193 protein-coding genes, 4 tRNA genes and 1 riboswitch (2 of these 198 cut by a window edge) are annotated in these 230,686 nt (G+C 45.6%); of the genes, 100 read left to right on the plus strand and 97 right to left on the minus strand.

Going from position 1 to position 230,686, the window contains the following annotated elements:
• From BLR32_RS04865 to BLR32_RS04895, 7 genes are all read right to left on the minus strand, one after another.
• Positions 1 to 596: the 5' portion of a cytochrome c oxidase subunit II gene (locus BLR32_RS04865; RefSeq protein ID WP_089829099.1), read on the minus strand. Its footprint begins 472 nt before the window's first position; only the first 596 of its 1,068 coding nucleotides appear in the window; the start codon lies at positions 594 to 596; its stop codon lies off the left edge, out of view.
• Between the two features lie 93 nt (positions 597 to 689).
• Positions 690 to 1,898: a quinol:cytochrome C oxidoreductase gene (locus tag BLR32_RS04870; protein WP_089829100.1), complete on the minus strand. Its 1,209-nt coding sequence runs from the start codon at positions 1,896 to 1,898 to the stop codon at positions 690 to 692.
• A gap of 39 nt (positions 1,899 to 1,937) precedes the next feature.
• A complete protein-coding gene (locus BLR32_RS04875; protein ID WP_089829101.1) occupies positions 1,938 to 2,582 on the minus strand; it encodes a c-type cytochrome in 645 nt (214 codons plus the stop codon).
• Positions 2,583 to 2,660: 78 nt separating this feature from the next.
• Positions 2,661 to 3,257 carry a DUF3341 domain-containing protein gene (locus tag BLR32_RS04880; RefSeq protein ID WP_089829102.1) on the minus strand — a complete coding sequence of 199 codons (597 nt, stop codon included), beginning with the start codon at positions 3,255 to 3,257 and terminating at the stop codon, positions 2,661 to 2,663.
• Positions 3,258 to 3,332: 75 nt separating this feature from the next.
• On the minus strand, positions 3,333 to 4,814 hold the full coding sequence (gene nrfD, locus BLR32_RS04885) for an NrfD/PsrC family molybdoenzyme membrane anchor subunit (RefSeq protein WP_089829103.1): 1,482 nt from the start codon (positions 4,812 to 4,814) through the stop codon (positions 3,333 to 3,335).
• A gap of 115 nt (positions 4,815 to 4,929) precedes the next feature.
• Positions 4,930 to 8,013: a TAT-variant-translocated molybdopterin oxidoreductase gene (locus BLR32_RS04890; protein WP_089829104.1), complete on the minus strand. Its 3,084-nt coding sequence runs from the start codon at positions 8,011 to 8,013 to the stop codon at positions 4,930 to 4,932.
• 141 nt (positions 8,014 to 8,154) lie between these two features.
• Positions 8,155 to 9,375: a c-type cytochrome gene (locus tag BLR32_RS04895; RefSeq protein WP_089829105.1), complete on the minus strand. Its 1,221-nt coding sequence runs from the start codon at positions 9,373 to 9,375 to the stop codon at positions 8,155 to 8,157.
• A gap of 473 nt (positions 9,376 to 9,848) precedes the next feature.
• Here BLR32_RS04895 and purN point away from each other — a divergent pair, with 473 nt between their 5' ends.
• The 4 genes from purN (at position 9,849) to BLR32_RS04915 (ending at position 12,320) form a co-directional block, all read left to right on the plus strand.
• Positions 9,849 to 10,415 (plus strand): phosphoribosylglycinamide formyltransferase, encoded by a 567-nt coding sequence (gene purN / locus BLR32_RS04900; RefSeq protein ID WP_089829106.1) that lies wholly within the window; start codon positions 9,849 to 9,851, stop codon positions 10,413 to 10,415.
• A gap of 85 nt (positions 10,416 to 10,500) precedes the next feature.
• On the plus strand, positions 10,501 to 11,163 hold the full coding sequence (locus tag BLR32_RS04905) for a hypothetical protein (RefSeq protein WP_089829107.1): 663 nt from the start codon (positions 10,501 to 10,503) through the stop codon (positions 11,161 to 11,163).
• A gap of 78 nt (positions 11,164 to 11,241) precedes the next feature.
• Positions 11,242 to 11,874, plus strand: coding sequence for an SCO family protein (locus BLR32_RS04910; RefSeq protein ID WP_089829108.1), 633 nt, complete (start codon positions 11,242 to 11,244; stop codon positions 11,872 to 11,874).
• A 17-nt stretch (positions 11,875 to 11,891) separates the two neighbouring features.
• A complete protein-coding gene (locus BLR32_RS04915; RefSeq protein WP_089829109.1) occupies positions 11,892 to 12,320 on the plus strand; it encodes a Fur family transcriptional regulator in 429 nt (142 codons plus the stop codon).
• A 67-nt stretch (positions 12,321 to 12,387) separates the two neighbouring features.
• Here the strand turns inward: BLR32_RS04915 and BLR32_RS04920 are convergent, their stop codons facing one another.
• From BLR32_RS04920 to BLR32_RS04930, 3 genes are all read right to left on the minus strand, one after another.
• Positions 12,388 to 14,112, minus strand: coding sequence for a M3 family oligoendopeptidase (locus BLR32_RS04920; RefSeq protein ID WP_089829110.1), 1,725 nt, complete (start codon positions 14,110 to 14,112; stop codon positions 12,388 to 12,390).
• Between the two features lie 454 nt (positions 14,113 to 14,566).
• A complete protein-coding gene (locus BLR32_RS04925; RefSeq protein ID WP_089829111.1) occupies positions 14,567 to 15,226 on the minus strand; it encodes a DUF5606 family protein in 660 nt (219 codons plus the stop codon).
• A 126-nt stretch (positions 15,227 to 15,352) separates the two neighbouring features.
• Positions 15,353 to 17,941 (minus strand): lamin tail domain-containing protein, encoded by a 2,589-nt coding sequence (locus BLR32_RS04930; protein WP_176842170.1) that lies wholly within the window; start codon positions 17,939 to 17,941, stop codon positions 15,353 to 15,355.
• A 121-nt stretch (positions 17,942 to 18,062) separates the two neighbouring features.
• Between BLR32_RS04930 and BLR32_RS04935 the strand changes: the two genes are divergently transcribed.
• Together BLR32_RS04935 and BLR32_RS04940 are read left to right on the plus strand one after the other, a co-directional pair.
• The gene (locus BLR32_RS04935) at positions 18,063 to 19,052 is read left to right on the plus strand and encodes an aspartate-semialdehyde dehydrogenase (protein WP_089829113.1); all 990 of its coding nucleotides are present in this window, start codon (positions 18,063 to 18,065) and stop codon (positions 19,050 to 19,052) included.
• A 300-nt stretch (positions 19,053 to 19,352) separates the two neighbouring features.
• Positions 19,353 to 19,604, plus strand: coding sequence for a hypothetical protein (locus BLR32_RS04940; RefSeq protein ID WP_089829114.1), 252 nt, complete (start codon positions 19,353 to 19,355; stop codon positions 19,602 to 19,604).
• A 169-nt stretch (positions 19,605 to 19,773) separates the two neighbouring features.
• Here the strand turns inward: BLR32_RS04940 and BLR32_RS04945 are convergent, their stop codons facing one another.
• The 4 genes from BLR32_RS04945 to uvrB form a co-directional block, all read right to left on the minus strand.
• Positions 19,774 to 20,439 carry a DUF2461 domain-containing protein gene (locus BLR32_RS04945; protein ID WP_089829116.1) on the minus strand — a complete coding sequence of 222 codons (666 nt, stop codon included), beginning with the start codon at positions 20,437 to 20,439 and terminating at the stop codon, positions 19,774 to 19,776.
• A 125-nt stretch (positions 20,440 to 20,564) separates the two neighbouring features.
• Positions 20,565 to 21,647, minus strand: coding sequence for a porin (locus BLR32_RS04950; RefSeq protein WP_089829118.1), 1,083 nt, complete (start codon positions 21,645 to 21,647; stop codon positions 20,565 to 20,567).
• A gap of 268 nt (positions 21,648 to 21,915) precedes the next feature.
• On the minus strand, positions 21,916 to 23,316 hold the full coding sequence (locus BLR32_RS04955; protein ID WP_089829944.1) for an ammonium transporter: 1,401 nt from the start codon (positions 23,314 to 23,316) through the stop codon (positions 21,916 to 21,918).
• A gap of 437 nt (positions 23,317 to 23,753) precedes the next feature.
• Entirely contained in the window at positions 23,754 to 25,808 is a 2,055-nt protein-coding gene (gene uvrB / locus BLR32_RS04960) for an excinuclease ABC subunit UvrB (RefSeq protein WP_089829120.1), read from the minus strand.
• Between the two features lie 113 nt (positions 25,809 to 25,921).
• On the opposite strand from uvrB, the gene BLR32_RS04965 reads away from it, so the two are divergent.
• Positions 25,922 to 26,719, plus strand: coding sequence for a S1/P1 nuclease (locus BLR32_RS04965; protein ID WP_089829122.1), 798 nt, complete (start codon positions 25,922 to 25,924; stop codon positions 26,717 to 26,719).
• Positions 26,720 to 26,793: 74 nt separating this feature from the next.
• Here BLR32_RS04965 and BLR32_RS04970 read toward each other — a convergent pair whose 3' ends face one another.
• Together BLR32_RS04970 and BLR32_RS04975 are read right to left on the minus strand one after the other, a co-directional pair.
• Positions 26,794 to 27,720 carry a PfkB family carbohydrate kinase gene (locus BLR32_RS04970; RefSeq protein WP_089829125.1) on the minus strand — a complete coding sequence of 309 codons (927 nt, stop codon included), beginning with the start codon at positions 27,718 to 27,720 and terminating at the stop codon, positions 26,794 to 26,796.
• Positions 27,721 to 27,774: 54 nt separating this feature from the next.
• Entirely contained in the window at positions 27,775 to 29,187 is a 1,413-nt protein-coding gene (locus BLR32_RS04975) for an MATE family efflux transporter (protein ID WP_089829127.1), read from the minus strand.
• A gap of 400 nt (positions 29,188 to 29,587) precedes the next feature.
• Here BLR32_RS04975 and BLR32_RS04980 point away from each other — a divergent pair, with 400 nt between their 5' ends.
• Entirely contained in the window at positions 29,588 to 30,085 is a 498-nt protein-coding gene (locus BLR32_RS04980; protein WP_089829129.1) for a hypothetical protein, read from the plus strand.
• Between the two features lie 163 nt (positions 30,086 to 30,248).
• Here BLR32_RS04980 and BLR32_RS04985 read toward each other — a convergent pair whose 3' ends face one another.
• The 3 genes from BLR32_RS04985 to BLR32_RS04995 all read right to left on the minus strand — a co-directional run bounded on the left by BLR32_RS04985 (position 30,249) and on the right by BLR32_RS04995 (position 43,639).
• Entirely contained in the window at positions 30,249 to 32,261 is a 2,013-nt protein-coding gene (locus tag BLR32_RS04985) for an OmpA family protein (protein WP_089829131.1), read from the minus strand.
• Between the two features lie 18 nt (positions 32,262 to 32,279).
• Positions 32,280 to 33,290: a PorP/SprF family type IX secretion system membrane protein gene (locus tag BLR32_RS04990; protein ID WP_089829133.1), complete on the minus strand. Its 1,011-nt coding sequence runs from the start codon at positions 33,288 to 33,290 to the stop codon at positions 32,280 to 32,282.
• A gap of 77 nt (positions 33,291 to 33,367) precedes the next feature.
• Entirely contained in the window at positions 33,368 to 43,639 is a 10,272-nt protein-coding gene (locus BLR32_RS04995) for an Ig-like domain-containing protein (RefSeq protein WP_089829135.1), read from the minus strand.
• 728 nt (positions 43,640 to 44,367) lie between these two features.
• Here BLR32_RS04995 and BLR32_RS05000 point away from each other — a divergent pair.
• The 5 genes from BLR32_RS05000 to BLR32_RS05020 all read left to right on the plus strand — a co-directional run bounded on the left by BLR32_RS05000 (position 44,368) and on the right by BLR32_RS05020 (position 52,303).
• Positions 44,368 to 46,947, plus strand: a complete 2,580-nt coding sequence (locus BLR32_RS05000; protein ID WP_089829137.1) for an NACHT domain-containing protein — start codon at positions 44,368 to 44,370, stop codon at positions 46,945 to 46,947.
• Between the two features lie 100 nt (positions 46,948 to 47,047).
• A complete protein-coding gene (locus BLR32_RS05005; RefSeq protein ID WP_245705355.1) occupies positions 47,048 to 47,968 on the plus strand; it encodes a transglutaminase domain-containing protein in 921 nt (306 codons plus the stop codon).
• A 19-nt stretch (positions 47,969 to 47,987) separates the two neighbouring features.
• Positions 47,988 to 49,832, plus strand: coding sequence for a chloride channel protein (locus tag BLR32_RS05010; RefSeq protein WP_089829141.1), 1,845 nt, complete (start codon positions 47,988 to 47,990; stop codon positions 49,830 to 49,832).
• A gap of 40 nt (positions 49,833 to 49,872) precedes the next feature.
• The gene (locus tag BLR32_RS05015; RefSeq protein ID WP_089829143.1) at positions 49,873 to 50,421 is read left to right on the plus strand and encodes an NAD(P)H-dependent oxidoreductase; all 549 of its coding nucleotides are present in this window, start codon (positions 49,873 to 49,875) and stop codon (positions 50,419 to 50,421) included.
• A 1-nt stretch (position 50,422) separates the two neighbouring features.
• A complete protein-coding gene (locus tag BLR32_RS05020) occupies positions 50,423 to 52,303 on the plus strand; it encodes a monovalent cation:proton antiporter-2 (CPA2) family protein (protein ID WP_089829145.1) in 1,881 nt (626 codons plus the stop codon).
• A 2-nt stretch (positions 52,304 to 52,305) separates the two neighbouring features.
• Here BLR32_RS05020 and BLR32_RS05025 read toward each other — a convergent pair whose 3' ends face one another.
• The 6 genes from BLR32_RS05025 to BLR32_RS05050 all read right to left on the minus strand — a co-directional run bounded on the left by BLR32_RS05025 (position 52,306) and on the right by BLR32_RS05050 (position 58,508).
• Positions 52,306 to 52,566: a hypothetical protein gene (locus tag BLR32_RS05025; RefSeq protein ID WP_089829147.1), complete on the minus strand. Its 261-nt coding sequence runs from the start codon at positions 52,564 to 52,566 to the stop codon at positions 52,306 to 52,308.
• Between the two features lie 26 nt (positions 52,567 to 52,592).
• On the minus strand, positions 52,593 to 52,814 hold the full coding sequence (locus tag BLR32_RS05030) for a hypothetical protein (RefSeq protein ID WP_089829149.1): 222 nt from the start codon (positions 52,812 to 52,814) through the stop codon (positions 52,593 to 52,595).
• A gap of 817 nt (positions 52,815 to 53,631) precedes the next feature.
• A complete protein-coding gene (locus tag BLR32_RS05035; protein WP_089829151.1) occupies positions 53,632 to 55,206 on the minus strand; it encodes a DHA2 family efflux MFS transporter permease subunit in 1,575 nt (524 codons plus the stop codon).
• Between the two features lie 150 nt (positions 55,207 to 55,356).
• The gene (locus tag BLR32_RS05040; RefSeq protein WP_089829152.1) at positions 55,357 to 56,484 is read right to left on the minus strand and encodes an HlyD family secretion protein; all 1,128 of its coding nucleotides are present in this window, start codon (positions 56,482 to 56,484) and stop codon (positions 55,357 to 55,359) included.
• 43 nt (positions 56,485 to 56,527) lie between these two features.
• The gene (locus tag BLR32_RS05045) at positions 56,528 to 57,892 is read right to left on the minus strand and encodes a TolC family protein (RefSeq protein WP_089829154.1); all 1,365 of its coding nucleotides are present in this window, start codon (positions 57,890 to 57,892) and stop codon (positions 56,528 to 56,530) included.
• Positions 57,882 to 58,508 (minus strand): TetR/AcrR family transcriptional regulator, encoded by a 627-nt coding sequence (locus BLR32_RS05050; RefSeq protein WP_089829157.1) that lies wholly within the window; start codon positions 58,506 to 58,508, stop codon positions 57,882 to 57,884. The genes BLR32_RS05045 and BLR32_RS05050 overlap by 11 nt, the downstream gene beginning before the upstream one ends.
• A 1,034-nt stretch (positions 58,509 to 59,542) precedes the next feature.
• On the opposite strand from BLR32_RS05050, the gene BLR32_RS05060 reads away from it, so the two are divergent.
• The 3 genes from BLR32_RS05060 to BLR32_RS05070 all read left to right on the plus strand — a co-directional run bounded on the left by BLR32_RS05060 (position 59,543) and on the right by BLR32_RS05070 (position 62,732).
• Positions 59,543 to 60,445, plus strand: coding sequence for a carbohydrate kinase family protein (locus BLR32_RS05060; protein WP_089829161.1), 903 nt, complete (start codon positions 59,543 to 59,545; stop codon positions 60,443 to 60,445).
• A gap of 99 nt (positions 60,446 to 60,544) precedes the next feature.
• A complete protein-coding gene (locus BLR32_RS05065) occupies positions 60,545 to 61,654 on the plus strand; it encodes a carbohydrate-binding family 9-like protein (RefSeq protein ID WP_089829163.1) in 1,110 nt (369 codons plus the stop codon).
• Complete coding sequence (locus BLR32_RS05070) at positions 61,647 to 62,732, plus strand: family 10 glycosylhydrolase (protein WP_089829165.1); 1,086 nt, start codon at positions 61,647 to 61,649, stop codon at positions 62,730 to 62,732. The genes BLR32_RS05065 and BLR32_RS05070 overlap by 8 nt, the downstream gene beginning before the upstream one ends.
• Before the next feature lie 1,665 nt (positions 62,733 to 64,397).
• On the opposite strand, the gene BLR32_RS05075 is transcribed toward BLR32_RS05070, so the two are convergent.
• From BLR32_RS05075 to BLR32_RS05090, 4 genes are all read right to left on the minus strand, one after another.
• The gene (locus BLR32_RS05075; RefSeq protein WP_089829167.1) at positions 64,398 to 65,939 is read right to left on the minus strand and encodes a RagB/SusD family nutrient uptake outer membrane protein; all 1,542 of its coding nucleotides are present in this window, start codon (positions 65,937 to 65,939) and stop codon (positions 64,398 to 64,400) included.
• Between the two features lie 26 nt (positions 65,940 to 65,965).
• Positions 65,966 to 68,920, minus strand: coding sequence for a SusC/RagA family TonB-linked outer membrane protein (locus BLR32_RS05080; RefSeq protein ID WP_089829169.1), 2,955 nt, complete (start codon positions 68,918 to 68,920; stop codon positions 65,966 to 65,968).
• Positions 68,921 to 69,356: 436 nt separating this feature from the next.
• Positions 69,357 to 70,961: a DUF6377 domain-containing protein gene (locus BLR32_RS05085; RefSeq protein ID WP_089829172.1), complete on the minus strand. Its 1,605-nt coding sequence runs from the start codon at positions 70,959 to 70,961 to the stop codon at positions 69,357 to 69,359.
• A complete protein-coding gene (locus BLR32_RS05090) occupies positions 70,958 to 71,998 on the minus strand; it encodes a helix-turn-helix transcriptional regulator (RefSeq protein WP_089829174.1) in 1,041 nt (346 codons plus the stop codon). Before BLR32_RS05090 ends, BLR32_RS05085 begins: the two co-directional genes overlap by 4 nt.
• 660 nt (positions 71,999 to 72,658) lie before the next feature.
• On the opposite strand from BLR32_RS05090, the gene BLR32_RS05095 reads away from it, so the two are divergent.
• The 3 genes from BLR32_RS05095 (at position 72,659) to BLR32_RS05105 (ending at position 75,677) form a co-directional block, all read left to right on the plus strand.
• Positions 72,659 to 73,765: a slipin family protein gene (locus BLR32_RS05095; RefSeq protein ID WP_089829176.1), complete on the plus strand. Its 1,107-nt coding sequence runs from the start codon at positions 72,659 to 72,661 to the stop codon at positions 73,763 to 73,765.
• Between the two features lie 80 nt (positions 73,766 to 73,845).
• On the plus strand, positions 73,846 to 74,364 hold the full coding sequence (locus BLR32_RS05100; protein WP_089829179.1) for a hypothetical protein: 519 nt from the start codon (positions 73,846 to 73,848) through the stop codon (positions 74,362 to 74,364).
• A gap of 35 nt (positions 74,365 to 74,399) precedes the next feature.
• On the plus strand, positions 74,400 to 75,677 hold the full coding sequence (locus BLR32_RS05105) for a DUF5690 family protein (protein ID WP_245705356.1): 1,278 nt from the start codon (positions 74,400 to 74,402) through the stop codon (positions 75,675 to 75,677).
• Here the strand turns inward: BLR32_RS05105 and BLR32_RS05110 are convergent.
• From BLR32_RS05110 to BLR32_RS05120, 3 genes are read right to left on the minus strand one after another with little or no spacing between them, the layout of a single operon-like run.
• Entirely contained in the window at positions 75,674 to 76,390 is a 717-nt protein-coding gene (locus BLR32_RS05110) for a phytanoyl-CoA dioxygenase family protein (protein WP_089829181.1), read from the minus strand. The genes BLR32_RS05105 and BLR32_RS05110 overlap by 4 nt on opposite strands.
• Positions 76,387 to 77,463 carry a DNA polymerase beta superfamily protein gene (locus BLR32_RS05115; protein ID WP_089829182.1) on the minus strand — a complete coding sequence of 359 codons (1,077 nt, stop codon included), beginning with the start codon at positions 77,461 to 77,463 and terminating at the stop codon, positions 76,387 to 76,389. Before BLR32_RS05115 ends, BLR32_RS05110 begins: the two co-directional genes overlap by 4 nt.
• Entirely contained in the window at positions 77,460 to 78,218 is a 759-nt protein-coding gene (locus BLR32_RS05120) for a nucleotidyltransferase domain-containing protein (protein ID WP_089829184.1), read from the minus strand. Before BLR32_RS05120 ends, BLR32_RS05115 begins: the two co-directional genes overlap by 4 nt.
• A 506-nt stretch (positions 78,219 to 78,724) precedes the next feature.
• Here BLR32_RS05120 and BLR32_RS05130 point away from each other — a divergent pair.
• The 10 genes from BLR32_RS05130 (at position 78,725) to BLR32_RS05180 (ending at position 86,736) form a co-directional block, all read left to right on the plus strand.
• A tRNA-Ile gene (locus BLR32_RS05130) sits at positions 78,725 to 78,797 on the plus strand.
• Positions 78,798 to 78,803: 6 nt separating this feature from the next.
• A tRNA-Gln gene (locus BLR32_RS05135) sits at positions 78,804 to 78,878 on the plus strand.
• 124 nt (positions 78,879 to 79,002) lie between these two features.
• Entirely contained in the window at positions 79,003 to 79,488 is a 486-nt protein-coding gene (locus tag BLR32_RS05140; RefSeq protein WP_089829188.1) for a ribonuclease H-like YkuK family protein, read from the plus strand.
• A 14-nt stretch (positions 79,489 to 79,502) separates the two neighbouring features.
• Positions 79,503 to 79,700: a hypothetical protein gene (locus tag BLR32_RS05145; RefSeq protein WP_089829190.1), complete on the plus strand. Its 198-nt coding sequence runs from the start codon at positions 79,503 to 79,505 to the stop codon at positions 79,698 to 79,700.
• 480 nt (positions 79,701 to 80,180) lie between these two features.
• Positions 80,181 to 80,876, plus strand: coding sequence for a LytR/AlgR family response regulator transcription factor (locus BLR32_RS05155; RefSeq protein WP_089829194.1), 696 nt, complete (start codon positions 80,181 to 80,183; stop codon positions 80,874 to 80,876).
• A gap of 100 nt (positions 80,877 to 80,976) precedes the next feature.
• Entirely contained in the window at positions 80,977 to 83,169 is a 2,193-nt protein-coding gene (locus tag BLR32_RS05160; protein ID WP_089829196.1) for a response regulator, read from the plus strand.
• 292 nt (positions 83,170 to 83,461) lie between these two features.
• Entirely contained in the window at positions 83,462 to 84,298 is an 837-nt protein-coding gene (locus BLR32_RS05165) for an AraC family transcriptional regulator (RefSeq protein WP_089829198.1), read from the plus strand.
• 173 nt (positions 84,299 to 84,471) lie between these two features.
• Entirely contained in the window at positions 84,472 to 85,068 is a 597-nt protein-coding gene (locus tag BLR32_RS05170) for a hypothetical protein (RefSeq protein WP_089829200.1), read from the plus strand.
• Between the two features lie 13 nt (positions 85,069 to 85,081).
• The gene (locus tag BLR32_RS05175) at positions 85,082 to 85,783 is read left to right on the plus strand and encodes a hypothetical protein (protein ID WP_089829203.1); all 702 of its coding nucleotides are present in this window, start codon (positions 85,082 to 85,084) and stop codon (positions 85,781 to 85,783) included.
• A complete protein-coding gene (locus BLR32_RS05180) occupies positions 85,780 to 86,736 on the plus strand; it encodes a hypothetical protein (RefSeq protein ID WP_143011364.1) in 957 nt (318 codons plus the stop codon). Before BLR32_RS05175 ends, BLR32_RS05180 begins: the two co-directional genes overlap by 4 nt.
• Before the next feature lie 201 nt (positions 86,737 to 86,937).
• On the opposite strand, the gene BLR32_RS05185 is transcribed toward BLR32_RS05180, so the two are convergent.
• Both BLR32_RS05185 and BLR32_RS05190 read right to left on the minus strand, forming a co-directional pair.
• On the minus strand, positions 86,938 to 87,522 hold the full coding sequence (locus BLR32_RS05185; RefSeq protein ID WP_089829207.1) for a TetR/AcrR family transcriptional regulator: 585 nt from the start codon (positions 87,520 to 87,522) through the stop codon (positions 86,938 to 86,940).
• 165 nt (positions 87,523 to 87,687) lie between these two features.
• Positions 87,688 to 88,437: an SDR family oxidoreductase gene (locus tag BLR32_RS05190; protein WP_089829209.1), complete on the minus strand. Its 750-nt coding sequence runs from the start codon at positions 88,435 to 88,437 to the stop codon at positions 87,688 to 87,690.
• A gap of 268 nt (positions 88,438 to 88,705) precedes the next feature.
• On the opposite strand from BLR32_RS05190, the gene BLR32_RS05195 reads away from it, so the two are divergent.
• A complete protein-coding gene (locus tag BLR32_RS05195) occupies positions 88,706 to 89,101 on the plus strand; it encodes a DoxX family protein (protein WP_089829948.1) in 396 nt (131 codons plus the stop codon).
• A gap of 91 nt (positions 89,102 to 89,192) precedes the next feature.
• On the opposite strand, the gene BLR32_RS05200 is transcribed toward BLR32_RS05195, so the two are convergent.
• Positions 89,193 to 90,596 carry a DUF6055 domain-containing protein gene (locus tag BLR32_RS05200; RefSeq protein ID WP_089829211.1) on the minus strand — a complete coding sequence of 468 codons (1,404 nt, stop codon included), beginning with the start codon at positions 90,594 to 90,596 and terminating at the stop codon, positions 89,193 to 89,195.
• A 238-nt stretch (positions 90,597 to 90,834) separates the two neighbouring features.
• Here BLR32_RS05200 and BLR32_RS05205 point away from each other — a divergent pair, with 238 nt between their 5' ends.
• Positions 90,835 to 92,814 carry a glycoside hydrolase family 97 protein gene (locus BLR32_RS05205; RefSeq protein ID WP_089829212.1) on the plus strand — a complete coding sequence of 660 codons (1,980 nt, stop codon included), beginning with the start codon at positions 90,835 to 90,837 and terminating at the stop codon, positions 92,812 to 92,814.
• A gap of 132 nt (positions 92,815 to 92,946) precedes the next feature.
• Here BLR32_RS05205 and BLR32_RS05210 read toward each other — a convergent pair whose 3' ends face one another.
• From BLR32_RS05210 to BLR32_RS05220, 3 genes are all read right to left on the minus strand, one after another.
• Entirely contained in the window at positions 92,947 to 93,321 is a 375-nt protein-coding gene (locus tag BLR32_RS05210) for a VOC family protein (protein WP_089829214.1), read from the minus strand.
• 67 nt (positions 93,322 to 93,388) lie between these two features.
• On the minus strand, positions 93,389 to 94,123 hold the full coding sequence (locus tag BLR32_RS05215; RefSeq protein WP_089829217.1) for a helix-turn-helix domain-containing protein: 735 nt from the start codon (positions 94,121 to 94,123) through the stop codon (positions 93,389 to 93,391).
• 153 nt (positions 94,124 to 94,276) lie between these two features.
• Positions 94,277 to 95,512 carry an aminotransferase class V-fold PLP-dependent enzyme gene (locus tag BLR32_RS05220; RefSeq protein WP_176842171.1) on the minus strand — a complete coding sequence of 412 codons (1,236 nt, stop codon included), beginning with the start codon at positions 95,510 to 95,512 and terminating at the stop codon, positions 94,277 to 94,279.
• 159 nt (positions 95,513 to 95,671) lie between these two features.
• Here BLR32_RS05220 and BLR32_RS05225 point away from each other — a divergent pair, with 159 nt between their 5' ends.
• Positions 95,672 to 96,133, plus strand: a complete 462-nt coding sequence (locus tag BLR32_RS05225; protein ID WP_089829219.1) for an Lrp/AsnC family transcriptional regulator — start codon at positions 95,672 to 95,674, stop codon at positions 96,131 to 96,133.
• A gap of 44 nt (positions 96,134 to 96,177) precedes the next feature.
• Here the strand turns inward: BLR32_RS05225 and BLR32_RS05230 are convergent, their stop codons facing one another.
• From BLR32_RS05230 to BLR32_RS05240, 3 genes are read right to left on the minus strand one after another with little or no spacing between them, the layout of a single operon-like run.
• A complete protein-coding gene (locus tag BLR32_RS05230; protein ID WP_176842172.1) occupies positions 96,178 to 96,603 on the minus strand; it encodes an energy transducer TonB in 426 nt (141 codons plus the stop codon).
• Between the two features lie 58 nt (positions 96,604 to 96,661).
• On the minus strand, positions 96,662 to 97,072 hold the full coding sequence (locus BLR32_RS05235) for a hypothetical protein (RefSeq protein ID WP_143011365.1): 411 nt from the start codon (positions 97,070 to 97,072) through the stop codon (positions 96,662 to 96,664).
• Positions 97,073 to 97,089: 17 nt separating this feature from the next.
• Positions 97,090 to 97,770 (minus strand): tetratricopeptide repeat protein, encoded by a 681-nt coding sequence (locus BLR32_RS05240; RefSeq protein ID WP_089829224.1) that lies wholly within the window; start codon positions 97,768 to 97,770, stop codon positions 97,090 to 97,092.
• Between the two features lie 106 nt (positions 97,771 to 97,876).
• Between BLR32_RS05240 and BLR32_RS05245 the strand changes: the two genes are divergently transcribed.
• The 3 genes from BLR32_RS05245 to BLR32_RS05255 all read left to right on the plus strand — a co-directional run bounded on the left by BLR32_RS05245 (position 97,877) and on the right by BLR32_RS05255 (position 99,647).
• Positions 97,877 to 98,284 carry a contact-dependent growth inhibition system immunity protein gene (locus BLR32_RS05245; protein WP_089829226.1) on the plus strand — a complete coding sequence of 136 codons (408 nt, stop codon included), beginning with the start codon at positions 97,877 to 97,879 and terminating at the stop codon, positions 98,282 to 98,284.
• Positions 98,285 to 98,440: 156 nt separating this feature from the next.
• Positions 98,441 to 98,857, plus strand: coding sequence for a hypothetical protein (locus BLR32_RS05250; RefSeq protein ID WP_089829228.1), 417 nt, complete (start codon positions 98,441 to 98,443; stop codon positions 98,855 to 98,857).
• A 100-nt stretch (positions 98,858 to 98,957) separates the two neighbouring features.
• Positions 98,958 to 99,647 carry a hypothetical protein gene (locus tag BLR32_RS05255; RefSeq protein ID WP_089829231.1) on the plus strand — a complete coding sequence of 230 codons (690 nt, stop codon included), beginning with the start codon at positions 98,958 to 98,960 and terminating at the stop codon, positions 99,645 to 99,647.
• Here the strand turns inward: BLR32_RS05255 and BLR32_RS05260 are convergent.
• From BLR32_RS05260 to hflX, 6 genes are all read right to left on the minus strand, one after another.
• The gene (locus BLR32_RS05260) at positions 99,622 to 100,398 is read right to left on the minus strand and encodes a hypothetical protein (RefSeq protein WP_089829232.1); all 777 of its coding nucleotides are present in this window, start codon (positions 100,396 to 100,398) and stop codon (positions 99,622 to 99,624) included. The genes BLR32_RS05255 and BLR32_RS05260 overlap by 26 nt on opposite strands.
• A gap of 124 nt (positions 100,399 to 100,522) precedes the next feature.
• Positions 100,523 to 101,701, minus strand: a complete 1,179-nt coding sequence (locus tag BLR32_RS05265) for a serine hydrolase domain-containing protein (RefSeq protein WP_089829234.1) — start codon at positions 101,699 to 101,701, stop codon at positions 100,523 to 100,525.
• A 204-nt stretch (positions 101,702 to 101,905) separates the two neighbouring features.
• Positions 101,906 to 101,979, minus strand: a tRNA-Asn gene (locus BLR32_RS05270).
• A 72-nt stretch (positions 101,980 to 102,051) separates the two neighbouring features.
• Positions 102,052 to 103,647, minus strand: a complete 1,596-nt coding sequence (locus BLR32_RS05275; RefSeq protein ID WP_245705357.1) for an ArnT family glycosyltransferase — start codon at positions 103,645 to 103,647, stop codon at positions 102,052 to 102,054.
• Positions 103,648 to 103,716: 69 nt separating this feature from the next.
• Positions 103,717 to 104,055 carry a Rieske (2Fe-2S) protein gene (locus BLR32_RS05280; protein WP_089829235.1) on the minus strand — a complete coding sequence of 113 codons (339 nt, stop codon included), beginning with the start codon at positions 104,053 to 104,055 and terminating at the stop codon, positions 103,717 to 103,719.
• A 6-nt stretch (positions 104,056 to 104,061) separates the two neighbouring features.
• Positions 104,062 to 105,252, minus strand: coding sequence for a GTPase HflX (hflX, locus tag BLR32_RS05285; protein WP_089829237.1), 1,191 nt, complete (start codon positions 105,250 to 105,252; stop codon positions 104,062 to 104,064).
• 136 nt (positions 105,253 to 105,388) lie between these two features.
• Here hflX and BLR32_RS05290 point away from each other — a divergent pair, with 136 nt between their 5' ends.
• A complete protein-coding gene (locus BLR32_RS05290; RefSeq protein ID WP_089829239.1) occupies positions 105,389 to 107,416 on the plus strand; it encodes a S9 family peptidase in 2,028 nt (675 codons plus the stop codon).
• A 78-nt stretch (positions 107,417 to 107,494) separates the two neighbouring features.
• A complete protein-coding gene (locus tag BLR32_RS05295; protein WP_089829241.1) occupies positions 107,495 to 108,283 on the plus strand; it encodes an enoyl-CoA hydratase-related protein in 789 nt (262 codons plus the stop codon).
• Between the two features lie 119 nt (positions 108,284 to 108,402).
• Here the strand turns inward: BLR32_RS05295 and BLR32_RS05300 are convergent, their stop codons facing one another.
• Positions 108,403 to 109,101, minus strand: coding sequence for an outer membrane beta-barrel protein (locus BLR32_RS05300; protein WP_089829243.1), 699 nt, complete (start codon positions 109,099 to 109,101; stop codon positions 108,403 to 108,405).
• Between the two features lie 169 nt (positions 109,102 to 109,270).
• On the opposite strand from BLR32_RS05300, the gene BLR32_RS05305 reads away from it, so the two are divergent.
• Together BLR32_RS05305 and BLR32_RS05310 are read left to right on the plus strand one after the other, a co-directional pair.
• The gene (locus BLR32_RS05305; RefSeq protein ID WP_089829245.1) at positions 109,271 to 110,317 is read left to right on the plus strand and encodes a hypothetical protein; all 1,047 of its coding nucleotides are present in this window, start codon (positions 109,271 to 109,273) and stop codon (positions 110,315 to 110,317) included.
• A gap of 33 nt (positions 110,318 to 110,350) precedes the next feature.
• Positions 110,351 to 110,872, plus strand: coding sequence for a metalloprotease family protein (locus tag BLR32_RS05310; RefSeq protein WP_245705358.1), 522 nt, complete (start codon positions 110,351 to 110,353; stop codon positions 110,870 to 110,872).
• Between the two features lie 151 nt (positions 110,873 to 111,023).
• Here the strand turns inward: BLR32_RS05310 and BLR32_RS05315 are convergent, their stop codons facing one another.
• The 4 genes from BLR32_RS05315 to gcvT all read right to left on the minus strand — a co-directional run bounded on the left by BLR32_RS05315 (position 111,024) and on the right by gcvT (position 117,369).
• Positions 111,024 to 114,767 (minus strand): DEAD/DEAH box helicase, encoded by a 3,744-nt coding sequence (locus tag BLR32_RS05315; RefSeq protein WP_089829249.1) that lies wholly within the window; start codon positions 114,765 to 114,767, stop codon positions 111,024 to 111,026.
• Between the two features lie 182 nt (positions 114,768 to 114,949).
• Positions 114,950 to 115,678 carry a 2-phosphosulfolactate phosphatase gene (locus tag BLR32_RS05320; RefSeq protein WP_089829251.1) on the minus strand — a complete coding sequence of 243 codons (729 nt, stop codon included), beginning with the start codon at positions 115,676 to 115,678 and terminating at the stop codon, positions 114,950 to 114,952.
• A 94-nt stretch (positions 115,679 to 115,772) separates the two neighbouring features.
• The gene (locus tag BLR32_RS05325; RefSeq protein ID WP_089829252.1) at positions 115,773 to 116,246 is read right to left on the minus strand and encodes an SRPBCC family protein; all 474 of its coding nucleotides are present in this window, start codon (positions 116,244 to 116,246) and stop codon (positions 115,773 to 115,775) included.
• Between the two features lie 34 nt (positions 116,247 to 116,280).
• Complete coding sequence (gene gcvT, locus BLR32_RS05330; protein ID WP_089829255.1) at positions 116,281 to 117,369, minus strand: glycine cleavage system aminomethyltransferase GcvT; 1,089 nt, start codon at positions 117,367 to 117,369, stop codon at positions 116,281 to 116,283.
• A 306-nt stretch (positions 117,370 to 117,675) separates the two neighbouring features.
• Between gcvT and BLR32_RS05335 the strand changes: the two genes are divergently transcribed.
• Genes BLR32_RS05335 through BLR32_RS05345 form a run of 3 tightly spaced genes read left to right on the plus strand, consistent with a single transcriptional unit; the run spans position 117,676 to position 120,474 of the window.
• Positions 117,676 to 119,298, plus strand: coding sequence for a M20/M25/M40 family metallo-hydrolase (locus BLR32_RS05335; protein ID WP_089829257.1), 1,623 nt, complete (start codon positions 117,676 to 117,678; stop codon positions 119,296 to 119,298).
• Between the two features lie 37 nt (positions 119,299 to 119,335).
• Positions 119,336 to 119,737, plus strand: a complete 402-nt coding sequence (locus tag BLR32_RS05340) for a hypothetical protein (protein ID WP_089829259.1) — start codon at positions 119,336 to 119,338, stop codon at positions 119,735 to 119,737.
• Between the two features lie 50 nt (positions 119,738 to 119,787).
• A complete protein-coding gene (locus BLR32_RS05345) occupies positions 119,788 to 120,474 on the plus strand; it encodes an NUDIX hydrolase (protein WP_089829953.1) in 687 nt (228 codons plus the stop codon).
• An 85-nt stretch (positions 120,475 to 120,559) separates the two neighbouring features.
• Here the strand turns inward: BLR32_RS05345 and BLR32_RS05350 are convergent, their stop codons facing one another.
• Positions 120,560 to 122,995: an ABC transporter permease gene (locus BLR32_RS05350; protein ID WP_089829261.1), complete on the minus strand. Its 2,436-nt coding sequence runs from the start codon at positions 122,993 to 122,995 to the stop codon at positions 120,560 to 120,562.
• A 406-nt stretch (positions 122,996 to 123,401) separates the two neighbouring features.
• Between BLR32_RS05350 and BLR32_RS05355 the strand changes: the two genes are divergently transcribed.
• The 3 genes from BLR32_RS05355 (at position 123,402) to BLR32_RS05365 (ending at position 126,757) form a co-directional block, all read left to right on the plus strand.
• The gene (locus BLR32_RS05355; protein WP_089829263.1) at positions 123,402 to 124,313 is read left to right on the plus strand and encodes an NUDIX domain-containing protein; all 912 of its coding nucleotides are present in this window, start codon (positions 123,402 to 123,404) and stop codon (positions 124,311 to 124,313) included.
• 10 nt (positions 124,314 to 124,323) lie between these two features.
• Positions 124,324 to 125,739 (plus strand): nicotinate phosphoribosyltransferase, encoded by a 1,416-nt coding sequence (locus BLR32_RS05360; protein WP_089829265.1) that lies wholly within the window; start codon positions 124,324 to 124,326, stop codon positions 125,737 to 125,739.
• 103 nt (positions 125,740 to 125,842) lie between these two features.
• Positions 125,843 to 126,757 carry a hypothetical protein gene (locus tag BLR32_RS05365; protein WP_089829267.1) on the plus strand — a complete coding sequence of 305 codons (915 nt, stop codon included), beginning with the start codon at positions 125,843 to 125,845 and terminating at the stop codon, positions 126,755 to 126,757.
• Positions 126,758 to 126,847: 90 nt separating this feature from the next.
• Here the strand turns inward: BLR32_RS05365 and BLR32_RS05370 are convergent, their stop codons facing one another.
• From BLR32_RS05370 to BLR32_RS05390, 5 genes are read right to left on the minus strand one after another with little or no spacing between them, the layout of a single operon-like run.
• A complete protein-coding gene (locus tag BLR32_RS05370) occupies positions 126,848 to 130,027 on the minus strand; it encodes an efflux RND transporter permease subunit (RefSeq protein ID WP_089829268.1) in 3,180 nt (1,059 codons plus the stop codon).
• A 6-nt stretch (positions 130,028 to 130,033) separates the two neighbouring features.
• Complete coding sequence (locus tag BLR32_RS05375; RefSeq protein ID WP_089829270.1) at positions 130,034 to 131,095, minus strand: efflux RND transporter periplasmic adaptor subunit; 1,062 nt, start codon at positions 131,093 to 131,095, stop codon at positions 130,034 to 130,036.
• A gap of 31 nt (positions 131,096 to 131,126) precedes the next feature.
• The gene (locus BLR32_RS05380; protein WP_089829272.1) at positions 131,127 to 132,488 is read right to left on the minus strand and encodes a TolC family protein; all 1,362 of its coding nucleotides are present in this window, start codon (positions 132,486 to 132,488) and stop codon (positions 131,127 to 131,129) included.
• Positions 132,489 to 132,543: 55 nt separating this feature from the next.
• On the minus strand, positions 132,544 to 133,155 hold the full coding sequence (locus BLR32_RS05385; protein WP_089829274.1) for a TetR/AcrR family transcriptional regulator: 612 nt from the start codon (positions 133,153 to 133,155) through the stop codon (positions 132,544 to 132,546).
• A 9-nt stretch (positions 133,156 to 133,164) separates the two neighbouring features.
• The gene (locus tag BLR32_RS05390; protein ID WP_089829276.1) at positions 133,165 to 133,776 is read right to left on the minus strand and encodes a TetR/AcrR family transcriptional regulator; all 612 of its coding nucleotides are present in this window, start codon (positions 133,774 to 133,776) and stop codon (positions 133,165 to 133,167) included.
• 944 nt (positions 133,777 to 134,720) lie between these two features.
• On the opposite strand from BLR32_RS05390, the gene BLR32_RS05400 reads away from it, so the two are divergent.
• Complete coding sequence (locus tag BLR32_RS05400) at positions 134,721 to 135,197, plus strand: hypothetical protein (protein ID WP_089829280.1); 477 nt, start codon at positions 134,721 to 134,723, stop codon at positions 135,195 to 135,197.
• A gap of 105 nt (positions 135,198 to 135,302) precedes the next feature.
• Here BLR32_RS05400 and BLR32_RS05405 read toward each other — a convergent pair whose 3' ends face one another.
• Entirely contained in the window at positions 135,303 to 136,562 is a 1,260-nt protein-coding gene (locus BLR32_RS05405; protein WP_089829283.1) for a pyridoxal phosphate-dependent aminotransferase, read from the minus strand.
• Between the two features lie 351 nt (positions 136,563 to 136,913).
• Here BLR32_RS05405 and dnaN point away from each other — a divergent pair, with 351 nt between their 5' ends.
• The 3 genes from dnaN (at position 136,914) to BLR32_RS05420 (ending at position 139,363) form a co-directional block, all read left to right on the plus strand.
• Positions 136,914 to 138,032, plus strand: a complete 1,119-nt coding sequence (gene dnaN / locus BLR32_RS05410) for a DNA polymerase III subunit beta (RefSeq protein ID WP_089829285.1) — start codon at positions 136,914 to 136,916, stop codon at positions 138,030 to 138,032.
• Positions 138,033 to 138,259: 227 nt separating this feature from the next.
• A complete protein-coding gene (locus tag BLR32_RS05415; RefSeq protein ID WP_089829288.1) occupies positions 138,260 to 139,063 on the plus strand; it encodes a sterol desaturase family protein in 804 nt (267 codons plus the stop codon).
• 42 nt (positions 139,064 to 139,105) lie between these two features.
• Positions 139,106 to 139,363, plus strand: coding sequence for a hypothetical protein (locus BLR32_RS05420; RefSeq protein WP_143011366.1), 258 nt, complete (start codon positions 139,106 to 139,108; stop codon positions 139,361 to 139,363).
• Positions 139,364 to 139,448: 85 nt separating this feature from the next.
• On the opposite strand, the gene BLR32_RS05425 is transcribed toward BLR32_RS05420, so the two are convergent.
• Positions 139,449 to 139,949 carry a lipocalin-like domain-containing protein gene (locus tag BLR32_RS05425; protein ID WP_089829294.1) on the minus strand — a complete coding sequence of 167 codons (501 nt, stop codon included), beginning with the start codon at positions 139,947 to 139,949 and terminating at the stop codon, positions 139,449 to 139,451.
• Between the two features lie 45 nt (positions 139,950 to 139,994).
• Positions 139,995 to 140,100: riboswitch (TPP riboswitch) on the plus strand.
• A 50-nt stretch (positions 140,101 to 140,150) separates the two neighbouring features.
• Here BLR32_RS05425 and thiS point away from each other — a divergent pair.
• From thiS to thiH, 7 genes are all read left to right on the plus strand, one after another.
• Complete coding sequence (gene thiS, locus BLR32_RS05430) at positions 140,151 to 140,354, plus strand: sulfur carrier protein ThiS (RefSeq protein WP_089829296.1); 204 nt, start codon at positions 140,151 to 140,153, stop codon at positions 140,352 to 140,354.
• 111 nt (positions 140,355 to 140,465) lie between these two features.
• Positions 140,466 to 142,295 carry a phosphomethylpyrimidine synthase ThiC gene (gene thiC / locus BLR32_RS05435; protein WP_089829298.1) on the plus strand — a complete coding sequence of 610 codons (1,830 nt, stop codon included), beginning with the start codon at positions 140,466 to 140,468 and terminating at the stop codon, positions 142,293 to 142,295.
• Positions 142,296 to 142,300: 5 nt separating this feature from the next.
• A complete protein-coding gene (locus BLR32_RS05440) occupies positions 142,301 to 142,915 on the plus strand; it encodes a thiamine phosphate synthase (protein WP_089829301.1) in 615 nt (204 codons plus the stop codon).
• A complete protein-coding gene (locus BLR32_RS05445) occupies positions 142,888 to 143,643 on the plus strand; it encodes a hydroxymethylpyrimidine/phosphomethylpyrimidine kinase (RefSeq protein ID WP_089829303.1) in 756 nt (251 codons plus the stop codon). Before BLR32_RS05440 ends, BLR32_RS05445 begins: the two co-directional genes overlap by 28 nt.
• Entirely contained in the window at positions 143,640 to 144,254 is a 615-nt protein-coding gene (locus BLR32_RS05450; protein ID WP_089829306.1) for a thiamine phosphate synthase, read from the plus strand. Before BLR32_RS05445 ends, BLR32_RS05450 begins: the two co-directional genes overlap by 4 nt.
• Positions 144,251 to 145,024, plus strand: coding sequence for a thiazole synthase (locus BLR32_RS05455; RefSeq protein ID WP_089829309.1), 774 nt, complete (start codon positions 144,251 to 144,253; stop codon positions 145,022 to 145,024). Before BLR32_RS05450 ends, BLR32_RS05455 begins: the two co-directional genes overlap by 4 nt.
• 11 nt (positions 145,025 to 145,035) lie before the next feature.
• Positions 145,036 to 146,145 carry a 2-iminoacetate synthase ThiH gene (thiH, locus tag BLR32_RS05460; protein ID WP_089829311.1) on the plus strand — a complete coding sequence of 370 codons (1,110 nt, stop codon included), beginning with the start codon at positions 145,036 to 145,038 and terminating at the stop codon, positions 146,143 to 146,145.
• 217 nt (positions 146,146 to 146,362) lie between these two features.
• Here thiH and BLR32_RS05465 read toward each other — a convergent pair whose 3' ends face one another.
• Positions 146,363 to 146,821: a PA2169 family four-helix-bundle protein gene (locus BLR32_RS05465; protein WP_089829313.1), complete on the minus strand. Its 459-nt coding sequence runs from the start codon at positions 146,819 to 146,821 to the stop codon at positions 146,363 to 146,365.
• 304 nt (positions 146,822 to 147,125) lie between these two features.
• On the opposite strand from BLR32_RS05465, the gene BLR32_RS33715 reads away from it, so the two are divergent.
• The 4 genes from BLR32_RS33715 (at position 147,126) to BLR32_RS05480 (ending at position 153,838) form a co-directional block, all read left to right on the plus strand.
• On the plus strand, positions 147,126 to 147,278 hold the full coding sequence (locus BLR32_RS33715; protein WP_110053527.1) for a lmo0937 family membrane protein: 153 nt from the start codon (positions 147,126 to 147,128) through the stop codon (positions 147,276 to 147,278).
• A 177-nt stretch (positions 147,279 to 147,455) separates the two neighbouring features.
• Entirely contained in the window at positions 147,456 to 148,586 is a 1,131-nt protein-coding gene (locus BLR32_RS05470) for an esterase-like activity of phytase family protein (RefSeq protein WP_245705360.1), read from the plus strand.
• 497 nt (positions 148,587 to 149,083) lie between these two features.
• A complete protein-coding gene (locus BLR32_RS05475; protein ID WP_089829315.1) occupies positions 149,084 to 152,239 on the plus strand; it encodes a SusC/RagA family TonB-linked outer membrane protein in 3,156 nt (1,051 codons plus the stop codon).
• Between the two features lie 30 nt (positions 152,240 to 152,269).
• Positions 152,270 to 153,838, plus strand: a complete 1,569-nt coding sequence (locus BLR32_RS05480) for a RagB/SusD family nutrient uptake outer membrane protein (protein ID WP_089829317.1) — start codon at positions 152,270 to 152,272, stop codon at positions 153,836 to 153,838.
• A 72-nt stretch (positions 153,839 to 153,910) separates the two neighbouring features.
• Here the strand turns inward: BLR32_RS05480 and map are convergent, their stop codons facing one another.
• Genes map through BLR32_RS05495 form a run of 3 tightly spaced genes read right to left on the minus strand, consistent with a single transcriptional unit; the run spans position 153,911 to position 155,805 of the window.
• Positions 153,911 to 154,675, minus strand: coding sequence for a type I methionyl aminopeptidase (gene map / locus BLR32_RS05485; protein WP_089829319.1), 765 nt, complete (start codon positions 154,673 to 154,675; stop codon positions 153,911 to 153,913).
• Between the two features lie 8 nt (positions 154,676 to 154,683).
• On the minus strand, positions 154,684 to 155,370 hold the full coding sequence (gene tmk / locus BLR32_RS05490; RefSeq protein ID WP_089829321.1) for a dTMP kinase: 687 nt from the start codon (positions 155,368 to 155,370) through the stop codon (positions 154,684 to 154,686).
• Between the two features lie 57 nt (positions 155,371 to 155,427).
• Complete coding sequence (locus tag BLR32_RS05495) at positions 155,428 to 155,805, minus strand: winged helix-turn-helix transcriptional regulator (protein WP_245705361.1); 378 nt, start codon at positions 155,803 to 155,805, stop codon at positions 155,428 to 155,430.
• A 150-nt stretch (positions 155,806 to 155,955) separates the two neighbouring features.
• On the opposite strand from BLR32_RS05495, the gene BLR32_RS05500 reads away from it, so the two are divergent.
• Positions 155,956 to 156,831 carry an SDR family oxidoreductase gene (locus BLR32_RS05500; RefSeq protein WP_089829323.1) on the plus strand — a complete coding sequence of 292 codons (876 nt, stop codon included), beginning with the start codon at positions 155,956 to 155,958 and terminating at the stop codon, positions 156,829 to 156,831.
• 123 nt (positions 156,832 to 156,954) lie between these two features.
• On the plus strand, positions 156,955 to 157,842 hold the full coding sequence (locus tag BLR32_RS05505) for an AraC family transcriptional regulator (protein WP_245705362.1): 888 nt from the start codon (positions 156,955 to 156,957) through the stop codon (positions 157,840 to 157,842).
• A gap of 15 nt (positions 157,843 to 157,857) precedes the next feature.
• Here the strand turns inward: BLR32_RS05505 and BLR32_RS05510 are convergent, their stop codons facing one another.
• The 7 genes from BLR32_RS05510 to BLR32_RS05540 all read right to left on the minus strand — a co-directional run bounded on the left by BLR32_RS05510 (position 157,858) and on the right by BLR32_RS05540 (position 162,766).
• Positions 157,858 to 158,526, minus strand: a complete 669-nt coding sequence (locus BLR32_RS05510; RefSeq protein ID WP_089829325.1) for a LysE family transporter — start codon at positions 158,524 to 158,526, stop codon at positions 157,858 to 157,860.
• Entirely contained in the window at positions 158,523 to 160,316 is a 1,794-nt protein-coding gene (locus BLR32_RS05515; RefSeq protein WP_089829326.1) for an NRDE family protein, read from the minus strand. Before BLR32_RS05515 ends, BLR32_RS05510 begins: the two co-directional genes overlap by 4 nt.
• A complete protein-coding gene (locus BLR32_RS05520) occupies positions 160,304 to 160,819 on the minus strand; it encodes a DinB family protein (protein WP_089829329.1) in 516 nt (171 codons plus the stop codon). The genes BLR32_RS05515 and BLR32_RS05520 overlap by 13 nt, the downstream gene beginning before the upstream one ends.
• Positions 160,816 to 161,217: a DoxX family protein gene (locus tag BLR32_RS05525; protein WP_089829331.1), complete on the minus strand. Its 402-nt coding sequence runs from the start codon at positions 161,215 to 161,217 to the stop codon at positions 160,816 to 160,818. The genes BLR32_RS05520 and BLR32_RS05525 overlap by 4 nt, the downstream gene beginning before the upstream one ends.
• A 22-nt stretch (positions 161,218 to 161,239) precedes the next feature.
• Entirely contained in the window at positions 161,240 to 161,683 is a 444-nt protein-coding gene (locus BLR32_RS05530; RefSeq protein WP_089829333.1) for a YHS domain-containing (seleno)protein, read from the minus strand.
• Positions 161,684 to 161,701: 18 nt separating this feature from the next.
• Positions 161,702 to 162,172 carry a YHS domain-containing (seleno)protein gene (locus BLR32_RS05535; RefSeq protein WP_089829335.1) on the minus strand — a complete coding sequence of 157 codons (471 nt, stop codon included), beginning with the start codon at positions 162,170 to 162,172 and terminating at the stop codon, positions 161,702 to 161,704.
• A 520-nt stretch (positions 162,173 to 162,692) separates the two neighbouring features.
• Positions 162,693 to 162,766, minus strand: a tRNA-Ile gene (locus BLR32_RS05540).
• Between the two features lie 152 nt (positions 162,767 to 162,918).
• Here BLR32_RS05540 and BLR32_RS05545 point away from each other — a divergent pair.
• The gene (locus BLR32_RS05545) at positions 162,919 to 163,533 is read left to right on the plus strand and encodes an HAD family hydrolase (RefSeq protein WP_089829337.1); all 615 of its coding nucleotides are present in this window, start codon (positions 162,919 to 162,921) and stop codon (positions 163,531 to 163,533) included.
• Positions 163,534 to 163,542: 9 nt separating this feature from the next.
• Here the strand turns inward: BLR32_RS05545 and BLR32_RS05550 are convergent, their stop codons facing one another.
• From BLR32_RS05550 to BLR32_RS05560, 3 genes are all read right to left on the minus strand, one after another.
• Positions 163,543 to 163,794 carry a DUF4834 family protein gene (locus BLR32_RS05550; RefSeq protein WP_089829339.1) on the minus strand — a complete coding sequence of 84 codons (252 nt, stop codon included), beginning with the start codon at positions 163,792 to 163,794 and terminating at the stop codon, positions 163,543 to 163,545.
• Positions 163,795 to 163,884: 90 nt separating this feature from the next.
• Entirely contained in the window at positions 163,885 to 164,229 is a 345-nt protein-coding gene (locus tag BLR32_RS05555; RefSeq protein WP_089829341.1) for an NINE protein, read from the minus strand.
• Positions 164,226 to 164,552: a DUF2752 domain-containing protein gene (locus tag BLR32_RS05560; RefSeq protein WP_143011367.1), complete on the minus strand. Its 327-nt coding sequence runs from the start codon at positions 164,550 to 164,552 to the stop codon at positions 164,226 to 164,228. The genes BLR32_RS05555 and BLR32_RS05560 overlap by 4 nt, the downstream gene beginning before the upstream one ends.
• A 172-nt stretch (positions 164,553 to 164,724) precedes the next feature.
• Here BLR32_RS05560 and BLR32_RS05565 point away from each other — a divergent pair, with 172 nt between their 5' ends.
• From BLR32_RS05565 to BLR32_RS05590, 6 genes are all read left to right on the plus strand, one after another.
• Positions 164,725 to 165,189: a ribosome maturation factor RimP gene (locus tag BLR32_RS05565; protein ID WP_245705363.1), complete on the plus strand. Its 465-nt coding sequence runs from the start codon at positions 164,725 to 164,727 to the stop codon at positions 165,187 to 165,189.
• Positions 165,190 to 165,211: 22 nt separating this feature from the next.
• Complete coding sequence (gene nusA, locus BLR32_RS05570) at positions 165,212 to 166,459, plus strand: transcription termination factor NusA (RefSeq protein ID WP_089829347.1); 1,248 nt, start codon at positions 165,212 to 165,214, stop codon at positions 166,457 to 166,459.
• A gap of 123 nt (positions 166,460 to 166,582) precedes the next feature.
• Positions 166,583 to 170,185: a translation initiation factor IF-2 gene (gene infB, locus BLR32_RS05575; protein WP_089829349.1), complete on the plus strand. Its 3,603-nt coding sequence runs from the start codon at positions 166,583 to 166,585 to the stop codon at positions 170,183 to 170,185.
• 90 nt (positions 170,186 to 170,275) lie between these two features.
• Positions 170,276 to 171,661, plus strand: coding sequence for a peptidylprolyl isomerase (locus BLR32_RS05580; RefSeq protein WP_089829351.1), 1,386 nt, complete (start codon positions 170,276 to 170,278; stop codon positions 171,659 to 171,661).
• Positions 171,662 to 171,915: 254 nt separating this feature from the next.
• A complete protein-coding gene (locus BLR32_RS05585) occupies positions 171,916 to 173,643 on the plus strand; it encodes an amidophosphoribosyltransferase (protein WP_245705364.1) in 1,728 nt (575 codons plus the stop codon).
• Positions 173,644 to 173,849: 206 nt separating this feature from the next.
• Positions 173,850 to 174,350, plus strand: a complete 501-nt coding sequence (locus tag BLR32_RS05590) for a SixA phosphatase family protein (RefSeq protein ID WP_089829355.1) — start codon at positions 173,850 to 173,852, stop codon at positions 174,348 to 174,350.
• Positions 174,351 to 174,352: 2 nt separating this feature from the next.
• On the opposite strand, the gene proC is transcribed toward BLR32_RS05590, so the two are convergent.
• Positions 174,353 to 175,153 carry a pyrroline-5-carboxylate reductase gene (gene proC, locus BLR32_RS05595; protein WP_089829357.1) on the minus strand — a complete coding sequence of 267 codons (801 nt, stop codon included), beginning with the start codon at positions 175,151 to 175,153 and terminating at the stop codon, positions 174,353 to 174,355.
• Positions 175,154 to 175,228: 75 nt separating this feature from the next.
• Between proC and BLR32_RS05600 the strand changes: the two genes are divergently transcribed.
• Positions 175,229 to 175,747 (plus strand): thermonuclease family protein, encoded by a 519-nt coding sequence (locus tag BLR32_RS05600; protein WP_089829359.1) that lies wholly within the window; start codon positions 175,229 to 175,231, stop codon positions 175,745 to 175,747.
• 70 nt (positions 175,748 to 175,817) lie between these two features.
• Positions 175,818 to 179,129 carry a DEAD/DEAH box helicase gene (locus BLR32_RS05605; protein WP_089829361.1) on the plus strand — a complete coding sequence of 1,104 codons (3,312 nt, stop codon included), beginning with the start codon at positions 175,818 to 175,820 and terminating at the stop codon, positions 179,127 to 179,129.
• A gap of 75 nt (positions 179,130 to 179,204) precedes the next feature.
• On the opposite strand, the gene BLR32_RS05610 is transcribed toward BLR32_RS05605, so the two are convergent.
• Both BLR32_RS05610 and dusB read right to left on the minus strand, forming a co-directional pair.
• Complete coding sequence (locus tag BLR32_RS05610) at positions 179,205 to 179,774, minus strand: helix-turn-helix domain-containing protein (protein ID WP_089829362.1); 570 nt, start codon at positions 179,772 to 179,774, stop codon at positions 179,205 to 179,207.
• 31 nt (positions 179,775 to 179,805) lie between these two features.
• Positions 179,806 to 180,870, minus strand: coding sequence for a tRNA dihydrouridine synthase DusB (gene dusB, locus BLR32_RS05615; protein ID WP_089829960.1), 1,065 nt, complete (start codon positions 180,868 to 180,870; stop codon positions 179,806 to 179,808).
• A 325-nt stretch (positions 180,871 to 181,195) separates the two neighbouring features.
• Between dusB and BLR32_RS05620 the strand changes: the two genes are divergently transcribed.
• The 5 genes from BLR32_RS05620 to BLR32_RS05640 are packed head-to-tail and all read left to right on the plus strand — an operon-like array spanning position 181,196 to position 184,101.
• Positions 181,196 to 181,930 (plus strand): CPBP family intramembrane glutamic endopeptidase, encoded by a 735-nt coding sequence (locus tag BLR32_RS05620; protein ID WP_176842174.1) that lies wholly within the window; start codon positions 181,196 to 181,198, stop codon positions 181,928 to 181,930.
• A gap of 30 nt (positions 181,931 to 181,960) precedes the next feature.
• Positions 181,961 to 182,182 carry a putative signal transducing protein gene (locus BLR32_RS05625; RefSeq protein WP_089829366.1) on the plus strand — a complete coding sequence of 74 codons (222 nt, stop codon included), beginning with the start codon at positions 181,961 to 181,963 and terminating at the stop codon, positions 182,180 to 182,182.
• 56 nt (positions 182,183 to 182,238) lie between these two features.
• A complete protein-coding gene (locus BLR32_RS05630; protein ID WP_089829368.1) occupies positions 182,239 to 183,126 on the plus strand; it encodes a phosphatidate cytidylyltransferase in 888 nt (295 codons plus the stop codon).
• 34 nt (positions 183,127 to 183,160) lie between these two features.
• Positions 183,161 to 183,814, plus strand: a complete 654-nt coding sequence (locus BLR32_RS05635) for a phosphatidylserine decarboxylase family protein (RefSeq protein WP_089829370.1) — start codon at positions 183,161 to 183,163, stop codon at positions 183,812 to 183,814.
• A gap of 38 nt (positions 183,815 to 183,852) precedes the next feature.
• Positions 183,853 to 184,101: a hypothetical protein gene (locus BLR32_RS05640; protein ID WP_089829372.1), complete on the plus strand. Its 249-nt coding sequence runs from the start codon at positions 183,853 to 183,855 to the stop codon at positions 184,099 to 184,101.
• An 82-nt stretch (positions 184,102 to 184,183) separates the two neighbouring features.
• Here the strand turns inward: BLR32_RS05640 and BLR32_RS05645 are convergent, their stop codons facing one another.
• Positions 184,184 to 184,882 (minus strand): YjjG family noncanonical pyrimidine nucleotidase, encoded by a 699-nt coding sequence (locus BLR32_RS05645; RefSeq protein ID WP_089829374.1) that lies wholly within the window; start codon positions 184,880 to 184,882, stop codon positions 184,184 to 184,186.
• Positions 184,883 to 184,973: 91 nt separating this feature from the next.
• Here BLR32_RS05645 and BLR32_RS05650 point away from each other — a divergent pair, with 91 nt between their 5' ends.
• From BLR32_RS05650 to BLR32_RS05660, 3 genes are all read left to right on the plus strand, one after another.
• Positions 184,974 to 185,678 (plus strand): SDR family oxidoreductase, encoded by a 705-nt coding sequence (locus BLR32_RS05650; protein WP_089829376.1) that lies wholly within the window; start codon positions 184,974 to 184,976, stop codon positions 185,676 to 185,678.
• Between the two features lie 110 nt (positions 185,679 to 185,788).
• Positions 185,789 to 187,771: a BatD family protein gene (locus BLR32_RS05655; RefSeq protein ID WP_089829378.1), complete on the plus strand. Its 1,983-nt coding sequence runs from the start codon at positions 185,789 to 185,791 to the stop codon at positions 187,769 to 187,771.
• Between the two features lie 12 nt (positions 187,772 to 187,783).
• Positions 187,784 to 188,545: an SH3 domain-containing protein gene (locus tag BLR32_RS05660; RefSeq protein ID WP_089829380.1), complete on the plus strand. Its 762-nt coding sequence runs from the start codon at positions 187,784 to 187,786 to the stop codon at positions 188,543 to 188,545.
• A gap of 66 nt (positions 188,546 to 188,611) precedes the next feature.
• Here the strand turns inward: BLR32_RS05660 and BLR32_RS05665 are convergent, their stop codons facing one another.
• The 7 genes from BLR32_RS05665 to BLR32_RS05695 form a co-directional block, all read right to left on the minus strand.
• Entirely contained in the window at positions 188,612 to 189,364 is a 753-nt protein-coding gene (locus tag BLR32_RS05665) for a LytR/AlgR family response regulator transcription factor (RefSeq protein WP_089829382.1), read from the minus strand.
• A 134-nt stretch (positions 189,365 to 189,498) separates the two neighbouring features.
• A complete protein-coding gene (locus BLR32_RS05670; protein WP_176842175.1) occupies positions 189,499 to 190,212 on the minus strand; it encodes a sensor histidine kinase in 714 nt (237 codons plus the stop codon).
• A 280-nt stretch (positions 190,213 to 190,492) separates the two neighbouring features.
• A complete protein-coding gene (locus BLR32_RS05675) occupies positions 190,493 to 191,200 on the minus strand; it encodes a response regulator transcription factor (RefSeq protein ID WP_089829386.1) in 708 nt (235 codons plus the stop codon).
• Between the two features lie 23 nt (positions 191,201 to 191,223).
• Positions 191,224 to 192,243 (minus strand): sensor histidine kinase, encoded by a 1,020-nt coding sequence (locus BLR32_RS05680; protein ID WP_089829388.1) that lies wholly within the window; start codon positions 192,241 to 192,243, stop codon positions 191,224 to 191,226.
• Positions 192,224 to 192,733 carry a gliding motility lipoprotein GldH gene (locus BLR32_RS05685; RefSeq protein ID WP_089829390.1) on the minus strand — a complete coding sequence of 170 codons (510 nt, stop codon included), beginning with the start codon at positions 192,731 to 192,733 and terminating at the stop codon, positions 192,224 to 192,226. Before BLR32_RS05685 ends, BLR32_RS05680 begins: the two co-directional genes overlap by 20 nt.
• A gap of 48 nt (positions 192,734 to 192,781) precedes the next feature.
• Positions 192,782 to 193,657: a YicC/YloC family endoribonuclease gene (locus BLR32_RS05690; protein WP_089829392.1), complete on the minus strand. Its 876-nt coding sequence runs from the start codon at positions 193,655 to 193,657 to the stop codon at positions 192,782 to 192,784.
• 125 nt (positions 193,658 to 193,782) lie between these two features.
• On the minus strand, positions 193,783 to 194,370 hold the full coding sequence (locus tag BLR32_RS05695; protein WP_089829394.1) for a pseudouridine synthase: 588 nt from the start codon (positions 194,368 to 194,370) through the stop codon (positions 193,783 to 193,785).
• A 127-nt stretch (positions 194,371 to 194,497) separates the two neighbouring features.
• On the opposite strand from BLR32_RS05695, the gene BLR32_RS05700 reads away from it, so the two are divergent.
• From BLR32_RS05700 to BLR32_RS05755, 12 genes are all read left to right on the plus strand, one after another.
• Positions 194,498 to 195,148: a Crp/Fnr family transcriptional regulator gene (locus BLR32_RS05700; RefSeq protein ID WP_245705365.1), complete on the plus strand. Its 651-nt coding sequence runs from the start codon at positions 194,498 to 194,500 to the stop codon at positions 195,146 to 195,148.
• Positions 195,149 to 195,652: 504 nt separating this feature from the next.
• Complete coding sequence (locus tag BLR32_RS05705; RefSeq protein WP_089829398.1) at positions 195,653 to 198,046, plus strand: heavy metal translocating P-type ATPase; 2,394 nt, start codon at positions 195,653 to 195,655, stop codon at positions 198,044 to 198,046.
• Positions 198,047 to 198,133: 87 nt separating this feature from the next.
• Positions 198,134 to 198,349: a cbb3-type cytochrome oxidase assembly protein CcoS gene (gene ccoS, locus BLR32_RS05710; protein WP_089829400.1), complete on the plus strand. Its 216-nt coding sequence runs from the start codon at positions 198,134 to 198,136 to the stop codon at positions 198,347 to 198,349.
• Positions 198,350 to 198,402: 53 nt separating this feature from the next.
• Positions 198,403 to 200,529, plus strand: coding sequence for a cytochrome-c oxidase, cbb3-type subunit I (gene ccoN / locus BLR32_RS05715; RefSeq protein WP_089829402.1), 2,127 nt, complete (start codon positions 198,403 to 198,405; stop codon positions 200,527 to 200,529).
• Positions 200,530 to 200,556: 27 nt separating this feature from the next.
• The gene (locus tag BLR32_RS05720) at positions 200,557 to 200,721 is read left to right on the plus strand and encodes a CcoQ/FixQ family Cbb3-type cytochrome c oxidase assembly chaperone (protein ID WP_089829404.1); all 165 of its coding nucleotides are present in this window, start codon (positions 200,557 to 200,559) and stop codon (positions 200,719 to 200,721) included.
• Positions 200,722 to 200,762: 41 nt separating this feature from the next.
• Positions 200,763 to 201,866 carry a cbb3-type cytochrome c oxidase N-terminal domain-containing protein gene (locus tag BLR32_RS05725; RefSeq protein WP_089829406.1) on the plus strand — a complete coding sequence of 368 codons (1,104 nt, stop codon included), beginning with the start codon at positions 200,763 to 200,765 and terminating at the stop codon, positions 201,864 to 201,866.
• Positions 201,867 to 201,893: 27 nt separating this feature from the next.
• Positions 201,894 to 203,276: a cytochrome c oxidase accessory protein CcoG gene (ccoG, locus tag BLR32_RS05730; protein ID WP_089829408.1), complete on the plus strand. Its 1,383-nt coding sequence runs from the start codon at positions 201,894 to 201,896 to the stop codon at positions 203,274 to 203,276.
• Between the two features lie 30 nt (positions 203,277 to 203,306).
• Positions 203,307 to 203,744 carry a FixH family protein gene (locus BLR32_RS05735; RefSeq protein WP_089829410.1) on the plus strand — a complete coding sequence of 146 codons (438 nt, stop codon included), beginning with the start codon at positions 203,307 to 203,309 and terminating at the stop codon, positions 203,742 to 203,744.
• A gap of 8 nt (positions 203,745 to 203,752) precedes the next feature.
• Positions 203,753 to 204,469, plus strand: coding sequence for a sulfite exporter TauE/SafE family protein (locus BLR32_RS05740; protein ID WP_089829413.1), 717 nt, complete (start codon positions 203,753 to 203,755; stop codon positions 204,467 to 204,469).
• A gap of 2 nt (positions 204,470 to 204,471) precedes the next feature.
• Positions 204,472 to 205,830 (plus strand): oxygen-independent coproporphyrinogen III oxidase, encoded by a 1,359-nt coding sequence (gene hemN / locus BLR32_RS05745; RefSeq protein WP_089829415.1) that lies wholly within the window; start codon positions 204,472 to 204,474, stop codon positions 205,828 to 205,830.
• 483 nt (positions 205,831 to 206,313) lie between these two features.
• Positions 206,314 to 207,258, plus strand: a complete 945-nt coding sequence (locus BLR32_RS05750) for a UDP-3-O-(3-hydroxymyristoyl)glucosamine N-acyltransferase (protein ID WP_089829417.1) — start codon at positions 206,314 to 206,316, stop codon at positions 207,256 to 207,258.
• 59 nt (positions 207,259 to 207,317) lie between these two features.
• The gene (locus tag BLR32_RS05755) at positions 207,318 to 207,989 is read left to right on the plus strand and encodes a hypothetical protein (RefSeq protein WP_089829419.1); all 672 of its coding nucleotides are present in this window, start codon (positions 207,318 to 207,320) and stop codon (positions 207,987 to 207,989) included.
• Between the two features lie 3 nt (positions 207,990 to 207,992).
• On the opposite strand, the gene BLR32_RS05760 is transcribed toward BLR32_RS05755, so the two are convergent.
• The 5 genes from BLR32_RS05760 to BLR32_RS05780 form a co-directional block, all read right to left on the minus strand.
• Positions 207,993 to 208,976 (minus strand): NAD-dependent epimerase/dehydratase family protein, encoded by a 984-nt coding sequence (locus BLR32_RS05760; protein ID WP_089829421.1) that lies wholly within the window; start codon positions 208,974 to 208,976, stop codon positions 207,993 to 207,995.
• Positions 208,977 to 208,995: 19 nt separating this feature from the next.
• Positions 208,996 to 209,856 (minus strand): 3-hydroxyacyl-CoA dehydrogenase NAD-binding domain-containing protein, encoded by an 861-nt coding sequence (locus BLR32_RS05765; protein ID WP_089829423.1) that lies wholly within the window; start codon positions 209,854 to 209,856, stop codon positions 208,996 to 208,998.
• Between the two features lie 91 nt (positions 209,857 to 209,947).
• The gene (pheS, locus tag BLR32_RS05770) at positions 209,948 to 210,976 is read right to left on the minus strand and encodes a phenylalanine--tRNA ligase subunit alpha (RefSeq protein WP_089829425.1); all 1,029 of its coding nucleotides are present in this window, start codon (positions 210,974 to 210,976) and stop codon (positions 209,948 to 209,950) included.
• Between the two features lie 15 nt (positions 210,977 to 210,991).
• Positions 210,992 to 211,681 carry a response regulator transcription factor gene (locus BLR32_RS05775; RefSeq protein ID WP_089829426.1) on the minus strand — a complete coding sequence of 230 codons (690 nt, stop codon included), beginning with the start codon at positions 211,679 to 211,681 and terminating at the stop codon, positions 210,992 to 210,994.
• Between the two features lie 11 nt (positions 211,682 to 211,692).
• Complete coding sequence (locus BLR32_RS05780; RefSeq protein ID WP_089829428.1) at positions 211,693 to 213,105, minus strand: sensor histidine kinase; 1,413 nt, start codon at positions 213,103 to 213,105, stop codon at positions 211,693 to 211,695.
• Positions 213,106 to 213,279: 174 nt separating this feature from the next.
• On the opposite strand from BLR32_RS05780, the gene BLR32_RS33950 reads away from it, so the two are divergent.
• On the plus strand, positions 213,280 to 214,068 hold the full coding sequence (locus BLR32_RS33950; RefSeq protein ID WP_176842176.1) for a GLPGLI family protein: 789 nt from the start codon (positions 213,280 to 213,282) through the stop codon (positions 214,066 to 214,068).
• Positions 214,069 to 214,114: 46 nt separating this feature from the next.
• A complete protein-coding gene (locus tag BLR32_RS05790) occupies positions 214,115 to 216,997 on the plus strand; it encodes a TonB-dependent receptor (protein WP_089829430.1) in 2,883 nt (960 codons plus the stop codon).
• Positions 216,998 to 217,181: 184 nt separating this feature from the next.
• On the opposite strand, the gene BLR32_RS05795 is transcribed toward BLR32_RS05790, so the two are convergent.
• Positions 217,182 to 217,499, minus strand: coding sequence for a hypothetical protein (locus BLR32_RS05795; protein WP_089829432.1), 318 nt, complete (start codon positions 217,497 to 217,499; stop codon positions 217,182 to 217,184).
• Positions 217,500 to 217,819: 320 nt separating this feature from the next.
• Between BLR32_RS05795 and BLR32_RS05800 the strand changes: the two genes are divergently transcribed.
• Positions 217,820 to 218,713: a hydroxypyruvate isomerase family protein gene (locus tag BLR32_RS05800; protein ID WP_089829434.1), complete on the plus strand. Its 894-nt coding sequence runs from the start codon at positions 217,820 to 217,822 to the stop codon at positions 218,711 to 218,713.
• On the opposite strand, the gene BLR32_RS05805 is transcribed toward BLR32_RS05800, so the two are convergent.
• The 3 genes from BLR32_RS05805 to mqnC form a co-directional block, all read right to left on the minus strand.
• Positions 218,710 to 219,252: a GNAT family N-acetyltransferase gene (locus BLR32_RS05805; protein WP_089829436.1), complete on the minus strand. Its 543-nt coding sequence runs from the start codon at positions 219,250 to 219,252 to the stop codon at positions 218,710 to 218,712. The two genes, BLR32_RS05800 and BLR32_RS05805, sit on opposite strands and share 4 nt — an antisense overlap.
• A 49-nt stretch (positions 219,253 to 219,301) precedes the next feature.
• Entirely contained in the window at positions 219,302 to 219,934 is a 633-nt protein-coding gene (locus tag BLR32_RS05810; protein ID WP_143011369.1) for a hypothetical protein, read from the minus strand.
• A gap of 236 nt (positions 219,935 to 220,170) precedes the next feature.
• Positions 220,171 to 221,295 carry a cyclic dehypoxanthinyl futalosine synthase gene (gene mqnC / locus BLR32_RS05815; protein WP_089829440.1) on the minus strand — a complete coding sequence of 375 codons (1,125 nt, stop codon included), beginning with the start codon at positions 221,293 to 221,295 and terminating at the stop codon, positions 220,171 to 220,173.
• A 79-nt stretch (positions 221,296 to 221,374) separates the two neighbouring features.
• Between mqnC and BLR32_RS05820 the strand changes: the two genes are divergently transcribed.
• From BLR32_RS05820 to BLR32_RS05840, 5 genes are all read left to right on the plus strand, one after another.
• A complete protein-coding gene (locus BLR32_RS05820) occupies positions 221,375 to 222,589 on the plus strand; it encodes an aspartyl protease family protein (RefSeq protein WP_245705366.1) in 1,215 nt (404 codons plus the stop codon).
• Between the two features lie 84 nt (positions 222,590 to 222,673).
• Positions 222,674 to 223,606: a retropepsin-like aspartic protease gene (locus BLR32_RS05825; protein ID WP_089829443.1), complete on the plus strand. Its 933-nt coding sequence runs from the start codon at positions 222,674 to 222,676 to the stop codon at positions 223,604 to 223,606.
• A gap of 58 nt (positions 223,607 to 223,664) precedes the next feature.
• Complete coding sequence (locus tag BLR32_RS05830; RefSeq protein ID WP_089829445.1) at positions 223,665 to 224,900, plus strand: M16 family metallopeptidase; 1,236 nt, start codon at positions 223,665 to 223,667, stop codon at positions 224,898 to 224,900.
• Between the two features lie 61 nt (positions 224,901 to 224,961).
• The gene (locus BLR32_RS05835; RefSeq protein WP_089829447.1) at positions 224,962 to 226,245 is read left to right on the plus strand and encodes a M16 family metallopeptidase; all 1,284 of its coding nucleotides are present in this window, start codon (positions 224,962 to 224,964) and stop codon (positions 226,243 to 226,245) included.
• 117 nt (positions 226,246 to 226,362) lie between these two features.
• Positions 226,363 to 226,773: a lysozyme inhibitor LprI family protein gene (locus BLR32_RS05840; protein WP_089829449.1), complete on the plus strand. Its 411-nt coding sequence runs from the start codon at positions 226,363 to 226,365 to the stop codon at positions 226,771 to 226,773.
• A 75-nt stretch (positions 226,774 to 226,848) separates the two neighbouring features.
• Here BLR32_RS05840 and BLR32_RS05845 read toward each other — a convergent pair whose 3' ends face one another.
• The 3 genes from BLR32_RS05845 to BLR32_RS05855 form a co-directional block, all read right to left on the minus strand.
• Positions 226,849 to 227,739, minus strand: a complete 891-nt coding sequence (locus BLR32_RS05845; RefSeq protein ID WP_089829451.1) for a YitT family protein — start codon at positions 227,737 to 227,739, stop codon at positions 226,849 to 226,851.
• 16 nt (positions 227,740 to 227,755) lie between these two features.
• Positions 227,756 to 228,901, minus strand: coding sequence for a formimidoylglutamase (locus BLR32_RS05850; protein ID WP_089829454.1), 1,146 nt, complete (start codon positions 228,899 to 228,901; stop codon positions 227,756 to 227,758).
• A 149-nt stretch (positions 228,902 to 229,050) separates the two neighbouring features.
• Positions 229,051 to 229,299: a hypothetical protein gene (locus BLR32_RS05855; protein WP_089829456.1), complete on the minus strand. Its 249-nt coding sequence runs from the start codon at positions 229,297 to 229,299 to the stop codon at positions 229,051 to 229,053.
• Positions 229,300 to 229,686: 387 nt separating this feature from the next.
• On the opposite strand from BLR32_RS05855, the gene BLR32_RS05860 reads away from it, so the two are divergent.
• Positions 229,687 to 230,686 carry the 5' portion of a glycosyltransferase gene (locus BLR32_RS05860; protein WP_089829458.1) on the plus strand. The gene runs 98 nt beyond the window's last position, so 1,000 of the gene's 1,098 nt are visible here — the first part of the coding sequence; it begins with the start codon at positions 229,687 to 229,689; the stop codon falls past the right edge of the window.

Genomic DNA, 230,686 nt, shown 5'->3' on the forward strand with positions numbered 1-230,686 from the left:
GGGTTGTTAGCGTCATTGATATTTTTAAAGTCTTTACGACCCAGCTGGCCATCTTTACCTGGGTAACGGATCAGCCAGTTGAACTGCTTACCAGTGATTTCAACTACCATTGCATCTTTTGGAGCATCGGAAGTGATACGGAACCAGTGCCTTAAACCGAAAGCCACCAGGATAGTGAGCGCAATGGCCGGAATAACCGTCCATATTAACTCCAGTTTATTGTTATGAGGAAAGTAAAACGCCTGACGTCCTTCTTTCTCCTGGTATTTGTAAGCGAACCAGAACAATAAGATCTGGGTGATTACAAATACAATACCTGTAATGATCAGCGTGGTTTTGATCATATCGTCGATGCCCTTACCCTGCTCAGAGGCAGCATGCGTGATAATCTTGGCTTGCAGGGAATCGTGACAGAGATACACACCTATCAGGCCAAGTACCAGGAAGGCAATCAACAGGAAACCATTTACACGGTTAGTTTGCTGACGCGTTTTCTTTTCTCCCTTCAGTATGGACACATACTCGCTGGCCTTCGCAATCTGGAAGATGACTACGAATATGAGCACAACAACAAAGACTGCTAAATATCCTGACATTGCTATTTGAAATAATTAAGTTATCTAATGCTTTTCGTTATTACCTGTCACATCCGGTATTTACTACCGGAATCTCCATTATATGCCCGATGATCAGGTGTGGTGTACAATACTTTCTTTGAGATAAGGATGATTCTTTGGTACCAGTGCTGTTTTTGACAGCTGATTGGATACCAGGAATATGATCAGACCAACGAAACCTACTGCCAGACCTGCTTCGTACCAAGGGAACACCAGGTGTCCGTAAGTACCAGGACCTACCATCTGCCAGAAGTCCATCCAGTGACCAGCGAGGATCACGATAGAAATGAACACCATAGAAGAATAGTTACGTTTAGTATCGCGTTTCATCAGGTACAATAAAGGCACGATGAAGTTGATGATCAGGTTCAGGAAGAATATACCTCTCCATTCGCCCCATACACGTGGTTTGAAGTAGATAGTTTCTTCAGGCATATTGGCATACCAGATCAGCATGTACTGGGAGAACCAGAGGTATGTCCAGAAAATACTGAAAGCGAAAGCGAATTTACCCAGGTCATGCAGGTGCTCTTCATTCACCATTGGCAGGTAACCATTACGTTTCAGGTAAGCTACGAATAAGATGATCAGCGCAATACCGGATACCCAGGTGCTTGCGAAAGTGTACCAGCTATACATAGTAGAATACCAGTGTGCATCGATACTCATCAACAGGAGCCATGGAGTGGTAGATCCAACGCTCAAGGTATAGATCACGATAAATGCACCGCACCATACTGTATTTCTCCAGAGGATACGACGGCCTGATGCTGCTGTAAGATCCCATCCATCTTCTTCGATGGACATGTTACGCAGCTTTATGGTAAAGAATATCCAGAGACCGATTGTTACGGCCATGAAACCTGTGTATGTTCCTTTATTCAGGAAAGCCTGTTTCCAGGTCAATACTGCATCATGTTTAACATGCTCCACATTTACCCAGTGGTAGATATGTTCCTTTCCACCAAACACGATCAACATCACTACAAGGAACAGGATACCACCCAGTACAGGCAGCGCCATTGAAATAGCTTCCGGTACGCGACGGAAACCGATCTGCCAACCGCCATGTGCAAGTGTAGTAGCTCCGATAAAGAAGGTACTTGCCAGGACTATCAGCGTAAAGAATGAACTGTTCTGGAGGATGCCAGCCCAGAAACGTGTAGAGCCATGCTCGCCATGAAATGCAAAAATTCCGATCAACAAAGTCAGCAAGCCAATACCCATTAACACGAAGCTGGTCGTTTTTAATCTTGCCGGTACTACAAATTGGTCCTTCATTACTGTATATTAAAATACTTGATTGAATGCTAGTTTATCTTATTTAGTCGCTGATGAATCCTGAGCCGCTGGTGCTGCTACTGCCGGTGCAGCAGGAGCTACCTTGGCTGAATCAGCCAGAACTGCTGAAGCTTCTGCTCCGTTGTTCCTGAAACTACGGATATACGCAGCTATTTTCCAGCGCTGTTCTCTGTCCAGCTGACTGGCGTAGCTACCCATAGCATTGTAACCATAGGTCATTACGTGGAACAGACGTCCCTCTGTGTAGCTAGCCTTAGGACCGCTACCCAGGTTAGCCGGAGCAGCGATGTAAGGACCATTACCACCGTTGTACAGCGGACCGTTACCGTCCAGCTTTGAACCGTGGCAGATAGCACAGTAGATATTAAATAAACGTTTTCCTTCCTCCAGATCCGCTTTGGTGAGAATCAGTGGATTTTTTACTGCATTAGCCAGTGCGGTATCTGCCGCTTTCAGATGGTAAGGCAGCAGCTCTCCTCTTTTTACTGTTCCTTCTACTGGTTTCATTGTAGAAAGACGCTCATTATAGAACTCGTAAGCACGGGATTCGAACATGTCTGGCATGTAATGTTTGCCAGGCTTTCTGTTGTCCTTTCCGCATGCCGATAACAAAGCTCCACTTACCAAAGCAGCCGCGATCAATATGTTGGAAGTCCTTTTCATCTGTATATTATAATTCAAGCTTGTGTTCTGTGTGCTCCTGCCGGGAAATCTTTCACCGGAAGGTTTTAATTTCTGAGTTTATGCATTTACAGCTTCTACGCGTTTGGTTTCAAACAGGCGGTCATCTTTGTCGAAACGACCATACCACCAGCCTGCTTCCGCACGTTGCTCGTTGATCTGCTGTCCGCCAATACTTGCGAGGAAGCTTTTCAGCTCTTCTGTATTGGTCTTTGCAGTTACTTCAATCGCCATTACAAACAGATCGTCTGTCTGACGGGGATGGAAGATATGTTTCTTTACAAAAGGAGCCAGCTGACACAGGTAGCAGAATGTGAGCACCATACCTACTGCAGAAAACAATACTGTCAACTCGAAAGTGATAGGAATGAATGCCGGCAGCGGGAAGTGTGGTTTACCACCTATGTTCAAAGGCCAGTCAGAGTTAAATACCCAGCTCATGCAGGATAATGCCGTAGTAGTACCGGTGATACCGTATATGAAACCGGCAGTGTGCAGACTGGTTTCCCGCAGACCCAATGCGTGATCGAGACCATGTATCGGGAATGGTGTGTACACATCGTGAATCTTGTAACCTGCAGTTCTTACTTTTTTCACTGCCGGAAACAGAACCGCCTCATCACTGAAACTTGCTACAACAAAATTTTTAACCGCCATATGTTTAAAAAATTCTTAGTCTAATAATCGAAATCCAGATCTCTTTACTTCGCCGGGCATTGCCCGATGATAAGATTAGTTGTGTGCATGAGCTACAGCACCGTGTGTATCATGATGATGATCATCGTGGTGGTGTAAACCTGCTTCAAATTCTTCAGCAGGCTGCTCTTCATATTTCTGCATGCCGTTCTTGAAGCTTTCGCCGGATGTCTTCAGAATGCTCTTGATCTCAGCTACCGCAATTACCGGGAAGTATTTAGCAAACAGGAAGAAGCAGGTGAAGAACAATCCGAAAGTACCCATGTAGAAACCAACTTCTGGCCAGGATGGACGATAGTAGCTCCAGCTGGATGGCAGGTAGTCACGGTACAGTGAAGTACAGATGATCACGAAACGCTCGAACCACATACCAATGTTCACAATGATGGACATTACGAATGTTACCGCTACGTTCCTTCTCATTTTTCTGAACCAGAACACCTGCGGAGTAATTACGTTACAGGTCATCATGATCCAGTAAGACCAGCCCAGCGGACCAGCTGCACGATATTTATAGAATGTAGCGAATTCGTAAGGAACACCTGCATACCATGCCATGAATAACTCAGTCAGATATGCACAACCTACAACGGAACCTGTCAGTACGATCACTTTGTTCATGGCTTCCATGTGACCAATAGTGATGTACTCTTCGAGTTTTAATACTTTACGTACGATGATCAGCAGGGTCTGTACCATTGCGAATCCGGAGAAGATCGCACCCGCCACGAAGTAAGGAGGGAAGATGGTAGTATGCCAACCAGGAATTACAGAGGTAGCGAAGTCGAAAGATACGATGGTGTGTACGGAGAGTACCAGCGGAGTAGATAAACCTGCCAATACCAGTGACAGTGCTTCATGACGTTGCCAGTGTTTGGTAGAACCAGTCCAGCCGAAAGAAGCGATACCATATAATAACTTACGCAGTTTGGTTTTAGCCCTGTCACGCACTGTAGCGAAGTCAGGGATCAGACCGGAATACCAGAACAGGAGAGATACTGTGAAGTAAGTAGAGATCGCAAACACGTCCCACAACAGCGGGGAGTTGAAGTTCACCCACAGAGGTCCACGGGTGTTAGGATAAGGCAATACGAAGAAGGCCATCCATACACGACCCATGTGGAAGATCGGGAACTGACCGGCGCACATTACCGCGAAGATGGTCATCGCTTCTGCCGCACGGTTCACCCCTGTACGCCATCCCTGACGGAACAGCAGGAGGATCGCAGAGATCAGTGTACCGGCGTGACCGATACCCACCCACCATACGAAGTTGGTGATATCCCATCCCCAACCAACGGTCTTATTCAGGTTCCACACACCTGTACCGTAATAAACTTCCCAGGTCACGGAGAAGATACCGAATCCCAGTAGCATCAGGGAAATGACAAAGCCCACGTACCACAATTTACCAGGCTTGGCTTCAATCGGGCTGATGATATCTTCTGTTACCTGGTGGTAATCTTTCACCCCATCAACTAATGGTTCTCTTAGTGTGGATTCGTACTTTAAATGCATAATTCTTTAAGCTTTTCCCCCTAGCCTGCACCTGGATGCAGAATAAGGAGCTTTAATTGTTCTAAACTTAAATTATCTCTCTGTTAATCTTTCTTTCTAATCAGCTCAACCTTGCTTACGCTTCGTGTTTTGCTGCTTCTTCATGATGAGCTTCTTCTCCGTGTGCTTTTGCCTTTGGCTCAGCGGCTTTATTTCTGATCTTAGCCAGGTAGTTCACGGAAGGCAGTGTGTGGGTTTCTTCCAGCACATAGTACAGCCTGTCTGTCTGCTCTTCATTACGCAGTTTCGCAATGCGGCTTTCTTTATCGTTGATGTTACCGAATACGATAGCATCAGCAGCACATGCTACCTGACAAGCAGTTTTCGCTTCACCATCTTTCATCGGACGGCCTGCTTTCTTAGCAGTCAGTTTAGCATCCTGTAAACGCTGTACGCAGAAAGAACATTTTTCCATTACACCACGGCTACGAACCACTACATCAGGGTTCAGCACCATACGTGTCAGGCTGTCGTTCATACCTGCTACATCATACAGGTTATTTTCGAAACTGTCCGCACCGTTCCAGTCTCTCCAGTTGAAGCGACGAACTTTATATGGACAGTTGTTTGCACAATAACGGGTACCGATACAACGGTTGTAAGCCATCTGGTTGATACCTTCAGAGCTGTGGTTGGTTGCTGCTACCGGACAAACGTTCTCACATGGAGCGTTATCACAGTGCTGACACAGCATCGGCTGGAACACTACTTCAGGATTGTTTTCATCACCGCTGAAGTAACGGTCAATACGCAGCCAGTGCATTTCGTGCGCCTTGATCACCTGCTCTTTACCTACTACTGATACGTTGTTTTCAGCCTGACAAGCGATAGTACATGCACCGCAACCGAAACAGGTGTTCAGGTCGATAGACATACCCCACTTGATACCCTGGTAGTGGTGGATATCCGGATACAGCGTACCGTCTGTACGGAAGTCCTTACCATATTTTTCCAGTTCCTTACGGTCTTCGTTCACCTCTTTAGGGTTCTTGAGGAACTCTTCCAGGGTGGTTTCCTTAACGATAGGACGACCTTCGTAACTGTTGTGTGTTTGAGTAACACCTATCTGAGCTACTTCTGAAGTTTTCTCTACAGTTGCTTCAGGAGCGAAATAATCAAAAGTCTGACCGTTGTAGCTTACAAAAGGATAAGCATTTTTACCTACACCTGCTGCAGCTTTACCGGCGTTGTTGTTACGTCCGTAACCTACTGCGATCGCTACTACTTCAGGATGAATACCAGGGAGGATCAGCAGTGGCAGAGAAAGTTCTTTACCATTTGCTTTGATCTTCAGTACAGTCCTGTCATTATTGATTTCGTAGTCATCGCCCAGCTCTGTGTGGAACGTTTTAGCGAGGGTGTTGGAAATAACTGCATAGTTATCCCATGTAGCACGGGTGATTGGATCCGGCATTTCCTGCAGCCATGGGTTGTTGGCTTCTTTACCGTTACCGATAGCTACTTTTTCATACAGTACCAGTTCCAGCTTACCGCCTTTCTTAGCACTGTTGATTTTTGCAGCAGCTGCTGCTACATCGCCTGCGAAAGAAGCACCGCCTAAAGCAGGAGCCTGTGCAGGTTCGATGATACCATCCTGCAGAGCTTTGTCCCACGCTTCCTGGCTACCCAGTTTGGTGATCCATTCGTTCTTCAGGAAATCTTCCCAGGAAGTAGCGTTTCCGCTCCATGCCAGCAGGGTAGATTCAAACGCACGTGTTTTGAACAGTGGCGCGATTGTTGGCTGTATGAAACTGAAATATCCGGTACGGCCTTCAACATCTCCCCAGCTTTCCAGGTAGTGATGAGCAGGAGCCGCATATTTGAACAGTTCAGAAGTTTCGTCTTTACGATCGTTGAAAGTAACGGTCAGTTTAGCCTGCTTAACACCGGAGATGAATTTCGCAGCGTCATAATAGTCATAAGCAGGGTTCACACCGTATACGAACAAAGCACCAACGCTGCCTGCATTCAGATCATTTACCAGCTGTGCCATGTCGCTGTCGATACCCTGGCGGTAGCTAACAGTGGAAGCCCAGTCGATAGTATTACCATTTGCACCGATCTGGTTGTTGATGGCATTTACGATAATCTGTACGTTTACATCATTGGAACCGCTTACAACCAGTGCTTTACCCTGGCTGTCTCTCAGCGCTTTCGCTGCTTTTTCGATACCATCTGCCAGACGTTTGTCAGCGATAGCTGGTTTGCTTACAGCACCACCTACAGCGCTCAGCAGGGCCAGTGCTATTGCACCGGTCTCTGATGGTTTGTGTGTATATCTTTCATCAGCATTGGCACCGGTAACGCTCATCATGCTCTCGAAGTGGAAATGTTTGCTCATTTCCGGCTTCTTCGCATCGATCTTACGGTTAGTACCATACTGTTTTGAATATTCTACGGGATTCAGCCATGTACCCAGGAAATCTGCACCAAGACTTACAACAGTCTTTGCGTTTTCGAAGTGGTAAACAGGCAGTGCTCTTTTTCCGTAAGAAGCTTCATTAGCCAGCAGCATACCGGAGTAGGATACTGCATCATATGTTACATGACGGAAGCCAGGATATTTTGCCTGGAAACCGGCAATTACTTTTTTGGTAGAAGGACTTACAATAGTAGAAGTCAGTAACACGATAGGAGCGCTGCCCAGGCCTGCAAGTGCTGCAGCTACCTGTTTGTCCAGCTCAGCCCAGGTTGTTTCTGCACCGTTGATAGTTGGGAAACGCAGGCGTGCTGAATCGTACAGGCTCAGTACAGAACCCTGTACTCTTGCAGTAGATGCGCTGCCGGTTACGGAAGACAGGTCGTTACCATCAACTTTGATAGGACGGCCTTCACGTGTTTTAACTACAACAGGGAGAACCTCTCCGTCTACTGCGTAAGTGGAAGCGTAATAGTTAGGTACGCCGGGAGTAATTTCCTCCGGCTTATTTACGTAAGGTATTGCTTTCTTAACAGGCGTTTCGCAACTGGCTGCAATTGTAGCAGCTGCAGTAGTGAACCCCAGGTATTTCAGGAAGTCCCTGCGGGGGGTAGTAGCATTCAACAGGCTTTCACTCTCCTCAAATGGCAAATCCTCTCTGAATTCGTTATTCACAATCTCCTGATGTTCCTTGGTATTGTGCAACTCCTCCAAGCCTTTCCAATACTTTTTTTGCTCCATGTTATTTATACTAACGAGTTACGGATTATTTTTTAAGACACCTTTGAAGTTCTGACGTTTGAAGTATGGCATTACGGCATAACGATTTGACCTTCGCTAACATTCCCCAGCTTCCTTCACCCGATTTGCTTCATTTAGTTATTAATAGTGACATTTCTGACATTCAGTACCACCTACCATTTCAACTGTTACGCTGTCGATCTTACCTTCTTTCACCTGCTTGTGGAACTCTTCAAAAATGCTGTAGTATTTATTATCTGCGAACTGTACTTTGGTTGTACGGTGACAGTTTACGCACCAACCCATTGACAGTTCTGCGAACTGATGAACCTCGTCCATTTTAGTGATAGCACCGTGACAGGTCTGACATTGCTGTTTACCAGCTACTACGTGTTGAGAGTGGTTAAAGTAAACGTGGTCAGGCAGGTTGTGGATCTTGGTCCACTCGATTGGTTTACCAGGTTTGGTATATTTCTGGGAATTTTTATCCCATCCAACTGCATCGTATAATTTCTGGATCTCTGCAGTACCATTTACTTTCTTACCTTCTGCAGTGAACAGCTCATACTTACCACTATATTCACTAATGGTCTTGTGACAGTTCATACAGATATTTTCAGAAGGGATCATGGCGTGCTTGCTCTTCTCGGCACCAGCGTGGCAATACAGACAGTTGATCTGGTTGATACCGGCGTGTACTTTGTGTGAGTAGAAGATTGGCTGCTCAGGCATGTAGTCTTTCTGACGTCCCAGACCAATTGCACCGTTGATAGTGTAGTAACCACCTACGATGAACAGTAAAAGGATCACCAGGGCGATGTATGCTTTGTTCTTGTAGAATGGAACCGGTTCTGGAGTAGCAACACCATCCTTGTCAGCGGCCAGTTTGTTCAGGCTACTGTTGATCTGCATCAGGATCAGTGCTACAACTGCCAGGATCAGGGTGATGATACCGAACAGCAGGCTGTTGTTACCACCTTCTTCACCAGCACCGGTAGTACCAGCTCCTGTTTGACCACCTGCATCAGTAGTAGTCGTAGCTCCTCCCTTAGTAGCTTCATCAGCGATGTAAGCCAGGATATTATCGATATCCTCATCGGAGAAAGAAGGGAAAGCTGGCATTGCCTGCTTGCTATACTCATTGAAGAGATTAACAGCATAAGGATCACCAGACGCGATCACAGAACCTGAGTTATGAATCCATTGGTGCAATAATTTCTTATCAGACCAACGCTCTTCCACACCCTTCAGTGCGGGACCAGTAACTTTCTTGTGAACATTATGGCAGCTGGCGCAATTCTGCTGAAACAATGCCTTACCCTTGCCTGGATCCGCAGCCTGTACGGACATGGATGCGATCATTGCAACGCATAGGACAAGAACACTCACAAAATGCTTGCGCATAAGAATGGAAACACGACGATACACAGCCTATTTAGTTTAGATTTGACCTTAAGTTTCTTTAAAAGTGCTCACAAAAATAAGACACAATGTTGACAATTTATCAACAATTATAAAAAAATCTTACTTGCATCACTCATTCCTTTTCCCTATATATGACGCGGTAAAGCGGGTAATGGTCAATGCGTTTCGCATGAAAAAAAACATGATAAATGTCATGAATTAAGACACCCCGTCTCCGGTTTCATCGTTTCTCATATATATAATATGGTGTGTCTTTTTGAATGGTATTATTTTTGATTCAGCTGTTGCTTTTTTAACTCTCCAGTCTTCGTAGGTTTCCATAATTAACCCCCTGCCGCCTGGAAAGTTCAAATACGCTCATAAATAAGACCAATTAGTTACTTTTGCGCCGTCCTTAATACACAGATATTTTGAAAAATATAGCCATCTTCGCCTCGGGAGCAGGTAGTAACGCACAAAAAATAATTGATCATTTCCGTCACTCGACCATTGCACGCGTATCTATGATACTTTGCAACAAGCCGGAAGCAGGCGTACTGAAGATAGCCGAAAAAGAAGGCATCCCCTCCATACTGATAGAGAAAGAACTGTTTTTCCGTACAGACCATTATATAAAGGTGTTACAACAGGCAGATACAGACCTGATCGTCCTGGCCGGTTTCCTTTGGAAAGTACCTGCCAACCTGGTACAGGCATTTCCGGACCGTATTATTAATATACATCCTGCCCTGTTACCCAAATATGGCGGCAAAGGTATGTATGGCCAGTTTGTACATGAAGCAGTGATCCTGGCGAAAGAGGCCGAAAGCGGCATTACCATTCACTTCGTTAACGAAAAATATGATGACGGCGCAACCATCCTCCAGGAACGTTGTACCATCACCCCGGAAGATACTCCTGAGACGCTGGCAGCCAAAATTCACCTGCTTGAACACCAGTGGTACCCGGTAATTGTGGAACGATTATTGACCTCTTAATCAAAGGCTTTCAGCTCAGCTGTAGGCTTCCCCTTATGAACCTACAACTCCCAACTGACTGCTGTCGTCAAATGCAGACAACTATATGAAAAAACCACTGCTTGTTATTTGCCTGTTATGCTTTAGTGTCATCACTGTTTCCGCACAGGACAAAAGTCCCTTTCGCCGGTCTACCTATATCAAGGTAAACCCCTCCCGGCTGATCAACGAACTGGAAGTCACCATAGAACAGGAACTCACCGAGAAGATAAGTCTCGAACTGGGAATAAGTGGTATCTATACTGACTATCCTGATTATATCCTGACAAAAAAGATAGATATCGGTCAGAAAAAGCCCAATATCAGTACCGAACAATTTGTAGACGGCAGAGGCCTTGGCTTCAGTGCCAGTTTACGCTGGTACCTCGTATCGAAGCAGGAAGATCTGTTTCGCGCCCAAGGAACCTACTTCCAACCGGTGCTATTATATAAGAAGGTATTCTACCCCAACGACAAGGTGACCATTAATAATGGCACTTACGAGAATACAGGCGATAAAGACGTCTATGCCCTTCAACTTCTCCTGGGCCGGCAGATCAGGAAAGACAGATTTATTATAGATCCTTATGTCGGAGTAGGTGTCCGGATGAAAGTATATGACTATAATAACTTTAATAATGACAACGGAATGGTTGGCACTAACGATGGAAGATTGATCAGTGTGCTCCCCAGCCTGCACCTGGGCGTTAAAATCGGCCTCAGATTATAAAAAACCAATGCCGCCCCCACACGGCACAGCACATTGCCAATTGTGTACTACCTTTGTAGTGTAAAAACGACTGGCATTATGTCTAAAAAGAATGTGTTCTATATTATATTCTTCGTGTTGCTCGCTATCGCCTTTCTTGGTTATTCAGGATATGTGCTAAAAGATGAGAAAGGCAGCTTCTTCGGAGAAGAAAAATTACCCGTATTAGGGACCAATGGTCATATAGTTGGTGGATTCTCATTTACTAACCAGGAAGGGAAGACCATTACCAGCAAAGATGTAGAAGGGAAAATATACGTTGCGGAATACTTTTTCACTACCTGTACCGGCATTTGTCCGAAAATGAATGCCAACATGACAAAAGTATACGCGACTTACAAAGACGAGCCCCGCTTCCGCATATTATCCCACACCGTGGACCCCGAAACAGACAGTGTTCCTGTACTGAAGCAATATGCCGAAGAGCATGGCGCTGATCCTAAAAACTGGTGGTTCCTGACAGGTAGCAAAAAGGAGTTGTATAAATTAGCAAGAGCCGGATATTTGGTGGATGACGGCACCTATACCGGTGATGAAGATTTTGTACATACCCAGTGGTTTGCCCTCGTAGATGGAGAAGGACGTGTAAGAGGACTCTATGAAGGCACAAAGAAACCAGACGTGGACAAACTGATCGGGGACATATCCAGGTTGTTAAAGGAAGAAAAATAAACTTATCTTATTTTATCATGAGCAACAAGAACAAAGCAAGTATCACCGAATTGCTCCGGGCCAGTAAGCTCAGCATAACAGATACCCGTGTGAAGATATTGGAGCTGTTCATGAACACCAACGGTGCACTTGAACATAGCAGCTTCGAGAAACTGGCCGGTCAGAGCTTCGACCGTGTGACAGTTTACCGCACCCTGCAAACATTTCTTGACAAAGGGATCATTCACAGCATCCCTACCACCGATACATCCATCCGCTATGCACTCTGTAAATCAGACTGCTCGGAACATGACCATCACGATCACCACGTTCACTTCAAATGTGAAGAATGCGGTGCCACCACCTGTCTTGAAGATACGGATGTACCAGAGATCAACTTACCGAAAGGCTACGCCATACATAATGTGGATGTAGTTGTAAGCGGGGTGTGTAAACAATGCAGATAATTATTGATCAGGGATAGTAAAAAAAAGCAGCGAGGTCTTCGCTGCTTTTTTTACTATCCCTGATGACTTAACTGATCTTGTCGATCTCTTTCTGAACAAATTCTGCCAGCTCTTTTACATAAGCGGGAGAGAAGTCAAACCTGATACCTGCGGCCTTATACAATTCCGGCAGGGTACGGGTGCTTCCCAGGCTAAGCGCTTTTACATAATTATCCAGCGCCTGCTGCTTGTTCTCTTTATATTGTTTCCACATCGCGATAGCCCCTAACTGAGCAATACCGTATTCTATGTAATAGAAAGGTACTTCAAACAGGTGCAGCTGTCGCTGCCAGCCAATGGCCCTGTATGATTCCCAGCCGCTCCAGTCAACCACACCGGTGGAGAACTCATCCTGGATCCTGTTCCAGTTGGCTGTACGCTCCTCTACAGTATGATTGGGGTTCTCATACACCCAATGCTGGAATTTATCTATTGTAGCGATCCAGGGGAAAATCACGATAGCGCGTTCCAGCTGTTGCAGTTTCGCCCTGCGCAGCTCTTCCTCGTCGCTGAAAAAGATATTCCATGAATCCATTGTGAACAGCTCCATACTCATACTGGCCACTTCCGCTATCTCCATCGGATATTCCTTAAAGGCGCTGAGTGACAGGTCATGGCTCAGGAAGGAGTGTACCGCATGGCCGCCCTCATGCACCATGGTGGTCAGGTCTTTCATCTGGCCGGCTGCATTCATGAAGATGAAAGGCACACCTGTTTCTGCCAGCGGACAGTTATACCCTCCGGGCGCTTTACCTTTACGGCTTTCCAGGTCCAGACGGCCCATTTTCTGCATCACACGCAGGCAATTGCCGAAGAATGGTCCCAGTTCATCAAAGCATTCAATGGCCTTATTTACCAGTTCTTCCCCGGTCTTGAAGGGCTCCAACGGTTTGATACCGGCAGGTTCTGCCTCCGAATCCCACGGTTTCAGCACATCCAGGCCCAGTTTTTTACGTTGTTTTTCCTGCAGACTTTTCACCAGTGGCAGAATATGCTCCCTGATGGCGGCATGGAACTGGAAACAATCTTCTTTTGTATAGTCAAAGCGGCCCAGGTCTTCAAACTTATAATCCCGATAGTTCTCAAAACCGGCATTCTTTGCCACCTGCGCCCTTTTCTGCACCAGTGAAGTATAGAGCTGGTCCAGGGTATCTTTATCTTCCATACGGCGGTTCGCCATCTTAGCAAACACTTCCTCTCTCAGGGCGCGGTCGCTGTTTTCCAGGAAACGGGCTGCCTGTTGCAGGGTGTATTCCTGTCCGTTTACCGTGATAGTCATTTTACCCGCAATAGCGCCGTACTGTTGCGACTGTACGCTCAGTTCTGCCAGTATAGGCACGTTTTCTTCCCGGAACAGTTTTACCTGTTTCCGTACACTGCGGAGGTAAGTAGCATATAAGTCCTGGTCCAGGTCTTTCAGCCATTCGCTGGCCAGTAATTTTTTATTCAGGGCATCAGCATAAGGCTGCAGCTTAGGCTGGATTTCCATGCAGAAATAGGCAAATGCCTCTTCCAGCGATTTATCTGTCGTATCGCAGGTCATGCGTATCTGTCGCCAGCAAGCATCTTCACTGATGACGGCCTCCAGCTCACTGATATCTTTCAGCCATTGTTCCAGGGCTCCCACACTTTCGAGCGGTCGTTGCTGCAGCTCTTCGAAATAAGGCCGCAATGCATCCCACGTCGTTACCGTAAAATTCTCCGGCAATAGCGTACGTGGCTGTTTCTCAATATTTGCGTCTAAAGTCTTCATTCTACTAAAATAAGAAATTATGCGCCAAAGTCATGAGCGCATCGGGCCCCAAAACCATAAAAATGAGCCCTTAATCTACATCCCTAAGAGTTAGAATCCCTTTTGATACCTGTGGGTTGCTTACTGTAATTCATAGATAAACCATCCTCAAGCCATATATAACCCATATATAACCCATATCTTTTTAAATATGGGTTATATATGGGTCATATATGGCTTATATATGGGTTATATATGGGTTATCTCACCGAATGCAGTATGGTAAAGCCCTTACAAGGACTGTTTAAAATACTGTCTATGTAACTATCTAATTATAAATCAAATGTGCATGGAGCTAATACTCAATAACTGAGTTTTAAGTGGGGAGGGAGGGGGTACACAGGCATATCCGCATAAAAAAGACGCTGTATGTTTCACACATACAGCGTCTGATTTTATAAGGTGAGAATATCGACTATTCTTCTGTTTTCTTCTTTTTAGGAGCAGCTTTTTTCTTAGGAGCTTCTTCTCCTTCAGCAGCAGGTGCTTCTTCTTTTTTCGCCTTCCCTTTCTTAGGCGCTTTTTCAGCGGGTGCCTCTTCAGTTGCTACCTCTTCAGCAGCATCTTTAGCGGCCGCTTTTTTGGGTTTAGCAGCTTTCTTGGCTGGTTTATCTTCTACTTCTGCTTCGGGAGCCGGGGATGCATCAGCAGCGAGGGCTGCGCCTTCCTGGCTTTCTTCAGCGGCTTCTTCAAACTTCAGCAGATCATTCTTCTTGAGGATGGCATACCATTTTACCATCTTCTTCATATCGCTGACGTAAACCCTTTCTTCATCGAAAGTAGGGAACACGCTTTTAAAGTAAGACTTGATAGCATTATTGTCAGCTTTGGCATCCACCGGAGCTGTTTTGGATTCCTGGTCCTGCATGGCCTTAAATACTTCGGCCAGGTTCACGTTATCGCCGGTAGTGAAAACCTCAATACTTTCCAGCGGAGTGAAGTTATGGACACGGGAGCTCACAAATTTAGTGCTCTTATCTTCCAGAGATCTTACGATAGCGCCATCCTGTTTGCTGGCAATCAATTGAAACAAACCACCCAAACCGGTTACTGCAACTATTTCTCTATACTGCATGTTCAAATTTTTAAGAAGCGCAAATATAAAAAATCGTTTCTATCCGACAAATTGGAATAAGGCTGCCGGAGTAATTATTATTATTAATTGCTCCAATCAAGCATTTTTTTGACGGTATCAACTAATCTATCTTTTTCCCAGTACTATAGGCAATTTCCAATGTCTGACCTCTCCCTCGGCATTAAAAGCCTCCGCAAAGATGATGTATATTCCTGATACCAGCCCGCGGTTCGATTCTCCCCGGCCATCCCAGGTCATATATCCTGAAGCCGGCAATAAGGTATTCTTTTCCAGGTACCTTACCGGCCTGCCCTCTGCATCAAAAATCGTGACATTTATAATATATCCCGGTCCCGGAAAATTATATCTGACCACGGCAAAATCATCCAGCCCGTCATTATCAGGAGAAAAAACGGCCGGCTGTACCGTCAGGTCTCCCTGTAATTCTACCACCGGCAGCCGCTGTGAATTACGGTAGCCGGGAGTAGCATATTTCGCAGCCGCTGCTGCTGAATGCCAGTTATACTTGTCTTGTGTTTCCCTATCCGCCTGCAGTCGTTCCAGGGAAACACCCCGGGTATTGTCTGCCAGTGCCAGGTGCATTTTGTCAGAATAATGGAGTTCATCCAGTATCTGCCCACTTTCATTTAAGAGTACAATTGTTCCTTCTCCATTTATCAGCGGGGGCAGGTTTATTTTATAAATAGTTGCCGGCTGCAGGCAATCATAATATGCACACAATGCCTCCGGCGCTGTTGTAAAGGCTGCATAGCCTCCGGACAACAATAACAAAGGTTGGTCGCCTAAAGTTGCAGGAGCGTCCAGTTGTCCGTCTTCTTTCCTTCTGGCCAGGTACAGGTGCGACAGGTCCACTGCTTTCCGGCTCCGGTTATAGATTTCAATAAACTCAGGCACACCGGAAGCAGGGTCGTATAATATTTCATTGATCACAATGTCGAAACTGTCTGCGGTACCGATCCGGGCGAAGGCAACATCGCTGGCAGCTGTCACTTCCTGACCCGTGCAATCTTTTAAACCAGATACTACCACCGTATAGACAGTATCAGGTAACAAGGGCGCCGTTAAGTGGACAGATATATTATTATATAGAGGAGGATGAGCTGTGATACGGGCCATCGCCAGCGGAGGTGTAAACTCAAAATGTGCCGGCTCTGTCACGGTAAGACTATCCATGATGCCATTAAATGACAGGTGCAGCGTCATAGTATCCGGCGGAAAAGCCTTTACCAGCGATACCGGTGGAGGCATGGCACCAGCTCCTGTCACCCTATTGGGCCGCCCGGGAGTCCCGCCTTGTGGCGCTGTAGAAGGTTTCCAATTGCTGCTGCCGGCGCAGGGCCAGTTAGTATCTATCATTTCCAGGCTCCAGCCGCCTCTTTCCTTTACCGGGTTGTTATACCAGCTGCGGTCATAAGCGACGGCATGTACCAGGGTTCCACTGTCATTGCGCAATGTGATAATGTCACTGTCTCCCGGAGCCGGAAAACTACTGATGCCAAGGATAGAAATATCCGCAGGGAAAAGGTCAGTATTCCCTTTATCACAGATTACTACTAAACCGCCGGGTGGCAGCAGATACTGTGGCAATAGGGCTTCCCGACTGCTGTTTCCGAGTCGCCAGTTCTTTAGTTGTAAGGCATAAGGGCTATTATTCTTCAACTCTACAAAGCGCGAAGGCAATAAACCGGCGGAAGGTAATGCTCTTGGGAGGAATTCGTGAATAAGTACGTCATAACCACTGCTGGTATAATATAAAAAGGCCACTGTAACCGGCTCCATGACATTCCCGGAGGGGTCCCTTATCCCGTCTATCAGCAAGCGGCAACTATCTCCGTTGGGAAAGGCATCCCGGAAATGTATATGCAGGCAGGAAGGCTGACTGCTATCGGCCCAGATGCTATCTGGTGTATTGCCGGCAACAGATAAGCGGAAATGCGCTGGCTGAGAGAGGATGGCATTATCCAACGGTTCACTGAAACACAATGTAAGCGTGCGACTATCGCGCAGATAAGATGATTGTAAGACCGGTGATATTGTATCTGTTACAATAGGTGTGACCAGTACATCATCAAAATAGTGGCGCCCAAAGAAGGAAGCGGTGGACTGACGTACTACAAATCCCATGAAGTGCGAAGTATCGTACCTGCCATCTGTGGCAGTGCCCTCGCGGGTATAAGCAGTACCATCGGCCCTTTCATCTGTCCACAATTCCCATTCATCGTCCTTCCGGATCACCCTGACCTTCAGCTTCGTGGAGGTATGATTAGTGATGCCATCACGGCCGTCTATAAGCAGGACTGGTGATGCTGTACCGTCTTTCCTGTACAGGCACACTTCATCCTTTGTATTGCCGATGCGGACAAAATACCCGCTGAGCCCCGCCCCCTGCAGGTTTGCGCTGTCGGCAGTGAGAAAGACGTCCACATAATTGAGAGAAGAGGTGTTGAAATCCAGTTGCAGCCACCATTCCCATATTGCATTGCGGGCCAGTGAAGAAGGCGTAGCGATGTGGAAGCTGCTGCTTTGTCGCTGTAAATGGCTTCTCAGACGGCCATTATCAATCTGCCAGGCAGTATCTGTGCCTTTCCAGGAATTCGCTTCATTAATATCTTGATAATCAAAATGTTCGCTCACTTGTGCGAATGAGAAAGAAGCCTGCAGGAGCAGGCATGCACAAACAATGGAAATACGCATGTCTAAAAAAGTAGGTTGGTTAAGGTAGAAATTTAGTGAATTTCTATGATTTTGGCGCATACATTGAAAACCACGCAGGTTGTGTTAAATTTGCATTTCCAAAAAATTAAAATGTAAAACAATGAAAGTTGCCGTAGTAGGAGCTACCGGGCTGGTAGGCTCAAAAATGTTACAAGTATTGACCGAGAGAAATTTTCCGGTTACAGAACTGATTCCCGTGGCTTCTGAGAAGTCTGTTGGTAAGGAAGTAACATTTAAGGGCAAGCCTTATAAGGTGGTGAATGCAGATACGGCAATTTCCATGAAGCCGGATGTTGCACTGTTCTCCGCCGGTGGCAGTACTTCCCTGGAATGGGCTCCAAAATTTGCAGCAGCAGGTATTACCGTGATCGACAATTCTTCCGCATGGAGAATGGACCCTACCAAAAAACTGGTGGTGCCTGAGATCAATGGTAAGACGCTGACACCAGAAGATAAGATCATTGCGAATCCAAACTGTTCTACCATCCAGATGGTACTTGTGCTGAATCCATTACATGAGCAGTACAAGATCAACCGTGTAGTAGTATCTACTTACCAGTCAGTGACCGGTACCGGTGTAAAAGCGGTAGATCAGCTGATGAACGAGCGTAAAGGTATCGAAGGTGAAAAGGCATATGCACACCGCATAGACCTGAACGTTATTCCGCAGATCGATGTATTCCTCGATAACGGTTATACGAAAGAGGAAATGAAAATGGTGAAAGAAACCATCAAGATCATGGGCGATGACAAGATCCGCGTAACTGCTACAACTGTACGTATCCCTGTAATAGGCGGTCACAGTGAATCAGTGAACGTGGAATTTGATAAAGAGTACGAACTGTCTGATGTACGTGCCATACTGGAGAAAACATCTGGTGTGATCGTAGTAGATGAACCTTCCAAACAACAGTATCCGATGCCGAAAGATGCACATGAAAGGGATGAAGTGTTTGTAGGCCGTCTTCGTCGTGATGAAACACAGGAAAAGACCCTGAATATGTGGATCGTGGCAGATAACCTGCGTAAAGGCGCTGCTACCAATGCAGTTCAGATAGCGGAGTACCTGCACGCACAAAAATGGATCTAAGTGACAACATCTAATGACCGGAATGACCTCAAAAAGGTCTTTTCGCGAACGTATAAACGATTTTATTAGTATAAAAAGAGAGCAAGTGTTGTAACACTTGCTCTTTTAGTATCAATTTGAGGAGAAATAAGTATCACTTTGACAAAAATTACACAGAAGTAGTATTGCTTTCTGCTAGATAAAATCCAATTTTGGTATCAATAATCCTATGCCAACTTACTTATTCCAAAAATTGATTTTTTAAGAAAGTAAGAAGCCGAAGAACTAAAATTCACAAATCCGTAAACACCCTTAAGTCCTATGAAAACCAACGCCAATCGCGAGCTGCTACTGATGCACAAATTTACTGAAGAGTGGAGTTCTAATTTTTCATCACAGGTGTCACGCATCATGAACATTGTGGATCAACATGATACACTGGACGGCATAATCCCGATTATTGAGGTTGCCAACGTGTATAATCAACGTTTTGCGCACACTAAGACAGACAAAGAAAATCTGTTAAAGAACCGCAAGGCAAGACCTTTCGAATTCCTGATCCATAAGAACTAACCCATTAAAACTTATTGAGCTGTAATCATCTGCCGGCAATAAATATGTGTACCGGCGTATGCGTATCCGGCAGATGACAGCGTAATTTTCAGGATGCATTGTGACTTATCCATCTGTGATGACAGACAGTGACCTGTTGATATTATTTTCGCCCCGGAGCATTACCTGACTATTCCGTATAAAGTGCCCTGTCCATAAATTTGACAAAGGGCTGCATTACAGCAAATATTTTCAGAATTTCCCTAACCAGCGCAGGCTGTATGGCAGCTTCGTCGGAGATGCTGTGCCATACTGTGAAGCTTTTCAACTTCAGGTAGGCGATTGCAGGATTGTCTGGCAGGTAGCCCTGTGGTGCCGTCTTCAGGGATTCTCCTTCTATTTTACCAAAATAGCGGATGAATTCTTTATTGGAGATAATCTGCTGGAATTCTTCAAAGTTGTAGTCTATTTCCTGTCTGACCTTTTTCAGGGCATCAGCTTCCGGCATCCATAAACCGCCGCCGGCAAAGCTTTTGCCTCCCGGTTCCAGGTGGAAGTAATAGCCTGGACGAGGTGTTTTGCGCCCTCCAGGTGCAAAAGCTGCACCCATATTGGTCTTGTAAGGTGTTTTATCTTTTGAGAAGCGGACGTCTTTATATATGCGGAAAGTGCAATCCTTCACCTGTAAGCCTACAATAGCGGGATCCTGTTTATATAAACCATCCAGGATCTGCTGTACCACACTTTCATAATCGGCTTTCGCCTGCTGGTAATCGGATTTATGCTCGTCAAACCAGACTTTATTATTATTCTTAGTCAATAATTTTAAGAACTTCAACGTGGGAGGTTGCAGCATGTAATCAGTTTTGCTCACAAAATAAAAAAATTATTCTCCTTACCCAGCAAATAACAATAGGTTATGCCCTTCCCTCCAGGTCCGCGGGACCGGAAAGAAGAGCATAACGTGGCAGAAGGCGCTGCCTAGAAATGATATGTAGCGGCTAGTAATACGCTGGGGCATGTGCCCACAGGCGCCCCGGATTTCTTATGGAAGATGTCTACAGAAGCGTTGTCCATCCTGAACTCAGGAATAATGGTCAGGTTACCCACCTTATAATTTAATGAAAGTGTGCCTGCCACTACGTGGCCTCCATCTGTGCCGGCAAAGGTCTTCAGGCCATCCTTGTCATCAAAATACTCACCACGCAATGTCAGACCTACCTTTTCATTGAAATCCAGGTTCACATATAAGGCAGATCCCCACCATTGCTTTGCACTTTCAAGGCCTTCTTTGTCACGTGTATTATTGTATGTGCTGACAGTTCCGTTGTAGCCCAGCCCCAATATGCTGTTAACCTGGTAAGTGGCGACAAAGTCAATCTGATGGTTCTGAATACCCGTGGTATCCTTACCTTCCAGGTAGTTCAGATATAATTTGAGTGGCGCCTTGGTAGAAGAATATCCTAATTGTGCACCAATGTATTTATTATTGGTCCAGGAAGCAGATTTGAAATCAGTGGGGTTGAAAACGCCCACCATGGCCGTCCATGCGGAACTGATAGTGATGTCTGCCTTCACGCCGGTACTGAAGAAGGGGCCATTACTGAACATATAACTCATGCTGTAGTTCCTGTTCAGGTAAGCATCCAGCAGTTCATAACCCACGTGGGTACCGAAGCTACCCATGCTGATCTTCAGTTTATCCAGTACCTGGTAACCTACGTAAAGTTGTTTGATCACTACTTCCGCGGTTTTGGTCTTATCGGGTGTTTCATTGTAAGAAAATTCCGCTGCCCTTTTGCCAAAGCCGACATCAGCCACAATACTTCCTTTTTTAAATTCATGTTCGGCTTTCAGCGAGATCATTCCCAGTTCGAAACTGTTGTGAGAGTTGGTAAAGCTTGTTTTGTTATCGGTATTATTACCGTTGAAATTATAGCGATAGTAGACGTCTGCAGACCCGGAAAGCTTAACCAATGGGGCTTTAGTTGTATCAGCAGCAGTCTGGGAATGCGCAATAAGCGCCTGACAGGCAGCAAATGCTACCAATAGAACTTTTTTCATGCAAGGAAATTTGGTTGATAAAAATGGTGTGTGCGAATCGTTTCGTTAATTCTATGCTCGCTGTCCTATAGCCTGGAAATAAAGGGAAGAGAAAAGAATAGCTAATAATCAACCGGGAAGACATCTACATGGAATACTACAGATATTGGTTGATAAACTAAATCCTGGTTGATAAAATAAAATACTGTTTACGTTTTTTATTTCCCAGTTCGATTATTAGCTATTCTAACATTTGGGTGTCAAACTATGTGAATTATCTATTAAGCGCTTAGTGCACCATCTGCTCTTCTTTCAACGCACCGTTGTCGGATACGCTCATCATGGCAGGGTGATACTGTTCGTTGTGCTGTGTAGCATCCAGACCCAGTTCTTCTTCCTGGTCGCTTACACGCAGCGGATGGATCATGTTAATCAGCTTGAAGATACCGTAGGAAACTACAAAGCTGTATACAACTACGATCACTAATCCGATCACCTGATTTTTAAAGAGTTCAAAACCACCGTAGAACAGGCCATCACTGATAGCACCGTTTACATTCTTGCTGGCGAAAATACCGGTCAGCACCATACCAACCATACCACCAATACCATGACAAGGGAATACATCCAGTGTATCGTCAATAGCAGTTTTGGATTTATAGTGAGCCACCAGATTAGAAACGATAGCGGCAACAAAACCGATCATGATACTCTGTGGGATACCTACATATCCTGCAGCAGGAGTAATAGCTACCAGACCAACTACAGCACCGATACAGAAGCCCAATGCAGAAGGTTTACGACCACGGATCACATCGAAGAAGATCCAGGACAAACCAGCAGCAGCAGCAGCAGTGTTAGTAGTAGCGAAAGCAGAAGCAGCCAGACCGTTTGCAGCGAGGGCGGAGCCTGCATTGAAACCGAACCATCCGAACCAGAGCAGGCCAGTACCTAACAGTACGAAAGGAATATTGGCAGGTTGCAGTTCTTTCTTTTCTATATGGTCTTTACGGCGTTTCAGTACCAGTACACCTGCAAGGGCAGCACAACCAGCAGAGATGTGTACCACAGTACCACCTGCGAAGTCAAGTACACCCAGTTTAAACAGGAAACCGTCAGGATGCCAGGTCCAGTGCGCAATAGGCGCATAAACCAGCAGGCTGAATAACACCATAAATAATACGTAAGACGTAAACCGGATCCTTTCAGCTACAGCACCTACCACCAGGGCAGGAGTGATCACTGCAAATTTCATCTGGAAAAGGGCAAATACCAGTAAAGGGATGCTGGTTGCCAGAGACCAGGGCTCACTGGAAGGAACGCCTCTGAAGAACAGGAATGTGGAAGGATCACCAATCAGACCATATCCATTCACTCCTATCGATTTACCAAATGCAAGGCTGAATCCTACGGCTACCCATACGATACTAACAACACCGGCAGCGATAAAGCTTTGTACCAATGTTGAGATCACATTTTTACGGTTAACCATACCTCCGTAGAAAAATGACAGCCCTGGGGTCATCAGAAACACGAGGCAGGATGCCACCAGTATCCAGGCAATGTCACCAGTATTGTATTGACCCTTGGGATCGGCAAAAGGAAGCTCCCCAGGAATAAACAATGCAATTATTGCGACAATCCCTAGCAAAAGGAAGGGCACATAGTCTTGAAATGATGTTTTCTTCATAGCGTTCATTTTTAAATTTCTTTAATAAAAGTATAAAGGATATTTATTTCATCAAATAGAAAAGGCAAAAAATAGAAATGATTGAAGAAAAATATAGGATATGGGGTCAAATATCAAGTATATTATAATAATAATTAATATAACTATCGCTTTTGGCCGCTACAGGTGGGGTAAAATGGGGGACATTTGTCTTATAAACTTATAATTATCAACGTATTATAAAATTAAGGAAGGGGCATTTAACAATTTTCTAACATTGGAAAGGTAGTTGCTACTGCAATTAGGGAATATGTGCTATAATAAACTAAAAATCAGCCTAATAAATATTAGGCTGATTTTGTTGTATGGGATAGCCCCGTTAAATATTATCAATACATTAAAAATAAAATAATGTATGTTTTATGATCCAGACCATAAAAACTGACCTTTCCACTGCATTATTGCTTCATACTTTCTAATTCGCGTTGCATTGCGAACATCTGGTCACGTAACCTGGCAGCTTCCATAAAGTCGAGGTCCTTTGCAGCCTTCTCCATATCCTTTTTGACCTTCGTGATTGCCTTCTCCATCTGAGGTATTGTTTTGGCAACAGTAGCCTCCTGTTTGGCGTAACCGATAGCATCTTCTGCTACAAGCGTTACCTCGTCATGTACCGCATATGGTGAGTTTTCGTCGAACTGCTTGATTTCCAACACAGCAGTCTGTCCGAGGATTTGTTCCTTACTCTTGAGCACCGTTCTCGGCGTAATCTTATGTTCTATATTATAGGCAATCTGCTTCTGCCTGCGCCGGTCTGTTTCGTCGATGGTACGCTGCATACTGTCGGTAATCTTGTCAGCATAAAAGATCACAAGACCATCCACGTTACGTGCCGCACGGCCTGCTGTCTGGGTCAGGGAACGCTCATCCCTCAGGAAGCCTTCCTTATCTGCATCCAGTATAGCCACTAGTGTCACCTCGGGCAGGTCCAGACCCTCACGCAGGAGGTTTACGCCCACCAGGACATTGATATTACCCAGGCGGAGGTCTCTTAATATCTCTATGCGTTCCAGGGTATCTACCTCAGAGTGAATGTAACGGGACTTAATATTAATTCGATGGAGGTACTTGTCCATTTCCTCGGCCATCCGCTTGGTAAGGGTGGTTACAAGCACACGGCCTCCTTTTGACACACGCTTGTCTATTTCTTCCAGGAGGTCATCTACCTGGTTGACGCTTGGTCTTATTTCGATAGGCGGTTCAAGCAGTCCTGTAGGACGTACCACCTGTTCCACCACTACACCTTCTGTCTTTCTCAGTTCATACTCACCCGGGGTAGCGCTGACAAAGATGGCCTGGTTCACCAGGTTCTCAAATTCATAGAAGTTCAGCGGCCGGTTATCCATTGCTGAAGGCAGGCGGAAACCGAAGTCAACCAGGGTCAGCTTACGGGACCTGTCTCCACCATACATTCCCCCGATCTGGGGAATAGTTACGTGGCTTTCATCTATTACCAGGAGATAATCTTTAGGGAAATAATCCAGCAGGCAGAAAGGGCGGGTACCCGGAGCACGTCTGTCCAGGAAGCGGGAGTAGTTCTCGATACCGCTACAATAGCCTAATTCCCTGATCATCTCCAGGTCATAATTCACTCTTTCAGAGAGACGCTGTGCTTCCAGGTGTTTCCCGATGGACCGGAAGTATTCCACCTGTGCCAGCAACTCATCCTGGATCTCAAATATGATCTGGGCCATCATGTCTTTGGGCGCCAGGTAGAGATTAGCCGGGAAAATGGCTGCGTTCTCCATGGTACCTATACGTTTGCCGTTTTGCACGTCAAAGCTTTCAATCTCCTCAATCTCGTCGCCAAAGAAGGTGATGCGATAACCAAAATCCACGTAAGGCAGGTTAATATCTACCGTATCTCCCTGCACACGGAAATTACCGCGATTAAAGTCGCCGGTAGTGCGGGTATATAGAGAATTCACCAATCCATGCAATACTGTATTACGGCCAATGGTCTGTCCTTTGTGCAGGCGGATAATACCATTTTCATAATCCGTCGGATTACCCATACCATAAATACAGGAAACGCTGGCTACGACTATTATATCCCTTCGTCCTGACAGGAGACTGGTAGTGGCTCTCAATCTAAGCTTATCAAGCTCCTCATTGATGGAAAGGTCCTTTTCTATATAGGTATCGCTCACAGGCATATATGCCTCCGGCTGATAGTAATCGTAGTAAGACACAAAGTATTCCACGGCATTATCCGGGAAGAACTGTCGGAACTCTCCATACAGCTGGGCCACCAGTGTTTTATTGTGCGTCAGCACCAGTGTAGGGCGCTGTACCTGTTGAATGACATTTGCAACAGTGAATGTTTTTCCTGAGCCGGTTACCCCCAGTAATGTCTGAGCGGGGGCTCCATCCTGTAATCCTTCTACTAACTGGCGAATGGCTTCCGGTTGATCGCCTGCGGGGGCATATGGTGCATTTATCTTAAAGGGCATATTCTAAATTCTAGCGTTATCAAATGTACAAATTAATAGACAGTGCTTTTTCATTTCAAAAATCTGGCTCACCTTTATGCACTTATTGAGACATATTAACCACCTCATCTATTATGCTTAAAAAACTCTACCCTATTCTACTGGGTATGCTATTACTGGCGCCCATATCAGGCTTTTCCTGGGGCGTTACCGGTCATCGTGTGGTAGCCGAGATCGCCAGCAATCATTTAAGTCCGCAGGCAAGAAAAGCCATCACTGCTTTACTTGGTCGTCAGAGCATGGCAATGGTTGCCAACTGGCCTGATTTTATCAAGTCAGACACTACTCACCGCTACGATCACACTTCTCCCTGGCACTACCTCGATTTTCCTGCCAACTGCACACGCCAGCAATTTGATGAAGTCATAAAGGCGCATGCTACGGGTGACAACCTGTACGCACAAACTGAGTCGCTGATCAAAAAACTGAAAGATCCGGCTACTTCCAAAGAGGATAAAGTATTTGCATTGAGTTTCCTCATCCATATGATAGGAGATATGCATCAGCCATTACATGCAGGTCGTGATGAGGATCAGGGTGGTAACAAGATACAGGTAATGTGGTTTGACAAACAGACCAACCTGCACAGGGTATGGGATGAACACCTCATAGAATTCCAGCAACTCAGCTATACAGAATATACACATGCTCTGGATACCGCTACTGCTGCAACTGTAAAGAAAATACAGAGCGGCACTGTAGCCGACTGGATATTTGAATCCAATCAGCTCTCCGGCAAAATATATTCACTGACGCATGCAAATGATAAGCTGAGCTACCGTTATAATTTCTGGTTTGTCAACGACCTGAATAACCAGCTGCTGAAAGGAGGCTTAAGACTCGCAGCTATTCTGAATCAGATCTACAAATAATATAGTGGGTTATAGTACAAAAGAAAAGCATCAGCCTTGGGCTGATGCTTTTGCTCTTTATAGCCTTTTATTGACTAGATCAGGTCAATATCAAAATTTACCAGTTGTACGAACTGCTCCAGGCGGTTGCTGATATCCTCATGAGTGATCTCACGCATACGGCCTACCCCAAAACGTTCCACGCAGAAGGAAGCCATAGCGGAACCAACGATGATAGCAGTTTTCATGTTTTCGAAGGAGATATCCTTTGTTTTAGCCAGGTGGCCGATAAATCCACCTGCAAAGGTATCACCGGCGCCGGTTGGATCAAATACCTCTTCCAGTGGCAGGGCAGGTGCGAAAAATACATGGTTCTCATGGAACAGCAGTGCACCGTGCTCTCCCTTCTTAATGATCAGGTACTTAGGCCCCATGGTAGTCAGTATCGTACGGGCAGCTTTCACCAGGGATACTTCCCCTGTCAGCTGACGGGCTTCGGCATCATTTACCAGGAGCACGTCTACTTCTTTCAGTACCTTTTTCAGATCGTCCATAGCTACTTCCATCCAGAAGTTCATGGTATCCATTACGATCAGTTTAGGCCTTGTTTTCATCTGTTTGATTACAGACATCTGCACCTGTGGTGTCAGGTTACCCAATATCAGGAATTCGCTTCCCTGGTAACTGTCGGGTATTATAGGCTGGAATTCACCCAGTACGTTCAGCTCTGTGGTCAGCGTATCACGGGTGTTCATGTCCATATGATATTTACCGGCCCAGTAGAAAGATTTCTCATCCTTCTTCACCTGTACACCATCGAAAGCAACACCTTTGGCACCTAGCGCGTCCAGTTCCTCCTTAGGGAAGTCTCCGCCAATTACAGAAACCTGGTTGATGGGCTTTACAAAATTGGAAGCTGCCCATGCAATGTATGTAGCGGAACCACCTACGATCCGGCCTGATTTACCAAAGGGCGTTTCTATATCATCGAACGCCATAGTACCTACAACAGTTAGCGACATGCGTATTCTTTTTTTATTGAGTTTTAGTTAGTTTGCAAAACAGCGCAAATGTAACTAAACTTTCACCTGCTTCCACCATCCTTTCCGGAATATAACAATAGCCGCTACCGCGATACAGGATTCTGCTATGGCAATAGCCCAGAAAACGCCGGCCGGGCCCATGTTATAGTTCACCGCCAGAATCCAGGCCATGGGTATCTGCAACATCCAGAAGCCTACCAGGTTAATAAGGGTAGGGGTACGCGTATCGCCAGCCCCGTTAAAAGACTGGGACAGCACCATACCATAAGCGTAAAAGATATACCCTATACTTACCAGCTGCAGGCACTGTGCCGCCTGTAATACGATAGCTGTTTCGCTGGTAAAGATCATCACTATCGGCCGGGCCGCCAGGAAGAAACAGATGGATATTAGTCCCAGGAACACCATATTGAAGAATGCTGCTCTCCATACAGACGTTTCCGCTCTATCAGGCTGACCAGCACCCAGGTTCTGTCCTACCAGGGCAGCTGCCGCATTGGCCATACCAAAGGCAGGCAGCAGGGTGAAAATAACGATCCTAATGGCAATGGTGTAGCCGGCCACTGCGTCTTCTCCGAAACGGGCAATCAGGCGCACGAGGAAGATCCAGCTAACTGTATTGATGAGCAGCTGTGCGGTACCTCCCGCTGCTATCTTAAGCAGTTTCCAGATCACACCTATGTCGGGACGTATATGACGGCTGGTAATACGGATCAGGTCCTTACCTCCAAAAAGATGGTACAGCTGATAACATACCCCGATACCACGGCCTATTGTAGTAGCCAGCGCTGCGCCTTTCAGGCCTAATGCAGGAATTGGTCCCAGACCATTGATCAGCAATGGACACAACAGGATATTCAGGATATTTGCTATCCACAATGACCTCATGGCGATAGCCGCATCTCCGGCCCCTCTGAAAATACCATTGATCAGGAAGAGCAACATTACGATTAGATTACTGCCGAGCATGATACGCGTATATATGTGACCGTTATCAATCACATCCTGAGACGCGCCCATCAGTGCCAGCAAGTCAGGAGCCAATATAATCCCTGTTATTGCAATAGCCGATGCCAGCACCGCAGCAACATACAGTGACTGCACAGCAGTATGCGCGGCAGCATCACTATCCTTTTCACCTGTACGACGCGCTACTACGGCAGTAGCTGCCATGCTCAGTCCAAATGCCGCTGTATACACCAACGTCATCATAGACTCTGTTAATCCAACTGTAGTAATGGCATGCTTACCCAGTTTACTTACAAAAAAAATATCCACGACTGCAAAGAGTGATTCCATCATCATCTCCAGGATCATGGGTACTGATAATAAAAAGATGGCGCGGTTGATATTACCACTTGTGAACTCTTTTTCCGTGCCTGATACTGCCATAACAAACAACCGGAATACCTTGCCCAGGCGGGAACTAGCCTGTGTATCTCGCATATAAAAGCTGTTAAATAATTAAAAATGGAATTGCCGGTACAGATATGTACCTGTTTACATTAAAAGGGGGCGGTGGGCATATCCGGAAGTACCGGATATTGAATTACATTTTCATAACACATCAATTGTAGGCCACAAAGGTAAAATGTTTTTTAATTCCCCCTCATTTTTTTAGATGGTGTGGCAACATATATACTTTTTCAGAACATTTTTTACGGGGCTAAAACACTGTACAGATAAGCAATTCATTGATTGCCGGAAACACATTAAATAATTTTTCTACAGTCGCTGTAACTTTTCCTGACCATCTCCGTTTAACAATTGCATCAGCGCTGAGAAACCAATTTATTGTACTAAATACGGAAACCTATTTTCTATTAATTCAAATTAAACGGAAACCATGCTTACGATTAAAAAACATGCTCTTAAAGTGGGAGCATTAGCCCTTGCTATGGGTATTACTTTTGCAGCTTGCAGCGATGATGACGATCCAGCAACGCCGAATACTCGTTCTAAAGAATACAAGTTGACTAAAAGCGCTACAGATGCAACTCAGGTAGGTTCTGTTAAACTGACTGAAAATGCTGATAGCAGTGTTAACCTGTCTATCACGCTGAAGGCTTCTACCAAAGACACTAAACATCCGTTCTATCTGATCGGTGGTTCTGTTGCATCGCCTACCATTGATACCCTGTTAAAGGATACTATTCCTGGTAACGGTGCTGAAGCTACAAAAGTGATCTGGAACAAGGTGAAGAGCGTTGTTGTAAACGGTCAGACCCGTAAATTCAACTATGACAGTGCACTGAAAATAAGCGCATTCTCTAAAGTATACTTCAAAGCTGGTAAAGACAGCGTTATTGCTATCGGTAATATCCTGAAAAGCAGCGCCCAGTAATAATCGGCTGATATAAAATATCAGGAGAACTACAGGTTAAAAAAAAGTAATAATGGCCGGAAATTTCCGGCCATTATTATAATGGTCTTTACTCGTTATTAGGATATGGCTCCAACCCGCAGGTCAGAAAACCGACTTTATAAGAAGGTGTTGCTCCTCTTAATCAATCCAACTGGGTTACGCGCAACACTTTGAATTCTGTTCTTCTGTTCAGCTGTCTGCCATCCGGATTATCCTTTCCACCTGGCAGCTCATTGGCAGCTATAGGCCTTGTTTCACCATACCCTTTAGCGATCATTCGATCAGCGGAAATACCTCTGCTGATCAGGTAATCCACGCAGGATTGTGCCCTTCTCTGGGACAGCTTCATGTTGTATGCATCTTTACCTTTACTATCCGTATGTGCACTCATCTCAATGATAAGATTCGGGTTATCCTGCATGATTGAGACGACAGTGTCCAATACTATAAGTGACTGGGAACGTAATGTTGCTTTATCGAAGTCATAATAAATATCTTTCAGGATAATGGGCTTTCCTATTTCAAAACGTTTGAGACAGGTATTGGGGTTCAACAAAGAGTCAACTTTTGTTAATCCATCTGTATTTGCATAAATGGCCTTGGAGAAATAGTTCTCTTTTTCCGCCATGATCTTATAGTGTTTCAATGGTTCCACCTCAAAGTGATAACGCCCGGTCTCATCCAGTACCACCTGCTGCAATACGCGCTGTAATATGGTATCTAATAGCGTGATCTTGGCTCCCGTAAGCGGCATATCATTCTCACAATCCAGCACCAATCCATTTATTGTTTTGGAAATCTTTTTAATGGCAAATACTTCCAGGCAGCAAACAGACTCTCTGTCTGAACTGATGTAGCCCCCAGCCAGTGGGTGCTCATTATCGATAGCCGAGTAGTAAACATCATCCTTGGGAGAGTTCAGGGGGATACCCAGGTTCCTTGGAGCGCCCCAGCTGCTGAAATCGCCTTCCACAACAAAGAAGTCCAGTCCTCCCAGTCCGACCCTCCCGTCGGTACTGAATACCAGCGCCTTCTTTTCACTGTCATAGAAAGGGGCCTGTTCCTCATCACGGGTATTGATATTGGTACCCATGTTCTTGGCAGGACCTACAACACCTTTATCAAGCGGACAATACCAAAGGTCATTTTTGCCCATACCTCCCGGCCTGTTGGAAGCAAACAACAGGTACTTTCCATCTGCCGTCACATATGGCTGCATTGCGCTATATCCTTCGACATTGACATTGGGTCCCATTAGTTTTGGTTCTTCCCAGCTGCCTCCCTTTCGGGTGCTCGTATAGATAGCGGCAACCTTTATCCCATTTTTAACCGTCCAGCGGGTCAGGTAAAGCGTATTCCCATCAGGGCTGACGGTAGCCACTCCCTGGTCAACTCCTTTTTCTTCAGGAATATTGACCGGCTGACTATTATGAAAATCGGCTCCATTTCCACGGGCCAGGAACAGGTTATTGATGTATGGATTGGCTTTTTTTGATTTCTTTTCTTTTTCCAGCTCGCTACTATCAGGACGGGATGAGGTATATAACAGCAGGTCCTTTCCCAGCGCGGCAGGGGCATAGTTTGCACCTCCTGCATTTATATCACCCGACAATTTACTGATCGTATATGCAGGCATGCGATTGCTCTCTGCAATGGCGAATTCACAGCAGGCGATCTCCAGACTTGTCCGTGAACTGAAGTCATCTATTTTGGTGTATTCCTGTTTGAACTTTGTAAACTGTTCCAATGCAGCATCATACTTGCCGTTTGCACGCAGGCTCACCCCATACCAGAAACGGGCCAGCGGAAAGAGGGCGGTATTATTGAAACCTACTACCTGCTCGTAGTATTTTTCTGCATTACCATAGTCGTAATAATTCCGGTAAGATTCCGCCAGGCGGTAGATCACCGCTTCATAGTCTTTGAGCTTTCCGGATTCCTTCCCCCGCAATTCAACGGTATAAGGCAGGATCTGGCCAGGTTTTATTTTAAAGGTACCAAGAGCTTTGTTGTAATACTGCGCAGCAGAGTAGTAGTCCTTTGCCTCGAAGTAAATATCACCGGTCCTCTTATAGTCGTATACATATTGGGCCTTTGAGCTGCCAACAATCCATAATAATGCGATAGCCAGCCAATAGCGTACATTTGGTTTCATCCGTGTATATTTTGTTTTTTACAGGCGCGGGCAAAAGAAATTTTCTTCTGAGTAAACTCTCTTTTTCCGGCTTATGAAGGATAAGGATAGCTCAAAACTATTACTGCCATTGACCAATCGTCTGAGATTGGAGGTATTCACGTCATAACTAACTCCCAGTACAAAGCTTTTGAAGTGAAAGCCTGCAAACGGAATGGCAGAGTCATTGAAGCGGTAATTAGCTCCCAGCAGGAAATCGAATTCTTCGTTCAGATACGCCTGTCCATATGCACCCAGCACTGCTTCATGCGCGTTTCCCTGTCGCATATACAATCCATGAGGCGTAACACTGAAGATGTCATTCAACTTTATACGTGTACCTCCATGTGCCATGTATCTTACAGGCAGGCGTTTGTCTTCACCGGATAAAAACGGATCTCTTGGCTGTGTGAGATGGCCTGCAGAAAAACCTGCGAAAGGATTGAACTGATGATTGGGATTGCCATCAAAGAACATTACACCTGCAGCGGCGTCAAATACATTGGAAGAAGTAGTGCTGATATTCTCTCCACTCGGTTTCGAAGGATTAAAGCCCATTACAGGGTCATACTGACTGCCCAGCTGCCATTTGGCCGGATCTATCTTACGATTGATCATACCAGCCTGGATACCAAATACCAGGTGGCTGGTACCGGTTTCTCCAAAGCGTACGCCACGATAGGATACACTGGCCATTGCATTGAGGTATTTGTAACCCGCATCTCCGGCAGTCATGTTGATGATATTCACACCGGCGCCAATATTATTGGGTGCAGCAGCATCAAAGGAAACACCGGTAGTAGAAAATGGTTTACCAATGTTCACCCACTGGTTACGATAGTTGGCACTGACACGATAATCGCCATCAACGATACCTGTCAATGCAGGGTTCAACCACATGGGATAGGCATAGTATTGTGAGAAGTGAGGATCCACCTGTGCCTTTGCCCATGCAGGCAGTAAAGCGGCCAATACTATCCAGACAACAAAGCGTATGTTTCTATTCTTCATAAGAAGATTTTTAACTTTTTTGTAATGGCCGGGATGACATGTCATCCCGGCCCTGTTTATAACCTTTTCTAACCCGATTAGCGGACGATTGTAACGGTTCCTTTCTTATCTACTACAGTACCATCCTGGAGGGTAGCGCGGAGCACGTAGATGTAAACACCCACAGGCTGCTGACGTCCACCCATAGTACCATCCCATCCTACACGCTGGTCTTTGGTCTCAAATATCTGCTGACCAAACTGGTTGTAGTATCTCACTACTATGTTCGCAATGGTATTTCCATATACATAATGCACATCATTCATTCCATCTCCGTTTGGTGTGAACACATTTGGTACAAAGATGTTGTTGCCCTGCGGGTTCTCTGTTGTACCTGTCACCGCGTCGGAGAGTGCACTGGTTTCACAATCTGCGTTACCGACTGCCTTTACACGGATGGTTACTGACTGTGCAGGCGCTAAACCGGAAACAACATGTGCAAGCCCTTCGGCGCCGGAACTTGGAACAACATAGGTCACTCCGTTATCCAATGTTACCTGGTAAGCTATTGCGCCCGGTACTGCCGTCCAGGTAAAGGTTACCTGTGTCGGTGTTTTCTCGGTTACAGTTATCACCGGTGGCGCCAGTGGTTCGAGGATATTCACCTGTACAGCTGTTCTGGAAGGACTGATGCAACCAGCTTCTGTTACCGCCTCTACATAGTAGGTTGTATTCTGATTGAGGGCAGGAGTGATGAATGTAGCACCAGCTGCTATCAGTGCACCACCTGTAGCTGTCGTATACCAGCGGAAGCCTGCATTTGCGGTTGTCGATGTAGCGGCGAGTGTTGCCATGTTACCCGGACAGATACCTGCTTCATTACCGGTTACGGTTGGATTACCAGCCGAAGCATTTACTGTTATACTTACAGGCGTACGGGTAGTGCTGGTACAACCGGAAGTATTCGTTGCGTCTACATAGTAAGTGGTGTTTGCTGTAATTGCCGGTGTCATTATAGAACTACCTGTTGCTACCGGTGTACCACCTGTCAGGCTGGTATACCAGCGGTATGTCAGGCTAACACTTGGATTTTGTATGCTTAGCGTAGCTATTTGGTTCGGACATACTGTTGATACCGTATTGCCGGAGATTACCGGCGCCGATGGTGTAACATTGACCGTTACCGGCACGATGGTACGGCTCTGACTTATACAACCACCTGTAGCTGCTTCTACGTAGTAAGTTGTATTAGCGCTCAATTGCTCAGTAGTAAAGGCCGCACCGATGAAGATAGGAGTACCTCCTGTAGCTGCTGTATACCATTTGTAACTGATACCTGCCAGCGGATCTTTCACGTTGAGTACTGCAGATTGGCCTGCGCATATTGTTGTACCGTCTGCCAATGGCGCGTCGATGGTATTCACTACTGTTGCAGTTACGCCCTTCCTTGCCTGGCTGCTGCAACCCGAACCATTCAATGCTTCTACATAGAATGTAGTATTACTGTTCAATGCTGCCGTTGTGTATTCAGGACCGGAAGCGAGCAGGGTACCGTTAGCCGGAGCATCATACCAGCGATAGGTCAGTGCTGCATCGGGGTTGGACACATTGAATGTAGCTGTCCCGCCTACACAGGTGATTACATTTGCTGCAACAACATCCGGTGTTGGCGCTGCTGCGTCTACTGTAATACTTGCTGCTGCACGGCTGGCGCTCACACAGGTTGCACCTAATGTGGCCTGCACATAGTAGCTGGCATCTGCGTTCACAGCTGTTACAGTGAAGGAATTCCCCGTGAATACCAACGTACCGCCTGTTGGCGCGTTGAACCACTGGTAAGTGATCCCCGCCTGTGGGTTTTGTACTGACAAGGTCACATCCTGACCGGCACACACCCTTACACTGGCAGCAGTCAGTACCGGTATATCGGGAGACACACCCACTGTTACTGTAACTGCAACTCGCGCGCTGGTGCCGATACACTGGTTATTAGTAGTTGTTCCATCTACGTAATAGGTAGTGGTGTTGGTAAGAGCAGGAGTTGTGAACTCAGGACCGTATTCTACCGGCGTACCACCTGTAGCCACAGTATACCAACTATACAGCATACCATTTGTACTGGAAGTTACGCGCAGCGTTGCGGTCTCTCCCGTACAGATACTTACATTGTTTGACTCAAGTACCGGCACCGGAGGCGCAGTAGATACAAAAATGGCCGCCTCAGCTCTTGCAGGACTGGTACAATTACCATTCACAGCCTCTACATAGTAGTTTACTGCTGCGTTGACAACCGGCGTAGTAAAGCTGCTGCCTGTAGCAATCGGAGTTCCTCCTGTTGCCGTTGTGTACCAGCGATAAGTGAATGCCGGATCAGGATTCTTTACAAACAAAGTCACATTATCGCCAGCACATATTATTATTGGATTAGTGAAAGTCAGTACTGGTACATCCGGAGATACTCCTACCGTTACAGTAGCTGGCACTCTGGCACTTGTACCCGTACACTGGTTATTAGTGTTTACTGCTTCTACATAGTAAGTTGTGGTATTGTTAAGAACAGGAGTCGTGAACTCCGGCCCGCTGGCTACCGGTGTGCCGCCAGTAGCAACAGTATACCAGTTATAGGTCACACCGGTTGTGCCGGAAACGACGCGAAGTGTTGCGGTACCACCAGTACAGGTGCTTACGTTGTCAGATTCAAGTACGGGCACCGGAGGAGTGGTAGAAACAATAGCGCTGGCGGCAACTCTTGCACTTGCCTGGCCACATGCTGAGCTGTTGCTGCTTGCCTCCACATAGTACACTGTGGTAGCAGAAAGCATCGGAGTGGTGAATGTAGTACCTGTTTCAACGGCCGTACCACCAGTCAAAGTAGTATACCATTTGTAGGTAATGCCTGCCGTAGCCGATGTCACTTTAAAGGTGGCCGTACTGCCCGCACAGATATTAACATTCTGATCTTCCAGCACAGGAGCGGGCGCATTACCACCTACAGTTACAGTTGCTTTCACCCTTGAAGACAGGGTACAAGCACCATTGCCTGTCTCTACATAAAATGCCGTATCTGCATTCAGTGCATTGGTGACATATGTAGTACCTGTAAATAACAGTGTACCACCTGTCGGTGCGCTATACCAGCGGGTCTGAATATTCTGACCTGTTACGGTAGCCGTCAGGGTTGCCTGCTGACCTGCGCAGATCGCAGCGTTGTTTACAGTAGGCGCTACCAGTCCAGGTACCACACTTACCGTTACAGACACTCTGTTTGGATTAGCGCAATCATTGCTGGTGCGCACACTCTGTACATAATATGTTTTCGTAGCTGTCAGCACCGGTGTAACGAAGGACGCACCTTCAAACACCTTTTGTCCGCCAACAGGAGCATCATACCATTCCAGTCTGGCTACTGAACTGGCTGTTGCTGTCAGCGTAGCAGTATTGCCACTACAGATAGTAACATTACGTGCCGCTACTATCGGAGCCGACACCTGCCTTGTTGCATAATAGATATATGCTTTCACCAGTGCCGTTATTACACCTCCTCTCAGGCGTACCTGTACACGGTCATAAGCGGCACCCGGCGCAAAGGCTACTGTGAATTTGTCGCTGCCGTTCAAGAGCCTGATGCTCAGGTTACCATTATTCAACAACATGGCGTCATTGTTGGCAGTCGCGCCGTTAAAGCTGGACACCTCCAGGGCACTTAGCAAACTTGCATCGATCACCTGGGCTGGCAGTTCCATTACAATACGCACGCTATCACCTGCAGCGGCTACTTCAGGGAAAATGAGGCTTTGCTGTACGCTGCCTCCGCCGGCTGCCAGTGGTACTGACAATATTGAATAGTTATTGACATCAGCATCTGTCGTATTCTGTGCATCTACTACTGAGCAAAGCGCACAGACAGCCGTGGTACTGTTTATCTGTGCGTTTGCAAAATCACAGACAGTATTCGGTACTACAGTTACCGTTAATGGTACGGCAGTACGCTGACCAGGGCATCCGCCTGCACCTGCCACTGCTTCAACATAGTAGGTGATACCACTTGTCAGGGCTGGCGTTGTAAACACTGCTCCGGTAAATACAGGGCTACCGCCGGTAGCAACTGTATACCAGTTAAATACTACGCCTGGCGTTGCGGAACTTGCAGTAAGTATGGCTGACTGACCAGACACCACTTCTCCATTCACAGGTACTGTTGTTACAGTCGGAGCAGCAGGTACCTGGTTTACGATAACAACTGCTGCCGTCCTCGATGCACTTGCACAGGCACCTGCAGCTGCTTCCACATAATAAGTGGTTGATGATGTCAATACTGGTGTCTGGAATGATGCACCTACAAATACCGGCGTGCCGCCGGTCGCTGTTGTATACCAGCGGAATGCTGCACCCGGAGTAGCAGAAGTAGCTGTCAGTTCCGCGCTATTGTTTGCACAAATAGTCACATTACCTGTAGTCACTACCGGTGCATCCGGTCTGCCAACGATATTAACTGTTACCATCTTACGGGTCGTATTGGTACAACCAGTAGCATTGGAAGCTTCAATATAATAGGCTGTGGTAGCAGTCAGGTTAGGTGTTGTATAAGAAGGGCCTGTGAACAGCAAGGTGCCACCTGCCGGAGCAGTGTACCAGCGGTAGATCACACCGGCTACCGGTTCCACATTAAAGGTGGCTTTACTGCCGCTGCAAATAGCCAGCGCAGTCGTATCCAGTACAGGTACCCCTGGTACAGGATCTACAATTGCCGTTACCGCTACACGCTGCGGGTTAGGGCAGTTCAAACTTGTTTTAACCACCTCTACATAGTAAGTAGTATTGGCTGTCAATACCGGCGTCTGATAACTTGTACCGGTAGAAATAGCGTTCCCACCTGTAGCGGTTGTATACCAGCGGAAGGAAACATTCGCCGGACCACTTGCCGTCAGTGTAGCACGATTACCGGTACATACGGTATCTCCTTTCACTACCGGTAGTCCTGCCACACGGCTCGCGAAATGTACATTCACTTCGGTCAGGGCGGAAACGGTGCCGGATCTGAGACGTATTACAAGCCTGTCAAACAGCGCTTTAGGCTTAAAGCCCGCCATCAGCTGCTGATTACCTCCCAGTATGGTCAGTTTAATAAGCGGGTTATTCAGGGCAATGAAATCATTATTGGAAACTGCTCCATTGTATGAACCTATTTCAACGCCTGCCAGCAATCCGATATCTACCAGCGCACTGTCGAGAGAGAGTGCTACTATTACACTGTCGGCTGGCTCGCTGATCTGCGGGAAGATCAATGTCTGCTGTACATACCCGTTCAGGAGTCCCAGGACTACATGCAGTGTGGATTTAGAAAGCGTACTATTATCAACTGACAGGGTTGGATTTTCAACATAACAACCGACACAGAGGCCATTCGCACTGTTTTCCTGGCTGGTAGCTGCATCACATGGGATGTCGTTGCTACCCGCCACTACAGTAGCAGTTACGGATACTCTCGGACCACTTTTACAACCGCCGGCATTTACCGCCTCCACCGTGTAGGTAGTGGTAGCAGCCAAAGGACCGGTATTGAACACAGCTCCGGTGAAGATCGAATCTCCGGCCATGCTGTACCATTTGTAGATCACGTTGGCACCCGTTGCATTTGCCGTAAAGATGGCGCCCTGGCCACGGAGAATAGACGTAGCCGGCGGCGTTACGGTGAGATTACCGGGAGCCGGACTTACCGTTACCGGTACTCTTGTCCTGGTAGTGCTCTTACAACCATTATCATCTGCTTCCACATAGAAAGCAGTATCTGCCGTCAGAATATTAGTAGTGTAGTTTGCGGTGGATGCCAGCAGTGTACCACCTGTTGCTGCGGAATACCAGCGGAATGTAGCTCCCGCAGGCGCTGTTGCCAGCAGTGTAACCGGATTACCGGCGCAGGCACTTTTTCCGGCGGCAGTAGGTGCAGCAGGGGTTGTACCTACGTTTACACTGACTGGTGTCCTGACAGGGTTAGCACAACCAAAGCGGCTGGCCTCCACATAATAGGTAGCGGAAGCTGTCAGTACCGGGGTAACATAAGTACCATTTGCAGATAGTGGCGTACCTCCTACAGCAGTAGCATACCAGGCCAGATCTGCACCGTTGGCAGATGTTGCAGTTAATGTAGCGGTGTTACCACTGCATAGATTCACAGTTGCCGTAACCTGCGCTCTCTGTGTCACTACAGCCGCAAAATAGACCTTCACGCGGGTCAGCGCTGTCAGGAGACCATTAATACTTACCAGTACTCCATTGAATGCCTTGGTAACCGGCAGTGTTACGCGGAACTTATTGCCGGTGTTCAGGAACATGAGATGCACTGCGGGATTATTCAGGAATATAGCGTCTCCATTAGCTGTATTGCCATTGTAGGTTTCCAGTCTCACTCCACCCAGCAATGCAGCATCTGCCACCTGACCAGGAATTTCCAGGTCCAGTGTAACGCTGTCACCCGCAGGGTATGTATTACCAAACCGTAATAACTGCCCTACATATCCAACTGCACTCAGGGTAGAAGTAATCGTAGATGCCGAATTGGAGTTCTGGTCTACTGCCAGTGCCGGATCAGCTACAGAGCATAACAGACAGATACCTGCAATGACAGGACTTACCTGCTGCGCAGCATAGCTACATGGCGTCGGTTCATTAGGCCTGTTGATTTCCGCCCGCACAGCAGTACGTGTCGGACTGGTACAGTTATTTACCGGATCTCTTACTTCTACATAATAGACTGCGTCAGCAGTCAATGCAGGAGTAGTGTAAGAGGTGGCATTACCCTGTAACAAGGTACCGCCGGCAGGCGCATTATACCAGTTATATTGATATGCCGGATTAGGATTATTAATAGTGAATGTAGCCGTCTGTCCACTGTTGATCGTACTTACAGCCGGTGTTACCAATGGTTGTGGTAAACCGACAATCACATATACTGGTTTCCTCACCGGATCAGCACAACCTGAAGAAGAAACCGCTTCAACATAATAGATAGCATTGGTCACGCCACTTACCTGATAGGTAGCATTGGTAGAAAGTACGCTACCTCCAACAGGCTGGTTATACCAACGGAAAGACGTGCCAGGCCCTGTAGCCCTGAGCGTAGCTGTGCCGCCCTGGCATACATAAACAGTATCTTTTTCCACGGTAGGTACACCGGCAAACATCTGCGCTGAATAGACCTTCAGTTCGATGAGCCCTGCCAGCTGACCAATCAGCTTAATATTAACCCTGTCAAAGGGTTTACCAGGACCAAAAGAGTAGATCAGGTCCCTGTTGCCATTCAGCAGCTTAAGATTCAGCATTTCCGGGCTGAGGGTCACTGCATCATTATTCGAAGTGGTATTATTGGATGAAGAGATCTGGATACCGGTTAAGAGGCCCAGATCTGCTAATCCAGTAACAAACCCAAGTTTAATACGCACACTATCGCCGGCTGTACCGGTAGTAGGGAAGATGAGCGATTGCTGTATGTTACCGCCCACTCCCAGCACGGTATGCATCACAGATGCTGTTGCCGTGCTGTTATCTACTGCAGAATCCTGTTTTTGCACAAAACAGCCAATGCAAAGACCACTTGTAGTGATCTGCTGGCTGGTGGCGCCGCCACAGTCAATATCGCCAGGAGTTTCCGGTCCGCTATCGCCATTAAGTGTAACCGCAACAGGCGTACGCAGGCTCTTGCAGCCAGGGTTGCCCTGTAAGACTGCCTCTGCATAGTAGGTTGCGTTCCCTGTTACGGGAGGGGAGGTAAACTGTGTACCAACAAATACGGGAGTGCCGCCCGTTGGAACGCTGTACCAATTATAGATGTAACCGGGATTAGGGCTAACCACACTAAATGTAGGTGTGGCGCCTTGCACTACCGAGGCAGAAGATGGTGTCACTACCACTCCGGGCAGGCCTGTTTTCACCTGCACCGGTGTGCGCCTTTCACTACCACAACTGTCAGCGCCGGCGGCTTCTACGAAATAGGTAGTGTCTTTTGTAATAACCGGGGTAGTGAATGATGGGCCATAACCCACCGGAGCACCACCTGTGTAAGAGGTGTACCAGCGCAGGGTATAACCGGCAGGGCCAGTGGCGCTCAATATCGCAGGACTTCCGCTACAGGTAAATATGTTTCCGGCAGCTACCTGTGCGACCGGAGTGACTATCTGTGCATAATATACGTTCAGTACAGTAATTGCACCAACCAGTGTGTTTAGGCGGATCTCAACCCTGTCAAAAGTCTTATTGGCAACAAAAGTGTAGGCATTCTGCTGTACGCCGTTTAAGATACGTGCTGTCAGCAGATCGCTCTGAAGACTGCCCATCTCAGCGTCTGTTGGTCTTGCACCATTTCCGAGACCGACACCGATACTTCCGAGCAGACTCAGATCAAGCACTCCGGTAGTGGTACCAAGGCCCAGACGTACAGTGTCTCCGGCTTTACCTGCAATCGGGAATACCAGGTCCTGGTAAACATATCCTAATGCGCCTACTCCCAAACGCACAGTAGATGCGGTTGCGGGATTATTATCCACGGCCAGGGCGGGGTTATCTACAGTACATAATAAACAGGCAATACCTCCTGTGCCAGCACTCTGGGTCTGAGAACCACTGCAGCTTAGCTGTCCGTTACCACTGGCATTGTTCACATTCACCGCAACTGCTGTTCTGGTGATGCTGACCAGACCATCAGCAGGAGAAATAGCTTCTACGTAATAAGTTTTGTTCTGGAATAAGGGAGGCGTTTTAAAACTGCTACCTGTGTATATTGGCGAGCCTCCTTCCGGTGTTTCATACCAGTTGAAGATAGCGCCGGGGATGTTGGGCAATGTAGCATTGAGGGTAGCGGTTGCTCCTGCGTTAATAGTAGCAGGACTTGGCGCAACCGTTACCGGTGTCATTGCGATAGCCTCATAGATATATATAGAATTACTTGCGCCCAGGAGGCTGCTGACATCTATCTGTGCGGCATCGAAGTTATGTGATACAGGTATGGCTATCCTGACCCTTCTGATGCCATTTATTCCCTGAAGGATATGATAATCCAACAGGAAATCCGTCAGCATCCGTCCGTCATTGTTACTTACATTATTCAGGGACGTTGTCACCTTAATACTTCCCAGCACTGATGCATCTGCCAGGATATCAGCCTCGGCACCCAATATCAGAATAATACTATCGCCGCTGTGATATATACCGGGGAAAGAGATCTTTTGTCCTAATGTTGCGGCAATACCTAAAGGCAATGATAAATGGGAGGCTGTAGTCGTATCTCCATCTGCAGCAAATGCCGGATTCTGTGTATTACACAGGGCACAGGCCACACCACCCATAATAGGGGCCTGCTGGCCTGTACCATATGTCCATAGCGGACCAGTACCGCCACCAATAGTCACAGGTACTGCAGTCCTTATCAGGCTTGCTGTACCGGCATTATCTTCTGCCTCCACATAGTAGGTTGTATTACGGGTAAGAGAAGGGGTCGTAAATGCTCCGGGGCCGGTGAAAATGGGCGATCCTCCCTGCGGAGTGGTATACCAACGGAACACCGGATTTGAGATACGGATAGAAGGCGTTAAAGTGATGGGGGTATTATACGCAGTTTTAGCCGGCTGCGGTAGTGCCGTTACCGGTATCATTGCTGCTACTTCATACAGTTTTAATGCACCGGATATGCCAACCAGACCTCCGAAATCAACCTGTATGCCATCGAAAGTTTTAGTAGCGGGTATGGTCACACGGAACTTTCGGGCATTATTCAAACCTATGCCCAACAGTTCCAGTTTTACTACTGCTGCATCGAGATTTACGCCATCATTGTTAGATACCGCCGGACCATCAATGCTGTTATTATAGGTAGTCACTTTCACTCTTGGCAGGACCACTCCTGCCAGATCTTCTGTAGGCGCTTCCAGGAACAGGACGATACTATCTCCCGCCTGATACACACCAGACAATTTTACAAATTGTCCTATAGTACCAATAACGCCGAGTGGAACTGTTAGCGTCGAGGAGGTGGTCGTATCTCCGTCCACCGCGAGGGCTGGCGTTGTTACTGAACACGCGGCACAGGCTACACCACCGGTAACAGGACTTTGTTCCTGACCGTAACTCCAGATGGTGCCGGGATCGCCGGCAAAATAGTTGCCGTTGGTCCGCCAGGCGCTGCTCAATAAAGGAGAGTGGGGATGATAGAAAAGATAATTATCCCACCAGGTTGCCGCGTTATTTGTCAACGCGTTATTAGTTACGGGTAGTTCCTTTGCGGAAGTTTTACCCAGGGGTAACCCAACCAGCCAGACGAGATAAATAAGAATAAGCATAAAAGCTCTCATGGGGCCTTTCAGGGTAGCATTAAAATACATAATATTTAGTATTCAATTGGTTCGGGTTAGTGTGTTTTCCGGTGTAAAAAAAACATGCACACAGATTCTCCTTTAATCTTAACTCTCAGGTAGGGCAGGGGCTATGAAGCTCAGGGGATAAGGAACGGGAGTTACCAGGTTGAAATATCTGAATACACCCAAGGATCCTTATGTTGAGGATATTGAATATTGATTTTTGAAAACAACGGGGCGAAAATAGGCTGATAGGATGGTTTAAAAGAAGGTCTTTTTATTCAGTATAGAAGAGCCTGTTCATTTCGTTCATTACATGTAAATCAGGTGTTCATTTCATTCACACCCTATCAAGTCGGAGAATTATTGCTATATAAGGGATCTTATTTCAATTGCGGTAAAACGGGAATTTTATTAAAACGGTCTTCCTAAGAAAAAATTATGCGCTACTCATTATTTTTTTATTCGGAGTGCTAACCATTTTAACAGCCATGCATTAGTTAACAATGCCAATCAAATAAAATAATTTCCTCATCTGATAATTTCATCCCAAAAGAACCCGGTCGGGCAGCTATACTATCATAATCATGCACTTACATTTAATAATCAACACATAGTGCATGTTGTTCATTTTAATTTATTTTGTTCATTTCAGCCATTTGTTTCTAAACAAATCTGAATCGAAAATGGATACGTAAGTTTACCTCAGAATAACCAGAATCCATTTACTCAAAATCCATTTTTCTTGTCCCCGTATGATAGATCTCTCCTATGACTTTATCATAACATTACAGAATGAAGTATCCCGTAAGTTTGGCGCAGATACCATCACACCCAGTGATTGCAAGCGTCTTTCTGATCTTATAAGGGATGAAACGACAAAAGCGGTCAGTGAAACGACGCTTAAAAGAGTGTTTGGCTTTGCTACAACCAAGCATAGCTTCTCCCGTTATACGCTTAACACACTGGCTCAATACTGTAATTACCGGGACTGGGATGATTTTCAGGCCCAACATTATGTTCAGACAGACGGTAATGAACTGAATGACAGCAAGTGGCTGGATCTAAAGAATAAGGCCGTTACCATCTCGCATTATACCATCACCACTTTAAAGAACAGGTCGGGCGTACCATTTGCCCTGACAGTTCCCCGTCCTTCCTGCTTTGCACACATTGAACGGTTTCTTGAAAGCGACTATGCCGCCACTGCACTGATAGCGCCTTCCGGCTGGGGTAAATCTGTCACCCTCGTGCATATGGCAGAACATTTCTGGTTCAGCAAAGACGCCAAATTTAAAAAGGATATCTGTTGGTTCATTCATGCACATGCGGCTGGCAGCCTGTTATTACGGGGTTTCTCCCTGGCTACCTGGCTGGATAATCAACTGAATCTCGGTGCGGGAGAAAACTTCAGAGAGTACTTCGCCGCCCATTTTGATAAGCTACGGGGAAGACTGATATTAATAATAGACGGATTTGACGAGATCACCATTGCGGGAGACAAGCTAAAGCTGCTATACACTAAACTGGAAGAATTTGTGTACTCCAACGATCTGTTCCCCTGGGTAAAAGTGATCCTTTCTATACGCAGCAGCACCTGGTCGGATATTTTTCAGCACTCACTCCAGTATCCTGCCTTCAGGCGATACTGGTACCTGGGGCCCGAAATGGATGAAGAGACCAGTATTAACCTGCCTTCCCTTACAGAACAGGAGGTGAAATCGGTACTATATAATCACCGTATTGACCCTGCTACCGTACGTACCTTCAGCGAAGGTTTCCTGCAGAAACTGCGATACCCCTATTACCTGCAGCTGTTTTGTCAGCTGAATACAGGTCCGGGACAGCACTTCGTCAACGAACATCTCAGCCTCTTTGAGATGATCTCTAAGTTTGTACAGACCAAAGTTTTCAACTCTCCCACCAATACTTTTAAGGTCAGGATCATTGAAAAAATGTTATGGCTGCTCGATCTTGGCAAAGCAGGACAACATACCGACAAAAACCTGTTGCTGAATAAAAGTGCAGACCTTTTCCCTGCATATAAAGAACTGCTGGCAGATAATATCCTCGTAGAAGAAAACCTCAGCCAGGAGGTTATGTTCCTCGTTAAAGTGCGGTTTGCGCACCAGTTCCTGCTGGAATATTTTTCAGCCATGCATTATATCAAACAGGCCAACGACCTGATTGATGATCATATGCTGCAAAAGATCGCCAAACAGCTGCCTCCCTCGTCCTACCGGGTAGGCGTATTTAAATGGTTGCTACGTTATGCAATCAACAACGACCAACCAGAAGGGATCCATAAGATCTTTTACCTGCCTTTGAGCACAATGGAAAAATCTCACCTGCTGGAATATCTTGCGGTACACTATCAACATGAAAGCGAAAAACCGGTTGTACTGAATACTATATTCCCTCAGGGATATTTCCGTAGAAATCCATTGAGCCGTTTCATTAATGATAACTTCCTGCATTTCGGGAAAAAGCGGGTGCTCAATGCTCTTCTCGACCTGTCGGAAATGCCCGATGATAAACTGAAGATCCGCAGTATTCTTTTCTCAATGTCACTGCTACAACTGGATGCGGAACAATGTGAACAGGAGCTGAGCAATATCAAAAAGCTTATTTCCAGGGAAACGATCGACGACGAAGTATGGGTATCTCCTTATGATCTGTATCTCTTTATATATGAGTATCTCAAATTTGGGATCATCAATGAAAGCATAAAAGATAAGATCTATAACTATCCCCGTTATTTAACCGGCAGTACCAGGCATGCGCCTACCGTTGTACAGGAAATCGTATTCCGGATGACGGGTATGGCCTTCGCCCTGTTGAATGACAATACACATATATTCAATTATACGAAGCGAATATTTGAATGCTTCCCGGCAATGGTATATCAACGAACCAATACACTGCGACTGTCCCTATTGTGCTGGCAGGCGCTGGCTCACCTTGGACTTGACAATCTGCCCCTGGCGAATAAAATATGTCAGCATACAGACAAACTGATGAAGACGTACTCTTTCGATTTCACCAGCGGACGGCATATCGAAGTCTTGCAAAAGATGATCCTGGCGGAAGTATATTTTAAAGAAAAGGAATTGAACAGGGCTATCCGTACAGCAGAAGCAGCTGTCGAAATTTCACAGAAGATGGATTTCAAATTATTACTACTGACCGGTTTTAAGTTGCTTGGTAAAATGTACTCGCAGGTCCGTTTTGACAAACAATATAATCAGACCCAGCAACAAATGACGTTGATCAATAAAAGTACTTCATTTAAACATTTCGATAAGGTACTGGTCGCTGTAACTCAAACCAACTAACTACAGATCAACATATTACAAAGTATTCCGGCTATAAAAAAGAACACTTTTTACAGCGAATCACAATTTTTTACCATTCATCTGGCATAATTTTGCGTTATTGCATACCATAATGGCTATTGATGAAAGTAAATACTCTACATTCCAACACTTTCTGCTCAATCTACTGAGCCTATTGACCATTATACCATTAGCACCGTACATTAACCGGTATATTCCTACCCTGGTGATACAAGGCTGGCACATGGACATGCTTGTGGCTGTGCTGATTGCCTTCCTGTTCACCCGCTTGCTGTTATGGGTTTTTAAACCGCTGATCATCCCAGCTTTTGTGCTTGTATGTGGCATTCTGTCTATTAATTATTTCACGGACAATTATTCCTTTGTTAATGTACTGAATGATTATAAAGGGATGGTGCAGGGGAACTGGGGCGCAAAGAACAACAAACAATTCGACATCCTCAGCCTTTATCCAAGACGTGTGGAAACTTATCGTGATAAAACGGTAAGAGGCATACGGGATAAGGTCAATTATAAAGATTCTCTTGTCCGCAATTTTTCTGTCGCACACTCTGTGGAAGATTTCGACGAGTATTTTCCCAAATACGGGAAGGTGTCCCGCTATCTTGCCTTATTCCATTATATAAACAGGCATTTCAAATATGTACCTGATACACATCGTGACGAGTATTTTGCCACTCCCATGGAAACCATTCAGAATGGCCTGGGAGGGGACTGTGATGACCATTCCATCCTGATGGCCTCCTGTATGCAATCTATTGGTGCACGTTGCCGTATTGTACTCATACAGGGGCATGCCTATCCGGAACTTTATTGTGGCAGTAAAGAGGATTTTGAGATTATCAAACAGGCCATTGTTACTTTGTTTCCACAGCCTCCTGTGAGGGAGATCCATTACCACGAGATGAAAGGCGAATACTGGATAAACCTTGATTATACTGCCCGTCATCCTGGCGGTAAGTATATGAACGATAAGGTTTATGCGCTGATTGAATTATGATACAAAGAAAGCATTAGTAATGAGCCAATTCAAAACGATAAGGAAGTATTATTCTTTCTTCAGGTTTAAGCGTGATTTTGAGCAATATAGTTTAAGAAAGGTCAGAAGCTACGAGATTATTATTCACTGGCTGCATAAGGTATTAAGCAGAAGCCAGTTCCTGATATTATCCGGTATACTTGTCGGACTCGGGGCAGGAATGGCAGGAGTGGTGCTGAAGGTGCTGGTACACTATATTCACTATTTTATCACGCACAAGGTACATTTCAGTACACAGATCATTTTTTACGTCGTCTTCCCGTTCCTGGGTATTGTGCTGACCACCATGCTGGTGATCTGGGGTTTCAAAGGCCAGTCCAGAAAGGGCATTGGTCTCATTCTCTATGAAATTGCACAGAACTCCAGTCTTATTCCACCGGTAAAGATGTATTCCCAGATCATGCAGAGTGCCATCACCGTGGGGCTGGGAGGTTCTGCCGGATTGGAGAGTCCTATTGCGGTAACAGGAGCCGCTATTGGCAGCAACTATGCACGCAATTATCATCTGGGATATAAGGAAAGAACACTGTTATTGGCAGCAGGCGCCACCTCTGGTATTGCAGCTGCTTTCAATGCTCCTATTGCCGGAGTTATGTTTGCATTTGAGATATTGCTGACAGGAGTTGTTTTCTCAGACTTCATCCCCCTCATCCTGGCTGCAGTATGCGGTAGCTTATTATCAAAGATCATCCTGCAGGAAGAAGTATTATTCCATTTTGAAACCAGGCAGGCATTCAATTACCATAACGTTCCTTACTATGTTGGTTTAGGATTGTTATGCGCATTATATGCACGTTACTTTATTGTCATATCACAACGCATTGAGCATTTCATTAAAGGGCTGCAATGGTCTGCCCTTCAGAAAGCCATTTTGGGAGGTCTGATCGTATCTGTTTTATGTGTACTGATGCCCCCATTGTTTGGAGAAGGATATGCCAGCGTAAAATTACTGGCAGGGGGACATTCCGATGAAATCATTCAAAACAGCTTTTTCAGGTATATTCCTGCGCAAAGCTGGATACTGTTACTATTCACCGGTTGTATCTGTTTGCTGAAAGTATTTGCGACTGCTTTCACCATTCATAGTGGCGGTAATGGCGGTAATTTTGCCCCTTCTCTTTTTGCAGGTGGTTTCCTGGGATATTTCTTTGCCTTGTTATGCACGCATCTGGGATTCACCGACGTTCCCTTTACCAACCTGATAATTGTCGGAATGGCCGGTGTGATGAGTGGCGTGTTGTATGCACCATTGACCGCTATTTTTCTCATTGCGGAATCCAGTTCAGGATATGATCTTTTCATCCCGCTGATGATCGTATCTACCACTTCATTCCTGCTGGCAAAATGGTTTTCACCTATCTCCCCCGAGTTAAAACATCTGGCAGATACAGGAAAGATCTTCACGAAGGCACATGATAAAAACATCCTGTCCGTCCTGAAACTGGAAGAATTGGTGGAAAAAGATTTCCAGCGGATATCTTCCGATGAAACACTCAGGCAGCTGATTGAACTGGTGAAGGAGGGACATCGTAATATAATTGGTGTGGTAGGACCTGACGACCGGTTGGATGGCATTATCACGCTCGACGATATACGACAGATCATGTTCAACCCATCCCTATATGATACAATAACCATCAGACAATTGATGAAACCTCCTCTTGCGGTAATTGATCTGCATGATAATGTGGCTGATGTGATCAATAAATTCGACGCGGTACATACCTGGAATCTTCCGGTCACAGATAGTGGCCGGCTGGTAGGCTTTGTTTCCAAATCAGGTATACTTAACCAATATAGATTATTATTGCAGGAGTATTCATGATCTTAAACCGTCGGATCATGCATGAAATTTAATCCGGTTTATGGCCAAAATTCTGATCTTATTTGCGCATCCTGCATTTGAAAAATCCAGGGTGCATTCACAATTGGTGGCTGCTATACGCGGCATGCAGGGAGTGACCCTGCATGACCTTTATGAAGTGTATCCTGATATGAATATTGATGTGAGACATGAACAATCCCTGCTCTTGCAGCACGATATCATACTGTTTCAGCATCCTTTATACTGGTACAGCGCTCCTGCCATCATCAAACAATGGCAGGACCTCGTTTTGGAACACGGCTGGGCCTATGGACGTACAGGTACCGCACTTCGGGGTAAAATAGCCGGTAACGTGATTTCAGCCGGCGCCCAGGAGGAGTCATACAGCAAAGAGGGATGGCATCATTATACGATTCACGACTTTCTTTTGCCATTCAGGCAAACAGCAACGCTGTGCAACATGCAATATCTCGAACCTTTTGTTGTTTACGGAACACACCGGCTTTCCTATACCGGCATCCTGGAGCAGGCCGTTTCCTATAAGCAAATGCTGGAAAGGCTAAGAGACGGACAACCAAAAATTCAATGACATGGAACATTCTTACTTCTTCATAGCGATGATATATCTGGCTGCTGCGGTGATCTTCATCCCGGTAGCAAAAAAACTCGGCCTGGGTTCAGTGCTGGGATATCTGCTGGCAGGTATCGTAATAGGCCCCTCTCTCCTGGGGTTTATAGGACATGAGGGACAGGATATTATGCACTTTGCAGAATTTGGCGTAGTGATGATGTTGTTCCTGATCGGCATTGAACTGGAACCAGCATTATTGTGGAATATGCGGGCGCCAATTCTCGGACTTGGCGGATTACAGGTATTGATCACAGCCGCCGCTATTGCCGGATTGGCCCTCTTACTTGGTCAGCCCCTGAATGCGTCACTGGCGCTGGGTATGACGCTGTCCCTGTCCTCTACGGCGATTGTGTTGCAAAGTCTGAAAGAGAAAGGACAGCTATCGTCAGCCGCAGGGCAGAGCGCCTTTTCAGTGCTCCTCTTTCAGGATATTGCTGTCATCCCGATGCTGGCAATCTTCCCCTTACTGGCCGGCCCTGATGCAAGCACTACTACAGACCATACTCCCACATTCAAGGATAACCTGCCGGCCTGGATGCAGACCCTTGTTGTACTCGGGGCAGTAATAGCGATCATCGTTGCAGGACAATATCTGGTCCGTCCATTACTAAGGGTCGTGGCCAAAACACGCGTAAGGGAATTGTTTACTGCGTTCGCATTACTGCTTGTGGTAGCAATATCTGTACTTATGAGCCTTGTTGGATTAAGTCCTGCATTAGGCGCCTTCCTGGGCGGAGTAGTATTGGCTAACAGTGAATACAAGCATGAGCTGGAAAGTGATATAGAGCCTTTTAAAGGGCTGCTGTTAGGCTTATTCTTTATGGCAGTGGGAGCATCCATTGACTTTAAACTGGTACTGTCCATGCCATGGGTGATACTGGGCCTGGTGGTATCCTTAATAATACTGAAGGCGATCATTCTACTGATACTGGGTAGAGTATTCCGTATCAGCATGGAGCAAAACCTTCTCTTTGGTATGGCGCTTTCCCAGGTGGGAGAATTTGCATTTGTATTGTTGTCATTTACCCAACAGAATAATATCCTTTCTGCCCGGCTGGTCAGTATCATGACCGCGGTAGTTGCACTCAGCATGGCATTGACGCCATTGTTATTACTGATATACGAACGGGGTATTCAGCCCAGGCTCAGTCAACCTGACACCGGGAACAATAATACACGTGAAGCAGACGAAATACACGAGAAACACCCGGTTATCATTGCAGGATTTGGTCGTTTCGGAAACATTGTGGGACGTTTCCTCAGAGTAAACGGTGTAAAGGCAACCATCCTGGACCTGGATTCAGACCGGGTTGATGCATTGCATAACCTGGGTGTCAAAGTATATTACGGAGATGCCGCCCGTCGCGATCTGCTCGAAGCTGCCGGTGCTGCCGAGGCGAAGATCATTATCGTTGCCATGGATACAGTGGAGCAAACACTCGATGTCGTAAAGATTGTACGTAAACATTTCCCTCACCTGCAAATGCTGGTAAAAGCGGAGCATATTCCTGATACCTATGAGCTGATGGATCTTGGCGTATTACATATCTATCGCGAAACACTGGACACGTCCTTACGCATGGGCGCCGACGCCCTGCAGATGCTGGGCGTAAGGGCCTATCATGCTCATCGTAATATCAGCACTTTCAGGAAACAGGACGAGAAGGCATTGAAAGGCCTGTCTGCCATCAGAAATGACAAAAAACTCTACGTCAATACGGTCAGAGAGCGTATTGAAGAAATAGAAAAACTGATGGCCAATGAAAGGGTAACCAAATGGAATCCTTCTGCACAAGGATGGGATGAGCAATCCCTGATCGATGAGGCTAACCAGGACTAAGGCTACTGACCGCTAACAGTTTCCTGTATCCGGCGGGCAATGTCCTGTAACAGCTGTGGGTCAACAGTGTGTCCGGCATGTGTATGCTTGTCGCCAATAGCTCTCAGCTGCCCTTCCTCATCTTCCTCGAAGGTGATCTCGCATTCTTCGACAGTCACTTTGTAACTGATCTTATATTGCTGTATCCATGGGCGTACCTCCAGGATATGGGGTTTCTCCTTGTATTCAAACTTGAGTATAAATGGTTCATCCAGACCTTCCATAGTTCACAAATTAGCACGTAAAGATATCACTCAAAGCTCTTATTCCGGATACGCATTTTTTCCTCTCTTGATAACTGATGAATGAATAAAAGGGAGAGAGAAGCCGCGGCACTGATGATCAGTATATAACCGATAAAGCCGAGCGTGTGAAATAACCGAAACAATGTCCAGTCGTTAATAATAGCGTACTGGGCTAAAACAGCCAGCACTGTTCCTACTAGCGCAAAAGCGAATGCAATTCTCTTCATAAAGGGTACGTTTTGGGATCCGTTATTCTTCTCGAATTAGTTGATCTTTTTTGTCCGTTTTTTCTGTTGGTTAATGTCCTACTGTTCAGGGGGCAAACAAAATGCCATGGCGTCCAAAAGACAAAGTTACTATCAGCATGGTTTTTCTCGTAGATACTTTTCCACATTTTCGGGAAACGATGAAAATGTGAATAACTCCATTCCTAAGATATCACCAATATTCCGTATTGAAACCTAACGTATCATACTGATAATTCTTACATAATCGTATCATTTATAAACTTTTTTACCATAATTTCATCATGCTTTATTATTACATCATCGCTAAGATCTGCTACAGGCATAGAAATTAACTACCATATGTTGTGAATAACTACCAAAACGATCATCAGACAATTTTCCAGTTTTCCATTTGATTATAAAGTGCTTATCGGTCATCTATTACTTTGACTTGTACCGGTATGGATTAATTTGAGGGAATATAGTAACCCGCGGCTTTTCCAGGCCCAGGGCTTTGTTCTGTTTCTTCTCTGTACCTGTAGACCACATTTCGATGCCAGCAGACTACATACTGTCTATTAAACACACCGTAAAAATGAAACCGGCCATTTCGATCCAGTAATGGCCCTTTTTCTTAAATGGAAGGGGTAGAATGCGCCGCGCTACAAATACAAGTCGCCTGAAACCATTCTACAGGAACAGGCAGAACTGAACGGGACCTTTAGCATTAACATAAAAAAAGCCGGAATAAGATTATTCCGGCTCATTACCTAAACCTACAACTGTTACACTGTTAGTAACATATCTTTAATATCTTTTAGTGCATAGCACTTGGATCCAGTTTTGTTTTCTTGCTGCCTTTTACCATCAGTACAAATGGCACACAGATCAGGAACATTAAACCCAGGTAAAGGAACACGTCCATGTATGACATGACTACGGCTTGCTTCATTACACTGTATTCCAATGACTGGTAAGCACTTCCTACCGCTTTTTTCGCATCCATTCCTTTAGAAGCAAAGCTGGCCGTCATTCCGGATACCCTGTTCATTACAGTAGGATTGTTGGTGTCCAGCTTACTCACCAGGTCCACACGATGGAGTTCATTGCGGCGGGACACAAACGTGGTGATCAATGCTACTCCAAAGGAACCTCCTAACTGACGCATCATACCTGTAAAGGCCGCGCCTTGTCCTATCTGCTGACCTTTCAGCGTCGACAATGAAAGTGTTGTAATAGGAATGAACAACATACCCATTCCGACCCCTCTCACAATCAGCATCCAGAAAAAGGCTTCTGACCCGGTGTCTGGTGAAATGATCTTATATCCCCAGAAACAGAAGACAAAGAACAGGAACATTCCGATGGCCACCAGATACTGCTGCGGTATTCCTCTTTCCAGCATTTTACCAATAAAGGGCATCATAAATGCTGTGGTCAGGGCTGCCGGTATCATCAACATACCTGATTGTGTAGCCGTCCAGCCTAAGGTACTTTGGGTGTATAATGGAATAATGAAGGTAGATCCATATAACCCGAAACCCATCAGGAAGGATAAAAGTGTACCTACCCGGAGATTCCCGTTCCCAAGCACTCTCAATTCCACTATCGGACTCTTATATGAAAGTTCCCTCCAGATAAAGAAGAAGAAGCCCAGTACTGCTGCAATTCCCAATATTAATATTGTCGAGTCATTAAACCAGTCATCTTCCTGCCCACGTTCCAAGACGTACTGGAGTGATCCTACCCCCAGAGCCAGGAGGCCAATCCCTAACCAGTCCACTTCACTCGCTGATTTCTTCTCACCATATTTCGGGCTTCTTACAAATTGAAGTGTAAGCAGGGTTGCTATTACACCAATAGGAATGTTTATATAAAAAATGTAAGGCCATGCATAATTATCTACAATATAACCACCCAGGGGAGGACCCAGAGTAGGACCGATGATCACACCCAGGCCATAGATTGCCTGTGCCATCCCTCTTTTTTCCGGCGGATAGCTTTCAGTAATAATGGTTTGTGAGGTTACCAGCAGCGCTCCACCGCCCAGGCCCTGTATAAAACGGAACAATACCAGTTCCCACATGGCAGTGGCGTTTCCGCAAAGGAAGGAAGCTATAGTAAATATGATAATGGAAACTGCGAAGTAGTTACGACGTCCGAACTGCTGTGATAACCAACTCGTCATCGGTACAATAATTACGTTACCGATAGCATACGCCGTGATCACCCAACCGATCTCACTCAGTGTGGCGCCCATGTTTCCGCGCATATCATTCAATGCCACGTTCACGATGGTTGTATCCACGATTTCCAGCAAGGCGCAAAAGATGGCAGTAATTGTGATGATCACCCGCCGGGCTCCATATTCTACCAATGATTCTTGTTGCATCGCGTTTGTCAATTAGTTGTATAAAAATCAGTTACCGAATGCCCCCGCCTGGTGACGCGAAATACGCTGTTGTATGTAATACCAGACTTAGAGTAATTCCAATTTGTTTTTTCACCCGCACCACTCAAGCGGGGCCATTCGTGACTGAAATTAGTCAAGATGTACATCCACAACTACGTTCATACCTGGACGGAGTTGTTTCACTTCAGTTTGGTTCAGATCATTGAATTCGATCTTCACCGGCAGACGCTGCACCACCTTTACGAAGTTACCTGAAGCATTATCAGGAGGCAGTAAGGCGAAACGAGCACCTGTAGCAGGAGAGAAGGATGTTACTTTACCTTCGATAGATTTACCAGGAAACGCATCTACATGCACACTTACTTTCTGGCCTAGTTTCATTTTATCGAGCTGTGTTTCCTTGAAGTTGGCCACTACCCATACATCGTTAGATAATACAACGCTGAAGAGTGACTGACCTGCCTGCACCAGCTGTCCTGGCTGTACATATATTTTGGATACTTCCCCATCTTCAGGAGCGGTGATGATAGCGTAGCTCGCCACAAGTTTTGCATTGTCTACTTCAGCCTGACGTTCTTTGATCACGGCTTTGGCAGCATTGATCTGTTCTGCGGTAGCATCACTTTGTGTAGATACTGCGCTTGTCTGACGGGCAGCTACTTTCTTCTGTTCTTCCAGTACATTCAGCTGACGCTCTGCAGTTTGTTTTGCTGCCAGGGCCTGCTCATATTGCTGCTGGGTAACAGAATGATCTTTAATCAGGTTATTATATCGCTCGTAGTCCTGGTTAGCGCGCCATACGTTTACTTTGGCAGCTTCGATCTGTGCATCTACTGCAGAGATATTTGCCTGGGAAGATGAAACGTTTGAGCGGGCAGCCGTAGTAGTAGCAACTGCTACCTGTACATTTGCTTCAGCAGCTGCCAGCGCAGCTTCTGCCTGTGCCACTTTTATCACCAGATCCCTGTCGTCAAGGATTACCAGGGTATCTCCTTTCTTTACACGTTGGTTATCCTTTACACGTACTTCTTTTACGTAACCTGTTACCCGTGGGATTACAGGGCTTACGTTTGCTTCCACCTGTGCGTTATCGGTCTCTTCATGATGTTGCGCATGTATATATTTAGAGATACCGAATGCACCACCACCGATAACAAGGATTGCTAAAACGATGATGAAACGATAGTTCCTCTTTTTAGGAGCCTCATGGGCATTCTGAGAACTTTTATTGTTAGTTGTAGCTGTTTGCGTTTCCATATAGTATATATATGATTAATACTTTTATTAAAATCCTGATTGATTATTTCCCGGCCTCTGCACCTGCTTCATTTAAAACACCTGCGGTTTCAAGTAGCTTGGTATAAGCAACCACTGCGTCAGCTTTGGCGAAAGCATAGTTCAGTTTTGCCTGTACATTTGCTACATCAGCTTCCAGCAGATCTGTGGTTGTAGCCAGATTATTCTCCTGTTTGTTTTTTACTATCTTATAATTCTCACTTGCCTGGTCAATTGCCTTCATGTAGGCTTCTATCTTCTTCTGATTTACCAGGTAATCCTGGTATGCCTTGTTGATAGAAAGATGGATGTTATCGGCCAGCAATTCCTCGTTTACCTGTACTTCCTGCAATCTTACTTTGGCTTCGGTTACTTTTGATCCTGCTTTCCAGAGAGAAGAAGGAGAGTATTTTACGCCTATGCCTGCATTCAGTGCGTTGGTTACTGTCAGTGCATTAGGTACTGTCAGCGCAACGTATCCACCGGTCAGTGCTACAGAAGGGTAATATTCGCCTTTGGCAGCTTTGATACCTGCGTTGGCAGCTCTTTCACGGGCAGAGAGTGCAGCAGCATCCTTACGGTTCTGCAGTGCTATCTGTTCCCACTCAGCAACAGCTTTGGCGCCGGCAGGTAGCTGTTCGAAAGTGGTAGTATCAGCATCCAGTACGGTGGTTTCCGGTAAGCCCAGCAACAGGTTCATGGCGATATTGGCCAGTTTCAGGTTGCTTTCTGCTTCCAGCAGCGATACTTCTACATTGGACTGTTGCAGCTGCACTTTTAATAAGTCGTTACGGGCCACAATACCATTCTTTTCAAGATTGGTAAAATCTGTCACCCGCTGTTGCTGCTGTTTAAGATTTTCCTGTACGAGTGTTACTGCCTGTTGTGCCTTATAGAGATTGCTATAGGCATTGATGGTATTCTGGATCACTGCTTCACGGTCTTTATCGGCATCCAGTTTTGCAGCTTCGGCAAGATATTTTGCTGATTCCTTCTGGCTCTGCATGATAAATCCTGAAAAGAGCGGCATGGAAACAGAAGCCATCGCATAAGCTACTGAATTCACTTTGGGAGATGATCCACCGCCGGAGCTATCGCCCCCCAGTTTCAGTTTAAGATCGACATTAGGCTCATTAATACGGAGATAAGAAGCAGAAACGCTTACGTTTGGTAACTGCGCATCCCGTGAAGTCTTAACTGATGCCAGTGCTGCATCAATTTTAGTTTTGCTGAGTTTGAGTTCTTTACTGTTTTGTATACTAAGCGTTATGGCTTCCTTTAAAGACAGGCTCTTCTTGTCCTGCGCCTGAGTGCTGAAATAAGGTAAAGTCAGCAGTAGGGCGCACATTGTAAGAGACCATAGTCGCCTGTATGTGCTATTAAGCTTCATGGATTAGAATGGCTTTAAACAAATTTTTCAAATGATTGCTTGTATGACTGATTAGATATTCCTGCAATTCGCTGTCTGTAAGATGTTCAAGATTGCTCATGCGCTGGAAATGGTGCCGGGTAGACATAATATGATTAGTCGTACCTACAAGGGTAACCACCATCATCATGATATCCACATCCTCTTTAAATACCCCGTTTTCCTGCCCTTCGTTAATGAAGGATTTGATCACATCGTGTACTTCCTTTTTATTTTCGTGAATAAGTTCGTTCACTGCTATGTCTTCCTGGATCTGCGCTCTTATCATCATCAGGTTGAAGCAAGGATTACTCATTACCCTGGTAACGTACGTTTCCACCAACGCATCAAATCTTTCAACATATGAACGCTCTGTATTGCTAAGCGTTGCTGTCAGTGTCATTTTCCAGGCGATGATCCTTTTCAGGAAGATGGCTTCAATTAATTTCTCCTTTGAGCCAAAGTAGTAAGATATCATTGCGATGTTCACATCAGCCTCATGAGCAATATCCCTCACCGAAGTAGCATGAAAACCGTGGGAAGCAAATAACTTCTCGGCAGCCTCCAGGATTGATAATTGCTTTTGATTGTATTCCATGTGTAACTCGAATTATGGCACAAAGTTAAACAAACATTTAATTTAATCAAACGACTGTTTAAATTCTTGGTAAGTTTAATACCTTTTTAAGGTGTTTTTAAGGTTTAAGTCCCTACCAGGTTAATTTTAGCATGGATTGTGCCAATACACATTAATATTTTTAATATTTATTCAGATGGCCAGGTCGATTTCGGGGAGGAGTGAACAGAACGAACTAACAGTTTCAAAATGAACATAATGGACTCATTGAGTACCGGTTTTTCATTTTACTTTTGAGCCGTTCAAAAAAAATCTTGTCCCGATTCAATCATTCATTTATGCCAGATCTATCTCTAAGTGAGCTGACTTTAACTAACGAAACCGATCATTCATTATCCCGAACCAATAAATTTTTATGTGCTATATTTTAAGAAACTGCTGGTTATCAAGCCGTTTATCGGCATCAATTACCAGGACCTATTCGAGCCTGTCTTTATATCTGTTGTTTCATTTATACCTGTTCCTATATCTATACCTATTTTCTGGTCTAAATTTATCGCTATATCTAGCCATATCCATTATCTGAAAACGATGCCGGATTCAATCGATCCGTCCAATCCGGACTAATTTTCCATTTTACTTCATGTTCATCGCATAGCTCTGACATTGTCATGGCCGGCGAAGCACATCCATTTGCTTGTATTTAAGCTACGGGCATTGTAATTCATTATAATGTCCCCGGACGGGGGTATGTACTTTTCTCTATACACACCAAGGTTGATAAAATAGATGCTTAACCCGGAGCGCTGTCCAGCGCTCTGGTTTTTAACTTATTCTCTGTCAGAGCAGGAACAAGGACAAGGTCGAGGATGACCGTATTGCCGGTGGGTTGCTGTTACGGTATTGCCGACCGGGAACGGGAAAACAATGTCAGTATAGTACAGGAGCCCGCCTTTCGGATAGCGTTGAGCCACCGGTTTCTATAAGACGTTGTGCAGGAAAAGAGTATTATTATGTAACCAAAATATAATTACTGAGCACAAATACATTTAATTATGACGCAATATCAAGTAGCCTGTTTTGGAGAGGTGCTCTGGGATATTTTGCCGGATAAGGCCTTACCCGGAGGAGCACCAATGAATGTCGCCTATCATCTTCAGAAATTATCCGTGCCTGTTGCTATGGTATCAAGCATCGGGGATGATGAACCTGGCCAGACATTACTGGACATCATGAAACAATACCAGCTAACGACCGACTATATCCAGACCGATCCTGTTCATGAAACAGGAAAAGTATATGCCCGTCCCTCAGCTGAAAATCCGCTTGAGATGAAATATGAGATTGTGCAGCCGGTGGCCTGGGATTATATTTCTTTTACGCCAGCCCTGCGGGAACTGGCCCAGCAACCGGGAGGCACTTTTCTCGTATTCGGTAGCCTGGCCAGCAGGAATATAGATAGCCGGCAAACATTACTGTCCTTATTAAAAGGGAACCGCACCTTTGTGCTGGATATTAACCTGCGTCCTCCTCATTTTGAACAGGAGCTGCTGGTAGAGCTGCTACATCATTGTCACATTCTGAAGCTGAATGAGACAGAACTCTCCATCATCGGTAACTGGCACCAATGGCCGGATAATATGGAGGCACAGGCAAAAGCACTGAGCACTCAGTACTCTATTCCCACAATCATTATTACGTTAGGGGATAAAGGAGCCGCCTTATTAAAAGGAGGAAAATTCTATCAGCACCCCGGATACCGCGTGAAGGTAGCCGATACAATCGGTAGTGGGGATGCGTTCCTCGCGGGGTTCCTGTACAGCACTATAAAAAAATATGATCCTATCGATACGCTTTCCTTTTCATGCGCGCTTGGTGCCGTAGTAGCTTCCTATCACGGTGGTTGTCCCGATTATCAGAGATCTGAGATCACCACCCTGATGGCAGCTCACAGGTAGTCACATAGCCGGCCGGCCAACTTTTGCATTTTAACCACTCAATTAAGCCATTCATTGAAAAAACATAAATAACGCGCTCATCTTTCTTATATTTAGCGCATGTCTCAACTTATTCGTCATGTGATTACAGGATTGGGAATGGTATGCCTGTACCTTCCATCTTATGCACAACAAAAGCCGGCCTATGTGCCTCCCAGGCAGTATCACTCGTACCAAACCGATGCTCCTATAAAAATAGATGGGATAGCAGATGAAAATGCATGGTCCAAAGCGGTATGGAGTGAAGATTTCACTGATATTGAAGGCGACAAACAGCCCACACCGGCTATGCGGACGCGCCTGAAGATGCTATGGGATAATCAAAATCTCTACATTCTCGCAGAGCTCGAAGATCCACATATATGGGCCACCTTACATCAACACGACACCATCATCTTCCAGGATAACGATTTTGAAGTATTCGTAGATCCGGATGGAGATGGTGAAAAGTATTTTGAAATAGAGATCAATGCTCATAATACCGTGATGGATCTCTTCATGTCAAAAGCTTACCGTGTAGGAGGAGATGCCCTGATGACCTGGGACACCAGGGGGATCCAGACGGCTGTTCACATAGACGGTACCTTAAATGATCCCCGGGATAAGGATAAAAAGTGGACTGTGGAGATGGCTATTCCCTTCGGCGCTTTTGCATTCTTTAACCAGGGACTGCCCCCTAAAGACGGGGCCCGCTGGAGAATTAATTTTTCCCGTGTTGAATGGGATACCGATATTGTGAACGGACAGTATATCAAGCGGAAAGACCCTAAAACCGGCAGATCATTGCCTGAGCATAACTGGGTATGGTCTCCACAGGGAATCATCAATATGCACGCGCCTGAAAAGTGGGGTTACCTGTCTTTCGTCGCAAAACCAACAGGCAGCGCTCCGGTTAGCTTGCCACTGCCTGCCATTGAAGCGGCCAAGGAATACCTCTGGGATGTATATGCAAAACAACAGCAATACCGCAGGAAGAATGGCCGCTATGCGTCTACCCTAAGCGCACTTGGTATATCTGCCACTACTATCAAGGAGCAGGGAGCAACTTACACACTGCAGATGGAGGGTATTACAGATCAATTCACAGCTACTCTGTTGAACAAAAACGCAAAAGAACGTTGTTCTATTAATCAAGAAGGGAAAATCTCTCAAAACTCGTCAAATGAATAAACGCAATTTCCTGAAATCAGTCGGTCTTGGTAGCCTGGCTATCATGCAACCATCTATCCCAACTTTATCTGCTTCGGCGAAAACGCCATCTCAACCGGCTAAAAAAGCCAGACATCGTGTCTGGATCAATCCCGATGAAAAAGATACCGTTGCCGACTTGCAGCAACGTTATGCTGCTTACAAAAAAGCAGGCATTGGCGATATCTTCTTTGAAGCAGACAGCGAAAAGCATTTCAGAGCGGCGAAAGAGAATGGTATCATGGCACATAGATGGATCTGGACAATGAACCGTGGCGAGAAGGAATTGCTGGCCAGCCATCCTGAGTGGTATGCAAAGAACAGAAAAGGAGAATCCTGTGCAACACATCCACCTTATGTACAGTATTACCGCTGGCTATGCCCCAGTAAACCAGAAGTTGTCAACTACCTGAAAGAACAGGCTGAAGCAGTGCTCTCTAAAGATTATGTAGACGGTCTTCACCTGGATTATGTTCGTTACTGTGATGTTGTACTGCCTGTGAACCTGTGGACTAACTACGGTATTGATCAATCTAAGGAGTTACCTGAGTATGATTTCTGCTATTGCGAAACCTGCAGGGAGAAATATAAAGAGAAGAAAGGAATAGATCCACTGGAAATGGAACATCCGGACCAGAGCCCTTCCTGGAGGAGGTTCAGGTATGAGCGTATCACTAATGTGGTTACCAACCTCGCACAGGTGGCGAAACAACATAAAAAGCCTATCACGGCAGCTGTATTCCCAACTCCTGATATTGCGAAACGCATCGTAAGGCAGGACTGGACAAACTGGCCGCTTGACTCAGTTAATCCGATGATCTATCATGGCTTCTACAAAGAAGACGTAAACTGGATAGGCGAAGCGGTGGCTGAAGGGGTAAATGGTCTTCACGGGAAATTTCCGCTGTATGCAGGATTGTATCTGCCGGACTTCAAGGGCAACATGGATGATCTTGAAAAAGGTATCCGCCTTGCTTTACAAAACGGTGCCGCCGGTGTATCATTGTTCGGAAGCGTAAATACAACTGTATTGGATACGCTTAAAAAAGCAAGCGTATAGTGACCGTAATAATATGCTGACATATATTTAAAATAGACCCGGGGATCATGAATGATCCCCGGTTTATTTTATCATAACCCCATGTCACGAATAAATATTTGTAATAAGTTCCAGGTATCAGAAATGACACCCGGTATCATACGAAACGATAAAATGAACACCTATGAAAATTATTGCCAGGTACCAGGAATAGTACCCGGCTCAGAAGAATCATCTATTAGGCGATTGAGACAATATTCCCAGTTTAGAAATATCTTTTAGGACACTGTAAATTTAGGACACAGTAAAGGTTCCGGGAGCCAGGATTGGCTCCCGGTTAATCAAATTGAAAACCCCTAATGAAATGAGTAAATAATTGCAGCGCCTTTCATCGGAATGCGTCACCAGATTACGGTCAGCGCCGCATTTGAACCCAACATGTTCCTTTAATATCATCATAATATTTTCATCATTTTTTTTATCACTTCTTAGGCACATGATCTTTGATGAGATGACAGCACCGCTTATACTCTATAATCATGGCAACATCTGGCTTCACTAGTTCCACCAACACCATTAGCCTGTTTCCCAGATAGTATGTGATTACAACTACCATCTACAAATCCGCTCCATCATCCCCATATGACCACATCATACACCATTTGAGCGAATAAGAGCCAGGAACCAGGAATGGTTCCCGGGTTAATTTATATTGTTTGTTATTACGTTATACACCATATATAACAAAACCCCTATTATTTAAACCAGTGCAATAAACTGCCTTAACAGTAATTTGCTTACTGAATACATTTAATAGTTCAAGAAAACCCGGGTAACAGGACTGAAACCCGGTGACGTCTATTGTTTGTTAAACCCTAATTACTAAATAGCCGGAAAACAAAGGCAATACGAGTTACCGTCCATCTTGCAGGACACTAATCATTGTTTGCATGATGCTGTGTTTTATCCCCCTTAATAACATATCAACTGAATAATATTTTACGTTCTCGGTTAAGTAATCTCTTTGTATCATTTTCGTATAGGTATATGGTTAACTTAAAGCTGTTTTATTAAAATGCTATTGGCGTTAGCGACAACAGGACAAAAGTAAACCGGCTTTCCCGATTAACCTTGTATCATTACATTCATTAAACTGGCAGCATTCATTTTATTCAGTTTTTATAGAACTCATGCTATAAAGGAAAAAATTTGTAGTGCAGAAGGGATAATAAAAGAAGTAATACTGATAGTGGAGATATTCAAAAAGAGTCAACAGGTAACATCTCCAGAAAGGATAAGTCTATCGTTGAAAGCATTATAACCTACATGCCTATTCCCGGTGGAGGTAACCAATCTATACCCCCAACCGGGCAATAAGCTGCATCAAAATTCCACCACAATTCCACTCTGCACTATCTTTATGCTTCCCGCTATATCTATAGCAGTTATAGCATATCCCCCTTGTGAGCACGCAATAATAACTTCTGCTACTTTGCGTCAGTGTAAGATGTAAATTTCAATGCATAGGTATCTTGTGTTAAAGGGCATTCCTGCTCATACTTGCATCAGGAACAAATCACTTCCTGCATGATAACCCACGTAAGATCAGCAGGCGATCATCATGTAAATTAAGTATGTGGAAATGATCAGAAGAGACTGCATACTGCAGTCTCTTCTGAAAGAATATTAATAACCGTCGTTCTGTTTGAGGTTCTTATTAACAGCAAGGTCGCTGGTTGGTATCGGGAATAACAAATTCTTCGGATTATCGGAAGGCTTCAACTGCCACACATCCAGGAACTTACCAAAGCGGATCAGATCCTGCCTGCGCCATCCTTCCCAATAGAGTTCACGACCTCTTTCATCAAGCAGTTTATTAAGATCCAAAGTTGCCCATGTGCTGGCCTGGCGATTGGTCCTGATCTGGTTAACAATCGTCAGCGCTGCGGCAGCATTGTTTGTACGCAACAGCGCTTCCGCTTTCATCAGCAGAACGTCTGCATAACGCAGGAATACATAGTCGTTGTTGGCGTTGTTGCTACTCTTAGTTTCATTAGAAGTCATATCAGGCGGATATTTCACAACCCTGATACCTGTTACTTCCAGTGTATTCGGATCTGTTTCCTGCAGTTTCAGCTCTCTTGTGAAGATCAACAGATTACCCTTCCTGTCTTTCAGTGCAGTACCTGCAGCATTATATTGTTGTCCAACCAGGAAGCCTACTTTCAATCCGCTTTTTTCAGTTACACCCGGATAAGATCCTCCACGGCGTACATCAGTTGCTTCAAATTTGTCGTAGAAATCTGAGATGGTAGCATATCCATTCCAGCCGCTTGGATCCTGGTTATAGTGCAGGGTAGGCGCCCAATGACAGAATACAGCGTTGCCGCTTCTTACTGTACTGAAGCCGGGTCCATTACGCTGTGTGAAGATGTTCTCCTTTGAGATCGCATCATTATTAAAGGCGAAGTTGTCAAAGTAATTAGTCAGGTTATATTTACCGCTTGCAGTGATAGCATCTGCCAGCTCAATCACCTTCTGCATATCTGCTGCATCAAAGGTAGGCGCTGCTCTGTTGGCCCAGGCACCTTTGTTAAGATATACTTTCATCAACAGTGCTCTGGCAGCATTCTTATTAGCTGTGTAAGCCGGTACATTCTCATCCAGTGTGTTAATAACCTCAGTCAGTTCACTAATGAGATACGCTGTCGCTTCCGCAGGTTGCATTACCCTTGGCGCATTCAACAGTGTATCGCCGGGATTACGGAAGGGTACCTGTCCCCAGCCATCCAGGATAGCGAACATTGCAAAAGCGCGCAGGAAGCGGGCTTCCCCTGCCTGTTGTGCGGTGGGATTAAAACTCAGCACATTGGACGCCAGGAACTGCAGCTGCAGGATGTTAGAGAATGTATTGCTGATATATGTATGATCCGGTGTCCAGTTGTGCAGTTTAAGCGCACGCCATACGCCGTTATCATCCCAGTCACCACCGCGGGTAGGAGCCACGGCTTCATCTGCAGTCATTTCCTGTAATGCCCAAAAGTTGGATTGGTCCTGAAAAGGCAACTGCAGACCATTATATGCTGAGATCAATAGTGCGGGAACCTTGATCAATGAATCTGCCTGCTCACGTGTGAGCGTGGAACCCAGCTGCTCATCGAGAGAGCAGGATGCCATTCCACATCCGAACACAAGTGATAATATGATGAATGCTTTATTCAATCGCATAGTTGTAATTTTTTTAGATCAGTGAATTATAACGAGAAATTGATGCCTGCCAGAAAGTTCCTGGCTGTCGGATAAGGTGAATACTCGATACCCAGAGAGGTAACACCATTGATACTCTTATCTGTATTTACTTCAGGATCGAAACCAGAGTACTTCGTAATGATGAAGAGGTTTTGTCCAGTGATGTATACAGATGCATTCTTGATCACCTTTCCGATATTCCCGATACTATAACTGATAGTGGCATTATCCATTTTCATGAAATTGCCTTTTTCCAGGTAACGGCTGGATACTGTGATAGGGTTAGAAAGACTTTCCTTTGTTCCCACCAGATCAGCTGCGATATTCCTGGAGCCCAGGTTGTTGATAGGTAATACCGTATTGGCCGTATTATTATAAAGGTCGAAGCCATAAGCGCCGTGCATACTGATATTCAATGCCCAATGTTTGTAGTTTACAGCAGTGATAATACCCAGCATTGTTTTAGGGTTAGGATCTCCGAGGTAGAACAGACTGTTACCACCGTCGGTGTATTTACCCTGGCCATTGTCATCGAAGCCTTCAAATTTTCTCAGGTAGAAAGAGTTCAAAGGCTGATTGTTGGTGAGGCGCTGCGCATATGCGTCAGATACCCCCTGTCCGCTGATGGAACCTGTCAATACCGGAGGACCGTCGTAGTTTTCCAGTCTGTTTTTCAGGAAAGTAGCATTCACCCCGAGGTTCCAGTTAAAGTCTTTGGTAGCTACCACATCTCCGCGCAATACTATTTCCACCCCTTTGTTGATCACATTAGCCGGCAGGTTGATCCAGTAGTTGGAAGCTGGTGCAGGCTGGATAGCAGGGAAGTTGAAAAGCAGGTCGGAAGTATTTTTACGGAAGTAATCTATACTACCATACAATCTGCCACCAAAGAAAGTATAGTCAATACCGGCATTCAGCTGTTTGGAGCTTTCCCATTTCAGGTTGGGGTTTGCCACATTGCTAAGGCTGGCGCCTCCATTTGAATTGAGGGTGTATTGTTCCTGGGCAGCACCTGCAGGGAACTCCTGGTTACCGGTAATACCCCAGCCAACACGCAATGCCAACTGGTTGATGGTTTTATTATCCTTCAGGAAAGCCTCGTTGCTCAGGTTCCATTTAGCCGCAAATGATGGGAAATAACCATACTTGTTGTTGGAGCCGAACTTGCTTGATCCGTCTGCCCTCAGGGTAGCAGTCAGTAAGTACTTATCCAGGAAGTTGAGGTTAGCCCTACCAAAATAGGATTGCAACTCAGACTTTGGATTGCGGAAGGAACTCAGGAAAGTATTCGTCTGCGTAGGGTTCTGAAGGATGTCAGTATATTTCAGCTCATCCGTAGTGAATCCCAGGCCACCTACAGACCTGCCTTTATAATCAAATTTCTGACGTTCATACCCGATCACAGCGCCGAGGAAGAGGGCAGGAGTAATCTGCTTGTTGAAGTTCAGGGTATGGGTCATCAGTTGGGAGGTCAGTGTGTTGTTGCCATAATAGGCCTGACCGTTACCGAATACCTGATCTATATTAATAAAGGAAGCGATCTGTGTTTCCCTTTCACCTACCTGGTGGTTGATGCTGTAATTAAAACGGTACTCCAGTTCATCCGTAAATTTGAAGGAAGGAGACACACTTGCCAGGATACTGTTAATATTCACGTTATCGTCATAAGCCGAAGACATCGCTTCCGGATTGATAGCGGATCCAACTCCCAGTATATTAAATGAACCATCAGGCTTACGTAGCGCCGTTGTTGGATTCCATTGCAGTGCCTGGCCAATCAGACTACCAGTAAAACCAGCATTGCTGGTAATAGGAGCAATCTGCTCGGTGGTATGTGCGGCCTGGATATAATAGTCTACACCCAATCTTTTATTGTCAAGCAGTTTATATTGACCATTCAGATTGGCGGTATATTTCTTCAACCCGGTCTTCTTTACGATACCCTGTTGGTCCAGCATACCGAAAGAGGCTCTGTAAACACCCGATTCGCTACCACCGCTGATACCTACGTTTACGTTGTGTGTAACGCCTGTACGAAGAATGCTTTCCATAGCGTCTACGCTGGAGCCGTTGTCGCCACCAGCAAGGTTGTATTGTTTGAGTGCACTCCTGTAGCCGGCAGCATCCAGTACATCCAGCTTCTTTAGGATTTTACTCATACCGGCAGAGTAGCTTACATCCAGACGGGGAGTTCCCACTGCACCTTTTTTGGTGGTGATGATCACTACGCCATTAGCGCCTCTTGCACCATAAATAGCGGTAGCAGACGCGTCTTTCAATACATCCATAGAGAGGATGTCAAAGGAATTAATGAAGTTCAGCGGGTTGGCATCCGGAGTCTGGCCCAGACCGTTAGCACTTACGGATGGTTTAGCTGTACGGCCGTCCAACGGCATTCCATCCACTACATACAGTGGCTGGTTACCTGTTCTTACGGAAGAGTTACCCCTGATCCTTACAGTAGTTGCACCACCTGGTGCACCGCTGTTGGCCACCACCATCAAACCGGCCACTTTACCCTGGATCAGCTGATCGGGGGCGGTTACGATACCTTTGTTAAAGTCGGCTGATTTGATAGATACCACCGACCCGGTGAGATCCTTCTTTCGGGTAGTACCATAACCTACTACTACCACATCGGTCAGGGTAGTACTGGTGGGTACCAGTGAAATTGAAAAGTCTGATTTACCTGCAATGGCAATTTCCTGCTGTACGTATCCAACAAAAGAAACCACCAGTGAGGTAGCGCTTGCCGGCACGTTCAACTTGAATGTACCGTCTGCAGTTGTAGCGGTACCTGTGTTTGTACCTTTTACCTGCACAGTAGCGCCGGGAACAGGGTTACCATTTTCGTCCGTGATCTTACCGGTCACGGGTTTGGTCTGCGCGCTGGCTAACCCTGCTATAAGCAGTAATAACGAGCATAACAGACGCACCTTGCGAAATAGAAGATTGGTCATAGATCAGTTTTTATTGGTTTGTGGAATATTGATGCCTGAACGAATGGGTCTGGCAAGCCTGGCAGCTCACCAAACGTGGAATACTTAACCCTGCATCGATTGTCTTCACAACGTGATTAATGTCACTTACAATAAGTCCTGACTAAAGCTCAATTAGGGCCGTGAATGTTTGTTTCATAACTGGATTTTTTGACATTATCATAACGTGTTCTCACTGGTTCTCTCTGCAACGGATAGTCTCGCAGATGCGGTCGATAAGTCAAAGTAAACCTGCCTGACACAGGTTAACAATTAATATGATCCTTATATAGAAAATATTGGGTCAAAAGGTGTTTTCATAAGCGACAATTTATTGATTAACAATTCATTAATAATATATTATCATTATAACTATATAACGACAATAACCGGGTTTTCTTATCATTTAAAGCCTGTTTTAAAGCGCTTTGATGTCCATCAACCGCTCTTCAAACTCTTCCTTTGGAATAATTGCTTTGTTTTTGATCTTGGTTTTATAAGTGTAAATAGTGTTCACTGAATATTCGAGTATCTGGGCAATTTTTACATTGTCGCTGATACCTATCCTTATCAGAGCGAAAATCCGTAGATCTGTGTTCAATAGTTCGTTGTCTTTTAACCTGATCCGGTCTTCTTCTTTAAAAAACGAGTTAAAAACAGTCACAAAGTTGGGAAATATTTTCAGGAAGATCCGATCAAAATTTCTGAACAGTTCATCCCTTTCCTCCTTAAGGTCTATATTATTGACAAGGTACCTGACTTCGGCATATTTATTATCCGTTAGCTTCTGGTCGGCCAGTTTTTTGAACTTCTTGATCTTATCCAGGTAAGATGAGTTTATCTGAAAACAATATCCAATATATTCCTCTTTGATCTTATTGGCCTCCATCAATTTATAGTTGATCTCCTGCTGGAGTGCATGCGCGGAAGTAATTACCTGCTGAGCAGCCTGCAGCTTTTTATATTGCCGGTAAATGATCACAGACAGCCAGATCAGTGCCAGTAATAAAAGGGTAGCAATGGCCGAATAGACAAATAACAACTTTTTCTGTGCCTCTACTGTATTGATCTTTTCCACCTCGATGATAGGAAGGATGGCGCTCACCTGTACCTTCCTTAAGCGTGCCCCGTAAAAAGAGGCGTCCGCCACCGCATATTCTATATACCGGGAGGCATGTTTAACATCCCGTTTTTTAAACAATAGTTCCGCAAGGATGAACATAGCCGTTGTTTCCTTGGTGCAGGACATGATGTCGGCCATGGCAGCTTTTGTCATCATAATGATAGCACTGTCCTGTTTCCCCATTCGTATATAGATATTCCCCAATGAGGAAGTAGCTATTGCCTGCTGGTGTGTGGTGATATCCTGGTGGGCAACAGTCAGGGTATAATAGTACTTCGCACTGTCCATCATTTGCTTCTTCTGATACATTAAGCCATAACTATAGTCATAATTGAACGAATGCGGTTTATATAACATCAGCGCTGAGTCAATATAGATATTTCCCTGGCGGGTATAGGCAGGTGCAAAGTAAGTATCACTACTATAGTCAGACATGTCATAATAGTAACGTCCCTTTAATGAGTAGTATTCCGCTCTGGCACTATCTGGCAGGGAATTGACGTTTACGGTCAGCAGGTAGTCACCTGCTTCACGAAACATACCGGAAGAAAGCAACACAAACCCCAGCTTAACACCAGCGTAATTGATCCGCTGTGAGTCATTCATTTCACGGGCCAGTTCCTGCAGCTTACGGGCATAAGCGAAAGCTGAATCATATTTGAAAACCTTGAACTGTTCATATAACTGCTGGCAAATGTCAAACTGCTGCTGCAGGGGTAAATGCCTCGCTGCTGCAAATGCCTGCCTCAGAGTATGTATCTGTTTCAGTTTTTCTGCATCATATATATGTGCATTTTCTATTGTCAGATTCAGTTTCTCCAATAAACTATCCCCGGCAGATCCGGCAAATGACAATTTACATGCAACTAGCAATAACAAACAAATAAGCTTCGATTTCATTTTTCAGTTTTGTGGAATAGTAGCGGGTCGCTGTAATTGATCACCCCCTGCTGCATCTTTTTCTGCATTCTGGCTACCAGGTTTGCCGGCGACAGAACCGTCATTCCGTCTCCGTATCCGAGGATTTCCCTTTCCAGCTCAAAATTCAGTTGGACCTTCAGGCTAATAACGATGCCATCTTCCCGGGTCTCTATCAGCTCCTGGGTATGATGCATTGGTTTTGTGAGAATGTATGGCGCGTGTTCATGACTGACAAGTATTTTTACATGCTGGGCCCGCAGATTAGTAGAAACTGTCACTCCCACTACATCCCTATAATAGGTTGCCGGCTCCATATCATCATTTTCGATATATAAAGGTGTGTCCAACAGTTCCAGTTCATGTATCCTGTCCAGCGCCAGGTGGGTAATTACCATACCTTTTCCCTTTACCCCCACTGCAAACCACCTGTTTTTAAACTCCTTCAGCCACCAGACATGGTATTCAAAAGTGTTGCCACTCTTTGCACGAAAAGACTGATAGGTGATCTTCACCACTTTTCTTTGTATCACTGACTGATACAGCAGCTCCAGGTGCTCCAATCCCTTCAGCCGCTCATTCTTTTCAAAGTCAATAACTGACCGCGTATTGTGAGAGGCTGCGTACACATGATCCTCCAGTTTCTGCACTACCTCATTCAGACTACTGAAATGAGAGAAGCCTTTGAATTGTTTAAGCACTTCCACGGCTTCATTCATACGACTCAGGTCAACGTCGTTCAAAGGAATTTTAGTGATACTGTAGTCCGGATCTTCATACGTGTAATATTTCTTGTCCACGACAATGATCGGCGCACTATATCCCAGCTTATCACTCCGCATGGCCTGCAGGTCCATCTGGATGGCACGCCGGCTGATCCCTTTTTCAACGCCCTCATATTCGTACAATGCATCTCCTACTGCGTTAATAAGATCTTGTAACGTCCATTTCCGTAAACGGTTCCGGAGACAGGAATCTATAGTTCTGTAACGGATAAGGGCATTCTTATTAACAGGCATCAGGATATTTTTTCAAAAAGTAAAAAAAATATTCTAATGCGCAAAAAAAGTGCGCACATGACTTTCACCTTTGTATTGTCATCGCCGATGACACAGTTACAAAAGGCTGCGGTGGACCCGACGAGGGTTTCTGAATGGCCCCGTAGTATTGCCACGATTCGCTGGTAATATGCTGCTGCCGCAAGTGTTTGTTACTATATCTATATGTGCGTAGGTTCGATTCCTGCTCCTCTGAAAAAGGATAGCTCAGCTGGTAGAGCAATAGACTTTGAACCTGAAAAGTTCAAACCTGGACTTGAAATCCAAACTCCAGCAGATGGCAAACTGCTTTAACAACTGCCGTTTCTAACTAAGACAGGGTAGCAGCCCGGCAGAGAAGCAAAAGGCTTCTTCTCCATCTGCAACCGCCTTGAAAAAGGCAGATACCGCTGTTGAACGTGCAACTGCTCTCAGGCCGGGTACCTGGTTTATACCTATACCGGTATCCCTGTACCTTGCGTAGCCCACCTGGCACCATGGCCGGGAACATGTTTCACCGACAACAACTCAAGCCCGCTTCCGCAGGTAACAGAAATGGTAGCTACCCTACAGATACACCACTCCCCCGGGAGTCTTTATATAATTATAATTTACTAATCCCTAAACCGAAACGATAGATTTATGATAACACGTACAAAAGTAGCAGCATATACCAAGGCATTGGTGTTCAGAAACAATCGCTACATTAAGACGCTGGAAGAAGGTACTCACTGGGTGAAGTCTGCCGAGCAGGTGATGCTTTACGATATGACAAAGGCATTCCAGCCTTCTATCGACCTGAATATTCTATTACAGCATACAGAACTGGCAGAAGCGCTGGAAGTGATCACTGTAAAGCAGCAGGAAATCGCCCTGCTGTATGAGAACGGCTTGTTCAAGTCTGTATTGACTTCCGGAAAACACGCGTACTGGAAGGGCATAGCTGAGTACAGCGTTACGCTTATAGACCTTTCAAAGTATGAGATCACCGAGCAGGTGGAACGCGCCATCCTGGTAAGACCGGAATTACAGCCTTATGTGAGGTTCTACACCATAGAATCCTATGAAAAGGGATTACTGTATGTAGATGGAAAGTTCAACAAAGCGCTTGAACCGGGTATACATTATTTCTGGAAGAATCCAGTTGCACTGACAGTATACAAAACAGATATCCGGCAGTTGCAGATGGAGATCAACGGACAGGAGATCCTGACAAAGGATAAGGCCAATATCCGTATCAACTTCACTGTACGTTACAGTGTGGCCGACATCTACAAACTGGTGGAAAATAAGGAATATGATAAGCAACTGTATGTATTGCTGCAGCTGGCGCTAAGAGAACAGGTGGCAGTGTATACGCTGGATGAACTGCTGGATAAAAGAGACGAGATCTCTCCAATGGTGATGAATACAGTAGCAGAGAAGGCGCTTCACCTGGGGGTGCAGCTGCTGGATTGCGGTATCCGCGATATCATATTACCAGGTGATGTGAAGGAGATCATGAACCAGGTACTGATAGCTGAAAAGAAGGCGCAGGCCAACAGCATCATGCGAAGAGAAGAAACAGCAAGTACCCGCAGCCTGCTGAATACAGCAAAGCTGATGGAAGAAAATGAAATGCTGTTCAAGCTGAAGGAGATGGAATATGTGGAAAAGATAGCAGACAAGATCAGCAACATTACGCTTAGTGGTGGTGGAGACATTGTAGGACAACTGAAGCAAATATTCGTACCAGCAAAGAAGGGGTGACAAGGGTCATCCCTTCTTCATTTATAAAACCCCTGTTTTCAGGGATTATATTTTCTCCCGATCAGCGCTATTTTTAACGCATGCTCAAATACAGCATCACCATCTTTATTGTAATTGCCTCTGCTATATGCGGTTATTTCCTGTTTGCTTACAAATTGGATACAATCGTATTGTATGATCGTACAGACGCCTATACTTCAATTACCCCTTATCTTTCTGCGGTACCCGAATTCCTTATCAACGGCGAGAATGAACTCAATGTAGTCCTCAATTTTGAGGATATAAGGGATACCGTTTACCTCCATAATCTTGAAATAAATCTATCTCCTGCCAATGCTACTCCACTCATGCCCGTTGCTGTCAGGAATGACGCAGGTATGTGTGAGGCCCACTCTTACCAGGAGCTACCCTGTAAGGCTAAAATGCTGCAACCATTGACAGAAGATCAACATTTTACCTTCACCTTCAATACCAGCCATACGCATACCAAACGCTACCTGGTGACCATTAAGGGAGATATTGAAGCAGGCGCTTACAGATCTTCCTTCCGTAAACAAATAAGGATCCAGGAAAAAGCATTGTTCCTCGAGCGCAATTAATTACTATTTTTAGCAGGTACCATCAACCTGTTTATTTGCGTCAACCAATATCCAATCGTTTCTCTGCCCGTCAGCTCAGCGTAGCCGTCTTTTCTGCATCGATCGTCTTTGCTGCATATACCTGCATCTTTGCTTTTCGGAAAGCTTTTAATGTGGCCGCCTATGAAGGGTATACCATCCTAGGACTGGATTATAAGATCGTACTGGTCATAACCCAGGTATTGGGATATATGAGCAGTAAGTTCTATGGCATACGATTTATCTCAGAAATGAAACGGGTAGGAAGAGGACAACTGATACTCCTATTAGTGGGAATATCCTGGGCCGCCTGGCTGCTGTTTGCGCTGATACCTCCGCCTTATAATGCCTGGTGTCTGTTCTTTAATGGTTTTCCTCTTGGCATGATATGGGGTATTGTATTCTCTTATGTAGAAGGCCGGCGCACCACTGACCTTATCAGTGCCGCCCTCGCAGTCAGTTTTATCTTTGCTTCCGGATTGGCTAAATCTACGGCGCAATGGGTCATGCAATTCCTCAGCGTAAACGAGTTCTGGATGCCGTTTACTGTCGGCGCCCTGTTTGCACTCCCGCTATTACTATTTATATACCTGCTGGAAAAGATCCCGCCTCCCGATGAAGAAGATAAAGCATTGCGTATGCACCGGCTGCCGATGTCTGCCGAAGAAAGGAAAAAACTATTAGCCAGGTTCCTTCCAGGCCTGGTAACACTGATCATTATTTATATACTCGTCACTATACTAAGAGAAGTAAGAGACAGCTTTATGGCTGATATGTGGCGGGCTTCCGGTGAGCCCTTTGACGCCAGCGTATTTACCCGGACCGAGACTATCATTTCCCTGATCATACTGATAGTGATCGCCGCTATGATATTTCTTCAGAACAATTATCACGTCTTCATCCTGACACAGGTTATCATGTTATTGGGGTTTATTATTTCCCTGGGGGCAACGGTATGCTACCTTCAATCCGGATTGTCATTATATCTATGGATGATATTGGTGGGATTAGGTTTGTTCATGGTCTATATTCCTTTCAATAGTATACTATTTGACCGTTTCATTGCCACTTTCCGCTTTTCCGGTAATGTGGGATTTCTCATTTACCTCGCAGATTCCTTTGGCTATCTTGGAAGTGTAGGCGTATTGCTTACAAAATCCCTGTTCCACATCCAGGCAAATTGGTTGCAGTTCTATACGCAACTGGTGCTGATAACAGGATGCGCGGGTATTATTGGCACTGGTATCAGCATCGTTTATTTTATCAGGAAATACAGGTCTGAGATGAAGGCTTAGTTAGGCAATAGTTCCGACCACTGCAGATGCGCAGGCAATTCCTGGTTGCTGAATTCTATATGAACCACCCTACGTTTATGATTATTGGTCGTTCTGCTGGAAGCGTGCAGTAGCAGCGGACGCATAATCATCATTCCTCCTTTACGCACATTACATGAAACTTCCGTTTCCTTAGACCAGTCGATCGTCTCGGGGCGATAAATACCTTTGCTATGAGAACCGGGCACTACTCGTAAAGCCCCGTTGTGCTCATCAGTATCATCGAGGTGGATGCGGATGGTAAAATTATTTTCCAATATTGACAATGGCGGCTGTACAGCATATTGCTGTTGTTTTACCGTCCAGGGGCCAAATCCCGGAACATCGGCTTTTTCCTTAACGGAAATAGTAAGGTCCTGATGATAGGACACAAACCAATTGGAATCGCCAGGTTTATCAAAATAAATAGATTTTACCGCCCGGTAGCCCTCTCCGAAAAGCGCATTGATCTTTGCTATCAATACAGGTGTAAAGATAGCGGGAACTGCATCGGGCACCTCTTTCAGAAATTGCCGGATTGCAAACAGGTCTTTCGTTTTACGAAAGGTTGCATTAGAGCTGTCTGCCTGCTGAATAAGCGCAATCAGTGAATCTACTTCTCTATCTGTGAATACATTCTCTATCACTGCAAATCCATTCACAGCTATTTGCTGCTCGTATGTTTCCCCGTTCATATATGCTGTTTATAGAACTGTTCTCTTATGCTTACAAGAATAGCTTCCGCTTTATTGATATCTGGTGTTTCCGGCAGGCCAGAACGCTCGTAAAGCTCGTCCATCCTCTCCAGCTTTTCATCTACCATCTTCAGAAGGTCGTCGTATTCGAACTCTCCACTTTTGATCCTCAGCAGAAAGTCCCTGTCCTTTCTTTGTACAATCACCTTACGCTCCACAGCTATCTCTTCTGCCATACTTAACAGACGAAAAGTATGCATCATGTTTTTGGCATCGTAGTTCTTACCATGCGTCAGGGTGTTCTGGTACCTGGTGTCATTACGTTTTTCCACCCATTCCCAGTATTCAAGATATTCCCTGCAATAGACAGAATAACCATCCTTGTTGAAATTCATAACAGCCAGGTGGGGGATGCCTACAGGAATGGAACTTAGCTGTACATCGTTGGCAGCTTCCCCGGATACAATACCTTTCAGGAAGCTATTATCCGTTATCTGGTGCTGATGGAACAGCAGATAAACATCCCTGAAGTGGGGCACCTGCGTCAGACCACAATCCTTCTGTGAATAGCCCTGACTATCCAGCCATTGCTGAAGGGGAATACTGCCATTGCCGGCAATGACATAGCAGAAATCCAGTACAGATTTACGCTTTTCATCTATCGGACGATGAATTTTCTTATTCAGTCCTTTTGCCTTTTTTATCTGCGATGCCGCGTAGCCAGCGAAGGTGTCTTTACATAATTTCGACAGGAAATCTTCCGGCCGGATCTGATCCATGAGGGTATGACGAAACAATACACAATCGGTCGGAGTGCTCAGAAGTTCAACAATGTTAGGATTATTCTTACTCAACAGATCTATAAATCTGCCTATTTCAAAATAGACCTCATCATTTGTACTGTTGGAGATTTGTGGGGTATAGGTCAATCCATACAGCTCACTCGGCGGCAACACAAAGATCCCTTTAATGTCTGTATCAGATGTAGGGGAGTGCAGATGTTGTGCCCTGCTGCCTCTGATGCATTTCAGCAGCAGGTGTTGGGTACCGGATTGCAATTCTTCTAAAGTCATTGGGCATTTATATGTTTTCTGAACAGTGTATTCAGTTCAGTAGTGTTATGTTGTACTGCCGGCAGGAGTGAGGCCTGCTCTTTACAGTAAGCGATCATCTTTTCAATCCAATCCTGCAACAGCAGCACCGGTGCGATAGTCGTTTTTTCGTCAGATACCTTCTTTCGTACCAGCAGATCATCCGTAGCCGCGTTCCACGCTTTATCATTAATAAGCGTTCTCAACTCCTTAAATGTAATAGGCGGCACCGTCTTTCTCTCAATGATCCACAAGGCCGCCAATACAGGTCGTAATGCATAGAAATACTTCTTGATCCTCACCTGCTCTCCCTGCAAATCATGCTCAAAGGTATTCCTTGCCATGGAAATATAGTGATGACATCCTGCACGTCCGGAAAAATATGTCCCTGCCAGTTGCAATAACTCACTTCTGAAATTACCCTGTTCTTTATATACAATGGGTGATTGCAGCCATTCGTATAAAGGGGGATTTGATTTCAGGAAGAGCTGTAATACTTTTCGTATATCCCATCCACTAATGTCCAGCACTTCATTGACAGGCAATTCTATCACATCTTTTCTCTCTTCTATACTGAGATAGTTATCAGCAGGTTGTGCATAAATGAATCGTACATCGTAGTCACTATCTGGTGATGCGAAGCCCCAGGCACGGCTTCCGGACTCACAGGCATAGAGCATCCTTACATTCTTTTCCTGCTCTATTGTTAGCAATTTCTCAATGATAATATCATTCATTGTATATAGGGTTATAATTCAACGTAACATTAAATTCATAAAAAAACTTATCCCGGAATTTGTTATTATCCGAAAAATAGTTTCATCTTTGCATCGCAAAACAAAAATACAACAATATCATGTTACGCATACAGCTACATTCAAAACCACAAAGTTTCTACTGCCTGATTGATGGCAATAGCGCTTGCGGAGCATGTTATGCTACAGAATAGTTGATAATAACTGATTCAATATAACACAGGCCCCGCAAGCAATTGCGGGGCTTTTTCTTTTACCTGAAATTACGCCATGCAGCAAATACAAATATCACCCATACGATTTAAACAGCTCAGTGCAGGATTATTATCATGCACAGGCCATAGTCATGCGTGGATGTATGCAGGTATTGATCTATGCCCTATTTTTCAACGACCCAATTATAGTCTGATTTAGCGTACGCTCATCTCAGTTACATATAAACCCGGTCGTTTATCGCGACCGGGTTTTTTATTGTTTGTTACCCACATTGGCCTGTAGCTCAATGGTGAGAGCGACTGCCTTATACGCAGCAGGTTGCCGGTTCAAATCCGGCCAGGCCAACAATTTTTCCGGGTAGTGTAATGGTTAACATATCACACTTTGACTGTGATGTTCTCAGTTCGAATCTGAGCCCGGAAACCAAATGAGCTGTAGTTCAATGGCAAAACGCCCGGGCCCCGCAAAAGCCTTGGAGTTGGAGGGTTCGACTCCCCCTGGCTCACAAACTATTTTAAATAAATGGTATCAGTAAAAACATGACATAACAATGCAACAGATCAACAAATGGAGACGGTTGAATGGTGAGAAGATTAACATGCCGATAGCTGATGAAATCAGCAACATGCTCGCTGCAGAAAGGGAAGCAGGTAATGAACTGAAGGTGTGTATCGGTACCGATAGCCAGGTAAAGGGCAGGGTTACCGAATTCGCTACGGTGATTGTTTTTATCCGGAAGGGTAAGGGCGGATTCATGTACATCCATGCTGACAGCACACTGCGCAAAATGAGTATCAAGGAACGGATGCTTGAAGAAGTAGGCAAGAGTATCGAAGTGGCCTATTCACTGTGCAACATCTTTACCAGGTACAATGTGGACATGGAAGTGCATGCTGACATCAACACCAACCCTAACTTCAGGAGTAACGATGCATTGAAAGAAGCAATGGGGTACATCATGGGTATGGGTTTCACCTTCCGGGCAAAGCCATATGCATTTGCGAGTACTTCCTGCGCAAACAAAATAGTTCATTAAAAATTTTTGATTGTATGGTTTATGTAAACAGCCTGCGGGCCACTGAACTGACAAGAGACAACAATATTACCAACACAGCACTCATCTCCGGTTTTCAAGAAACTGTGATGGTCGCAACAAGAATGTACCGGGGTGCATGTCTTGTTGATAATGTTGATGAGCCGATTATAACAGGCGTAAGGGCCTTGCCTGAACTTGAAAGAGATGATTAGCACCAGTTGTTCAATGCAATGAACAATTGGTGCTAATTACCAATTTTCCAATAAACCGTCCCCCTCTCTCTGCGCAAGCCCCTATGTAGCAACTCCATTTCCTCCCGGCTTTCTTCCGGATATATAATATCATTAAAAGGAATGCCTCCTTTATCTTATATTGTAACACATTTAAGTTTGTCTTTTCGTCCATTACCGAAGAGATCTCATACTAAGGCAAGTAAAATTAACTGGTTGTAATGTTTCACGGGAAAACATAAGTCCGGCATTCAAGACTGTAGCATTAAAATAAAAGGTCCAACGTTCGAATAATTCACTAACCGACAAATAGCACCACTTAACCATCAGTTTGGTGAAATAACGATATATCGTTACACCCCGTTTATTTAAAAACACATACGGTTAATAATCAATGAATTAATAATTGGCACGGAATTAAGGATCGTTAGACACCACAAAAAATTTAGTATATCAACCTATATGATCGCACTTATTATTGATGACAATGCCATTGCACGTAGCACACTCCAGGAACTGGCCAGCCAGATTAAAGGCGTTGTTGTTGCCTGTGAATGCGGAAATGCGCTTGATGCTTATAATTATCTGCAGGATAACCCTGTAGACCTACTCCTGCTGGATATTGAAATGCCAGGAATGTCCGGCCTCGAATTAATAAAGAACCTTGGTACTAAAAGGCCTGTGATCATCTTCACTACCTCCAAGAAAGAGTATGCTGTAGAGGCATTTGAGCTGAATGTGGCAGATTATCTCGTTAAGCCCATTACTCCCGGCAGATTTATTCAGGCCATAGAAAAGGTTCGTCAGATCCTGGACAGTAATAAAGAGGAAATGCGCTGGGAAAATGACGAATTCATATTTATCCGCGACTCCAACATTGTAAGGCGGCTGAAGCTGGAAGAGATCCTTTATGCAGAGGCCATGGGGGATTATGTAAAGATCTTTACTGCAAAGAAGTTTTTCGCTATCCATGTGCCCCTGCGGGTACTGGAAGAACGCTTGCCGGCTGCCCGCTTTCTGAGGATACACCGCTCTTATATGGTAGCGATTGATAAAATAGACACCCTGCAGGACGGAGCCGTACTGATAGGAGATAAGTCACTTCCGGTTGCCGATGCTTACCGCAAGGTACTTAACAAACGGATGAACGTACTCTGATCCTCATCCGTTTTAAAGGGACTCCCGGCTATCGTTTTTGCCCATTTGGCGAAAGCGGTTAACCGATATGACGGCGGCAAATGACCTTTATTGATTGATAATGAATAACAATCGCTTTACATACCTGATCCTGATTGCCTTTCTTGCCGGTACTCTTGTGCTGGCATTTGTGCAATATAATTCCTCCAGGAACATTGATCAATTGATTACGGGCAACCAAAAGCTACTCAAAGAGCTACAGACAGGCAACAAGTTACGCGAACTGGAGCGGGATATTATCTGGGTGGAAAGCCGTATCCGTGCTGCTATTGCTACCGACGATACTTCACATATAGAGGGTGTAGATGCTAAAATTGCTGAAGTAGAAGCTTTTGTCGATACTCTGAAACATATCAATACGGACGATAGCGCCGCCATGTATATCAAAAGGTTAGAATATCTGGCCGGCCAGAAGCTTCACAATAAGAACCAGCTGATGCATGAGTTTTTCCGGACAGGGAAAATGGACGACACCAGCCTGATCGCCAATCCACGTGCCCGGGAAATTTCCAATGAGATCAGCACCATCACCCGTAAGATCTATGACAGCCGCCAATCGGTGATGACAGCGCTTAGTAACAACATTAATGAAAGCAGTCGCAGGGCCAGGAACTGGGGCATCATCCTCATCTGCCTGATACTACTGACTGCGGGTGGTGTACTATGGTTCGTTATGACCAGGATACGTCAGCAACAACAACTGATCCTGGAACTGGACAGGTCTGAAAAGAAAGTGCGGGAAATTGCCATGATCAAGGAGAATTTCATGACCAATATGAGTCACGAAATCAGAACACCCTTAAATGCGATATTGGGATTTACCAATCTCCTGAAGGTCAGAAAGCTGGATGAACCCTCAACTGAGTTCGTCAATTCCATACAGAAAGCAGGCGAGAATCTGCTTACCATCATAAACGATATTCTTGACCTGTCCAAGATTGAAGCCGGAATGGTGAGGATTGAAGCCAATCCTTTCAGTGTAAGGGGACTACTCCATTCCATTCAGACACTCTTTAGCGAGAAGGTAAAGGAAAAAAAACTGGTATTACAGGGAGAAATATCGCCTTCAGTGCCAGATACCCTGATAGGGGATGCCACCCGCCTGACACAGATACTTGTCAACCTGATAGGGAATGCGCTCAAGTTTACCGAGAAAGGAGGCATCATCATTTCAGTAGATAATAAACAGAGCGACAGCAATACGATACAGCTCGGATTCACTATTACCGACACAGGAATCGGTATTGAACCTTCCAAGCTCTCTTCCATATTTGATCGCTTTCATCAGGCAGAAGATTCTATCACCCGTAAATACGGCGGTACCGGGCTGGGGCTATCCATTGTGAAAGATCTGGTTATGTTGCAGGGAGGAGATATCAGCGTTGAAAGTCAGCCAGGGAAGGGTACCACTTTCAGATTTTTCATTCCTTACACCATTGCATCCCGGCAAGTACCAGTACCTGAAACGATAGACGTCAGCCAGTTTAAGATTACAGCAAACCGTTCCGTAAAAATATTAGTAGTAGATGACAACGACATGAACCGTAGCCTGATGAGGCATCTGCTTACTGAATGGGACTTGTCTTTTGATATGGCCAGCAACGGGACAGAGGCCCTCGATTATCTGAAAAAAGACCGGTATGACTTGATCCTGATGGACATCCAGATGCCGGAGATGGATGGGTATACTGCCACCCGCCTGATCAGGAGGGAACTGCAGCTGGACGTGCCCATAGTTGCCATGACGGCGCATGCACTTGCAGGAGAACGGGAAAAATGTCTCAGTAATGGCATGAACGAATACATTTCGAAGCCGATCAATGAAAGGGAATTATATCAGCTGATCAGCCGGTTTGCCTCTATTTCTGCTATTAAAGAACGGCAGTACACGCAGGCAAAGCCAGTTACGCCGGATTACCAGTTCATCAACCTGGATTATATGAAAGAGATCAGCCGGGGAAATAAAGCGTATGAGAAAAAAGTGACCAGACAGTTCATTGAGGCGATGCCCGGGGAGATTTCATTACTCGAATCGGCTTTTCATAACAACGATATTAAAACATTAAGAAGTACAGCCCATAATATGAAGACCACTATTTCAATTATGGGACTAACGGAGCGCTTATTTCCCACGCTGGACGAACTTGAATCCGCTACAGAGATCGCTCCTCCGTTACTTATACATATTGATATGCTAAAATCATTTACAGATAATGCCCTCCGGGAGGCGGAAGATTTTTTCTCACAGGTGTAGCGTTAACCCGGTCATTCAAAAAGAGCAGTCCAATGATTGCTCTTTTTTTTTGCTTAAGCATCCCCTCACAGCGACAGTTTTTGCCCGTTTGGCGAACGACACTTCTTCCCGCTTTTCAATTAAGGTAGTTTTACAACAGCAACTATAACAGATCAATTCTGAAAAATCTAAATCCACCGGTTATGCTACAGCCTATATTCAACGCAGCCCGTGACCATTACCAGGGTGAGCCCGTTGGCTCCGGTGGAGTTGCTCAAGTATTTCGCCTCCTTAACGCTTAAATATTGATGCTATGAATACCACCAAACCATTTTTTGAGATCCATACGTTCGACGAGATTGCAGGTAATAATCAATTCAACAACTGTGCGCCGCATACACATGACCTTATTGAGATTATCTGGGCCGTTTCCGGTACATGCATGCTGAAAGTCGACATGCAAACTTATTCTCCCAAAGGTGACCAGGTATTCGGCATCATGCCTAATCAACGACATCAGTTTACGGCGGACAGTAATGCTGAGGGGTATATCATCCGCTTCAATGAGCTTTTCCTGCAGGAGTATAACTCCGTTTATCATGCGGATCTGCTCCTGGTACTGATCCAGTCAGCGAACGTCAGCTATAGTGAAGAGATCCGCCATGAGATGAAGGCGATTATGGATAAGCTGATCCAGGAGTATTCCCGTCAGCAGATCTACAGCTCAGATATATTAAGCCGGTACCTGAATATCCTGTTCATTCACATGTCCAGGCAGTCACATACCGCGCCTTCCACCAATCAGCAGAATCATAACATCAGACAGGCGAAACGGTTTATTCAATTAGTCGATCAGCAATTCAAGGCATACAAGAGGGTATCTGAATTTGCAGATCTTATGTGCGTGACTCCCAGTTACCTGAATGAAGCTATAAAGAAGACCACGGGGTATACCGCAGGTCACCATATCCGGCAACGTGTCATACTGGAAGCTAAGCGATATGCTGCCTATTCAGACAGCAGCATGAAAGAGGTTGCGTGGGATCTAGGTTTCACGGACATCTGTTATTTCAGCAAATTATTTAAGAAAGAGACAGGGTATAATTTTACGGATTTTAAGAAACGACAGGAGAGAGTTTTAGCTGTGTAACAGATAGGAGCACAACGGCGCTGTGGCTGGTGTGCTCCTTCTTTTTTATCCTACCCCTTACAACGGAAAACCCGGTCCCCGAAAGCAGCAGCTACCTTTTTTGTCAAACGCGTTGATTCCCGCCAACACATATAGATATTTATTCTATATTTGTTGCCTCTATCCCTTTATTTATGAGATTATTCCTATTGATTGTTTGCTCCCTGCTGATCAATGTTGCAGCAGGACAAGTGTTGGTTAACGGTCCTTCTACTGTATTTTCAGCGAATAGTATAAAGAGTGCCAATGATCAGTGGCCGAAAATTAAGCCTGCCTATAAGATTATATACATGCCGGTATTGTCTCTTTTGCAGCCTCTTGAGCCTATAGCAGATAACATCCCTGTTCAGCAATTGCTTGAGCAACAGGCGGCTAACGATGCAAAAGCCCTACAAACTGCTTTTGACGCGAAACAGGCAGAGATACTGGCTAATGCGCAGACAGAATTCGATAAGCAAAAGGATAAGACGCACACTATTGTAGTAATAGACAATTTTGCCAACACGACAGACCGGGCAGGAAAGCCGAAATATCTGTCGGGCAGGAAGTTCATTTTTGGAAGTGATGTAACGCCTGTTGTAAAAACGATCGTTGAAGGTTACACACTTAGTGCCAAGATGGATTTTACAGATAACAGCCTGGTAAAGAATGACGCATATTTGAAAGAGTATGCTAAATACCTTTCATCGATAGTGAAAACAGCTGGTACAGGAAAGAATACATGGCAATGAGAAAAGAACGTTATTGAATGCGTCCAAGGATCAGTCAGTAGAAGGTAAAGCTAACGCCGAATCAGTTCTGCAGAAAATAGCTTTAACCAATAAGGACAAAGCGGAAAGCATTAGAAAAAGCATCGCCTTCAGCAATCTTACCGATGCAGACTTTAAAGATTTGAACTTGTCAGGAGATGATGTTGCCATATTGACAAAGGCATCAGCCGCAAAAACGGAAGGCAAAGTAGCAGCGGATCCTATTGTTGAAAGAATAGGTAAGAGAGACGCGGATATGGCAAAAAAACTGCATCAGCTTGTATATGATGGACTATTGAAAGAAGAGGATTTCCAAAATCTCTATGAGATCGTCCCCGATGATCTTAGTGTTTTATCCCTTTATACCGGAGTAAGGACCAGCAGGAAATTACTGTATCTTAACTATGATGCTATAACTCAAACAGTTAATCCCGATATTAAACCACAGGATAAATTCACAGGCATTACCGCGCATGAAATGATGCATATTTACTTTGGCTATCAGAACAGTTTTTCAAGCCTCAAATGGGCCGTAATAAGGGATAAACTGGGTGCAGATAAATCTGTGCTCGGCACCAGCAGGTGTAGCGCAGGCACCGGACACGAGTACTATAACAAAGAAGACGAGGCAACCTGTGATGAACAAAAAAAGTTTTATAACGCAGACCTGGACAAACCAAAAAATGCATTCCCATGATAAAATGGCTTTCGATGATGTTCGCTGGTTTTCTAACTACCAGTACTTTATATGGACAACAAGTCAACAACGGAAACCAAATTCCTGACAGCATTCGTCGCCGGATTGTGTCAGAGATAAGCACCGCTATTCTGCGATACAGGGTAGATTATAATCCGGCTTTAAAGGAAAGCGACAAAATATTCAAAAAGGTAGGGAATGAAACCTGGTATAAAAGTCCTACCTGGATACTTTTTGAAGAGTCAGAAGAGTATGGTACCGTTGAGTTATTGCTGGATGTGACCCGCTGGCCGGAGGATAATCCTCTTCCCAACTATTATCTTGCTACAAAATGGGATAACCGTTTTGCTGTTAAGTATATTCATCCCCTGTATGGCAAAACCACAGATACCATCCGTTCTGCCAGGTATGATAGCTACAATAAACACTTTCCCAATGATGAGCGATTCCTTGTATACTATGATGACAAGGAAGGTATTATCAAGTTCATGAGCGGTAACTTCTTCCAAAGTGGGATAAATGGCCCCTGGTTTAAATATGGCACCACCCTCATTCCGGAAATCCGCCTGGCGCAATACCCGGTGGGAGAGCCTAGCAATTTCCTTGATAAAGGGGATACCACCATTTTTGTAATGCCTCATGCCCGTACCATTACAGGTGATGATCCTGGTGTCATTCTCGTAAAAGCGATAAATAAATACCCCTACAACTACATGGAGGTTATTTATTATAGCAACAGAGCGTCTCAAACCGGTGATAACGACAACACCCACTTTTACGAAATAAAACAGATCCGTGATTACAGCAGGGGGTATCCTTATACACCACAGGATCTGAAACCTGTTGTCCGCTTATTAAGCCAGGAAGAAATAGCGGCCCTGGAAGTTTATTATCATCAGCCTATTTACAAATTTGGCAGTATTGATGAATCTGGCGTTCCGGTTAAAAAGTAACAATTTTCAGCATCGGAAGCACCTGTCTGTAATCTGGATGAAATAAGGATCTGTCTTCGATATGACGCCGTATAAACAATGTTTTTTCCTATATCATCTACGTTCCGGAACATAGGATGGCATAGGAGAAACATTGTTTGTGCGGTACTTGTACCTGATTAAATCGAAGTTAATACCTTATCAGAAGGGGGGATTGTCTTATTATTGATCGAGTAGGGACAGGGTAATTTTCGTTATTTCACGGAGAGTATCGTAATCAGGACGGTTACGTCCGGTAACACGAAGGCCCATTATGTTGTTGTACAGGTTTTTAGCCAATGCCTTGGCTGGAAATTTCTTCGAGATTTCACCAGTAGACTGTCCTTCCTTTATCCACATAGCGAACTGTTGCTCCATCTCCTCCATAGTGGTTAACGCCATTTCCGCCACTTCTTTATCTACACAGTTCAGCTCCATATTAGCGTTTACCATCATACAGCCTTTCCGCGTCTTGTCTGTGACAATATCGTTTATCATATAGTCAAATACAGCACGGATCTTCTTTTTATAACTGTCTGTTTTAGTGAACTGTTGCTGCATTGCCTTGTCCTGGGAAGCCTGGTAGTTTTCAAGCGTTTTCAGAAATAGCCCATGCTTGTCGCCAAATGTATCGTATATGCTACTCCGGCTCAACCCTGTTGCCTGAACCAGGTCGTCCATGGAAGTGCCGTTATATCCTTTTTCGTTGAACACCTTTTCGGCCTTTTTTAGCACTTCTAATTCATCAAATTGTTTTGCTTTCGGCATTCTGCATTATTTGGAATAATCGTTCCGAAGTTACCACATTTTATGTAAAGCATGGCTGTAACGTACCCTCATGGCTTGTTATACCTCTGCAATTCCATACTAATATACTATGGAGAATGCAGGTTCGATTCCCACATTGCTCCATAGTACGCCTTAAACAATTGATTATAATGTGATCATACCCCCGTCAGCGATCAATTCTGCACCTATTACAAAGCTACTGTCTTCAGAAGCGAAGAAGGTAGCTATACGGGCAATTTCCTCAGGAGTACCAAATCTTCCCATCGGTACCTGTCCCACGATACTTGCCTGAACGGCATCTGCCTGCTCTTTCTCAAAACCGAATTTATCATAAAGAGGTGTTCTGACAGGACCAGGGCTAATAGCGTTCACTCTTATCTTACGGGATAATAATTCCGTCGACAATGTACGTGCAAGGGTTATTAATGCTCCCTTACTGGCCGCATATAGGGTAGTATTGGCCATCCCTATGTGACTGTTGATGGATGTGTTGAGAATAATGGAACCACCATCATTGAACAATGGTAATAACTGCTGAATAGTGAAGTAAGCGCTTTTTACATTGATATTAAACGTCTCATCGTACTGTGCTTCCGTCATCGTTTCAAAAGGCGCTAACTTGGCAACACCGGCATTGATAAACAATATATCCAGCGCTGGAAAAATAGCTTTTACATGCTGTTGCAGTTTAAACACATCTTCCATATTCGAAGCATCGGAAAGTAATGTAAATGCATTCTCTCCTAAAGACTGTTTCGCCTCCTCCAGAGCGACAGCATTACGGCCTGTGATGATCACTTTAGCGCCCTGTTGAATGAATTCTTTTGCAGTGGCAAAGCCGATACCGCTATTTCCGCCCGTAATGAGGGCTGTCTTATTTTCTAACTTTTTCATGATTTAAATAGTTTGTGTGACAGTCATTTGGAATGATCATTCCGATACAAAATTAGGCTATTAGGAACGATCATTCCAAATAAAACACCCGGGAAAATCAAAATCTTAATCTAGATTAAGAGGGTCTTAAAACCCTGGCGACTGCAATTGGCTGGTTGGCCCCTCATTTTGTCTATTTCCGGAGAAAGCGCTGTTCCCGGCATTGGTTTTAAAACATCTTTGTGTCACAAACAACAACAACAACAACAACAACATAAAACCAAAGATCATGAACACAAAGACAACAAAAACAATTTATTGGATAGGTGCGATATTCCTTTCATTATGGTTTGGTGCCAGCGGCTTTTTTGAATTGATGAAAAATCCAATTGTATGGGACATAACAGTACAGTTAGGGTATCCTCCGCACTTCATTTATATTCTCGGCGTAGCTAAACTTTCAGGTGTTATCGTTCTGCTAACCCCAAACAGATTGCTCAGATTAAAAGAGTGGGTATTTGCAGGGATATTCTTTGATATCATATTTGCTTTCTTCTCAAAGCTAAGCGTACTTGAGCCCTCAGCGGCTATTGATGCAGTAGTAGCGTTCATTGCTGTGACAGTAACTTATATAATGTTCAGGAAGCTGTATCCGGCAACGTATGACAACGTTAGTGTGGGATAAGATAATAGTGATGAAAACAGCAAAGGCCTGCATTCCTGCAAGCCTTTGCTGTCTTCCTGTTTTAAGGTTTCAAGTCCTCTTTTAAATCAGATTATTTTATAAAGGACTTATTAATAGTTGTTCCCGTCAGCTTGATCTCATACGGCCACTGCTCATCATTGCTGTCGTTATTATCATTTAAATGTTCCCAATGCTCTGTCGGTGCACCACTAACTACCAGCCACAGATAAGCGGTGTTTGCAGGTACAGTGAAGTTTACATCTCCAGTGGCACTACTATAAGTATCACCATATACGCGGGAGCCGTCTGTCTTCACAGCCAGAAAGCCATATCTCCAGCCAGCTTTGTCAACTTTGATGCTGCGAAATCCTGTTTGTCCGGCGATACCCTTAAACTGCAGCCTGACATTGGTACCGGCCGTTGGTACATCCAACCTGATAGCATTGTAGCCATAGTTCTGCGGACATACATCAGAACTGATCCTGTACCATCCATCAGCAACTGCGTTCACCTTAGAGATATGTTTGTTAGCATACTGTTTTGCCACAGCCTCTATCCTTGGCATATCCCAGGTTACAAACCTTCTGCTGGCATCGAACATTTCATCATTGAATGTCTTTTGATCTATCAGCGTAATCCGCTTATAGGTGGCAACCGGATCTTCGCCACGCTGAGCGCTTTTCCAAAGCTTCCCAACGAAATCCTTTCCACGTTTATTAGACCAATACTCCAATACATAAGGGGAGTGATACTGGTTGATCTCATGCAAAAAGGCATAATTGGTATACTGCATGAATGACTGCAGATGATAATTCTCAAAGGTCATCCAGGTAGGATATACCTGCCAGAGCATATATTGGGAAGTCATCTCAAAGATGGTTTGACCATTACTTCCCTGCGGAGAAGAGGTATAGCCCCAGGCGCCATCTGCATGAACATAATATTGGAAAACATGCCCCAGTTCATGTGCTACAGCACCGAAAGGCTCTGTATTAATGCGGGGAGGAGTGACCCAGAGTATTCCTACTTTATTCTCGGCACCACCGCCGTACGCTGTACCATCAGTAGAGTTGGTTACATATATGAGCGCCTTTAGCGTATCCGACACGGATCTTCCGCTTTGAACAAACTTTAATGTGTCTCTGTAATATTGGAAAAATCTTCCGCACTCCTGCAGTATCCGGGCTATATCAAATCTCTTATTAGGATCTGTATTGGTTGCCGGAGTAGCACCAAAGTCCTTCGCCCAGAAAGCTACAAAATCATCTGATTCAGCCCTTCGCATATTGCTGTAAAGGCTTGCATCATTGTTGTAGTCATTGTTGTTCGGAATGTTCCAGATGACTTTTGGAATATACACCTTCTTAGCAACCGCAAGCGCCCCGGGAGCTTTGGCAATAAGCGCTTTACCAGGCGGTTCCGAAGTGTCCTTTTTATTGCATGAACAAAAAATTGTACTGGCAGCTACAGCCAGGCATAGGATAAATTTAGTCATTTTGAGTTGGGTTAATGATTTAGTATGGTTTCAGTTGAGTACCAAGGTAGCGTTTATCAATGGCTAATTTTTCACCTTATTTAACTAAACATATCCAGATATTGACCCATTCTGCGTCCAACTTAGTTAGTGAGTTAATTTTTGCTTTTCATCGGTTAATATGCGCATAAACAATGGTACTAATGGATGCTATTTTTATACGGAGTAGCTCAAATATCTTTAAACTGAACAATTTAGAATGATTCAAAATAAACCTGTAAAGGGATTACTTGTATGGATGTGCTGTTTGTTTTACATTAACACATTTTCGCAATCTCCCATTTTACTTAAATCACCGGGTAATAATTTAACTATCGAAGTTAATACAAAAGATAGCCTGTCGTGGAAACTCATTCAAAAGAATAAGACGCTGCTGAGCCATGCGGTAGCGGGCCTCGATATTGAGAATAAGCCCTATATAGGCTTTAATGAACAGGTAAAGTCTGTTGAAAAGGCTTCTAAAAATGATATTATATATCCTACTGTTGCCATGAGGCAAAAGGCAATCAGGGATATTTATAATGAGCTGAAAATAACTTTCAAAAGCGGCAATGCAATTATCTTCAGAGCTTATGACAATGGCGTTGCCTACAGGTGGGTGACTCATTTCAAAGATTCTGTAAATGTAAAAAATGAAATTGTCGACTACGCATTTCCCGAGAATAACAGGGTGTTTTGGGGTATTGAGGAGAACAAACAGTTCCTCTCACATTTCGAGTTATTATTCAAGGATAGCACTATAGCCTCCTTTTCAAAAGAACAGCACTGCGGCCTTCCTCTTTATGTATCTTCTGCTTCAGGCGCAAAGATGCTGCTGACTGAAGCAGACCTGCTGGATTATTCCAATCTATTCTTCTTTGGCACCGGCAGCAACAAAATAACCAGTGGCTTTCCTAAGGTGATACTTAAAGAAAGCCTGGTCAGGGACAGAGGTACGAAAATAGAAAAAACGGCAGATTATATTGCCAGAACCAGTGGCTCCCGGCCATTCCCATGGCGTTTAGTCATGGTAGCTAATGAGGACAAAGACCTGCTTGAAAACAACCTCGTTTTCCAACTTGCGTCACCCAATGTACTTACAAATACCGATTGGATCCTTCCGGGAAAAGTATCCTGGGATTGGTGGAATGACAACAATATATATGGGGTTGATTTCCGCCCAGGGATCAACAACCAGACCTACAAATACTACATCGACTTTGCTTCCCGGTTCGGATTACAATACATTATCCTGGATGAAGGATGGACGAAAACAACATGGGATATTACGCATCCCCGGGATTCCATCGATGTTCCTGAACTGGTAGCTTATGGTAAAACAAAGAATGTCGGTGTCATCCTATGGGCCCTTTGGCAGCCTATGGATAAGGACATGGAAAATGTACTGTCAACCTATGCGGAATGGGGTGTGAAAGGCGTTAAAGTCGATTTCATGGCACGTGCAGACCAATATATGGTTAATTTTTATGAGCGTTTATCGGCCAATGCAGCCAGGCACCATTTGTTAGTCGATCTACACGGTGCCTACAAGCCTACCGGCTTAAACAGACGATATCCCAATATCCTGTCTTATGAAGGTGTAAGGGGCCTGGAAAACTACAAATGGAGCGATGATGAGGCAACACCTCCGCATGAAGTCACCCTGCCATTTACCAGAATGGTACTGGGCCCGATGGACTTCACTCCCGGAGCCATGCGTAATGCAACCAAAAGGGACTTTCATATTAATTTTGATGCACCCATGAGTCAGGGAACACGGGCGCATCAGGTGGCAATGTATGCGGTTTACGAAAGTCCATTGCAAATGCTGGCTGATAATCCTTCAAACTATTTACGGGATACCGCTTGCACCGGGTATATAGCAGCGTTCCCTACAACATGGGATACAACAGTTGCATTGGAAGGAAAGATAAAAGAATACGTTGTTATTGCGAGGAAAAAAGGGAATCAGTGGTTTATAGGTGCTATGACGAACTGGAGTCCGCGGGATCTGACACTGCATTTAGCCTTTCTGGATGGAAACAGGAAATACAAAGTAAAAATACTTTCCGATGGGATCAATGCTGACAGATTTGCGGAGGATTATCGTATTTCCTATGCGGAATGGGCGAAAGGGCAGGAGGTGTCCATTCATATGCAACCGGGAGGAGGGTGGAGTGCTATTCTGACCGAGGAGTAGTCAACAAAGAACATCAGTATCCAAATCCGGACAAGTGACAGCACCAGTTTGATGGCGACAATATTTTGTTTAGTCATCATCAAAATGGTGCCTGTCTTCCTCCTGCTAACGGTCCTTCAGTCCGGTTGTAATTCAGGAAACCTTAAAATGCGGATTATAAATCAAACCGATGATATTTCCCCAGGGGTCTTTTAATTTAGCCACAATGATATCTCCTCCTACATCCTGAGGCTGTTCATATTCCAAAGCACCCAACGTTACGAATCTGTTGAATACCGCATGAATATCCTCCACACCCCAATAAGCGACTACGCTTTCTGTTTTATCTTTTGATGGCTTCTCCTCTGGCTGGAGTCCCAATTCATATCCACCAATGTCAAAACCCACATAAAATGGCTCGTCAAAATAAGGTTGCACTTCAAACACTTTGGCATACCATTCCTTTGCACTATTAATATCCTCAACCTGGTAGATGGTTGTTCTGAGCCCTAAAATGGTTGTCTTCATATTGTTGATGAGTTTTTAACAAAGTTATGTCAGGTGAGGCGTAGCCTGTTTGGAAAAAAACGACAATTTAAATCAGGGAGGGCGTACTCCCGGTATAACGCTTAATTTCATTAGCCAGATGAGCATGGTCATAATATCCACAGTCAAATGCTATTGACAATAAGCTCTCCTCTTGCCTCCTGTGCTTTATTTTTGAAAGGGCAGACCTGAAACGTACAATGTTTGCAAATTCTTTCGGGCTTATGCCGATGTATCGTTGAAAATTCCTTTCCAGCTGTCTTTGGGTTGTATGGTTTTGTTTTGCCACGTAGTCAATCGTAACCTGTCCATTTGCCATCTCAATCGCCTTTATAATATCAAAAAGATTATGTTTAGGCCTTATTTGCCTGTTCAGAAAAAAGCTGTTGAGGTAGGAAATCGGAGATTGCCGGACTTTGCGCAGATCAGGAGCAAGTGACTGTTCAAATTCGATGATCTGGTCAGTTACTTCGTTCAGCGAAGTGAAGTTGTAAAATGATAAAAAGGCGGCTGGCTTAAATCTGACACCTACCAGTCTATTATCCGGATGCAAAATTGATTCTTTTGCAGTGGTCATTGTTCCGACCAGGTAAAGCTTCCCTGATTGCATTGTTAAGATGCCCTCGTCTGTTTTACAGTCGTCTCCCAGGTTAAAGATTAAATCAACACAGCCATCAGGTAAAATATTTGTTTTAATAGTTTGCTGTTCAACGCCTTCAACTATCCAAAAGGCATCAATATAGTTGACTAAATCATTGTGTGGTTTAAATTGGTGATAACTCATTTCCTGTATTTATGGCAAGGTCCAATTGGAGACATCGATGAATTATTTTACATGAAAGATACTATATAGGGTTTTAAAAGAAAAACAGCTTAACAGCTTTTGCTAAGCTGTCATTGGTGCTACTACCCAAATAATTACTTTATTAATTTGAAATCATCCCTGAGATTCTGACTTAACAATTCCGCGCATTGCATCTATAAACACATCAATTTCTTCAACAGTGTTGTAGTAATGCGGTGATGCGCGAATGGCCCATTGTGCTTGTTTTTCATCAAAATCAATAACGGCAAAATTACGGTAGCTGGGTACTACGTTTATTTTCCGTTCCTGCAATGCATCGGTAATTATCTTTGGCTGCAAGCCGGTAACCGTAAAGGTCACCAATCCACCTACTTCAGGCCCTCTGTCAAGTACTCTGATCTTATCAATACCAGATAATTGACTGCGAATATAAGCCGACAGCTGTCTTACTTCCTGCCATATTTTATCTTCGCCGATCTGCAAGCAATATTCAATAGCTTTGGTGGCACCCAGTACCAATGCATACGCGAATTCCCAGTCTTCATAACGCATTGCATCTGGTCGCTGCTTGTATTCGTCTTTTTCAATCCATTCAGCGCCGCGCATATCAATAAAAAGAGGTTCGAGTCCTGCTTCAAGCACCTTATCTGATACATACAAGAAGCCAGTGCCCCGTGGCCCCCTTAAAAACTTTCTTCCGGTTACACTCAGGAAATCGCACCGTAATTCCTGCACATCTATTTTCATTTGCCCTATCGATTGGCAGGCATCCAGGATATACCATGTCTTACCAGGGTGTTTCTGCGTATATGATTTATAAATGTCCGCAATCTGTTTAACCGGTTGAACAAGTCCTGAGTTGGTTGGAATATGCGTAATAGCCAGTAAGCGGGGTTGGAGCGTTATTAATTTTTGTTCAAGATCTTCCAGGTCAACACCTCCACCCGGTGCATTTTTTATTCTTACGATCTCGATACCAAATCGCTTCTTGCAGGACAGGAACTGTATCTGGTTCGAAATATAATCGTCGTTATCGGTAAGAATAATATCACCCTGCAAAAAGGGGATGGATGACAGTGCTCTTGTATACGAATCAGTAGCGCTTGCAGTAAAAGCAATGTTTGAGGGTTTACAGTTGATGAGCTTTGCCGCCTGTTCGTAAAATTGCTGAATAGCAGTATTACGCAAGGCAGATGCTTCATACCCGCCAATTTGTGATTCCAGCCTTATATGCTCCAAAACTGCCTGGGTTACAGGATTGGGCATAAGCGCTGCGCCCGCATTATTAAGATGAATAACATGGCTGCATCCATCCGTATCTCTTCTAAACGTAGCAAGTTCTTTATCTGAGAAAATTCTGTTTATCATTTGAGATATATGATTTTGTAATCCTGAATTTTTAAGTATTCCTATTATTTTCTTTTAAATTATACTTGCAAATGTATTTGAGGTTACCCGCAGAATTTGTGCAAATAGCGTTAACATGAGCTTTTTTTAATCAATTATCCGACCAAAAACAGGAAAAAAATGCAAGCCCTGGACGAATACGATAAAATGCTTTTAAGGCAACTACAACAAAATAATAAAATAACAGCAGATGAACTGGCCAGCGTTGTAAATTTAAGCGCAAGCGCTGTACAACGCAGACTGAAAAGATTGCGTGATGAAAAGATCATAGAAGCAGATGTTGCCATTATCTCCCCTGTTGTTGCCGGTATTTCCATTACCTGTATAGTGGAGCTGATATTGCTTGAAGGAAATTCAAAAGCAATAGATGGATTCAAGGCTAAGATGCAACAATGTACAGAGGTAATGCAATGCTATTATGTAACCGGCACCTACGATTTTGTGCTTATAGTAAATACAACAGACATGAAGCATTATGAGGAGTTCTCCAAAAAATGGCTAATGGACAATCCGAATGTGAAGCATTTTTACACACATGTAGTGATGGATAAGGTGAAAGTGGGGTATAGCGTTACCATATAGCACCAACTACTACCCAATTTTTTAGAGTCTAACACTACGCATTATTACTCCTGCAAACATACATTCATAGGCAGGTAGAACCTAACAGCTACTTTTCTGCCATCCTGCTTACCCGGTACCCATTTGGGCATTTTATCCAGCAATGCAATACCCTCCTTATCCAGCAAGGTATACGCTGATTGTTCTTTGCCCAGTATGCATTTATCTAACAGATTCCCTGCGGTATCTACTACAAAGGAGAGATTAATTTTTCCCTGCAGGTCAACTTGTTCTTTTGGATATCTGATCTTACTCAGGTATTTGGCAAGGGCCTCCTCTCCACCTGGGAAAGCGGGTGGCTTTTCGACATAGTTATATACAAACATCTTCAAGCGGGAATCAAAGAGGACCTTGTTATTCTGAGCCTTAAGACAAATATTGGTCATACAGAAGAGGGGAAGCAGGAGCAACAGCTGTTTTCTCGTAAACATAGGTACAATATTATTGTTTAAACAACACACAAAGAAAAAAGGTCTGAAGGCCATGCGCCTATTTCTTCCAGAGCGGTTGAATGTAACATACTATTTCTAACGCGAGTAATAAAAATACGTCTAAAATAAAAATATCCAGAAAACGGTATTTAAATGTCCAGCCTAATGGTGTCTTTTGATCCTTTGCCATCAGATAATCCATAAATATGTCAACCAACCTGACAGAGAAGAAATGTAATATCAGGAAGAGCAGGCTAGTGATCAGCAGATTTTGGATAATTTTTCCGGTAACAAAGAAATGAGCATACAGGAGCGCAGCGCCATATAATATCCAAAGTGTGCAGCTGTAAAATGGATTCGAATCAATGAAATAGACCTCGGTTTTATACATCTGAACAAAAGATACTAGTATCCATGTCCAGATGGCGAGTAATATTAAATTGATGGTGATAACTTGTTGCTTTTTCATGGTAACGGATGTGATCATTATGGACGAATTACCTTTTGGTAATATTCCAGCGCCTCCTTATCTCCTAACTGCTGAGCTAACTCCAATAACTTCTTTTCGATTCTACTATCGAGTTTATTGTACTCAAGGGCCATTGTCAAAACTGTGACAGAGAAGTGTTTGTAGTCTTTACCCTTTTCAATCTGACCCTCTTTTTCATAAGATTCTCCATAAGAAAATGCCAGATCAGAAATGTCTTCCAAATCCCGAATCGTTATCGCCTTGATTTCGTATGATGTATCAAGAGAGAACGCTTTGTCAATAGCAAGTTTACCATCTTTTACTTCACCGATATTGATTTTGCAAAGCCCCAATTCCCGGTATGACATTGCTGTCTCTCCATTGGTCCTAATATCACCCTCAAAAACTGAGATTGCGCTTTTAAATTGTCTATCTATATATAGGCTATGTGCCAGGGCATTACGAACGAGAGGACTTGTTGAATCTATTTGAAAAGCTTCCTGAAACCTGGCTATTGATTGTCTATTCAGGTCAGCAGCTTTTTCAAAATTACCATTATTCTGCGCTTCAATCGCATCAATATTAAGGGAAACTCCCTGATTAAATACTTTAAACACCTGCTCTTTCTTCGTAAGTTGATGTTTACAAGAACAAAATAATATGAATACAGCAGTAATACGGAGAGTATATGATTTCATAGATATTAGGTTGGCTTGCTAAAAATAGCGTTTAACAGCTATGGAAGCAAGAGAATATACGTAAATACCTGCTCAAATTTAACTGGAAGAGTTAATTTAGCAACATATGATATCTACAAAGTCAATTGAGCAACTGGAAAATGATTACTGGAAGGATATAGAATTTCCGACAGGACTGGTTGAGCGTTGTTATCGCTATAGAAGGATTCCCATTGGTAATCTCACGCCTGGGCAGATCAGAACACTCATTAGTCAGCAAATTGGTTTAACATTTCTAATGCCGCTAGCATTAGAAATGTTGAGAAAAGATGTGTTAATTGAGACTGAATTATACGAGGGAGACCTGCTATCGGCAGTTCTAACGGCAGATATCTCATTCTGGAAACAATATCCCGCTATTAAATCAGAGGTCTTTCAATTGATTGAGGCTAAGAAGCAATCACTTGTACTTGATCAATCTGAAGATGCGAAATACATTAATAAGCTTCTGGAAAAAATTAGTTCATCAGTATAACGCGGTTTTATCAAAAAGGGTCTTCTCCACATTACCTACTTGACTGATATCAAACCAATTACATCCTTTACCATTATATTGAGTATAATTGTATCTCAAACATACACATCCTTGATAAAAAAATTACAAACGCGGCCCTATCATTTATTGCTATTAATGGCAACCATCATGTTTGCAACGTCCTTCCGTTATTATTATGACCAAATAGATATTCATTTACATGACACTTACTATGTAATACCTGTTCCTCTTATTTTCTGGGCATTCACATTATTTCTTTTGCTTTTCTGGGTTTCATACCATCTGACATTCCGGCTATTATTCAACAATGGGCTTATCTGGTTGCATATTATCAGCACTTTCTTCTTCTGGCCTCTGACAGTGTATATTTACGGATTTCCACTCATAGAAGACGCTACGATACTGCAATATAACTTTGCTACCTGGGAAGTCATCCAAAGACGTTTGCTTACTCAGGAAATTATTATGCTTGCGTTTACAGGGCTACAAGTCTTATATTTATTCAATCTTATTGGGGGCGTTATTAAAGTTGTTACTAAATCTTCTAAATAACTATTTAAAGCCCCTACAAGGAATCACCGTACAAGAATCTATCAGATACAATTATTTACCTTTAGGCTATTATTTAATATAAATAACCCATATAGTTAATATGGATAAGCTACCCTTAAAGGAGAACATTGGACTTGAAAACATTGATCCTCTCGATATAGACATGCTCCTGAAAAAATTAGAAATATCTTTCCATATTAAATTTGACAGCCCAGAACTGAAACAAGTGATAACATTCGGTGATCTTTGCGACCTGATTGTCAATAAGGTTGAAGGACGGGATACAAACGACTGTACTACGCAACAAGCATTTTACAAAATCCGTAAGGCAATAGTCGAGGCAGGGCAATATGATAAAGAGGCTTTGAAAACAAACACACACCTGGAAGAATTGTTCCCTCGCGGACAACGGCGTCAGCAGGTAAAAAAATTTGAAAGTATTTTAGGGATTAAGACCGAAATATTACAAGCGAAAGGTTGGTTAGTGTTTTCACTTCTGTTGGCGTTTCTGGCATCCTTCGTTGTTCTATTCTTTTCCTGGCAGATCGGATTTGGAGGAATGGTACTTTCCTTTATCGGGATTCATATCTCCTATAAGCTGGGCAAAGAGCTCAATTTAAAAACTGTTGGACAACTTGCAAAGAAGATTTCAAGAGAGCACTATAATAAAGTAAGACGTAACCCTACGACCATAAACCAGACAGAAATTATTCAAAAAGTAAAAGAGCTGTTTAAAGAATACTTAGATTTAGAAGATAAAGCACTTACAAAAGAAGCTCGTTTCTTTTGACCCTTGAAATAACACCCATTTCCTCAAGTTGTCGCCTAAGATTTGCAGCATATCGATGGGCTAAGTTTTCCTTTTCAACAACAGGTATTGTATTGTAGAAGTTATAACGCTGTTCCCATAATGCCAGATCTTCATCTTCCAGTCCAGGTCGTTCAACTATAGTCAGATAGTGAACATAATGCCCAAATTCATGCAGAAGGGTCCTATACAACTGAGTATTCCGTACATTCTCCGGCTCCATATCTGCTATCCAGTATTTGCCATTATTAATGAAGTTATGACCATCTTCTTTTAGTCTGTCAAGTTCCTTTTGACATTCTACTGAAAGCGACGTCTCCCATTTCATTTTCCTCGGATATTCTCCCGCCTCAAGAATAATCGCTGGGCAATAATCATTTTCAAATTCAAATGAATAAATAAGCCGTCCCCATACAGGCGATAATATCTCTTCTTTGCGTTTTGGCTGGCGCAATACTATTAATCTGAGGTCACCATAATCGTTAATAGGGATGTGCGCTATAATCTGTTGAATATCTTCAATAGAACATGCATGCAATGAACCTTCCCTTGTTTCTTCTATAACAAAAACAAATTTGTGATCATTAATTTCAACTTCCCGTTTTTGGTACTGGCCTAAAGATTCGAAATAGCTTAATCCAGCAACTCTTTGGGGTATGTTTAGTTTATTTTGCTGGCCATGCCCCTGCTTCGCTGTTCCAATATTTCTATTTCTTCTGGAAGGATTAAACATAAGGCATAATTTGGAGGTAAAAATAAAAAAGGATTTACCCGACTGACTTTTAATAGTTATTGATGGTATTGATTAAACATCACTCAATCTTTATCATTGACCAACCTGGATAGCTTCACAGCAGCTATTCTCTATTCCACATGGGCGGCCATTTGTACTCTCTGGATATCGACCTTAAGTATTCACGGATTACTGCCGTACCATCGTTTGAGTTTGTCATAATGACTACACCTCGTCCTTTATTCGCAAAGGCAACTGCATAACATGAAAATCCAGCGTTACCCCCACTATGTCGGTATCGCAGCGAATCGCCCCTTCCGTCAACACCAAAACCGAGCCCTCCTCCACCAGGAATCTTCTGCAGTACTTCCTGCGCGGTAGATGGCTTTAAAATACTATTTGAATCTACTCCTCTATATGAATCCCCGACGGCCAACATAAATCTCGCTAAATCTGAGGGCGTGGTCCATAAACCAGCAGCGGCTTGTTCGGGATAACGACGATATTCACCATCCACCATCTTATCAATAGAAAAATAGCCGGCAGCTGCATTCGCCTTCATTCTGTCTGGTAATTGAATTGAGAACTGGCTATGCCGCATATCAACAGGCTTAATAATCAGCTCTTCCATAGCACTGGCGAAGGGCTTACCTGTTATTTCTTCAATAAGTAATTGCAAGATTGTAAAACCACCACCTGAATATGATTCTTTAATTCCCGGCCGAAGATAAACGCGTACTGGTTGAGAATTGGCTGGAGGACTTCCATCCAGGATTTGCGTCAAATTTGGCAGAGAGTCCTGGGGGCGGTAGCCTGCAAACCCATGGACGGTTAGACCTGCCATATGACTTATAATTCTTCGGATTGTTACTTTATCCTGAGCAGTAAACTCATTCTCGGGAATTTTCCATTTTTTGAGATATTGATTAACGTCAGTATCGAGTGAAAAAAGGCCATTCTCCCATAGTCGTAACATAGCCATACTGGTTAGGGGTTTCGAAATGGATGCTGCCTGAAAAACAGTCGCACTATCAATTGCATCGTGTTCGTTTCTCAAACCGTAACAGCGAGTCCAGATGATTTTTCCCTCATCAAAGACAGCAACGCTCATTCCTTTTATTCCCAATGCAGCCATTCTTTGGGGAACGGTTTGCGCTGTTCCTGTCTCTTTTCCGCTGGCCGAAATGGTATAAAGGTGGTTCTCAATGTTGGTAATTGTGTTATTATAACTGGTCGATTTTCGTGTTGTAGAGCAGGAAATTGAGAGAACAAAGGATAGGCAGACGAGAACAATTGGACGCATTTTACAGGATGTTATCCTTTTTAAGGGCTAGCGCTGAATGCAGCAGATAGATAACTAATGTAATATAATAAAAAAGCGCTCACTTATGTGACACCCTGGATTTAAGATTTCAATATGATCCACAATTTCTGTTAGGAACTATCGAACATCACTCAAACAATCGAAAACAAAAAAGGCCTGCATTTCTGCAAGCCTTTTCTTTCGCTCCCCCTGCTGGACTTGAACCAGCGACCCTCTGATTAACAGTCAGATGCTCTAACCAACTGAGCTAAGGAGGAGTGTTTTTCCCGTTTCGGGATTGCAAAAATAGACAATTTTTCATTTCTGCAAAATTCTTTTCATATTTTTTTTCAAAACGAATCTACCAGTACCAGCAAACGCTTATCCACAGCAGCATCCCTTGTATAAAAATTCACAAATTGCAGGTCAAGTTTCGTCACCGGGAAGTGGGGGAAGGCATGTAATACCTTGCAATGATGCCCCTGAGCAACCAGCGAATCTTTCCACTGAGAAGTGGTATAGATCAACGACGGGCCCGGGGGTAATGTGTCGTATGACAACTGCGGGGCATTCAGGTAATACGTCAGCGCATAGGAATGCGCCCTATAAAATCCAACAGCGCCTCCTTTAAGGTTTTCATTTGCATAAAAGGCAACCGCACTGCCACTCTGATAACGCAGCACATCCGGATAGAACAGTCCGTTTAAAAAAAGATTCAGTGCTGCACTCGCCAGACAGGTACGGAAGAACACACGTGCTATTCCTTTCAATGGCAGCCATATAAAAACGCCTATTATGATCGCGATCAGTATAACTGCCACAAAATTGATTTGAGGCCGGTAAAGCGCCCATAAACCCGGAATAGCAGCGGCTATAATCCCAATGATAATATACTGTGTAATACGGAATGTCTTTTCTTTCTTAATAGACAGGATATATTGCGCCGTCAGGATTGAAAAGAAAGGGAAAATAATATTCAGATAGTGCGGCAACTGAAACTTAGACAATGAGAATAACAGAAAGGTCACGAGCGCCCCGCTGATACAATAATATTCCCTGGCCTGGCGTCCTTTCCTGATAAAAGTGATCACCGCCACATACAGGAAAATGGACCAGGGCAGGAAAGCCCACAACACCGTATGCAGAAAGAATGACGGATCTCCGCTGCCCTTGATCGGTCCGGAGTTCATGAAGCGCCCGAACTGGCTGTCCCAGAAAAAGAAGCGGATACCTGATACCCCGGTCTGTCCGAAAACGACTTTCTCCGGATGAGCGTCAAACTGCTGGTACAAGGCATACAGCTCCGGCGTGATGAACACACAGACCAACAAAGCCACAATCAGCCAGCGCAGGTGAAACAATTCCTTCCACTGCTTTGTGAATATAAATTGGCCGATTAATGCAAATCCTATCGGCACCAATGCAAAAGGGCCCTTAGTCATTACGGCCAGGGCAGCCAGTAATGCCCCCGGCAACAACTGCCGCTTGTACAAATGATATACACTTCCAATGATCAGGCCCGTGAGATAAGGCTCCGCACGGACATCCGTGCTGGAGATAACAAGATGCTCTGCCGTCAGCAGGATACACACTGACCAGCGGGCGACCTGTTCTCCGTAAAGATCCTTTGCAAAACGGTAGGTATATACCACTCCCAGCATCAGGAATAAGAAGGCCGGAAGCTTGTAGGCAAACGTCGTAAACCCGAATAGATTATAGGAGAGAGCCGCCATCCAGAAAGGGAAATGAGGCTTATCCAGCCAATCCTGACCATCCACAAACAGGTTCAGGTAATCATGATGCTGCACCATGTGCTTGGCGATACCAGCATATAAAGCGCCATCAGGCTCCATAATCGTAACCGGCAGACCACTGATATGTACAAATACCAGCAGACCGATCATCCATAAGCTGACTTTTTTCTCTGAGACAGAAGATAGTGACATGCGCAAAAGTTACAGCATGACAGCCACTTCCACAAAGCTGCGGGGGAGTTTAATCGAAAATTAACAGGGTCACCAACCGAACAAACTGGATTTCTCAAATCCGATATACATGCCATCTTCCCGCTGTTCCAGCGGATAGGTCTTCAGGTAGAAACCTTCACCACTGCTGTTGTACCCGTTCTTAATATTGAACCGGTACCTGTGCAGCGGACATACAACATTACCGGCATCATCTATAAAACCATCTGCCATGATACCGCTTGCATGCGGACATTTATAAGCAAAGGCATAGAGCTGCTGCTCATACAGGGTATAACAGATCTTTTTGCCCTGGATCTCTACTACACCTATCTCACCCTCCCTTGCATACAGGTCTGATAAACGATGCCAGTTGTATTGTTTTGCCATGAAATTTTAATAAAAATACTCGCTCTTGTATGGGTAACGTTCCCTGTACAGGGTGATAACTTTACTCAGGATAGTCTGACGCAATTCATCAATATTCTTACGCTCTAAAGCAGATATAAACACACAGTTGCCCTGGGTCCTGGTTTCCCAGTTCTCCTTCAGCTGGTTCAGGATGTCCTGTTTGATGTCGTCAGCCAACCATTTGTCAAATGTCTGCTGCTCATACAGGTCCATCTTGTTAAAGACCATGATGCTGGGCTTGTCGAATGCCTTCAGTTCCTGCAGGGTACGGTTCACGACTTCTACCTGATCTTCGTACTGCGGATGGGAAACGTCTACTACATGCAACAGAATATCACTTTCCCTGACCTCATCCAGCGTAGATTTGAAGCTCTCTACCAGGTGGTGGGGCAATTTGCGGATAAACCCAACAGTATCGCTCAGCAGGAAAGCCGTCTGGTCAAACACCACTTTACGGGTGGTAGTATCCAGGGTAGCGAACAGTTTGTTTTCTGCAAATACCTCACTTTTACTCAGGAGGTTCATGATGGTGCTCTTTCCCACATTCGTATATCCTACCAGGGCTACACGAATATATTCCCCGCGGTCCTTACGCTGGGTAAGCGACTGTTTATCAATCTCAGCCAGACGTTTCCTCAGCAGGGATATTTTATCCTTGATGATACGACGGTCTGTTTCAATTTCCGTTTCACCCGGACCACGGCTACCGATACCACCTCCCTGTCTTTCCAGGTGACTCCACATCCCTTTCAGACGAGGCAGGATGTACTGATACTGTGCCAGTTCCACCTGTACTTTCGCCTGCGCTGTACGGGCACGACGGGCGAAGATGTCCAGGATCAGATCACTACGATCTATCACCTTCACATTCAACACTTTCTCTATGTTGGCTATCTGGGAGCCCGTGAGCTCATCATCAAATATGACAAGATTGATGTTTCTGCCTGTAATAAAATCCTTAATCTCCTCCAGTTTACCCTTTCCCACAAAGGTGGCCCTGTCGGGATGGGATAACTTTTGGGTAAAACGCTTCACAGTAGTAGCACCGGCCGTTTCCGCCAGGAACACCAGTTCATCCAGGTACTCCTGCACCTGGCGCTCCGACTGCTCCTTATGAATCAATCCCACTATAACCGCTCTCTCTTCCTGTTGTACGACTTGTTTCTTTTCAATCAAAGTTTGTAATAATTTATTGCAAAGGTATGGAATTAGTCCATAGCCCCATATACGGCAAGGCATGGCCGTAATCCGCCGGTTCTTGCGTTACAAGTGACTATTTTACCTACATTTAGCCTCCAAACAAAATCTAAATATGCATAAATCACTTTTGTTAACATCACTTTTAATATCAACTATGGCAGTGGCTCAGCAGAAAATGACGCCGGAGCTGCTCTGGCAATTGGGCAGAGTCAGCGGGGAAACAATTACAGCGGATGGTAAAACAGTTATCTATGGCGTTTCGCGATATAATATTGCGGAGAATAAAAGCGAGAAGAACCTCTACGCTATCCCACTGGTGGGAGGAGCTGCTAAGCAGATCACTACGGAACCTGGTGCTGAAGGAGACGTGAGTGCTGTAGATGGCCAAAAGATCAGGTATTCCTATAAAGGCCAGCTGTGGGAAATCAATGCTGATGGCACCGGCGCTACCCAGATCACCCATATTGAAGGTGGATTGCAGAATATCCGTGTTTCTCCTGATGGTAAACATGTCCTGTTCTCCAAAGAAGTGAAGTTGAAAAAAGTGGCCGGCAGTGATTTTTATCCCGACCTTCCAAAATCCAACGTGCAGATATATGACAATCTCAACTACCGCCACTGGGATACCTGGGAAGACGGTAACTTCCAGCATGTATTTTATGCTACCTACGAGAATGGCCAGATAGGCACTCCTGTGGATATTATGGAAGGTGAATTGTACGACTGTCCGCAGATGCCTTTCGGCGGTGCAGAAGATATGATCTGGAGCCCTGATGGAAAAAGCATCATCTATGTTACCAAAAAGAAGTTCGGTAAGGAATATGCTGTCAGCACCAACACTGATATTTATGAATACAACCTGGAAACCCGCACCACCAAAAATCTTTCCGAAGGATTGGCTGGTTATGATGTAGCCCCTTCTTTCAGTCCCGATGGCAAATACCTGGCCTGGCTGGGTATGTCGAAAGATGGTTTTGAAGCAGACAAAAATGATATCATCATACTGGACCGCACCAGCGGTAAACGTACGAATCTTACCAAAGACTGGGACGGCACTGTTGCTTCCATCTATTGGACCAAAGATGGCAAACAACTGCTTTTCCTGGCTGTGATAAAAGGTACTGAACAACTGCTGGAAATCAGTCTTCAGAAAGATATCGCAGCCACTACTGCTAAAAATATACGCCAGGTAACAGAAGGCGATTTTGACATCAACGGTATTGTTGGGCAGGTTGGAAACACACTTGTAGTATCCCGCACTGATATGAACCATGCTGCGGAACTCTTTACTGTACAATTGCCTAAAGGCACTTTGCAACCACTCACTACGGTAAATAAAGAGACTTACGACAAGACCGGCATGTGTAAAGTGGAGAAACGCTGGATCAAAACTACAGACAACAAAGAGATGCTGGCCTGGGTAATATTCCCACCTGATTTCGATCCTGCAAAAAAATACCCGACATTATTGTATTGCCAGGGAGGCCCGCAGTCAGCACTTTCCCAGTTCTATTCTTACCGTTGGAACTTCCAGCTGATTGCCTCACAGGGTTACATTGTAGTAGCGCCTAACCGTCGCGGTATGCCTGGGCATGGGGTAGAATGGAACGCATCCATCAGTAAAGACTGGGGTGGTCAGCCAATACGCGATTATCTCAGTGCCATTGACGCCGTAAGTCAGGAGCCATATGTAGATAAAAACCGCCTGGGGGCTGTAGGCGCCAGCTACGGTGGCTACTCCGTATATATGCTGGCAGGCGTGCATAACAATCGCTTCAAGTCATTCATTGCGCACGATGGTCTTTTTGATCTGAAAAGCTGGTATGGCACTACTGAAGAACTCTGGTTTGCTAACTGGGATATCGGCGCTTACTGGGATGCAGCCAATGCAAAGGCTCACAAAGAATTCAATCCAAGTGAATACGCCAACAAATGGAATACACCAATCCTGATTATCCAGGGAGGAATTGATTTCCGTGTAGGCATTGAACAGGGTTTACAAGCCTTCCAGCTGGCACAGCTGAAAGGAATTAAAAGCAAACTGCTGTATTTCCCTGAAGAGAACCACTGGGTACTGAAAGCGCAAAACGCCCTGGTATGGCAGCGCGAATTCTTCCAATGGTTGAAAGAAACACTATAAAAAGTGGTCAGGCATTAAGTACCCGTAACGGTGCTTAATGCCTGATCGATAACTTCATTTTCTAAATTCCCCAACGTTATGTTCACCTCTCTCTTATTAGATGTCAGTGAGGGCATTGCTACCATCACACTTAATCGCCCTGACGTTTACAACGCTTTTGATGATCCACTGAGTTATGAATTACAGGATGCCCTTAAACAGGCAGAAAAAGATCCTTCCGTAAGGGTCGTAGTATTAACCGGCGCAGGTAATAAAGCTTTCAGCAGCGGACAGGATTTAAAAGCTGCGTTGAATGGGAATGGCGGCAAACGCGATCTTGGTGAATCGCTGCGTAAACGTTATAATCCTATTATCAGGGCTATAAGAAATATGCCGAAACCTGTTATCTGCCAGCTGAACGGCATCGCCGCCGGCGCCGGTTGTTCCATTGCCCTTGCCTGCGACATGATCATCGCCAGTGAAACCGCCGCAATGGTAGAGATATTTATCAATATAGCCCTGGTGCTGGACTCAGGATCATCTTATTTCCTGCCACGCACTGTCGGATACCACCGGGCCTTTGAACTGGCTACCAAGGCAACAAAACTATCCGCAGCAGAAGCGCAGCAACTTGGCTTTATCAATAAGGTTGTGAAACCGGAGGAACTGGAGGCCACTGTACGGGCCGAAGCATCTTTTTACGCCAATGCACCTACCAAGGCGATCGCCTTGCTGAAAAAGATGCTGACAAAAGGTATGACCGAAGACCTGGATGCTGTACTCGACTATGAAGCTTATTGCCAGGAAATTGCTGGTAACACTGCTGATAACACCGAGGGGATTCAGGCTTTCCTGGAGAAACGGAAGCCTGCTTTTAAAGGTAATTAACACTGTTCTCCTCTACGGCTTATCATAAGTTTCCAATGTTCAACATATCTATAAAAGCGAAAAAGGGCATCTCTTCAATGAAACGCCCTTTTTCGCTTTTAATATTTTGTATCAGCAGGTTATAAGCCGCTGATCATAAATCCGAAGGAATAAGGATTCACATCGTAAGTACCGTTGTCCTTGAATATACCGTTCAAAGCATAAGTACCATATAATGCGAAGTTACCGTAACCAACCCTTGCAGTACCCGCGAAACGCCATGTGTTAAAAAGACGTTTGCTGGCTTCTTTTTCAATCAGTTTTGAACCATTTACATTGGCTACTGAACGGGTATGTGCATTCAGCAGGTTACCTATTTTCAGACCCACACCTACCTTAAATCCTTTATTGGCATTCTCAGGCACCTGACGGTAGCGCAGCTCTAATGGCACTTCCAGGTAAGTAGCAGCCAGTTTGAACTTGCTGTAAGCATCTGTTTCCTGGAAATCCGGAACAGTAGATGCATTTCTTAAGTCCAGGCTCATTTTGCTCAGATGGTAATGATCAGAGCCTATTCCTAAACCTGCCGCAAGGCTGAAATTAGTTTTCTGCAAAGGAATATCGTACATAAATGCAATGTTGAGCTGGCGGTTAAATCCAGTATTGATAGCTCCAGCTCCCGTACCAGTCAATCCAACATATCCCAACTGAATCACTAAGAAATCCTTGGAATGTGCGGCTGCTCCCATAGCTTTATTAGCAACTGCATTCTTGGCATCCTGTGCAAAAACGCCAAAAGAAGCGGCCATCAGTCCCAGCGAAAAGAATAATTTCTTCATGTTTAAGTATAAAGTCTTGAAAAAGAATATTAGGCAAATTTAATGGAATAGGAATAAAACAAAGGGTTAAAATATTTATAAAATTAGGCCCTGTTTATATCTCTATCCCACCTCTTTCCGAATACCGTTCTAAAGACATATCTTTCCACTGTATAATATGTTAAGACCTATGGAAGAATTTAGTAACCGCATAAACCTACGTGCAGCAGGCTGCGCTAAATGTCATAACCCCAGATATGAACGCGGCTATCAGGTACGGCTTTGCAAGGACTGCCGGCGGGAATTATCCCGGTACCCGGTTACAAGAGAAGTGATCTGGGGCGCATTAGGGGTGAGCGTTATATTACTACTTGCCCTGTTCCGCTTACCCACTTACTTCAGGGCAGGGGTGGACTATATGAAGGCTATGGAATTCGCCAAAGAACGTAAATACGTCAGCGCAGAAAAGGGGTTCACAGCTACATTAAAACGATTTCCAGGGCATGTTGGCTCTATCGTACATCTTATTACGGCTTCATACTTCAATGACGACCAAACGAGAACGGATAGCCTGTATTCCGTACTGACAGCCACTCATACAACCTCGGATGACCAGGACCTGGTGGACGAACTCACCATTGTCACAGATAACAGCCGATACTTTAGTATCCAGGACAGCACGATAAGTAATCAACTGGATGCGTTAAGGGCAGATACCACTGCCTATTGTAAAGTACTGGAAGACTATCTGAAGAAGGCGCCCTATGACCTTGCGGCAGCGGTAAACCTGGCATATGCTTACCTTGAGCTCAAAAACTATAAAGGAGCTGATAGCCTGTGTAGAAAAGCAATACACGATGCACCACTGTTTAGGCCTCCCTATTTTGAATTACTGGCATCCCTGAAAGAGCAGGGGAGATATAAAGAAGGCCTTATCCTCACGCAGCAACTACTTGACCAAAACAAAGAAGCCCCGTCTGCACTTCTTACACTTTCCACCTTCCAGCTCAAACTGAAAAAAGATAAAGAAGCGCTCATTACAGCCCAACAGGCATTTCAATTGGAGCCGGAGAATCCGGATGTACTTACCACACTTTGCATGGCTTATCATTTTAATCACCAGCAGGTAGAATCCAATCGCCTTCTTACAAAACTGAAGGATATGCCGGGTAGCGATAGCAGCCATGTAGCAATGCTTCAGAATATAATTACCGATAAAACTCCCTACAGGGATTAAAATATTTACAAGATGATGATACCTGGCGTTTATATGGCCTTAATCACTTTTCCGGGCGTAGTGGTACACGAGTTTGCCCACCAGCTCTTCTGCCGCCTTTGCGGAGTGGCCATCTTCGATGTGAAATACTTCCAGATGGCCGATCCTGTAGGATATGTACAACATGAACCGGTAAAGAAACCTTTTCACCAATTGCTTATTAGTGTAGGCCCTTTCATTGTCAATAACATCCTTGCACTCGCCATTGCCTTTCCGGCTGCCATACCCGTATTCATGTTCAATGATGGTTCGCTCTTCGACTTCCTGTTGTTGTACCTGGGACTCTCCATCGCCATGCATGCCTTCCCAAGCACCACAGATGCAAAAGTGATGTGGGAAACGATCTGGCATGGAAAAAATGTACCGCTGTGGCTGAAGATCATTACTGTTCCGATCACGGGCCTGATCTATGCAGGCGCCATGGGTGCTGTGATGTGGCTTGACCTGGTCTGGGGAATGGGCGTCGCCTTCGGACTACCCATACTGATCGTTAAATTCCTCTCACAGGTGATGTAATCCTGTTAAAAAATAAAAGAGGATATATCATAAATAAATGAGCCTTGTTAGAATCGCATAAAAAGCTACCCTGTTCCATCAGGTACCTGAAAGAAAAGAGCCTGTATCTACTCTTTGATACAGGCTCTTCTCTTTATTAATAAGTCTTACTTTAACTAAATAGGTAAAGCACATCTTCTTTGGTGAGCTTCTTTACAAATCCTGAATCATCTGCAATGATCTCCTTCACTAACGATTTCTTACGCTCCTGTAATTGCAGGATCTTTTCTTCCACAGTATCCTTACAGATCATACGGTAAGCAAAGATATTCTTCGTCTGACCAATACGGTGAGTACGGTCGATAGCCTGTTGCTCTACCGCCGGGTTCCACCATGGATCCACTATATATACATAGTCTGCCGCTGTCAGGTTAAGACCCACACCACCCGCTTTGAGAGAGATGAGGAATACCCTGCAATCGTCATTAGACTGGAAGTTCTGTATTGCGCGTTCACGTTCTGTTGCAGATGTGCTACCATCAAAGTATTCGAATGGTATCTTCATATGCTGCAGCTTCTCCCTGATCAGTCCAAGCATACCCAGGAACTGGGAGAAGATCAGCACCTTATGGTTACTGATGTTCTCAGACATTTCACGGGTCAGCTCATGCAACTTCACAGAGTGGTTCGGATATTGTTCCGCTTCGTTGAGTATAGCCGGAGAATCGCATATCTGACGGAGTTTCATCAGACCCTGGAGGATGGTCAGCTGGGAGCGTTCCATACCCTGATCTTCGATTACACCCAATATCTTGGAACGATAAGAATTCCGGTATGCGTCGTAAATATGCCGCTGCTCTGCATCCATTTCGCAGAAGATCACTGTTTCGATCTTCTCTGGTAACTCTTTCGCTACCTGCTCTTTGGTACGGCGTAGAATGAACGGATAGATCAGCTTACGCAGGTGATCCTTACGTTCTTCATCCTGGAACTTGTCTATCGGTGTGGCAAACTCATTCCGGAAGAAGTCTACACTTCCCAGCATACCCGGATTCAGGAAGTTCATCTGGGCATAAATGTCAAATGTATTGTTCTGCATCGGCGTACCACTCAATGCCAGTTTGTTTTTGGTATTCAGCAGTTGCGCCGCTTTAGTTACTTTACTCTGCGGATTCTTGATCGCCTGGGATTCATCCAGCACTACATAGTCCAGGTCCATCTTCATCAGTGTCTGTACATCACTTCTCAGCGTACCGTAGGTAGTGATCAGGATGTCATACTTCAGCAGCTCTTCCACCGTCTTCAAACGGGTAGGGCCGTGATGAATATGATAGGTCATGGTAGGCGTAAACTTCTTGATCTCATTTTCCCAGTTATAGATCAGGGTAGTGGGACATACCACCAACGCCAGGCATTTACCATCATGCTTATTCTTGTAATGTTGGATAAATGTAAGCGCCTGGATAGTCTTACCAAGACCCATATCATCTGCAAGGATACCTCCCCACTTCACTTCATCAAGATAATTCAGCCATTGGAAACCGCTTTCCTGGTAAGGACGCAGTGTTGCGCGCAGGTTATGTGGCAGGGAAATATTACGGATCTCGTCAAACTGCAGCAACTTGCGTCGCTTCTGTTCCAGCTCCAGTAATATTGCATCATCATCAATGAACTCAAACAGTTCATCGATCACACTGAAATTGTATTTACTCAGCTTCAGTGCGCCTTTATCTTTTTCCTCCCCGATCTTGAACAACAGGGAGTATTTCTTTAACCATTCTTCCGGCAGCAATCCCAGGGAGCCGTCGGCCAGCTGCACATAGTTCTGTTTACCTGCCAGCGCCTGCTTGATATCCCTGATGCTTACCTTCTGATCGCCATACGTTACTTCGATCTGTGCATCGAACCAGTCGATACCAGAACTGATCTGAAGGTTGGTAACCGGCTTATGAGCGCTGAACTTGAAGTTCTTCAGGTTCTCAAATCCGAATACCCGTACATTCATTTCTTTCAGCGTATCAAAGAAGAGGAAGAACCAGTTGTTCTTCAACGCCTCCTTGGCCTTCAGGAAAAAGTAGTTGTTTGAGTTCGGCTGTGAGAAATTGGTATGCAGCGTACTCAGTTTATCTACAAACTGTTGTTCTGCTTCTTTATTCCGGTGGATGATCAGGACCTTATTTCCTTCCTGCACTGTTATCCTGCCATCGTCATTCCAATCAACTTCCTGTCCGTGATAAGCAAATCCCGGCTGAATGATAAAGGTTTCACCTACCTCACGCAGAAATACCCTGCATTCCGGCAGGATATCATCCACTTCCGCCAGCAAAGAGTTGTCAAACTGTATCTGGTACTGCTTACTTAATGGTAGCAGGTAATCCTGCAGATAAGTACCCCACTGGTCGGCGGGGATGCGTATGCGTCCATTCTCACGGAATAATTCTACATGCAATGCATCCTGTGCATTTTCAAACAGGTAAAGCACATTGTTCTTCAGGAACAATATAGAGCTATCCCACTCATTATCAGAAACATTTACCAGTTCCCCTTCAATGAGAACATGGCAGGTCACTTCGATAACATCAGCAGAAGCGTGTGTTTTGAAAATAGGTTGTAGCCTGTCGCCAGCCAGATGGACAGGCAGCAGGTTCTTTGTTTTGAATTGCTGCCGGTTCGGTAACAGGAATAACAGGCCATGTGCCGCTATCTGCGGGAACAGTTTAGCCAGTTTAGGATGCAGGTATTCCAGCATCAGTTCCTTCGTTTCCGTTGGCAGGGCCGACTCATTATCATCATGGGTAATATTCTCCCAGATGCCGGCAAAAGGAGAGTTCTTGCTCAGAAACTTGCTCACCTCCATACCCTGCACCTTGCGGACAGGAGTAATCAGGTCGCGGTCAGCTTCTTTATACAGGTAAAAGTCTATGTATTTGGAAAGATCCAGTTTATTGACCAGGGACACAAAAGCGTCCTGCTCTTCATTTACCTCACCGCTTACCAGGTCTATCCGGAAGAAAGGATACAAGGGTTCATTGGCATTAAACACAACGCCTATGCGCTGAGTGATTGCCGCAGCTACTTCTGGCGCAGGGGGAGGAGCAGGCTGCCTGCTGGCAAGTGCACCGTCAACCCTTTTTATACTTGGATCGAGTACGCGGAGGAAAGGCTTGCCCTCCATATAGGAGAAGGTGAACTTCCCTTCCAGGTTATCATCAAGCGAATAACCGTATAAGGACAGGAGTTTGTTCTTTTCCTTATCCCAGTTACGCAATGTATCAAAATAGTAAGGCCCCTGGCTGTTCAGCAGGTAGAGGAACAGGGCGGTCTTATGCTTACACACCGCATGTTCTGTTTCGTCGCAGGTGCAATGTGTATCAAAGAAACGCTCTTCATTCCGCTGTATGATCAATGGATAATCCTGTCCTTCATATTTAAGGTTGGCTTCCACTTTCTCGTCTTTCGCGGCAATGATCTTGAAGCTCTTTGCAGATTTTGCTATTTTCTCAGCTTCTGTGAATATCTCATTGGAAGTGAGCAGTTTGAGCGATTTCAGGTCTATGAACTTCATTTTCACCAGCGTATGCTGCTGGTTATATTGCGTATCATAGCTTTCAAAATGATTTTTATCCAGCATTTCCTGTAGCTGGAACATAGCGGCAGCTTCATGCCGGCAGATATCTCCAAGGTTGTAGGGACACTGGCAACGGACAGACATATTGCCTGTCTCATGATATTTACTGATGGAAACGCGATAATAATTTGCATGGGTATCGCTCTTCACCCTGAAAGTGGCTGATTTGAGAATAGGATCAGCTTCTAACAACTCCACACCTCCGGTCGCAAAGATGCGCTTTCCCCTACGGATCACCTCATCGGTTCCGTTATTATATACATATTTCAGTAGCTGGGGCAGCGACATAGTTTCAAATTGCCCGCTTTATAAACCAACCGGGTTAAAAGCTAAAATATTTAGCAGCTGGTGAAAAGGCAATTCACAAAAGTACGCAGAAAAATCCTAAAAAGCTAGAGCATAAGGAGCCTTAGTGCTACAATGTATCACTTCCAGAAACAAACACTTTATAAAAAGAAATTATCTTGCTATTATTCCGCAGCCACCAGCTCTCCATTTCTATAAACAGGCAGTACGTTGGCCCCATCGGGTGTGAGACAATACTGAATATCTCTCTCCAGATCATACTTTGCCAGGCGCTTATAGTGTGACGCCTGCTTCATGATCTCATGGATGTTGTCTTTTGATACCTCGTACAATGTCTCTGCGGCAATAGCAGAATCGCAGTCTACTGTAAAATGCTCCCTTATCCGGCTCACTACAGCTCCTGCAAACAGGGTGTCCTCCATATTAACACGATCTTTCCAGGCAGCACATCCCAGTATGACCGGTTTACCCTGTGCTACCAGGTAGTCACATACGGCAGAAAGGTTTGGAAATGAGCCCGTAATGATCTGAATGGCGTCTTTGGCCATATGCAACAGCTTGGTACCATTTGTAGTGGTCAGTACCAGTGTCTTGTCCTGTATAAATTCGCGGGGATATTCAAATGGGGAGTTTCCATGCAGCAAACCTTCCGCAATCCGTCCGTCCCGTTCACCGGCTGTTATGGCACTGGCCCCCAGTTGTTCGCCGATACTGATACATTCCGGAACAGAAGCTACAGGTATCACCCTTGTGGCGCCGTTATATAATACTGTACAAATCGTAGATGTTGCTCTCAATACATCAATAATCACCACAATACTGTTCTTCACATCATATAAGTGTAACAATGCCGGTGATAAACATACTTCTAAAGTCGGTTTCTGCTGTTCCATTGCCCATATTTAAAAACAGCACGAAGACCCGGAAATTGAATACAGGCATATTATGTCAATTCCCAATTTCCGGTTCTTCATCCTGATTATATCATTAGTCTAGTATCACTCTCCACTTCTCGGTCTCCGCATAATCTTTGATCACCTGGTTCCGCAACAGCAGCAGGTTAGTCATGTGTTTGTACAGGTAAAACCGCTCAAACAACCTTCCCAGCCAGCCATAAGGTGTTCCGAATTCCATGATATCAATTGCTACAGTACCATTACCTATTTCCTTAAAATGATGCTCATGTTTCATATAGGTAAAATCACCTTCCACCATCTCATCACAGAAGTACTCTGTTTTGCGCATTGCTGTAATGCGGGTGGTCAACTGCCTTAGCTTGCCAAAGTGTTTGGCCTGCCAGGTTACCGTTTCATCCAGTTCAATCAGTCCGGCCATACGACCCTTGATTGCTTCTTCCTGCATATGCGCCATACTGCGCTTGTGCAGCGTAATGCTCCGGCTCAGGTCAAAGACCCGCTCCAGCGGAGCATGAATTACGGTTGTGATATGAATTGTAGGCATAGAATAGATATGGTTTTTGCAATTATATGCTAACTTAACTTAAGAATGGCACCTTTACAACTCTGGCTTTCAATAATTTGTCCCTTACTGCAATAAATATTTCTGAATCCTGGGTGGCAAATGCAGAATTTACATAGCCCAGGCCAATTGCTTTCTGCAGGGAAGGCGACTGTGTACCAGAGGTTACTTTGCCTATTACCTTGCCCGCGGCATCCTTGATCTCGTAGTCGTGACGGGGAATACCCTTATCCACCATTTCAAAACCTACCAGCTTCCTGCTCAGGCCCGCCGCTTTCTGCTGCTCAAATTTACTCCGGGAAGTGAATTCTTTCGTAAATTTTGTAATCCAGCCCAAACCAGCCTCCAGTGGGGAAGTGGTATCATCAATATCATTTCCGTAGAGGCAGAAACCCATTTCCAGGCGAAGCGTATCACGTGCACCCAGGCCGATTGGTTTCAGTCCTTTAGGACCACCTACTTCGAAAATAGCATCCCAGATCTTCTCGGCTGCACCGTCTTTATCTTCAAAATAGATCTCAATACCACCTGCGCCTGTGTAACCTGTGGCGCTTACCAGTACGTTAGGAACGCCAGCAAATTCGCCTTTGGCAAAGGTGTAATACTTCAGGTTCACCAGTTCAATGCTGGTCAGCGGTTGCAGTATGCTGGCCGCATTAGGTCCCTGGATAGCCAGCAGACAGGTCTTGTCGGAAATGTTGTGCATTTCCACGCCTTTCGTATTGTACTTGCTGATCCAGTTCCAGTCCTTCTCTATATTGCTGGCATTCACCACCAGCATATATACTTTGTTTTCTTCGATACAGTATACCAGCAGATCGTCCACAATACCACCTTCATCGTTAGGCAGACAGCTATACTGTGCCTTTCCGGCGGTCAGTTTGGAAGCGTCGTTGCTGGTAACCCGCTGGATCAGGTCCAGCGCATTTTCCCCCTTCAGAATGAATTCACCCATGTGGCTCACATCAAACACCCCCGCATTATTCCTGACAGCCAGGTGTTCGTCATTAATACCTGTATAGGAAATCGGCATGTTATACCCTGCAAAAGGAGCCATCTTAGCGCCCAGCGCTACGTGTTTGTGTGTAAATGGTGTGTTCTTCATAAATTTAATGATCGGTTCTGTTTTGGGTATGTTTTCAGGTTTAAGTTTTGTTTAAGCCCGGCAAAAATAGGCTGATTTTCCAAATTCGGCGGTCAAATAGTGATTTTGGTTCAATAATTGCCTCTCGGAATATTGAGCACCGCCAGCGAATCATCCTTACCAGCAACGGTATATGAACAACTTTGAGCATGAAACTGTTATTAGCAATCAGTACAATCATTGCTAATCAATTACTTAGATACGTATCTTTGCAACGAAGACCTGGTCTGCCGGCTCTTTCAGTAGACTTTTTAAAAAACAACAACTGTGAAGCATATTGCATGCCTGTTAGCGCTGTTATTACCCTTTACTCATGAGCTGAACGCCCAAAAGAAAGCAGATCGTAAGACGCTGGGGAACCTTCAGGCCCATGTCACCTTTCTGGCCAGCGATAAACTCGAAGGCCGCCGCACAGGCACTCCGGGCGAACAACTGGCTGCGGAATATATCGCCACCCAGATGAAGCTGGCAGGCCTTACGCCAAAGGGCGACAGCGGCTACCTACAGACATTCCCCGTAAGCGAAGGCAAACTGATAGCCACTGCCTCACACCTCACTGTTAATAAAACCACCCTCACTCCGGGAGAACAGTTTATTCCCCTTCCTTTCAGCGCGCAGAAAAGCGCCAAAGGCGACGTACTACGCGATGTAAATGAACCGGAGAACATCTGGCTCTTCAATGTGAAGGATTTTGAGATGCAGCCACATGCAGATTCCCTGGAAATATACCGGCAAAATGCCCGGGAAGCGGCCAAGGCCGGTGCCACCGGCGTGATCTTCTATAATGGTGACGAAACACCAAAGGATGTCCAGAAATGGCTCTCCGTTGCGGTCGATCCGCTCACCATCCCCGTGATGTGGGTGAACAGCGAAACCAGCAAGCTGCTCTCAGAAACAGAAGATCTCCGGATAAATATGCAGGTCAGCTTCACCGCCGGCAGACGTACAGGTACTAACGTGGTTGGTTATATAGACAACAAAGCCGCCAGCACCATTGTGATTGGCGCTCATTTTGACCACCTTGGGCATGGAGAAGACCAGAATTCACTGGCGCCTAACGACAAGACCATCCACCATGGTGCTGATGATAATGCCAGTGGCACCGCTGCCCTCCTGGAACTCGCAAAACTGCTGAAAGCCTCCCACCTGCAAAAGTATAACTACCTGTTTGTGGCATTCTCAGGGGAAGAACTGGGACTGTTTGGCTCCAAATACTTTACCGAACACAGCTCCGTAGCACCCGGTTCCTTCAACTACATGATCAATATGGACATGGTAGGGCGACTGGACCCTGTTAAGGGACTACAGGTAGGAGGGATCGGAACTTCACCAGTGTGGCCGACACTGCTGCAGCAGACCATCCCGGCAGGTATTCATACCACATACGACTCCTCCGGTATCGGACCATCGGACCATACCTCTTTCTATCTGAAAAATGTGCCCGTGCTTTTCTTTTTCACAGGCACGCATAGCGACTATCACAAGCCATCCGACGAAGCTGCCAAGATCAACTATCCAGGGGAGTTGACCGTGATCAAGCTGGTATATACACTGGTTGAGAAAACCAACAATATGGACAAGCTGGCCTTCACCCGTACACGCGATAAACAGCCTTCCAGCACCGGTAGTCCCCGGTTTACCGTAACACTGGGCATCATGCCTGATTATACCTGGCAGAAACCAGGAGTAAGGGTAGACGGTGTAACTGATAACAAGCCGGCCAGTAAAGCGGGTATCCTGGCCAATGACGTGATCGTTGAACTTGGCTCACACGCTATCGTGAACCTGGAAGACTATATGCAGGCGCTTTCCACCTTCAAAAAAGGCGACAAAACCACTGTAAGAGTCAGGAGGGAAGACACTGAAAAAGTATTTGATGTCCAATTCTGACCGTTTTATAATATCTTGCAGCCCTTAATATTGTTGTATGAAGCCGGTTTTGTTCATATTAAGCGCTGCCATTTTTTGCTTTTCGTGTAATCAGGCACGTGACAAGGGAGAGGATACTTCCAAATATGATATCATTACAGAAAAGAGCTACGTGGTACGCAATGTGAAGCCGGTGAGCGGAGATCCACATGTGGACTCTCTCCTGCAACGTAAACAGGAACTGACGGGCTACCTGGAACGTCATGGCTTTGTACGTCACGTGGCCGCCAACGACAGCCTTCTGTTTCGCCGGAATAACAGGCAGGAAGTGGTGATAGAACTACCTCCACCAGCAACCACAGAAGCAGCGAACCTGATCATTGCATTTGATCCGATGAAAAATCCCCTGTTCATTAATCTGAAAAAAGACACTACACAGGTAGAGAAATACATTAAATAGTGAGTATATGCCGGGATCACCATAGCCGGCCATAACCTTTAGAATTGGATTTGGAACCTAAGCAAAATATAAGACTTTGTGTAGACGCGGTAGTCTTTGGATATACCGCCAAAGAAAGCATTTCCGTATTACTCATTAAACGAACCATTCCTCCTTTCATGCACCGCTGGGCTTTACCCGGAGGATTCGTGATCGATGGAGAAACACTGGAAGAAGCCGTAACCCGCGAGCTACAAACCGAAGCGGGTGTACACATCAACTACCTGGAACAACTTTACACCTTTGGCCAGCCGGAACGTGACCCCCGGGGCAGGATAATATCAGTAGCCTATTTCGGTCTGGTTAACCCAACTAACTTTAAACTAGCCGCCAGCTCGGACGCTGAAGATGCTAACTGGTTTGATATCAAGAAACTGCCCGACCTGGCATTTGATCACTCAGCTATCGTGGAAGCAGCAGTGAAACGCTTAAGGGCGAAGATCCGGTATGAACCTATCGGGTTCGAACTGCTTGATCAGAAGTTTCCCATCTCAGATCTGGAGAAACTCTATGAGACGGTCCTCGACCGGCCTATTGACCGCAGGAACTTTCAGAAGAAGATCAATCACCTGGGTATCCTGATGGGCCACAATGAAAAGCAAAAACATCCTTCTGCCGGAAGACCGGCTAAGCTCTATAGCTTTAACGAGGAACGCTATTTCCAACTGAAGAAAGAAGGGATTACTTTCGAGATCTGACCCCTTGCATTTCCACCCAGGACCGGCAGCACTGCACATAAAAAAGCCCCACCTATGGCGGGGCGGAATATTGATATGTTTCCGTTTATTCTGCTCTCAAACTTTTCACCGGGTTAGCCAGTGCAGCTCTCACGGCCTTGTACCCTACTGTCAGCCATGCTATGAACAAAGACAGCACGATCGCCAGGAAAAAGATCTCCCAACCCATATCTATATGATAGTAAAACCCCTGCAACCATTGCTGCATGAAATAGTACGCCACCGGCACGGATATCAGGAACGCTACTCCCACTAAAATGGTGAACTCCTTTGAGAAGAGATATAAAATGCTCTGGATAGAAGCTCCCAACACTTTTCGGATACCCACTTCTTTCGTCTTCTGTACCGCCATAAAAGACACTAACCCGTATAGTCCCAGGCAGGATATGAAGATCGCCAGGATAGCAAAGATCTCAAACAACTTTCCCGTCATCGCTTCTGCCTTGTAAAAACGGCCGATGTTATCATCCAGAAAGCTAACGTCGTATATGTAAGTCGGATAGATGCTGGTGAACATTCTCTCCACATCCTTCATGGTAGCATTCACTTTATCAGGATGCAAACGTAAAGCCAATGTACCATAACCGTTATAATCCGACGTGATGACCACTGGGTTAATTGCGTCATGTAGAGAATTATCATTAAAATCCTTCACTACGCCAACGACAGGATAGCTTACCTCCTTACTAAATCCTAATGTTTTGCCTATGATCTCTTCTTTAGAACGCAGCCCCAGATTTTTTATCAGTGTCTCGTTCACCACTACTTCCCGAATGGTATCACTTGGGAAGGGCAGGCGGCCTGCGGCCAGTTGCAGGCGAAAGGTGTTGAAATATCCCGAGTCTCCATACAGTCGTTTTACAGAAAATTGCTCTCTCTCCGAATTGTTATTAAAGTAAAGAGAAGTGAACTGTATAGAATAGGAAGCAGGCGCAGTCCAACACAGGCTGGCTGCTGCTACACCTGGTAGTTTTGATAGCTCTGCTTTCAGGTAGGGATACTTTACCTTCAGCGAACTATCACTGGGAAGATCAAGTAATACGATCGCTTCCTTTTCAAAGCCCAGTGATTTATTCCTTACAAACGACATCTGCTTTATTACTACCAGCGTACCGATCACCAGCAACTGCGCAATGATGAACTGGAATACCACCAGGGCCCGACGCAGGGAAATGCCGCCTACAGATCTGTTACTGATCCTGCTTTTGATAGCGGTTAAAGGATTGAAGCCCGAAATTACAATAGCAGGGTAAAAGCCCGCCAATACAGTAACAACCACTCCTGTCACTAATAAAAAAAGCAGTATAGCAGGAGATCGTAGCATGTTCAGAGACAGACGTTTATCCATCAGGTCACTCAGATAGGGGACTGCCAACCAGGCCATCAGTATGCCTAATACCAGCGCCACTACGGTAATCAGCGCTGTTTCATTCAGGAATTGCTTTATCAGTTGTGAACGATCGCTGCCCAATACCTTACGTACTCCGATCTCTTTAGCCCTGTTAACAGATTGTGCAGTTGCCAGGTTAATGAAGTTGATACAGGCTACGAGTAACAAAAAGATGCCGATAAATGCGAGCGTCAATAATTCTCCCGGCGTGAGGCTATTCCCCGTCAGCGTACCGAAGCGTTTATCAAGATGCATTTCTCCCAGGGGTTGAAATGTAATGGAAGATCTTACCAGGCTTTTGTCCTCAACTTCTCTGAAATTGTTCTTTACAAAAGCTGGCGCCTGTGCCTGTAATTTTTCGATCTGCTGGTGTTGTCCCAACAATACAAAACATGGTGAACCACTACCCATAGCATGCCAGTCCTCCCACTGCTCTTCTCCAACCAGCTTCCTATAAGTCTTGTAAGAAGCGCCCAGCTTTATCGGAACATCTGTATTGTCTGGCAGATCTTTAAATACACCAGTTATACGCAATGGTATGCGGTAAGACCACATTTGTATCGTTTTGCCAATAGCATCTTCAGGCTTTCCGAAAAAAGTCCTGGCCAGATGTTCATTTAGTACCGCTGTATTAGGCTCTTCCAGACCAGCGGGAGTACCCGCCAGCCAGGTGAAATCGAAAATATCGTACAAGCCAGGTTCTGTAAAATAGAGGCCATTTTCTTCCTTAAACTTCTTTTCTTCCGGTTGCCCTGCAACTTGTACATAGAACTGTGCAGCTCCTATGTCCTGTAAGGTGGCTACCTTTTCCAATGATGGATAGTAACGCCGGATGGCCTCTGCCAATGGCCTTGGTGTCATACTATGCATGTTAGCGATTCCATCATCACCGACCTTACGCTCAGTTGTAACTATTCTGAAGATCCGATCATGCCTGCTCTGGAAATTGTCGTAACTCATTTCATAATGGATCACAAGAAAGATCAGCAAACTCGCAGCAATACCTACTGCCAATCCAAGGATATTGATCAGTGCAAATGACTTATTCTTCCAAAGTGTGCGGTAAGAAAGTTTGAAATAGCGGTTTAGCATAACAAGGGTGTTACCAGACTATCTCACAAAAAACAGGTCAAAAGACAAACAACCTCATTACCAATCAGATACGTTCAAAACTACTGTTATTTGTGTTCGCTTACAGCACAGATATTGTCCACTTCTGAACGTCAGTGTTAGCCAACGCCTGCTGGCAGTCCACATGAAGTTCAAATCTTCTCCGCTTGCAAGGAACTGCACATAGGCACTATCAATACTTTCATTCGTAATAAGCCCATTCAAAGTTTTTCCAGACCCAAAACAACCAGTAATCCACGTAGTACATTCATTATCAATACTTTTTCCTTCACTTTATATTATTTGTGTAATTATTACGGAAAATATTTTGTTTATATGTTTAAACCTGTATATATTTGTGTAGAAGATACACAAAAGAACACTATCTATGACGACGCAAAAGCCAACCGGGGTAATAATCGCAAGGTTCCAGACACCCTCTCTACATGAAGGGCACTTACAGCTGATCAGAGAAGTAAAGTCTAAACACAATCGCCTGATCATCATTTTAGGTGTCAGCCCAATCAAAGGTGGCCGTAAAAACCCGCTGGACTATTACACCCGTGAGCGGATGCTGAAACAACTTTTCCCCGATGTGATTGTGCTGCCGCTTAGCGATCAGGCTTCAGATAAAGTATGGTCCCGTAAACTGGATGAATTACTGGGCAACAACTTCAGTAATGAAACATTCATCCTGTATGGTAGTCGTGATAGCTTCATCCCATTCTATGCCGGTCGCTTTCCAACCGTAGCACTCCCTCCGGTACAGGACTTTAACGCTACTGCACAAAGGGAAGCCGTTTCTGATAAAGTTTTTGATACAGAAGAGTTCCGGGCAGGTATTATCTATAGTACTTATAATCTTTATCCTAAAGTATACCCTACGGTCGACATTGCACTATTCCGTAATAACCGCCAGGAATTGCTCTTAGGACGCAAACCGGCAGAAAATGCCTGGCGACTGCCCGGTGGTTTTGCTGATCCTGATGATATCAGCTTTGATGCCGCTGCTGCAAGAGAATTGCGGGAAGAATGCGGACAGATAGAAACAAGTCCCATGCAGTATGAAATGTCCCTCCAAATGGACGACTGGCGCTATCGTTCTGAAGTAGACAAAATCATCACCACCCTGTTCAGTGCTGACCTTTTATTTGGTGAACCAGCTGCCGACGATGACCTAAGCGCTATGCGCTGGATTAATGTGAATGCGATCCCTGAACTGATAGCACAGGGTGAAATCGTCTCTACTCACATCCCACTCCTGAAAAAATTAGCTGAAAAATATTCTACTAACGACTAAACGAAGAATCATGACAAAGGAAAACCTCATTCTATTAGCTGATGCCTACAAATATTCCCACCACAAACTTTATATCCCAGGCACCGAATATATCTACTCCTACTTTGAAAGTCGCGGGGGCAAATTCGAGGAAACCGTTTTCTATGGTCTGCAGTACTTCCTGATGGAATACCTGCAGGGCGCAGTTATCACCAAAGAAAAGCTTGACGAAGCGGAAGCAACATTGCTGGAAGTATTTGGCCGCAATGACGTATTTGACCGCAGCCGTTTTGAATATATTATTGAGAAACATGGAGGACGCCTCCCTGTTCGTATCAAAGCTGTACCCGAAGGCACTGTAACCGGCGTGCGCAACGTGTTAATGAGTATTGAGAATACGGATCCTGCATGTTACTGGCTGACCAATTTCCTGGAAACCTTACTCATGCAGGTATGGTATCCCTGTACCGTTGCCACCCTTTCCAGAGAGATCAAAAAAACAATAAAGAAATATTACTCAGAAACCGCCAGTGAAGCTGCTTTTGCAGGAATAGACTTCGTACTGAACGACTTCGGTTTCCGTGGGGCCAGCTCTGTAGAAAGTGCCGGTATCGGCGGCAGTGCTCACCTGATCAACTTCTCTGGCAGCGATACACTGATCGGTTCCACTTTTGCCAAAAGATATTACCAGGCACCGGTTGCTCCCGGATTATCTATTCCTGCTACCGAACACTCCATTGTGACCCTGCTGGGTGAAGAAGGGGAGGTAGACATCTTCCGCCACATCCTCAATACTTTTCCTACAGGTACCGTTGCCTGTGTTTCCGATTCTTACAACATTTTCAGGGCCTGTAAAGAGTACTGGGGTACTGAACTGAAAGAACAGATCCTCAGCAGGGAGGGAACATTGGTGATCCGCCCTGATAGCGGAGATGCCATACAGACACTTCTGAAAGTATTTGAGATCTTAATGGAAACCTTCGGTTATACCCTGAATGAAAAAGGTTATAAGGTACTGCCGCCACAGGTTAGAGTAATACAGGGCGATGGTATCAGTTACTCTTCTATTCCTCCTATTTTTGAAGCATTAAAACAGGCAGGCATCAGCGCAGAAAACCTGGTACTGGGTATGGGTGGTGCTTTACTGCAAAGAGTCAACAGAGATACACAGGAATTTGCCCTGAAATGTTCCTTTGCACAGGTGAACGGCAAAACGATCAATGTACAGAAGAATCCACTTGAGTTAGATGCCAATGGAAACACCAGGGTGTCTTTCAAAAAATCCAAATCAGGTAAACAAAAACTTGTACTGGACAATGGCACTTATAAATCCCTTCCTGAAAACGAAGCACCGGAACTCAAAGATCAACTGGTCACAGTTTTCGAGAATGGTGAGATTAAAACAACGTACACTTTTAACCAGATAAGAAAGAACGCAATAATCTAACTTCTCGCCATCATTTGTCCCCCGTACCGGCCGTCCTATGTGACGGCTTTTTTCATTATCATTGTACCGAATGATTTACAAAAACTAAAAAAATCCCTTACTCATGAAAAAAATGCTGTCAACGCTTGTGTTGACCATTCTGATTGTTTGTGCCCGGGCACAATCTCCCGAAAAAATATACTCTCTATGGGGAGCGAACCTCTCCACTGCATCCTGGGTAAAACTGGGTACATTGACCGCAAGTCAGGGGGGGGTATCATCAACAATAGTCGTATATGCGGGACAAGGATATAATGGATATAACAACCAGATGGGTTCCGTTGAATTATTTATCAGAACGAGCAATGGAGCGACTGTCGGACCTAACGGATACGGCTTTGGAGCGTATGCTACCCGTTACGGTGGCACACCAGATCTGTTTACCCGGATGAAAATCGTACCTAACAATACCGGTGCTACGGCCACTGCATATGACATATATGCTTACGTTTCGTCCTATATCGGTAGCGGTTACTATACCGTAAAGGGGGATGGTGGATGGACTCCATCTATGACGGTTACAACAGAACCTGCCACCGCATATGAGGTGCCGTTCCTGTTCAAAATCCAATGTGATGCTTCGCTGGCAGGTGGAGCCCTTCTTGCCCAGGTTAGTACGGGTAACGTCGGTATTGGCACAGGTACGCCTACTGAAAAACTTTCTGTAAAAGGCACTGTCCTGGCCCAGAAAGTAAAAGTATCTACTGCTGCCGCCAATTGGCCCGACTATGTATTCGCCGCTGATTACAAACTACCATCCATCCTGGAACTGGAAAAATTTGTAAAAGAACATCATCATCTACCCGAAGTTCCTTCCGCAAAAGAAGTTGAAACAAATGGGCTTGACCTGGGCGAAACCAATAAACAATTATTGAAAAAGCTGGAAGAGCTGACGCTTTACATCATTGAGCTGAAGAAAGAGAACATCGCACAGCAGGCCGCCATCGAAACCCTGCAGAAAGAGCTGCCAAAGAAATAAAATAAAATAAAAAGGGCCGGAGTAAGACTACTCCGGCCTGTTGCCTAAACCTACAACTGTTACACTATTAGTAACTAAACTCTTTATTGATTAATTCAATGATGTTTCTTCAATTTCTGCCGCATAAGGAGCCACCAGTCTTTGGCGGATCAAACGTTTAGCAGAAGGTTTGTTCCATCCGAAACGGTTCATGATACTGTCCACGATCCTGTACACTACCGGTACTACGATCAGGGTCAGGAACATGGAACTGATCAAACCTCCGATGATCACCCAGGCCAGACCATTCTTGATCGAAGCCACACCACCGGTTGCCAGCGCGATAGGTAACATACCAATCACCATGGCAATGGTCGTCATCAGGATCGGACGTAGACGGGCATTGTTCGCATGTATTAACGCCTCATTAGTGCTCTGTCCCTGCTCTTTCATCTGGTTGGCAAAGTCAACCAGGATGATCGCGTTCTTCGCCACCAGACCTATCAACATGATGATACCCAGGATGGTGAAGATATTCAGGGTATTGTTGGTAAGCGCCAGTGCAAGCAAGGCACCAATAATAGCCAGCGGGATAGAGAACAACACCACAAACGGATAGATATAGTTATCGTACAACGCTACCATGATGAGGTACACCATTACGATCGAGATCAGCAGGGCTGCACCCAGTGCGCCGAATGAATCGCCCTGGTTTTCCGCATCACCTGCCCATACATAAGAAATACCGGTTGGCTTACGCAGCTTCTCAAGCGCCGTCGCAAATTCGGTCTGTACAGTACCACTTGGGCGACCTATCACCAGACATTTTACAGATACAGAAGTGTTTTTATCCCTTCTTTCCAGACGGCTTGGACCAGAACCTTCTGTTACAGTAGCAAACTGTGACAAACGGATCAGCTGCCCCTGATTATTGAGGAACTGTATATTGGATACATCCTGCAGGCTCTTACGGTTAAAGTCATCAAAACGCAGGTTGATGGCATACTCATAATCACCCTGACGGAATTTGATCTTAGAGTCATCAGCAGTTCCACTGAAAGCAGTCTGCATGGTACCACCTACATTTTCCAGTGTCAAACCCAGTGCAGACATTTTATCACGGTCCACCTGTACGTTGATCTCAGGGTTACCTTCTTCTACAGACAATTTCGCGTCGCTCGTACCGTCTATCTTTGCCAATACATTTCTTGCTTCTTTTGCATACGCCATTACACTATCCAACTCTGTACCCATCACTACAAGCTCCACAGGCGCATTTTCCGCTGTGCCCAGGATACTTACGTTCATGGTCTTCACTTTCACACCAGGCAGGATATCTCTTATCTCGGCCTTCATTTTCGCAGCATAGATATCAGAACCGTCTGCACGTTTTTCAGGATCTACCAACATTACTGTAATCTCTGATTTGTACGCGGTAGACTGGGAAGTACCCATACCGTCTTCACTGGTCTGACCAACAGTTGTGATCAGACGGGTTACTTCCGGCTTTTTAGACAGGTATTGTTCTGCTTTACGTGTAGCCTGATTGGTCTGTTCCACAGAGGCGTCTTTCGGCATTTCCAATACCAGGATGAACTGGCCACGGTCACCTCTCGGGATGAACTCTCCTCCAATATATCCTTTACCTAACAGCATAAAGGACAGGAACAATAAGCCAATAGCCACCACCAGGGTAATAAGTTTGTGGTTCAGCGCCCATTTCAGGATACCCGTCATCCAGTCGGTGAATTGCTGCAGCTGCCTTTCAAACCAGAGAATGAATTTCTCAAAGAAGTTCTTACCAGTGATATGCTCCAGTTTTCCGAAACGAGAGGAGAGCAGTGGTACGATCATAAAAGACGACAACAAACTGAGCATCGTGGAGACCATCACCACCACGCAGAATTCTCTCAGGATCTTGGAAACCAGTTCGTTCGTTAAAGAGATTGGCAGGAACACCACCACGATTACCAGGGTAATAGAGGTCACTGTAAAACCGATCTCTTTCACACCATCAAACGCAGCACGTACCCTGTTCTTACCCATCTCCATGTGACGGTAGATATTTTCCAGCACCACGATGGCATCATCCACCAGGATCCCCACCACAAGAGACAGACCAAGCAGAGACATCAGGTTCAATGAGAAGCCAAACAGCTTCATACCAATAAATGTCGCTATCAGCGATGCAGGAATGGAGATCATTACGAAGATGGCACTCCTGATACTGTGCAGGAACAACAGCATTACCGCGGCCACTAGTACGATCGCAATGATCAGGTCATGTATCACAGAGTCGGCAGATTCCAGTGTGAAGTCAGAAGAGTCGTTCGCAATGAAGATCTTGAGGTTATTGGCGGCATAGTCTTTTTCTACACGAACAATCGCTTTTTTCATTTCCTCACTCACCGTCACCGCGTTGGCATCCGTCTGTTTCTGCACCTGCAATGCAATAGCGCTTGTACCATCCACACGGGCCATACGTTCCACATCCTTCTGAGCATCCTGCACATCAGCCACATCGCTCAGACGGATCTGTGTACCGTCTGCCGTTGTTGTAAGAACCAGGTTACGCAGTTGGTCCACATTCTTATACTTACCCGCCAGGCGGATCAGGATCTGCTGATCTGCTGTTTTCACTTTACCGGTAGGGAAGTCCAGGTTAGCGTTGGTAACGGTCTGTCTTACCTGGTTGATAGACAGTTTATATGCTTCTAATTTGTTTGGATCGATGTTCACCTGTATCTCACGCTCCTGTCCACCGATCAGGGAGATTTGCGCCACTCCCGGTAAACGGGATAATAAGGGCTGCAGCTTTTTGTCCACCAGGTCATAGAACTCCTTGCTATCCATGTTAGCGGTAGCAGACAAGGTCATGATAGGCAAATCTGAAAGGGAGAATTTCGTGAGCGATGGCGCCTTTGCGTCTGAAGGCAGATCTGACAGGATTGCATTCACCTTACGCTGCGCATCCTGCATGGCAAGATCAACGTTGGCGTCATTATTCAATTCCACGGTAACGGTAGACAAGCTCTCGGAAGATTTTGACATGATCTTCTTGATCTTCTCCATCGATGCTACCGCATCTTCTATCTTTTTAGTAATCGTGCTCTCCACCTCTTTCGGGGAGGCACCGGGATATACTGTTGCGATGGTCACTACCGGCGACTCAAACTTCGGCAACAGCTCATAGTTGAGCGATTGGTAGCTCATCACACCCAGCAATGTAAGGATGGTGAATATCACCACCACTATTGTGGGCCGTTTTATGGATACTTCTGTGATCTTCATAGTTGATTATTTTTGCACCATTACCTTAACGCCATCTACCAGGTTGATTTGTCCGCTGGTAATAACAGTTTCTCCTTCATTCAATCCATCCCTGATTTCTACTTTATCTCCATAAATACGGCCAGCCACTACCTTACGCAGTTTAGCAGTATTGTTCTCCATTACATACACCTGGTTACTGTTCACACCACCTACGAAAGCGGTACGTGCTACCAGGATAGTTGGTATTGCGTCTTTCATTTCGAAATGAGCGGTGCCATACATACCGGCTCTCAGTTGTTTGCCGGTGTTGTTCAGTACTTCCATTTCTACAGGGTAGTTCAGTGTATTATCGCCCTTTGCAGCAATGAAGGTTATACGACCTTCATAGTTCATTTCGGGGAATACATTGGAGGTTACTTTCACCTTATCTCCCTCTTTCAGATTCACCACCTGGAATTCCGGTACAGATACTGCCAGTTTCAGGCGGGATACATCTACTATATCAAACATCTTATTGCCAACAGAGAGATAAGCACCCTGCTCTATATATTTTTTGTTGATCACACCGCTGATAGGAGCCTTGATATAAGTATCACCTACACGGCGACTGGCAGCTTCAACTTTTGTCTTCTGCAGTTCATACTGCAGGGTTACATCATCTACCTGTTTCTTCGTTACACCACCTGTTTTAAAGGCGGCTTCATATCTTTCTTTATCAACTCTCATCTGCTCCAGGTTGGTTTTGGCAGCAGTGAGGTCTGTACCGAGTATTTCACCATCTACATGCGCTATTACCTGTCCTTCGCGTACAACACTCCCTTCATCTACCAGCAGTTTATTGATACGGCCGGCAGTTTCAGCCAGATAGGTCAGTTCACGCACGGGAGTAAAGTTCCCGTTGGACTGGAAGCCCTGTGAAAAATCTGATTTTGCTACCTTTTCTACCAGTACGGGTACATCACCGGCATTACTCTTTTTCACAAATTCCGTTTTGGCTTCATTTTCCTTTTTATTGGCGCCCAGCTTCCACATGATCAATACAACAGCTGCAATGGTCAGTGAACCCCAGATAAGAATCTTTTTCATATAGTTTGGTATGCGGTTTTAGCGGTTTTAATTAGTTCAGCAGGCTTTTCAGATTACCATTCGATTTGATAATATCCAGTTCTGCCAGCTTATATTGTAGTAAGGCTTCGTTGTAGTTGTTCTGTGCGGAAGTGAGGGATGTTTCAGCATCCAGCAGATCCGTCAGGTTGGCGAGGCCCAGGTTATAGTTGTTCTGGGTAGAGTTGTATACTTCATTGGCCAGATCCACATTCTCCTTCTGCTCCTTAATAGTGGCCAGGTTATTCTGTACCTGCAGTTTGGCGTTCTCATACTGCGTATTCAGGGAGAGGGTAGTAGCCTCCATATCTTTTCTTATCTGCTTTAAGGTCACATTGGCCTGGCTTACACGTGAGCGGCGCGCCCATCCATCGAAAATGGGGATCTTCAGTGTAAGGCTTACAGCCGCCATGTCATACCAGCTGGCAGTAGATCCGTTTGATTTAGATTTAAGCATGTCAAACTTGTTGCTGATGCCGTTGTAGGAGTAGTTGCCGGACAACGCCAGGGAAGGATAATATTCCGCCTTGTAGGCTTTCTTCTGGAACTCCTGCAGTTCTTCCTGTTTCTGTAGCAGGCGGTATTCGATCCTGTTATCGACATTCATACCACCAAAATCTGCTACAGTTGCTTTGCTTTCTATTTCTTTGAATGACGCGGAAGGCAGGCTCAGGGTAGTGCTCATAGGCATGCCCATTTGCTGTTTCAGCTGATTGGCCTGCACCAGGAACTGGTTCTGCGCCTGTGTACGTTGTGTTTTATAGTTGGTGAGGTTCACACGCATACGGTCAAGGTCTATCTTACGCGCCAATCCATTCTGTACCTGGGAAGAAGTAGTCTCTACCAGTTTAGTGAGCTTCTCGATATTGGCATCCAGCACGACCATCTTCTCGCGGGATACCAGTGTATTGTAATAAAGCTGTGTTACGTTATAAATTACTGTCTCTTCGCTCTGTGCTGACTGCATCTTATAGTATTCTTCGCCAGCCTTGGCAGCTCTCAGACCGGTAAATACGGACTGGTTGTATACTTCCTGTGTGATGGTACCTGAAGCGGTCACATTATGTGTGGTACCTGCTTGCAGCAGGGTAGTAGTGCCGGGTGCACCACCTGTGATTTCGCCGGGAACGGCAAGCACCTGTTTCTTGATATTATTGGTGTACTGTCCCTGCGCATTTACCTGTGGTAAAGCCCTGGCTCTTACTTCACTGGTTTTAAAACGGCCCATATCTTCTTCCAGCCGGGTACGTGCCAGTTGCTGATTATTCGCGAGTGCATACTTCAGGCACTCCTGCAACGACAGTTCCGATTGCGCATAGGAGGTATATCCCCCTATTCCCATTAAGAGAATAAGCGTTAACATTATCCTTTTCATCCGTATGTTTTACTTTGATTTTTTTAGTTGGCGGATATAGTTTTAAGCGGTAGTATTAGTCTTCTTTAATCTGTAGGTATTCAGCGGCCAGCTTACGTCCTTTCATTGTTGTCACTCCTAGTATAAAATGTGAGGCGATTTCTTTCATCACCTCCTGCATATTGAACTGCGTGGCTGGAAACGGTGATGGCTCAAAAGCCATATCCAGCTGTAGTAGCCGCGTACGTGCCATAATGTTCAGTTTAAGGTCTTTGCGGTAGAGGCCTTCCCGCATGCCCCGTTTAAGGTTGGCTGTGATAGCCAGCAACAGCCTTTCCTGTTTGAACACTTCCACGTGTTTCCAGATATCGGGGAGGTACTTCTGCATTTCAAACAACATCACGGGATTGATTGTATTTCCCACCTGTTCTATGTATTCCTCCTCTTTCAGCAGCTCTTCAATAGCGTTAGCAGATTGCTGACGAAAATCTTCCAGGTGCTGTTCATGCCTGTTCAGCAAAAAGCGCACCCCATCCTGTACCAGTTCTTCCTTGTCCTTAAAATGTTCGTACACCGTTTTCTTTGACACGCCACATTCCCTTGATATGTCGAACATTGTAACACTCTTAATTCCGTACGTCCTGAACATCCTTGATGCTGTTTCCAATATCCGAGCTCTGACTGGCATTACTCCTGTTTATCGTTTCTTGATTCCTCTGACGAAAATTTCCGTCAACAATTTCTGCTGTGCTACTATCTTATCAAATGCTTCTTTATCTAAATCGGGAATCGTTTCGGGAAGGCAGCTCATTCCGGCAAACCGCAATCCTTCCATAGCATCCCTATATAATTGTGCGATTTCTACAGGATCTTCAACATCAAATTCTCCTGAGGCCACACCTTTCTCTATGATCTTGGTGAGCATCTTCGTTTCCCGCTCATGAACAGACCGGATGATCTGTTGTATCTCTTCTGATTTATCATTGAGGATCTTAAACAGCTCCAGGCGACTATAACGCTCAACGAACTGCTTTTTTATAGCGATAATATTGGTAAATATTTCTTCTGAGGAGATCTCCTTATCTGCTTCCAATTCCTGTTCCTCGAAGAATGTTTCCCCAATCTTCATTAACACGGCATTGTGCAATGCCTTTTTATCGGAAAAGTAATAGTACAACGAAGCCTTTGAGCAACGCAGATCGTCTGCAATCTCATTCATAGTGGTTTTAGATGCCCCGTAGTGCATAAACCTCTTAAGAGCTGCCTCCAGGATCTTCTCCCTCATTTCATCTTTGTTCTCAGCAAGCATTTACTTTTTGACTTTTTTAGTTTCCGAGTCAAAATTAGGAAGATTTTGGAGAAAAGTGAAACGAGTTGACCATTTAACAATAGATTAACTTTTCGACTATAAAAGTCAGATAGTTGAAAAGTCAAAATATCAGCTTTCTTATTACTTGATAATAAGCTGATTATACATGTATCATTTCTTTAGAAAACATGAAAAGTCGGTTTTGTGTTCGGTTTGAATAGGTATTGATGCCGCTTTAGATTTGGCAATCCCTCGCCTGACGCCGGCCCTCTTTGGCATTTTCAGCCATCAAATAAGTAAGATCAGACAGTTCAACACCAGCATAGGAGTACGATAGGGCTGTATTCCTATGCTGGTGTTATATCAGTTCGTTCGTTATCATAACCCATTAATAAACCATTCTCAGGCCATATATAACCCATATATAACCCATATCCTTTTAGATATGGATTATATATGGGTCATATATGGCTTATATATGGCTTATATATGGGTTATATATGGGTTATCTCACCGAATGCACTATGGTCAAAGCTTTACAAAGACTGTTTGAATACTTGACTATGTACTGATTTATGAAAGAATGGTTTTTGCAATAGCTAAATATGTTATATCTGCATTTGCATGGCATTTACAATGCCCGATGGCTAGTTCTACCGGGCAGACTCGGAAGGAACATTCGGGAACCCTTAGAGACATTCCCCGGGAAAAAGTGAACATTCAGGCTATTCCGGGGTTATTTAAAAGGTCGCGGGAGGACTAATGGCGCTTAGCGCAATTTCATGCAGGAGTAAACGATCGGGGGGCATTACAGGATCGATTACTTACCGGCTGGTCTCAACATTCATGATTTTAGCCGACAAATTTTAGCCCTATATCTCAGAAAAAACGACCCTGGCACTTTAGGGCATTGCTTTTGCCTTACATAGGTAAAATCAAACGCTATGAAAAAGTTAATGCTTCTTCTGTTAGCTGTAACAGGTTTTACAGCAACGACCATGGCCCAGCAGATCAATGTAAGTATCAATATAGGCAAGCAACCGGTATGGGGACCAGTGGGGTATGATTACGTGGATTACTATTATCTCCCCGATATCGAAACATACTACTATGTACCAGACAGGGTATACATCTACCGGAATGGTAATGAGTGGCGCAGATCAGCCACCCTGCCAGCCAGGTATGGAGGCTTCGACGTATACCATGCACATAAAGTCGTGATCAATGGCGTGAACAGGCCTTATTTATACCATGACAAGTATCGTAAGGAGTATTATGGTTACAGGAACAAACATGACCAGATAGCCATCCGTGACAGCAGGGAAGAGAAATACTATGTGAACAGGAACCATCCGCAGCACGGACAGTGGAAAGATAACCGGGGCCATGGAAAACAGGGCAGGGGTCACGACAAACATTAACATCCCCTTCTTTCCACAACACCACACCTATTCAATGAAGAAGGCCGCTCCGTTCAAGACGGGGCGGCCTTTCTTCTTTTCTTATAGCTTGCCAGTATAATCTGTTTATTGCAGTTTCTCCAGTGCTGATTTCAGCTGGGCGATCATTGCAGGGATCTCCTCTTTCTTACAGGTACCTACGCTGAGGCGGTACCATGGAGAGTTTTTGGAGGAACCGAAAGCATAAAACGGCACCAGACCCAGTTTTGCTTCGTTCAGGATGTAAGAGGTAACAGCCGCCTGGTCCTGCAGTACAGTGCCATCAGCAGTCTTCTTACCTGCCAGATCGATCTTCAGGGTCAGATAGATGGCTGCCTGTGGTGCGATAGCTTCTACAGGATGGCCAGCTTTTTTCAGGCTGTCAAATCCTTCATAGATCTTCTGCAGGCGCTCTTCTACTTCTGCTTTGAACTTCTTCAGGTAAACATTCACTTCATCCTTACGACGCAGGTAGCGGGCAGCAGCATGTTGTTCTGCCATCGGGCTCCAGGCGCCTACGTGAGAGAGGATGGATTTCATTTTACCAATTACGTGAGCAGGTCCTAAAGCCCAGCCTACCCTTACACCGGTAGCAGCGAAAGCTTTACTCATACCATCGATGAAAACGGTATAGTCGCGCAGTTCCGGACGGAGGGATACTGGCGTGTAGTGGTGTGTTTCGCCGAAGGTCAGTACCCAGTACATCTGGTCGAACAGCACGTACAGTGGTTTCTGGTCAGCGCTACGGCTCTTGTTTTCAGCAATCACCAGGTCGCAGATCTCTTCCAGCTGTTGCTTACCAAAAGCAGTACCTGTAGGGTTCTGCGGAGAACACAGCGCCAGGAGGGTAGCACCCTTCAGCAGTGGTTTCAGTTCGGCAGCAGTTGGCATGAAGTCGTTTTCTGGTTTTGTTTCCAGTACTACGTGTTCTGCTTCCAGGAAGTGGGTATAGTGGTTATTGTTCCAGGATGGGGTAGCGTAAACTACCTTTTCACCTCTGTCAAGAATAGTTCTGAAAGTTGCATAGATAATTGGACGACCGCCACAGGAGATCACAATTTCCTTGGCGGGATCGTAGTTCAGGTTTTCATGTTCAGCGATAAATTCGCTCACAGATTTCCTTAATTCGGGAATACCGTCAGCGGGAGGGTAGTTGGTAAACCCTTCCTTGTAAGCCGTTATGATCTCTTCCTCAAACTCAGCCGGAATTGGAAATACCTTAGGGTCAAAATCCCCAATGGTAAAATTGTAGATCTTCTCACCCTTGGCCTGCTTCTCCTTTATCTCACCGGCCAGCTTAATAATTTCAGACCCGATCAACGTTTCGGCTAAATGAGACAGTTTCATAACCCAAAGATTTTTTTAGTTTTAAAAATATTTTTTTGCGCCCGCAAAGCTAAAGGATATGAACATCATTTAAAAGAAACAGTGGATTTTTTCACCACATCATAATAAAACACCAATCTGTTAAATTTATTTCAATAAAAGAAGACATAATCATCGCTTTATCTAACATTGTATTTTCCGGTAATATCTGTAAATAGCACGATACTTGACAATTCTTTCTATCTTTGTCCGCTTTCTTAAAAAGCCTTATTTTTAGTGCGGTTAACAAACCCGGAATACGGCCAATAACGCCCGAATCCTTTGCCGCGGCGGGTTTTGATAAAAAGCAAAAAGTAAATAACAATATATCACATGAAGTTTATCGTTTCTTCCTCTACTTTGTTAAAACAATTGCAGCAGATCAGCGGGGTGATTAACTCTAATACGGTGTTGCCTATATTGGAAGATTTCCTTTTCCTGATCGACAAGAACGAGCTGACGGTAGTGGCCACAGACCTTGAGACTGTCATGAAGGTAAAGCTGGAGGTTGAAGCCAAAGAAAATGGCCGTATCTGTATTCCCGCGAAGATCCTGATGGATTCACTCAAGAATCTGCCTGATCAGCCGCTGACTTTTCATATAGATCTTAATTCTTATGCTGTAGAGATTACTTCCGACAACGGTAAGTATAAGGTAATGGGAGAAAATCCTGAGAATTTCCCCAAGGAACCTACAGCAGATGATACCACCTCTTTCACGCTGACATCTACTGCACTGGTAACAGCCATCAACAAAACACTGTTTGCCGTAAGTAACGATGACCTGCGTCCGGCTATGACGGGTGTGTTCTTCGAACTGACGCCTGCCAGCCTCACATTCGTAGCTACCGATGCTCACCGTCTTGTGAAGTATGTAAGAACAGGCGTGGAATGTCCGAAAGCAGAAACCTTTATCGTGCCTAAGAAGCCGCTGAACCTGCTGAAATCTGCTTTACCGGACAATGACAGCGAGATAAAGATCGCCTATAGCCAGAACCATTTCTTCGTGACACATGATGGCGCCCAGATGATCTGCCGTCTGATTGATGCAAGATTCCCTGACTATAAAGTGGTGATTCCAAAAGACAATCCTTACCGCCTTACCCTGGCAAAAAGCGATTTCCAGAACGCCCTGAAACGTGTGAGCGTGTTCGCCAACAAGAGCACCAACCAGGTAGCCCTGAACATCACCGGCAGTGAGCTCCAGCTTTCTGCACAGGACGTAGACTTCTCTTTTGAAGGTAATGAGCGCATGGGCTGCCAGTACACTGGCGATGATATGCAAATTGCTTTCAATGCGAAGTTCCTCATTGAAATGCTGAACGCCGCAGAAGGAGATGAGATCACCATCGAACTGTCTACTCCAACAAAAGCAGGTATCCTGAAGCCTTCTGAAAAAGAAGAAAACGAAGACCTCCTGATGCTGGTAATGCCACTCATGTTGAACAACTAATCAGTTTTACAACAACTAATAACTTATGTTTATTTGTAAAGCAATCTCTCACAAGGAGATTGCTTTTTTCTTTGCCCATGGCCACTTTCAAAAGAATTATTATTTAAAAAGTTTGTAACTTAATCCTGTAAAACAGGACAGTAAGCGATTGATTTACCCCAGTTTGATGACCACTATTTCACGATGATCAGGGCATGGTATTCATGCCGTAAAATTTGGATTCCCGTATGGAAGAATTTTTCAATAATATTCCTTCCTGGTATCGTACCGCTTTTCTTGTAGGCGGACTGTTATTACTATGGATGATAGAAGGGGCTATCCCCCGTCTTTCACTTAAAGTGAACCGTTACCGGCATGCAGGCACCAACCTGTTCTTTACGCTTACTACAGCTATTGTTAACCTTGGTTTCGCATTCCTGATTGTCATGGCATCAGAATGGACCGCAAAAACTCATTTTGGCCTTTTGTACCTCCTGTCAGTGCCGGTGTGGCTCCATTGCCTGCTGGCCATTATGATGATGGATCTGATCGGCGCCTACCTGGTGCATCTCATCCAGCATAAAATTGCCTGGATGTGGCACTTCCACAAGATCCACCATATAGATACGGCGGTAGATACTACCACTGCGCTGCGGCACCACCCGGTGGAATCCGTATTCCGCGTGGTTGCCCTTCTGCTGGCCATCGTTTCTATGGGGGTACCGATATGGATGGTAATGTTGTACCAGACCATTTCGGCCTTTATGTCGCAGTTTAATCATGCTAATATCCGGTTGCCCAAATGGCTGGATAACGCCCTTAGCTGGGTCATTGTATCGCCTGACATGCATAAGGTGCACCATAGTCATTATCAACCGGAAACTGACTCTAATTACGCAAATATCTTTTCATTCTGGGACCGTCTGTTCGGCACATTTGTGGTGGTAAATGATGTAACGCGGCTACGCTACGGACTGGATGAATACCAGGAAACCCAGTATCAGCAGATAGGGACATTGCTGAAAGTACCCTGGGAAGAACGAAAGCAATAAACAGGTTATGAACTTTTTATTTTCATTTTAATTCATACTTATATGCAACAGCACACCACGTCCACCCCCACCAAAATTGCCTGCTTCGTTTCGATGTTTGCAGGAATATTTGCTGCAGTATATGCCTTCGTATCAAGGAATCCGAGTACCGCATTGGTATTGGGGATTGCAGCCATTGTAGTGGGCGGACTTACCGTAGTTAAAGCTCACAAGAATATTGATGACACACAGGTTGCTACAGCAGGTATCTTCATGGCGGTTGTAGCCTGCGCAGTAGCCTTGTGGCTAATGTATCATTAGTTAGTTCATGACAACTATAGTCTGCAATGCAGGCAGCAGGCAATATATCGCAATTGTCTGTTGCCTGTAGACTATGGGGCCGGAACTATCTCTTTTTACTTTTGACCTTTTTGTATTCTTCGAGGTATCCCTCTGCAGCTTTGATGGGAAATAAAACTAATGAAGTATCTGTTAGTGACTTGATAAGCGTAGTATCTATGACAGCGGCAGAATCTTTCTGCTGCGAGCCCTCTGCATGGCTCCATAACAACAGCGTATCATGCGACACACTCCACTTGTCATATATCATCGAATAAGTATTGATTGAGGTGATAGCGCCTTTTTTCTTCAGCAGAAATCCCTGTGTGGCCTTGTCTACTCCCGGCACAGGCTGCAGCCATTTACCCAGCAGCTGGTCCTCAGTATAGGATATCGTATCCGCCTTCACCAGCGTTACGGAATCAGTGATCGTTTCAGGGGTGACTGTATCCACCACATCAATCAGGCTGCTGTCTTCCGGCGTATGAGTTTTCGAGGACGGAGACGGCTGTTGACAAGCTGCGGTAATAACAGTACAGATCACTGACAGGACCAGACATTTTTTCATAGTTCCAAAGATAGCAATAGTAGTTTAACAAATTTAACTACCTTTAAGGCACTTTAGGGGTGTTTCCCGGTAGCAATGCCGGGAAGCTGAGATGAAACCCTCAGTACCTGACGCAGCTCATACTGCCGTAGGGAAAAGTAGCTGAACTCTTCTTCATCTTTCCATCCTTAAAGTTTATTGTTCACTTAATTCCTTGCAAACATGGAAGTGCTTGTAAACAATAAACTTTATGCGGTGCAGCCGGGAACCACTGTTGCTGCCCTCTTACAGTTTATTCAACTTTCTTCAGAAAAAGGCGTTGCTATCGCCATTAACAGCCAGGTTATTCCGAAAACCTCCTGGCCCGAACAAATCCTGCAAACAGCAGATAAGGTCACCATCATCCGCGCTACACAGGGCGGATAAGGGCTCATTTACCGGTATACAATAACAAATGATACGCGCATAGCCGTGAGGCCGTGGTGTGTCCCTGTGTGCCGTATCCTCATTTCTTACATCCTAATTCAATCATCAGTTATGCATTCAATTTCCCGTACGCCCTTCCCGGCATCCAGAAAGATCTATGTAGATGGCGTTGCCATGAGAGAGATCACGCTCACTCCTACACGCCTACATGGCAGCAAAGGAGCTGAAGTACCTAATTCCCCGGTAGTAGTTTATGATACCAGCGGCCCGTACACTGATCCCAATGCGGATATCGATGTACGTAAAGGCTTGCCCAGATTACGTGAGAGCTGGATCAAAGACCGTAATGATGTTGAACAGCTGCCAGGTATTACTTCTGCCTATGGCCGGGAAAGAATGGCAGACAGCCGTCTTGATAGCCTGCGTTTTTCCTACCAGCATTCACCAATGAGAGCAAAGGCAGGACATAACGTGTCTCAGATGCACTATGCAAAGAAAGGCATCATCACCCGCGAGATGGAATATATTGCCACCCGCGAGAATCAATGCGTAGACAAATTATTCCAGGAAAATAACGCCCTCTGGCAACAGCATAAAGGCCAGTCGTTCGGGGCCAATATACCGCTGAAATTCATCACACCTGAATTCGTAAGACAGGAGGTAGCTGCCGGTCGTGCCATCATACCTAACAATATTAATCACCCGGAAAGTGAGCCTATGATCATTGGCCGCAACTTCCTGGTGAAGATCAACGCCAATATCGGTAACTCTGCCGTTACCTCCAGCATTGAGGAAGAAGTGGAAAAAGCAGTGTGGGCTTGTCGCTGGGGAGCCGATACCATTATGGACCTCAGCACCGGTAAAAATATTCATGAAACCAGGGAATGGATCATCCGTAATTCCCCCGTTCCCATCGGTACTGTTCCTATCTACCAGGCACTGGAAAAAGTGAACGGCAAGGCGGAGGAACTGACCTGGGACATCTTCCGGGATACGCTGATAGAACAGGCAGAGCAGGGTGTAGACTATTTCACCATTCATGCCGGCGTACTGCTACGTTATGTACCGCTCACCGCTAAACGTACTACGGGTATTGTATCCCGCGGAGGCTCGATCATGGCAAAATGGTGCCTGGCGCATCATAAGGAGAACTTCCTGTATACCCATTTTGAAGAGATCTGTGAGATCATGAAAGCATACGACGTTGCTTTCTCACTGGGGGATGGTCTTCGTCCCGGCAGCATTGCAGACGCTAATGATGCTGCACAATTTGCGGAACTGGAAACACTGGGAGAACTGACTCATCACGCATGGGCTCATGATGTGCAGACGATGATAGAAGGCCCTGGACACGTGCCTATGCACCTGATCAAGGCCAATATGGATAAACAACTGGAACATTGTAAAGAAGCGCCTTTCTATACACTCGGACCATTGACCACAGATATTGCTCCCGGTTATGATCATATCACCTCTGCTATCGGCGCTGCTATGATCGGTTGGTTCGGTACGGCCATGTTGTGTTATGTAACACCCAAAGAGCACCTCGGATTGCCTGACAAGGAAGACGTAAGGCAAGGGGTGATCACTTATAAGATAGCCGCTCACGCTGCAGATCTGGCAAAAGGCCATCCGGGTGCGCAGCATCGTGATAATGCACTGAGTAAGGCCCGTTTCGAGTTCCGTTGGGAAGATCAGTTCAACCTGTCACTCGATCCGGAAACAGCCCGTTCCTATCATGATGAGACCTTGCCGGCAGAAGGCGCCAAAGTAGCACACTTCTGTTCTATGTGCGGGCCTCATTTTTGCTCCATGAAGATCACACAGGAAGTGCGGGACTATGCTGCTACCCAGCAGATAGATGAAACACTGGCGCTGGAGACCGGAATGGCGGAACAGGCACATGCCTTTAAAGAACAAGGAGGAGAAGTTTACTTCTGATAAGCATGATACAGATCATCACACACAGTACATTCCTGCCGGAAGAAACCATCTACTGGCAGCAACTGCTCGCCGAAGGCGCAGACAGCATCCTCGTACGCAAACCGGGATGGCCGGAAGCCGACTATGAACTGCTGTTGCAGGACGCAGATACTTCCTGTTATCCTAAACTGATGATAGCCGGGCATCCTGCGCTTTGTGAGAAGTATGGCCTGCAGGGCGTACATTTCAGTGAAGCCGGCAGAGGGCTTGTAAATGGCGACCAGATCATCGGCTACCGGCAGAAAGGATGGCGCCTCAGCACCAGCATTCATGCTGCCGAGACTTTACAGATAGCCAGTGACAACTGGCACCAGCTCTTACTGGCCCCCGTGTTTGACAGTATCTCCAAACCTGGCCATACGAGTACGTTCGGAGATGGCTTCCGCCTTTTCAAGGATGGTTATAACGGGCAGGTACTGGCGTTGGGAGGGATCGATCATACCACAGCAGCAAAGGCCCGCGACATGCAGTTTGACGGGATTGCCCTATTGGGCGCCATCTGGCAGGAACCAGCTACCGCTATCAGCAACTTCCGCCGCATCAGGGATATATGGAGAACAGACGCCCTTATGTCATGAGCCTGGCCGGCCTGGACCCATCCGCCGGAGCAGGCCTGCTGGCAGATATAAAAACCTTTGAAACGCTTGGCACCTATGGCCTGGGTGTCTGCACAGCACTCACTGTTCAGACAGATACCCGCTTCCTTTCTGTAGAATGGCAGTCCGCAGAACAGATCATTGCACAGGCAACGCCTTTACTGGAAACATTCCCGGTGGACTACTGTAAGATCGGGATCGTGCAGGATGCAGATACCATACTGGAAGTAATACAGGCTATCAGGGCCTTACAGCCGGACATACGCTTCATACTAGACCCGGTATTGAAAGCAAGCGCCGGCTATACGTTTCATAATACCGCCCGGTTATCGGTATGGCAGGAAGTCCTGCAGCAGGTCTACCTGCTGACGCCCAATTATCATGAGGCGCTACTCCTGAGCGGCAAGGAAGACGGACATGCCGCAGCAATTGCCCTCGCAGCACATAGCGCAGTACTGTTAAAAGGAGGGCACCGGCAGGAAAGACAGGGAGTAGACACCTTGTATATGGGCAGGACCGACATGATCGACATTCCCGCCGGCAATACAGCTGTCTTTCCCAAACATGGTTCCGGCTGTGTGCTCAGCGCTGCTATTACTGCACAACTGACAGCAGGTAGTTCGCTGCCAGCCGCCTGTATCACGGCCAAGCTTTATACAGAAAAGTACCTGGCCAGTCATTCATCACTTTTAGGTTATCATATCACATGATCAGCTCATTGCATTATATATCACAACAAACAGCAACTGCCTCCCACCTGGATAATATCCTGGCTGCCTGTGAGGCCGGTTGCAGATGGATACAGCTCCGTATCAAGAATGAACCCGAAGACAAGATCCTGGCCAGCGCACTTGCAGCAAAAGCTATTTGCTCACGGTACAACGCCACCCTGATCATCAATGATCATCCGCATATTGCCAAGACAGTAGGCGCACACGGTGTACACGTCGGCAAGCAGGATATGACGGTGACCAGCGCCCGAGCCATCACCGGTGATGAGTTTATTATCGGTGGTACAGCCAATACTCTGGAGGATATTCTCATTCACGTAAAGGACGGCGCCAACTATGTAGGTCTGGGGCCTTACCGCTTCACCACTACCAAAGAGAAGCTGAGCCCTATCCTGGGACTGGAAGGCATTGCCGGCATTATGCAAGCGCTCAGGAACATGGGCATTCATATTCCCGTCATCGCCATCGGCGGCATACTGGCAGAAGACCTGCCGGCACTGGTGCAGACAGGCATTCACGGTATTGCGGTAAGTGGTCTTATCACACACGCAGAAAACAAATTTCAAACTGTATCATCTCTTACAATATGACACCGCTCATAATAGCCGGTCATTCCTTTTCTTCCCGCCTGTTTACCGGCACAGGCAAGTTCGCCTCACTACCCGTTATGGAGGAAGCCTTGCTGGCTTCCGGTTCAGAACTGGTTACAGTGGCGCTGAAAAGGGTGGACGTCCACAACGAATCGGATGATATGCTGCAGCACATACATCATCCGCAACTAAAATTACTGCCTAATACTTCTGGTGTAAGAACCGCCAAAGAAGCCGTATATGCAGCCCAACTGGCACGTGAGGCCCTTGAAACAAACTGGCTTAAACTGGAAATACATCCTGATCCACGTTACCTGTTGCCGGATCCTGTTGAGACATTAAAGGCAGCAGAAGAACTGGTAAAGCTGGGCTTCATTGTATTGCCATATGTACATGCAGATCCTGTGTTGTGCAAAAGGCTGGAGGAAGTAGGCACCGCCGCCGTAATGCCTTTAGGCGCCCCTATAGGCAGCAACAAAGGCTTACGTACGATAGACTTCCTGGAGATCATCATCGAGCAAAGTAATGTGCCCGTAGTAGTGGATGCAGGTATCGGCAGTCCTTCCGATGCGGCAAAAGCCATGGAGATAGGAGCAGACGCCGTATTGGTGAATACCGCTATTGCTGTGGCAAAAGATCCGGTAATGATGGCCCAGGCATTCAGGCAGGCTGTAATAGCCGGCAGACAGGCATATGAGGCTGGATTGCCTTCCGTACAGCGGCAGGCGGTGGCCTCCAGCCCCCTGATCGGCTTTCTTGATGAAGTTTAAACAAGTACACCATGTCAGGTTTTAAAGACATTTTCGATCAATATAACTGGGATGAGGTTAAGGCGGGTATTTATGCGAAGACCGCCCGTGACGTAGAGGCTGCACTCAACAGCAGTAAACGCACCCTGGAGGATTTTAAGGCACTGATCTCTCCGGCTGCCGCTCCTTATCTGGAACAGATGGCACAGCTAAGCCGCAGGCTTACACAACAGCGCTTTGGCAATACGATGCAGTTATACATTCCCCTGTACCTCAGTAATGAGTGCCAGAATATCTGTACTTATTGTGGTTTCAGCCTGGATAACAAGATTGCCCGGAAGACGCTGAACAAGGAAGAGATACTCCGGGAGGTGGAAGTTATCAAAGCGATGGGGTATGAGCATGTGCTACTGGTGACAGGAGAGGCCAACCAGACGGTAGGCGTAGATTATTTCCGGGAGGCACTGAAAGTGATCCGGCCCCATTTCGCCAATATTTCCATGGAAGTGCAACCTATGGATGAGGCAGACTATGCTGAACTGATCCCTCATGGACTGCATGCGGTATTGGTCTACCAGGAAACATATCACCAGGCTGACTATAAACTACATCATCCCAAAGGCCGTAAATCGAATTTTGAGTACCGTCTGGACACGCCAGACAGGTTGGGGCGGGCAGGTATCCATAAAATAGGTTTGGGCGTACTGATAGGGCTGGAAGACTGGCGTACGGACAGTTTTTTTACAGCCCTCCATCTACGATACCTGGAAAGAACCTATTGGCAAACGAAATACAGTATTTCCTTCCCCCGTTTACGCCCCTGTTCAGGCGGTCTGCCTCCCAAGGTGGAAATGAATGACCGTGAACTGGTACAGCTGATCTGTGCGTACCGCTTACTGGACCAGGAAATAGAACTAAGTCTTTCTACCAGGGAAACACCCCGTTTCAGGGATAACGTGATCAAACTGGGTATTACCGCGCTTAGTGCGGGTTCAAAGACCAATCCGGGCGGATATGCAACCGATCTGTCTTCGCTGGAGCAGTTTGAAATATCTGACGATCGTAGTCCGGCAAGCATCAGTGGCATGCTACGGGCGCAGGGATATGAGCCTGTGTGGAAAGATTGGGATGAAGGTTATTGATAAAAGACCGGTAGAAGCATTTTATAAAAAACAACAGCCCCGCATCCTACGGGGCTGTGAATTTACCTAAATCCATTACTGAAAAATGTTACTTATTGAGATAAGTAGCCGCTTTAATCTTACATCTTTCAAATGTAAGCTGTACATAATGAACAACCACCGTTACCTCCTATTATGAACAAAAAGAACAACGGCATTCAAAATGAACACACAGCGGTCAATGCGGGATCTTTTCCAGGTCCCTATAAGTTCTCACCGTTTCGTGCGATCCTCTGAGCGCGCCTTTTTGGTTAGCGATCAGTTCCCTTACGCTGTAGGGCATTGGCGTACTGGAGCGCAGTACATCTTCGTAGGTTCTTTGTGCCGCGTCTTCCGCGTACTCGCAGGAAGACAATAATGATTGGCGGTCACGTCCTGAAAAGGTAGCTTTTACATCCATCCAGTTTCTGTAGAGTTTTCCATATACGGAAGAGCCTCCAACATCTCCTCCGCCGTCCAGCAATATGCTGTTTAACTGGTCAATATAAGTGCGGCTTTCGTCTGCCATTCTCTGGAACAAAGCCTTCAGGTCGGTATCATCTGTTAATGCTATTGCTTTTTTATATCCTTCCACACGATCTTGATTGATCCTGACCAGATCACTCAGGGCTTCCTGCAATTTTTCATTGAGTTGCATGATAGTCAAATTTAGATTAATGCAATGATGTTATATATGTATGGTTCAAAAATGCGACCAGTTTCTGCGCTTTTGCCAGGCAGGCATGGTGGCCCATTACAGGGTTTTATCTGGCGGGGATTTTGCCCTTGCTGGGGAATACACTCCACATCAAAAAGCCCAATAAAAATACCCGTATATATTGCTTAAAAAAGGGAAGAATACGCCGTAACCCTTATAAACATTGAAGAAGCGCATTCCAGGCACCTGTTAACACTATCTGGCACAGATTTTTTACATGTTACTGTAACCAAATCTTATTGATATGAACGGCTTACTTTATTTAATCGCGGTTATCCTCATTATCGGATGGATTCTGGGTGCGTTTGTTTACTCCGCCGGCAGTTTGATACATGTGCTGTTGGTACTAGCTATCATTGCTATTCTTGTAAATATTATACGCGGCCGGGCAGTATAAGCCAGGCGACAACCGAGCTCCATTGTGTGAAAAAAAGGTAATCAGTCGTAGCAAAATGATCAGATGTATTATTTTGCTACGATCTGATTACTTGTTTTTTTTATCTCCGGCAGCTATTGTTAACCAGGCGCCATATTTTTCATATTACTTTTGCGGCAAAGAAAACTGTCCTTTTATATGAGAAAATATATGCTGCTGGTTATGCTGCTAGTTGCCTGCTCAAGCATCCGGAAAACCAGCGTTAAAGACACTACTCCCTCCATTCACTCACTGATACTACTGCATAAATACATTGTTCCCTACAATATGACATTTAATGGCACCACAGTAGGAGGGCTTTCAGGTATAGATTATGACAGCGTCCGGAAGGTATATTACCTGATCTGTGATGACCGTTCGGAAAGACAAGCCGCCAGGTTCTACACTGTTCAGATACCGGAGGATAATTATAACAGAGACAGTATCCGTTTCACCCATGTTACCTCGTTAAGAATGCCTGATGGCAATGTATATCCATCAGCGAAAGCGCTTGCTCCTGATCCGGAAGCGATGCGTTATAATCCACACACCGGCCATCTGGTATGGAGCAGTGAAGGGGAAAGGATCATTTCCGAACAGGGTAATATCATCAATGATCCCGGCATATATGATATAGACAGCAGTGGGCGGTTCCTTGGCAGCTATCCCTTGCCGGGGCAGTTCCATATGCAGGCTACAGAAAATGGTCCAAGGCGCAATGGTGTGTTTGAAGGGCTTGGATTTACCCCCGATGGCCGGTATATGTTTGTAAGCCTGGAAGAACCCCGGTATGAGGATGGGCCTCGTGCTGACCTGAAGGATACAACTGCCTATATACGCATCATTAAGTATGATCTGCGTACCCGCCAGCCCATAGCCCAGTATGCTTATAAGTTAGCACCCATTGCACATCCCGCTGTACCAGATTCCGCTTTTCGGGTAAACGGCATCTCAGATATACTGGTGCTCTCGGAAACACAGTTACTGGTGATGGAACGCTCTTTTTCAACGGGAGTAAAAAATAATACTATCCGTGTATTTAAGGTAGATCTTCAACATGCTACTGATATTAATACTATCAATTCTCTACGTGAAACAACCCGTTTTACACCGGCACAAAAGACATTACTTCTGAACTTTGATGAGCTGGATACCTTTGTTGATAATGTAGAAGGAATGACCTTCGGTCCGGTGCTGTCCAATGGACACAGAAGTCTCATTTTCGTTGTTGACAATAATTTTGATAAAAAAGAAGAGACGCAGTTTTACATCTTCGAGGTTAACCAATAAAGAATACTATTTTATCATAGAAAGTACACAGAACAGGAAAGTACGCCAAAATACTACTTTCCTGTTTTGTTAATTAATGTCATTTTTCTGATTTATATACAAATTGCCGAAATCCCTCCCTTATCCTCTCCCATAGCAGTTTTTCGCCGCTCAAAACTTTTTTGCAAAAACGTTTTACTTTACTTGAAAAATATTATACTTTTAACACGGAGTTACCATATTTATTCAAAAAGCCGAAATCGTTATAAAACTTGAACTATTTGAACTAAAACTAAAATTCCGTAGCGTTATTTGGATCATTAATCATTAATTATTACTTGTAGCTTTTTCTTATCCGGACAGGATAACTATCAGCATTTTGTTTTATTCTTTTTCATTACAGGCCACGTAAAATAATGATGTAATGTAAATGTAACTGTAACAGTAATAACTGTACTTGTCTTGCTGCAATCGAATGCTTTGCAGCCTAGAACTCTATTATCTAAAACCTCCAGAATATGAAGTCTAAATTCACACGTTTCATGAGGATCGCGGTGCAAGGCACATTAGCATTGCTGATGACGCTGCACGCATTCTCACAAAGCCGGAAAATCACCGGCCGGGTCCTTGACAACAGGGATAACTCCCCACTCCCTGGTGTATCTGTACAAATTAAAGGCACTAGTAACGGAACACAAACCAAACCAGATGGTACCTATAGCCTTGAGGCGCCATCCGGCAGTACCCTTGTGTTCTCTTTTATTGGTTATCTGAGCCAGGAAAAAGTGGTTAATGGCGCTACTACCATTAACGTCAGCATGTCCTCTGACGTAAAATCTTTACAGGACGTAGTTGTAGTAGGTTATGGCGCCACAAGACGTTCTGACCTGACAGGTGCTGTAGCCTCTGTTAAAACTGCGCAACTGGAAGAAAGGCCCGCAGCCTCTGTAAACCAGGCGCTGGCAGGCAGGATCCCGGGTGTACAGGTTAACACCAACTCCGGCCGTCCGGGTGGTCAGACCAATGTGCGTATCCGTGGTTTCAGTTCTATCAACACTACCAACAACCCGCTCTATGTAATTGATGGAGTGGTAATTCCGGTAGGTGCGCAAACACAGAGCAGTAATGCGATCGACTTCTTAAACCCGAATGAAATAGCATCTGTAGAGGTACTGAAAGACGCTTCCTCTACTGCGATCTATGGTGCGAGAGGTGCGAACGGTGTTATCCTGGTGACTACTAAAAGAGGTAATGCCAGTGGTAGCCGTGTTACTTATGATGTAGGTCTGGCTTACAATACCATCGGCCCAAAACGCGTTCACATGCTGAATGCAAAGGAATATATGCAGGTAGAAGACCTGGCCTGGAAAAATGCACAGACTTATGATCCGGATGGATGGGCCAAAGGTAACTACATATCTAAAGAGCCAAAGTTAAAAAGAACCAATCCTGATCTGTTTGATGCCAATGGCAATCCAAAATATGACACAGACTGGTTTAAAGAATCCGTACAGCATAAAGTATCTCACAGCCACCAGTTAGGCTTTACAGGTGGTGATGAAAACAGCCAGTTTGGCCTGTTCCTGGGTTACAGGGATGATGAAGGTTTGCTGCTGAACTCTTACCTGAAAAGATACTCTGCACGTTTCACATTCGACAGCCAGATGAAAACATGGCTGAAAGTAGGTGGATCACTGGGATACACCAGCCAGAACGAAAACCTGGTTGATATCGGTACCGGTGGTCTGAACTCTGTGCGTATGATCACAGAAGCACTGCCTTTCCTGCCGGTAAGAATGCCAAATGGTACTTTCAGCAATAACAAGCTGTATCCTGGCGCTGAAGGTGGTTCCAATCCTGTACAAATCCTGACCGACCGTAAGTATATCCTGCAAACGCAGAACGTACTGGGTAACGCATATGCAACTATCACCCTGGCCAAAGGCCTGGAATTCCGCTCTGTAGTAGGTGCTAACGTTGTAACCCGTGGCAGGAACGAATGGAACGGCCGTTCCCTCCTGGATATTTCTGCAACCCAGAAAGGTATCGCAATCGTAGCTAACGACAGGGAAACATACTGGTCATTTGAAAACTACCTGACCTACAATAAACGTTTCAACCAGGTGCACTCCATCAATGCTTTAGCGGGTGTGGGTTGGCAGAAAGATGACATCTTTGGTTTCAACGTACGTGGTGAGAACTTCTCTACAGATTACTTCGAGGACAACAGCATTGGTTCCGCTGGTCTGATTCCTTCATCAGGCGCAGGTTCACGTAGACTCGGTTTTGCATTCAACTCCTACTTTGGCCGTGTGAACTATGGCTTTAAAGATAAGTACCTGGTTACCTTCACAGGCCGTGTAGATGGTTCTTCTAAATTTGGTCCCAACAACAAATATGCGTTCTTCCCTTCCGCTGCGTTGGCATGGCGTGCATCTGAAGAACCATTCCTGAAAGGCAATCCAACTATCTCTACACTGAAGTTCCGTACAAGCTATGGTCTGACAGGTAACTCCGAGATCGCTCCTTACAGCTCTCTGGCGTTGTTGACTGCAAGCAACGACTATGCTTTCCCTCTGAACGGTCAGAAAGTACAGGGTGTGGGTACCAGCAGGCTGCCTAATCCGGATCTGAAATGGGAAAAAACAGCACAGTATGACTTTGGTATGGAACTGGGTCTGTTAAAGAACAGGATCTCCCTGGAAGCGGACCTCTACTACAGGAAAACCACTGACATGTTGCTGGAAGCTCCTGTACCAACTACCAGCGGTTACACCGTTATCAGCAGAAACGTTGGTGCAATGGAAAACAAGGGTCTTGAAATCGGCATCAACACTGTGAATATTGAGACCAAAAACTTCTCCTGGTCTACTACCTTCAACATCTCCTTCAACAAAAATAAAGTACTGGCACTGGCTACTCCGGCAGATATCTTCGGTGTAGGTGGTCCTAACTTCACCAACCAGACAAATATCATCCGTGTTGGTGAACCAGTAGGTTCCTTCTGGGGTCTTGTACGTGAAGGCACCTGGGCTACCAAAGATGCAGCTGAAGCAGCACTGTTTAAAGACTACCGTGGTGGTAAACCAATCCTGCCGGGTGATATCAAATACCGTGACGTGAATGGTGACCATGCTATCAATGATGCTGACCGTATGATCATCGGTAATGGTAACCCTGACGGATGGGGAGGTTTCTTCAACACCTTTAAATACAAGAACCTGGATCTGACCGTTGAGTTGCAGTTCGTATATGGTAACGATGTACTGAACATGACACACCACTCCGGTGAAGACCGTACCGGCCTGGCTAACAGCTTCAGCTCTGTTCTGAATTACTGGACTCCGGAACATCAGAATACAGACATTGCAGCTCCCCGTCATCCGGATGCCGGCTATGTAACCAACGTGGATACCCGCTGGGTAGAAGATGGTTCTTTCCTCCGTGGTAAGAACCTGGCACTGGGTTATAATTTCTCTGCTGAAAAACTGAAACGTCTGCATCTCAGCAAACTGAGAGTATATGCTTCTGTACAGAACTTCTTCCTCGCTACCAAATTCAGTGGTAACGATCCTGAGGTAAGCACTTACTCACAGCCATTTGCACAGGGACAAACATTCTTTGATTATCCGAAACCAACTACGTTCCAGCTTGGTGCAAACGTTGCGTTCTAATCTAACACTTATCAAGAAAAAGAGATGCTCATGAAGAACTACATTAAGAAAACCGCGCTCAGCATATTGATCGGAGGCAGCCTGTTTATGACCGGTTGCTCCAACTTCCTGGATGAAAGCGATCCATCCAACCTGTCGCCAGACAGCTATTATACCTTACCAGAACATGCTGATGCAGCTGTATATGCTGCTTATGCCCGCGCCCGTTTCATTGGCAGCGGTGCCGGTATCTTCTCTGCTAACTTCCAGATGCTGGATGCTCCTACAGGTACTGCCGCTACAGCTACAGCTCAGAACTCTGACCTGAACAACCTGCTAGGCCTTGTATATGATGGAGACAACCTCCATGTAAGACAATTCTGGACTGGCGCCTATAGAGTAATTGCACAGGCAAACCTTGCACTTGACAAGATTCCTGGCATCAATCCTATGGATGAAGCACAGAAAAAAAGAACGCTGGGGGAAGCCGCTTTCATGCGCGCATGGTCTTACTTCTACATTGTAAGACTTTGGGGTGATGTACCATTGGTAACGAAACCTCAGTCACCTACTTCACCAGATTTCTATCCGTCACGTACAAGCACAGACAGCGTATACGCCCAGATTGTTGCGGATCTGAAAATGGCTGAAGAAGCTGGCCTGCCATGGATGGATGCTTCCGGTAGAGTAGGACTGGCGGCTATTAAAACAGAACTGGCAAAAGTATATCTGACGATGGCCGGCTATCCGCTGAACAAAGGTGCAGAATATTACAGGCTTGCAGCTGATAAGGCAAAAGAAGTAATTGATTATTCCAAGGCTCATACAAGTGAGCTCAATCTGTTCGATGCTTACAGCCAGTTGCATGATGTAACAACCAACAACAAGGTAGAACACCTGTTCGAGGTACAATACCTGGCAGATATCGAGGGCAACCCGATGCAGTCACTGATGCTACCAAACAACTCCCTGGCAAAGAATATCTCTGCTTTCGGCAGTGGTGTCGGTAGTTCTATCCCAACCTCTTCTTTCTATGATTCATACAAGAAATTCGAGCCGAAGGACAAACGTACAGATCAACAGCAGTTCTTCTTTACTTACTATTTCGTAGATGGTAAAGGCGATACGTTCCGGTTAGACAGACCATACATCTATAAACATTTCGATGTGGCTGGCCATGGTAAACCGGGCGCGCCTGGCACCGGTAGAAGTAACCTGAACATGCCTCAGATCCGCTTTGCAGAAACGCTCCTGATCTATGCAGAAGCCCAGAACAGGGCAGATGGTAATCCTAATGCAGATGCTTATGATGCATTAAACCGTGTACGCGGCAGAGCAGGTCTCGATCCTGTATCAGGGTTGGCACAAGGCACCTTTGAAGAAGCGGTATGGCGCGAGCGCTGGCATGAGTTCTGTTATGAAGGTATCACCTGGTTCGATATGGTACGTCTGAGAAAAGTTTACAACGAAGACAATAACGGCTTCGACAACTTTGTAGGACATGTTAACAAAAATTCCGGTGCGACACTGGCAGAGAAACACCTGCTGTTCCCGTTACCAATCCAGGAAATGCGTAACAACCCAAATCTGAGACCTCAGAATACAGGCTACGGTTCATAAGATCAGTTCCTTCCAATAAAAAGAAAGGGCCTCGTTTTGAAACGAGGCCCTTTCTTTTTATTCATAATCTTGTTAGTCCCAGATCTGGTTGGCAGCAGTCAGGATCACCGGCTGTCCATCTGTTACAATGATCGTATGTTCATGCTGCGCTACAAAACTACCGTCGTTGGTTACCAGCGTCCAGCCATCGCCCATATCATAAGCATAAGACGCTTTTGTAGAGATAAACGTCTCAATGGCAACAACACTATTCTTCCGGAAACGATTCCTGTTCATGCGGTCATAATAGTTGGGAATCTCTTTCGGCTCTTCATGCAGACTTCTGCCAACGCCATGTCCCACAAGGTTTCTGATCACCCTGTAACCCATCTTCTTTGCGGTTGACTCAATAAGATGCCCAACATCTGCGATCTTCACACCGCCTCTGATCTCACTGATCGCCTTCTGCAATATCAGCTTTGAAGCATTTACCAGCGGATTATGATTGTGAATGTCATTTCCCAATACAAATGATCCGCCGTTATCACCCCAGTAACCATTCAGTTCTGCAGAAACATCTATGTTCACCAGATCTCCTTCCTGCAGTATTTTATTCCCTGTAGGGATACCATGCGCTACCTCATTATTTACGCTGATACAAGTCCAGCCGGGAAATCCATAGGTCAGCTTCGGTGCAGACTTCGCGCCCATTTCATTCAATAGCCTGCCGCCATATTCATCCAGTTCCTTTGCCGACATACCCGGACTGGCATATTCCCTCATCTTCCGTAATGCAATGCCAACGGCCTCACTCACTGCCTGCATACCAGAAAGGTCTGCATTGGATGTTATAGACATGATCTTAATTATTTTGTTATGTTATGTATAATGGCTGCGTGGATCTCTTCGATAGACTTCATCTTCCCGCTACCATCATAACAAATGATCTTTGTGACAGTAGGGTCAGTATCCGCTAATATTTCATACTCCTGTTTCACCGCCAGCTGAAGGGAAAAATCTTTCTCATGAATATCGTCTTTTCCATTCAGGTACTTCCTTTCCTCACCTGAGCGCCTTTCTGTCAATGCTTTCTCTGTGAAAGAAAAGGGCACATCCAGGTAAACAGAAAGATCGGGCTGGGGAATACGGTTGTATTCATATTCAAACATGTTGATCCATTCGCGCAGCTCTTGTTTCTCTTTTTCTGTATGCAGCTTCGCACACTGGAAAGCAATATTCGACAGCACATAGCGGTCTACCAGTACCACATATCCACTGGCCAGCCATTCGTTGATATTGTGTGCAAATGCCTTTCTGTCTTCGGCAAATAACAGCGCCACCAATTGTGGGTGTACATTTTTCACATCTCCGAACTCACCCCGCAGGAATTTAGCGATCAGTTCTCCGAATACGCCTTCCTGTACAATAGGGAAGTGTACAAACCTTGTTTCTATACCCTGCTTATTAAAATATTCCGTTAGTAAAGCGATCTGGGTAGACTTACCTGCCCCGTCCAGTCCTTCAATGGCAATAAACCTGCTGTTATGCTGCATTAAAAATCAGTTAAAACTATCTGCAAAGATACCACTAATTCAGGGTTAGATCACCGGTTAGACTCCCGCAGTATATTTTTCGCGCGATGCGTAGATGCCCTGCATATTTGCCTCGGCCCATTGAGCCAATCCCTCCAGATGAGGCAGGAGGGAACGCCCTCTTTCTGTAAGGCTGTATTCTACTTTGGGAGGGATCTCCGCATATACCTTACGGACTACCAGTCCATCTGCCTCCAGGATCTTAAGCGTAACAGTCAACATTTTCTGTGAAATATCCCCGATCCCATGATGCAGTTGATTGAACCGCATCGTGCCTTCATGCCCCAGGATGATGATGATCAGCATTGACCATTTGTCACCTAAACGGTCTAATACATTCCTTACCGCACAGTTGCCTCCACCGGCAGCACGATATTTTTTTAAAGTTTCCATCATTTTAATACATTGATAATCAACAATAGTTACTTCGCCGTAACAATCGAACCGAATGGTGCCTTCTTGTCAGGCATTTCCCGGCGTCTTACTTTTGACTTACTAAAAGTAAGTAAAGGCAATTAAGTAACCAATACAGTAAAATTAACGAAAATGGGAAAAATATTAGTAACAGGAGTAACGGGACATCTTGGTCGTATCGTATTAGACAAATTGCTTGCCAAGGTACCGGCTTCCAATGTAAAGGTATTAGTACGTGATGAAGCCAAAGCAGCCCCTTTCAGGCAATTGGGTGTGGAAGTGGCAATAGGTAGCTATGATGATAAAACTTCGCTCGTAAACGCCTTCAAAGACGTGGACAAGCTGTATTTTATATCGGGCAGCGATGTTGCCAAACGCAGTCAACAGCATGAAAATGTGGTGAATGCAGCTGTAGAAGCGAAAGTAGGCCATGTGGTGTACACCAGTTTCCAGCGGAAAAACGAAACCAGCACATCTCCTATTTATTTTGTTGCTTCCAGCCACCTGCTGACAGAAAACCTGCTGAAGTCATCCGGGCTGAAATATACCATTCTTAAACATGGCATATACACCGAGATGATACCGATGTTCATAGGAGACAGGGTACTGGAAACCGGTATGATCTTCCAGCCGGCAGGTGAGGGTAAAACAGCCTTTATACTGCGCAGCGATCTGGCAGACGCCGGTGTGGAAGCACTGACAGGCGAGGGTCATGAAAACCGCAGTTATGAACTGACAGGACCTGCAGCGGTATCTTACGCGGAAATAGCTGCAAAGCTCTCCGCTGTTACCGGTAAAAACGTGTCCTATGTATCGCCAGCGCCGGAAGTATTTGCGGCTGAATTAACAAAAGCAGGTGTACCTGCAGAATACATCGGGTTATTTACAGGATTTAGCGTAGCCACCAAAGAAGGAGAGTTCGCAGGCACCAGCTCCGACCTGGAAAAACTGATCGGCAAAAAAGGAGGAAGCGTAGAAGCATTCCTGGAGCAGGAATACGGCAAATAAGCCCAATAATCAGCACACAGAGAACTGTGAAATAAAGAAGTACCTCGTTTAGATACCGGGGTACTTTCTTATTTTACAGCAGCGTATATACAGATATACCGGGCAACATTTGCCATTAAAACTGTGTTCATAACTACAATGAAGCTGTCGTATAAAAATAATAAGACTTCCGGGGAATGCAGGCTGACATTGGACGAAGAAGAATTCGACCGGTACTTCTACGGAAAAGACCGGAAAGATAAATTGCTGACCATTGCCTGGAACAGGGGCGCCTCCCAGGAAGTGTTAGTTGACGGTGTAAAGTATAACTTCCCATCCAATACCGTCCTGTGCCTGATGGTCAATCAGACCTTTCAGTTCGCTAACCCAACATGCATCGTTGCATGGCAGTTTAACCGGCCGTTTTATTGTATTGTAGACCATGATAAGGAAGTAAGCTGTGTTGGCTTTCTCTTCTATGGCTCGCGCGACATGATGTTCATTGAACTGGATGAAGCCAAACAGTATAAAATTGATCTGCTGCTGAAGGTATTCCTGGACGAGTTCGAAACGGTGGACAATATTCAGCAGGATATGTTGCAAATGCTTTTGAAAAGGCTGATCATTATCATCACCCGTCTGGCGAAAGAACAATATCTGGATGAAGAAGAACTACCGGCAGCAAAGCTGGACATTGTGCGCCAGTATAATCTGCTGGTAGAGAAAAACTATAAGGTTGAACACCGCGTAAAGTTCTATGCAGATCAACTTAACCGTTCCCCCAAGACGCTTGCCAACCTTTTTGCATTGTACAACGACAAGTCGCCTCTCATCATTATTCAGGACAGGGTAATACTTGAAGCCAAACGCCTTTTACTATATACCGATAAATCAGCCAAGGAAATAGCCTATGAGCTGGGGTTTGCAGATGCCGCGCACTTCAGCGCGTTCTTCAAAAAAATCACGTCCTATGCTCCTTCCGATTTCCGGGGCAATAAGCCTTCTATTCTTGCAGGTGGCGACAGTTGTTAAATAGTTACCCCCATGCTATTCATTACCACTTGTAGCCCGTCCTACTATTGCCACAGGTAACGCAACAAATGCTTTATACAGTTGCACTAATGCAGTACTCAGCAGCGCGATGCCCACTATCCAGTTCAGGAGTACCTGTTGCTCCAACAGGTGATCTATCAGAAACCGTCCTGCCAGGGCATATATTGTAAAAGCCAGCGCTGTTCCCATCCCTATAGCCAGCACATAAAAGTTATGCGCGGCCGGATTATCGTTCAGTACATGCTTTGCTTTCAGCACTGCTGTCCAACCTATCCAGAATGGTATATGCAGGGGATTGATAATGCTTAGCAACACTCCTGATAAAAGCGGATGCAAGGATGTAAAAGGCGTTTCCACCTGGAACATCAGCTTCTGCCAGGCGGCAGAAAGGCTGTTAAAGGCCAGTAGCAATAGTACCGCTCCTGTGATAAGGTTAAAGAACCATAATACCTGTTTCAGCCTCTCTAGTTGTTTCACTGCCAGCAGGACAAGGCGCACCAGCAGCATCTCTATAAAAATGGCCGCCACCGCAAACATGGCGACCCCTGTCAGGTTATCGGCAAAGCTGAAATTGGCTACCGTCAGATTCAGCGTGCCCAATGGCAACGAACCCGTAAAACTGATTCCCATGGCCCATCCTATTAATCTGATATGCTGTTTCATAACTGTCTGACCTGCTTTAAGTGTCTTGTATGATGCTGTAACATCTTTATCCCTTCTGTAATATTCATTAAGGAGAGCCCTCTTCTTTCCGCATTCAGTCTGCTGATCCTGTACAATATCGTCCAATGCCGGCATATCTCTTTCCAGGCAAAGAACAGTGAATGCCCCGGGTCATAGACATGTGTTGGCTCGCTACCCGCTCCATTCAATTCTATAATGGAGAAATGCCGGCCTTTATTCAGATCTTCCCAACTTCTGAACTTAATATCCAGGCGACCATAATAAAACCCGGGAATCTGTTTACAGACCATATCTATCGCGTTTGTCAGTGTTCCATTGATCTTGTCGCTCAGGTCAACAAACAGCGCGCCCCGGCTATGGTTACCATAAGGTACTACCACCTGACGTTGTCCTGCCGGCAATACAATATCCAGTGCAGCACCCAGGGTTATCCGGAGGGAAGGCAGCTGCAATAATGCCCTGTCCTGTTGTTCAAGCAAGGTCTCTATAGTCGATGTTCCATCACCGGTAACAGACAGGAATTCTTTCCCGACAATACCGGAAATATGTCCCCGCTTTTCTCCCGGCATGCGGTAATAGAAAATACCGGCTTCCTGCGGATGATCAATATATTCCTGCACAATGAAATCTACTTTACTAAGCCGGCAATAAGTTTCCAGCTCCGCCTCGGAATGCAGCAGCTTTACCTGTACGCCCCGTTCTCCCATATCCGGTTTGGCTATTAAAGGGAAACTTATTCCTTTACTCTTCAATTGATTAATTATTGTTTCAGGAGCGGTACCGGCCCTGCAAAATTGTGTCTGCGGATAATATTGCTGCGGTATCAGGTCATAGATCTCGCTTTTACGCTCCTGTGCAAAACCAGCATTCCTGATACCCGGATTGGCGGCACTGAAGAAAAAGAAGGAACGGGCTTTTATGCTAAGCCATAGCCAGTAAATATATACTGGTCCGTAGATGAGGTAAGACGGCCAGTATTCCCAGTGAAAAGCCCTGATCATTATTCTCCGGGCAGCCAGCTGCCATTTAACTATAGCCTTCTTCCTGCTGGCCCGGTCTTTCCGGGTAAATATCTTTTCAACGTCTCTGCTGATCTGCAGATCTCTATATTGCATCTTTAAATGATCGCCAGCGATAAATATTGAGGTAATACTAACAGTGCTTATCTTATTTTCCCGGTTCATAACCAGGTTATTTCTTACATCACCTTTTCCTGCATGCTGATGAAAACGCAGTATCTCTTCGCTATTGATCTGATCATGTTTTTGATCCAACCAGTCATGGAACCACTGTTTTCTTTCCTGTGCTTCCAGCTCATTATACAAAGTCACCGACGACCAGATATAAGCCTTCTCTGCATCCAGTAACAGGCGATGTTTCTGGAAACCATCCCAGCGGCATTCCCAGAGCTTCCCGTTTCTCCAAACGACCAGTGTAAAGGGTTCTATTCCTTCAAGGGTCGTTTCACGAAATTGCCGTTCTGGATCAGGCGCTGCTATCACATCCAGCAATATTAATCCACGGCTCCTGCGGTATGGTGGTTGACGCAAATGTTTTATAAACGCTCCATTCAACAGCACCACAGCATCTCCGTTGTCTTTCAACGCAATCCAGCTACCGCCTGCATCCGGATCTTTTGGAAAAAGCAGTTGATATCCATTTCCGTAGAAATGCTCAGGATCTGATGCACGTCCTCTTGTTACATGCTCATCCCTGTTGGAAGTAAGGTAGACGCCTGTTGCTGTTGGTATGAAGGTTACTGTACACATGCATTCCTGTGTTTTAGCGTGGAAATAGCTACCCCGAATTCTTCCGGTAGCATAATGGTTGACACCGTACTTACTCCGATTCTCAGTAAGGCCATATGATGAACAGTATGTTCCAGGTTGTAGACCAATTCACGGCTGTAATTTGTTTCTACAGCTCCCGGTTCCTCACTATCATTGCTGTAATCAATACTCAGGACCAATTTTCTGTCTTTCTTATCCAGTAAGGATATGACGCTTGCGAGACTATCAATGGAGCAGGATCTGCTGGTTTCTATCCTGTAATCTCTTTTTCTTTTGTCATAGTTGACTTTCCCTGAGATATAGCCTGTATTCAGCTCCTGGAAGAATTCTATGATATGCCTTGTATGTTGCCCCAATGTAGCATTGGAGAGCAGTTTTATCGGCCGCACATACTGTTCGTCTGTAAGGCGCTCCAGCAGGTCCTGCAATTGCATGAGCAGTCCTGCGAGAGGAGCAGTCACCTGTGATACCGAAGTTGTCATAACACAGTAGATTTAGGCTTAAAAAGCAAATGAAGTACCTGTGCCCTATACACCCATGCCAGCAAAGTGCTGCTTACAAATACCAGTAAAGCATAAATGAAAAGCAGGCCGCCGTCGTCCTGTACAACGATACCGAGTTTGGTGAGGTGGGAGAGGAGTGCCCCGGCCATCAACCCGGTTGCTAATACAGCTCCAAAACCGGTAGTGCGCGGGTAAAGGATCAGGATAGCGGCTAACAGCTCCAGGATACCGATCCCTATGCGCCCCCAGGGTTCCATCCCCAGCTTAGAAAATATGTAAATGGATTCAGGCGCGGCAGTAAACTTGAAGAAGAGTGTCTGCAGCATGATAATCGCAGCCACCAGCCGTAATATCCAGAGAATAACAACCTTGATCATAGTGCTTCTTTTTTGTTGGTGATTACTCTTTATCCTTAATGTTCACCCACTCTTTATCCGCCTTTTCAATGAAACCCCTTGTATCCTTTATCCAGCTTTCCCTGACCTTTGAATCGTAATTGAAATACAGCTTATTGTCTACAATTGTCCAGGTATCAGTTTCGGTAGGCGCTTTATGGCCGTGAGCAGTACCATAAGCGCAGTAGCCGCCATACTGTGGTGCATAGTGTTCCGGGTTGGCTTTGAAGCTGTCAAGATTTTCTTTGGAAGAGAACAGCCATTGCGCGTCTTTCCATGTATACGATAGTTCTTCGCTACCTTTTACAGCCTTTTTTTCTCTGAAAAACGCAACGGGATCATACCCCTTTATGGCTTTGCCTTCCGGCGAAAAAATCTTTTTCTTCTGTGCATTGGCGCCACATGCAGCAAGAAATAATAAGAAGGTGGCGATGATTAGATTTCTCATGTGTTTACATTGTTGGTGTTACTTAACAAATTTGGTCCAGTTCTTATCTGCACTGCTCTTTAAATGCGCTTCGTCCTTATTCCATTTTTCGAGCGTGTTATTGAAATACTTGTTATAAAAGACATGGAGTTTACCGTCCAGGATCTTGAACGTTTTGGGATTGATCTCTACTTTTTCACCGGTAGCGCCCATTGCGTATGCACACCATCCTCCGTACAATGGTTCATATTTCGCAGGATTGGTTTTAAAGGTCTTCCTGTGTTCTTCTGTTGCGAAACGGTATGTTACGCCGTTGTATACTGTGGCAATATCCTTATTCCCTTCAACGGCTTTGTGATCTGTGAAATAGGCAACGGGATCATATCCCTGCAGGGCTAAACCTGATTTGTCTACATTGTATTCCTTTCTGCGAACATCTGCGGTCTGTTGTGCTGAAACTCCGCTTACAAATGCCAGTGCCAGCACCAGTACAGTAATTACCTTTTTCATGATTGCTGTTGTTTTATAAAATGATTTTTTAAACTGATCGTGTTGTCTTTTCGTCTCAAGCCTGTTTTGGGGGCCGGTTGCTTAACAACACTGTAAAACTACAGTTAGGAGAGGCCTTGAAAAATGTCAGCACTTCCCGAAGAGTTATCTAAATTGCCCGAAGTAGGAGGAAGAGGGGGGGTATGTATTTAGTTCTTATAGTCTGACTTCGGTAGAGATTCCGTAGAGGCTATATCCTATAGGCTCTACGGAAGCTCCACCGAGTCCTGAGCGAATACATACCCTTTGGGGAATCTCATTAGAATGGATGACGCTGGCATGGCCCAGACACGCTTCATACACGACGTATACACGACGCATCCCCGGGACATCTATGCCTTAAGGTTGGACCTGTAGGAAATTATACCTGGGGTAAGATCGGGGATTATTGTAAATCAGGGAGGTTGGATGGGAGGAGAGGGCAAATCTTTAACAAATAAAAAAGGACTTCAGCCTTATTGCTGAAATCCTTTTTCTTTCGTGGTCCCACCAGGGCATGATCCTGGGACCCCCTGATTATGAGTCAGGTGCTCTAACCAACTGAGCTATAGGACCTGTTCTTTGCAGAACGAATATTTTGAAACTTTCTCGTGGGTTCCCTTTTTCAGGGAGGGCAAAATTAATTATTTTTTATTCAAATATCCAAATTTCTGATTTTTTTATTCCCGGCATATACCTTTGCACTTTCTTATTCAGCAGTTCATACAATGAAAGGTATTAAAAACATCATCTTCGATCTGGGCGGAGTTATTATCAATCTCAATTATCAGCTGACTTACAAGGCGTTTGAAGACCTTGGAGTAAAAGAGTTCACCAGTTTATACAATCAGTTTACGTTGACTACCCTGTTTGATGACCTGGAGACCGGCAAGATCGAACCTGAAGTATTCCTGAATGAGATGCAGCAGCATACTGCGCCCGGCACTACCCATCAGCAGATCATTGATGCCTGGAATGCAATGCTGCTGGACTTCCCCTTACGCAGGCTGCAGATATTACAGCAATTAAGACAGCATTACGGATTATACCTGTTGAGTAATACCAATGCCATCCACCTGGATGCCTTTAATAAGATATTACAGGAAAGCAGGGGTATTCCTTCGCTGGCATCATTTTTTGATAAAGCGTATTATTCTCACCTGATCGGGTTACGTAAGCCGGAGAAGGAAACATATCAGTTTGTGCTGGACGAGAATGGCCTGGATCCGGCGGAGACCTTATTTATAGACGACACGCTTCCCAACATTGAAGGTGCGCAAGCTGTTGGCATACAAACAATCCATCTCCTGCCGCCTAAGACGATAGCAGATATCTTCAGATAACAATAATGACTATTTGATTTCTTCAAAATCAAGGTAATCTCCCTTATCCGCTTTTTTAGGAGCGGTGTGCTGCTGTTGTGCCTGAGCAGCTTGTCTCTGAGCTTGTTCCTGTTGCTGGTATTGACGGCGGAGATGCTCCTGGATATCTCCCATCTGTCTGCGTACATGTTTTGTAGACTGATATACCGGCACGATGAAGTCAAATACTAATTTGTACAGCAACCAGAACACAAAGGCTAAAAATGCGTATTTCAGTATCATGGAACAAATTTAGCGGTTAATCTGCTTTCAGGGCAGAGAAAAATTGGCCTTTAGGTTTTCTTTAACAGCCGGGAAAGCAGATCAACCTGATTATAAACCCAGTAAAGCGGCACTCTGAAGGGCGGCCTTCTTATTGTACTCCCAGGTCAGTTTACGGTAGTTGATCGCATCAACAATAGTACCGATCCAACATAGTCCTACTGTTAAAATATATAAAATGCCCATACCTATCTGGTTGGTCAGGAAGCGGTGAATACCTGCCGGGCCTATCAGCCCTACGAGGCAGAGGATAAGAATAAGCTGAGGATCTTTTCTCCGTCCTTCATAAATAGCCAGGAAACGCTGACGGGTTTCAATGGAGTAGTCGCGGGTAAGTTCCTGTAGCCATAAAAGCTCTTCCTGTTCAATACCCGGTAAGCTTACAAAATCTGTCATGTATAGTGGTTTTTAAGTTCCGCAAAAGATTGCCATTGTAGTCTGGCGAGTTGGAAAGTGCGATACAGCAGTATTAATACAGCGAACGGTCCCAGAGGATGGCTTTTCAGGGAGGCGCTCCATTCTCCATGCAACAAAAAGTGAATGGAATGACCGAGGCCACAGCCGGGGCACCAGGGTATTCCTATCCTTTTCAGCAGGCAGAAACTTGCGCGGCTATCCTGATCGGGATCCATAAAAAACAACAGCAACAAGGCCGCGGGCCATATGATCAGCTCTATATTAATACGTTGTATGTATGCGTTAATTTGCATATTTCGCATCAGGGGTACAGTTATTATTATTTTTTGAAATCTGTGCGGACAGGGCGTTTTCTCTCGTGAAATTATTTCATACAAGTTAAAGAAAATGTTCTTGGATCAAAATAAAATCCTAATTTTGCATAGGAAAATGATACTAACGAAGGGGACTGAGCGGTCCCCTTCTCGTTTTTTTATGGCAAACGAACAAGTGATAACAAACATCCGGGACATGGCGGCAGAAATGCTTGCTCCCTATCCGGAATACTTCGTAGTAGATGTGCGGATAAAGCCCACAAACAACGTAAAACTCTTTGTAGACGGGGATAATGGCGTACCGGTAGATAAGCTGGTCGCATTTAACCGGAACCTGTACACCCGGCTTGAAGGTGCCAATTTGTTCCCCGACAACGATTTTTCCCTGGAAGTATCCTCTCCTGGATTGGATGAACCGCTGAAACTTCACCGTCAATACGTTAAAAATATTGGTCGCAAAGTAGCCGTTACTTTATTGGATAATTCCGAAAAAGAAGGCAACCTGCTGTCTGTTACAGAGGACAAGGTAACTATTGAGGAGTTGGTAGGGAAGAAGAAAGAGAAAAAAATAACTGAAATAAATTTAATTGAAATCAAGCACACGAAGGTGTGCATCGTGTTTTAAAATATAATAATATAACCGAAACATGGCTAGTATTAACCTGATTGAGTCATTCACGGAGTTTAAGGAGGCGGAAAACATTGACCGCCCGACGTTAATGAAAGTGTTGGAAGATGTGTTCAAAACTCTTCTCCGTAAAAAGTATGGCTCTGATGAGAATTTTGACGTGATTGTAAATACTGAGAAAGGTGACCTGGAAATTTTACGCCGCCGTACCATTGTAGCAGATGGCGAAGTGGAAGATGATAATGCCCAGATTGCTTATTCTGAAGCCATTTTAGTTGAACCGGACTATCAGGTAGGGGAAGATCTTTACGAAGAAGTGGAGATCATGGATTTTGGCCGCAGGGCTATCCTGGCGGCGAAGCAAACCCTCTCTGCCCGTATCGGTGACCTGAAAAAGAACATTCTTGTAAAGAAATATGCTGACCGTGTAGGAGAAATTGTAACAGGTGAAGTGTACCAGGTATGGAAAAAAGAAGTTTTATTGCTTGATGATGAAAGGAATGAGTTAATTTTACCTAAATCTGAACAAATTCCTACCGATTATTTCAAGAAAGGGGAAAATGTAAGGGCAGTAGTGAAAAAAGTGGAGATGAAGAATAATGCTCCGCTTATCATTCTTTCCCGCACCCATCCGACCTTCCTGGCTAAATTGCTGGAAATTGAAGTTCCCGAGATCTTTGACGGCCTAATCGTAATCAAGAAAATCGTACGCGAACCTGGAGAAAGAGCTAAAGTGGCTGTTGAATCCTATGACGACCGTATTGACCCTGTCGGAGCCTGTGTGGGTATGAAGGGTAGTCGCATACATGGGATTGTACGTGAGCTGCGTAACGAAAACATAGATATCATTAACTATACCTCCAATATACAATTGTTGATCCAGCGTGCATTGACGCCCGCAAGGATCAGCCGTATGGAAGTGGATAATGATAATAAATATGCATCTGTTTTCCTCAAGGCAGACCAGGTGTCCCTGGCAATCGGTAAAAAAGGTGTCAATATTAAACTGGCCTGCGAATTGACGGGTTATGAGATTGATGTCTTCCGTGACGAAGAGCAGGAACAGGCTGAATATGACATCGACCTGGGAGAATTCTCAGATGAAATCGAAGAATGGGTACTGGATGAACTCAAACGTATTGGTTGTGACACTGCCCGCAGTGTACTCGACCTGACTGTAGAAGAACTTGTACGCCGTTCAGATCTTGAAGAGGAAACAGTAAAAGAGGTAAGAAGAATACTACAGGAAGAATTTGATAAAGAGTAGGTTCACTCCACAACTTCCCCGGGATGTGGGCTTGCTTGACCGAAAGTATTTTTAGTTATTGTTAATTGTTAAAAAGGAGTCCCGTTAGCTAACGGGAAAAATGGGGAGGCCCGAGATTACAATATGCCTGAAGTAACAAACAACACGCCACGATTGCTGGCTGCAGCCAAGGAGTTCAATATTGGTAAGGAAACGCTGATCGATTTCCTTGCTAATAAGGGCTATGATATGGGGGGCTTTGGCTCACCCAATGCCCGTCTTACGTCCCAGATGTATGCAGCTTTGCAGTCCGAGTTCCAGCAGGACAAGGCTAACAAACGCAAAAGCGACCAGATAGCCCTGCCTAAAGGAAGTGTGTTAGATGCAATGAAGAAGAAAGAGAAGGAAGAAGCAGAGGCAGCAGCCAAGAAGAAAGAAGCAGCTCCTAAAGAGGAACCCACACCCGCGGCCGCAGTTGAAGCGCCTAAGCCTGAACCCAAACCAGAACCAAGGCCGGAACCTAAGGCAGAGCCTAAGCCCGAACCTAAACCGGAGCCTAAGCCTGAACCTAAACCCGAGCCAAAACCGGTACCGGTAGCGGAAGAAAAACCTGTTGTCAAAACAGAAGAAGCTCCTAAAGAGCCTGTCGTAGCTCCTCAACAGCCTGTTGCTGAGAAAACGCCTCCTCCTGTACAGACACAACCGGAAACTCCGGAAGTTACTAAAACAGACGCTCCAAGGATCAATGGTCCGAAAGTGATCGCCACTATTGACCTGGATGCATTAAATAAACCTAAGAGACCTCCTACGCCACCAGCACAATTCAAAAAGCCGGAACAGGAGGAGAATCCAGTTGTTGCAAAACAACCGGAACAACCTACTGCCAGCGAGAAAGACAAGGTAAAAGAACCTGCTCCGCAAACTCCGGCACAACCGCAACCCGTTGCACAGCAACAGCCTCCGGTAGAAGCAGCCAAACCTGCCCAACCTGAAGCCAAACCGCAGCAACCCGTTCAGCCAGTACAAAACGTACAACCAGTACAAGAAGAAAAAACAACGACACCTGCTGCTGAAAAACCTGCTGTCCCCGCTGTGGAAGAGAAACAAGCGCCGGCAGCCGAAAAATCGGCAGCTGCTCAGGAAAAAACTAAAGAACCGGCAGAAGCGAAAGAACAACAACCCGCACAGAAACCGGCCGCACAGCATATGGACGAAGTTGCAGCAGACATTGCATCAGACCAGGAGGATAACGGTGGAACAGCCGTTATTGAAAATATACAGGCCGAAAAACTCACCGGTCCTAAAGTGATCGGAAAAATTGAGTTGCCTGTACATTCAGAAAGACGCGACAACAAGGGTAACAGTAATTTCAACCGCGGTGGCGGCGGCAATAACAACAATGCCGACAACAACCGCAAGCGGAAACGCATTATCGTTGAAAAGAAACCTGAACCTATCCAGCCAGGCGATCTTTCAAAAGGTGGTAACACCGAAAACCGCGGCCCAGGTAACCGTGGTGATTTCAACAGAGACAACCGTCAGGGTGGTAACCGCGATAACCGCGACAACCGCGATAATTCCAACAGACCAGCCGGTGGTCCTAGCAGACCACACGCCGCACCTAACCGCGATGGCCGCCCAGGCGGACCAGGTGGTAACCGTCCAGGTGGTGGACAGCAGCATGGCGGTGGTAACCGTCCAGGAGGCGGACCAGGTGGTAACAGACCAGGCGGTGGACAACATGGTGGCGGTAACAGACCCGGTGGCAACTTTGGTAACCGTCCCGGTGGCCAGGGTAACTTCAACCGTGATCGTGACCGCGACAGGAAGCCTGAAGAGAAAGAAATCGATAAGAACGAAATCCAGAATAAGATCAAGGAAACCATGGCCAAAATGACTGGCGGTGGTAACCGTGGTAAGAACACCAAAGCTAAACAACGTCGTGAGAAACGCCACGAGCTCGCAGAGCAAATGGCTAACCAGGGCGCTGAAAGCAACAAACTCCAGGTAACAGAGTTCGTATCTGTAAGTGAACTCGCTAACCTGATGGATGTAAGCTTTGCTGAAGTGATCTCAAAATGTATGGGACTCGGTATCATGGTGTCTATCAACCAGCGTCTGGACGCAGAGGTGATAGAACTGGTAGCAGGAGAGTTCGGATATGAAGTAGAATTTATCGGAGTAGATGATGCGGATGAAATAGAAGAAGAAGAAATCACTGATAATGAGGAAGATCTGATCCCAAGAGCACCTATTGTGACCATCATGGGTCACGTAGACCATGGTAAGACCTCCCTGCTCGACTATATCCGTAATGCAAACGTAGTATCAGGTGAAGCCGGGGGTATCACCCAGCACATCGGTGCCTACCAGGTAGTTACTGCGTCCGGTAAAAAGCTCACCTTCCTGGATACTCCGGGTCACGAAGCCTTTACCGCGATGCGTGCCCGTGGTGCCAAAGTAGCGGATATCGCCATCATCGTAATCGCAGCAGATGACGCCATCATGCCACAGACACGTGAAGCGATCTCCCACTCACAGGCTGCAGGCCTGCCAATGGTATTCGCTATCAACAAAGTGGATAAAGACGGCGCTAATCCTGAAAAGATCAAAGAACAGCTGGCAGGTATGAACCTGTTGGTGGAAGACTGGGGTGGTAAATACCAGAGCCAGGAAATTTCTGCCAAGAGCGGTCTGAACATAGACGTCCTGCTGGAAAAAATACTCCTGGAAGCAGAATTACTCGAACTGAAAGCTAATCCTAACAGAGAAGCTTCCGGTAGTGTGATCGAAGCATCCCTCGATAAAGGCCGTGGTTATGTAGCTACCGTACTCGTACAGAGCGGTACCCTGCATCAGGGCGATACTATCGCCTCCGGTTCTCACTTCGGTAAGATCAAGGCGATGTTTAACGAGCGCGGCCAGCGTGTTGATTCCGTAGGACCATCTTCACCGGTACAGGTGCTGGGTCTGAACGGCGCGCCGCAGGCGGGTGAGAAGTTCCGCATGTTCGAAGATGAATCCGAAGCAAAAGAAGTGGCTAACCGCCGTGCCCAGATCATCCGTGAACAGGGTATCCGTACCAAGAAACACATCACACTGGATGAGATCGGACGTCGTCTTGCACTGGGTAACTTCAAACAGCTCAACCTCATCATCAAGGGTGACTTTGACGGTTCTGTAGAAGCGCTGAGCGACTCCCTGCAGAAACTGTCTACCGAAGAGATCGTAGTAAGCGTGGTACACAAAGCAGTAGGTCAGATCACAGAATCCGACGTATTGCTGGCAACTGCATCCGACGCGATCATCGTAGGTTTCCAGGTACGTCCTTCTTCTCAGGCATCCAAACTGGCAGAGAAAGAGAACATCGAGATCCGTACTTACTCCATCATCTACGACGCTATCGACGAGCTGAAGAGCGCGATGGAAGGTATGCTGGAGCCGAAGATCGAGAAGAAAGTGGTAGCCAACGTAGAGATCCGCGAAACTTACCGTTTCGACAAGGTAACCGTAGCAGGTTGTTTTGTACTGGACGGAAAGATTACCCGCAACACCCGTGTAAACCTGGTGCGCGAAGGTATCGTAATCTACACCGGCGAACTCGCCTCTCTGAAACGCTACAAGGATGACGTGAAGGAAGTTGCCTCCAACATGGAGTGTGGTCTGAGTATCAGAAACTATAGCGACCTCAAGGTGGGCGATATAGTGGAAGGCTTTGAAGAAGTAGAAGTTAAGAGGACTTTATAATATCAGTATAAACTTTTGTTAAAAAGATAAGCCGCCCAATAGCGGCTTATTTTTTATTGGCTATTTTTGAATTTCACTGCACTCGTTAACATGAATAAAATTTTTGCACTTTCTGCGGGTACTTTACTCTTTTGTCAGGTAGCCGTAGCCCAGCAGAAAATGGTAGCTGATAAAATTGCAGCTATCGTGGGGGATAAAATCATTCTCAGATCAGACATTGAAGGCGAGATGGTCAATCTGCAGCGTTCCACGCCAGATGGTACCATACCACCCAATGCCCCCTGTATGATAATGGAACAGATCATTGCCCAGAAGGTAATGGTGATGCAGGCAGAAAGAGATAGCTTGCCCGTAAGCGAACAGGATGTGGACGGCCAGATTGACAACCGTATCCGTTACTTCGAAGACCTCTATGGCAGCCGTGAGAAAATGAAAGAGGTAACAGGATATTCCATTTACCAGCTGCGTGAGCGCTTCCGCCAGCCTATTAAAGAAGGGCTGCTGGCAAAGGCGATGCAGGACAAAATCACGGGTTCAGTAAAGGTGACTCCCTCCGAAGTAAAGAAATATTTCGACGCTATTCCTAAAGACAGTCTCCAGTTCTACGAATCTGAACTGGAAATCGGTCAGATCGTAATACTGCCCAAAGCTACCAAGGAAATGGACCAGTATGCAATAGACCGCCTGCTGGAATTCAAGAAACAGGTGCAGGATAAAACCAGCGACTTCGGACGTCTGGCAATACTTTACTCAGAAGATCCAGGTGCCAAGGAAAATAAAGGGGTATACATCCTGAACCGTAATGACAAACAATGGGACCCGGACTTCCTGGCGGCATCCTTCCGTCTGAAAGAAAACGAGATCTCCTCTCCAATAAAAAGTCAGTTCGGTTACCACCTGATCCAGTGTATCAAACGCCAGGGCGACAACATCACCGTACAGCACATCCTGCTGAAACCGAATGTGACCCGTAACGATCTGTCAGAGGCAACCAAAAAACTGGATAGTATCCGTCTCCTCATTCTGGATGGAAAAATGACATTTGGTGAAGCCGTTGTAAAGTACAGCGATCTTCCGATGGCTAAATTTGACGGCGGTATGCTGCAGAACAGAATGAACGGTAGCACCCTGATCACTATCGACCAGCTGGATCAGCCTTCAGAAAGAGATATCGTGCTGCTGCTGGACACCCTGAAACCAGGAGGCATTTCCAGACCAATGCCTTATGTGGATGATCAGCCAGGTGGCCGCAGTGGTGTACGTATTATCTATCTGAAAACACGTACCAACCCTCACCGGGAAAATATGACAGACGATTATGCCCGTATCCAGCAGCGCACCCTCCAGCTGAAACAACAGGAGGCCCGCGATAAATGGCTAAGGGAGAAGATACCAACATACTACATCCATGTGGAAGACGAGTTCAAACAGTGTAACCACATCGCCCAATGGATGGGAAGTATAGCAAAACAATAACACATATAATACAATAGCAATCCCCGGTATAAATATACCGGGGATTGTTGTTTCAGGGACTACCCTGCATTTATCATTGAGCGTTGGGGGTTCCGCTTTTTACCCGTAACTTTGCGCCTTCAATTCTAATAGGGATGAGTGATGCCATAAAACATGAATGCGGACTAGCGTTTATCAGACTTAGAAAGCCGTTCTCATATTACCAACAGAAATACGGATCAGTTTTCTACGGCCTCAACAAGTTGTACCTCCTCATGGAGAAACAACATAACCGCGGACAGGACGGAGCAGGTATAGCCACAGTAAAGTTGAACACAGAACCGGGAGTACCATTCATGCATCGCCTGCGAAGCAGCGCACCGCAAGCCATCGGAGATATCTTTGCCAAGGTCAGAGACGAAATAGACGAAATAGAAAAATACCAGCCGGAAATCACCAAGTACCCTGGCCTCATGAAAGGCCACATACGTTTTCTCGGAGAGCTGATGATGGGTCATCTCCGCTACGCCACCCAGGGCAAGAATAACGTAGAACTCTGCCACCCTTTTGTACGTCACAATACCATTCCTGCACGCAACCTCGCCCTTGCCGGTAACTTTAACCTGGTGAACGTAGATGAACTGTTCAAGTTTGTAAACGTGGAACCGGGAGAAACACACCGCAACAGCGACCTTGCTGCTATGCTGGAAGTATTGCACCACTTCCTCAGTAAGGAAGACGAAGAAAGACGCAACGGGCTGGATGTGAAAAATATCCTCCAGCAGGCATTTTCCATGTTTGACGGAGGTTATCACGTGTGTGGACTGATCGGTAGCGGAGACGCATTCGTTATGCGCGACGCCCACGGTATCCGTCCATCTTACTATTATATTAATGAGGATGTCATTGTTGCTGCATCTGAACGTGCCGCTATCCGCACAGCGTTCAATGTAGGAGAGAATGAAGTACTGGAGCTCATGCCGGGTAATGCCCTGATCGTTAAGGAAAACGGGGAATACAGCGTAGAGCAGATCCTCGCACCAAAAGAGCGCCGCGCCTGCAGCTTCGAGCGTATCTATTTCTCCCGCGGAAATGACGAAAAGATCTATAAAGAGCGTACCGCTTTAGGATACCACCTGTCTGAAACTGTGCTGAAAAGCATAGACAATGACCTGCGTAATACCATCTTCTCTTTCATTCCCAATACAGCTGAAATTGCCTTTTATGGTATGCTTAAAGGACTGGAAGATTATCTGAATAAGATAAAAGTAGAACGTATCCTGTCATGGGGTAAAGACTTTGACGAAGAGAAACTGACGGAAATGGTGAACCGCCGTATCCGTATAGATAAAATAGCCATCAAGGACGTGAAAATGCGCACCTTCATTACCGCAGACACCAGCCGTAATGAGATGGTACAGCACGTTTACGATATCACTTATGGTACCGTACGCCCGGGTATAGATACTCTGGTGGTAATAGATGACTCCATTGTGCGTGGTACCACGCTTCGTGAAAGCATCATCAGGATGCTGGACCGTCTGGGACCAAAACGTATCATCGTGGTATCGTCTGCGCCGCAGATCCGCTATCCGGACTGCTATGGTATCGACATGAGTAAAATAGGGGATTTTGTAGCCTTTAAGGCAGCTATCGAGCTGTTAAAAGATCACGGCAAGGAACACATCCTGCAGGAAGCCTACGGCCTCTGCATGGAACTGCAACGCACCAATACCCTGCATGCACAGAACGTTGTCAGAAACATTTATAAGCCGTTCACAACAGCTGAAATCTCAGCGAAGATCGCCGAGATCATTACTCCTTCTGATATCAATGCTAAAGTGGATGTGATCTACCAGTCCATCGAAAGTCTGCACCAGGCTTGTCCGAACAACCTGGGAGACTGGTACTTTACCGGCAACTTCCCGACGCCAGGCGGTAACCGTGTAGTGAATAAAGCATTTATGAACTACATGGAAGGTAAAAACGAAAGAGGATACTAAAAATATAAAAGGGCTCGTGTAAAACGGGCCCTTTTTTTATGGAGATGTCTATTATTAAATTTCCTTTAAATCCGCTGTTCCCTGCCCCGCAGAGCCTCCTGTATAACACTTACTTTCAGTAAAATCCGTAAATTAGTTAGTATTAAATAAGAACTAACTCAAACCGGAACAGCAATCTCTTGTTGCTACATAATAACATTGTTGTTATGAAAACATTATTACTTATCCGTCATGCCAAATCAAGCTGGAATGACCCCGACGTAGACGATTTTGACAGGCCTCTCAATAAACGCGGCAAACAGAACGCCCCGGAAATGGCCCATCGTCTCTCAAGCCGGGGTATTATGCCAGAGCTGCTTATTGCCAGTCCTGCAAAACGTACCAAAAGTACGGCGCGGCTCATGGCGAAAGAGTGGCACTATGACAAAGACGCTATCCTGCTGGAGGAGGAACTGTACCTGTGTTATGCCTCTACCTTTCTGAAAGTGATCACGAAGATTGACGACGACATAGATACAGTAGCCCTGTTTGCGCACAATCCAGGTATTACGGACTTTGCCAATTATGTAACCCAGGAAATCAGGATTGATAATATTCCCACCTCAGGTGTATTTGCTGTCCAGGCAAATATTCAATCGTGGAAAGACTTTGACAGAGCCAGGAAGTCCTTCCTTTTCTTTGATTATCCCAAACAGGAAGTTGTCTGACGTTAATCCTTGGCTATCTTATTGTATGAAACAGTAATCCCCTTTATCAATGAGGAGCTGAACCCCTGATGTTCCATCTCGTTAAGGCCGGCAATAGTACAGCCTTTAGGAGTGGTCACCTTGTCTATTTCCTCTTCCGGATGACGATTTTCCTTGATCAGCAGTTGCGCAGCGCCTTTTACTGTCTGCGCTGCGATGAGATTTGCTGTACGGGCATCAAAGCCGATCTCAATACCGCCCTGTATGCTGGCCCTGATGAAGCGTAATGCATAGGCAATACCACAGGCGCCCAGTACGGTGGCTGCTTCCATCAGTTTTTCGTCGATGCTTACCGCCACGCCCAGCTGATTGAACATCTCTGTTACATAGGCCTCCTGCTGTTGAGACACATTTTTATGGCAGATACAGGTCATGGACTCCTGTATAGCAATAGCTGTATTGGGCATAGCACGTACTACCGGCATACCGGCACCTGCTATATCTTCCAGGTCGTTGATAGAAACCCCCGTTATTACACTGATCAGCATATGACGGGAAGGATCGAAAGCAGCTTTTACCTGCGACAATACTTCTCTGACATTATACGGTTTCAATGCCACTACAATGACCTCAGCACCCCGTATTGCCGCTTCATTATCAGAAATTGTTTGTACTCCTAATGATTGTAAATCGCTTAATGAAGCAAGATGACGTTTGGTCACAGTCAGGTCTGCAGGCGTTGAAAACCCGCTCTTTAACAGCCCCTGTGCTATCGCTTTTCCCAGATTACCACCTCCGATGATGGCTATTTTCTTGTTAGACATGTTCACTTATTACTTTAAATCCTTCGGAAGGTAGAACAAAAATTTGTTACTTCGCATCCCTAAATCCAGCGTGCAATGACGAAAGTATTTTATTGTGTGGTCTCATGTCTTATCCTATGCCTGTTTACTCAAATAACCAATGCGGCCAAGCCGCCAAAGAAAGTGAAAGGAAAAGTGGTCCGCGTGATAGATGGAGATACATTTGAACTGCTGGTCAATAAAACTACTTACAAAGTCCGCTTAAGCGCTATCGATGCGCCTGAAAAAGGACAGGATTTCTACCAGAGAAGTAAACAGGCCCTGGCAGATATGTGCTTTAATAAAACGATCACGGTAGAACTGCTGCGCAAAGATCAATATCAACGCTGGATAGGGGATGCATACAATACAGATGGCCAGTATATCAATGGCAGAATGATCTCTGACGGATATGCATGGCATTACACTGAATATTCGAAAAGCGCACCACTGGCAGCAGCGCAGGCAACTGCCAAAAGACAGAAAATAGGTTTGTGGTCACTCTCCAAACCTGAAGCGCCATGGCTGTTCAGAAAAGAAAAACGAAAAGACAAGTCACATCGTAAAGCTGCTTAGGCTTTTTACTTATATTGCTGATTACTTCATCGTTTACAATTTCTAATGATTGTTGACCTGCTTGTTGAATATGTCAGTGAATAAGCTCAATGCACCAACACACCATCTTAGCGGCCAGGCTTTTTATATGCGTCTGCAGGAAGCAGCCAACAGGATATCTCCGACAGAAACGCTGCGACAGCTCCGGCACTTGCTGGAACAGCTTTTCCGCTATCTTACAAAAGAAGAAACCCGCAGTTTCGGCAACCTGTTTGCCCGTATGCAATTCTTCTTCGATAAATATCCCGTTCCTGCCACTTTACAGGAGCAACTCACTGCGCTGCGCATTCATACACACAAAGCCGTTATTGGAACACTGACTGCAGATACCGAATTATCGCTCGTCTGCATACAGACCATGGCGAATACCATACAGCACTTCTGTGAAGTGCCTGTTCCGGAAATACTCACGCAACTTTGTCTTCCCGTACAGGGAAGTACCCTGGCTTATACGACTCAGCTTTCAGCAGCGTTGGTACCACAACTGAAATGCCTCGTTACCGCGATTGGTCCTTTACAGAAAAGACCTGATCAGGCGCCGTATTTCATGCTGGACTGCCGCAATGACGATCTGGGAACATTTCAGTTAATGATCTCTGAAAGTGTACAGCCGCATACTACACTTTTGCATACCCAGTTACGTGCTTATGACACCGTGCACATACTGCACTGCAGTAAAACGGAGGCGCCAGGTTTATACGAAGCAGTCAATACCACCCGGATCATTCTTGAACCAGATCTCCTGATAGACATCAGTGACCTAGCAGAATGCTTCGGCAGGCAGGGAGCAGGTAAACTCCTTTACCTGGTAAAAAAGCTGGTACCGCAAACACCCGGTGTGGCGGCATTCAAAGGGAACGTGGTAAACGCCCTGCTGGACAATGTACTGCGCAACCCCGAAATGGACCTGCGACAGTCCTTTGTAGAAGCAGTAGCAGAAAATGTATTGCAGGCGGCTGCCTACGGCCGGGTAGAACTCAACAACATGTTTACCGACATTCGTACGAAACACTGGCCTAATCTGTTGCAGTCAGCGGCAGAACTACATAACCGTCCTGTCAGAATAGAGCCTACGTTTTTCTCTGCCTTATATGGATTACAGGGGCGACTGGATATCCTGGCGGAAGATGATAAGGACCCGCTACGCAAGGAAATCTTTGAGTTAAAAAGCGGCCGTTCTCCGGACTATGGAGCCTGGAAGAACCATGAGATGCAGGTGGTAGGGTATAATCTGTTGCTGCAATCAGCTTTTGGTGATGAGCGCTGTGGCAGTTCTGCTATCTTGTACTCAGCCGCCAATGATACCCCGCTCCGGAATGTAAGCAGTAACCGGCCTGCAGAAAATGAACTGCTGGCTTTGCGTAATGAAGTCGTCTCTCAGCTACTACGGTTGGCTGCGGGGGAATACGACATCCTTGACCAGATCACCACAGAAGCTGCGGAGGGTCTCCCTTCCTTCAGTGCTGTACACTTTACTGCATTCGAAACGGTATATACCACAGCGTCTCCTTTATTGCGTACTTACTATCAGCAGTTCCTGTCATTCCTGCTACGGGAATACCTGCTGGCAAAATGCGGTATGTATTCGGCGCCCGAGCGGGAAGATGACTCAGAAGGCTTTGCCGCCCTCTGGCTATTGTCTGAAGCCGAAAAGCTGGAGCGTTTTAATATCATTCCCGGATTGCAGTTCCGGCATTTCGATGCGGAAAGCAGTACGGTTGTTTTCAATATTCATATTCCGGTCAATCATAATTTCCGTATTGGCGATACTGCCATCATTTACCCCCGGTCTCCGGAGGGCTTATTTCCGCTGCGGCACCAGGTACTGAAGGGTAGGATAGATGCCCTGGGGAAGGACAGCCTTACCTTTTCATTGAACAACCGGCAGATCACGCACGACTTTTTCGGGCAACAGCAGTTATGGGTCATAGAACATGATATCTATGAATCCAATTACTGGGTAGCGGCAACATCCCTGTTTCATGTACTGGAACCCCGGTTTGCTCAGCGGATGGAATTATTGCTGGGACAGCGGGCACCACTCTCCGCGCCACTGAACATACCCTGTCCACAGATGTATAACAGCAACCAGCAGGCTATTTTGCAGGCTGCCCTGGAGGCAAAGGATTATTACCTCATACAGGGTCCTCCGGGTACAGGCAAAACCTCTGCACTGTTGACAGCATTGGTCTCTTCCCTGGTAAGTACCGATAGCCAGACGGTGATCGTTGCTTTCACCAACCGTGCGGTAGAAGAGATCTGCCGGAAACTGGAGGATAAAGGTATCCCTCATCTTCGTATGGGCAGTCGCCGCTCGGCTACGGAGCACCGGCTGCGTCAGTTTTGTCTGAACGGAGATATTGAGGGCGCCGGAAAGTTCATCATGAACCAGCGCGTATTCGTGGGTACGGTAGCTACTATGGCCACACGCCTCCACCTTTTACAGCTACTGGGTGTAAAGATGGATACGCTGATTGCAGATGAAGCATCTCAGCTCACAGAACCCCAGTTATTAGGATTGCTGATGCCTTTCAGGAAATTTATTTTGATAGGGGACCAGAATCAGTTGCCTCCCGTAGTGGCGCAGGCTGACCAGTTCTGCCAGACGACGCAGCCTTTATTGATTGCGCAGGATATTACAGACCTCCGCTGTACGCTCTTCGAACGACTGATCCAGCGTTGTAAGACGATGCAGTGGCGCCATGCATGGGGCATGCTGAATACGCATTTCAGGATGCACAATGATATCGCGTCTCTCATCAACCACTATTACGCAGGCCAGCTCTCGGCAGGTAATCCATTACAATCACTTCCTTATAGTCCAGAAGAACATACAGATACTGATAACTGGTCTCATGTACTTTCCAGAGGACGTACTGTCTTTATACCCAGTCCGCATGAGCCTACATCCAAAATGCACCGTACAGAAGCCCAGCAGGTAGTATCCCTGTTGCGTCATCTCCGGCAGCGGTACGGCCATCGTTTCAGCAGTGAGACGGTAGGAGTCGTAACGCCCTGGCGTACACAGATAAGCCTCATCAGGGAACTGATAGGAAATGATGATGAGCTGCAGGCTATCAATATCGATACGGCAGAACGGTTTCAGGGGGCAGAGAATGATATCATTATCGTATCGCTGGCGGTGTATCACCCCGTTCAGTTGGGGCAGTTACAGAACCTGGGGGCATTTCACTGGGAAGACAGCAGGGTAGAAGTGGACAGGAAGCTGCTGGTAACGCTTTCCCGCGCCAGGCACCAGGTAATCATCATGGGCCATGAGCCTGTATTGAGGGCCAGCAGGCATTATACCGACCTATTGAACACTATCACGAAATGTTCATAAAAAAAGCCATCTGTCATGAAACAGATGGCTTGTATGTCAGACAACATCATATGATCATTCCTGGAAAGCCAGGCTTTAATCCAGTGTTACATGGCTCCAGTTTTCACCGCTCTTAATGCGGTAGAGTTGCATTTCGCTGATATCAAATTGCTCAGCGATCTGCTTCATTGTTTTTCTGCCGGGCTTTGCCAGCAGGCGTTTAATACTCTTTACTTTGGTAATGTTCAGCTTAAGCCCCTTTACACGGTTCCGCTGTTTTTCCTTGTAGGCTAACTTAGCGGGACTGAACTGCTGATGAGCTTCCATCTCTTCTTTAGTAGCCCACTGCAGATTGGTGGCCTTGTTATTTTTTTTATCGTAATCCATGTGGATAACGTACTTATAGGTACGTCCCGGCTTCTTATTAAACAACTTTGCGACTTCCCGGTGAAGGTAAAGGGATTGGTAACTATCCGCAGGCTTTACATTCAATACTGTATAGCCCTCTACCGTGGAGCCGGACAACAATTTCCCGTCTGAAATATCTTCGTAATAGCTGATCACTCTTCCCATGTTAGATACTGCATACTTTTTACGCAGGGCAGATTTATTTTTAATCTGCAAGTCTTTCCAGACTTCATTTTTCAGATTTTTAATCGTGGCCATGTGAAAGAAATTTAATAGTTGAACCTGGGGTTTATCCGTAAACGTTACAATCTTCTACTTCATTCTTTGCTGGCAGTAGGCTTTGGTCAGTAAGGGGAGATGTCCGCTCAATTATATGATCTTTGTAATGTACTGCTATTGTATCTAACACTTCTTCTACAGCTGCCAATGTACTGCAAGTTACTAATTGCTGCCTGAATTCTTTGATATGAGGTAACCCTTTCAGGTAATTGGTATAGTGTCGTCTCATTTCAAGTATTCCCACCACATCTCCTTTCCACTGTACGGAATGCCTCAGGTGTTTTTTACATACTTCTACACGTTCCAAAACAGATGGTGGAGGCAAATGTTCACCCGTTTGCATAAAATGTTTTATTTCATTGAAGATCCACGGATATCCGATAGCGGCACGTCCGATCATGATCCCATCTACTCCGTATTTCTGGCGGGCTGCAATAGCCTGCTCGGGGGTACATATGTCCCCGTTACCGAATATAGGGATATGAATTCGTGGATTGTTTTTGACCTTTCCGATCAATGTCCAGTCGGCATTTCCTTTATACATCTGTGTGCGGGTACGACCGTGGATGGTTAGTGCCTGGATACCAACATCCTGCAGGCGCTCCGCCACTTCTTCAATGTTTTTTGTATCATCGTCCCAACCCAATCTCGTTTTTACGGTTACCGGCAAACGGGTCGCTTTTACTACCGCGGCTGTCAGCTTCACCATTTTGGGAATATCTTTCAGAATACCGGAACCTGCGCCTTTACAAACCACCTTCTTCACCGGACAGCCGTAGTTGATGTCCAGCAGATCAGGGTTTGTGGCCTCCACAATCTGGGCGGCCATTGCCATTGGTTCCTCGTCGCCACCGAATATCTGAATGCCCACAGGGCGCTCATAATCAAATATATCCAGCTTCTGCCGGCTCTTAATGGCATCACGTATAAGTCCCTCCGAAGAAATGAACTCTGTATACATCAGGTCCGCACCTTTTTCTTTACACACCGCACGAAAAGGCGGGTCACTAACATCCTCCATTGGAGCAAGCAATAGCGGAAAATTGCCTAATGTTATATTTCCAATCTTTACCATTTTCTCATTTGTAGGCTGACCTCCTTCTTCCGGGGAAATCCGGAAACCAATTGTCAACTCGATTTCGCACTGTAAATTTACGCAAAATTAATCTATGACAGGCCGTTTGAAGCAATATCCGCCATCATTACAGTTCGCAGCATTTGTAGGCTTATTTCTGATATTTACAGTCTTATACGTGTTCTTCCTCGCTTTTATATTTCCGGCTATAAGCGGTTACTCATTGTTGACTCTCCAAAGTGAACTATATAGTGCCAAAGCGGCTCCGGAGCCTATATCCCCTAAAGTTCTCGGCTATCTGAAATTAACGCAAATTCTATACACTTTGGTAGTTTTTTTACTGCCGGCAGTATTTTTCGCCTTTCTGGTAGATACCCGCCCTGCAAACTGGATGAGAATAGACCGGAAACCGCGTTTCCTGCCCATTATATTAGCTTTTTTGATTATGCTGGTGGCCATTCCCTTTGTGAGCTATACCGGCGATTGGAACCACACCTGGCCTTTCTCACCAGAACTCAGGAAGGTAGAGGAGCAAGCGGAAATACTGACCCGGGCGCTGCTGATCATGCCCGACATATCCAGCCTGCTCATCAATTTGTTTATGATCGCCATCATTCCGGCTATAGCAGAAGAATTCTTCTTCAGGGGAATTGTACAGCGCCTGCTCATCAAAATGATACCGCAGATGCCCTGGTTGTGCGTATTCATCGCAGCCGCCTGCTTCAGCGCCATTCATATGCAGTGGATGGACTTCATTCCCCGCCTTTTGCTGGGCTTCCTCCTAGGCGCTATTTATTACCTGAGTGGCAATCTATGGCTGTCTATATTGGGCCATTTCCTGAATAATGGCCTGCAGGTTGTGATGGTATATCTTTACCAGGTGAAAATGATAGAAACAGACCCTATGACCTCCACACCAACAGAATGGTACATCGCTGCATTGAGTCTGGCATTGACCATCGGAGCTATCTGGCTGTTTGATAAACGAACTATGCCCGGAGAACGGGAACATAATCACCGGGACGACTTTAATGACAATATTGAATCAATCGGGAAGTAATCGTACTTTAGCCCTAACAAACAGATTATTATGGAAAAAGACTGGGTGAAAATTTATTATACCAATCAATTGTTCCGTGCGGAGATTATCCGGGGGATGCTGGAAGAGAATGGGATCAACGCGGTAATTATTAACAGGCAGGACTCGTCATACCTGAGTGCCCTGCCAGGCATGGTAGAGCTGTTTGTACACAACTCCCAGGAAGCAGAGGCCCGGCAATTGCTGGCTGAAGCCAACGGAGGCCAGATCTGATATTACCAGCCGTTTCCGCTTTAACACAATTATTGTAAAACAATCGCCAATTCAGCATGAAAACTTTCTTTACCCGTACAGCAACAGCGCTCGTCTTTGTAGCCGTGATGCTTGGCGGGATCCTCTATAGCCCTTTTACGTTCTTTCTGCTCTTTTTCCTGATCAATTTTTTTGCGCTGCAGGAGTATTTTAAGCTCATCCGCCATATTGATCCGGATTACAATAATATTTCCGGATGGCATAAAACCGGACTGCTGGTTGCCAGCTGCGCCCTGATCATGGCTTTTACAGGGGAGCATTTTTCCTCCTCTGCCAACCTCTCTCTGGGATTCCTCGGCTGGTGGCTAACCATCATATTCCTGCTGATCATGCCTATAGGAGAGATCCTGCTCAGCAAGGACTTCTCCCTGAAAAATATGGGCTATTCTGCACTGGGACTGGCCTATATCACCCTTTCACTGGGACTGCTGGTGCACCTCTGCCTGAATTATGACACGATCCGCTTCACTGATACTGCCACAGGTACCGGTCCCGGCTGGTTAATTCCTTTACTGCTGATTGCCTTTATCTGGATCAACGATACGATGGCCTATATAGTGGGCTCTCTGATAGGGCGCACCCCCTTTGCCCCCGCCATTTCACCGAAAAAGACCATAGAAGGCACCGTGGGAGGTATGATCCTGGCAGTTGCTGCAGCAGGGGTATATGGCTATTTCTGGGGAAGGGAATACCTGGCCCTGCAGCATTGGCTGGCGCTGGCTGCTATCGCTGCCATTTTTGGCACCGCGGGCGATCTCATCGAGTCAAAACTCAAGCGTATGGCGGGTGTGAAAGATTCTGGCAGTATCATGCCGGGTCACGGAGGGTTTATGGACCGCTTCGATTCCCTCTTACTGGCGGCTCCATTTGCCTGGTTGTACGTACATTTCTTCGCAATGATTTAACTTCGCATTAAATAACATAACTAACATAACAACAATGAAGATCCACCGAGAAGGATTAGCTACCATTTTACTGACCTTTGCTGTTCTTGCCCTGATCAACGGCGCCGTATTCTACTTTTTAGGACATATGCCGCTGCTCTGCAGGATCGTGGCTGCCTTTTCCCTGGTACTGTTCCTGTTTATCATTTCCTTCTTCCGTATTCCTAAAAGGGAAATGAAACTGGATGAATCCCTGGTAATTGCTCCCTGCGACGGTAAAGTAGTCGTAATTGAAGAAACCTATGAGCCTGAGTACTTTAAAGACAAACGTCTGCAGGTTTCCATCTTTATGAGCCCTGCCAACGTACACGTGAACAGGAACCCGATCAGCGGACAGGTAAAATTGTCACAGTACCACGCTGGTAAATACCTGGTAGCATGGCATCCAAAATCTTCTACAGAGAATGAACGCCATACTGTAGTGATCGGCAACGGTAAAGCCGACATCCTGGTAAGACAGATCGCCGGTGCATTAGCCCGTCGTATCGTGAATTACCTGAAACCCGGCATGCAGGTGACCCAGAACGAAGAACTGGGCTTCATTAAATTCGGTTCCAGGGTGGACATCTACCTGCCGGTAGGCACCCAGGTGAATGTGCAGCTGGAACAGGTAGTACGCGGCGGTCAAACTGTGATTGCTACCATCTAACTAATTCCTTATTTTTATCAGCATAAAACAGACTAGTCATGAAAAAACTGATCTTAGGAGCGACCGTCGCATTATTCTTCTCTGGTGTAGTAATGGCCCAGAACAAGACCAAAGATGCATCCTGTTGTAAAAAGTCAGCGACTGCTGCATGCTGTAAAAAGGATCAGGCAAAAGGCGCCGCCTGCTGTAAGCAACCCAGCAAAACTGCTGCACTGCGCACAGCTGCTGTGAAACAGGCAAAACCAGCGCAAGCTGCGGCTCCTGTAACCAAACCATCTGGAAAGTAGATCATCCACAATAACAGAAAGTCCCATCTTCAAAGCTGATTGCAACGAAGATGGGACTTTCTTATTTAGACAATTGCTGTTCTTACAGGATTGTTTTTAACTCATGCAGGCTGTTGATCACAAACGTAGGTTTCAAATCCCCTGTCACCGGTACCAACGTATTAAAATATACCTGGTCTATCCCCGCATTAAATGCCCCTAAAATGTCAATATCCAGGGCATCCCCGATCATGATACTGCTATCCGCCGTAGCGGCTGCCTTGGTGATCGCATAATCAAAGATCTCACGATATGGTTTCAGGCTGCCCGCAGACTCAGAAGTGATCACATGGGTGAAAAAATGATCTATCCCGGAACTTTTCATCTTACGCAGCTGGACTTCTTCAAATCCATTGGTGATCATGTGTATGGGATAATTCTTCGCCGCCAGGTATTCCAGTACCTCTTTTGCATGTGGGAAAAGGGCTGTCTGGGTAGGTAGTTCTTCCAGGAACTGTGTGCCCAGTGCCTCACACAATTTCTCATCCCCGATCTTAAAATCCAGTAAAGTAAGACGGAAACGCTTACTGCGGAGATCATTCCGGGTAATAAACCCCTTGCGGAAACGGTCCCAGAGTTTCTCATTATACACCATATACACCTGATGAAATTCCTTAAAGGACGGAACACCCCGTCCCTCCAGGTTATGCGCATGGTATAGCTGCTCTAATACCAGGTAGGCATTGGTCTCAAAATCCCATAGGGTATGGTCCAGATCGAAAAATATATGCTTGTATTTCATTTTGCTCGCACGTCCTTAATCAACTACAAAGATACTCATTACGTGGCGAAGCACATTTTTTACTATTTTCCGTCTCCCTTAATCATAAAATATGAACGCAGTAATTACTGGCGCCAGCAAAGGAATAGGAAAAGCAATTGCGGAGAAGCTGGCCAGAGAAGGATTTAACGTAGCCATCTGCGCCCGGAACGCAGGCCACCTGGAAAAGGCAGCAACAGATATCCAGGCGGCTAACCCCTCTGTCAAAGTGCTTGCCCGTTCTGTAGATATGGGTCAGAAAGCAGCTGTACTGGCATTCGCAGAAGAAATAAGGAATACTTTTAATACGGTGGATATACTGGTCAACAATGCCGGCATATTCGTACCGGGCGGTATGCAGGACCAGGAGGACGGATTACTGGAAAGTATGATGTCTGTGAACGTGTACAGTGCCTATCATCTTACCCGGCAGCTATTGCCAGGTATGAAAGCGAATGGGAAGGGGCATATTTTTAACATGTGTTCTACCGCCAGTTACACCTCATACCCCAATGGAGGGGCCTATAGTATCACCAAGTTTGCTTTGCTCGGCTTTTCCCGGAATTTGCGGGAAGAACTGAAACCTCACAACATAAAAGTAACCTCCCTGAGCCCCGGCCCCACTTTAACCGCTTCCTGGGAAGGCTTCGAAGCCCCTCCCGGCAGAATGATGGAGCCGGAGGATGTAGCAGACCTCTTATGGGGCGCTTATACCCTGTCAAAACAGGCCGTTGTAGAGGAAGTTATTATGCGGCCAATGCTGGGCGATATTGCATAAACCCTTTACCAGCAAGCGCTTCCGAGATTATATTGATTATTTTTTTAACTAACTTTTAACTGGGTATTCAGCACCAACAGGGCTGGCTTTGGCTAAATTTGTTCTGCATTATGAATGTCACTGCTGTTAGTATAAAGAAGTTTGTATTATCCCTGCTCCTCTGCCTGGGTGTAATTTCCTGCCTACAGGCACAGGAATTCAGGTTCACTACCTCTGTAAGCAACAACAGGGTAGCACTGGACGAACCATTCCAGATACAGTTCATGCTGGAAAACGCTCCTAATGTGACCAGTTTCACACCTCCGTCATTCAATGATTTTGAAATCCTGCAAGGGCCATCCCAGATGCAGGGTCAGTCTATCATGAACGGCCGTCGCTCAGAATATATCGCGCTTATTTACGTGATTCAGCCCAGAAGGGTAGGTAACTTCACCATCGCCGGTGCTACTGCGCGTTCAAACGGTAATGTAGTACGTTCCAACCCTGTTACGATAGAAGTGGTAAAAGCTAACCGTGGTGCTTACCAGCAAGCGCCTCAACAGTCTGCGCCACAAAGCGGTTTCCCTCCATCCCGGTCACAACGCCAGCAACAGCAGGACGAAATGGAAGGGGTGCTGAGAAACGGAGAAGATGTGAATGCCAAACTGCGTAAAAATATTTTTGTAAAAGTTGATGTAGATAAGACCACTTTATACGAAGGAGAGCAGCTGACAGCTACCTATAAGCTGTATACCCGCCTCCCGACAAATTCCAGCGTTACAAAGGTACCAGCCTTCAAAGGATTCTCTGCGAAAGATATTGAACTGCCCAATCCTCCACAGGCATCTGAAGAAATAGTGAATGGCCAGCGTTTCAAAGTATTCACCATCCGTAAAACACTGCTGTTCCCATTACAGTCAGGCACCCTGGAACTGGATCCGGTGGAAGTGGACAACCATGTAAAACTGGTTAAACTGGTCAAGAATGGTAATAACAAGAAGGCCCGTGATCCTTTTGCAGACCTGTTCAATGATCCAGGCTTTAAAGATCCTTTCGATGATCCTTTCTTTGACGACTTTTTCAACCGTCCGGAAGTAACCTACGAAGATGTTCCTTATAAAGTCCAGACAGCGCCACTGAAGGTAACCGTTAAGCCGCTTCCTGTAGATAACCGCCCGCTTAGCTTTACCGGGGCTGTGGGTAAATTCAACATGACGGCGACTATCGACAAAAAGAACCTTACTACAGACGATGCGCTCACGCTGAAAGTGGTGGTATCCGGACAGGGAAATGTGAACCTGTTGAATGGTCCGAAAGTAGAGATACCTGCCGCTTTTGAAAAATATGATCCTAAAGTAACCGACAATATTGAGAAGAACAGCAATCCGCTGTCCGGCTCCCGTCAGTTTGAATATGCGCTGATGCCGCTTGAAGCAGGCGATCAGACCATTCCTGCGGTAGAATTCTCTTACTTCGATGTAGCCTCCAATAGCTACAAATCGATCCGCTCTGAACCGTTTTCCGTACATGTTACGCCTGGAAAACAGACCAAGCGTGATAAAGAAGACTTCAGTGTAAACAGGAATACCATCACCTCCAATTACAACGGAGTGCTCAACTGGGTGAAAGACAGCAGGTTCCTGCTGGCCAGCCCATTGTTCTATATACTGCTGCTGATCCCTGTTCTTCTACTGGTGGTTGCCCTGGTATATCGCCGCAGGCTGAACTACCAGCAGAATAATGCTGCGTTCCTCAAACACCGTTATGCCAACAAAGTAGCACTGAAACGGCTGGAACTGGCAGCACGTTACCTGAAGGAAGGAAAAGACAAAGCTTTCTATGAGGAGACCTCCCGTGCTATATGGGGATATCTCAGTAATAAATTGCATGTTCCTTTTGCAGACCTCAGTAAACAGTTGATCCAGGATAAACTGACCCGGCAACAGGTAAGCGTACAATATACCACTCAGCTGTTTGATCTGCTGGATGATTGCGAAATGGCGCTGTATACACCGATGCACAACAATGATAAAATGCAGGGTACTTATCAGCAGGCCGTGACTGTGATCAGCCATCTGGAAGATGAATTGCAACGTGCAAAAAGTGTCGTGTAAACCCAGCTAACTATGAAAAAAACATTAACAGCTCTCTGTGCCCTCTTTCTGCTGGTATACAACGTTATAGCTGCTGCCCCTGTGCAGCAGCAACAGTTTGAAAAGGCCAACCTGCTTTACAAACAGAAACAATACACGGAAGCCGCCGGTATTTACCAGCAATTGATCGATGAAGGCTATCATCAGCCGCAGTTGTTTATCAATGCAGGCAATGCTTATTATAAAGCCAATAAGACCGGCCTCGCCATCTATAATTATGAAAAAGCCCTCGCAAGAGATCCTTTTAATAAATCAGCCGCACACAATCTATCCGTTGCCAATCAAAGGGTAGAAGGTTATGTAAATGACCTGCCGCTGCTGTTCTTTCAGCAGTGGTGGTTACACATACAACATTTCCACAGTCCTAATGGCTGGGTTACGGGCGCGGTTATTTTCTTCTGGCTACTGATAGCCGGCTTCATTGCCATACTGATCGTACCTGCTTTTAAACCCACTTTGTTACGGTGGGGGACAGGAGTGGCTACGCTGCTGTTCTTCTTCTACCTGACACTTGGCATCAGTACCTATGTTACTGCCAATGCGCACCATGAGGGTATTATCATGGGTACTGCAGTGAAGGTAAAAGCAGCGCCAGACCAGGAAAGTAAAGATATGTTTGAACTGCACGAAGGTGTAAAAGTGCAGGTAACCGACGCAACACAGGAATATTGCAAAATATTGCTACCGGATGGCAAGACCGGTTGGCTCGCTTGTGCAGAGATCAGGAGGTTGTAGACGAGCTGCAAACTACAGGCTACAGGCGCGTAGGAACCCCTATACCTGAAGCCTGTAGTTTGCGGCTTAAAGCTTTTCTATCCTGTCCATAAACTCCTGCTTACGTTGACGGGAAACAGGTATACAACTCCCATCAGTCATAATGATATCCCCACCATCTCCCTTAATATACCTGTCCATATAGTTCAGATTGACCAGATAACTGTGGTGCACCCTGAAGAATCCTTTGTTCCGCAGCAATCCTTCCACTTCTTTTAACGAACGGCACACGGATGCCGGCTCAGTGCCATTAATCATGTGAATACAGGTACTTTCCCCTTCTGCCACACAATAAAGAATATCCTTTACCAGCAACATTCTCAGTCCTTCGGGACATGGCAGCGCCAATCTTTCTCCCGGGTACAGGTGCTGGTGCAGAAATTCCATCAGGGAATCTGTTTTCTCCCCTGACTGTTCCTTTTGCCGTTGCCGCATCATCGCTTTATCAACAGCATTTATCAGGTCCTCCCGGCCAATTGGCTTAAGCAGATAATCCAATGCATTATGGCGGATCGCATCCAGCGCATAATGATCGTATGAAGTAGTAACAATAACGGAAAATGAAGCGTCTCTGCAGGCCTGCAGGACCTCAAATCCGTTCAATCCTGGCATTTCCACATCCAGGAAAAGAAGATCAGGTTGATATTTCTCAATTGCCTCCAATGCAGAGATCCCATCAGCGCAAACGGCCACTATGTTAACTGCAGGGCAATGCTTCTCCAGCAAAAGCTTCAATACACTTCTGCTGAGTTTTTCATCATCCACGATAATGGTGCGCATGTTATTCTAATTCTTGTCCCCAAAAGACTCTCCCTCGGTCAGCATAAGAAAGCATAGGTGAGAGTCTGATATAATATACAATATTCTGTGTAAAGATGTGAAAGTTTCTTTTAGGCAGATGCTGTATTTATGTGTTACATTACGGCTTCTCTGGCGGCTATCTGCTGCATATTAATTATAACAAGATGACCGCTAGGTTGTTGCATTTCATTGTAAAGTTCCCGTTCTGTAATACCCGATCGCATATTATACCGCTCGTTAATGGCCTCTAATCTGGCCGCGGCAATAGTAATCCCCTGCGACAAATGGGCATCTTCCGCCGGCGGGCCCTGGTTCACGCCATTGTCCTCGATCCTTATGGAGAGCATTTCATGCTCCCGGCTGATCCTGATACGCAGGCAGCCGCCTGTCTTCGTGGGGCGTAAGAGCAATCTGCGCCAGATGGCCTCCTGGATATAAGGTTGAATAATAAGCGGAGGGACAAATGTGAGTTGTTGAAATACTTCGGGGGTGATTTCCAGCTCATAGTCAAACTGGGTGCCGAAACGGAGTTGTTCCAGCTGTAAATACAGTTCCAGCGCCTCAATATCCTCTTCGAGGTTTATCCACTCCCGGTTACAGTTCCGGATAATAAGGCGCATCAGGCGCGCAAAGCGCGTCAGATAGAGGGAAGCTTGATCGGTACTGGTAGTGAGGATGTAATGATGAATAGCGTTCAGGCTATTAAAGATAAAATGAGGATCCATCTGTGCCTGGAATGCATGCATTTCCAGGTGTACCAGCTGCTGTTGCCTGCTTATCTCTTTCGTTGAAGTCTGCTTAATATGCCTTTCACGTATATAAAACACGCAGCAGATCATGATCAAACTCAACAGAAAAAACACCCAGTACGGCCAACCTACTGCATTGAGTATGTTAGAGCAAAGAACCAAAATTGAAAAGGTTTACGAAAGGATATAAATTCTAAGCACCTCACAAAGTCGCACAATCCTGATAGCACAATACAAAACGGAGTTAAGACCGGTGCTAAATATCCGTCAAATCTGGTTCCCGGGAAAGGGGCAATTATTACAAGGCAGCATTTGCAGAACAACCGGGGGAAAACAAAGGGTAAATGGCGGTTGATGGCTATTCGGTGAATTTGTAACCCACTCCTCTTACAGAGTGAAAATACCTCGAATTGCGGCTGTCCTCTTCAAAATATTTACGGAAGTTGAGAATAAAGTTGTCAATTGTACGGGTGGTAGGATACACATTATATCCCCACACTACCTGCAGGATCTTTTCACGGGTCACCACCTCGCCTTTATTTTCGATGAGCAGCTTCAGCAACATCGTTTCCTTCTTACTCAGTTCATAGTGTTTTCCGTCTTTACCGATGCACTCCTGCGCAGCAAAGTCGATCTCATTGTTGCCAAAATGGTATACGGTAGACACGCTGTCCTTATCCTGTATGCGTTTGTTTTTAACGATCAATTTTTCCACGCGCAACAACAGTTCTTCCAGGTTGAAAGGCTTGGTCATATAATCGTCCCCGCCTTTCTTCAGGCCCAATACACGGTCTGCGCTACTGTTCTTCGCACTGAGGAACAGGATAGGCACTTCATTATTCTGGATACGGATGTTCTCACAAACGGCAATACCGTCCATTTCCGGCAGCATGATATCCAGGATGATCAGGTCAAAATATTCGTTCTTTACCGCCTTTAAAGCTGCGGTGCCATTATCTACAGCTGTTACTTCATATCCCTCCAGCTCCAGGTTCAGTTTCAATGCTTCCTGGAGGTTTTCTTCGTCCTCTACCAGTAGTATGGATGCTTTAGTAGCTTCCTTCATAATTAATAGTTGCTATCGCTAATTTACACTCTTTGAATGGAATATACGGGCCAGGTTATCTCAAAACTGGCGCCCGCAGGTACGTTATCTTTCACGACAATCGTGCCTCCATGCTGCTGTACGATCTTCCTGCTAAGAAACAATCCGAGTCCGGAGCCCTTTGCTTTACGCGTATTTTCATTGCCTATACGATAAAACTTCAGGAAGATCCTTTCCCGCTCATCCTCCGGGATACCGGGTCCCTCATCTGTCACCATCAGTTTCAATGCACTGCCGCTGCATTCTTTCAGTGTTACATCGATCACGGTATGCTTAGGCGCGTATTTAACAGCATTTTCGACCAGGTTGCTCAACAGGATCTGCAACATGAACTTATCCCCATTGATCCACACATCTGGCAAAATATGTGCCTGTATCGTATGTGTCGAAATGCGTGACTGCATTTCCCTGATCCCTGTTTCCAGCAGATCGGAGAAATCTATGTCTTCCCGGAATAGCTGATATCGTTGCGCCTCCATCTGGGAAGCCAGGAGAATGTTGTTACAAAGCTGATCCAGCCGGTTGGTTTCCCGGATGGTATTGTCGAGTAGTTTTAGTCGCTTTTCGTCATCCAGCTTGTGTTTCCGGAGCGTTTCGAGGTTCAGTTTCGCAGCCGCGATAGGCGATTTCAGTTCATGTGTAACGGCCATCATGAAGTTCTGCTGCTGTTGGGATAAGCGCATTTGCTTCCAGATAGACCGGTATACGAAAAATCCTCCCAGTAAGATAATAGCCAGAAAGATTAATCCCTCGCTGAAAAACATGACAGAACGTCTCTCTTCCGTCGATTGTATACGTTCTAATTCCTGATGAAACTCTACGGGGTGTGCAATACTGTCAGTCCGGAGCACCAGGTTCTGGATTTCAAAACGGGTGATCTGTTCACTCTGGTTGAACAGGAGCACTCCCCACCACATCAATGCCAGGATGGTATATGCCAGTACAAAAAGGTATACGAAGTGGATACCACTTCTTCCCTCCATTTTACGGAATAACTTTTTCATTGTTTCGTAACCCGGCTTTCTCAATCCGCAGGCCTACATTCATGATATCCGGCAACGGATTTTGCCGCATGTTTTGTTCAAAAGTAAACTTGTATGTACCCGGCTTGCTCAGGATAGCCTTTTGCTGAATGGGAATTCTATGTTCATAAATATCATCCAGCCTGCTACCCAGCCATTTGCCGGAATTATCCGCCAACGGTAACTCTACCCGTTGTGTGACCGGCTTTTCTCCAGGAAACTGCGTATGTACCTGTAGCCATATATTGCTGAAAGGGTAGGAGTCTTTATGCCTTATGTTCACATAGATATTGTAAACATACGCTGTATCCTGAGGCTGCACGGTAACCTCAAAAACAGGCTTGTAAGCATAAGACCATTCATGTCCCGGGATATCCAGGTTCTTTTCATAGGTATCCATCTTCGGTGGCTGACAGGCGGCTGCAGATAACAGCATGCCCGCGGCCACGACAATCCGGCAGAGTCTATTCATATTTTATCACAATACGTTTTATCCTGAGGAACGATATCGGTCATCTGATTACAGTACGTTCAGCACCTGTTCTTTCGCCTTTTCCAGTTCATCTTTCATGAGTACCACCCATTGCTGGATATTGGCATCATTGGCTTTGGAACCGGTCGTATTAATCTCACGTCCTATTTCCTGCAGCACGAAGCCCAGCTTCTTTCCCTTTGAAGGATCCGCTTCAGCCAGGATCTCCTTGAAATAACGACAGTGGTTCTCCAACCTGATAAGTTCTTCGGAAATATCGAGTTTTTCCAGGTAGAAGATCAATTCCTGTTCCAGGCGGTTCTCATCCACATTTTCTTTCCCTACATGCTCCGCCAATAAACCTTCCAGTCGCTGACGCACTCTCTCTTTACGCTGCGGGTCCAGCTCACGCACCTTTACACAGTAAGATTCTATGTTCTCTATACGCAGCAACAGGTCTGCAGACAGCATCTGTCCTTCATCCAGGCGATGCGCATCCAGATCAGCTACCGCCAGCTGTATCACCTTTGCCACTTCCAGCCATTCTTCTTCCGTGATCTGCTCCGTAGCCGGTGTTACCACCTCCGGCAGCTTCATCAGCACGTTCAGCATGTCTTCCTGTGGCAGGTTCAACTCTGTAGCCAGGGATGTAATAGAGCTATGGTAATATTTAGCAAGATCCGTATTAATGACCACCGGACGGGTAGCCCCGTTCTGCCTTATATTTACTGTCGCATCCAGGGTACCGCGCAAGAGGGTTTGTTGCAGCTGGTTGCGGATATCAAACTCATAAGGCTTCAACAGCGGGGAAATCTTCAGGTTTACCTCAAATTGCTTACCATTGAGCGATTTTACTTCAACTACAACCGTAGTCTCGCCCCTGGTAGTTTCCGCCCTTCCAAAGCCGGTCATTGATTTCAGCATAATAGAGATTTGTAGGCAACAAACCTACCTAAATTAGGCCAAAGCACAAAGAATAGTGCAGGCAAACGACAGCAGCACACCATATAAGCTGCCAGGAAGCCCACGTCAGGGCATCCACGCAGCCGCTATTTAAACAGCATATCATATACCTCCCGTTGCCCCATTTCCCGCATCTGGCCTGGTTCCAGCCCATCTACCGTAATGCGCCCTATCCGGTAACGGATAAGTCTCAACGTTGGAAAGCCTACGGCCGCAGTCATTTTCCTTACCTGCCTGTTTTTACCCTCACTTAGCACTAACCTGATCCAGGGGGCAGGAATCAACTTACGGAAACGGATAGGCGGATTGCGGTCCGGTACAACCGGGTCCGTTTCAAATAAGGCCGCCTGGCAACGCCGGGTTTGATACTGTTTCCCATCTACCGCGATCTTTACACCCTGTTTCAGCTGCTGTACGGCTTCCGCTGTTACCGCCCCATCTACCTGGACCCAATATTCCCTTTCATGGGCGAATTTAGGGTCCAGCAACCTGTGGGTCAGCGATTTATCATTCGTCAGAATAAGCAAACCCTCACTATCATAGTCAAGCCTGCCCACCGGATATACATCCGAAGGAACTTTAAAGTAATCTGCCAGGCTCTCCTTTCCTTCCTCTTTCCCAAAACGGGTCAGTACCTGGAAAGGTTTATATATAATATAATATTTAAGTGACATGCTCGAAGTAGTAAGGAATCGTACGTTTATTTTGGCCGTAAATTAGTAATTTTGCACACTGAAAACTATGTGTACGCCTTTCCATAATGCCTCGTGTGCAAATTGTCAGGACCGCTTTGGATCAATTTTGTTCAAAGCGGAGAAGTGCAATCTGGAAGAGATCGAATCTGCCAAGGTATGTACCACATACAAAAAAGGCCAGGTTGTATTCCAGGAGGGCGCTTATCCCTTCGGCATTTACTGCGTGAATACCGGCAAGATCAAACTGTCACACTGTGGCGATGATGGCCGGGAACAGATCGTTCGTCTCTGCAAGCCCGGCGACATTATAGGCTATAAGGCACTCCTCAGCGCAGAACGTTACACCGCATCTGCCATCGCCCTGGACGATTCCTCCGTTTGTTTTATTCCGAAAGACCTTTTCATGAGCGTATTGCAGAAAGATGCCAGCCTTTCCCTGGAAATGATGCGTATCCTGGCAAGCGAGCTCAGAAAAGCGGAAATGAAAATCACTCACCTGGCCCAGAAGCCGGTACGTGAACGCCTGGCAGAAACCCTGCTTTTCCTGAAAGAAACCTATGGCGTGGAACCAGACGGCTTTACCCTCAATGTGCGCCTCTCCCGTGAGGAAATTGCCAACCTGGTAGGAACCGCCACAGAATCGGCCATCCGCCTGCTCTCTGAGTTCAAAAAAGACGGTCTTATCGAGTTACAGGGCAAAAAGATCCGCCTGCTCAACCCGGAAGAACTGATGCGCACCGCCAACCTCCAGGACTAATACCTCCTCCTCTCAGGCCTCCTCAATCTATCTTTAAGTCCACCCTTTCTTCGTCGCTTCGCCGTCGCTTGTTCGTTCCTTCTTCGTCCGTTACCTGATCAGCATTTCTTGCCAGAATTTAAGCTCACAACCGTCACATAAGGCCTAACCACCATACGGACTATTCCTTATTATCAACACCTTACAAAACAAGTATTTTGAATAATCCTTGTAAGGGCTTTACCATAGCCTATTCGGTGAGATAACCCATATATAACCCATATATAAGCCATATATGACCCATATATAACCCATATTCATAGAGATATGGGTTATATATGGGTTATATGTGGTTAAAGAATGCTTTATAGATGAGTTACCAAAGGGTACTCTTCGGATATCCACCGATACGCCAAAGGTATTTCCAGAATACCCACCCGGCCGCTGACAACGATCAGCGCTCCTTTTGATACCCATCATTGTCTGCCCCCCGCCTTGCAGGTAGTTTTGCCAAAATCCTTTATCATGGCTACCATCTCTGTCGCTCCCGATACCAAACTGCAATGTGCCCACTGTGGGGAAGACTGCCCAGACATGAAAATCAGCCTCGGAGATAAAAACTTTTGCTGTGAAGGATGTAAACTGGTGTATGAGATCCTGAATGAGAATGGGCTCTGCGACTACTATACGCTTAACAATAACCCCGGTCAGGCGCAGCGGATCCCCGTGAGGAAAGATAAATTCGCCTTCCTGGACGATAAAAAGATACAGCAACAACTGATTCAGTTCCAGGATGATACCCAAACCCACATTACTTTCTATATCCCACATATCCACTGTAGCTCCTGCCTGTGGCTACTCGAAAACCTGCATCGTCTTGATAGCGGTATACAAAGGGTGACTGTCAATTTTGCCAAGAAAGAAGCGCTGATCATCTTCCGGCAACGGGAAACCTCGCTCAGGCATATCGCCGAGACACTGACCAGCATAGGATATGAACCTTATATCAGTCTGCAGGACCTCCGTCAGCAAAAGCCACGGGTACAAAGAGGACTGATCTACCGGCTGGGGGTAGCCGGATTTTGTTTCGCCAATATCATGCTGCTCAGTTTCCCGGAATACTTCTCCCATTACGGATATGCGGACGTGAAAATGAACCACATATTCCGCTGGCTGAACCTCACCTTATCCCTTCCTGTATTCTTCTACAGCGCACAGGTATTCTACCGCTCCGCCTGGGGAGGTCTCAAAAGCGGCTTTCTGAATATTGACCTGCCCATCGTACTGGCTATCATTGTCACTTTTATCCGTAGCCTGACAGACGTTTTTACAGACAGTGGCGCGGGGTATTTTGACTCTATGACCGGGATCGTTTTCTTCATGCTTGTGGGCCGTATCCTGCAGGATAAAACCTATCAGGGCCTCTCTTTTGACCGTGACTATACCGCCTATTTCCCTATCGCCATTACCGTATTGAAAGACGGACAACAGGTACCTACCGCACTGCCCGACATAAAGACCAACGATACTTTACTGATCCACAACCAGGAACTGATCCCTGCGGATGGCATCCTCGTAAAAGGGAACGCCATCATCGATTATAGCTTTGTAACAGGGGAGGCCGTCCCCGTGCAGAAAAACGCCGGAGAGATCGTATATGCAGGCGGTAAACAACTGGAGGGAAATATAGAGATCCTAACCATCAAAGAGGTAGCACAAAGCTACCTGACCAGCCTTTGGAACAGGGAAGAACTAAAGACGCCCCGGGAAAAAGCACCTTCCTTCATCCACCTGCTGAGCCGCTATTTTACCTGGGTAGTATTAGCCATCGCCATTATCACCGCTACTTACTGGTGGGCACATGATCCGTCACGTATATGGCCGGCAGTAACCGCAGTACTGATCGTTGCCTGCCCTTGTGCATTGTTACTGGCAGCCTCTTTCACAAATGGACATATCCTTCGCATATTAAGCAGGCATCACCTGTATCTGCGGAATGCAGATGCCATAGAAAGACTCGCAGATATAGATCATATCGTATTTGATAAAACAGGCACGTTAACCGGCAAAGCCACATCCAGTATATCTTATCAGGGTATGCCACTCACCAAGGAGAAGTTGTGGGCTATCGGATCACTGGCAGCACAATCTACCCATCCGCTCAGTAAGATGATTGCGTCTTTCTGCGGCAAAGATGAGAATCTGCCTATCAGAAACTTCAGATCTGTAGCGGCCAATGGTATCAGCGGCTGGGTACAATATAATTTCATACAGCTGGGAAATGCTGCATTTACAGGCACCTCCCACAAAGTGCATACAGAGGGAAGCACTGTTTATGTTACTATCGACGGACAGCAAACCGGCTGCTTTATTATCCGCCATCATTACAGGGAAGGCATTTCCGCATTATTGCAACACCTGCGGAAAAAGTATGTCTTATCTCTGCTGTCTGGTGACAATGATGCAGAAGCCGCTTATTTGCAGGAGATGATGGGCCCCTCGGCCAGCCTGCATTTCGCACAGCAGCCGGCCGATAAACTGGGCTATATCCTGTCTCTGCAGAAACAGGGACGTCGTGTACTCATGATCGGAGACGGCCTGAATGATGCCGGTGCATTAAAGCAAAGCGATGTAGGTATTTCCCTGACGGAAAACAGTAACAATTTCACACCTGCCAGTGATGGCATTCTTGAAGCTGATCAGATGATACAATTGCCCCGTTTTATCAGGATCTGCAGGAATAACAAACGTATTATCGTCATTACTTTTATCATTTCTCTCCTCTATAATATCATCGGATTATTCTTTGCCACACAGGGTATCCTATCGCCCTTAACCGCTGCCATACTGATGCCTGCCAGCTCTATCAGCATTGTACTGCTTACCTATGGTTTGAGTGAGTGGATGGACAGGGCCTGATATGAATCAGTATTCTCATTGAGCGGCATCATCGTATCCGGGAGCGCGACAGGCTAGCTTTGTTTATGGAATTTAAAACCAAATACTATGAGCGTGATCATCATACTTCTCGGAGCCAGCCTGTTGGTGGCCATCTTTTTCCTCGCTGCCTTTATATGGTCTGTCAGGAACGGGCAATTTGAAGATGATTTCTCCCCTGCGCACCGCATGCTGTTCGAAACCAAACCAGTGGAAACCGGCTGCAAATCGGGGAATGCATGCACCAACAAGAATTGCAAGTCCACTATCTGCAAAAATCATTGATCGTTCCTTTCTATACTATCAACTCATCTCTTATCATTCGTAATTGAACAAACATGTCTCTCGAAAAGTTTTCGTACGATAACCGTACCGTGAAATGGTTTGCATACGCCTGTATCGGCTGGGGGCTGATCGGTATGTTAGCCGGGTTGTGGGCCGCACTGGCGCTGGTGTTGCCCGACCTTAACCTGGGTTATGCACCTACAACATTTGGTCGTTTAAGACCAGTACACACCAATGCTGTCATTTTCGCCTTTGTAGGCAATGGCATCTTCATGGGTGTATATTATTCATTACAACGCCTGTGTAAAGCACGCATGTTCAGTGATGTATTAAGTAAGATACATTTCTGGGGATGGCAGGCCATCATTGCCGGCGGCGCTATAACCTTGTTTGCTGGCTGCACCACAGGAAAGGAATATGCGGAGCTGGAATGGCCTTTTGATATCGCCATCACGCTGATCTGGGTCGTTTTTGGTGCAAATATGCTGGGTACTATCCTTCGTCGCCGTGAAGCGCATCTGTATGTGGCTATCTGGTTCTATATCGGCACATGGGTGGCTATCGCGATGCTGCATATCGTGAACTCATTCGAGATGCCTGTTTCTTTCCTTAAAAGTTATTCCTGGTATGCGGGTGTGCAGGATGCCCTGGTTCAATGGTGGTATGGACATAATGCCGTGGCCTTCTTCCTGACCACCCCATACTTAGGTCTGATGTACTATTTCGTACCGAAAGCGGCCAACAGACCCGTATATTCCTATCGCTGGTCCATCATTCACTTCTGGGCGCTGATCTTTATCTATATCTGGGCCGGACCACACCACCTTTTATATACTGCTTTACCTGAATGGGCACAATCCCTCGGTACTGTATTCTCTATTATGCTGATCGCACCATCCTGGGGCGGTATGCTGAATGGTTTGCTCACACTGCGTGGCGCATGGGATCGTGTAAGGGAAGACGCTATCCTGAAATTCTTTGTAGTAGCGCTGACCTGTTATGGTATGGCTACATTCGAAGGGCCTATGCTTTCCCTGAAAAATGTGAATGCCATCAGTCACTATACCGACTGGACCATTGCACACGTACACGTAGGTGCACTGGGTTGGAACGGATTCCTCACATTCGGTATCCTGTACTGGTTATTACCTCGTCTTTTCACTACTGAACTCTATTCCCGTAAATGGGCAAATACTCACTTCTGGCTGGGCACACTGGGTATCATCTTCTACGTGATCCCATTGTACTGGGCCGCTTTCACACAGAGCATGATGTGGAAACAGTTCACAGCAGAAGGACAGTTGAAGTTCCAGTTCCTCGAAACAGTCAACACGGTCGTTCCGATGTATGCGCTGCGTGGAGTAGGTGGTGTTCTGTATATCAGTGGTGTGGTACTGATGATCTTCAACCTGGCGAAAACGGTACGTCGTGGCTCGTTTGTAGCAAACGAACCTGCCGAAGCGGCGCCATTGCCAAAGGTGATACCTACACATGGTAAATCACACTGGCATAACTGGGTAGAGCGCAGACCTATACAGCTGGCGGTTTTCAGCCTGATAGCAGTAGCAATAGGAGGTATCCTTGAAATGATCCCTACCTTCCTTGTAAGAAGCAATATTCCTACTATCTCCAGCGTGAAACCATATACGCCGCTTGAGCTCCATGGCCGTGATGTATATATCCGCGAAGGTTGTTATACCTGTCACTCACAAATGATCCGTCCTTTCCGCGATGAAGTAGCACGTTACGGTGAATACTCCAAGGCCGGTGAATTTATCTACGATCACCCTTTCCAGTGGGGTTCTAAGAGAACAGGTCCCGATCTGGCCAGGATAGGCGGTAAGTATCCTCACTCATGGCACTACAATCACATGCTGGATCCTACATCTATGTCGCCAGGCTCCATTATGCCACAATATCCCTGGCTGTTTGATGATAAAGTAGATAAGGCAAAAACACCTGCGATGATCAATGCGATGCGCAAGCTCGGTGTGCCATATCCCGCAGGTTATGAAACACAGGCCAATGCAGACATGATCAAACAGGCGGAAGGAATAGCGGCAACCTTAAAGAAAGACAAACTGGAAGTAGCGCCGGACAAGGAGATTGTAGCGCTCATAGCTTACCTGCAGCGCCTGGGTGCTGATATCAAAAACCCTGTAGTGGCAGAAAAAAAATAATCTGATCAATTGTAAATCTTAGGAGAAATGAAATTCATCAATTACCTGCAGTCCATTACAGGTGTAAGTATATACCCGCTGGCCTCCCTGTGCATATTCACTATATTCTTTGTAGTGGCGGCTTTCTGGGCATTCAAGGCTGATAAAGGCATGATAGACCATATACGGAACATCCCACTGGATGACCGCTGATCACAGCATGCATATTTTATCATTTCCTTAATCGCAACATTATGAACAAGAAATCAATCACTATAACAGGCTTATTTCTCTTTACCCTATGCCTCCTGAATAGCCTGCCGGCAGCAGCACAGTACAAGCCCACTCCGCCATCGGAGCTGGGACACCCTGTAGCCATCGTGCTCCTGACGGTTATCGTGGGCCTGCTGATCGCCGTAGTTATACTGGGCAGTGCTGTACTCAGTGCCATGGACATCTACCGGGAACGGGTAAAAAGTGAAAAAGGTAAAGCGATCCTTTCCATAGCGCTCGTGGTAGCGGGCATCTTTTCTTCCAACAGCCTGCTGGCGCAGGAAGCAGGGGATGCTGTGGAGAAAGCCAAACCTGCTGCTACCAATATCATCAGCGGGCTCTCTGATACCTCTTTTTATGTGCTGATGTCTGTTATTTCACTGGAGATCCTGATCATTATCACCCTTCTGTATACACTGCGCGTATTGTTAGGCATAGAGCGGAAAAAGAAGCCAGTTGTTGCTGGTAAACCCAGGGTACACTGGCTTGAAAAGCTCAACAAAACCAAAACACTGGATGCTGCTTCAGAACTGGAAGAGGACATGGGCCATGAGTATGACGGTATCCGTGAGCTGAACAACCCTACACCTCCCTGGTGGCGATGGGCATTCTACTTCAGTATTGTGTTTGCCGTTGTTTATATCTGGCGCTTCCAGGTAGCGCACTCCGCACCCTCACAGCTGGAAGAATTGGCTATTGCAGAAGCGGAAGCAGCAGAAGCGAAAGCAGAATATCTGAAAAATGCAGCTAACAATGTTGATGAAAATAATGTAACACTCCTGACTGGCGCTGATGATATTGCCAGCGGACAGAAAATATTCTCCAGCAGTTGCGCTCCATGCCACGGGCCTCAGGGTCAGGGTGTTGTAGGACCTAATCTGACAGATGATTACTGGTTACATGGCGGACAGATAAAAGCAGTGTTCACCACTATCAAGTATGGTGTACCAGAGAAGGGAATGAAATCATGGAAAGACGATTTCTCTCCTAAACAACTGGCCCAGCTGGCAAGCTATATCAAGAGTATCCGTGGATCCAATCCAGCTAATCCAAAAGAGCCGCAGGGCACATTAGAAAAAGAATAGACCTGATTTAAGTTAAACATATTCGTGATGGAAGAATCGTTCAGAGACCACCTGGCGACTGTTGATAAACAAGGAAAACGTAGCTGGATATATAGCCAGAAGCCGAAAGGCAAACTTTATAACGCGAGGAGTGTGCTAAGCTTCCTTTATTTCCTTGCGTTTTTTGCCGGCCCATTCATTAAAGTGAATGGCCGGCCCTTGTTTTTGTTCAATGTCGTGGAAGGCAGATTTATATTGTTTGGCGCTATATTCTGGCCACAGGACTTCTTCATATTCGGCCTGGCCATGGTCGCATTTATCGTTTTCATCGTCGTCTTTACCATGGCATTCGGCCGCCTGTTTTGCGGATGGGCATGTCCGCAGACTATCTTCATGGAAATGCTGTTCCGCAAAATAGAATACTGGATAGAAGGCGACGCATCTGCTCAGAAACTTTTAAACAAAGCGCCCTGGAATACAGATAAGATTGTGAGGAAGACCAGTAAACATATTCTGTTCTACATGCTGTCTTTCCTGATTGCCAATACCTTCCTGGCGTATATCATCGGTATAGATAGTTTACTCAACATCATAACAGGGCCTGTTACTGAACATACCGGCGGCCTTGCAGCCATGATCATTTTTGCAGGCGTGTTCTATGGCGTGTTTGCCTTTTTCAGGGAACAGGTATGTACTGTGGTATGTCCTTATGGCCGTTTGCAGGGTGTACTGCTGGACAGGGATTCAGTAGTGGTAGCATACGATTATACAAGAGGGGAGCCCCGCGGGCATTTCACCAAAAAAGCGGATAACAACCTGGGAGATTGCATTGATTGCCATCAATGTGTGAAGGTATGTCCAACCGGTATAGATATCCGTAACGGTACACAGCTGGAATGTGTGAACTGTACGGCCTGTATTGATGCCTGCAACTTCATGATGGAAAAAACAGGGCGTCCCCTTCACCTCATCCGCTATGCATCAGAGAATGGGATCGCTAATAAACAACCTTTACGCTTTACTACAAGACTTAAAATATACAGTTCTATCCTGGTGATACTGCTTACGGCCATCACCTGGATGCTGGCAAGCCGGGAACCTGTAAGCGGGACTATTATCCGTACGGCAGGGATGTTATACCAGGAGAGGGGAGTAGACAGTATCTCCAATCTTTACCGGATTAAACTGGTCAACAAAACAGCCAGCGACATACCGCTTAGTCTGCGCTTAGAAGACAGCCGGGGCAAAATAGAATTGCTTGGTCATCAGCAGATACAGGTAAAAGGGGAAGAACAGGGAGAAGGGTTATTCTTCGTTGTATTGCCCCGCACAGCTATTAAAAAACGTAAAACTGCTTTACATATCACACTGTATTCAGGGAATAAAAAGGCTGGCACCATCGGCACCACCTTCCTTGGACCAGCGCAGTAACAGTATATCCTTCATAAAAAATTCAAAATCATGAACTGGGGTCATAAAATCATTATCGTATTCATCCTTTTTGCAGTGGGCATTCTCACGCTGGTAACCAAAAGTATGCGTACCCGCATAGACATGGTTACGCCCAACTATTATGCAGAGGAGCTGAAATATCAGCAGGTGATTGACGGCAGGAAAGCTGCGCTCACCCTTTCTTCCCCTGTCAGCATCAACCAGTCAGAGAAGGCGGTGGGTATTCTTTTCCCGGCTGAGATGCAGGGCATTCCTTTGAAAGGTAGCGTATTGTTCTATCGTGCATCAGATTCCCGTCAGGATGTTTCACTGCCTTTGCAACCTGATGAGAATGGGTTGCTGCTGGTGAGCAAGAAGAGATTTCAAAAGGGTAATTACCGGGTGCAGTTGCAATGGGAGGCGAAAGGAACCCAATACTACCAGGAAAGTTTTGTAACCGTTAACTGATAGAGACTATGTTGCTGACATTCCTGTATGCCTTATCACTGGGCTTCATTGGTAGTTTTCACTGTATCGGTATGTGTGGACCGATTGCGCTCACTCTGCCGGTGCAACATCTGGAGGGTGTGCGTAAACAGGTGGGTATCCTGTTGTATAATGCAGGGCGGGTAACTGCATATGCAGGTTTAGGCCTTGCTTCCGGATGGCTGGGCAGGCAATTCTTCCTGGGAGGCTTGCAGCAATGGCTGTCTATTATACTGGGATGCGGTATGTTATTGCTCATCGTATTGCAATATGGTTTCCGGAATACCCGCTTTTCGCTGCATACAGGCTTTTACACCCGTCATATCAAGACAATGCTGGGCAACCTGCTACGCCGGCAGCAACAGCACACATTGTACGCTATAGGCTTCCTGAATGGCTTATTGCCCTGTGGCCTGGTATGGTTTGCCATCACCGGTGCGGTAGCTACAGGTAGTTCTTTACAGGGAGCTTTTTTCATGGCGGCCTTTGGTATGGGCACCCTACCTGCTATGATCGCGCTTAGCTGGTGCAACGATCTTATCAGTTTACGCCTTCGTAACCGTTTACGTCGCTGTATTCCATATGTTGTCACTATTATGGCCGTTCTGCTCATTATGCGTGGGCTTAATCTCAATATTCCATATGTCAGTCCGGCATTAGCTGCACCGGACGAAAAAGTTTCAGAACACTGCTTTAAACCATCCTGATTATGCAACTCATCAGAAAATATAATACTGCTGCTCCCCGCTATACGAGTTATCCAACCGTTCCTTATTGGGATGAACAGACCTTTGATATCAATACATGGAAGCAGACTTTACTGCAATCATTCCGCGCTACCAACCACACCGAAGGGATCAGCATTTACATACATCTGCCTTACTGTGAGCAATTGTGTACCTACTGCGGATGCAACAAACACATCACCGTTAATCATGGCGTAGAGGCTCCTTATATACAATCCATTCTCAATGAGTGGGAGTTATACCTGACGCTTTTTAAAGAACGTCCCCGCATCAGGGAGATTCATCTGGGAGGAGGAACGCCAACTTTTTTCAGTCCGCAGAACCTGCACAACTTACTGTCCCGTATTTACCTGCATGCAGACCTGCTGCCCGATGCTACACTGAGCTTTGAAGGTCATCCTAACAATACTACCCGGGCGCATATGCTGACGCTTTATAACCTGGGTTTCCGTCGTATGAGCTTAGGTATCCAGGACTTCGATCCGCGTGTGCAGGATATCATTAACCGGATACAACCCTATGAGACGGTGGAAGAAGTTACCGCTATTGCCAGGGAGATCGGTTATACTTCTATCAACTATGACCTGGTGTATGGTTTACCTCTGCAAACCATAGCAAGTGTAGGAGATACGATTAATAAAGTAATGCAGTTAAGGCCAGACAGGATCTCTTTTTACAGCTATGCACATGTTCCATGGGTGAAGGGAGTAGGGCAGCGACGTTATTCTGAAGCAGATCTTCCCAAAGATGAAGAAAAGAGAGCGCTCTATGAGCTGGGTAAAACACTGTTCGCGGAGAATGGCTATACAGAGATCGGGATGGACCACTTTGCTTTACAGCACGACAGCTTGTACCATGCCTGCAACCAGGGATCACTACACCGGAACTTTATGGGATACACCGACCAACATACTTCATTGATGATCGGTTTGGGCGCTTCCTCCATAGGAGACAGCTGGTATGCATATACACAGAATGAAAAGCGGATCGCTATATGGCAACAGCTTGTGAACAGCGGACAGTTCCCTGTGGTGCGTGGCCATATTCTGGATGAGGAAGACCTGTTGTTACGCCGCCATATTCATGCCCTCATGTGTGGGTTTAAGACGTCTCTGAGCCAGTCAGACAAGGCAGACAATGTTATTGCAAAATGCCTGCAAAGGCTTGCCGAGCTTGAGAAAGACGGGTTGGTACATATCACGGAAGATGCGGTATCTGTCACTGTAAAAGGCAGACCATTTATCCGCAATATCTGTATGGCTTTTGATGCCCGCTTATGGAGAAAGCTGCCACAATCTCAACTGTTCAGTACTGCTATCTGAGTTTTTCTCAGCTTATTCACTTCATTCTTATCACTTTACACCCGTTTAATTTCAGTTACTGAAAGACAAGGTGCTTTTCCAGAAAATGGAATTTATAATCGTCGGCTGCATAAGGTAGTAAAAAGAGCTTTCCTGTTCTTATCTGAAGAGATAAAAATGAAGTTGCTGAATCAGCGGAAACACTTGCAGGGAAAGGATTTTACAGGGCATTAAAAAAGTCTGACCGTGTTTACAATCAGACTTTCTTGTTATGTGAATGGGTTAGTAAGTACAGGGAACAAAAATTCCCTACACAATATTAAAAAGAATTTCATGACAAAAGAAAAAAAATGCAAACTTTTTTATTCACACACTAAAAAAAATGTGGATAACAACAGTTACAAAGAAGCGTTAAAACTTCATTTCTCTTCCTGATGATTGCTTAACAGGTGAACAATTATATCACATTCTCTACTACCTTTGCCTCACTAAACAACCGAAAACATGAAGTTTAATGAACCGATCGCGGTAACGGAAATAGCAGCATTCATAGGCGCAGAGCTGGAAGGCGACGATAAGCTGATGGCCACTGGTATCAATGAGATCCATAAGGTTGAACCAGGTGATATTTCTTTTGTGGACTTTGCGAAGTACTATGACGCCTGCCTGAGATCAGCAGCTACGATTATCATCATCAATAAAAAAGTAGCCTGTCCTCAGGGTAAAGTGTTACTTGTAACAGACGATCCGTTCAGTGCTTATGTGAAACTGGTGAAACGCTTCCGTCCTTTTGAACCAGCCACCAACCCCATCAGCGATTCTGCTGTAATAGGCGAGGGCACTATCATACAGCCAAATGTATTCATTGGTAATCATGTTACTATCGGTACCAATTGTATCATTCACCCTAACGTAACTATTTACGACAACTCCATTATCGGGAACAACGTGATCATTCATGCGGGAACTGTTATCGGTGCAGATGCCTTCTACTTTAAAAAACGTGCCGACAGGGAGGTCATGTATGATAAACTGGAAAGCTGCGGAAGGGTGATCATTGAAGACGATGTTGAAATAGGCGCCGGCTGTACTATCGACAAAGGCGTAAGTGGTGATACCATCATTGGCCGTGGCACGAAATTCGATAACATGATCCATATCGGGCATGGTACCGTTATCGGCCGTAACTGTCTCTTTGCCGGTCAGGTAGGTGTGGGCGGTAAGGCGCATATAGAAGACAACGTAATCCTTTGGGGCCAGGTAGGTGTTTCCAAAGATCTTACTATAGGCAAAGGAGCGGTTGTACTCGCACAAAGTGGCGTTCCTTCTTCTCTGGAAGGAGGTAAGGTATACTTTGGATCTCCTGTAGAAGATGCTAAAGTTAAAATGAAGGAAATTACCTGGATCAAACGTATTCCTGAGATCTGGCAGAAGCTGTATGGCAACTGATTTTACTATATTGAAGGCTTCATGTGTTGCATGAAGCCTTTTTGTTTAAGTTTGTTTCTATGTTCCGTAATTTCCTTACCCTCGTATTGCTGTTCACCTGCTATAACCACATTTCTGCACAGGACCTTTATACTGCTGCACAGGAATGGCCTGTAAAGATCAATGACGGATGGTTCACTGCCAGAACGATCTCCTTTGGTCAGTATACTACCTCCTCCCGGAAAAACGGGATAGCCGACAGGGAAATCGTCAGCTTCATCAAAGACCCGATAAACCCCTTCAATTGCAGGGTAAGCGGTAAGGAGGAAAACATACTGATACAAGTTATACAGGCAGCTAATGTTGCTTTTTCCGGCCATTCCCTGCCCTCATTTCTGGACAATATGCCGGCAACTGCAATCTTTACCTACATACTGATCAACGGGACGAAAATTGAGCCTCTAAAGCGATGGGAGATGATCCTGAAAGATGTGAATTACCTGGAACTGAATGAGAATAAACCGGCAGGCATCCTCCGGTCAGCAGACGATGAATTACGTATTACCGCCCATAACCGGTTCGGGGTTACCAACTCTTATGAGAATATCTGTTATGAATTTCATATCCGCCGGCAGGTAGTGGCGGCTGTTGTTACCGGGGCGCATCCCCGTGTATGGATGAGCGCGGAGATGGATGGGAAGCCTCTCCAACCGGTATTGGTTGCTGCAATAGGCGCGCTCCTCGTCAGGTAAAAATTAGTTCTGCTGCTGTTGCTCCAGGAATACCCGGCACATATCGGCAATTGTAGTTTGTAAGGGTGTGAAGGAGAATCCCGGTAATGCCTTCAGGATCTTTTCATTGCTATAGTAGACTTTCATCTGCGCGGTGCGGGCGGTTTCTTTAGTGACCAGCGCCTTTTTACCGGATAGCTTGCTTTTTATCGCTTCTACTCTCCATACTATCTCCGCCATCCAGGGTTTCACGGCTATATGCGGTGGCTTCTTTCCCAGCTGCTTCGCCATTTCGTTAAACAGGTCGTAGTACTTCCAGTTATCGGCTGTAAGTACAAAACGTTCCCCTTCTATATCGCTTTCCATCAGTCTGAACATGACTTCCGCCACATCCCGTACATCGGTAAACCCATTGATGCCTTCTGTATAATACGGAAATTCTTTCCAGGCGTTCTTTATCAACATTCCGGAGCCGTCATCCCAATACCCTGCACCCAGTATGATACCCGGGTTAACAATGGCAACATCCAGGCCTTCTGCCATTCCTCTCCATACTTCCATTTCTCCCTGGTACTTGCTGACGCTATATCGTGAATTGTGCTTGCTTTCCTTCCACTCGCTGGATTCATCCAGCACGCCATCTACTCTTGCCCTGCCCAGTGCTGCAGTGGAACTAACATGCACCAGTTTTCTGACGCCGGTATCAATAGCCAGGTTCACTACATTAGCAGTGCCTTCTACATTCACTTTCATCAACCGTGCCTCTTCTCCGGGACGGAAAGACACCAATCCTGCACAGTGATAGACCTTTTCTACTCCCTGCATAGCGTCTTCCAGGGCGCTGACGTCCAGCACATCGCCTTTTACCCATTCTATTTTATGCTGTATATCTTCTACCTGCGAAGGAATAGCTGTGCGGTACAATGCCCGTACCGGCTGCCCGACATTCACCAGTTTGCGTAATAAATGACTACCTAAAAATCCTGTGCCACCCGTAACTAAATTCATGAAATAAGTCCCGTTTGCGTCAAAGATAATTATAAAATCCCTTCCCGCTTTTCTTCCCCAATGCACCTTCTTCCACCTTTGCTATCTGCAGTGGGCTGGGAGCAAAGCGGGGAGCCCCATTATACGCCTCATAAAGAGAACGTGTCACTGCCAGGTTCACATCGTTGCCAATAAGATCCATCAGTGCAAAAGGCCCCATGCGGAACCCTGCACTTTCCAGCAGGCGGTCGATACTTTTGTATTCCGCGACGCCTTCTGCGGCTATCTGCATGGCTTCAAGGTAGTAATGCCTGGCCACTCTGTTCACGATAAATCCGGGGGTATCCTGTACCATTACAGGCACCTTTCCCAGGCGTGTTGACAGTAAGTATAAGAGCTCTGTAACATCCGTCGCTGTATCTTTTCCTTTTACAATCTCCACCAGCTTCATTACAGGCGCAGGGTTAAAGAAATGCATGCCAGCCACCCGTCCCGGATGATCTATCCCGGCAGCGATACCGCTTATAGGCAGGGAAGAAGTATTACTTGCAAGGATGGTTACCGGTGTATTGATGGCTGCCAGCTGATTGAATAATGTAGTTTTTATCTCCAGCTTTTCAACGATTGCTTCAATCACCAACTCCGCCCGGCAATCTTCCACCTGAGCGGTAAAAACGATCCGTTCAAGGATAGCGTCTTTCTCTTCGGCTGTCATCTTGCTCTTCTTTACAGCATTCTCAAGCTGTTGCGTAATCTGTTGCTGTGCTTTTTCAAGCATGGCGGCCTGCACATCAAACAATATAGTACGGTAACCGCTTGCTGCTGCTACTTGTGCAATACCTGCGCCCATTGTGCCGGCGCCACATACAGCAATCGTTTTAATCTGGTCAACTGTGATCATACGGGGAATTTATCGGGGTAAAAAGACAAAGGAGAAAACGGCGGGTCTACAAAACGCACGTTTTCTCCTTTGGAACAATCTTATTCTATCGTCAAAGCGCTCCTTCAAACTGTTCCAGGAACCGGGTATCGTTCTCGGAGAAAAGTCTGAGGTCTTTGATCTGGTAATTCAGCATGGTAATACGTTCTATACCCATCCCGAATGCGAAACCGGTATATTTCTCAGGATCAATACCACAATTCTCCAGCACTTTCGGATGCACCATACCGCAACCCAGGATCTCTACCCAGCCGGTATGTTTACAAACGTTACATCCTTTACCACCACAGATCTGGCAGGATATGTCCATTTCTGCGCTTGGCTCAGTGAACGGGAAGTAGGAAGGGCGGAAACGGATGCGGGTATTTTCATCGAACAGCTCCTTCACGAAGTGGTACAGTGTCTGTTTCAGATCAGCGAATGATACATTCTCATCAATGTACAGCCCTTCCACCTGGTGGAAAAAGCAGTGCGCCCTGGCTGAGATGGTTTCATTACGGTACACGCGACCCGGACAGATGATACGGATAGGCAGCTTACCGCTTTCCATCGCTCTTACCTGTACGGAAGAGGTGTGGGTACGCAGCAGCCAGTCCGGATTCTTACTGATGTAGAAAGTATCCTGCATATCGCGGGCAGGGTGATTTTCAGGCAGGTTTAGTGCCGTAAAGTTGTGCCAGTCGTCTTCTATCTCCGGTCCCTCTGCAATAGCAAAACCCAGGCGCTCAAATATGCTGATGATCTTATTTCTTACAACGCTTATAGGATGGCGGGAACCCAACCGATGTGGTTCTGCCGGCAGTGTGAGATCGGCATCGGTAGTAGCTGCAGCAGCGCCGTCTTTCAGGTGCTCAAACTGCGTATATCTTTCTTCCGCCAGCTGCTTAAAGCCGTTCAGTACTTGTCCAAATTCCTTTTTACGCTCGTTTGGCACTTGTTTCATTTCGCCAAACATAGCTTTCACGATTCCTTTTGTACCAAGGAATTTAATACGGTATTGTTCAAGATCCGCAGCCGTGGCTGGCTCGAATGCTAATATTTCCTGTTTGTAGGCAGCTATTTGCTGTTCTATCTGATCCATAGTTGGCAAAGATAATTAAAAGATCAGTTTATACCCTACCCCCCTTATATTCACGATCTGCACCCGCGGATCATCTTTCAGATACCTTCTCAGCTTGGTAATAAACACATCCATACTGCGGGCATTGAAGAAACTGTCATCCCCCCACAGGTCGAGCAATACGGTCTTTCTTTCCATCACCTGGTTCAGGTTTTCCGACAGGCGCCGCAATATTTCCGCTTCGCGGTGAGAGAGGAATGCGGTGTCATTATTCCGGGTGAGGGTCTGTTTGGTATAGTTGAACTGATACTGGCCAATCTGTATTACATCAGCAGCAGCGTCGGAGCTGACCGCGGGTGTTTCTTTGAAGCGCTGTAGCAGGGCCTTTATACGCACAATCAGCTCATCCATGCTGAAGGGCTTTTTCAGATAATCGTTTCCTCCCAGTTCAAAGCCTTTTACCACATCCGTAGTCTGGGATTTTGCCGTCAGGAAGATGATAGGCGTCGTTTTATCCTGTCGCCTGATCTCTGTCGTGACCGTAAATCCGTCCATATTGGGCATCATGATATCCAGTACGACTACATCGGGCTTATGCTCCTGGTATAAACGAAGCCCTTCTTTGCCATCAGCAGCATAGAGCATTTCAAAGCCTCTCATTTCCAGGCTGTCTTTCACAATCTGTCCCAGCTGCCATTCATCTTCTATCAGTAATACTTTCGACATAGTTGCAGGTGTTAAACTGGTATTTGTATGATAAATTCACTTCCTTTTTCCGGTTCGCTATGCACTTTGATCGTACCACCATGTAGCTCCACGATCTTTTTCACATAGCTGAGTCCCAGTCCGAATCCCTTCACATTGTGCAGGTTGCCTGTGGGAACCCTGAAGAAGGTATCAAAGATGTTTTCCTGGTATACTTTCGGTATCCCGATCCCGTTGTCTCTCACTTTGATCACCAGTTTTCCTCCTTCCAGCATACTTTTGATGTGTACCGCCGGATGATCTCCGGAATACTTGATGGCATTATCCACAAGGTTGCTGAGGGCATTGGTCAGGTGGGTTTTATCTACTTCCACCGTTTGCTCACCCAGCAGGTTATCATAGCGGAACTGCACCGGGCGACCGGTTTTCAGCTGGTGGTTGGTGATAATGCTGTCCATCACCTCGCCAATATCTGTATCTTCTCTGAACAATTCGATCTCTTCTCTTTCCTCGGCAGCAATGTGCAGTACCTTTTCCACGAGGTCGGACAGTCTTTGCAGTTCCTGTTTGGAAATATCGAGATAGGTCTGCGTCTTCCGCTGATCGTTCAAGGCATTGAAGTTCTGCATGGCTTCCACCGCTGCAGATACAGTAGCGATAGGCGTTTTCAGCTCATGCGTCATGTTATTGATAAAGTCGTTCTTCACCTCAGAAAGCCGCTTTTGTTTCAGGATCGTCCGAAGCATATACACAAAGCAGATGGTGATGAGCACCAGCAGCAAGAGTGAACCTGCCAGCGTCCATATCATTTTCGCCAGGATGTATTGCAGTGGCGACTCAAACTTGGCCTGCACAAAGAGATTGCTGGCAGGGTTAAAAGGTATCTTGGACGTCTTTAAAGGCGGCCGCTTTCTCAGACTGTCCCTGAATCCTTCCCTGTTGTATCCGTTAAAACTAATGTGAAACGTATCCAGCTCATATGGTGTCAGGATCTGACGGGAATGCAATTCGGCCGTAAACACAGAATCAAGTTTGATCAGTTTCACGCTGTCGCTTGTCAGGTTGTTCAAGAGGATAAGATCAGAGATCTGTCTTGCCAACGTATCTGCATACTCATTGCCGGGGCGAAGTTCTCTTCTGCGTTTAATCGTATCTGTTAACACCCCTTCACGTAGACGCGGACCGCCGCGACGACCGGCCTGCATCTCGTCTGGCGGTGGCATATCGCGGAACATCCTGCTTGAATCCCTGTCTCTCCGGAAGAAGCGGCGCACATCCGCAAACTGCTTATTAAAAACAGCGGTCCGTAAGGACTCATTGATGTCTTTGTTAAACTGATCCAGTTGTATATGATAGGAGTTGTACAGCCAGTATCCCTGGAAGAAATAGATGCTGAGTATACATACACACATTAGTATCAGAATGTTGCGGATCCGCTGACGCATAATTGCCAATTTTTCGCTGTTAAGTACGCTCCCGCTATGGGGGTATGTTGCAAAGCTATCGGTTCCTTACATACCCGCTCTATCCCCTTAACAATAATTAACAGTAAATAAAGCTATTTAACCAACAAATGAAAACCGAATAATGACTTTTGTATCAGAAAAAAATCAGAACATATGAAGAACTTATCTAAAACACTTCTTGGCGTTGCATTGGTTGCCTTCTCGGGCGTATCGGCCTTTGCGCAGGATAAAAATACCGGCGTGATCGACTATGAAATCAATGCAAAGATGCCTCAACGTGGCGGAGCAGAGGGAGATGGAGATGAGCAGGTGATTACCTTCAATCAGCATTTCTATTTCACCGCAGGTAAAGGCAAGCTGGAGACAGAACGCCCGGACTTTGGTGGTCGTGGTTTTGGCGGCGGCCGTCCTGATGGCGGACAAGGTGGTGATGGCAATGGTGGCGGCCGTGGAGGTCGTGGTTTCGGTGGCGGACGTTTTGGTGGTATGCGTGGTGCTTTTGGTGGCGGATATGTAGACCTTGCCGGAAAGAAATACCTGCAAACATTCTCAAAACCTGACGACAGCACCAAGACTTATTATGCAGAAGAGGCCTTTGCTCCGGCAAAAGACGCTAAGCTGAGCGACAAGACGAAGAAGATTGCTGGTTATAACTGTAAAAAAGCGACTGTAACCGTACGTAACGAAGAGTATACTGTGTGGTACACCCAGGACCTGCCTTTCAGCTACAGCCCTATCAATGGCCTGCTGCCTGAGGGTAACGGTGTAGTACTCTCTGCAGAGGGTAGCAGACGTTCTTTTACAGCTACTAAAGTAGACTTCAAACCAGTAACAACAGACGTTTCATTACCGGCCAATGCTGAAAAAGTAACTGAAGACCAATTGCGCGACATGCGCCGTGAAGCGATGCAGAAATTCCGTGAACGGCAAAACGGGAATTAAATAAGATACTAATTTGCATCGTTTCCTCCTTACCAATTCCCTTTTCATGAAAAGATTTACCCTTATTGCTTGTATACTGTTCCTGTTTGCGCTTTCCACACAAGCGCAGCAGGGACAGATTAAAGGACTACTGACTGACTCATCTGCTACACATCCCTTACCGGATGCAACCGTTGCCCTGCTGAATGGCAGGGATTCCTCCCTGGCGGCTACCGTCTTTACTGATAAAAAGGGTGCCTTCTCTTTCACCGGTGTTGCCCTGGGCAACTACAGAGTGTATATCACTTTCCTGGGTTACAAGCCGGTTTTTAAAAGCGTCACGATCTCCGCAACCCAGCCTGTATCGGATATGGGAACCATACCTCTCAAAGGCAAAGGCCTTTTATTGAATGAAGTGGAGATCGTCCAGGAAGTACCACCCATCGTGGTAAAAACGGATACGCTGGAGTTCAACGCAGGATCCTTTAAGACAAGAGAAAATGCAGTAGTGGAAGATCTTCTGAAAAAGCTACCGGGTGTATCTGTAGATAAGGACGGGGTGATCACGGCACAGGGGGAAACCGTGAAAAGGGTGTTGGTAGATGGTAAACCTTTCTTTAGTGATGATCCTAAACTGGCCACCAAGAACCTGCCGGCAGACATCATCGATAAGATCCAGCTGATAGACCGTAAATCTGACCAGGCACAGTTCACCGGCATAGATGATGGCAATACGGAAAAAGCTATCAACATCACGATCAAAAAAGACAAGAAAAAAGGCTTCTTCGGAAGAGCTTCTGCAGGTTACGGAGATAATGACCGCTTTGCTGTCAATGCAAGCCTGAACAGCTTTCGTGACACCAAGCAGTTATCCTTCCTGGGAAGTGGCAATAACGTCAATAATCTTGGTTATACTTTCAACGACGTCTTCAACTTCAACGGTAATACCGGCGGGGCAGGAGGCGGAGGTGGTGGTGGCCGCGCCGGCGGGGGCGGCCGCGGTGCGGCACAATCCACCATCAGTAGTCTTGGCGGGAACAATTCCACAGGCATTACCCGTAACTGGAATGCCGGTTTTAACTACAACCAGGACTTTGGCTCAAAACTTAAAATCAACGGCAGCTATTTTATCAACGATACGCGGACAGAAACCAACAGGCATAGTAACAAACAAACCTTTCTGACCGACACCACCTACTATTATAATCAGCAGTCTGGTTCCCTTACCAACAATGACAATCACCGGCTGAACATGCGGGTTGAATATCAGATAGACTCTATGCATTCATTGATTGTGACCCCAAGTTTCAGTTATTCTGATGGCTCTACCAACACGCTCAATACATATCAATCGCTGGACGAGAACAAAGTACAGACGATAGATGGAGAATCCCGGAACAGCAGTCATGCTACTTCTCCCAACTTCTCCACTACTGCGCTGTTCAGAAAGAAATTCAATAAGATAGGCCGTACCTTCAGTGCTAATCTCAGCTTTGGCTACAACACCACCGACAGGCAGAATTTCTTCAAAACAGCAGATACGCATCTGGAAACAGCTGTTACCGATTCTTTCAGCACCGGGTACGACAGGATGACCAATGCGAATAATATGGGCCGCAATATGGGAGTGAGACTGACCTATACTGAGCCCCTCATGAAAGATCGCTTCCTGGAATTGTCCTATGCATGGAATAATAACTATAGTGACTCCAGGAACCTTACTTACGACATCGACGGGGCCAGTGGTAAGTATGACAAACTGAATGATAGTCTGAGTAACATATTTGAGAATACATTCACCACGCAACAGGCAGGCCTGGATATCCGTACGCAGAAATTGAAGTATGATTATACGTTTGGTTTGAATGTACAGTTCAGCAGCCTGCTGAATGACAACGTAAGCAGGAAAACACGTATTGACCAGCATACTGTCAATTTCTATCCTTCTGCATCATTCAACTATAACTTCCAGAGAGGAAAGAGATTCCGCTTCCGCTATAATGGTAGCACCTCACAGCCAACAGTTACGCAGTTACAGCCACTGCCGGATCTGACCAGTTCATTGTATGTGCAACAGGGTAATCCTGATCTGAAACCGTCCTTTTCACATAGTATCAACATGGGCTACAATGTATTTAACAACAGTACTTTCCGTGGCTTCTTTACCAATGTGAATGCCAGTTTCACCACCAACAAGATTGTGAATGCGAACCGTGTCGATACTTCAGGCAAGCAGTATACGAAACCGTTCAACTCCAATGGTGCATACAATCTCGGCGCTTTTGTAGTAAATACAATTCCGCTCAAAAAGATGAAGACCTCCTTGAACTTCAATACCAATCTGAACTACAGTCGGGATGTAAGTTTTACAGGTACTCAGAAAGATTTTTCAAAGATCCTGAAGAACTATACCAGGAACTTTGGTATCACACAGGGGCTTGGCTTCAACTATACTTACAAAGAGCTGTTTGATTTCTCTGCCAACGCCAGTGTTAACTACAGTGGTGCACGGTATGACATCCAGCCAAGCAATAATACAGACTATTTCAACTACGCATTTTCATTTGACTATAATGTCAATCTGCCGGCAGGTTTTATCATAGGAAGTGATATTACCTATACGCTGAATGCGGGCAGGGCAGAAGGTTACAACGTTGATGTGACGATGCTGAATGCCTTCATTTCGAAGAGTCTGTTCAAGAATAAAAAGGGATTGATAAAACTATCTGGTTATGACTTGTTGCATCAGAACGTAAGTGTAGGACGTAATACCGGTGAGAACTATATTGAAGACGTGACGAACATGGTACTGCAAAGGTATTTTATGATCAGCTTCACTTACTTCATCAACAAGTTTGCAGGTAGTAACAATAACAACGGCGATCGCCGCAGGATGGGCCCTCCGGGAATGAGGATGGGAGCTCCGGGAGGATTCATGCGTGGAGGTTGATATAATATACAATTAATGCAAAAGGTCTCACGAAATGTGAGACCTTTTTTTATTAGTAAATGTAAAATGACTCCTAAGTTGATAAATTCTTGAAAGGTTGAAAGGATAACAAAGGTGGAGACGTACTTCCTCCTTCATGCCTCCAGCTTTGAAACCTTACAACCTTAGTATTTTTCGCTGATGCTTATGGCACTATAACCCGGCTACTTTGCATCTGCTGAGCCGTTTTGCGTTCCCTGATACTCTGCGTTACTCGTCTCACTACCCAGCTCAGTGTAAATGTTGGGATAAAATCCAGACCAGGAAATAATTCTTCCATGAAGTTGAAAACACTTCCGAAAGCGCCCAGACTACTGCCAAACATTCTGTAGAATATGAAAGCAGAAATGGGGGCCCAGATCACATCACTTACTTCTCCTAAAACCGGCACAGTATAACTTGCACATCCAATCAGGTCCATTACAACACAAGTCCATAATGCAGGGGTAAATCTTCTTTCCATGCAGACCTCCGCTTTAAATGTTATCTAAGTATAATCAAATAGCTTACCAATTTCAATTATGGTTGAGCGGCAAGGGAATTACGATGCTATGCTGTGGCGTTCTTTGGGAGCAATTCTTTGTAATACAATCTCTTAAAAAATGCTGATTTCTTAGTCTGTATATCCGTAATTCTTTAATCAAACATAATTGCCTCGTTGTATTTGGTGTATTAACGTAATAACGTTTTAGCACGATATAAAGTTACGAACTATTTGAGGTAACAGCTGTACGCAAATTTTAAATTGCGTAGTTTCACGGTCAACAGTAAACACTTACCAACATGCTTAACCAAAATTCCCGCCGCGATATGATCAAAAAAGCCGCTGCTATGGCATTTGCATCCACTTCACTGGCTTCCCTTTCCACCCGTGTGATGGCCCACGAGGGAAAGATGGATGAAAAACTAAAGGGTCAGATCAATCACTCCGTTTGCGCCTGGTGCTACAACGACATTCCCCTGGAGGATCTCTGCAAGGCAGCTAACAGGATAGGCCTGCAGTCAATCGACCTCCTGGATCCAAAGGATTTCGCAACGGCAAAAAAATACGACCTTACCTGCGCCATGGTGGCTTCTATCAATAAAGACTGGAATATCGGCCGCGGCTGGAACAGGGAAGCGCATCACGATCAGCTCGTTACTTATTATGAACACCTGATAGATGAGACCTCAAAAGCCGGCTTCACAAACCTGATCTGCTTCTCCGGCAACAGGGAAGGACTGGATGACCAGGCTGGTATTGAGAATTGTGCCAAGGGCCTGAAGCGTATTATGAGCTACGCCGAAAAGAAAAAAGTGACCATCGTGATGGAACTGCTGAACAGTAAAGTGAACCATCCAGATTACCAATGTGATCATACAAACTGGGGGGTGGAACTGTGTAAGGCTATTGGCTCTGAGCGCTTTAAACTTCTCTACGATATTTATCATATGCAGATTATGGAAGGAGACGTAATCGCCACTATCCGTAATAATCATCAGTATTTCGCTCACTATCACACTGGTGGTGTACCAGGCAGGAATGAAATTGATGAGACGCAGGAGCTGTATTATCCAGCTATTATGAAGGCTATTCACGAAACAGGTTTCAAGGGATTTGTGGCGCAGGAATTTGTGCCTAAACGTGCTGACAAGCTGGCCTCCCTGAAACAAGGCGTGGAGATCTGCGATATTTAGTATTTCCAATCCTGCCTCAGGATCCCCATCACTACTGTGTCTGTATACTGACCATGTAGTTTGGCGCTGTGGCGGAGGATACCTTCTTTAGCAAAGCCCAGGCGGATGGGGATCTGGGCGCTTTCTACATTTTGCAAGGCAAAACGTACCTCTAATTTATTCAGTTTCAAGGTTTGAAACGCAAAAGTGATCAGTGCTTTACAGGCATTTACCGCGATGCCTTTACCGCGGAATTGTTCCCCCAACCAGTAGCCGATCTCCGCACTATCCAGTTGATGATCCCAGCAATGCAGGTCTATTACACCGCACAACTGCTGCTGGTACCAGATCCCAAAGGCAATGGCCTCCTGGTCTTCCGTTTTTCTCAGCATCATTTCAATAAAACGTAGTGTATGTTCCTCATTGGTATTGTAATCTACCCAGGGTAGGAACCGGCGCAGGCTCCTGCGGGAAGTATCCAGCTGGCTAAAGAGGGTCGGCGCATTCTCAGGCTGTAATTGCCTGAGCGTAATCATTTCATTAACAGGTAATTCCAGCATAAAAAAAATGAGGTTTGGCGAACTGCCAAACCTCAAAAATAACAAAATCTTAGTTCTTTGCTATCAGCTGCTGCTTCTGCATATCCTTTACGATCTGCTTCGCAAACAGATAGGCCTGCCTGTACGCTGTTGGAGGATCTACCGAGGCGATCTCCGCATTATAGATCAGTTTCTTTTCCTTCAGGTCATACAGATTGGTTTCCCACTGATATTTCGTATTCACCTGGTAGTAACCCGGATTGTACATACTGCCATACCATCCTCTGTAATAAGGTCCGAAACCACCGTAGTAGGGATATCCATATGGACCATAGTTAGGTACATAACTTCTCTCACGGGATTTATCCACCATCGCGATCGTCATTACCTGTGCTACATCACTGTTCCGGAATCTCTTTAATGCAGCCTTTTCATCTCCCTTGGCCAATGCATCATCCGGGCCGTAGGTTGCATAAGCAGACGTTGCGTTATAGCCTTCTTTCTTCAGTTCGGAAACCAGGTTATTTTCCATCTGTACACGCAGATTACGTTCTTTCGCAGGTACCAACGCTATCACCATGATCTTATTTTCCTGCTGTAACCGGGCTTCCGGCGTTTTCCAGGACGAAGTCAGTTTAGTGCTGGTACAAGCTGTCACTGATAACAACCCGAGGGCCATTAAAAATAATCCTAACTTTTTCATATTTCCTCCTTTTAACTACCTGTTAGACGGCGGCAGGAGGGAAGAGTTACATGACAGGAATAAATTAACATTTCTTTGATTCTCAGATGAGTAGAGAAATTCCAGATGCTGGACTTTTTTTCCGGATACTGGAATTCCCTTTATACTATATTCCGGATGCTGGAATTTTCTGACAAATGAATAAGGCCCGGAAATCATGCGATCTCCGGGCCTTTATTTTATGTTGGTATATCAGATTAGTAGTTGATAACCTGTTCCTGTATTCCTGCAGGAATCTCGCGGAACTCATATAGCTGGGTGCGCAGCTGTGGTTCAAATCCAGCCTCCTTAATTGCCTCCTGCATGGAGCGGTATGTAAAGCGGTGAGGAGCGCCTGCAGCACTTACCACGTTCTCCTCGATCATGATAGAGCCAAAGTCGTTTGCTCCTGCATGCAAACAGATCTGCGCTACCTGCTTACCTACTGTCAGCCAGGACGCCTGGATGTTCTTGATGTTTGGCAGCATGATGCGGCTCATCGCAATCATACGGATATACTCCTCTGAAGTGGTCATATTGTGTACGCCACGGATGCGGGATAACAGCGTATCTACGTCCTGGAACGTCCATGGAATGAATGCAGTGAAGCCGTAATGACCTTCCGGTTTTTCACTCTGTACCTGGCGGATATCTGCAAAATGCTGGAAACGTTCCATCAATGTTTCGACATGGCCGAACATCATGGTAGCTGAGGATGGAATATTCAGTTTGTGGGCGGCCCTCATCACATCCAGCCATTCCTGCGCCCCGCATTTACCTTTGGAGATCAGCCTGCGCACACGGTCATTCAATATTTCTGCGCCGGCACCGGGCAGACTTGCCATACCTGCTTCTTTCAGGGCTGTCAGTACCTCAATATGGGTGCTTTTTTCCAGTTTGGTGATATGTGCTACTTCGGGGGGCCCGAGTGCATGCAGCTTCACGTTAGGGTATAACTGCTTCAGCTGCTTAAAGGTATCTACATAGAATTGCAGTCCCAGTTCCGGATGGTGACCTCCCTGCAGCAGCAGCTGGTCTCCGCCGAACTTCACTGTTTCCTCTATTTTCTTTTTGTATTCGTCGATGGTGGTAATGTAGGCTTCCGCATGACCGGGTACCCTGTAGAAGTTACAGAACTTACAGTTAGCCGTACACACGTTGGTCGTGTTCACATTACGGTCTATCTGCCATGTCACCTTCCCATGTGGTACCTGTTGCTTACGCAGCTCGTTCGCAATGTCCATCAATTCTGCAAGCGGAGCCTTCTCAAATAGATAAATCCCTTCTTCCGGTGTAAGCCACTCGAAGTTTAATGCTTTCCTGTATAGTTCTTTCAGTTCCATGATGGACAAAGGTAGGAATAATGTTAAATTTATAGCATCGTTATTCTGTTATGATAACTGTATGCAAAAATCTACGCTGTTGAAGCACTGTTGGCTCGTTATAATTGCCATTACATGTTCATTCCATGTTGCCTCCGCGCAAACGCTACCTACGACTGCCAGTCCCCGGAAACCGGGGGAACTGATCACCCGTTTCCCGTTCAAACAATACTATGGAGGCGTTGTTGTAATACGCGCCTGCCTGGCGGGCATTCCCGATACCCTGCAGTTCATCCTGGATACCGGCAGCGCCGGCATTTCCCTCGACACGAATACCTGTGTCCAACTGAACATTCATCTGACACCAACCGACAGGGTTGTACGTGGGGTGGGAGGGTCCAAGACCGTCTCTTTTGCCATGGACAGAAGCCTGCAATTACCTGGTTTACAGGTGGATAGTCTTGACTTCCATGTCAACGACTATGAGTTGATCAGCCAGGTGTATGGGTTACAGGTAGATGGTATTATCGGCTTTAGTCTGTTGAGTAAGTTCATCGTACAGGTGGATTATGATACAGAGATGATCTCCATTTATGAAAAAGGGCCTTTTACCTATCCAAAAGGAGGTCATCTGATGCGCCCTTCCCTGACCCTGATCCCTATTGTCGGAGCATCCCTGAAAAACGGGAAAGCGCAACATTTCAACCGCTACTACTTTGATACTGGTGCGGGTATGTGCCTCCTGCTTTCCCACCAGTTTGTAAAAGACAGCGCCATCCTTTCTTCCCGGAAAAGGCAACGCAAGGTGATACAAACGGAAGCTCAGGGGTTGGGAGGAAAAATGACCATGGATATTACGACCATACAGGAGTTTAAGCTGGGAAATTACGCTTTCAGGAATGTGCCCGTGTATCTCTTTGACGACGTTACTAATGTAACGGCATACCCATTTCTTGGCGGCATGGTGGGCAATGACCTGTTACGCAGGTTCAACCTCATATTGAATTATGGTAAAAAGGAGATCTACATGATCCCCAACTCCCATTACAAAGATCCCTTTGATTATTCCTATACAGGCCTGATCATTTACCTGATAGATGGCAGGATTGAGATTACTGATATCATCAAAGGGTCTCCGGCGGAAAAGGCGGGACTGCAAAAAGGAGATGTCATCATTGCCATCAATAATACCTTCTCCGGCAATATTCAGCTGTACCGCGAGATCCTCAAAAATGTGGGCACCCGGCCTTCCTTGCTAATAATGCGCAACAAGGAACTGATGGTAAAAAAAATCCAGATCAAAAGCATATTATAACTGTCTGAAATAATACATTGCACAATCGTCCGTTAAAATCAGAAACGGGGTATACTCCGTTCAGAAAGACTTTATAAGGAGACAATGTTAATCGTGAGACAGTATCTTTTTATCCTGCTGGTTTGCCTGCCGGCTTTTCTTCAGGCCCAGGATGCCGCCAGCCAGAAAGCGGTTGCCACAATGCCTTACCGCCTGTATGACAGGTATATGGTTATCAGCACCACACTGTCCGGCACAACACCTGCAGGTCTGCCACCAGACAGCCTTCATTTTATCTTCGATACCGGGGCTGAAGTAACCACGCTGAGTAGACAAACGGCCGATCAACTGGGCTTGCAGACCAAGGATGACGGAGGCCTGAGTGGCACCGACGCTGTCGTGGTGCGGGTACCAACAGCCACCCTCAATGTATTATACCTCGATAAGACCAGGCTGCCCTTCGTTAAGGTGTATATTGAGCCGCTGGATGAATTTCGGGACCTGAGTATAAAAATAGATGGCATTATCGGTGTGGACCTGCTGAAATCTTTCATTGTGAAGATAGACTATGAAAAACAGGTGCTACAGCTTTACAGGTCTAATAAAACCCCTGCAAATACGCCCGGTCAGCGCCTGCCGCTGAGCCTGAATTTTAAGACCCCGGTGATAGAAGGAACTTTCAATTTACCTGATGGTCAATCTATTAGCAGCCGCTTTCATTTTATTTCCGGAGGAGAATACGGTATTCTGTTCAACTATCCATTCGTGGAAAAACATCACCTAAATACCCGGTTACCAGTACTGAGTACCGATACGGTCAAAGATCTTTACAAAGAATTAACTTATACTAACACCAGTTTACCCAGCCTTGATCTCGGTCCGATACATCTCGATCTTGTGGCAGCCAGTTACTGCAAAGACGTGAATGATGCCGGCTCTCTTCATGAAATGGCTGGTTCTATCGGGTTTATGGTCTGGAGACAATTCCGTAGTATTACTATCAATTATAGCGGACGCGAGCTATTTCTGGAAAAATAAGACCCAGTCTATTCTCACATTCTTTTATTTAACTTGCAACTCTCATAAACAGGGAAATATGATTCATTACAATAAATTCACCTTAGCCAACGGATTGCGCGTTATCGTGCATGAAGACCATACCACTCCCATGGCAGTGGTAAACGTGATGTACGATGTAGGCGCCCGCGATGAAGACCCCAGTAAGACCGGTTTTGCCCACCTGTTCGAACACCTGATGTTTGGAGGTTCTGTCAACATACCTGAATATGACGAGCCATTACAGATGGCCGGGGGCGAAAACAATGCCTTCACCACCAGCGACCTCACCAACTACTATATTCAATTACCTGCCGAAAATATTGAAACTGCTTTCTGGCTGGAAAGTGACCGTATGCTCTCTCTCGCTTTCAGTGAAAAGAGCCTGGACGTACAACGTAAAGTGGTTTGCGAGGAGTTTAAGGAACACTACATCAATAAGCCATATGGCGATGTATGGCACAAGATGAGAGATCTGGCCTATGCCGTTCATCCCTACAAATGGATGACCATCGGCAAGGAGCTTTCCCATATTGAAAATGCGCGCCTGGAAGATGTGAAGGATTTCTTCTTCAAATATTATCGTCCAGCTAACGCCATCCTGGTAGTAGGAGGGCACGTCACCACTGCACAGGTAAAGATGCTGGCTGAAAAATGGTTTGGCGATATTCCTGCGGGACAGCGTATACAACGTAACCTGCCAGTAGAACCGCCACAAACTGCCGCTCACAAACTGGAAGTAAAATCGAATGTGCCGCTGGATGCATTGTACAAATGCTATCATATGCCCGGACGCACAACGAAAGAATATTATGCCACAGACCTGATCTCCGACATCCTGGGAGGCGGCGCATCTTCCCGTCTGAACCAGGTACTGGTAAAAGAGAAAAAACTGTTCAGCAATATTGATTGTTATCACTTCGGGACATTGGATGCCGGCCTGCTGACCATTGAAGGAAAGCTTGTGAAGGGAGTGAAAATGAAAGACGCTGAAAAAGCTATCCAGGAGGAAATAGATAAAATACAGCAGACGGCTATTCCTGAGCGGGAATTGCAGAAGGTGAAGAACAGGGTAGAGAGTATGCTGGCCTTTGAAGACATGGGACTGCTTAACCGTGCGAACAACCTGGCATTCTATGAACTGATCGGCGATGCGGCATTAATGAATGAAGAATTCAGCCACTATGAAGCGGTGACTTCCGCTGATATGCATCGCGAAGCGCAACATCTTTTCGACGAGAAAAATTCCAATACAATTTACTATTACGCTGGATAACGCTGTCCGCTTGAAGCATTGACAGATCTTCCTTTGTAAATTTAAATATGATTTAAGATTGATGATAAACCGGAAAATTGCCCCTGAGATAAAAGATGCCACTGAGTTCGATATCACATTGAAACCTTATGAAAAGGTTACACTGGACAATGGCATCCCAGTATACATCATAAAGTCTGATGAGCAGGATACATTACAACTGGAATTGGTGTTCCCTGGCGGCAGCTGGTATGAAACGGAGAACCTGGTAGCATCTGCGACCAACTTTCTCATGAAGAACGGCAGCAGTAAACACTCGGCGCTTGAAATCAATGAAAGTATCGACTATTACGGCGCTTATCTGAACCGTAACAGTCATCACGAATATGCTACTTATACCCTGCATTGCCTTACCAAACACTTTGAGGCATTGGTACCGGTATTGCAGGAGGTGATCCAGGAGCCAGCCTTCCCGGAAGAGGAACTGGCCATCTTCCGGCAGAATATGAAACAACGCCTGGCAGTGAACCTACAGAAATGTGACTTCGTTGCCAATCGTCATATTGACAAGTACCTCTTTGGAGAGTTCCATCCATATGGAAGGGTGAGCAGCATGGACGCCTATGATGCATTGCAGACGCCTATACTCCAGGCTTTCTACAAACAGCATTATACTTACAATAACTGTAAGATCTTTGTAGCCGGTCATCTGCCTGCTAATCTTATTGACTTGCTGAACCAGGCATTTGGTAAGGAAAAATGGAACGGAGAATCCTCCATTATCCGGCCGGAAATGCCGGTACTGGCGGCAGAGGAGAAGAAATTCCGCATCTTCAATGATGAAAATGGCGTACAGGGAGCAGTACGTGTAGCGCGTCCTTTCCCGAACCGCTACCACCCGGACTTCCCGAAGATGCTGGTGCTCAACACTATTCTGGGTGGATACTTCGGTTCCCGCCTGATGAGTAACATCCGCGAAGAAAAAGGATATACCTACGGCATTCATTCCCAGCTTTATAATTTCCGCCAGGCCAGCGCGCTTAATATCCAGACGGAAGCAGGCAGGGATGTGTGCGAAGCGACTATTGAGGAGATCTATAAGGAACTACGTACACTGCAAAAGGAGGCTGTTCCTGAAGATGAACTGCACCTGGTCCGTAACTTTATGATCGGCTCCATCCTGGGGGATCTCGATGGCGCCTTTGAAGTGATTCAGCGCTGGAAAAACCTCATCCTGAACGGATTGGATGAGAATTACTTCTATAACAATATCAACGTCATTAAGACTATTACTGCCGAAGAACTCCAGGAACTGGCACAGGAATATCTCACTCCTGAAGACTTCTATGAGCTGGTTGTAATCTGATAAGGCTACGAAAAAAGATAAAAAAAGAAAGGGTTCTGCAATCAGAACCCTTTCTTTTTTACCTTGTAGTCACATATCAATATTTTACTATATTTGCGCTCCTAATTGTTCAATCCTATGAAACGTTTTATCCTATGCTTGCCATTGTGCATATGCATGAATGTTTTCGCACAAACCAGTAAATCTGCCGTTGATTCTCTTGAAAAGCGTTACCAGCTTTGCCTGGCAGCAGGTAAGAGCCAATATAACTGCGCCCTTCAGTATTATACCCAAATGGACAGTTTACTGAACACCGTATACCGCCAGTTATACGATAACCTGGACAACAACCGCCGTACGACGCTCCAGATATCCCAGGCTCAGTGGGAAGAAAAGAGACAAACATATTTTAAGGATATTGACCTCCGTGTTGAAAAGAAACGGGCACAAACACTGGCTGGCCTCGATGACGATATGATTGTGACAGACAACAAAGCTACATTCCTGAAAACACGGGTAATAGAACTATTGGCAAGCAAACATTCCTGACAACTGTAAAAGGAATGGTATACAAGGCAACATACTTTTAGTGTGTTGCCGACGTATATCTCTGATGTAGAAGGATTAGTGATGTGTGACCCGGCGTTTGATCATTCCGCCCTTGGTGTCGTTGATGTTATGTTGCACGATGAATGCCTTATCATCTATTTTTTCGATTTCATCGATGATCTTGTGTACTTCCAGACGAGTGACCACTGTGTAAATGATGTCAATATCCCTGTCTACCGCACCCCGTTTGCCAAAGCCGCTTTGTCCCTTGAAAACAGTTACGCCTTTCTTCAGAGAAAGGGTCAGCGCTTTTCTTATCAGTTCACTTTCGTTGGAGATAATCGTCAGGGCAATATATTCTTCAAAACCCTGTATCACAAAATCGACTGTTTTAGAAGCCGAGAGATAAGTGAGCATGGCATACAGCGCCGTTTCCACATTGATCAGCACTGCGGCAACACTGAAGATCACAATGTTGAAATACATGATTACTTCGCCCATAGACAGTACTGTTTTCCGGTTGATGTAAAGCGCCAGCACTTCCGTGCCGTCCAGTACTGCGCCACCTCTTACAGAAAGTCCGATACCACCTCCGAGAAACAATCCTCCGAAGACAGCGATCAATAATTTATCACTGGTAATAGTGGGTACTTCAATGAATACCAGAGCGGCCGCCAGTCCGAGGATAGCGCATAACGCCTTCACTGTAAAGTTGAAAGACAATTGCTTGTATGCCAGCAGGATAAATGGAATATTGATCACGATCAGCAGCACAGAAATAGACCATCCTGTGAGCCGGTTGATGAGGAGGGATATACCTGTAACGCCGCCATCCAGGAAACCGTTTGGCAGTAAAAACCCTTTCAGCCCTACAGCTGCCAATAAAACACCTACGATTATCAGCACTATATCCTGTATGTTCTGGATAAAGCCGATACGGGCGCGCGTCTTCCTTGTCTGTGACATATACTGGTATATAAGCTTACATTCTCTCCTGGTGTCTCAGCCACCTTTCAGGAATCTCGTTATTGCTTGCAGTTACATAATCATTGTAGGTACAGGGCACGAAGTCTTTTCCTTTACCAGGCAACTGCATCCACCAGCGACCTGTTTTTTTACTCTTAAGAAATACGGTATCGATATCCCCACAAACAATATTGAACTCGTAAAAGGCATCCCGTTCATTCAACAATGCTTCCTTGTTCTTTACAGAACAGCCATCCACAAAATACCACAACATTTGTGCAATCTGTCTGGCGGTAAGGAAATCTTTATCTTTTTCAGGGCGATATCCATAAATGCCATACGTACTGAGCCTTCCACTCATACCGGCGTAGCGGGACAGAGCACAGGCTTCATCACCTCCCAGTCCGTTAGGGGAAAGGGTGTTAGCAGGAGCATCATTATGTTTGATGATATTGATATCAAGGCTCAGCATATCTGTGTTCCTCAGTACCGGCTCGATCTCTTCCAGGTTCTCTCTCACTTTACCCAGACGGTAGCAATCGAAGCGCAGTTTATCCAGCGTTTCCAGCATGCGGGGATGTACAAAATAGCTCTGGAATGCCAGGTGGTTATAATGACGGATGTAGTTGGGCTGTTCTGTCAACATATCCATCAGGAAGCTATCTGCCGGAATAGGGGATTCTTCCTTCAGGTCTATCAGGGCATCCGCAACCGTTACTTCAATCACATATTTCTGCGTGGCGTAGGCTCTATATTGTGCATAGGTCAGATCATGCGATCCACCCAGGATGATGATGGTCTTGTTGGAATTGATCAGTTCAGCGAGTACGGTTCTCAATGCAGCGTAAGTGTCTGCCAGGGAAACACCTTTACGCAGGTTACCCATGTCGGCGATCTTTACATCTTTATGCCAGTAAAATAAACTGTAAAATTCTCTTCTTACGATATCGGCGGCATCAGGGCCTTTTTTACCGGGGCCATAACCACGGTCTTCATTCACTCCAAGCAGGATAATATCTGCGATATCGAGATTAGGTGTATATCCTTCTTCATACAGATCTACGATACCTCCGATCTGGAATTCATCATATTCCTGATCATCGTTCATACTTGCTTTGGAAACGGGGAGGAGGTAATCATGCAGGAGTGTAAAGTCTGCCATCACAACTGTTTTGTTTGCCGGCAAACCTACGAATCAATTACGAAATATGTTGTTTTGGGAAGGGATGAATTATGGATTAATATTTCTTTTATGCATCAGGAGGCCGCATGATCAATGGATGGTCATGAATAAACTGCGAAGCTGTGCCTTTAGTTCTTGTGAACGATAAATTCGAATGCTTTATGCTCCTTTCTGGAAAATGCCCTTTGCAATACAGATCTCTTGCTGGTAACACGGTTTTTGTTGCAATCAGCAACTTCCATAACATTACATAGGTACTCCATGGTCTCTACCATTGTAAGCATATCGCTAATCTGCTTTACTGCATACTGGATCTGTTGTTCGCTGTACCGATCTTCATGCAGTAAGATCAATAAATCCCTCTCAACCTGTTTCATTTGAATAATTTGACTGTTCCCTTAAATTCTTTAAGGCGTTTTCATATAGGAGTAAGCGGCTTGGCGTGTATTTAACAATTGGATGTTTACAGGTAATGTTTATCCTTCTTTCTTTCGGGAACTCAACGGCTAAAAAACCGGTACTTTAATTAGTGCATCCGTTTTTTATTCATGGTAGGGCACCCGCAATCGTTCTTCTTCAAAATCTTACAACCCTGACTCATAATGCTTAGGCTACTGCACACTAATAGAATAGTCAGCCATTTTCTTGTTATCATACTCTTAAGTTCTGTTCGCTTTTGTTTGATGCCCGTCTGTACGAGAGTTTACCTTTTCTTAACAGTGCGCATTTCTAAATTAAGCTAATTTCGTAAAAATTTCAAATATTTGTCCACAATTTCTACGCGCAAAACGATTCTGATAGTCCCGTTAGACTGGGGATTAGGACACGCCACCCGCGACATCCCGCTTATCCATGAATTATTAAACGCCGGTTGCAAGGTAGTTATTGCAGCAGAGGGCAAACACGCTTCACTTTTACAGCAGGAATTTCCGGAACTCACCTTACTGCCGCTGCCCGGCTACCGTATTCAGTATACACAGAAGGGCTGGTTGTTTGGCTGGAAGATCATACAGCAGATCCCTCAGATCCTGAAAGCTATTAAGTATGAGCAGGAATGGCTGCAAAAAATGGTGAAAGAGCACCAGATTGACGCCGTTATCTCAGACAACCGCTTCGGCCTTTACCATAGTACCATCCCAACTGTTTTCATCTCTCATCAGCTATTGATCAAAACGCCTTTCGGTGGCATTATCGAAAAGGCCCTGCAGTGGCTGAACTACCGCTATATACGCCGGTACAGCGCCTGCTGGATCCCTGATTATGCAGATGCCAACAACCTCTCGGGAATACTGGCACACCCTTCCGTATTGCCTCCCAATACGACTTACCTGGGATGCCTTAGCCGTTTTGAAGACCGGCCAAACATACCTCAACAGTATGATTTGCTGGTACTTATATCCGGCCCCGAGCCTCAGCGTTCTAACCTGGAGAAAATAGTGCTGGAACAGATCAAAACCCTGCCTCTCCGTGCGCTGATCGTGAGCGGTAAACCCGGCACCCCGGAAATGCAACAGATCACTCCCCGGGTACAGCAGGTGAACCACATGAACGCCAAAGACCTCAACGAGGCCATGCTGGCATCCAAAATGGTGCTAAGCCGTTCCGGTTATACCACCCTGATGGATCTGGTGAAGTTGAATAAAAAAGCGATCCTGATCCCTACACCCGGGCAGTCAGAACAGGAATACCTGGGCAGGTTCCTCATGAAGAAGGGATATTTCTATAACATACCTCAGCATGCTTTTAACCTGAAGGAAGCACTGG

The sequence above is a fragment of the Chitinophaga filiformis genome, assembly GCF_900102545.1.
Lineage (GTDB): Bacteria > Bacteroidota > Bacteroidia > Chitinophagales > Chitinophagaceae > Chitinophaga > Chitinophaga filiformis.

What these genes read in the sequence shown, in the direction of transcription:
- BLR32_RS04980 (WP_089829129.1), top strand. Translation starts at nt 29,588, where the DNA reads ATGCTTACGATTAAAAAACATGCTCTTAAAGTGGGAGCATTAGCCCTT.
- BLR32_RS05045 (WP_089829154.1), bottom strand. Translation starts at nt 57,892, where the DNA reads ATGAAGCTTAATAGCACATACAGGCGACTATGGTCTCTTACAATGTGC.
- BLR32_RS05355 (WP_089829263.1), top strand. Translation starts at nt 123,402, where the DNA reads ATGACGACGCAAAAGCCAACCGGGGTAATAATCGCAAGGTTCCAGACA.
- BLR32_RS05755 (WP_089829419.1), top strand. Translation starts at nt 207,318, where the DNA reads ATGTTCCGTAATTTCCTTACCCTCGTATTGCTGTTCACCTGCTATAAC.
- BLR32_RS05275 (WP_245705357.1), bottom strand. Translation starts at nt 103,647, where the DNA reads ATGTCACTATCTTCTGTCTCAGAGAAAAAAGTCAGCTTATGGATGATC.
- BLR32_RS04985 (WP_089829131.1), bottom strand. Translation starts at nt 32,261, where the DNA reads ATGAAACCAAATGTACGCTATTGGCTGGCTATCGCATTATTATGGATT.
- BLR32_RS05095 (WP_089829176.1), top strand. Translation starts at nt 72,659, where the DNA reads ATGATAACACGTACAAAAGTAGCAGCATATACCAAGGCATTGGTGTTC.
- BLR32_RS05830 (WP_089829445.1), top strand. Translation starts at nt 223,665, where the DNA reads ATGATTCATTACAATAAATTCACCTTAGCCAACGGATTGCGCGTTATC.
- BLR32_RS05195 (WP_089829948.1), top strand. Translation starts at nt 88,706, where the DNA reads ATGAACACAAAGACAACAAAAACAATTTATTGGATAGGTGCGATATTC.
- BLR32_RS04915 (WP_089829109.1), top strand. Translation starts at nt 11,892, where the DNA reads ATGAGCAACAAGAACAAAGCAAGTATCACCGAATTGCTCCGGGCCAGT.
- BLR32_RS05685 (WP_089829390.1), bottom strand. Translation starts at nt 192,733, where the DNA reads ATGAATAGACTCTGCCGGATTGTCGTGGCCGCGGGCATGCTGTTATCT.
- BLR32_RS05695 (WP_089829394.1), bottom strand. Translation starts at nt 194,370, where the DNA reads ATGTCACTTAAATATTATATTATATATAAACCTTTCCAGGTACTGACC.
- BLR32_RS05265 (WP_089829234.1), bottom strand. Translation starts at nt 101,701, where the DNA reads ATGCGTCCAATTGTTCTCGTCTGCCTATCCTTTGTTCTCTCAATTTCC.
- BLR32_RS05450 (WP_089829306.1), top strand. Translation starts at nt 143,640, where the DNA reads ATGATCAGCTCATTGCATTATATATCACAACAAACAGCAACTGCCTCC.
- BLR32_RS05650 (WP_089829376.1), top strand. Translation starts at nt 184,974, where the DNA reads ATGAACGCAGTAATTACTGGCGCCAGCAAAGGAATAGGAAAAGCAATT.
- BLR32_RS05280 (WP_089829235.1), bottom strand. Translation starts at nt 104,055, where the DNA reads ATGGCAAAACAATACAACTGGCATCGTTTATCAGACCTGTATGCAAGG.
- tmk (WP_089829321.1), bottom strand. Translation starts at nt 155,370, where the DNA reads ATGCAGCATAACAGCAGGTTTATTGCCATTGAAGGACTGGACGGGGCA.
- BLR32_RS04890 (WP_089829104.1), bottom strand. Translation starts at nt 8,013, where the DNA reads ATGGAGCAAAAAAAGTATTGGAAAGGCTTGGAGGAGTTGCACAATACC.
- BLR32_RS05385 (WP_089829274.1), bottom strand. Translation starts at nt 133,155, where the DNA reads ATGCCAGTCAGAGCTCGGATATTGGAAACAGCATCAAGGATGTTCAGG.
- BLR32_RS05470 (WP_245705360.1), top strand. Translation starts at nt 147,456, where the DNA reads ATGAGAAAATATATGCTGCTGGTTATGCTGCTAGTTGCCTGCTCAAGC.
- BLR32_RS05500 (WP_089829323.1), top strand. Translation starts at nt 155,956, where the DNA reads ATGGGAAAAATATTAGTAACAGGAGTAACGGGACATCTTGGTCGTATC.
- dnaN (WP_089829285.1), top strand. Translation starts at nt 136,914, where the DNA reads ATGAAGTTTATCGTTTCTTCCTCTACTTTGTTAAAACAATTGCAGCAG.
- BLR32_RS05200 (WP_089829211.1), bottom strand. Translation starts at nt 90,596, where the DNA reads ATGACTAAATTTATCCTATGCCTGGCTGTAGCTGCCAGTACAATTTTT.
- BLR32_RS05000 (WP_089829137.1), top strand. Translation starts at nt 44,368, where the DNA reads ATGATAGATCTCTCCTATGACTTTATCATAACATTACAGAATGAAGTA.
- BLR32_RS05060 (WP_089829161.1), top strand. Translation starts at nt 59,543, where the DNA reads ATGACGCAATATCAAGTAGCCTGTTTTGGAGAGGTGCTCTGGGATATT.
- BLR32_RS05465 (WP_089829313.1), bottom strand. Translation starts at nt 146,821, where the DNA reads ATGCAACTCAATGAAAAATTGCAGGAAGCCCTGAGTGATCTGGTCAGG.
- BLR32_RS05660 (WP_089829380.1), top strand. Translation starts at nt 187,784, where the DNA reads ATGAAAAAAACATTAACAGCTCTCTGTGCCCTCTTTCTGCTGGTATAC.
- ccoN (WP_089829402.1), top strand. Translation starts at nt 198,403, where the DNA reads ATGTCTCTCGAAAAGTTTTCGTACGATAACCGTACCGTGAAATGGTTT.
- gcvT (WP_089829255.1), bottom strand. Translation starts at nt 117,369, where the DNA reads ATGAAGAACACACCATTTACACACAAACACGTAGCGCTGGGCGCTAAG.
- BLR32_RS05115 (WP_089829182.1), bottom strand. Translation starts at nt 77,463, where the DNA reads ATGACTTTAGAAGAATTGCAATCCGGTACCCAACACCTGCTGCTGAAA.
- BLR32_RS05305 (WP_089829245.1), top strand. Translation starts at nt 109,271, where the DNA reads ATGGAAGAATTTAGTAACCGCATAAACCTACGTGCAGCAGGCTGCGCT.
- BLR32_RS04955 (WP_089829944.1), bottom strand. Translation starts at nt 23,316, where the DNA reads ATGAAGAAAACATCATTTCAAGACTATGTGCCCTTCCTTTTGCTAGGG.
- BLR32_RS05550 (WP_089829339.1), bottom strand. Translation starts at nt 163,794, where the DNA reads ATGATACTGAAATACGCATTTTTAGCCTTTGTGTTCTGGTTGCTGTAC.
- BLR32_RS04905 (WP_089829107.1), top strand. Translation starts at nt 10,501, where the DNA reads ATGAAAAAACCACTGCTTGTTATTTGCCTGTTATGCTTTAGTGTCATC.
- infB (WP_089829349.1), top strand. Translation starts at nt 166,583, where the DNA reads ATGCCTGAAGTAACAAACAACACGCCACGATTGCTGGCTGCAGCCAAG.
- BLR32_RS04950 (WP_089829118.1), bottom strand. Translation starts at nt 21,647, where the DNA reads ATGAAAAAAGTTCTATTGGTAGCATTTGCTGCCTGTCAGGCGCTTATT.
- BLR32_RS05720 (WP_089829404.1), top strand. Translation starts at nt 200,557, where the DNA reads ATGAAATTCATCAATTACCTGCAGTCCATTACAGGTGTAAGTATATAC.
- BLR32_RS05645 (WP_089829374.1), bottom strand. Translation starts at nt 184,882, where the DNA reads ATGAAATACAAGCATATATTTTTCGATCTGGACCATACCCTATGGGAT.
- BLR32_RS05480 (WP_089829317.1), top strand. Translation starts at nt 152,270, where the DNA reads ATGAAGAACTACATTAAGAAAACCGCGCTCAGCATATTGATCGGAGGC.
- BLR32_RS05515 (WP_089829326.1), bottom strand. Translation starts at nt 160,316, where the DNA reads ATGTGTACAGTAACCTTCATACCAACAGCAACAGGCGTCTACCTTACT.
- BLR32_RS05545 (WP_089829337.1), top strand. Translation starts at nt 162,919, where the DNA reads ATGAAAGGTATTAAAAACATCATCTTCGATCTGGGCGGAGTTATTATC.
- pheS (WP_089829425.1), bottom strand. Translation starts at nt 210,976, where the DNA reads ATGGATCAGATAGAACAGCAAATAGCTGCCTACAAACAGGAAATATTA.
- BLR32_RS05250 (WP_089829228.1), top strand. Translation starts at nt 98,441, where the DNA reads ATGGCAACCATCATGTTTGCAACGTCCTTCCGTTATTATTATGACCAA.
- dusB (WP_089829960.1), bottom strand. Translation starts at nt 180,870, where the DNA reads ATGGTAAAGATTGGAAATATAACATTAGGCAATTTTCCGCTATTGCTT.
- BLR32_RS05020 (WP_089829145.1), top strand. Translation starts at nt 50,423, where the DNA reads ATGGAACATTCTTACTTCTTCATAGCGATGATATATCTGGCTGCTGCG.
- BLR32_RS05070 (WP_089829165.1), top strand. Translation starts at nt 61,647, where the DNA reads ATGAATAAACGCAATTTCCTGAAATCAGTCGGTCTTGGTAGCCTGGCT.
- BLR32_RS05845 (WP_089829451.1), bottom strand. Translation starts at nt 227,739, where the DNA reads ATGTCACAGACAAGGAAGACGCGCGCCCGTATCGGCTTTATCCAGAAC.
- hemN (WP_089829415.1), top strand. Translation starts at nt 204,472, where the DNA reads ATGCAACTCATCAGAAAATATAATACTGCTGCTCCCCGCTATACGAGT.
- BLR32_RS05065 (WP_089829163.1), top strand. Translation starts at nt 60,545, where the DNA reads ATGTCTCAACTTATTCGTCATGTGATTACAGGATTGGGAATGGTATGC.
- BLR32_RS05090 (WP_089829174.1), bottom strand. Translation starts at nt 71,998, where the DNA reads ATGCCTGTTAATAAGAATGCCCTTATCCGTTACAGAACTATAGATTCC.
- map (WP_089829319.1), bottom strand. Translation starts at nt 154,675, where the DNA reads ATGTCTATAACATCCAATGCAGACCTTTCTGGTATGCAGGCAGTGAGT.
- BLR32_RS04965 (WP_089829122.1), top strand. Translation starts at nt 25,922, where the DNA reads ATGCTTAAAAAACTCTACCCTATTCTACTGGGTATGCTATTACTGGCG.
- BLR32_RS05180 (WP_143011364.1), top strand. Translation starts at nt 85,780, where the DNA reads ATGATAAAATGGCTTTCGATGATGTTCGCTGGTTTTCTAACTACCAGT.
- BLR32_RS05835 (WP_089829447.1), top strand. Translation starts at nt 224,962, where the DNA reads ATGATAAACCGGAAAATTGCCCCTGAGATAAAAGATGCCACTGAGTTC.
- BLR32_RS04910 (WP_089829108.1), top strand. Translation starts at nt 11,242, where the DNA reads ATGTCTAAAAAGAATGTGTTCTATATTATATTCTTCGTGTTGCTCGCT.
- BLR32_RS05365 (WP_089829267.1), top strand. Translation starts at nt 125,843, where the DNA reads ATGAAAAAAATGCTGTCAACGCTTGTGTTGACCATTCTGATTGTTTGT.
- BLR32_RS05840 (WP_089829449.1), top strand. Translation starts at nt 226,363, where the DNA reads ATGAAACGTTTTATCCTATGCTTGCCATTGTGCATATGCATGAATGTT.
- BLR32_RS05530 (WP_089829333.1), bottom strand. Translation starts at nt 161,683, where the DNA reads ATGAGAAATCTAATCATCGCCACCTTCTTATTATTTCTTGCTGCATGT.
- BLR32_RS04995 (WP_089829135.1), bottom strand. Translation starts at nt 43,639, where the DNA reads ATGTATTTTAATGCTACCCTGAAAGGCCCCATGAGAGCTTTTATGCTT.
- thiC (WP_089829298.1), top strand. Translation starts at nt 140,466, where the DNA reads ATGCATTCAATTTCCCGTACGCCCTTCCCGGCATCCAGAAAGATCTAT.
- BLR32_RS05585 (WP_245705364.1), top strand. Translation starts at nt 171,916, where the DNA reads ATGGAGAAACAACATAACCGCGGACAGGACGGAGCAGGTATAGCCACA.
- BLR32_RS05380 (WP_089829272.1), bottom strand. Translation starts at nt 132,488, where the DNA reads ATGAAAAGGATAATGTTAACGCTTATTCTCTTAATGGGAATAGGGGGA.
- thiS (WP_089829296.1), top strand. Translation starts at nt 140,151, where the DNA reads ATGGAAGTGCTTGTAAACAATAAACTTTATGCGGTGCAGCCGGGAACC.
- BLR32_RS04925 (WP_089829111.1), bottom strand. Translation starts at nt 15,226, where the DNA reads ATGCAGTATAGAGAAATAGTTGCAGTAACCGGTTTGGGTGGTTTGTTT.
- BLR32_RS05245 (WP_089829226.1), top strand. Translation starts at nt 97,877, where the DNA reads ATGATATCTACAAAGTCAATTGAGCAACTGGAAAATGATTACTGGAAG.
- BLR32_RS05190 (WP_089829209.1), bottom strand. Translation starts at nt 88,437, where the DNA reads ATGAAAAAGTTAGAAAATAAGACAGCCCTCATTACGGGCGGAAATAGC.
- BLR32_RS05705 (WP_089829398.1), top strand. Translation starts at nt 195,653, where the DNA reads ATGGCTACCATCTCTGTCGCTCCCGATACCAAACTGCAATGTGCCCAC.
- BLR32_RS05225 (WP_089829219.1), top strand. Translation starts at nt 95,672, where the DNA reads ATGCAAGCCCTGGACGAATACGATAAAATGCTTTTAAGGCAACTACAA.
- ccoS (WP_089829400.1), top strand. Translation starts at nt 198,134, where the DNA reads ATGAGCGTGATCATCATACTTCTCGGAGCCAGCCTGTTGGTGGCCATC.
- BLR32_RS05625 (WP_089829366.1), top strand. Translation starts at nt 181,961, where the DNA reads ATGGAAAAAGACTGGGTGAAAATTTATTATACCAATCAATTGTTCCGT.
- BLR32_RS05035 (WP_089829151.1), bottom strand. Translation starts at nt 55,206, where the DNA reads ATGCAACAAGAATCATTGGTAGAATATGGAGCCCGGCGGGTGATCATC.
- BLR32_RS05390 (WP_089829276.1), bottom strand. Translation starts at nt 133,776, where the DNA reads ATGCTTGCTGAGAACAAAGATGAAATGAGGGAGAAGATCCTGGAGGCA.
- BLR32_RS05310 (WP_245705358.1), top strand. Translation starts at nt 110,351, where the DNA reads ATGGCCTTAATCACTTTTCCGGGCGTAGTGGTACACGAGTTTGCCCAC.
- BLR32_RS05725 (WP_089829406.1), top strand. Translation starts at nt 200,763, where the DNA reads ATGAACAAGAAATCAATCACTATAACAGGCTTATTTCTCTTTACCCTA.
- BLR32_RS05215 (WP_089829217.1), bottom strand. Translation starts at nt 94,123, where the DNA reads ATGAGTTATCACCAATTTAAACCACACAATGATTTAGTCAACTATATT.
- BLR32_RS05600 (WP_089829359.1), top strand. Translation starts at nt 175,229, where the DNA reads ATGACGAAAGTATTTTATTGTGTGGTCTCATGTCTTATCCTATGCCTG.
- BLR32_RS05030 (WP_089829149.1), bottom strand. Translation starts at nt 52,814, where the DNA reads ATGAAGAGAATTGCATTCGCTTTTGCGCTAGTAGGAACAGTGCTGGCT.
- BLR32_RS05025 (WP_089829147.1), bottom strand. Translation starts at nt 52,566, where the DNA reads ATGGAAGGTCTGGATGAACCATTTATACTCAAGTTTGAATACAAGGAG.
- BLR32_RS05780 (WP_089829428.1), bottom strand. Translation starts at nt 213,105, where the DNA reads ATGCGTCAGCGGATCCGCAACATTCTGATACTAATGTGTGTATGTATA.
- BLR32_RS05315 (WP_089829249.1), bottom strand. Translation starts at nt 114,767, where the DNA reads ATGTCGCTGCCCCAGCTACTGAAATATGTATATAATAACGGAACCGAT.
- BLR32_RS05640 (WP_089829372.1), top strand. Translation starts at nt 183,853, where the DNA reads ATGAAAAAACTGATCTTAGGAGCGACCGTCGCATTATTCTTCTCTGGT.
- BLR32_RS05655 (WP_089829378.1), top strand. Translation starts at nt 185,789, where the DNA reads ATGAATGTCACTGCTGTTAGTATAAAGAAGTTTGTATTATCCCTGCTC.
- BLR32_RS04875 (WP_089829101.1), bottom strand. Translation starts at nt 2,582, where the DNA reads ATGAAAAGGACTTCCAACATATTGATCGCGGCTGCTTTGGTAAGTGGA.
- BLR32_RS05690 (WP_089829392.1), bottom strand. Translation starts at nt 193,657, where the DNA reads ATGCTGAAATCAATGACCGGCTTTGGAAGGGCGGAAACTACCAGGGGC.
- BLR32_RS05850 (WP_089829454.1), bottom strand. Translation starts at nt 228,901, where the DNA reads ATGGCAGACTTTACACTCCTGCATGATTACCTCCTCCCCGTTTCCAAA.
- BLR32_RS05810 (WP_143011369.1), bottom strand. Translation starts at nt 219,934, where the DNA reads ATGAAAAAGTTAGGATTATTTTTAATGGCCCTCGGGTTGTTATCAGTG.
- proC (WP_089829357.1), bottom strand. Translation starts at nt 175,153, where the DNA reads ATGTCTAACAAGAAAATAGCCATCATCGGAGGTGGTAATCTGGGAAAA.
- BLR32_RS05340 (WP_089829259.1), top strand. Translation starts at nt 119,336, where the DNA reads ATGAAGCCGGTTTTGTTCATATTAAGCGCTGCCATTTTTTGCTTTTCG.
- BLR32_RS05740 (WP_089829413.1), top strand. Translation starts at nt 203,753, where the DNA reads ATGTTGCTGACATTCCTGTATGCCTTATCACTGGGCTTCATTGGTAGT.
- BLR32_RS05565 (WP_245705363.1), top strand. Translation starts at nt 164,725, where the DNA reads ATGGCAAACGAACAAGTGATAACAAACATCCGGGACATGGCGGCAGAA.
- BLR32_RS05040 (WP_089829152.1), bottom strand. Translation starts at nt 56,484, where the DNA reads ATGGAAACGCAAACAGCTACAACTAACAATAAAAGTTCTCAGAATGCC.
- BLR32_RS05800 (WP_089829434.1), top strand. Translation starts at nt 217,820, where the DNA reads ATGCTTAACCAAAATTCCCGCCGCGATATGATCAAAAAAGCCGCTGCT.
- BLR32_RS04930 (WP_176842170.1), bottom strand. Translation starts at nt 17,941, where the DNA reads ATGCGTATTTCCATTGTTTGTGCATGCCTGCTCCTGCAGGCTTCTTTC.
- BLR32_RS05295 (WP_089829241.1), top strand. Translation starts at nt 107,495, where the DNA reads ATGTTCACCTCTCTCTTATTAGATGTCAGTGAGGGCATTGCTACCATC.
- BLR32_RS05525 (WP_089829331.1), bottom strand. Translation starts at nt 161,217, where the DNA reads ATGATCAAGGTTGTTATTCTCTGGATATTACGGCTGGTGGCTGCGATT.
- BLR32_RS04895 (WP_089829105.1), bottom strand. Translation starts at nt 9,375, where the DNA reads ATGATCGCATCCATGTCCGTACAGGCTGCGGATCCAGGCAAGGGTAAG.
- BLR32_RS04970 (WP_089829125.1), bottom strand. Translation starts at nt 27,720, where the DNA reads ATGTCGCTAACTGTTGTAGGTACTATGGCGTTCGATGATATAGAAACG.
- BLR32_RS05790 (WP_089829430.1), top strand. Translation starts at nt 214,115, where the DNA reads ATGAAAAGATTTACCCTTATTGCTTGTATACTGTTCCTGTTTGCGCTT.
- BLR32_RS05300 (WP_089829243.1), bottom strand. Translation starts at nt 109,101, where the DNA reads ATGAAGAAATTATTCTTTTCGCTGGGACTGATGGCCGCTTCTTTTGGC.
- nusA (WP_089829347.1), top strand. Translation starts at nt 165,212, where the DNA reads ATGGCTAGTATTAACCTGATTGAGTCATTCACGGAGTTTAAGGAGGCG.
- BLR32_RS05240 (WP_089829224.1), bottom strand. Translation starts at nt 97,770, where the DNA reads ATGAAATCATATACTCTCCGTATTACTGCTGTATTCATATTATTTTGT.
- BLR32_RS05765 (WP_089829423.1), bottom strand. Translation starts at nt 209,856, where the DNA reads ATGATCACAGTTGACCAGATTAAAACGATTGCTGTATGTGGCGCCGGC.
- BLR32_RS05185 (WP_089829207.1), bottom strand. Translation starts at nt 87,522, where the DNA reads ATGCCGAAAGCAAAACAATTTGATGAATTAGAAGTGCTAAAAAAGGCC.
- BLR32_RS05375 (WP_089829270.1), bottom strand. Translation starts at nt 131,095, where the DNA reads ATGAAAAAGATTCTTATCTGGGGTTCACTGACCATTGCAGCTGTTGTA.
- BLR32_RS04880 (WP_089829102.1), bottom strand. Translation starts at nt 3,257, where the DNA reads ATGGCGGTTAAAAATTTTGTTGTAGCAAGTTTCAGTGATGAGGCGGTT.
- BLR32_RS04945 (WP_089829116.1), bottom strand. Translation starts at nt 20,439, where the DNA reads ATGCTGCAACCTCCCACGTTGAAGTTCTTAAAATTATTGACTAAGAAT.
- BLR32_RS05050 (WP_089829157.1), bottom strand. Translation starts at nt 58,508, where the DNA reads ATGGAATACAATCAAAAGCAATTATCAATCCTGGAGGCTGCCGAGAAG.
- BLR32_RS05415 (WP_089829288.1), top strand. Translation starts at nt 138,260, where the DNA reads ATGGAAGAATTTTTCAATAATATTCCTTCCTGGTATCGTACCGCTTTT.
- BLR32_RS05290 (WP_089829239.1), top strand. Translation starts at nt 105,389, where the DNA reads ATGCATAAATCACTTTTGTTAACATCACTTTTAATATCAACTATGGCA.
- BLR32_RS04975 (WP_089829127.1), bottom strand. Translation starts at nt 29,187, where the DNA reads ATGCGAGATACACAGGCTAGTTCCCGCCTGGGCAAGGTATTCCGGTTG.
- BLR32_RS05010 (WP_089829141.1), top strand. Translation starts at nt 47,988, where the DNA reads ATGAGCCAATTCAAAACGATAAGGAAGTATTATTCTTTCTTCAGGTTT.
- BLR32_RS05100 (WP_089829179.1), top strand. Translation starts at nt 73,846, where the DNA reads ATGCTCAAATACAGCATCACCATCTTTATTGTAATTGCCTCTGCTATA.
- BLR32_RS05590 (WP_089829355.1), top strand. Translation starts at nt 173,850, where the DNA reads ATGAAAACATTATTACTTATCCGTCATGCCAAATCAAGCTGGAATGAC.
- BLR32_RS05605 (WP_089829361.1), top strand. Translation starts at nt 175,818, where the DNA reads ATGTCAGTGAATAAGCTCAATGCACCAACACACCATCTTAGCGGCCAG.
- BLR32_RS05230 (WP_176842172.1), bottom strand. Translation starts at nt 96,603, where the DNA reads ATGTTTACGAGAAAACAGCTGTTGCTCCTGCTTCCCCTCTTCTGTATG.
- BLR32_RS05205 (WP_089829212.1), top strand. Translation starts at nt 90,835, where the DNA reads ATGATTCAAAATAAACCTGTAAAGGGATTACTTGTATGGATGTGCTGT.
- BLR32_RS05760 (WP_089829421.1), bottom strand. Translation starts at nt 208,976, where the DNA reads ATGAATTTAGTTACGGGTGGCACAGGATTTTTAGGTAGTCATTTATTA.
- BLR32_RS05825 (WP_089829443.1), top strand. Translation starts at nt 222,674, where the DNA reads ATGTTAATCGTGAGACAGTATCTTTTTATCCTGCTGGTTTGCCTGCCG.
- BLR32_RS05440 (WP_089829301.1), top strand. Translation starts at nt 142,301, where the DNA reads ATGATACAGATCATCACACACAGTACATTCCTGCCGGAAGAAACCATC.
- BLR32_RS05520 (WP_089829329.1), bottom strand. Translation starts at nt 160,819, where the DNA reads ATGACAACTTCGGTATCACAGGTGACTGCTCCTCTCGCAGGACTGCTC.
- BLR32_RS33950 (WP_176842176.1), top strand. Translation starts at nt 213,280, where the DNA reads ATGAAGAACTTATCTAAAACACTTCTTGGCGTTGCATTGGTTGCCTTC.
- BLR32_RS33715 (WP_110053527.1), top strand. Translation starts at nt 147,126, where the DNA reads ATGAACGGCTTACTTTATTTAATCGCGGTTATCCTCATTATCGGATGG.
- uvrB (WP_089829120.1), bottom strand. Translation starts at nt 25,808, where the DNA reads ATGCCCTTTAAGATAAATGCACCATATGCCCCCGCAGGCGATCAACCG.
- BLR32_RS05235 (WP_143011365.1), bottom strand. Translation starts at nt 97,072, where the DNA reads ATGAAAAAGCAACAAGTTATCACCATCAATTTAATATTACTCGCCATC.
- BLR32_RS05775 (WP_089829426.1), bottom strand. Translation starts at nt 211,681, where the DNA reads ATGTCGAAAGTATTACTGATAGAAGATGAATGGCAGCTGGGACAGATT.
- BLR32_RS05085 (WP_089829172.1), bottom strand. Translation starts at nt 70,961, where the DNA reads ATGAAATCGAAGCTTATTTGTTTGTTATTGCTAGTTGCATGTAAATTG.
- BLR32_RS05360 (WP_089829265.1), top strand. Translation starts at nt 124,324, where the DNA reads ATGACAAAGGAAAACCTCATTCTATTAGCTGATGCCTACAAATATTCC.
- BLR32_RS05630 (WP_089829368.1), top strand. Translation starts at nt 182,239, where the DNA reads ATGAAAACTTTCTTTACCCGTACAGCAACAGCGCTCGTCTTTGTAGCC.
- BLR32_RS05665 (WP_089829382.1), bottom strand. Translation starts at nt 189,364, where the DNA reads ATGCGCACCATTATCGTGGATGATGAAAAACTCAGCAGAAGTGTATTG.
- BLR32_RS04935 (WP_089829113.1), top strand. Translation starts at nt 18,063, where the DNA reads ATGAAAGTTGCCGTAGTAGGAGCTACCGGGCTGGTAGGCTCAAAAATG.
- BLR32_RS05675 (WP_089829386.1), bottom strand. Translation starts at nt 191,200, where the DNA reads ATGAAGGAAGCTACTAAAGCATCCATACTACTGGTAGAGGACGAAGAA.
- BLR32_RS05560 (WP_143011367.1), bottom strand. Translation starts at nt 164,552, where the DNA reads ATGCGAAATATGCAAATTAACGCATACATACAACGTATTAATATAGAG.
- BLR32_RS05535 (WP_089829335.1), bottom strand. Translation starts at nt 162,172, where the DNA reads ATGAAAAAGGTAATTACTGTACTGGTGCTGGCACTGGCATTTGTAAGC.
- thiH (WP_089829311.1), top strand. Translation starts at nt 145,036, where the DNA reads ATGTCAGGTTTTAAAGACATTTTCGATCAATATAACTGGGATGAGGTT.
- BLR32_RS05680 (WP_089829388.1), bottom strand. Translation starts at nt 192,243, where the DNA reads ATGAAAAAGTTATTCCGTAAAATGGAGGGAAGAAGTGGTATCCACTTC.
- BLR32_RS05015 (WP_089829143.1), top strand. Translation starts at nt 49,873, where the DNA reads ATGGCCAAAATTCTGATCTTATTTGCGCATCCTGCATTTGAAAAATCC.
- BLR32_RS05735 (WP_089829410.1), top strand. Translation starts at nt 203,307, where the DNA reads ATGAACTGGGGTCATAAAATCATTATCGTATTCATCCTTTTTGCAGTG.
- BLR32_RS05555 (WP_089829341.1), bottom strand. Translation starts at nt 164,229, where the DNA reads ATGACAGATTTTGTAAGCTTACCGGGTATTGAACAGGAAGAGCTTTTA.
- BLR32_RS05495 (WP_245705361.1), bottom strand. Translation starts at nt 155,805, where the DNA reads ATGATGGAAACTTTAAAAAAATATCGTGCTGCCGGTGGAGGCAACTGT.
- BLR32_RS05260 (WP_089829232.1), bottom strand. Translation starts at nt 100,398, where the DNA reads ATGTTTAATCCTTCCAGAAGAAATAGAAATATTGGAACAGCGAAGCAG.
- BLR32_RS05110 (WP_089829181.1), bottom strand. Translation starts at nt 76,390, where the DNA reads ATGAACGGGGAAACATACGAGCAGCAAATAGCTGTGAATGGATTTGCA.
- BLR32_RS05255 (WP_089829231.1), top strand. Translation starts at nt 98,958, where the DNA reads ATGGATAAGCTACCCTTAAAGGAGAACATTGGACTTGAAAACATTGAT.
- nrfD (WP_089829103.1), bottom strand. Translation starts at nt 4,814, where the DNA reads ATGCATTTAAAGTACGAATCCACACTAAGAGAACCATTAGTTGATGGG.
- BLR32_RS05075 (WP_089829167.1), bottom strand. Translation starts at nt 65,939, where the DNA reads ATGCGATTGAATAAAGCATTCATCATATTATCACTTGTGTTCGGATGT.
- BLR32_RS05425 (WP_089829294.1), bottom strand. Translation starts at nt 139,949, where the DNA reads ATGAAAAAATGTCTGGTCCTGTCAGTGATCTGTACTGTTATTACCGCA.
- BLR32_RS05320 (WP_089829251.1), bottom strand. Translation starts at nt 115,678, where the DNA reads ATGGAACAGCAGAAACCGACTTTAGAAGTATGTTTATCACCGGCATTG.
- BLR32_RS05155 (WP_089829194.1), top strand. Translation starts at nt 80,181, where the DNA reads ATGATCGCACTTATTATTGATGACAATGCCATTGCACGTAGCACACTC.
- BLR32_RS05220 (WP_176842171.1), bottom strand. Translation starts at nt 95,512, where the DNA reads ATGATAAACAGAATTTTCTCAGATAAAGAACTTGCTACGTTTAGAAGA.
- BLR32_RS05580 (WP_089829351.1), top strand. Translation starts at nt 170,276, where the DNA reads ATGAATAAAATTTTTGCACTTTCTGCGGGTACTTTACTCTTTTGTCAG.
- BLR32_RS05405 (WP_089829283.1), bottom strand. Translation starts at nt 136,562, where the DNA reads ATGAAACTGTCTCATTTAGCCGAAACGTTGATCGGGTCTGAAATTATT.
- BLR32_RS05420 (WP_143011366.1), top strand. Translation starts at nt 139,106, where the DNA reads ATGCAACAGCACACCACGTCCACCCCCACCAAAATTGCCTGCTTCGTT.
- BLR32_RS05855 (WP_089829456.1), bottom strand. Translation starts at nt 229,299, where the DNA reads ATGAAACAGGTTGAGAGGGATTTATTGATCTTACTGCATGAAGATCGG.
- BLR32_RS04870 (WP_089829100.1), bottom strand. Translation starts at nt 1,898, where the DNA reads ATGAAGGACCAATTTGTAGTACCGGCAAGATTAAAAACGACCAGCTTC.
- BLR32_RS05795 (WP_089829432.1), bottom strand. Translation starts at nt 217,499, where the DNA reads ATGGAAAGAAGATTTACCCCTGCATTATGGACTTGTGTTGTAATGGAC.
- BLR32_RS05145 (WP_089829190.1), top strand. Translation starts at nt 79,503, where the DNA reads ATGGTTTATGTAAACAGCCTGCGGGCCACTGAACTGACAAGAGACAAC.
- BLR32_RS05140 (WP_089829188.1), top strand. Translation starts at nt 79,003, where the DNA reads ATGCAACAGATCAACAAATGGAGACGGTTGAATGGTGAGAAGATTAAC.
- BLR32_RS04990 (WP_089829133.1), bottom strand. Translation starts at nt 33,290, where the DNA reads ATGAAGAATAGAAACATACGCTTTGTTGTCTGGATAGTATTGGCCGCT.
- BLR32_RS05325 (WP_089829252.1), bottom strand. Translation starts at nt 116,246, where the DNA reads ATGCCTACAATTCATATCACAACCGTAATTCATGCTCCGCTGGAGCGG.
- BLR32_RS05805 (WP_089829436.1), bottom strand. Translation starts at nt 219,252, where the DNA reads ATGCTGGAATTACCTGTTAATGAAATGATTACGCTCAGGCAATTACAG.
- BLR32_RS05455 (WP_089829309.1), top strand. Translation starts at nt 144,251, where the DNA reads ATGACACCGCTCATAATAGCCGGTCATTCCTTTTCTTCCCGCCTGTTT.
- BLR32_RS05210 (WP_089829214.1), bottom strand. Translation starts at nt 93,321, where the DNA reads ATGAAGACAACCATTTTAGGGCTCAGAACAACCATCTACCAGGTTGAG.
- BLR32_RS05510 (WP_089829325.1), bottom strand. Translation starts at nt 158,526, where the DNA reads ATGAAACAGCATATCAGATTAATAGGATGGGCCATGGGAATCAGTTTT.
- BLR32_RS05170 (WP_089829200.1), top strand. Translation starts at nt 84,472, where the DNA reads ATGAGATTATTCCTATTGATTGTTTGCTCCCTGCTGATCAATGTTGCA.
- BLR32_RS05475 (WP_089829315.1), top strand. Translation starts at nt 149,084, where the DNA reads ATGAAGTCTAAATTCACACGTTTCATGAGGATCGCGGTGCAAGGCACA.
- BLR32_RS05750 (WP_089829417.1), top strand. Translation starts at nt 206,314, where the DNA reads ATGAAGTTTAATGAACCGATCGCGGTAACGGAAATAGCAGCATTCATA.
- BLR32_RS05610 (WP_089829362.1), bottom strand. Translation starts at nt 179,774, where the DNA reads ATGGCCACGATTAAAAATCTGAAAAATGAAGTCTGGAAAGACTTGCAG.
- BLR32_RS05635 (WP_089829370.1), top strand. Translation starts at nt 183,161, where the DNA reads ATGAAGATCCACCGAGAAGGATTAGCTACCATTTTACTGACCTTTGCT.
- BLR32_RS05400 (WP_089829280.1), top strand. Translation starts at nt 134,721, where the DNA reads ATGAAAAAGTTAATGCTTCTTCTGTTAGCTGTAACAGGTTTTACAGCA.
- BLR32_RS05165 (WP_089829198.1), top strand. Translation starts at nt 83,462, where the DNA reads ATGAATACCACCAAACCATTTTTTGAGATCCATACGTTCGACGAGATT.
- BLR32_RS04940 (WP_089829114.1), top strand. Translation starts at nt 19,353, where the DNA reads ATGAAAACCAACGCCAATCGCGAGCTGCTACTGATGCACAAATTTACT.
- BLR32_RS04920 (WP_089829110.1), bottom strand. Translation starts at nt 14,112, where the DNA reads ATGAAGACTTTAGACGCAAATATTGAGAAACAGCCACGTACGCTATTG.
- BLR32_RS05350 (WP_089829261.1), bottom strand. Translation starts at nt 122,995, where the DNA reads ATGCTAAACCGCTATTTCAAACTTTCTTACCGCACACTTTGGAAGAAT.
- ccoG (WP_089829408.1), top strand. Translation starts at nt 201,894, where the DNA reads ATGGAAGAATCGTTCAGAGACCACCTGGCGACTGTTGATAAACAAGGA.
- BLR32_RS05080 (WP_089829169.1), bottom strand. Translation starts at nt 68,920, where the DNA reads ATGACCAATCTTCTATTTCGCAAGGTGCGTCTGTTATGCTCGTTATTA.
- mqnC (WP_089829440.1), bottom strand. Translation starts at nt 221,295, where the DNA reads ATGGAACTGAAAGAACTATACAGGAAAGCATTAAACTTCGAGTGGCTT.
- BLR32_RS05120 (WP_089829184.1), bottom strand. Translation starts at nt 78,218, where the DNA reads ATGAATGATATTATCATTGAGAAATTGCTAACAATAGAGCAGGAAAAG.
- BLR32_RS05445 (WP_089829303.1), top strand. Translation starts at nt 142,888, where the DNA reads ATGGAGAACAGACGCCCTTATGTCATGAGCCTGGCCGGCCTGGACCCA.
- BLR32_RS05160 (WP_089829196.1), top strand. Translation starts at nt 80,977, where the DNA reads ATGAATAACAATCGCTTTACATACCTGATCCTGATTGCCTTTCTTGCC.
- BLR32_RS05370 (WP_089829268.1), bottom strand. Translation starts at nt 130,027, where the DNA reads ATGAAGATCACAGAAGTATCCATAAAACGGCCCACAATAGTGGTGGTG.